Origin of the sequence: Brucella pituitosa (genome assembly GCF_003049685.1) — a bacterium.
Taxonomy (GTDB): domain Bacteria; phylum Pseudomonadota; class Alphaproteobacteria; order Rhizobiales; family Rhizobiaceae; genus Brucella; species Brucella pituitosa.
In genome coordinates this window covers 461,373-677,111 of the sequence record NZ_PYSY02000003.1, presented here as the reverse complement: position 1 = coordinate 677,111, position 215,739 = coordinate 461,373, and the positions used below count along the sequence as shown (strand labels likewise).

Genomic DNA, 215,739 nt, shown 5'->3' with positions numbered 1-215,739 from the left:
ATGAAAACTGGCAGAAGGGTGAACCCCATCCTCTAATGTATGAAGGGATATACCCCTCATAGACAAAATGCGTTGTCGAGCAATTTCGTTACACTGGCAAGCGGTATATCAAACGCCCCCGATATACTGGAGGGCTTCGAGGATTTTCCCTCGAAGTCTTGGTCTCTGGGCAGCAGGGTTGTGATCATGAAATGTGCTTACTTTGTCCGTCCACATATCGGTGGGACCTACTCTGTATTTACGCGCCTGAGCTCGTCACTTCGACAATCCGGCATTGAATTGCGGTGGCTGGCTGCGGGAGCAGCAGGAGAAACGATCAGTTTTCCACCTGCAGGTCAGGGACTAAGTGATGCGTTGCGAAAGGGCGATGCAATTGATCAGATGGGCGTGCTGGACGAGGAAACACGTGCCAGACGGATGATCGCGTTTCTACGCGATAATAAATTTGAAGCGGTGTTCGTGAACGTCCTGTCCAGCCGCTTTGAAACAAATCTGGTGCGATATCTCCCAGATGACATCTTGCGTATTATGATCGTGCACAACATCACGCCGGGAACTTATGCGGCCGCTCGTGCAATTCGCGATCATGTTCATGCGACGGTTGGCGTATCAAAACGTTGCCGGGATGATCTGGTCAACCAATATGGCTTTGATGCCGCGCGAACGCTGGTTATCCCACATGGTCTGAAGCGACATTCTCGCCCCGCAGGTGGCCTCCCCACGGGATGAAAACGCACCTTTACGGTTGCTTTATCTCGCGAATTGAGGACAATTCTAAAGGCGTGTTCTGGCTACCCAACATTCTGCGTGAGCTAAAATGCGACTATCATCTGACTGTCGCGGGTGACGGTCCGGATTTGGTTGAACTGCGCCATCGGCTTGAAAGTTTTCGTGAGAAAGTAAGTTTTACGAGTTGGGTCGCACCATCAGATGTCCCCTGGCTTGTCAGTCAGCACGACGTTATGGTTATGCCATCCCGTTTTGAAGGTTTTGGGCTTACTTTAATTGAAGCAATGAGCCAGGGTTGCCCTGCCGTCGTTTCGAAGATCGCGGGCGTGACCGATACAATCGTCACAAACGGTGAAGATGGCTTTTTGTTTCCTGTTGGAGATTTCAGACAGGCCGCGCGTCATATAGATCTTCTTGCAGACAATAAGCAGTTGAGAATGGAAATGGCTCAGGCTGCCGTCCTTAAAGTCGCGGTAGCTTTCAATAGTGATCTGGCGGGGCAGGCCTATGCAGGGCTTCTCGAAAACCTGATGCAGAACCGGCCCGCCATTGCCCAATCTTTAGCGCTCACAATGGACAATGCCGAACGCTTTACATCAAGCCTGCGAAGCCGGCTGCCCAAACCAGTCAAGAACTGGCTCCGACAGATGCGAGAGCGCCTCAACACAGCCTGGTCCACAGTGTGATCGTCAAAACTGGTAATTAACAAAGGGACAAGGTCATGAACCTTTTCACATCCCGGTTTCGCAATTCGCAATTGCTCAGAAGTAAAGCCCATGCCCTCATACCGGGCGGCTGCCATACCTATGCCAAAGGTGATGATCAATATCCGGTCTTGGCGCCGGGTTTCATACAACGTGGTTCCGGATCGCATGTGTTCGATGTCGATGGAAACCAGTATATTGAGTACGGAATGGGCAATCGCGCCGTGGGACTTGGACATGCCTATCCTCCGGTGCTGCATGCGGCGCGTGATGCGTTGCAGGATGGTTGCAACTTTACACGTCCAAGCGCGATTGAAATTGAATGTGCGGAGAGTTTCCTTGAGCTGATCGAGGGAGCAGAAATGGTGAAATTCTGCAAGGATGGATCGGATGCCACCTCCGGAGCTGTGCGTCTGGCGCGCGCCTATACCGGTCGCGATATGATAGCATGTTGTGCCGATCATCCGTTTTTCTCGACTGATGACTGGTTCATCGGAACGACGAAAATGAATGCAGGTATTCCTGCATCGGTGTCAGCTTTGACGACCACTTTTCGCTACAATGACATTGCGAGCGTGAGAACGTTGTTTGAAAATTATCCGGGCATGATTGCAGCGCTAATTCTTGAACCCGCGCGGATGGATGAACCTCAAGATAACTTTCTGCATGAGGCAAAACGTATTGCCCATGAAAATGGTGCTCTATTTATCCTCGATGAGATGATAACGGGCTTTCGCTGGCATATGCGCGGCGCTCAGAAGCTTTATGGCATCGAGCCTGATCTATCTTGCTTTGGTAAAGCTTTGGGAAATGGCTTCGCGATCTCGGCACTTGCAGGGAAAGCTGAATATATGCAGCTCGGTGGGCTTACCCAAACCGATTATGCCCGCGTCTTTTTGCTTTCGACCACGCACGGGGCCGAAACGCACGCTATGGCGGCTGCAATCGCCACCATGAAAGTCTATCGCGATGAGCCTGTCATTGAACGGCTTTACGAACAGGGTCGGAAGCTTGTCGAAGGGGTCAATACGGCGATTTCAGCCCATGGGTTGGAAAACAATGTTCGCTTGGTCGGACGCCCTTGCTGCCTGGCTTACGCTACTCTCGACGAGAATGGACAATCCTCTCAGGCGTTGCGGACACTTTTCCTTCAGGAGACCATCCGGCGCGGTGTTTTGATGCCGTCTCTGGTTGTAAGCTACACGCACAGTGATACGGACATTGCACGTACAATCGACGCAATTGATGGAGCGCTTGGCGTTTATGTTCGAGCTCTCAATGATGGTGTCGACAATTATCTTACTGGCCGCCCGTCGCAAGTGGTGTATCGCCGATTTAACGATGCGCCATCCTATCCACCAGCAACGCGATGATGCTGTCGCGATTAGGTTTAATCTTGGGTTTTCTGCTGCTTCTGACAGGAGTGGTTCGAGCCGAAAATGCGTTTCCGATCAGAGTAAGCCAGGATCATCGTATTTTTGAAGATGCTCAAGGTCGGCCGTTTTTGTTGCAGGGCGACACGGCATGGTCGTTGATCGCAGAGCTGAAGCGAGGCGATGTCGAAACTTATCTGGCTGATCGCAGCAAGCGCGGCTTTAATGCCATTCTGGTCAATCTGATTGAGCATCAGTTTTCGCAATCCGCCAAGGAATGCCTATGGTGAGCAACCTTTCGTACGAGAGGCCTTTGGCGCGCTTAACCCTAGATACTTTGATCATGCTGCCTGGACAATTGAACAGGCCCAAAAGCTTGGGCTGGTGGTCTTTCTTGCTCCTGCATATCTTGGGGTGAACGGTGGCGATCAGGGCTGGTTCGCTAAAGCACAAGCTGCGGGCCCTGACAAAATGGAAGTCTATGGCAAAGCCATCGCGCAACGGTTCTCGAAATTCTCCAACATTGTTTGGGTGTTGGGCGGTGATTTTGATGCGCCGGATCGAGCACTGGTGTCAAAGCTTGCAGAAGGAATTGCAGCAATTTCTCCCCAGGCGCTGCAGACTGTTCATTCGGGACGCGATACAAACACGAATGAGATCTGGAAAGATCAGCCTTGGTTTGCGATCGACACGGTCTATACATATAACGACGTTCACAAAACGATCCTGGATCGCAGTAAATCAGGCGGAATGCCTATAATCTTTCTTGAAGGGGCCTATGAGTATGAGCGTGAGACGACTGCACGTATGATACGGCGGAATGCATATGGCGCGCTTTTAGGTGGTGCAGCCGGGCAGTTTTTTGGAAACAACCCCATCTGGCATTTTTCAGGCCCTGGTGTCTTCACCTCGGATCAAAGCTGGCAAGAAGCACTGGCCAGTCCGGGAGCGCAGTCTATGTCAGTCATGAAGGCTTTTTTCGATAAGATACCATGGTCGCAACTGAAGCCAGATCGAGATAGTGAGATTTCCGGCGTTGCTCAAAGCTATGCGGCAGCTTTGCCAGATCACAGTCTGATCGTCATCTATGGTGATGCTGACGGCTTTAAGGTGAAACGAAGTGTTATTGGCAATGGTCAGATCGGCTTTATGGGTTGATCTGCGTCTGGTAAATTTCTACCGTCAAAGGCACCAGAATTCGGCCCAGAATTTGACAATGAGTTTGGCATTTTTCCGGCACCGGAAGACCGAAAAAATGTAAATAACAGCGACTGGATTTTATTGATCGGCGGTCCTGAACAGTTGCAGATCATTCAAAGAGGTAGTCTCCACTACCTTTCGCGTCTTAATTCACCGCTTGTCCGAAGCAAACATGCCTTCGTTTAACTCGTCGCTTCCGATGAGGCCCGTTACCTTGAATCCATCGTTCAGCTGAGGAACCGGACATGAAGGTACTTGTTACAGGGCATCAGGGCTATATCGGATCAGTGATGGTGCCGACACTGATCAATTCGGGACATGATGTTTCAGGCTATGATGTCGGCCTATATCAGCATTGTCTTTTCGAAGAAGGTGGCACGGTTATGAATGTGCCGACGATCCGTAAGATGATGCGCGATGTGTCTCCACGCGATCTGGAGGGTTTCGACGCTGTTATTCATCTGGCGGCACTGTCCAATGATCCGCTTGGCAATCTGAATGAAGAGCTTACCTATGAGATCAACCATCATGCCAGTGTGGCTATGGCGAAAGCGGCAAAATCAGCCGGTGTTGCCAGATTCTTATTTGCATCATCGTGCAGCAATTACGGCATCAGTGACGCGGATTTAATTGATGAAACCGGAGAGCTTAAACCCGTCACTGCTTACGGACGCTCCAAAGTCAGGGCCGAGCAAGAGATACGAGCATTGGCAGATTCCAGCTTTTGCCCGGTATATCTGCGACCGGCGACTGCCTACGGCGTTTCGCCATTCCTGCGTTTCGACATTGTGCTGAACAATCTGGTTGCCTGGGCAGTTACCAAGGGGCTTATCTACCTTAAATCCGACGGTACACCTTGGCGACCGATTGTTCATATTCGCGATATCTCGCGCGTTTAATGCAGCAATGGAAGCACCGCGTGACAAGGTCTTCAATGAATCTTTCAACGTGGGTTCGACCGAGCATAATTACCGCATCCGCGATATTGCCAGCATTGTTGCAGACAATGTTCCTGATTGCCGGATCGAGTATGCAGATGATGCAGGCCCCGACACGCGTTCTTATCGGGTTAGTTTTGAAAAACTGGCGCGCGTTTTGCCGGAGGCCAAGCCGCAATGGGATGCGGTCGCAGGGGCACAGGAGCTTCTGGCTGCGTATAGTCGGTCTTCATTGACACTGGAGGAATTCGAGGGGCCGCGGTTTCAGCGTATTGCCCATATTCGCAAGCTAATTGCCCAAGGTGTGCTGGATGCCAATCTGCGTCGGCTAGATGAGCAGCCACAACCGCTTCTGGCAACTGCATAATGGACAACAGGTTGGGCAGCCCGCAGATTGAAGATTCTGCAATGCATTCTTCCTCTGGAATGAGCATTTACGAGCTCGCTTCGCGGCTCTTCCCAATTTGCCGTAGTCTCACTGGTGATGGCGTGCGCGAAACGCTCGCCATCGTCGGTGAGCATTTGCCGTTGAAAATTCATAGAATCCAGACGGGTACGCAACTTTTCGATTGGCAGGCACCGCAGGAGTGGCTGATCCGGGGCGCCTACATTATGGATTCTGCCGGTCGGCGCGTTGTAGACTTTGCAGAGCACAATCTGCACGTCGTCAATTTCAGTACGCCGGTGCGCAAGAAACTTACGCTCAACGAACTAAAAGAACACACACACCGCCTGATCAGCCCGATTTAATTCCCTACCGCACCTGTTATCATACGGAAGCCTGGGGTTTCTGCATGACGCATAATGCGCTTATGCAGATGAAGGAGCTGACCTATGAGGTGGTGATTGATGCAGAACGGCGCGACGGTTCTCTCAATTTTGGTGAATTCATCCATCAGGGTGAAACAGAAGAAACCTTCTTGCTTTCAACTCATCTTTGTCACCCTTCCCTTGCCAACGATAACTGCTCAGGAATAGCGCTGCTTACCCGCTTGGGTGAAGCATTGAAGTCGCGAAAGACACGTTTCACATACCGGCTTTGTTCGGTCCTGCGACTTTCGGGGCTCTCGCCTGGCTTAAACAGAACGAAGAGAATCTGGGCCTTGTGAAGCATGGCATCGTATTGTCGTGTGTTGGCGACGGTGGTGGCCCCAATTATAAGCGTAGCCGCCGTGGCAATTCGGAAATCGATCGCATTATGACGCAAGTTCTGGAAGGGTCCGGACTTCCTGAGGCGAAACTGCATGATTTTTGGCCCTACGGATATGACGAGCGTCAGTTTTGTTCTCCGGGCTTCAATCTGCCGGTTGGTTTGTTTCAGCGCAGTCTTTATGGGGAGTTTCCTGAATATCATACTTCTGCTGACAATCTTGATTTCATCAAACCCGAATATCTGGAGCAGTCTTATAATCTTATCATTCAAGCGATTGAGATTGCAGAGCGTAACTGGACGCCGATTAATTTGTCGCCAAAGGGGGAGCCGCAACTTGGCCGTCGAGGCCTTTACGGTAATACTGGAGGGGATCGAAATGCGGCTAAGAATGCGATGACTATGTTATGGGTGCTCAATCTGGCCGACGGCGATCATTCGCTCCTCGATATGGCTGAGCGTGCCGGGTTGCCATTCGCACAATTAGCAGATGCCGCAGAACGGCTTCGTGATGCCGGTCTATTGACGGCACTTTAAGTTCAGAGTGTCTGAACCAAAATTCAGCGGTTAGAGGAGGCCAGTTTCTGTCTTTTTCCGACATGACACTTGGCGTGTCGGGCCATGGAACTCGAGGGCAGGGTCATCATGTCGTAATCCTGTTGCGAAATCAGGTGCGTAGGGACGAGATATCATATAGCGAAGCAACACATCGTCCGTGAGCGTTTGAAAGCCATGTGCACAGCCTTTAGGAATGTAGAGCTGTACGCCATTTTCCGACGATAACTCCAATCCAGTCCAGCGTCGAGGTAGGCGAATTCGGTCGCAGATCGACAAGAACATCCCAGATTACGCCTTTAAACATGTCACAAGCTTGGTCTCGGAGTGTGGTTCATTTTGATAATGCAGCCCGCGTAAAGTTCCTTTTTCCCGAGAAAAAGAGAGGCTGTGTTGTGGGAAATCCGTTTCCATTTCCCGTTCGGCAAATGCGTTCTCACAATAGACGCGCGCGAACCAACCCCGCTCATCTTCGAGCTTCTCTGGTTCAACGGACCATGCACCGTCTATATTAAGCGGGTAAATCGCATTGTTCGCCTCAGATCACTGCATATGGTCATTCTGACAGTTCCGTGCTTTGGGAATAGTATTGTTTTTGGGGCAGCGGACCGGCCCTAAGATCAAGGTCCAGCTACCTAAAAGGCGTAGCCATGTACCCCTTCATCGACATTGGGCGAGGTTAGGGGGATTGTCGGGGATCAATCGACGGATGGTGGGGGCGGCCAATCGTATGTATGGCTCGCTCCTCATTACAGTCTCGGAAAAACCGGGCAAACTTAGTAATTTTGATCGTCCGGCATTGAACGGAATTCAAACCCACATACCCGTAAGGGACCGAGCAGGGCGAGGTATATCTATGACCATCCAAACGCCGGGCATATCACGGAGTGCAGGCATGGCTCGAGCAGGCAGGTTGCCGCTTGTGCGGGACACTTCAAACACACATTTGTAGATCTGGGCATGTCTCCGCCGTGTGAGAGTTTCTCACTGTGGAACAACTTGATCACATGGAACCGTATTATCCGCTATATGCTTTTGTGTGCGACCATTGTTATTTGGTTCAGCTAAAAGAATATTTCAGCCCTGCCGATATTTTCACCGAATATGCTTATTTTTCTTCCTATGCTACAAGCTGGGTCAATCACGCTCGGATCTATTGTGATGAAATTACTGAAAAGTTGTCTCAACGGAAATAGCTTCGTTGTTGAGATTGCAAGTAACGACGGCTATTTGCTTCAGCATTTCCTACCCAAGGGTATTCCAATTCTGAATTGAACCCGCTGCCAATGTAGCCAAAACAGCGATTTCCAAAGGCGTGCCCACCCGTATCGACTTCTTTGGCTCGACCCTTGCCGCGCAAATGGTTGGGGAAGGCGGAAAGGCTGATCTGATCATCGGAAATAATGTTTTGGCACAGGTGCCGGACCTCAATGATTTTGTTCGGGGTATGCAGCTTCTGCTAAAACCTGAAGGTGTTATTACTCTTGAGTTTCCACATCTCGCCAATCTGATCGAGCAAAACCAGTTCGATACAATTTATCACGAACACTTCTCATATTTTTCACTTCTGACGATCCGCTATATGGCTCACCGTCATCATCTCAAGGTGATTGACGTTGAAGAGGTGTCGACGCATGGCGGTTCGCTCCGTGTTTATCTCGCGCACAATGCCAGCAAACGAAAGGCCGGGCCACGCGTTGCAGCGCTTTTGAAACGCGAACAGACATTCGGTCTCAATGAAATTTCCACATATGAACAATTCTCGGAAAAAACACGTCGTACAAAACGGGATCTGCTGTCGTTTCTGATCGCTGCAAAAAATGCGGGTAAACGTATCTGTGGTTACGGCGCGCCTGGAAGGGCAATACGCTCCTTAACTACTGTGGAATAGGAACTGATTTTCTGGATTTCACAGTTGATCGCAACCTGTACAAACACGGTCGTTTCACTCCGGTATGCATATTCCGATTTATGATACCTCGATGATTGATAGCTATAAGCCTGATTATATTCTGATCCTGCCCTGGAACTTCAAGGATGAGATTATTCGTCAGATGCAGCATGTGGTCGAATGGGGTGGAAAGTTCATCATACCTATCCCGCATGTCACACTGATCGATCCAGCATTACTCACAGAGGAGCGCTAGATTATGAAGGTCGTTCTTTTCTGCGGTGGCCTTGGCACTCGAATAAGGGAATATTCAGAGAATGTTCCAAGCCGATGATCCCGCTTGGTCACCAGCCGATCCTCCATCATGTCATGGAGTATTATTCTGATTACGGCCATAACGACTTCGTTTTGTGCCTCGGATACAAGGCAAATGTGGTCAAAGACTTTTTCCTTAACATACGGCCGCAAACATTTGCGGATTGTGTAGTTTCCGATGGTGGACGCAATGTTCGCTTGCTTGAAGAGGTCGATCGCGACTGGAGCGTGACTTTGCTCGACACGGGTATCTGGCGCAACATCGGTGAAAGATTGTGGAGTGCACGTTCACATGTCGAAGGTGAGGATATGTTCCTCGCAAACTACAGCGACGGTCTCAGTGATGTCGACCTCGACGATATGACCGATCGTTTTCACAAGAGCGGTAAACTGGCATGTTTTCTGGCTGTCCGTCCGCCGTTGACATACCATCTTGCCGACATTGCAGAAGGTGGCGATGTCCGCGCTTTCAGAACCTCCAACACCTCTGATATCTGGATAAATGGCGGTTATTTCCTTTTCCGCAAAGAGATATTCGATTACATGCGCGAGGGTGAGGAGCTTGTGTTGGAACCGTTCAGCCGCCTGATCGCCGATAATCAGCTTATGGCCTATAAATATGAGGGTTTCTGGCGTTCGATGGACACGCTACGAGATTGGCAGACTCGAGGATATGGTCGAGAAGGGGATATGCCCTGGAAAAGCACAAGACAGAAATTAGTGCAGCCAACATCGCGATTGCACTATGATTGATCTGAGTTCCCTGACGCAACTTGGCAGGCCGCTCAGACTGCTCTGTCTGGGCGCGCATTCAGACGATATCGAAATTGGATGCGGAGGAACGCTTCTAAGTCTGATCGGGATGGGAGTCCCTCTGGAGGTAGATTGGTGCGTTTTGTCGGGAGGAGGGATCGGCGCGCAGAAGCGGAAGCTTCGGCGCGTGATTTTCTTGTTGGAGTGCAAAGAAGCAGAATTCACTTAAAGGATTTTGAGGACAGTTATTTTCCTGCTCAGAGCAGGGCCATCAAAGAGTGGTTGATAGGGCTGCGCAACACAAACCAGCCGGATCTTGTTTTTACGCATAGCCAGGGGGATGCCCATCAGGATCACCGTATGGTTCGGGAACTCACATGGAATGTTTTTCGTGACCAATTAATTCTGGAGTATGAAATTCCCAAATGGGACGGTGATCTGGGGCGACCAAATGCTTATGTTGCATTGTCAGCAGTGGTACTGAAAAGAAGATTGAACTGCTGATAAAAAACTTCGGCACTCAACGATCCAAAGACTGGTTTGATCAGGAAACTTTTCGTGGAATTGCGCGTTTGCGTGGGATGGAATGCCGCGCCGCTGAAGCATATGCGGAAGCATTTTACGCGCCAAAGATCAAAATCTTTTAAGATCACTGAGATTGAGCAAGAGCTTTGCCATGTGGTCGGGCTTTGATGAAACACGAATGATCGTGACGGGCTAGGCAGTCTTTAGTCGCTTAAAATCAGTTCTCCAATGGGGATGGCTGATGGCGGCTGGCGAAGGCGCATTGCACACATGCAAGCTCCGTTTTGTCTGCAAAAATTTGAAGTCGTGAATGAGGTGGCCTGAATTGGAAACCGCTTGCGCTCTTATGCCAGCTCTGTAAGGAAGCAAGTCGTTTGCTTGAAGTGTGGGGCAATATTTTCGACATTTATCGAGATAGCTTGATTTAAAGACGCTATCCTTTACTTCCTCAATGCCGGACCGCAGATTTTGCGAGATGACTTTCCAAAATCCGGGGAAGCGCGTGTAAGTCATGATGTCATTTAAACTGGCAGAAAATTTTGCATAGCCTTCCCGCGAAAGTCCGAGGACGGCGTTTGGTCCTACGGTCAGGCTCCCATCCATCATTGGAGTGAGATGGATTCAAGAAACGGCATTGACGGATCAGGCACCGGATAAATCATTCGTTCGACTAAATTATTCAGCTCCGGTTTGAGTGCATAATATTCGCCCCGAAACGGTACGATTTGAAAGTCGATTTCCAAACCAGAGCGTTGCGCGAGGCGATCGGACTGAAGTCCGGCACAGGCAACGATGTATCGGCTTTCCCAGACACCTTTGTTGGTATGAACACGTATGCAATCGCTGCGTTCTTCTACAAAACTGACATCGGTGCCCAAATGATTGTTGCGCCGCGCGCTTTAATCAGTTCGCCCATTGCACTGGAAACAGCCCGATAGTCAACAATGCCACTTTGTTCAACCAAAAGAGCTTTCAGACCGGTGACGGCGGGCTCCATTTCGATGAGTTCCGACTGATTGATCATCCGACAGTTTATTTTGTTGGCTGCGGCATTTGCCTCAAGCCCATTGAGGCGTTGCAACTCGATATCATTTGTTGCCACGACCAGCTTACCCGGTGTTCGATACGGGATATCGTGTGTGTCGCAAAATTGCTTTGTTGCTCGTTCCCCGGCCCGACATAGTTCAGCCTTCAGGCTACCGGGCTGATAATAGATGCCCGCGTGGATGACGCCGCTATTGTGCCCGGTTTGGTGAGAAGCAAGCGAGAGCTCTTTTTCGAGGAGGAGAATGCGTGCGTCTGGTTCGCTCCTGGTGATTGCCAGTGCGGTTGCCAGGCCAACAATTTCCTCCAACAATACAGTATTCGAACATGTTCAAGCTCGATATTATTGCCGCATGAAACCCACGTGATTAGTCACACAACCATTCCAAAGCGTCAACTGAACTTCCGCTTTACTCCGATATGCCAATTACCTCGTTGGTATAAAGGCGTGATCGGTTCCACTGTCTTAAAATACTTATTTGACGGCAAGCCAACGCGCGTGCCCGACGCTGCATTGAAGAATTTTGGGCCTAGCATGCGACTTTTTCAGAAAACCAGTCTAATGCTTCAACCGAAGAGAGAAAGGTGCGGTGCTTCCAGATGGTCACAAATAGGAACGATCTTTCCGATCTCTCTGTGTTTTTGCTGATTGTGAGATACCGGAGTTTCCGAAAAGCTGCTGATCAACTGGATTTATCCGTGTCTGCACTTAGCCATCGAATGAAGGCGCTTGAAGCACGTCTTGGAGTTAGATTGCTTAATCGAACCAGCCGGAGTGTTGCTCCAACTGCGGCAGGCGCGGTATTGGCAGATAAAGTTGCTGCCGGTCTTGATATCATCAACGGCGGTATTGAAGAATTGCAGGGACAATTCAGCGGTATCGCAGGAAGCGTGCGCATTAACGTGCTCAAGGACGCTGTTCCGCTGTTGCTTCAATCTGTCTTGCCCGTTTTCCGCGAACGTTATCCAAATATTGAGCTGGAAATTGCTGCTGATGACAACTTTCTTGATGTTACGGCAGAGGGTTTTGATGCCGGGCTCAGATATGCTGGCTCTATCCCCGAGGATATGATCGCGGTTGCGATCAGTGAACCGTTGAATTGGGTTGCGGTGGCCTCCCCAGCCTATCTGACGCGCGCTGGACATCCCAAACATCCGGCTGACCTGATGAACCACAACTGCATCAGGATAAGAACGGGGGCGAGGTCAGATTTTCCATTGGGAGTTCGATCGCGGGGACGAGAGTTTACAGATTGATGTTCCTGGCTCGCTGATTTCCGGTTCAACAGATGTCTCTATGGCTGCTGCTCTGTCCGGGACCGGCATTGCGTATTGTCTGGAAAAACTGGCTGAACCATATGTGAAAACGGGACAGCTACAAATAATTCTGCCCGAATGGGCCTCTTGGTCCTCCACTGGCCTTCTATTATTCCAGCCGCCGCCAGTTGCCTTATGGTCTTCAGATGCTGATCAAAACAATCCGGGAATTACGTCCGATTGATCGTTGAGATAAACTAAATGATCCATTGAACTGACCATGATTGATTCAACCATCAGCGCCCCGTACTTATGTTGATGGAAGATGGGGTAAGCGCATATGAATTCGTATGGAGACGACATGTATATTCCCAATGCAGACCGATATGAAGGTGTCGACTATCGCCGCACTGGCCGTTCGGGTCTGAGGTTGCCGCCGATCTCACTTGGTCTGTGGCAGAATTTTGGAGGTGCTGATGTATTTGAAACAGGTCGCGCCATCATTCGCCGGGCTTTTGATCGCGGTGTTACGCATTTTGACCTCGCCAACAATTATGGCCCTCCATATGGATCGGCAGAAGAGAACTTCGGCAACGTTCTGAAGAAAGATTTCCGCGATCACCGCGACGAACTGGTAATTTCTACGAAAGCCGGTTGGGATATGTGGTCCGGGCCTTATGGTCGGGGTGGTTCTCGCAAGCATGTGCTGGCTTCCCTTGATCAGAGCCTTCAGCGCATGGGGCTCGATTACGTTGATATTTTCTATTCGCATCGCCCAACCAACGACGTGCCACTTGAAGAAACCGTTGGCGCTCTTGTCCAGATGGTTCGTCAGGGCAAAGCGCTTTATATTGGTGTTTCTTCTTACAATCCGGAACGCACTCGGGAAACTGAAGCTCTCTTGCGGGCTGAAGGCATCCCGCTATTGATCCATCAGCCATCCTATTCGATGCTCAATCGCTGGATTGAGGAAGAACTTCTTGGAACGCTGGATGCGTTAGGCACGGGTTGTATTGCGTTCTCACCACTGGCGCAGGGGCTTCTGACCTCGAAATATCTTGGCGGTGTACCAAAAGACGCACGTGTTGCCCGAGGCGGATCTTTCAACGAGCGATTGCTCAGTGACGATAACCTTGCGCGCGTTCGCGCGCTTGATGCGATTGCAAAGAAGCGTGGTCAGTCATTGGCTCAGATGGCGATTGCCTGGGTCTTGCGTGATCCTCGTGTGACGTCTGCGCTCGTCGGTGCCCGCACAGTCGAGCAGCTTGATGATTCCCTTGATGCGCTCAAGAACCTGAGTTTCAGCAAGGAAGAGCTCAAGGAAATCGATACCCATGCAGGCGAAGGTAGCGTCGACCTCTGGCGCAATGTGATGCAGCAGAACTAAACGGTTTTAGAACCAGGATGCGCTCAGGCAAATGAGTAGCGCGCCGATCTTTTTTCAATTGGATCGGCGCGCTAATTTCTTGCCCCTAGATAGGATCGTTCAAAGAGGCATTTTTTTGTTTTCAGTGCTTGCCGAAGTCGGTGTAAATATCGGCGCGCGTTTGCGGCACTGCTGAAATCCCGCGTCTGCGTTTAGAGGCCAGAGTCTGATTGATTTGAACTGTCCCTCGTTCAAACGCCAATGCACAGCCCGCCAGATAAAGCACCCAAAGGCGTGCCTTTGGATAGCCAATTTCCTCGATTGCCTTGTCGAAATTTGCATAGAGCCGCTCACACCATAAACGGCACGTCCGGCCATAATGTTCGCGCAGGTTCTCCACATCATGAACCTCAAAGCCGTGTCCTTCGAGATTTTCAACGGTCATGCCGAGATGATCCAATTCCCCGCCTGGGAAAATATACTTCACCAGCGCGAGATGTTCAGCACTTTTACGATTAAAGGCTTTCTTGCTTTTCTTCATGCGACGGGTGATCGCGTGATGCATATAAAGACCGCCGGGACGCAAAAGCCGGTTCACTGCAGTGAAATAACCATCGTAATTTTCGATGCCTACGTGCTCGAACATTCCCACCGACGATATCTTGTCAAACTGGCCGTCTAGCTCAGCATAAGATTTAATGTGGATTGTGATTTTATCTTCAAGGCCCGCCGCCCTGATCCGCTCGCGCGCAAGCGCTGTCTGCGCTTCGGACAGGGAAACACCCGTGCCGGTGACGCCAAAGTTCTGCGCAGCATAGATCAGCAATGCTCCCCAGCCACAGCCAATATCAAGGAGACGATCTCCCGGTTGAAGCCGGAGCTTTCGGCAAATCAGTTCAAGCTTGTCTTTCTGCGCCTGATCAATGTCATTTGCCCAGTTCAGAAATAGCCGCATGTATAGACCATGCGCTCATCGAGAAACAGCTTATAGAATTCGTTCGACACATCGTAATGATGCGTGATTGCTTCTTTGTTCGATCCGCTAACGAAAGGGGCTTTGCCGTCGACCGCAGCCCGCGCTGCAGACTTGCCCGCGAATACAAGTGCCGGAAGATCCTTCAATAACTGCCATTTCGGCAGTTCTTTAAGTCTTTCCTTGAGTTTGCCGTCGATTTTTGCGTTTGCCAGATCGAAAATTGTACCATTTTTAATATCGACGCGGCCAGATACCCAGATATCGATCAATGAATCATAATTCGGTTTGAGTATAAGTTGTCGAACGATCGTCGGATCATTGATTACGAGCGAGGCGCCTTCGAAGTTTCCAATTCGCGTACCATCCCAAAGCTCGACGTTGAATTGCGGGCGAAGTGTTTCAATAACTGTCCGTATGATACGCACTGACTTGGTTTCTGCAGTCATTCAACGCCTCTCGATGTTTCACAGACAAACGCTCTTCAAACAAACTTAGCCTAAAGCGTTTATCGATTGAATGGCCATAATATTCTATGCTTTACCCTCAAAATCTTGTGTTCTCGTGGCATGTAAGCTCATCTGCGGTTGACCTTCGCCACCCAACATTGACATCGGGGTTTTCACTATCTGTTGAATGAAATTTCGCGCCGATGGTGCGCTTTCGTCCGCCCGAAACAGAACGGCGATTTCAGATGTAATCGGCTTTCCGGCAATAGAACGGAACTCAATATTGGGAAGTCTGACAACGTTTCTTACAGAACTCGGAATGACTGACACACCTGCACCGAGTGAAACCTGTGTGAGAACAGAAAGAAGGCTGCCGGGCTTTGCCACTACATCTAATGGAAAGCGGCCCCGGCGAGCGACTTCATAGGTGCCAAACTCTTGTTCGGGCATTACAAATTTTAATCCCGCGAGTTCACGGGGTGACAACGGTGCACCTTGGGTTACTTTGGGATGGCCTGAACAAAAGGCAATACAGAATACGTCTCTGAGAAGTATATGTGATCGAAGTGAAGAGGGGTAAACCATTGGCAGTCGTACAAAGCCCAGATCGAGCTGCCCCTCTTCGATTAATTTTGGCAAGTCCTCCATGGGATATTCGCGCGCGCGAATGTTGACGCCCGGCCAATGATTAGTGAACTGAGAGATTTGTTCTTGCAGGACGCCAGCATAGGCAGCAGACCCGACGTAACCTATCTCGATCCGTCCTATTTCGCCCCGTCCGGCCCGCCGTCCGGCACTTTCTGCCTTTGCATACTGGTCCAGAACGAGACGGGCTTCATCGAGAAAAACCTTGCCCGCCGATGTCAGCATGACTGAGCGCTTGGTCCGTGTGAATAAACGCACAGAAAGAACGCGTTCGATTTCCTGGATCTGGACGGTCAGGGTCGGCGCAGCGATGTTCAAACGCTCAGCTGCACGAGAAAAATGCAATTCTTCAGCCACGGTAATGAAATAACGAAGGTGCCGAAGCTCCATTTGAAGTCTCTTCAATAATTAGTTTGTACCTAATAAATAGCAAAAATAGTAAGAATGAAACAAATTATGAAATCAGCTTAGGTGACGCCATAATTTTAGAAGGAGTCGCCCAATGTCATCACGTATCGCTTTAGCCGTCCTTATGAGTATCAGCGTCACACCAGCCTTAGCACTGGACCTTCCCACCAAGCCTTATCTGACGCTGGAGGCAGCACGAACTGTTCTAACCGCCGCACAAGCAAAGGCGTCTGAGAATGGCTGGCCATGCGTGATTGCTGTGGTCGATGCTGAAGGACTTCCGATCGTTATGGAACGGATGGATAATGCCTCTGTTCTCGCAGGTGTTGATCTGGCTCCCGGCAAAGCTCGAACAGCTGCTCTTTTTCGACGTGAAAGCGGGGCGCTGGAAGATGCAATCAATGGCCCGCGGCCAGCAGCGGTGACAGCGCAGGGCTTTGTCATGATGCGAGGCGGCGTACCTATTACAGTTGATGGCACAGTTGTGGGCGCAATCGGTGTCTCGGCAGATACACCGGACCACGATGAGCAGATAGCGAAGGCCGGCATTGCCGCGTTGATAAAATGACCTTGGACATCGCAGTTGCTCGTCGGAAAGCCAATACGTCCCTCACGCTTTGACCGCCTCTATCGGTTGCGCCATGACGGTGCTGGATACGAACGTCGTTGCTGTGGTTTTACCAACAATAGCGCGTGATTTCGGTGCGTCTTTCGCCGAAGTTGAATGGGTTATCAGTACCTATGTGTTGTGTTTTGCGTCCTTGCTTCTGCCTGTAGAGCAATTGCCGATCGCTTCGGCCGCCGCGCGGTCTTTCTGATCGGCATCGGAGCATTTGCGTTGTCCTCCTGGTTATGTGGCGCTGCCCCCTCAGCAGCAGCGCTTTATCTGGCGCGTGCAGCTCAGGGCGTGAGCGCGGCCTTTATGCTTGCGCCCGCACTTGCCATTATCGGGCATACTTTTCACCAGGAAGAAGAGCGTAATCGCGCGTGGGCCATGTGGGGCGCAATCATGGGCCTCACGATGGTCCTGTCACCAATTCTGGGCGGAGTAATCGCTTATGCTTTGGGATGGCGATGGGCCTTCTACATCAATGTTCCAATATGTATCGCACTCGCCGCATTGCGACTGATTGAAGAATCGCGAGACGTGAATGCACGACGGCTGGATCCCTTTGGCTTCGCTTCATTTTCTGCCGCGATGTTTGGAATTACGTGGGGTTGATCAATGGGCAGGCTCATGGGTGGCTATCTTCGTTGCACTGAGCGGATTTGCAGCGGGTAGCGTGGCACTCGTTATTTTGTGATTGCAGAGACTGTCCAAAGCCGCCCGATGCTCGACCTCAGCCTGTTTCGCAATCCCCGCTTTGTCGGCGGAGTGGGCAATGTTTGCCTATGCGGCCTGCGCTCAGGTCATGGCTTCCATGCTGCCATTGTTTCTTCAGAACGGTCTTGGGCGAACAGCTTTGCAAGCAGGCTTTGCTATGTTTCCATTCGCCATTGCGATGCTGATTTTCCCCAATGTCGGTCGTCTTCTCAGCAAGCGATTTGGTTCCAGAGAAATTCTTGCACTTGGTCTTCTGATTGTGGGTATGGGAAGCTTATTGACTGCCTGGGGTGCCAGAGATGGCGCGTGGTCCACTGTGATGTGCGGCATGCTGGTTCTTGGCAGCGGAGGCGGTCTTCTCAATGGTGAAACGCAAAAAGCAATTATGTCGGTGGTTCCCAGAGAAAGAGCTGGTATGGCATCGGGCATCAGCACCACATCCCGTTTCTCTGGAATTCTCTTAGGGTTTGCAGTGTTAAGCGGCATACTAGCAAGTGTCGTACGGGGTGCGCTTATTCAGATTAATTGTGCGGACCCGACTTGCACCCCGCTTTGCAGAGGCGATTGTAGCAGGCGATTTACCAGCTGCGCTTTCTGAATTGCGCCTTCCGCACGCGATGCAGCGATGATGATCGCCATGAAGGGATACTCGACGGGCTTTTCCGCAGCACTCACTGTTTCCGCAATCATGGCGATTGTGTCTGCTCTGCTGGTATATGCCCTTATGCGCGCCGGGAACTCGTTGCCAAAGTCATAGAGCATCGCAATTGCCTGGTTCTATGAGGCACAGCATTCCCTGTCGGTTATTATGGTCTCGAATGCGAGACCATAATGATTTTATTGTGGCAGTGGAACTTGGAGCGTATGTGCCGCATTCGAATATACGCCGTAATAAAAGTTAGAAGTTGGAACTATTTTTTATAATGTAATTAAATTCAGTCGATCTGTTCGTTCTTTTTACCGCCTCCTTATGAAACGTTTTGAATAACATTATTCATATAGAGGGCGTCATGTTGAAATCTGGTTTTCTACGTCTTGCTGCAGCTACATTCTTAATTGCTTCGCTTACTCAAATTAGTTCTGCTGAAACACTGCGCTGGACGCGTGCTGCCGATGCCTTGACGCTGGATCCTCATGCGCAGAACGATGGCGTGACGCATGCTATTCTCAATCAAATCTACGAAAGCCTTGTCTGGCGCGATGCTGAGGGCAAACTTATCCCACGGCTTGCAACGGAGTGGCACTTGAAGGAAGGCGATCCGACCACGTGGGTGTTCAAGCTGCGTGAAGGCTAAGTTTCACAATGGCGATGATCTGACCGCAGAAGATGTTGTCTTCACGCTGGACCGCGCTCGTTCCGATAAGTCAAATCTTCGCCAGTTGCATGCCGATGTGGAGAAGGTGACTGCTGTGGGTCATCACACGGTTGAGGTAAAACTACGCGCACCCAATGCGATCTATCCGAACAATCTGACCGGTACTTACATTCTCGACAAGACATGGGCAGAGCAAAATGATGCTGCGGACGTGCAGGATATTGCCGCTGGCAAAGACAATTATGCTGTGCGTAACACCAATGGCACTGGCCCTTATATTCTGAAATCACGTGAAGTTGGTGTTCGCACGGTGCTTGAAGCCAACGAGCATCATTGGGCGGAAAAGAAGCCGGAAATTACGGAAATCATCTATACGCCGATTGCAGACAATGCGACGCGTGTTGCAGCCTTGCTTTCCGGCGAGGTGGACTTCCTGCATGAAGTGCCGGTGCAGGATATTGAACGTCTGAGGAATACGCCGGGCATCAAGGTTTCGGTTGGTCCTGAGAACCGTTCAATCTTCCTTGGCTACCGCGTTGATAGCGCGCCGCTTGCGTCGTCGGATGTGAAGGATAAGAATCCTCTCAGTGATGTGCGTGTTCGTGAGGCTTTCGAGCTGGCGATTGACCGCGATGCGATCAAGACCGTAGTTTTGCGCGGTAACTCAGTGCCGACCGGCATTATCGTTCCGCCTTTCGTGCATGGCTGGACTGAGGCGTTGGATGCTTACTCAAAGCCCGATGTAGAGAAGGCGAAAGCGCTGCTTGTGGAAGCCGGTTATCCGCAGGGCTTCACGATCACGCTCGATACGCCAAACAATCGCTACGTCAATGACGAAGCCATTGCGCAAGCGGTTGTCGGTTTTCTGGGACGTATTGGCGTGAAGGTTGCTCTGGCATCGCGTCCATATGCGCAACACGCTCCGCTGCTTATTGACCAGAAATCAGATTTCTACCTGTTTGGATGGGGCGTTCCGACCTTCGACAGCGCCTATAATTTCAATGATCTCGTTCACACCCGTGCAGGGCGCTACGGTGCCTATAACGCGACCGGTTACTCAAACCCGGAAGTGGATAAGAAGATCGAGTCTCTTGGTGCCGAGATCGATCCTGCAAAGCGTGATGCGACTATCGATGAACTCTGGAAACAGGTGAAAGCAGAGCATCTGTATCTGCCATTGCATAATCAGGTTGGTGCCTGGGCGGTGCGAGACAAGTTCAATCTTGAACATCAGCCCGATAACTCGCCGAAGGTTGGACAGGCGACCATCAATAATTGATGATGAGCGACCCTTTCCGCGTGCCTCCGGGCCACACGGAAAGGGTCGTTCGTTCATATTTCAGGCAGATATTATGATCGGATTTATTATCAGGCGTATCTTTCAATCCATGGGCGTTATGCTGGCCGTGGCTTTGATTGCATTCGCCGTTATTCGCTTTGTCGGCGACCCGCTGGAATCCATCGCCAGTCAGGAAACACGACTGGAGGAGCGACTGGAAATCAAGCAACGCCTTGGGCCTCGATCAGCCGGTTTATCTCCAGTTTCTTTCTTTCTCAAGCGCGGTTTGTCTGGCGATTTTGGTTTGTCTTATAAGCAACAGGAACCGGTGAGCCGTATGATCATTGAGCGGCTGCCAGCAACGCTGGAGCTTGCAATAACCTCATCGCTTATTGCGCTGATCGGCGGTGGAATTCTGGTGTTTATGCAGCGCTGCGTCCCGCATCGCGCCTGAGCAGCTTTCATGACCGCTTCACTCATCGGCGTGTCACTACCCACATTTCTGATCGGTATCGGCCTTATCTATCTCTTCTCTGTTGAACTTGGCCTGCTTCCATCCTTTGGGCGCGGGCAGGTGGTGGCGGTTGGCAGTTGGTGGACGACTGGCTTTTTAACTGCATCGGGCTGGCGGTCGCTGATCCTGCCAGCAATCACCTTGTCGCTGTTTCAGATGACATTGCTCATGCGGCTGATCCGGGCGGAAATGCTGGAAGTGCTGCGGCAGGATTATATTCGATTTGCAAAAGCACGCGGGCTATCGCGCCGCAGCATCTATTTTGGACATGCGCTGAAGAATACGCTGGTGCCTGTCATCACGGTTGTTGGTTTGCAATTGGGCTCTGTCATTGCCTTCGCAATCGTGACGGAAACGGTCTTCCAGTGGCCGGGCGTTGGGTCACTGTTCATCAGTTCGGTGCAAGCGGTCGATGTGCCAGTAATGGCGGCATATCTCGTGTTCATTTCGCTTGTCTTTGTGATCATCAATCTCATTGTCGATATTCTTTATCATGCTGTTGATCCGCGTCTGCGGTTTGACCGCATTGCTGCGGGAGCGTGACGTGACCGATACATCTCTTCTCCGTCTTGCCACCAAAAGTCGGTTGTCGCGAAGTCAGTCTGGCAAGAAACGTTGGCGGATTGCGCCACTGACAACGCTTGCCGCTACGCTCGCAGGCGTGCTGATACTGGGTGCCGTTTTTGCGCCACTCGTCGCACCACATACCCCCTTCGATCCTTCAACCCTTGATCTGATGGATGGCCTGACGCCGCCATTGCAGGCGAGCGCTTTCACGGGCAACAGCTTTTTGATGGGCACAGATCACCAGGGACGTGATATATTTTCGTCCATTCTTTATGGAAGCCGCATTTCGCTGCTCGTCGCATTTTCAGCGACCTTTGTATCCTTATTGATTGGTGTGAGTGCCGGACTTATCAGTGGATATAGAGGTGGTATCACCGATGCAGTCATTATGCGTATTGCCGATGCTCAACTCACATTTCCAACCATCCTAATTGCGCTTTTGATTTTTGGTTTTGCGCAACGGCTGATCCCGCCAGCGCAGCAGGAGACGGCAGCGGTGTGGCTTCTGATCTTTGCAATAGGTCTTTCAAACTGGCTGCAATTTGCACGCACCGTCCCGCGCAGTGCTGGTAGAGCGGCGTAAGGATTACGTTTCGGCAGCGCAACTGATCGGTGTTCGGCCCGTTCGATTGTTGATTACGCATATTCTGCCCAATCTGCTCGGGCCTGTCATGGTAATCGCAACAATCGGCCTTGCACTTGCGGTGTTGGAAGAAGCGACACTTTCCTATCTTGGGGTTGGTGTCCCGCCCACACGACCGTCACTTGGCACTTTGATCCGCAATGGCCAGCAATTTTTGTTTTCCGGCGAGTGGTGGATTCTGGTCTTTCCCGCATTAACCCTCGTACTGCTTGCGCTTGCAATCAATTTGCTTGGCGACAGGTTGCGTGATCGCCTTAACCCGAAATTGCGCGAGAAATCCCGGTGACAGACAGTTATTCGAGCAATCAGCCTCCGGTTCTTTCTGTGCGAAATTTGGACGTAGATTTTCCCACAGACGGCGGCGTCTTTCATGCGGTCGACCAAGTGTCTTTTGATATTGCCGCAGGCGAAGTTCTTGGCATGATAGGGGAATCCGGTGCGGGAAAATCCATGACCGGTTCTGCGATTACGCGGCTTATCGAGCCGCCGGGCCGGATCGTGAGCGGTGAAATTCGCCTCAAAGGCGAACGCATCGATACATTATCAGACAAGGCACTGGCGTCATTGCGTGGACGCAGGATTGGTACTGTTTTTCAGGACCCTTTGGTTAGCCTCAATCCGCTTTATACGATTGGCCAGCAATTGGTGGAAACCATACGCAGGCACCTGCCCCTGACGCAGTGGTTGCGCGTAAACGCGCTGCTGAGCTGTTGACCGAAGTTGGTATCCACGATGCCGAGCAACGCCTTGGTGCTTATCCGCATCAGTTTTCTGGTGGTATGCGCCAGCGCGTTGTGATTGCGCTGGCAATCGCGGCAGACCCTGAATTGTTGATTGCCGATGAACCCACTTCAGCACTTGATGTTTCAGTTCAGGCGCAGATTATCGCGCTTCTCAAAAGGCTTTGTATAGAGCGTGGCCTGGCAGTTTTGCTTATCACGCATGATATGGGCGTCATTGCGGAAATCGCTGATCAGGTGGTGGTACTCAACCATGGGCAGGTCGTTGAGACGGGGCCGGTGCGCGACGTTATTCAGGCGCCACGTGAAAATTATACACGAAAGCTCATTGCTGCCACACCTTCCATTCACCAGAAAAGCAGCAGGAGCAATCTGGCTGACAAGCGACCGGATATTTTGAGCGTGAATAATCTCAAGCATGATTTCAGCACGTCGGGTGGTCGCTTTTCTTTCCTCAGAAAAGCGAAAAAATCTGGCACGATCCGCGCGGTCGATGACGTCTCCTTGAATATCCGCGAAGGCGAAACCTATGCGCTTGTCGGTGAATCTGGCTCTGGAAAATCGACGATAGCACGCATTATTGCGGGCCTTTTATCCGCTCAGGACGGCCAAATCCGGATTGATGGCACGACGAAAAGGTCAACTCATGGCGCCGTGCAGATGGTGTTTCAGGACCCCTATGCCAGCCTTAATCCACGCTGGCGTATCGGTGATATCATAGCGGAGCCGATCCGCCGTCTAAACCTTGAGAAAGACAATCAGGCAATTCAAAACCGGGTTCATGACCTCTTGAAAAGGTGCGATTGAGCCGGGTTCCACGCGCCGTTATCCGCACGAGTTTTCGGGCGGACAGCGGCAGCGCATTGCTATTGCCCGCGCGCTTGCCAGCCGTCCGCGTTTTATCATCTGCGACGAACCAACGTCGGCACTTGATGTTTCCGTTCAAGCACAAGTCCTTGACCTGATGGCACAATTACAAGCCGAATTTGGGCTGACCTATCTGCTGATCAGCCATAATCTGGCGGTTGTTCGGCAAATGGCTGACCGTGTTGGCGTATTGCGTCAGGGCATTTTGGTCGAGCAAGGTGCAGTAGAGGAAGTTTTCCAGAATCCCAGCCACTCCTACACAAAGATGCTGATCAACGCAGTCCCAGATATCGATCTCGCATTGGCGAGAAGAGGGTTTTAAAGCACCTTCGGCAAAAGTGCGTAGCGGTTTTGCGCAGGATTATGCGTAATGACAAAGATAGATGGCTTGTTACTGACTCGTTCGGAGATGTCGCAAACGTATATTGCATGTCAGCTTTGCCGCATGAGATAAGCAAATTCTTCAAAAGTTCTCAGGATTATCATTATGGCAACTGTAAAGCTCTGGACTGATAACGACGCTGAAAAGTCACCACGAGTAAAAGCTGTGTTCGATGACATAAAAGCCGTGCGAAGGTCAGATTTCATCAATAATTTCTGGCGAGGGCTTGCGAATGATCCTCTTACTCTGGAACGCACATGGCAAAGTCTGAAGGAGGTCATGGTCGCTCCGTCTGCATTGGACCCGCTCACCAAAGAGCTGATTTACATCGCTGTTTCGGTGGCGAGCGGCTGCAACTATTGCATTCACTCGCATACAGCAGCTGCGAGAGCAAAAGGGATGACCGATGCTCAATATGGTGATCTTCTGGCCGTTATCGGTATGGCATCAGAAACGAACCGTATCGTTACTGCGTTGTCCATACCTGTTGATCCGGAGTTTGAAGTAATAAGCTAAATGTTGTGATTATGGTGCCGGTCTGGCGCCATAGTTCTCTCCGAGATCAAGACTTATTTTCCGGATTGAAATGTCCGGCGAAAAATTGTTCTTCTTTAGATAGCAACATAGAAAAAGCTGCCTGCAATGTAACGCGTGGACTGTCTATTGATGATCCAGAAAGCGTTTCACATTCCGCGATTATTCCGGCCTCCTTGGTCGCCTGTTTCCGGCCTGAAACGATCGTTTCGGCGTGTGAAAGGTTACCTGGTTTGTCGCGGTCCCTTGGCTCAATCAAATCGGTCAGTCAGAAAGAATTGTCCTGATCCTGGCTGCAGTTTTATTTGCTGGCTTTGCCCTGACACTTGACGGGTTCAGGGCGACCGGCAATCTTATTGCAATTGTTCGCAGCGTGTCCGTACTGGGCATTCTGGCAATTGGGATGGGACTGGTGGTTATTGGGCGCGGTATCGATTTGTCGGTGGTTGCAGTTATGGTGATCGCAACCGCTTTGCAGCTCGAACTGCTACATCATGGCTGGAACCTTCTGTCGGCAAGCTCCATTGTTTTCCTGATTGTGGTAGCAATCGGTTCGGTTAACGGGTTTCTGGTTGCATATGCCAGCGTGCCGGCATTGTTTGCGACGCTTGCCACAAGCGCCTTTGTCTTCGGCTTCGTACGTTCGCAGATACTGACACAGGATGTTGTATCCGTTCCACAAGATGCTGTGGCTCTGCTGTCTTTGGGGCAGGCGCGGTTGGTTGGATTGCCGCTTGACGTGCTGCTGTTTGTGGGATGCTTGTTATAGGCTGGCTTTTTGCGCTACACCAAGCCAGGTCGCTTTACCTTATGGGTGACAATTATCAGGCAGCGCGGACAATGGGTATCGCCGTTCGGCCGCTTACACTCCTCCAGTATATCGTCAGTGCATTGCTGGCATGGATTGCTGGTGTAGCAACGGCTGTCAGCCTGCAAAGCATGAACACCCGCATCGTCAATTCAACGCTACTTTATGATGTGGTGCTGGTTGTGGTCATCGGCGGCATTGGTCTTTCCGGCGGCAAGGGTGGAATGCGCAATGTGCTGGTCGGGGCGCTTCTGATAGGCATTCTGCTCAATGGAATGACAATCCTCGATCTCCCCAACATCTACCAGAACCTGATCAAAGCAACGATCTTGCTCGCCGCAATTATTCTCGATGGACGCCTCAATCCACGCGACGAGCAGACGAGCCAGCAAGGTGACATTTAACATTTAAAGTATCTGGGCGACATGCTGCCCATATCGGAGAAGGATAGAAAATGAAGTTCTGGAAACGCGGATTACTGACCGCATTGTCTGCAAGTGTCGTGCTTGCATTTGGTGCGCTGACCGCCCCCGCGCAGGACGCAGGCAATGCGGGGCCTGCAACTTACGAAAATGCGTTGAAGGGCAAGCGAGTGGTGCTTGTACCAATGACGATGGGCTTTGACCTGGCACAGGGCTGGAACCATTTCATCGGCGAAGAAGTCAAGGCTTTGGCGGCATCTGGGAAACGCGTGATCCGAACTGGAGCGTGGATGCAGGTGCACAGGCGATCACCGATCTGATTTCTTCGGCCAACAAACCAGACGTACTGATTGTGCAGTCGCCTGACATCAATTCCTATAGCCGTCTTTACAAGCGCGCGCAGGATGCCGGAATTTTTGTCATTCAGCTCGACAATCCATCGAATTTTGCGTCTGATGTTTTTGCCGGTTCTGATTGGAAGCGATTGGGCGAACTGGAAACGGAAGCCGTCATCAAAGGTTGCGGACCTAATTCCAGCAAGAAAATCGGCGTGATACAGGGCGATCAAGTCAATGCATCGAGCCTCGATCAATGGGCTGGTGTCCAGGCTGTTCTGGAAAAGAATCCTGAATTCAAGATTGTTGGCCAGCCTGACTCCAACTGGGATCCGACCACTGCTCGCAATGCAGCTACCACCCTTCTTCAGCAGAATCCTGATGTGTGCGGTATCATCGATTTCTGGGATGCAACGGCTCAGGGAACAGCTGCGGCTATCCGCGATGCGGGACTTAAAGATAAAGTCTTTCTGGTGACGACCGGCGGCGGCGAAGAAATCGACTGCAAGCTGATCGAGGACGGTACATTTGGCGCAATCGTAACGAGTGAACTGGTTCGCCAGTCGCACGATGTTGTCACCGCTATAAAACTATTGCTGCAGGGCAATGAAAAGCCGGGCGACAAAGCACGTTATCTCTACACGCTTGAACGCGCGCGCACCAAAGCGGATCTGACCCCAGGCGTTTGCTGGAGCCAGAAGGCGATCGAAGCCGCGAAGATTTAAAGCCAAAACTATGGAAAGCGCGGCTCTATGAGGCGTCGCGTTTTCCAGTTTTACCAATATGCCTCTGCCCATTGGCGGGGACTAAAAGACAGCTGTTGCCTTGCGGAAAGCCGGATAAATCGAATGAAACTGAGAGAAGCGCTTGCGCGATTTCGATATAATAAAATTCCGGATCATCTTGCGGGAGAGATTCTGGTTAAAAACTGGGCCGACAATCTGGTTCCATTTGTCTTTCTCATTGCTGTCATTGCCATTTTCGGCTCACTCATTCCCGGCTTTTTCACCGCGGGCAGTTTGCTCGATACATCGCGTCAGCTTGGTGAATTTCTCATCGTCGTCATCGGTCTTACGGTGGTTATTATCGGTGGCGGAATTGATCTGTCTGTTGGTTCAATCTTTGCGCTCTCTGCCTTTGCGGCACTTTCCGTCATTTACATCGGCGAAGGTCCTGTCTGGATTTCTTTTATAGCAGCGGTCGGCATGGGCGCTCTTTTTGGCGCGTTCAACGGCTTCCTCATAGGCTATTTGCGCCTGCGCGCATTTTTGACGACGCTCGTCACACTCATCATTGGGCGCTCAATCTACGATATTTTGATCATCCACTACGGTAAGCAGATCCAGAGTTCGCAGGCCTATTCTGATAGCTTTGACTGGATCGGCATTGGAACGCTTTGGGGCATTCCTGTGAGCGCTTTGATCGCGCTTCTGTTCACTCTGATTGCGCATAGTTATTACGCGCTCGCGTATTGGTTGGCATATAAGCGCTGTCGGCGGAGCCCGTCGCTCAGCTTTCAATATCGGTATTCCCGTGCGACGCACAGTGTTTCTGACCTATGTTGTTTGTGGAGTAGCCTGTGGCGTTGCCGGTTATTTCTTTGCGGCGCGTCTTTCGGGTGTAGGGCCGGGCTCAGGGCTTGGTCTGGAATTACTGGCATTGACAGCAGCAGTAGTTGGCGGCAACAGCCTTGGCGGCGGGCGCGGTTCAATTGCAAAGGCCTTATGGGGCCGTCGCAGTTCTGATCATCAACAATGGCCTGATCCGCATGGGAGCGGGCACCGGCACCAATCAGATGATCCTCGGACTTCTGTTGGCGTTTGCTATCGTATTCGATGTGCGTTGGCTGAAAAATCGGCACAAGGTTGTTTCCGAAGTTTATGTCGCGCCAGTGCATCACAAGATGCAAACGGCTTTGTCAGCAGTTCCCGGTGCGGACTCGCCTTACGCGCTTAACAATTCATTGGCGGATGCTGAAGCCATCGGTATTGGTGAAGTTGAGGGCCCTGAAGACGTTATCCTTGATCGCGACGATAATCTCTATGCCGGTACGAGACATGGCGAAATCGTGCGCTATTTTGCACCGGACTACAAACGCTCGGAAATATTTGCACATATCGGTGGTTTCCCGCTCGGCCTTGCAATTGACCGCGATGGTTCGATTAAATCCTGTGTTGGCGCAATGGGCCTATACTCAGTAGCGAACGATGGTGAAGTTAGTGTATTGTCGACGGAAACACGCCGGTCGCTTTTTTCTGTCATTGACGACGCGCGACTGCGCGATCCTAACGATTGCGACATCGATCATCAGGGCAGGGTGTGGTTTACAGACTCAACAACACGTTATGACGCGCATGACTGGGCACTGGATTCGATTGAAAGCCGCCCTACCGGGCGTTTGTTGGTTTACGATCCAAAGACAGGCAAAACGCGCACTGTTCTCAAAAACCTGCGCTATGCTAACGGTGTTTGCATCGCACATGACGGTCAGTCATTGCTGCTGGCGGAATCTTGGGCTTGCACAGTTCATCGCTATTGGATTGAAGGACCAAAGGCAGGCACGCTTGAAACGGTTATTCGAGATATGCCGGGCTATCCCGATAATATCAATCGTGCATCGGACGGTACTTACTGGATGGCCTGGCTTGGTATGCGCACGCCGAGTTTTGATCTCGCATTGCGCAATCCCGGCATGCGGAAGCGTATGACGCGACGCTTGCCGCAAGATGAATGGCTGTTTCCCAACATCAATACCGGCGGCGTGGTCAAGTTTGACGACAATGGCGAGATAGTTGCGACCTTGGGTGATCTCGGTGGTGCCAGCCATCCTATGGTGACATCCATGCGTGAGCACAAAGGCTATCTTTATATCGGCGGTATTCTCAATAATCGCATCGGCCGCATCAAAATCGACGGCGCAGATCCGAACTGGACGGGTTGGAGTTCCTATTGGGGAGATGTGAAATGAGTTTCATTGACCGTCTTCTTGACCCGTTTCGTGGCAAAGCAATCACCATTCCGCCCTATGATGGTGCATTCAAACCGAATAATGCTCTGGATGATGCGTCAGTCCAGTTTCAACATAATGCGCCGGATAATCTCGTGCTTTGGGCAGGAAAAGTGCTTTTTTCGTCCAACGCATCGATTTTCGCGATTGCGGGGGAGACTGCTAAAAAGGTTGCCGACTATGATGCGGATATTTCTGCTCTCGCGGTTCTTTCCGATGATGCACTACTTGTCGCCCTCGAAAATGGCACTCTTGTTGTTCGTGGAGGGACGCATGATGGCCGGACATTCGATCATTTAGGGTCTAATCGGCTGGTCTGCCCAACGGCTGTGTCGGTTCTCGACGCGACAACCGTTGTTGTTGCACAAGGTTCTAACCATCATGCGCCGTCCGACTGGGTGGAGGATCTGATGGGGAAACGCGCCACTGGCTCTGTCTGGAAGCTTGATATCACCACAGGAGAAGCAACACTTCTGGCGGACAAGCTTGCGTGGCCATCAGGTGTTCATGCCGCCACTGATGGAACCGTCCATGTCAGTGAAGCTTTTGCCCATCGTATTGTTCGTGTTGATCCAAAGAACCAACGAGCCAATGTGAAGCCGGTTTTGACCAGAATTCCCGGCTATCCGGGCAAATTGTCGACGTCTGCCAATGGTGGCTTCTGGTTATCGGTTTTTTGCGCCCCGTAACCGTTTGATCGAATTTGTGTTGCAGGAAGACGCATTCCGCCACGATATGCTCAAAATGGTCGAGCGAGAGCACTGGATTGCCCCTGTTCTATCGTCTGGCACGAGTTTTTCTCGAGCCGCTTCAATGTGGTTCTGTGCGGACAATGGGTGTGCATAAGCCCTGGGCACCATCACGCTCCTATGGGTTGGCTGTTCGCCTCGACAACCGGTTCCAGCCGCTTGAAAGCTTCCATAGCCGTTCCGATGGCAAGCGCCACGGACTGACTTCGATACTGGAGACAGGTCAGTCAGTTCTCGCGAGCGTAAAGGGTGCGGATCTTATTCTGGATCTTGGTAAAGGCGATAAACTATGACGATCCTGCTGGAGACCAAGGCAATCACAAAATCCTATCATGGCAATATCGCTGTTGATGCGGTTGATTTTGACCTGTGTGCAGGCGAGGTTCATGCGCTTCTGGGTGAAAACGGAGCGGGCAAGTCGACCTTAAGTAAATTGCTTGCTGGGGTTGTGGAGCCCACATCCGGCGCGTTGATTTTGATGGTAAGGAAATACGGTTCACACGTCCTGCAGATGCCTTGCAGCATGGCATCGCTATGGTATTTCAGGAAACAAGTCTCGTCCCTCGATGACAGTTGCGCAAAACCTTTATCTTGGTGATGAGAAAGCGTTCAATCGCTTGCGCGGCATCACGATCGCTGCCCAGCAGTTCCTGCAATCGCTGAATTTTACAGTCGATCCTACGGCGAATGTTTCGACGCTTGGCGCTGCCAAACGCCAGATGGTGGAGATAGCGCGTGCCGTTCGGCTTAATGCCAAAATCATTATATTTGACGAACCAACCGCCACTTTGACACCTGAAGAACGAAAGCACTTCTTCTCGCTCGTTATGCGTCTCAAGGCGCGCGGGTGACGGTGGTATTTATCAGTCATGCGCTCGAAGAGGCGCTACAGATTTCTGACCGCATCACCATCATGCGAGATGGACAGAAAGTTATTACGGACATAACGGCCAATTTCGATCAGGGAAAAATCGTTCAGGCCATGATCGGGCGTGTGGCTGCGCAGAATATATCGACCCGCGAGAGAGTGCGACCGGCGGGCTTGAAAATCCTGTCTGTTGAGGATGTTTCGATGGGCGCGATGGTTCGAAACACTTCGTTTTCCATTTTTGAAGGGCAGACGACAGGTATCTTTGGACTGGTTGGCTCGGGTCGCACCGAGACTGCCAAGATCATTGCCGGCATTTACAAGCGTAATTTTCTGCGCGGTGGTTCAATTGCATATCAGGGCAAACCAGTACGTTATACGACGCCGCACGAGGCTGTGCGCGATGGCATTGTCTATGTCACAGAAGACCGCAAGCTGGAAGGCTTCTTTGAGACGATGTCTGTCGCCGAAAACCTCTATTCGGGGTTGCTTGCAGCCGGGCTTGAGCGATTGCCCTTCGTCAGTTTTTCCGAAATGAAAGCACTGTCAGAGACATGGAGCAACAAGCTCGCGATCCGCAGCATTGATGCTCAGGCGCGGGTTATAGAGCTTTCAGGCGGTAATCAGCAGAAGGTCGTGATCGGTAAAGCGCTCGTGCAGAAGCCGAGATTGATCATCTTCGACGAGCCCACACGTGGTGTCGATGTTGGAGCTGTTACCGAAATTCATAACTTGATTGAGGAACTCGCAGGTCAGGGACTCGCAGTCGTGGTTATATCGTCTTATCTACCTGAGATCCTCGCGCTTTCTGACCGTATACTCGTTTGCCGCCAGGGTCGTGTGGTGGAAGAGTTTTCCCCACTCAATGTGTCTCAGGAAGAGATTATGTATGCGGCAGTGCACTGACAATCTTTCGGGCAGTACGTTGTCTTTTATCCGCTTTTAAATGAGTTTCGCCGCGAGATTAAGATCTCGCGGCGAAATTTCAGTGTCCAGCGATTTTGGTGCCGGATGTTCTGTGGCCTGCGGGAAATCCCCGCGACCGGGCACGCCAGGCCAAAATCAAGCCCATTACCAGCAATAGAACGACAGCCCAAGAGAATGAGGAAACACCATAAGTATTCAGGAGTATGCCGCCGACAATCCCGCCTCCTGCGACAGCACTATTCCAGGCTACGACATTCATTGACAGTGCGACATCTGCACCGTCTCCCGCTGTATCTGCCAACGCCGTCTGTAACAGGGTTGCGGCTCCGCCAAATGTCAGCCCCCAGATCGCGACGCCTGTGAACACAAGAGTTGGTGATGCAGGTAATAATGCGAATGCCAGTGCTATCATCGTGAATACCAGAAGACTGGCTAGTACCGTCTTGCGCAAGGCTCGGTCTACGAGTTTCCCAGTAACCCCTATGCCAGCAAGAGCTGTGATACCAAAAACGAGCAATACAAGATCGACGCGGTTGCTCAGTCCGGCTGGGGCAACAAACGGTGCGATATAAGTATAGAGGATATTGTGGGCAAGCATCCACATGATCACGACGGCCAGAACGGACAGTACCCCCGGTGTCCTTAAGACCTTTGTCAGTGGGATGCGTCCGCTTCTTTTGATCCCAGGATAGTCCGGAACCTTAGCAATAACCCAAAAGACAAGTACGATGGTCAATGCTGACATGATCCAGAATGCAGCACGCCATCCAACGGCTGTCCCAAGCCAGGTTCCAATCGGCACACCTAGGGATAAAGCTATGGGAGTGCCGACCATGGCGATAGCCATTGCTTTTCCTTGCTGATCCGGAGAAACCATGCGTCGTGCATATCCGGCCAGAAGGCTCCAGGCCAGCCCTGCGGCTACGCCTGCGAAGAACCGTGAAGTCAGTGTAAGCCAATAATTGTTCGAAACAGCCGTAACCATGTTGAAGACCAGAAAGCCTGCAAGCGTGAGAAGCAAGACATTGCGGCGTCTCCAGCTGCTTGTTGCGATGGTAAGTGGAATAGCTGCGAGCAGCGATCCGACTGCATAAGCAGTTACAGTTTGTCCGGCCAGAGCTTGAGAAACGCCCAATCCATTTCCGATCTGCGGCAACAGGCCGGCTGGGAGTGTTTCTGTGACGATGCAGATAAAGCCCGACATTGCGAGAGCGAGCAGGGCAGCTATTGGTAATCGCGCCTCTCTTTCGGTCGGAAAGTTTGCGGTCGTTACGGTCATCAGGAGTCCTTCAATATATGGAACGATCATTCCATATATTGCAAGATTTGACCCTTGGCAATGAATTATGGATCGACTACTATATATTTATATGAGGAGATTACGATGGCACGTACCGGACGCCCGCGAGAATTCGACAGAGAGAAGGCCCTTGACGCCGCGCTGACACTGTTTTGGGAGCAAGGATTTGAGCCGACATCGCTCAATCAGCTGAAAGCGTCGATGGGGAATATATCTCCGGCGAGCTTTTATGCGGCCTTTGGATCGAAGAGAGCTTATTTCGGGAAGTGGTCGAACGCTACCAATCCACTTACGGGCAAGTTACATTAAGTCTCTTCGATCTCTCATTGGCTCCGCGGGACGCAATAGAGATGGCGTTAAGAAAATCCGCGCAGATGCAAAGCGACGAGACTCATCCTCTCGGCTGTCTGATTATTTTAGGAGCGAGCAATTGCGCGCCTGATAATCGCCACGTGGATGAGATTCTTGCAACAGATCGTCAACGCAATCGCCACGGGATAGAGCAATGTATCAGGCGTGGTATTGCACAAGGAGAGCTTTCGAGCGGACTGATGTGTCAGCTTTGGCCGGAGTGCTTCACACATTTCTAATGGGTATAGCACTGGAAGCGAAAGACGGCACGAAGCGCGATCAACTGGATCGCGCTGTCACTATGCTGTTGACGATATGGGATACGAATCGTTTATCTTAGCTATTTTGTCGTGCTGTTCAGACCAGATAGGCCGTCCACAGTTTCGGGAAAATCGCTATTCCAGTTTCAGGCATGCCTCATTGAGCCGCGCCTGAAACCAAGTGTCGTCCTTTTGCTCATCGCCCATCAGTTCGTTTGGCGAAACGCAGGATAATGAAACCAGCACTACCTGCGATAAGCGAACCGATCAGAATTCCTATTTTTGCTTCGTCCTGCAGCAGCGCGTCGTTGAAAGCGAGAAGTGAGATAAACAGGCTCATTGTGAAGCCAATGCCGCATAAGAGAGTGGTGCCCAGCATTTGGGACCAGCTTGCGCCAGCTGGCAGACCCACAATACCCGTTTTGACCAGTAGCAAAACTGCGCCGAAAATCCCCAGGAGTTTACCAAGCGCCAATCCGGCAGCCACACCTAAGGTGACTGGGGCAAATATTGCGTCCAGACCCAATCCAGAGAAACTCACACCGGCATTCGCAAAGCCGAATATCGGTACAATGAAGAATGCAACAGGCTTGATCAGGCTATGTTCAAGCAGATGCAAGGGACTTTCGGAAATGCTGGCTTCTGGCTTTGCTGGCGTGCGTGTGATCGGAATGGTCAATGCAAGCAAAACACCTGCAATTGTTGCATGAACGCCGGAGCGATAGGTGAAGAACCAGAGTAAAATACCGACTAAGAGATAGGGTGTCAGGCGCTTTACGCCTGCAAGATTGAAAGCCAGAAGAACCGCGAAAACACCTCCAGCCAAAGCCAGATCGATTACTGAAACGCCAGACGTATAGAAAATCCCAATGATGATCACAGCGCCAAGATCGTCAATGATCGCGAGAGCGGCAAGAAAAACCTTCAGAGATGTTGGAACCCGGGAGCCGAGCAACGAAATGACACCAAGGGCAAATGCAATATCAGTTGCAGCTGGAATTGCCCAGCCGTGGGAAGCGCCGTTGTTAAGATTGAACGCAAGGTAGACCATTGCGGGAACGGCCATGCCCGCAGCAGCTGCTGCCCCGGGCAGGATGCGCCGCGGCCAGGAAGAAAGATGGCCATCAACCATCTCGCGCTTTATCTCAAGACCAACCATCAAAAAGAAAATGGCCATAAGAGCATCGTTTACCCAATGCTGAATGGAAAGAGGTCCCAGATAGACATGCAGTGTACGGAAATAGGTCTCCGCAAGCGGAGAATTTGCGACGAGCAATGCAGCAATCGCTGATGCTATCAGCAACAAACCACCTGAAGATTCACTGTCGAGAAAATTGCGAATAGTACTTTGAATGCGACCAGCCATGGCAGCTCCTGACAGAAACGGTTAAACACAGTCTCCGTATTCAGGGCAGTCCCTGGGCGCACGCAGCACACGCCTTGCGTTAAGGTAGCAATTAACGCTGAGATTTCAAGCGCTGCTTGTCGATAATGCTCATAGTCGATTTGGTGCTGGCCTCGTTCTCCTATTGAACCACACCAATCTTTAGCTTGACGGAAGAGTTGGTGTCGTAAGAAAAGAAGACAAATGTGTATCCGAGCGCTGCAACAGCGATGCAGAGTCTGAAACAGTATGCGACATGAGAGAGATGAAGCAGTTATGAGCCACGAGCTCCATGATCCCGGCGGTAAGGTTCGCCTCAAGGTTAAATCGGAAATCAGGGGCGATGCTCTATTTTCGGAATGTGGCCGCTATCGGCGGCTACTCACACGCGACTGGGACGGGGCAGAGAAGGCTGGTTATGTTCTATGGATCGGTATGAATCCGAGCACCGCTGCATTCAATGTTGATGATCCCACTGTTTTTAAAGAGCAGAAATTCACACGCCGTTGGGGTTATGGTCGGTACGTGAAATGCAATGTTATGGATTACCGTGCAACCAATCCGAAGATGTTGCTGGAACAAGGTGTTATTCCTAATACGCAGGAAAATCTGCAAACAATTGTCGAACAGGCTTTGGGCGCTGAAATTGTTGTGATGGCATATGGTTCACTTCACAAGAAACTGGCACACCACGGACAGGCTGTGACCGATGCTTTGCGGGCAGCAAAAGTTAAGCTGCACGCCCTAAAAATTACAAACAACGGTTCGCCCGGACATCCCTTATATCTCAAGGACACGAGCGAACTGATCCCCTATTAGTTTTCGCGGACCAATCTAACTGCCAATCACTGGCAGTGAGTTTAAAGCGCATCCCGAAAAGTGTGAAACGGTTTTCGGGTAAGATGCGCGTTCAATCAAAGGTTTAGAGCGCCGATCTGATTCAATCAGATCGAAACGCGCTCTAATAGCTGTTCTGAAATAAGCATCAGACGATGGAAAGACAAAACACGTGACGAACAAGCTTCTTCGTAACCAGGCAGGATTTGCTACTCGGGCCATTCACGTTGGACAGGAGCCTGATCCACTGACTGGTGCTGTTATCCCTCCGATTTACCATGCCACAACCTATGTGCAGGACGGCATCGGTGCCAGCAAAGGCTATGATTATAGCCGAAGTGGCAACCCGACGCGCAATGCATTGGAGCGTTGCCTTGCCGATCTTGAAGGTGCGGAAGTAGCTTTCGCGTTCCCGAGTGGCCTTGCAGCGGCCGCGACTTTGCTAGAGGCGCTTCCGGCGGGCTCGTCAATATTAGCCCATAATGATCTTTACGGTGGTGTCTACCGACTACTTGCCGATGTTCGACCGCTGACTGCGGGCCATAAGGTCCGTTTTGTTGATTTTTCTGACGAAAATGCGCTAAGCTTAGCTGTTCTGGACCATAAGCCAAGTTTGCTCTGGTTTGAGACGCCTTCCAATCCCACTCTTCGAATTGTTGACCTGTCTCTGGTTGCAAAGCTTGGTGCTGAAGCCGGTGCGATCACCGTGTGTGACAGCACCTTCTCATCGCCTGCAGGGCAGCGTCCGATAGAACATGGTATCCATGTTGTCGTCCACTCGGCCACCAAAATGTTAAACGGACATTCAGACCTTCTTGGTGGTGTTGTCGCAGTTTCCGCCCATGCTCCAGCTAAGCTCGGCGAAAGGATCAAGTATCTGCAAAATGCGCTGGGGTCAGTGATGTCGCCGACAGATTGCGCGCTGTTGCACCGCTCTCTGAAGACGCTTGAGATCCGGAGCATCCGGCAGTCAGAAACGGCACTCAAGCTGGCCAATAGTCTTGAAAGCAAAGCCCACGAGCTTGGGTTGAGCAGAGTTGTTTATCCGGGGCTGACAAGCCACCCCCAACACGCAATGGCTGCGCGACAAATGCTTAATTTCGGCTGCGTCGTTTCTGTTGAGGTTAAGGGTGATCTTGCGCGGGTCGAGCGTATCCTGACATCGACGCGTTACTTCCATTTTGCTGTCAGTTTGGGCAGCGTAGAGAGCCTCATTCAACACCCGTTCTCCCTCACGCATGCCGTTGTACCCGAAGATCAGAAGAATGATCTTGGAATTGGTCCTCAACTGATCCGCATTTCCGTTGGTCTTGAAGATCCGGAGGATTTGGAGGCTGATCTGGTGCAGGCACTGATCAATAGCTGATAGTTCGCGCTATTATACTTGGGGCTGTTTTTCCGTTTACCAGCGTTTTGTGTTGTATCCGGTGCTGTAGCGGAAGGCGGGTCATCAAAGCCGCAATTGGAAGCGCCGGGTTCGATCCTCTTGGAAAAACCTAGTGTCGTCAAACAACAAAGAGAGCAGCGCCGCCGGTTAAGCCAGCGCCTGCGGCGGTCATCAATAATTGCTCGTGTGGCTCAAATGGCTTTTGTTGATGCTGGACAGAAAGCGACAACGGGATGGTTGCTGCTGATGAGTTGCCATAGGTGGCGATTGTGCGGACCATTTTATTCTCCTCAAGTCCCAGATTGTGACGCACCGCATCGCAAAGACGGATATTGGCCTGATGGGGGATGAAATGGTCAATAGCAGAAGCTGTTATACCTGCTTCGTCCAGCACTTGGCGTGAGGTGTCTGTCATCAGATCGACGGCACGTGTGAAAACCTCGCGCCCGTCACGCATTGTCATCAGAGAATGATCTGTAGGGTCTCCGGCGAAAGGGTTTGTTGCTGCCGCCTGCTGCAATGGTGATGAGGCCATAACCACTGCCGTCTGATGCCATTGCTGCTGCTTTAAGGCCACTTTGTCCGTCTTTGCATGGGGCCAACACAACTGCGCCTGCAGCGTCTGCGAATAAAACTGCAGTCGCTCGTTCCAACGGATTAATCCTGCGACTGAGAATATTCGCGGCCACGATAAGCACCGCTTTGCCTTGCGTTCGTACAAAGCCATCAGCAAGTGTCAACGCATAGAGAAAGCCGGAGCAGGCACCGGCAAGATCGATGGCACCGGAATGATTCAGCCCAAGCTTATTCGCAAGCAGCGGTGCTGACGGGGGCAAAAGATGATCCGGCGTTGAGGTTGCAAGCAAGGTCATAGCGATTTCATCCGGTGCAATTCCCGCTTTGTCGAGGGCCATTTTTCCGGCTGCGGCTGCAAGGTCGCTTAATGTGTCACCTTCCGTTGCCCAATGGCGCTTTTGAATCCCGGTACGCCTTTTTATCCAACCTTTTTCAAGGCCAAGCTGGTTTTCAATTTCCGCATTGTGAACGATACGCGAAGGTACGGCATGACCAAAGCCGGCAAGACGGGAAGAAATCTTGGGCATCAAACAACCTCAGTTGAAACCATTGATGTGACTTCATCAATCGCATCATAGGTGGCAGCAAGTTCTTCAGCACTGGTGCAATAGGGTGGCATCAGATAGATGACGTTACCCAGCGGGCGCAAAAGTATGGCTCGTTCGCGGAATAGCCAACGCAAGCGTGGTCCTATTTCGGCCATATAACCGCTGGAAGGCGACGCAAGATCGAGTGCCGCGATAGTACCGCATTGCCGGATACTGGTAAATCGTGCGTCATTCTCGAAACGCTGCAACTGACGCGCATGTTGTGCAGCAAGCTGAGCAATGCGCGCCCCAACCGGCTCACTGCGCCAGACTTCCAGATTGGCGACAGCGGCGGCGCAGGCAATTGCATTGGCAGTATAGGAACTGGAATGGAAAAAGGTTTTGCTGCGGTCTTGCGATAGATGCGCATCGAAAACCTCCGCAGTGCACAGCGTTGCCGCCAGTGGCAAGGAGCCTCCGGTCAGGCCTTTTTGAAGTGCAGAGAATATCGGGTGTAATGCCCACCTGATCACAAGCGAAGTGCGTACCGGTACGCCCCCATCCGGTCATCACCTCGTCAGCGATAAACAGACAACCGTAGCGACTGGCTATTTCCTTAAGTGCACAAAGTACCGCTTTGTCATAAAGTTTCATGCCGCCTGCGCCAAGCACCAGTGGCTCAATGAGAATGGCAGCGACTTTTCCCGAACGGCAAAAACTTTCAAACGCATCAAGGGTCTCCTGTTCTTTCTCCGCATCGGGGAAGGGAAGGCGATCCACGCCAAACAGAAGTGGTTCAAACGGAACGTTGAACACGCCGCGCTCTCCCGCAGACATGGTGCCGATGGTGTCACCATGATAGCCGTGCTCCATCACCACAATGCGATTACGCACGATGCCGCGATTGTAGAAGCTCCCCAACGCCATCTTGATCGCAACCTCGACAGCGGTTGATCCGCTGTCAGAAAGAAGACATGGCTCAGGCCGTGGGGCAAATTCGAGCAGGCCTCTGGCAAGGATTTCTGCAGGTTCGTGGGTGAACTCGGCAAAAATAATCTGATCTAAACTCTCAGTCGCCGCGCGGATTGCATCCATGATGATGGGATGACGATGGCCGTGCGTTGTCACCCACCATGACGAGATGGCGTCGAAGATACGAGTGCCGTCTTCATCGAACAGGTAAGCGCCATCGGTTGCGACGATGCGCTTCATCGGCGGTATAAGGGTATGTTGCGTAAACGGATGCCAGACAGGAGAGCGGGTCATGCGGTTGTCTCCATCAGGGGTGCCATATCGAAATTCTCATGGAAGGCTCGGCTGAGGCTTTCTTTGTCAGCTCGTCCAAAATGGGCAGGCGCCCGAGTATTCTCACCTGTCCAATCTTGGCAATAATTGTCTGCGTGTCGATATTTTCAGCGCCGATGAAGGCCACGCTATGAATAGGAATATTGCGGCTGCGCAGCGCTTCGATGGACATCAACGTATGATTGATCGTGCCAAGCGATGTACGGGCGCAGAGAATGACAGGAATGCGCCAGCGGGCGAAGACATCTGCAAAGACTGTTGTATCGGTTAGCGGTACCAGCAGGCCGCCCGCGCCTTCTATAATCAGTGGGCGGTTGCAGGCGGGTGGTTCAAGCCGGGTCGGATCGATTTCCACACCCTCAAGCCGAGCGGACAGGTGAGGCGAGGTGGGTGCTTTCAGGCGATAGGCTTCCGGCAATATGTGCGCGGTTGGCACGCCGCTTAGACGAGCAACGGTTTCGCTGTCCGTTTCTTCATCCAGTCCTGATTGTACAGGTTTCCAGTAATGGGCGTTGAATATGCCTGTGATGGCCGCAGAAAACACCGTTTTGCCGATGCCGGTATCAGTGCCGGATATAACATAACGGAGGGTCATGCCTTGTACTCTTTCATGGTTGCGGCTAGGCAATCCAGCATGTGAGAAATCTGCTGTTGATTGACATTGAGCGTAATGGAGAGACGCAGACGCGCTGTGCCTTCAGGCACAGTTGGCGGGCGGATGGCGCGGACATCAAAGCCGTGCTCCTGAAGAGCCTCGGCAATTTGCAAGGCTTGCGCATTGTTGCCGATGATGACCGGCTGGATATGCGATCCGCTTGGCGTAATACCGAACCGTTGTTTCAATGCCTGACCCGTAAAGGCGACCCGAGCATTGAGCGCTTCCCGCCGTTCAGGTTCATCATTGATGATACGTAGTGCTTCGCGAACACCTGCTGCCATAAGCGGCGACGGTGCAGTGGAATAGATGAAAGCCCGTGCACGATTAACGAGATAATCTGCCAATACTTTTGACATAACAAGCAATGCACCCGACACGCCAAGCGCCTTGCCGCAGGTATGCAAGACCAGCACGTTTTCTCGGTCTTCCAAGCCTGCTGCCAGTCCGCGACCACCAGTGCCGAAGACGCCGGTGGCATGCGCTTCATCGATCACCAGAAATCCGTCATGATGATCGGCAACTGCAGCGAGTTCGGTAAGCGGTGCCTGGTCTCCATCCATTGAGTAGAGGCTTTCCACGGCAATCCATGGGCGCCCTTTGCCGCCTTTGTTGCGCCAGTTGCGGATTGCTTCACCAAAGGCACTAGCATCATTGTGGGGGATGCTAATCGATGCGGCTTTGCTGGCCGCAATGCCGTCATGGGTGCTGGCATGAATAAGTGCGTCATACAGAATGAGATCGTCACGTCTTGGCAAAGTCGCGAAAAGCGCGAAGTTGGCCATATAACCGCTGCCGAAATAAAGAGCGCTTTCAGCACCAAAAAAAGCGGCTGCTTCCAGTTCGAGAGCTTCGTGTTCCAGATGGTTGCCGCGCAGCAGACGCGAACCTCCGGCTCCAGTCGGAACGCCTCTATCCATCGCTGCACGGATTGCTGCTTTCATGCGTGGCGCATTGGCAAGTGCGAGAAAATCATTTGACGTGAAATCTATGCCGCACGGCGGCGCCAGTCTGCGTAGTCGTGCTTTGCGTTTTAGGCCTTCAAGCGCTGTTGAATAGTTGGCGAGCATAGTCATCAACCGGCTGCCGGTTCCAATGGCATGGGAGAAATACCAAGACGATTAAATAGAGCAGTATCGTGGTCTTCGCCGGGATTATCGGCCGTTAGCAACGTGTCGCCGATGAAGATAGAATTCGCGCCAGCAAAAAAACACAGCGCCTGCATTTCGTCGCTCATTTCGGTGCGCCCGGCAGACAGGCGCACATGCGAGGTCGGCATCAAGATACGCGCCAATGCAATTGTGCGGATGAAGTCAATCGGATCGATAGCTTTGGCATTTGCCAATTTTGAGCCGGGAATGGGGATCAGCTGATTGATTGGTACACTTTCCGGCGGTACGGGCAGATTAGCGAGCGTCAGCAACATCGAGATGCGGTCGTCGATTGTTTCACCCATGCCCAAAATTCCACCGGCGCAAACCTTGATGCCTGCACGCACAGTTTCAAGCGTGTTCAGCCGGTCTTCAAACGTTCGGGTGGTGATGATCTCAGAATAGAAACGTTCGGACGTGTCGATGTTGTGATTGTAGTAATCGAGCCCGGCTTTGGCAAAGTCATGTGCTTGCTGATCTGTCAGCATGCCCAGTGTCATGCAGGTTTCCATGCCGAGCGCTTTCACGCCTTCAACCATGGCAACAAGTGTGTCCATGTCGCGGTCCTTCGGGCTACGCCATGCTGCGCCCATACAATAGCGCGTTGCGCCTGCATCCTTGGCCTTGCGGGCTTCTCCGAGTACCTTCTCAACTTCCATCAGTTTTGAGGCTTTTAGGCCGGTCGGGTAGCGAGGATTGGCTACAATAGCCGCAATCTTCCGCACACCCGCCGGTTTTTATCGATAAAAGGCGGCTCATCTGCACGGCATTGGGGTCGAAATACATGCGGTGAACGCTCTGAGCGCGGAACAACAGATCATTGAACGGTAAATTATAGATAATAATAGCTTGATTGATGGTGTAGGGAGGTAATTCTGATACGTTACGTTCGAGTTGTGGCGATTTTGATGTCTGAACTTGCACGAATAAGGTCCTCAAGAATCAAATTATAGATATAATTGATAATTATTGATAATACACAGAAATGCAACTGCCGCTTCTGCTTTTTGCGCGTGCTGCCGCGTGGAGGATGGCTGATCGACGCTATATTTGTTGGCCTTGCCAGCGTTTCGGTATTTAGAAATTGTTGAAACTCGATCTGCTGGACGCGGCAGTCTCTTGACAGAAAGCTTCACGTCGCAGAGTGTAACTGGACTAGTGGATGAACCAGTAGATCAGTGGAGTGTCGCTTGAACGTTGTTCACGATCTTTTACTCGATAAGAGTGCAGGGCTCGGGCGCAACCTTGAGCGGCGCACCATTCGCGATGTGATCGCAGACAAGATCAGCGCCCTTATTGCTTCTGGATTGCTGAGTATCGGTGATGAGCTCCCGGGGGAAAGAGAGCTGGCGACGGCACTTTCCGTCAGTCGTCAAACTGTTCGTGGTGCGATCCAGATTTTGGCAGCGCGTGGTATTCTTGAGGTCGCTCAAGGCGCAAGAACGCGTGTGGCAAGCATCGATCTGACCGGGCTTTCTATCGGTATAACATCTCGCCTCAATGTCGATCTTTACGATGTGCATGCGGTTCATGCAGCGCGCTTGCTTGTCGAGCAGCAGATTGTCGGCGATGCAGCTGAGCGCATCTCGGATGATGCGTTGGAATTGTTGCATCGGTCTCTTGATGCTCAGGCGAGTTGCATGGATGACCCAGTCCGCTTTCTGATCTGTGATCGGGAGTTTCATGTGGCGATCTATCGCGAATGCGGGAATCCGCTTCTCGCAGATATCGTGACAGATCTTTACACTTACATGATGGAGCATCGTCGTCGCGCCATGGCGCAGCCGGGTGCCGTCGATGGGAGCTTTGCTGATCATCAGGTTATCTTGAGCGCGTTGGAAAAGCGTGATCGGGTTGCAGCGATGGCAGCTTTTGCCGCGCATGAAGAACGAATTTATGTCTCCACGAAAAAGTCCTTGGCCGCCGAAACTCGGTAGCCATGAGCACGTATGTGCTGTCGCAAAGGCTGCAAATGAACTGCATGTAACCAAATGAAGAAGGGCAAAACTGTATGCATGTCTTGATTATCGGCGCGGCAGGAATGGTCGGACGCAAACTTGCGGAAGCCATCAGCCGTAATGGAGGTATTGCCGGAGCGGAAGTCAATGCTTTGACATTGGTGGACGTAATCTCGCCTTCTGCCCCAGACGGATATTCCGGCAAAGTTGAGACCTATGCCGCAGACATTTCTGATCCCGCAGTAGCAACCACTCTTGTTGCAGGTCGACCAGACGTTATATTTCATCTGGCAGCGATCGTATCCGGTGAAGCCGAGCTCGATTTCGACAAAGGCTATGCAATCAATCTTGATGGCACGAGATATCTGTTTGAAGCTATTCGCAAACAAAGGGACATCTCTCCGTATAAACCACGTGTGGTTTTCACATCGTCGATTGCTGTCTTTGGGGCACCCTTTCCAGAGAAAATTGATGATGAATTCTTTTTGACGCCGCGTACAAGCTATGGAACGCAGAAAGCAATAGGCGAGCTGCTGCTCGCGGATTATTCGCGCAAAGGCTTTTTTGGACGGCATCGGAATCCGGCTGCCGACGGTGTGTATTCGCCCAGGAAAGCCAAATAAAGCTGCGTCCGGCTTTTTCTCCAATATCCTGCGTGAACCCCTCATAGGCAAGGAAGCAATTCTGCCGGTGGATGAAACCGTCAGACATTGGCATGTCAGTCCTCGCCGTGCAGTGGGTTTTCTCCTGCATGCTGCAACGATTGATCTTGCGCGCCTCGGCCATCGCTGTGTTTTGAACATGCCAGGCCTCTCAGCCACAGTTGGTGAACAGATTGAAGCATTGCGAAGAGTTGCCGGCGACAAAGCCGTGGCGTTGATCCGTAAAGAACGCGATCCGCTTATTGCTGGGATCGTTGATGGCTGGGCGCAAGATTTTGATGCAAGTCGCGCGATCGAGTTGGGCTTTGTCGCGGATACATCGTTCGATGAAATCATCAAAATTCATATCGAAGATGAATTGAACCAAGGATGACATGACGTGACGCCGGATAAGACAGTAACTGTAATCGGACTTGGCTCCATGGGCTGGGGGGCAGCCACGTCACTATTGCGCGCAGGCTTTCATGTTAAAGGCGTGGATGTTCGTCACGAGGTTTTGCAACGTTTCGCGGCAGAAGGCGGCGAGGCATACTCAACCGCAGCCGAGGCGGGGCCTAGCGATGTAGTATTCGTTTTCGTTGTGAATTCTGATCAGGCAAAGGATGTCCTGTTCGGCGCCAAAGGTGCATTGGCAAGCGCTGTTCGAGGCACAGTCTTTCTTTGTGCGTAACTATGGCGCCGAGCGCCACCGTCGAAATAGCCGAAAGCCTCGAAGCGGCGGGCATGCTGGTTATAGACGCGCCGGTTTCGGTGGGCATCAAAAGGCTCTCACAGGCGAAATGACGGTGATGGGATCTGGCTCGAACGCAGCCTTTGACATTGCTGCGTCCAGTTTGAATGCTGTTGCTGGCAAGGTATTTCGTCTCGGTGAAGTGCCCGGACTGGGCTCGAAGGTCAAGATGATCAATCAGCTGCTTGCCGGTGTACATATCGCGGCAACAGCAGAAGCTCTCACTCTTGCAGCAAAAGTTGGATTAGACCTTCAGACAGTATTCGACGTCATTCGTGTTTCGGCGGGTTCTTCATGGATGTTCGAAAATCGCGGACCGCACATTGTGGAAGGCGATTACACACCACGTTCTGCAGTGAATATCTTTGTCAAGGATCTGGGCATAGTAACCTCCGAAGCTTCCGAGGCTGGAGGGTCGACACCTTTAAGTCAAACAGCACTGGAACTCTTTAATCAGGCTGCCGGTGCCGGATTCGGACCTCAGGATGACGCAGCTGTAGCAAAGATTCTCGCCTTAAAAAGCGATGTAATATTGCCCGGAATGACGGATTAGACGATGGGTATTGTTTTAGGCGCCATTGCTGACGACTTTACCGGAGCAACCGATCTCGCAGGTCTTTTGGCTCGAAGTGGCTATCCAGTTTCTTTGCGACTTGGATTGCCGTCAGAAGCCGAACCTGAAGGCAACGCCGCAGCGTTCGAAATTATCGCTCTTAAATGCCGTACAATTCCTCAAAACATGGCTGTTGATCAGGCGCGATCTGCTTATGAATGGCTCAGCGCTCGCGGTGCAAAACGCTTCTACTGGAAATATTGCTCGACCTTCGACAGCACTGAAAAAGGCAATATAGGGCCAGTTGCTGAAGCGTTGATGGCCGATATAGGCACGTCTCAGACGATCTATTGCCCTGCATTTCCGGAAAATGGTCGTAATGTTTTCATGGGGCATCTTTTTGTGGGAGAAGCGCTTCTCAACGAAAGCGCGATGAAAGACCATCCTTTAACGCCCATGCGCGACTCCAGTCTGGTCAGATTGTTGACGCCACAGGTGCGTGGAAAAGTGGGCCTCGTCAACCGGCTTACTGTCGCGCGTGGAGTGGAAGCTCTCAAATCCAGATTAAGGGAACTGGAGGCTGACGGCATCGCACACGTTATTATTGATGCGGTTGCGAATGATGATCTTTCAATTATCGCGGAAGCCTCACTGGATTTCCCATTAATCAGTGGAGGTAGCGCTCTCGCTATGCCACTGCCAGCACTTCTCGCTGGCTCCGGTATGATTGGCCAAACCACTGAAACTGTACCTGAACCTCAGGTGCAGAAGGGACAGATTGTACTTTCAGGCAGTTGTTCGGCCATGACTCTCAAGCAGGTCGAACTCTATCGTGATAGGGCTGCGAGTTATCGGCTGAACCCAACAGTTCTGGCCGAACGTGGTATCGCGGATGCGCTCGACTGGCTTCAAAAACAACCGGCCGAAAAGCCGAAGCTGATTTATGCAAGTGCTGATCCAACGTCTGTGCAAGAGGCGCAATCGAAGCTTGGTGTGGAACGGGCCGGACAAATTGTTGAACAGGCGCTCGCTGAATTGGCGCTCGCTTCGTTCAAACTTGGAATACGTCGATTTGTGGTCGCTGGTGGTGAAACATCGGGCGCAGTTGCTCAGGCACTTGGAGTCTCGAAGCTCAGGGTCGGTAAAGAAATCGCGCCCGGTGTTCCATGGACCTATGCCAAAATTGGCGATGAAACCGTCGCACTCGCACTTAAGTCCGGCAATTTTGGAACCGCGTCCTTCTTCTCCGATGCACTTCAGATGCTGGAGGTCGCATGAGCGAAGAAGCAAGATTGCGAGAGGATATCTGCCGGTTAGCAAAATCGATGTTTGATCGGGGGCTTACAGGTGGATCTTCGGGAAATATTTCAGCTCGCCTTTCCGACGGGCGCTTGTTGGTAACGCCAACAGGCAGCTCGTTTGGTGGGCTTGATCCTCAAAGACTATCGCTATTCAACGAGGCAGGGATATTGGTTGGCGGTGATCGTCCCACAAAAGAAATGCCGCTACATTCCGCATTTTATGAAACGCGCGGTGCCAAGGCCGGGGCAGTTGTGCATTTGCATTCGTGCCATTCGGTTGCCCTTTCAATGCTACCAAATATCGATCCCGATAACATGCTGCCGCCTCTAACGGCTTATTCGATCATGAAGCTCGGCAAGGTCAAGCTCTTGCCATACTTTTTGCCGGGTGATCCGGCAACCGGCGATGCAATCCGCGGGCTGGCTGGTAAGCGAAGTGCGGTTATGTTGGCCAATCACGGCCCTGTCGTTGCATCGAAAGATCTGGAAGCAGCGGTTTACGCGATCGAGGAACTCGAAGAAACGGCCAAACTTGCTTTGTTGACCCACGGGCTGAAACCCAAGCTCTTAACCGATGCGCAGATCAGTCAGATCGTGGAAAAATTTGATGTGGAGTGGGAGTAATATGGCGAAATTCTCGGCCAATTTGGGTTTCCTGTGGCAAGAGCTGCCTCTTCCTGATGCTATACGCGCAGCCAAAAAGGCTGGCTTTGATGCTGTGGAATGTCATTGGCCCTATTCCTATGATATCAAGGATATAGCTGCCGCTCTTCGCGAGACCAGGTTGCCAATGCTGGGTCTCAATACTAGTCGCGGCAATGTGGAAGCTGGAGATAATGGTCTTACAGCCGTTCCGGGCCGTGAAAGCGAAGCACGCGCGGCTATTGATCAGGCGATCGCCTATGCCAGCGAACTTAACGTGCCCAATATACACGTCATGGCAGGACGTAGTGAAGGAACGGAAGCCCATCGCACTTTTCTGAGTAATCTCACCTATGCCTGCGAGCGCGCATCTATCTATGGCATGACTATTCTGATCGAACCCCTGAATGAACGCGATGCGCCGGGATACTTTCTGAGAACTTCTGCGCAAGGTCTATCGATTATCGAAGAGCTCGGTCAGGACAATCTGAAGCTGATGTTTGATTGTTATCATATCCAGATCATGGAGGGTGATATCAGTAAACGGCTTGAAGCATTGATGCCGCATATCGGTCATGTTCAGATAGCGTCCGTTCCCGATCGTGCAGAACCCGATCACGGGGAGTTAAACTACAGACATATTTTGAGTTGGCTCGATAAGCTTGGCTATCAAAAACCTATTGGGGCTGAATATCGTCCGGCAACGTCTACCGTTGATGGACTAAAATGGATGCGCCTTTTTGAATGAAGCTATTAAGCGGTACAGAGACGAGAACGAGGAGGAATAATAGTAATGAGCGCTGGATCAGCTGCAGGAAATAAGCCCATTGCACTTGTGACAGGTGGGGGGAACCGGGGTCGGCCGTGCAATTGCAAAAGCGCTTGGCACTGCAGGCTATCAGGTCATCATCTCGGGCAGACGTGGTGAGGTTCTCGATAAGGCGGTTAAGGAACTTACAGCTGATACGGGTGGACATTTCCACGCTTTCAAAGCGGATGTAAGCGACCCCGTGTCAGTGCGTACCCTTTTTGACAACATCGAAAGCAAATTTGGACGACTGGATCTTCTGATCAACAATGCGGGTACTTTGGTGCCAGGTGTTCCTTTAGAGGAAATAAGTTTCGATGACTGGAGTGCAATTGTAGGCGCCAATCTGACAGGTGCGTTTTTTGTGCACACAACAGGCATTTCGCATCATGAAAGCGCAACAGCCGCGTGGTGGTCGCATCATCAATAACGGATCAATTTCAGCGACGACACCGCGTCCAAACTCTGCGCCTTATACTGCGACCAAGCATGCCATCACTGGCCTGACGAAGTCGACGGCACTTGACGGGCGTAACTTTGATATTGCTTGCGGGCAGATCGATATCGGGAACGCTGCAAGTGACATGACGCAGAAAATATCGACTGGTGTCATTCAGGCAAATGGGACGATTGCCGCAGAACCAACAATTGACCCAACACATGTTGCCAATGCAGTTGTTTATATGGCGAGTTTGCCTTTGGACGCTAATGTGTTGACCATGACGGTGATGGCAACCAAAATGCCATTAGTCGGGCGCGGTTGATACTGTCGTCTGCTGCAATGGTATGAAGTCTAACAAAGGAGAGAAATAGCGAAGGTGTAAATGTCGGAAGTGAGGAGCTGGCGTTTTCATTTTTCCAAAAAACATAAACTATCGATCACACTCTGGGAGGATACGCATGGCAGCTGTACAGTTCGCTGAGGTAGTGAAATCTTTCGGTACCTTTCCTGTTATCAAAGGCGTGAATATTGATATTGAAGATGGCGAATTCGTCATTCTTGTTGGGCCTTCTGGCTGCGGAAAATCAACCCTTTTGAGAATGTTGGCCGGGCTGGAGAATATCTCCGGCGGGGAGGTTCGCATTGGCGGAAGAACAGTAAATAACCTGCCGCCCAAGGAACGCGATATTGCTATGGTGTTCCAGAACTATGCCCTTTATCCCCATATGACAGTTGCCAAGAATATGGCTTTCTCATTGATGCTCAACTCTGCGCCACAGGCCGAAATTGAGAAGCGGGTGAACTATGCGGCTGGTATTCTCGGTCTGACAAATCTGCTCGACAGATATCCGCGTCAGCTTTCAGGAGGGCAGCGCCAGCGAGTTGCCATGGGGCGCGCGATCGTTCGTGATCCGCAGGTTTTCCTGTTCGATGAGCCACTGTCTAATCTCGACGCCAAGCTCCGAGTGGCTATGCGTGCAGAAATTAAGGAATTGCATCATCGACTTAAGACGACAACCGTTTATGTAACCCACGATCAGATTGAAGCGATGACAATGGCTGACAAGATCGTGGTCATGCATGACGGGCGCGTTGAGCAGATTGGCTCACCGCTGGAGCTTTATGATAATCCGAGCAACCTGTTTGTCGCAGGATTTATCGGCTCACCCGCAATGAATATGATCAAGGGCAGGCTCGCCCCGGAAGATCCAAAAAACATTTGTTGCTGAAGATGGTATGCGATTACCACTTTCTCGCGCCTATCCGGCCGCTGTCGGCCGCGATCTCGTTTTATGGGTTGCGTCCTGAATATATCCGGCTTGATAGCGCGGGCATGCAGGTGCCGGTCGTCGTCATTGAACCAACGGGCTATGAAACACATATCGTCGTGAATTTTGGCGGAACAGAAAATATCTGCATTTTCCGCGAACGTGTCGACGTTCGCCCTGGCGAGATGATTTCAATCTCAATTGATCCAGCAAATGTTCACTTGTTCGATGAACAGGATGGAATGCGGCTGTCGGCCTGAGTTTATTCCGCGCACCAAAAAGGAGAGGAGCCTTCGGTGTGCCGTTTCTGGGAAAGACGCATGTCACCAGATTTCTGCATCCGTGGTTTGGGACAGCGGATGTGATCAACGAGAAGTCCCATCTTTGGAGGAGGAGCATAATGACTATCAGAAGAAGAACATTTCTTGCAGGAACAGCAAGCCTTGTTGGCGCTGCAGGTCTTTCTGGCCTTGGCTACTCTCCGGCTTTTTGCTGCCGAACCTCAATATAAACCCGAAGAAGGCGCAAGTCTTCGGCTCTTGCGCTGGACACCTTTCGTGAAGGGCGACGAAGAGAGCTGGTTTGCTAACACAAAGAAATTCAGCGATGCCACTGGTGTTGCAGTCCGCATTGATAAGGAAAGCTGGGAAGATATTCGCCCCAAAGCAGCGGTCGCAGCCAATGTTGGATCTGGCCCGGACATTGTCATGTGCTGGTTCGATGATGCCCATCAATATCCCGACAAGCTCGTAGACCTCACGGAACTGGGTACATATCTCGACGGTAAGTATGGCGGCTTCTATGATGGGTTGAAGGGATATGCAGTTCGGGATGATAAATTCATTGCCATGCCGTTGACTGCAATCGGCAATGCCATTGTTTATCGTGACAGCCATATGAAAGCAGCAGGCTTTAGCGAGTTCCCCCAAGGATGCCGCAGGCTTCCTGGAGCTTTGCAAAGCGATGAAAGCCAAAGGCACGCCAGCGGGCTTTCCACATGGTAAAGCAGTTGGTGATGGCAACAACTACGCCCATTGGTTGTTGTGGAGCCACGGCGCACAAATGGTCAATGAAAAAGGGCGAAGTCACTATCAATTCGCCTGAAACACTGGCCGCATTGAATTACGCAAAAGAGCTCTACGCCACATTTATTCCAGGTACGGAAAGCTGGCTGGACATCAATAACAATCGCGCGTTTCTTGCGGGGCAGGTTTCATTAACTGCGAACGGTGTTTCGATCTATTACGCTGCGAAGAATGACCCGAAGCTTGCTGAAATTGCTGAGGATATGCGCAGTACAAACTTCCCAATTGGACCTGTTGGGAAGAGCGTTGAATTGCATCAGACCAGTTCTTTGCTCGTGTTCAAACATACAAAATATCCAGAAGCCGCAAAAGCTTACCTTAAGTTCATGATGGAAGCTGACCAGATGAATGCATGGATCAAGGGGTCGAGCGCCTATTGCTGCCAGCCACTTAAGGCGTTCGCAAACAATCCGGTCTGGACGGAGAATCCCATCCATGCGCCTTATGCCCGAGCATCGGAAACCCTGCGGCCGAATGGGTATGCAGGCCCTCTGGGATATGCGTCAGCGGCCGTGATGGCTGACTACGTTCTGGTCGATATGTTTGCCTCTGCAGTCACAGGAGCGGAAACTCCGGAGGAAGCGATGGCAAGCGCTGAAAAGCGGGCGAACAGATATTATCGCGTGTGACCGACATAATCATGAGGCGTAGGTGAAAGCCTGCGCCTCCGCTTCGCATAGAGCATTTCCGGCAAAAGAGCGAAGCGGTTTTCGGAACAAGATGTATGCAAAAACAGTGAGATAGAACATTTCTCGTGATCGAACTTCAACCAGAAATGCTCTGGTGTTCTGGAGGTGCAATCCATGACGATGACGAATACAAAAAGACTCCGGGAGCGATGCGGCGCAGCAAAGTCCCGCCCGACCGCGCCTGAGCAACAATCGCGATATGCTTGGATTTTTGTTCATGCTGCCTGCAGCAGTTTTTCTGCTTTGCTTCCTTACCTATCCGCTTGGCCTGGGGGTTTGGCTGGGCTTCACCGACACCAAGATAGGACGCGACGGCATTTTTATTGGCCTTGAGAATTATGAGTTTCTCTGGGACGACAGTGTTTTCTGGCTATCTGTGTTCAACACGGTCCTCTATACGTTCGTCGCATCTGTTCTCAAATTTGGTTTGGGCCTTTGGCTTGCGCTGTTGCTGAACGAAAATTTGCCGATCAAATCTTTCTTCCGCGCAATTGTACTGTTGCCGTGGGTGGTGCCAACCGTACTTTCAGCACTCGCATTCTGGTGGATCTACGACGCACAGTTTTCCATTATATCCTGGTCGCTCATGCAGATCGGCCTGATTGACCAGCCCATCAATTTTCTGGGCGATCCAACCAATGCACGATTGTCTGTCATTGCTGCCAATGTCTGGCGCGGCATTCCTTTCGTGGCGATATCTCTCCTTGCGGGCCTGCAGACCATTCCAGCATCCTTGCAGGAAGCAGCTTCCCTTGACGGTGCATCCAGCTGGCAGCGTTTTAGGCATGTGACATTACCGATGCTGACGCCGATCATCGCTGTGGTGATGACGTTTTCCGTTCTGTTCACATTCACAGATTTTCAGCTGATCTATGTTTTGACCAAAGGTGGGCCTGTGAACGCGACGCATCTCATGGCCACCCTATCGTTTCAACGTGCAATTCCGGGCGGCCAGTTAGGCGAGGGTGCTGCGATAGCGGTCGCAATGATCCCGTTCCTGCTCGCCGCAATTATGTTCTCCTTCTTCGGTTTGCAACGCCGCAAATGGCAGCAGGGCGGAGGTGATTGAGAATGGAGAAAATCATGAAAGCCAAGGATCAGGCGATCAATACGGTTACTGATGACACCCAGGGCATGTCTTATCTCAACAGGCTGCCTAGAAGAGTGGTGACAATCTATATACCCATTGCGCTGTTTATTTTCGTGCTGCTCTTTCCATTCTACTGGATGGCAATCACTGCAGTTAAGCCAAATTCACAGCTCACAGATTATGACAATTACAGCCCATTCTGGGTGGTCGATGCCACATTCGATCACATCAAGTATCTGTTGTTTGAGACGTCATATCCGGGCTGGTTATGGAATACGATGCTCGTTGCGACATGTGCAACGTTCATATCACTGGTAACATCAGTTCTAAGCGCCTATGCGATTGAACGTATCCGCTTTACCGGCTCGCGCTCGGTAGGCTTGCTGATTTTTCTGGCTTATCTTGTTCCACCATCAATCCTGTTCATTCCGCTGGCATTTATCGTCTTCAAACTTGGGATCTATGACTCTCGTTTGGCTCTCATTTTTACTTATCCGACCTTTCTTATCCCATTCTGTACCTGGTTGCTGATGGGATACTTCCGCTCGATTCCATTTGAGCTGGAAGAAAGTGCACTCGTTGATGGTGCAAGTCGCTGGCAAATTTTGTGGAGGATTATTCTGCCTCTTGCGGTTCCAGGGCTGATTTCGGCAGGTATATTCGCCTTCACTCTTTCGTGGAACGAGTTCATCTATGCACTGACATTTATTCAGTCTTCAGAAAACAAGACCGTTCCTGTGGGAGTGCTGACTGAACTTGTGCGCGGCGATATCTTTGAGTGGGGAGCGCTTATGGCCGGTGCGTTATTTGGGTCGCTGCCGGTTGTCATTCTCTATTCATTCTTTGTCGACTATTACGTCTCGTCGATGACTGGAGCGGTGAAGGAATAACCATCCTTTATATTATCCATGTCGATACTAAAAGAGGCTCTCTCGAGCCTCTTTTTAGAGTGCGTTTCGATCTGATTGGATCAGATCGTCGCTCTAAATATTTGTTTTAACGCGCATCCCGAAAACCGTTTCACACTTTTCGGGATGCGCTCTAATTGCGATCAATAGCTATTGTCATAACTGACCGCTCAAAGCTTCCTGAACGGCGATATCAGCCATCGCAATTGCAGCTTCTCTGGTGCGTGCTGCAGCAATAAAACGGCCATTGTGGCAGAAGCTTGCACCTTCAATACCGCATGCTGCTTCCAGATCGCCATTGGTTAACCCAGCCCAAGCTGCAGGAAGGTCAGCCCGTAATTCAAACCCATCATCCGATTTACGGATGCCCGTCGAACACCAATCGTTATTTCTAGGATGAACGACAAACAGCAGATGATCGGCACCAGCTTTGACGATTGCAGACCGGAAAGGCATTCCGAGCGGAAGTTCCAGCACCCGATTTTCGCCTGCAGCTTCAATTGCATTTTGCACAATGGCCTCAGCCCGCAATTTCGCTGCACTTCCTGCGATTTTTGCTTCGACAAAACTGCGGGCAATGATCAAAGCGCGTTGAAACGCCTGATCATCAGCCTCGGGGTTTGTTTCATCAAAGACGGGTTTAAGCGTCTCCAAAAGTGTGGGCAGGGTCAGCCCCGCAAGTGGTCCGGCAATAGAAGGGCTCAGTTCGCCGTTGTCCACCAGATCAATTGGAAGTACGAAATTCTGGTCAAAGGACGCGTGAATAGCTTCTACATCCGTCTCGGGAATGCCGGAGAGCATAAGGTAGTCGTGTCCATAATGCTTCCAGATCAGACCAAATGAACTGTAGGGTTGTCCGTCTTCGCGGTGCGGTGCGCCGCGCTGATGGTGATCAAAAATACGCGCTTCCGGATCATAGAGGCCGCCTACATCGTAAATAATGCGGTCAACGTTTGGCGTAATCAATTGCGGTCCCTGCTGCGAATAAGCTGGGCATCAGGGAAAAGCCTGGTGAGTATGACACTCGACATCAACTCGTCGGCATGAAAGCCCCCAGAGTGCGTGACGATAAATTCTGGGTTCATGCCGTATGCGCCTTATCAGTATTAAAATGAAACGAGAGAACGAGTGCTGATACTCTTTAGAGCGTTTGAGCTCAAGCTCCCTCATACATATTCCTTTAAGGTATCGGTGGTCTGGCTACTGTACGAGGCAGAAGTTGAACCACAATTCTTGCAGGCAGGTTCCCTGAGTTCGACACCCCGTCAAATATGTCAGGGTGTTAAATTTCTGTCATCAAACCATGCTAGCTAGCTGTTCAAATGGGTATAAAAATCAAAATATACTTACTTAAATTGATTCGAATCAATATTAACTATTTGAGATTGAATTAAAACATATTTGTGAGGTATTAATTTTATAAACAAAAAATAATTTCATGAAAAATACACATTATATTTATTGATTTAGTGATTTTATATTTTATAAGCCCTCGCGTCACACCTCGCTTATGGAGTTATTTTATGAGGGTTAAGAATTTTCTCTGCGCTTCGGCTGCAGTATTCTCGTTTGTGTCGGCTGCACAGGCTGCTGATGCGATCGTTGCACCAGAGCCAGAAGCCGTAGAGTATGTCCGCGTTTGCGATGCTTATGGCGCGGGCTATTTCTACATCCCAGGCACCGAAACCTGCCTACGTATTCACGGCTATCTTCGTTATGACGTTAAAGGGGGCGATAACGTCTACGCCAAGCGTTTGTCGCAGCTGGAACGCGACACCTATGACATGAAGTCCCGCTTTGAACTTCGTTTTTCTACTGCGTCCGAGACGGATCTGGGCACACTTAAGACCTATGCCGACGTGCGCTATGATTGGAACAACGGTGAAAACGGCGCAAGCGGCCAGCTCCGCTTCGCATATATCGAACTCGGCGGTCTTCGCCTTGGTCTCGATGAATCCAAGTTCGTGACCTTTACTGGTTACCTCGGCGATGTCATGAACGACGACGTCATTCTGGCCGGCGGCACGCGCACCAACGCCATCAGCTATAGCTTCAAGGGCGGCAACGGTTTCTCGGCTGTAATCGCTCTCGAACAGGGTGGCAATGGCGACTCGGACGTCAACGTCACAATCGATGACTACACGCCGCATGTTGTTGGTGGCTTGAAGTTTGCTCAGTCATGGGGTTCGATTGCTGGTGTTGCAGCTTATGACGCACTCAACGAAGAGTGGGCCGGTAAAGTTCGCCTCGATGTGAACGTGACCGAACAGTTCTCGGTCTGGGTGCAGGGCGCATACAAGTCGAACGATGACAACTACACGGTTACACAGCGCTTTGCTGATGGTAGCTGGCGCGGTGTTCGTCGCATCGACAGCTTCTACGGTACATGGGGTGGCGATTGGGCCGTTTGGGGTGGTGCCAAGTTCAAGGCAACCAAGCAGGCAACGATCAACGTTCAGGCAGCTTATGAAGATGTCGGCCGTTTTGCAGCCACTGCAAACGTAGCTTACACTCTGGTGCCGGGCTTCACTGTAACGCCTGAAATTTCTTACACCAAGTGGTCGGATGACCGCTCGGAACTTAAGGGCGAAAAGGCCTGGCAGGGCATGGTTCGCTTCCAGCGTTCGTTCTGATCTGATCGTTCGTTCGGATTTGATAACCTCCAGTCAGATTTGAAGCGACAGGGTAGCGGCTTGAAAAAGCCGCTACTTTTTTATGGCTATTGAAGTGGATGATGATCTCAACTCTTTGAGTTATTGCAGAAAATTCCGCAAGCTCTCCAATTCAACGGGACGGATTTCATGCCCGCCGGGTGCAATCAGGGATTTGACGTCTGCACCCTGTGCTTTGAACCATTCAATCAGGCTCTTTGAGAGCTTGAGTGGCGAGATCGGATCGACTTCGCCAGCCGTGATCAAAACCCGTTTGCCGGAGAGTGCGGGCTGCGGTTCCGGTGTCCATGGGATCAGCGGATGCATGAGTGCTGCACGGTTAAACAGGTTTGGGTCGCGAAACAGCATGGATGCCAGAATATTTGCTCCGTTCGAATAACCGAGCGCATAGATTTCACGACCCAGATTCTGCTCGCGAACCTCGCTTATAAAGCCCAGCATCTTCTCCGTGCGCAGGTGAAGGTCATCCATGTCATAGACGCCTTCGCCTGTACGGCGGAAGAAGCGATTGGCACCGAATTCCGATACATCGCCGCGCGGCGCGACAATGCCTGCATCGGGCAGTATCTGGTCGATCAGGCCGGTGAACTGGTGCTCATTGCCACCTGTGCCGTGAAACGCGATGACGACCGGAGAACCGGCAACACCTTCGCGCCGGAAGCTGAAATATTCCTTTTTTGTCATGATAATCCTCCAAAGGAGGGTGCCTCCGGCAAAGCCGGAGGCATCCAGTTATTTATCAGTCAAAGGCTCGAGATTGGCTTCGATGCGATCACGATAGGCCTCATAGCGGCTTGGCAGCTTGAGTGCTTCGCCCAGATGCGCCGTGTCTTCATCGCGGTCAAAGCCGGGTTCATTGGTTGCGATTTCAAACAACACGCCGCCCGGGGTGCGGAAGTAGATCGCCCAGAAATAATCGCGGTCGATCACCGGCGTGACATGATAGCCCGTGTCCATCAGCGCCTTGCGCACTTCAAGCTGTGCAGCCCGGTCCGGCACCGCAAAGGCGATGTGGTGGACAGAACCTGCGCCCTGACGTGCAGCCTGTGCCGAAGGAAGGGCTTCGAGATCAACCGTATCGGCACCATTGCCATTTGGAATGATGAAGCGGCTGATATTGCCTTCGGTTTCAGCGCGTTCATAACCCATGAACTTGAGCAGTTCGGCACTGGCGTCAATGTCGTGAAGCCGCATGCGTGCGCCGCTGAAGCCGCGGATAGCTACATCTTCGGAAACGCCCGCACTGATCCATGGCGCACGCTTGTCATCGTCAATCTCAACGAGTGCAAAGCCATCGCCATCCGGCCCCTGGAAACGCAGACGTTCAGCGCCAAACACGCGGTCAGCTTCAAGGCCGGTTACGCCTTTTGCGACCAGACGGTCTTTCCAGAAGCCAAGCGAATCCTTTGGCACAGCGAATTCGGTTTCACCGACTTCGCCAACGCCCGGACGACCGCGCACGATGTTCGGGAACGGGAAGTAAGTCATGACCGAGCCGGGGGTGCCGACTTCATCACCATAATAGAGGTGATAAACACTTGGTTCGTCAAAGTTCACCGTCTTCTTCACGCGACGCAGGCCGAGTGTATCGGTAAAGAAGCTGTTGTTCTGGCGTGCATCGGCCGCCATCGACGTGACGTGATGAAGGCCTCTGATCTGGTTCAGCATGATGTTTGCCTTTCTGCGGCATGACCGCTCCATAATCTTGTTGAAGCCAATCTAATGGGATCGATTGTTGATGACAATTGATGCAAATATTGCGATTATATTACAATGAGTGCAATAATCGGATCGAAATAGAAGCTTAGGTTTATTGTTGTGGAGCCTGCTTTTCACAAAGCTGTGAAGCATGGAAAAGAAACGTTCAGAGACAAAAATAAACAACACTTTGTTTGATTAAAGCGGTATAGCGGCTCGCAATCAATTCTTTGGAGTGCCCTTCAGGCCGCACATAAAGCAACAGCTATTCCACGACCCGGTTCACTTGAAAAGTGCCACGTCTTGATCCTGACGATTCCACAATACGAAAACTGAATTCAGAGAGTTCTGCAGATCTAGCCCTTACCTCAAAGCGGGTGGAGATATGCAGCCACATGCGATTACATGAAATGACAAATCTTACCACACTCGACAATGTATCAAATGAGACTCAACTTTCGACACTGGTTGGCATGATTGCCATTCCGCTCTGGAGTGTATCGATTGGGTTCATTCGCAGTGTGTCGGAAATTTTTGGACCTATCGCAGGTGCTGCCCTGATCTATACGACAAGTGGCATACTTGGTGCCCTCGTTCTCGGTCTTCCAAAGCTGCGCGATCTGAAAAACCCAGGAATCTGGTATAGCGGCCTTCTGTTCGTTGCTTATGAGATTTCGCTGGCGCTGGCGATAGGACTTGCGCACAACCGCGATCAGGCATTGGAACTGGGCATGATAAATTATCTATGGCCCAGCGTTACAATCCTGTTTGCTGTTCTGACGGGACAACAGCGCGGCTCATGGCTCCTTGCTGTTGCATTGGGCTTTTGCTTAATGGGTATCGGTTGGGTTATGAAAGGTGACAATGAGTTATCTCTGGATCTTATTTTTCATAATATTCAGGACAACCCGTTAGCTTATATTTATGCATTCTCGGCCGCATTGCTATGGGGGCTGTACTCCGTTGTTACGCGCCATTTTGATAATGGAAAAAGCGCGGTTCCACTTTATTTTCTGCTGACCGCAGCTGTACTGTGGACCAAGTATACGATCAGTGATGGGCCTGCACTGGTCCTTCATTGGAATGGTCTGGGGCAAATCCTAGTTTTTTGCTGCGATGTCTGCTGTTGCTTATGCGTGTTGGAACCGGGGTGTATGTCATGGGAATATCTCACTTCTCGCAACCGCATCCTATTTCACGCCAGTACTTGCAGCAGTTCTCACGTGCTTGTGGCTTGGAATTCGACCGGGCATCGAATTTTTCTTCGGTGTGTCAATGATCACGGCTGGGTCTTTGCTATGCTGGTGGGCTACACGGCGGACCGCATTATAAAGACTGCATTTCCCCAGTATGGGAGTTGGTGGCATTACACCCGCACATAAACTGAAATTGGCCGCGTGAATCCTGGTGTTAAACTCATCAAAAATAGGGGGTACGAGAACATACATTCGTTATCACTTCTCCAGCCGCCACGATAGGTTCTCTCCGAGAACTGCCAATGATGGTCTGCCCTTGAAGGTTGACAGCAAGCCATAGCGAATGGTCAAACCAAACTTGTGTGGCTCTGATGTCGCCAGAGAAACTGAGAACGGGAGAAAGTTGATGCGTTTGAAGGCTATTGCGCTGTGCCTTATGGCAGGATTTTGTACTTCGGCATTCGCACAGGACAGCACACATGTTTTGGAGCAGGCCTTAAAACAAATACCGCAAAAGACACTTACAAAACCCGAAGCGATGCAGATATTTTTCCTGGACACGCAAGCGTGGCGGGGTTTGGAAAAAGCAGGGCCGTCAGCTAACGGAATGCGAAGGCTTGTTCTATCACAACCAATCCGGTCGCTTGAATCGATCGGATATGGACTGGATGCCTGGTCGAAAAACGCAAAGATCTCTTTCGACGATCTCACCTATTTTGCCGCTTTTGGTCAGGCCCCGGGTAACGTTACCTATTGGGGTCTACAGAATGAACAAGCCAGTCAATCTTTGGTCAAGGCGCTTAAAGACACTGATTTTTCTGATGTAGACAGTGACGTTTCAGGTCTCATTGCAAATGGCGAAGCCAACAAGCTTGATTTTACGAAAGCGAATGCTGGAAATCCCTGGCGCGGAGCAACCGGCGCAACGAGCTTCGTTTTGCCTCTTGATGCTGCCGTGGTTCAAGCCTCATCCGCAAGTGACATGAAGATATTGGCTCAACCCACGCCCTCGGTGGCTGATAGCGAAATCATTGCTACAGCTGTTAACGGGCTGAAGAGTGCAATTCCGTCAGAGAACGGTCAGATTGTGCAGGCCGCGATTATATCTCCCATTTTTGGTCTGGACGGTGTTGATCCCGCAAAAATATTGCCCTCTTCGCCAGGTGATATAGAAGCCGCAAAGCAGTCTTTCAAAGACAGTGTGGCAGAGAATAGCCGGGGGATTCCTCCCTATTTTGCGGGATTTATCGCCGATGCCCAAATCGATAATGCACCCGCTGTCGTCATTTCACTTTCCTATCTCGACTGTTCAACGGCCGAGCAGGCAGTCAACGGCGTCGTTGCCTCCTGGAAAGAAACGGTAGCTGGAACGGTAGAAGGCGATATTTCCGGGCATGCCGTTCAGGCAGGCAAACTTTGTGCAGGCGTGGTTAGCATTGTTGCGCCGAAAGCAGAGACCGCTGCAAACCCAATCTTGTCAGATGTGATGAACCGCTATCTGCAGCGCGATTTCACAGTCTTGCAAATTGGTTCATCGCTCTAATCTCACTTTATAATTTTCAAACTCAGGCGCAACCGCTTCCTTCTTGGGAAAGACGGGTTGTGCATTGTGCACGAGACGGTACAATCAAACAAAATTATAAGAGAGGGACCAAATCATTGGCGCAAAAAGCCAGCCCCCAAGAAACAGCTTCTGATAAGCCGGTTCTTCTCAGCGGCGGGAATCCGCAAATTCCAAAGGCAGACGGCAATGAACCTGTTCGGGCTTACATCGCTGCCATGCCCGGTTGGAAACGAGATGTGGGGCAAAAGCTGGACGCCATTATTGAGAATCTGGTGCCAAATGTTTCAAAAAAGGTTCGCTGGAACACTCCATTTTATGGAGTAGGGGACGGCACATCCTTCACTGCGTTCCACTGCATGACGAAATATATCAAAATAACCTTTTTCAAAGGGACAGACCTGACACCAATGCCACCCGAACCGTCAAAGCAAGCCAACGTGCGGTATTTTCATATTTTTGAACCTGGAGACTTTGACGAAGCGCTGTTCGCGGACTGGATAAAGCAAGCCTGCGGCTTGCCCGGCGAGAAGATTTAACACTGCTCATACGCTTTATATCCAGAACACCCTTCATGCTGATTCAATCACATATGACGAATTGTTAGTTTTGTACTTATCAATTTGGTTTTCTATTATAGAATGCTGTCCATATTTATCGCCAATGATATAATGAATATCTATAAATGCCTGCTATTAATTGGGTGTATCTGCATGTTTTTAATATATATAGTTACTGCATGTAAAAACTAATATTAAAAACAATTGACATTTAATGTAAATTAACTCAAACAGTTATTAATTTGAATAAATTCATATTTCAATATGCTTGTTTTATCAATAATGAGAATTATAAATGTACTTTAATTTTGCTCCCAAAAAATTAAACTTTGTCACAGTCTTTTCGATCCTTAGTGTATCTTTGATCCTCTCAGGCTGTGGTGGACGAGAAGCAAAACCGATCGCAGCAACGCATCCAGCCGACAGCGCATTTGACTGCGTGGGAATTTCGCGTGAGTTTGCTGCTAACGAACGCCAGATAGTGGCGACTTTGAAAGAGCGTTCACAGGCTCAGGGCAAAAATATCATTCTGGGGGCTACGGGAGCTATTCTATTCTTTCCGGCGCTCTTTTTCATGGATCCGAAATCGCCTGAAAAAGTTGAAATCGATGCCTTACGGAACCGCAACAGGGTTCTTGAAGATATAGCAAGGACGAAGAAGTGCTCCGTACCCGTTTCCCAATTGACAGATGTCTATAGCAAACTGGATCAACGCGATGGTAGACGAACTACGAAGATAAGAGACTGAACTACGAATTCAAAGACATCGGTGGCGGGCTGTTAGTTCGTCACATCCGTACGGCTATGCATTGAGCATCGCAGAAAGCTCGGATAGCATTGCACGCAGTCTGGCAATGCGTCCTCGTATCATGTTATTTGATGAGCCGACATCAGCCTTTGATCCAGAAATGGTGAAAGAAGTTCTGGATGTGATGGAAGAACTTGCCGCCGATGGCATGACCATGATTTGTGTAACGCACGAGATGGGATTTGCGCGTTCTGTGGCTGATCGGGTCATTTTTATGGATCAGGGCAGGATCGTCGAAGATAATGCCCCGAACCTCTTCTTCGATGCTCCATCTACACCGCGTTTGCGTGAGTTCCTATCGCAGGTAATGCACTAGTATAATATTGAATCTATTGGTGTTTTCTGATTTGAAGTTCCTCAACGTGGATGCAACACAAATGATAGGAACTTCAAATCCACCACACTAATTGAGATGTTTATTGAACTCGATGGGCGTCAAAATGCTCCATTCCGCTGTCGCCACAACTTCTGGTGTTGAAGCGGTTTATATGATCCGTGAGAACCAATTCGCAAACGGCAATGTCTCGCCATTCGAAGTTTCCCTGCAACTTGCAGCATAAATGTGCCCGGCAAAATTTGCGGCTGTACCGTTGGCGAATACACCCGAACAGATGTAACCAAATTACCGGCTCTTCTTTTGCATCAATTAACGGCACAATAGCCATGAAGTTGAAAGTCCTCAAACCATCAGGGGTCGGACGTTTGCAAGGAGAAATGGCGATGAATGAACTGCGTCCCATATCCAACGAGACCCTCACTGTAGGCGGCGTCCAAGGTACGTCTTTAACCACTGCGGCTGGACATCTGGCGCTCGTGCCGACATGGCTCCCTTTCGGTGTCGCTTCAGGCACAACGGCTAATTCCGCTGGAAGCGGTGGAATGGGACTGAGCGTCGGTGTGATCAGCAGCGACGCATCCGCCGTATTCGTTCCGTCCAACACTGCAATTGCCGGTCCGGGAGCCGGGTCGAACGCGGACCAGTTCAACAATGCACTGATCAATCAGCATGTCGTTGAAATGGCTGGAATGGGAGGAGACGGAGGAAACGGCAATGTCGTGATCGGCGGAACCGAAGGGGCGACCTCCAATCATGCAGGAAGCGGTGGCGACGGGGTTTTCTTCGGTGGACTTGTTAGCTCCGACGTTGCGGTTTTTGCTCCCGTCAATGCTGCGGTTGCAGGAGGATCCGATTCCGTGGCATCTGCCAACCAGACCAACAACGCTGCCTTCCTGCAAGGCGCGGACCAGATGGCGGGCATTGGAGGCTCGGGTGGATCCCATAACGCCGCCGGGTCTGTTTCGGCCTCTCCGATACATACAGACACGGGAAATTCCTATTCTTTCACCGGTGACAACTATGCGGGGCATGGCGGAGCGGGTATTTTTGCTGGCACCATGATCGATGTGAACGTGGCGATCTTCTCCCCAATCAATATCGCTGTTGCTGCCGCTGGCGGCAATGCAGAGGCGCACCAGACAAACAACGTGATTTTCGATCAGGGTGGCACGCAGATTGCCGGGATCGGCGGTAATGGCGGCGGCTTCAACATGGCTTCAGACACAATTTTCACCGGCAGCACAGGTGCTGGAAGCGGTGGCGACGGTGTTTCCTTGGGCAGTCTGGTGGACGTGAATATCGGGTATTTCCACCCGATCAACATTGCGGTTCCAGCTGGTGGAGTGGCCGACGCCCAGCAGATAGACCAATTGCTTGTCGATCAGCATGCTCTACAGATTGCCGGTATCGGTGGTTCTGGCGGCTTCGACAATATGACCGACACAAGCCATGATGCGCTTCTTGCAAGCGATATTCTTGGCCTTCTTCATGCTTGATAGGTTCCGGTCAGTCCCCACCCTAAAGTAGGTACCCGAATTTCTAGCTAGTCCCGCAACATCAACACGCGCACTCTTTGGAACGCGGTCGGTAGCGCGATTTTACCAATCTCTCATCCGGGAATGCGGGCTGCCTAGACTGATATTCGATGACTGATGTTCAATCCGAAACAGGGCAGGGGCTCAACAGGGAGGAATTAAAAAATGCCTATTCCGAGAGTTTCCGACACAATCCATCTCAGTGACGTTTATGCAGGCGACGCTCATGCCGGTAACGGGGCTGATGGCTATAATTTTGGGAATATCAATTACAATCCAAGTGCAGTCGTGGCCAATACGCAAAACGTAACAGGCGCAGCCGTTGATGTGCATAGTGGCGATTCCCCGTGGTTAAACGCCAGCTGGGACGCAGGCCATGCCGGACATGGTGGTGGAGCTGATGCAGCGAACGGCTTTCTCGCCAACATCACCAACAATGGTGATGGCGGAGCTGGCGGCGACGCGAATTCCAACGGCAGTCTGGGTTCTTCGAGCGGTGGCAATGTAGCAGCCGGTCAAGCGGACACCAGTGCCGTTCAATATACCGAACTTCTGGCCGACCAGCACGCAACGATCCTTGCAGGGGTCGGTGGCAATGGCGGCGATGGGAACATGGCTCGCGGCGGTGATATTTCCTCTGCGCTCGTGCACTCAAATCCAGAAACGACGACCACAACAACCACAATGACAACCAATGATATTGCGAACTTTGTCGACAGCTTTAACGACAATTTTCACGATATCGATCTGAGCCATCTGCCATTCTGATCGGCAGTTGGCTTTTGCTGGGTAGTCGAGAAATCCGACTTGGGAGCGACGGTTGAAATCGTTGCTCCCCATTTTACCCAGAATTGCCGATACGCTGACATTGCCTCACAGGCCAATGGGCATTGTGAACCTACGTTAACTTTGGAGATATCGACGGAGACGACGGATGACAGCGGCATTTACGCAAGCGCGCTATACAGTGACCCCGTTGGTCGCTGCCCTGCGTCGCTGTGCCGGTGCCTTCGGTTTGGTCTTCGCCTATAGTTGCGGCTATAATATTTTTCTGCTTGCTCCCTCCCTCTATCTTCTTCAGATTTACGATCGTGTTTTGTCGAGCCGCAGCGTCGATACTTTGTTGATGCTGACGATCATCATCGCGATAGCCGTTGTTGTCGGGTCTTTGCTCGATATCGTGCGCCGCGCCGCACTTTCCCGGATCGGCAGCTGGCTCGACCGCCAACTACGTCCTGTTGTCATGAATGCATCCTTCGAATATGCGGCGCGCACCGATGCCGGATTGGCCGCTGAAAATTATCGTGACCTTTCGGTTTTGCGCCAGTTTCTGGATTCTCCATCATGTGCGCTGTTGTTCGATATTCCCTGGGCTCCAGTTTTTCTTGTGTTGCTTTTTCTGGTTCATCCGCTCCTCGGATTCATTGGTTTGAGCAGTGCATTGTGCCTGCTGCTTTTGGCCTTGTTGAATGAATTCACGACACGCGAATTGAATGAACAGGCAAATATTGCGCAGGCACGAAGCTATTCCCGCTTCACAATGGCTCTCAAATATATTGGTGTGATCCGCGCGATGGGAATGCAACATGGCGCAGCTCACCTCATTTACCGGGACGCCGAGGCTGTCAGAACTGCCCAGGACGGTGTGGCACATCGAACAGAGGTGCTTCAGGCATTCTCGAAATCGGTGCGTGCATTGACGCAAATTTTGATGATGGGTGCCGCGACATGGCTCGTCCTCCAAAACAACAGCAACCCCGGTATTATTTTTGTCGCCAGTCTGTTGCTGGGACGTGGACTTGCACCCGTAGAAGGCGCCATAGGCGCGTGGCGGGCACTGGCCTTCGTACGCGGTGCATTCAATCGTCTGAACAAGATGCTCACTCTGGTTGCTCCCGGAGACAACAGGAGAACCATTCTGTTACCGGAGCCCAAAGGTCAGCTTGTCCTCGACAATGTCGGTTATCGGTTCCCTTCATCGGATCGGTTCATTCTGCGAGGCGTGTCGTTTCAGGTCGCTCCGGGTGATTGTGTTGCTTTGATCGGCCCTTCTGGATCGGGCAAATCGACTCTCGGACGAATTCTGGCTGGGGTTTCACGGCCCACCTGCGGATGTGCTCTTCTGGGCGGCATCGATATTTCGCTGCTTCGCCATTGCGACAATGCCCGCCATATTGGCTATCTTCCGCAAGATATCGAACTTTTCGGCGGCGCGATCAAAGATGTCATCGGTCGGCTCGACGGTTCGGATCCGCGTAAGGTTATCGAGGCTGCCAAACTCGTGGGACTGCATGAGACGATCATGCGACTGCCGCAGGGATACGAAACCGATATCGGCGAAGGTGGCGCCTTGCTTCTGCGGGCGCAACGCCAGCAATTGGGACTGGCGCGTGCAGCCTATGGCAATCCTCCTCTCGTGGTCCTTGATGATCCAAATTCCAGTCTCGACTATGAAGGCGAGCGGCTGTTGTTCGACGCCATAGAGCGTATGAAGTGCAGGCAAATTACAATTGTGATCATCACGCATCGAATGGGTATCCTGCCTGTGACCGACAAAATCGCTGTGATGCGCGACGGTATGGTGAGCGCTTTTGGAGATAGCGAGAAAATCTTCGATGCTTTCCTTCGCGTCCCCGCGAAAACTGGACCGTAAGGGATGTCTCATCATGACCCTCATCCCTTTTGAATTTCCGGTGAAGGTAGCAAATGCATTGAAGTATTCGCTGCTATTGGCTCATTTGCGAGCAATACAGCTAAAGCTTCCGTCTTTCCCGCTATTGCCGCTTGGGAAAAATACTCTGCCAACGCCGCTGACATCACGACCAAGGCTGCGCGGCGTAGCCTGGACAGGAAACCTGCTCGTATTGATCTTCGTTGCAGGCTTTGGAATATGGGCAATTTTCGCACCGCTTAAAAGTGCAGCGATCGCTGTGGGGATTGTCGAAGCGGAATCCAGCCGCAAGACCATTCAGCATCTGGAAGGCGGTATCGTTCAACAGATTTATGTCCACAATGGAGATTTGGTTTCCAACGGTCAGATTCTGATCAAGCTGGACGATACAAAGCCCAGGACGGAACTGGTCGGTATTCAGGGGCAGCTGTGGGACGCGCAGGCGAGCCAGACTCGGTTGGTAGCTGAACAGGCCAACGAGATGCAACTTTTGTTTCCGCCGGAGTTGGAACAACTTGCTCCGCACAATCCGGCCGTTAACGCCATTGTCGTCGGACAACGAAGAATATTCGAAGCCCGTCGCGACGTCTATCGATCTGAAATTGCCATAACGCACGAGAAAATGGGGCAGGTGAAGGAAGAGATAACCGGTTTGGCAGCGCAAAAAATGGCCCTGACGTCCCGCATTGAGATCACACGCCAGCAACTGGACATGATAAATCCGCTTGTAAAAAAGGGGCTCGAGCGCAAAACGAGTGTACTCAATCTCGCACGCGAGAAAGCTGATCTTGATGGACAGTTGGGAGAGACCATAGCTCAGATGTCCCGCGCTTATCAGGTGATCAATGAAGCGCAGGCCAATCTCGTGAAGCTGGAGAGTGACCGCCAAAACGAGATCGCGAAAGAACTGCGCGAGACCGAAAATCAGCTTTTCCTGTTAAGCGAGCGGTACCGCGCAATCAACGATCAGCTGATCCGTACGGATATCAAGGCGCCCGAAACCGGGATTGTCATGGATTTGCGCATTCACACGACGGGCGGTGTTATCGGGGCAGGCGAGCCTTTGCTGGATCTGGTGCCGCAGGATGGCAACATGATCGTGTCAGCGCATGTGCGGCCTGAAGATATCAACCTTGTGCGCCCCGGCTTGAACGCTCAGGTGCATCTTTTGCCTTATGATCAGCGGCGCGTGCCTCTTCTGGAGGGGCAGGTGACATATGTGTCTGCCGACCGGCTTATCGATAAACAGACAGGCCAGCCCTATTATGCCGCGACGATCCGCGTGACCGACGACGAACTGATGCAGGCCGGAGACGTGGAAATGATCCCCGGAATGCCGGTGCAGGCCCTGATAGAAACCGGTGAAAGCAGCGTCGCACTTTATGCTGTCAGGCCATTGCTGGACAGTTTTCACCGGGCTTTCCGCGAAAACTGAATGACCTGTGCCTATTGAATAGCGCTCCCATTGGAGGTCACTTTGGCACCAAGTAATAGAACGACTTCGGTCCTGTTCTGAACACGCAGTTTGCGCATAATATGCTGCAAGTGCATCTTCACGGTATTGCCGGAAAGATTGAGCTTCTCAGCAATGACCTTGTTTGAATGACCGCGCTGCAGCTCGGCCAGAACGTCAGCTTCGCGCGGCGTGAAACCAGTAATGGCTGGCTGGTGCCAGTTGTAGTTCATATTATCGGTTCCATCGTCGGCCAATTCTGCAGTTGATCTGCCCTTGACAGAGATCGTTGCCTGGATCGTGCTCTGAGCACCCTGCGGATGCGGGCAGAATATGCCTCCCGCGAGTACCAGCCGAATGCCGGCCAGAGCGATCTCTACCGGAAGGGATGATGTAAAGAAGCCTCGCACCCCCATTTTGATCGCTTGCGATTCAATTAGAATGTCATCTCTGTTGGAGAAAAGAGCAACTGCGGCCCCGTGAAAGTGGCACTCGACCGCAACCAGATCTTCCAGCAGGGTAGGGTGGTCCATTGACCGCCCAGCTAAATCCAACATAATGAGAGCCACGTTTCTGCCGCGCGCTTTGACCAGTTCGATCGTTGAATCAATACCAAGAAACTCCCATCCGGCAAGTTCGTATTCAAGGAATTTTACAATGCATGTGCGCGCGAGAGTGTGCTTGGCCACGATGATCATCGTCGGACATTTTCGCACAGCGCGCGGTACAATTTCATGCCTGGTTGACACTGCAGGCTCCGTTTCTCCAATCACCGGAGATCTTCTCCACAGTTCTGAATGTCCATCGCAAGCCAGCATTCGATGGCGTTCCGGGATATTCGTATTGTGCACGAGGATGAAATATCTTTTAAAGATATTATCATAGATGTTGGTGGGATGACAAAATTATCTTTGGTTTATATTTATCTTCCAGATTTATAGGCGGATGTTATAATAATTAACATAGATTAATCTTGCCTTCTTTCCAAGGCGGATAATGTCATCTACCTTCTTACTATTCGTGTCTTCAAGAATTGGACATGTGCTTCTGAAAAAACAGCGCAGGTCACCTACAGTTCTCAGGGAACAATCGGCCTCACGTCGTACCAAAACTGTGAAGATCGACAACAATTTCAATTGTGCAATATGCGGTGCAGACAATCAAGCTGATGGGCTTTGTCGCAAATTTTCGCTGCTGCCGGGGTACATCGGCGCCAGCCTATGTAATTGAGTGAGGTGAAAGCGGATGACGATGGATTTCAAAGAGGTGCATATGATCCGAAAAAACCATATTGCAAACGGCAACCGTTCAGCATTCAAAGTCTTTGTAGAACGCGCAGCTTAAGTGCAACCAGAGATAAGGCCGCATTTCGTATGCTGATACTTTGCGATAAAATGCTTACCGATCCTGTGTCTTCCGGAAAGAATGTTGTTTCAGTCTCGGGCTTTACAATCTTAGACAATAGGGATATTCCATATCCTTAATTGTCGAAGGACTCCTCGAATGATGCTTAAGAGCCAGGTAGAGTGGGCTCTCCACTGTTGTGCTATACTCTCGGGCCTGCCCGAAGGTCGTTATCTTTCGACCAAGGCACTTGCTGAGCTCCACGGGCTTCCCAAGGAATATTTGTCAAAGGCGCTGCAGGCGCTCTCGCAGGCCGGTCTCGTCCACACAACGCTCGGCCCGTCAGGCGGCTATCGGCTCGCCAGACCAGCCAGCGAACTGACATTCCTCGACATTATTGAAGCGGTGGAAGGAAACGGGCGCACATTCGTGTGCCAGAATATTCGCGCAAACAATCCTTGCCGTCCCAAAGGATACTGCGAAAGTCGGCCCTGTGCGATCGCACGTATCATGTGGGAAGCTGACGAGCGTTGGCGGGAATGTCTACGCGCTGTAACTTTTTCGGATCTCGGCAATATTCTGCAAGGCGAGATCACACCGGAAATCTGGTCAGGTACGTTTGATTGGGTCATGAAACGAGCGGGATGATCTTAGGCAACTGATGGTGTCTTGTGAGGCTTGACCACTGGCAGCACATAGCTCAAGACGGGCATCGCCAGAGATAATCCATTTGCGGTGCAGTGCTGGTGCACCACATCGATAATTTCGTTGCGCGCTGGGGTTCTCGCAGCCGGACCTGCCACTCGAAACTGAAGTTCAACATCAATGGCAAGCGCATCGATCCCCTTCAAGGCTACAATCGGCGCTGGCGACTGGACGATACGGTGGCAGCGCATGAGCGCGGCTTTCAGGATTGTCTCCACGTCGGCTGGTCTGCTGTGGAATGCAATGCGGATCGGTAGAATAATGAGATGGGTCTCGTCTGGTCTGGAGAGATTGATTAAACCGAGTTTGGCCAAGGTTGAGTTGGGAAGAACAACCAGATTGTTAAACGGTGTTAGCACTTGGGTCGAACGCCAATTATTTTCTACCACGTGGCCCTCCGTCCCATCAGCTAGTTGAATCCAGTCACCGATCGAAAAAGGCCGTCCAAGTGTCAGTGCAATTCCCGAGAATAGATCGCCGAGGGTATTCTGGAGAGCTAGCCCGATGATGATTGCGACAACGCCAGAGGTTGCAACCAATGTGCCAACCGGTGCCTGAAAGACGAAGCCAACGATCGAAAGCGAAACGCCAAGATAAACTCCGGCGACGATCAGATCCTGTATAAGTCGTGCCTCCTGCGGGCGATGGTCGAGAAAAATGTAAAGGCGGACGAAACCAATGCTCGCCCAGGCAAGATGCACCCACCACAGAAGACGTGCAGACATGTCGAGAATAACCGCACTATTCAGCCCAGTACCGGTTTCCAGGCGATGTGGTAAGACACCGCCATTCACGAAAAGCAGGGTCATGGCTGAAAAAAAGCCGATCTGAACAATCAACCTGGCTGTCGGGCGGCTTGCCCCTTGCAGGTGCCAGACGATGATGCCAGCGACGCCGAGCATATTAACGATTAGAAAGCTGATGCTGTTGGGCGTCGCAAACATGTTTATCTTCCTTGAACCCGGTCAATGTCAGACATGGCGTATGATCGGTAAGCTGGCCTATTTTCCCAGCGGAAAGGTCAGTTCTTTCTGATCTGTGTCGACCACAAAAACAGCGAGCAGTCTCGCCACGTTCTTATCACTGCCGTTCCTGCTGACCGCATGCCGGTCGCCTGGATATTCTGAAAAGCTTTCGCCAGCTTTATATGTTTTCACTGGACCATCGTTCACTTGGCTGACAATCGAGCCCTCGAGAACGGTTGCATAGATGAAGGCTGAATCGGGATGAGTATGAGCGTCTGAAAAGCCACCGGGGCCATATTCGACCAACACGCCCTTTAGGCTTTTTCCCGGTATGTTTGGCAGTTCGTGTTCGTAGACGAGCGTAACCTTTGCAGCCTTCTCAGCTGGCGCGTGATGCGCGTTTGTGGCGTTGATTGTCAACAGGGCAACAGCCATAGCTGCAAGAGTTCTCATGATCATAGTCATTATCCTTTCGGGTTCGGGGACGGCTGTTGGTTCCGCGAGACGTTTGCCAGCCAGTGGTTGAAGTCTGTTTTGCCGAGTTGCGGATGGGCATTCGAAACGAGAGTGTCATCCTCGAGATAGGCGCCAAAGTACCTGGCATCGCGATCGGCAATCACCGTTCGCGGATCAGATGTCTCTTTGAGATAGCGAGCGACGAGTTCGTTGAGTCGAAAGCGCTCAGGTCCCGCGATTTCGATCACGCCATTGACGGGTTGCCCCAGTGCAATATTGACCATAGCGTCAGCAACGTCGTCTGATGCTATTGGCTGCACGAAAGCAGGTGACAAATGCACCTGTTCAGCCTGCACCGCGGACTTAACAATGCCATCCAAAAATTCCATGAACTGGGTGGAGTGGACGATAGTATAGGGTATGCCGGCTTCGATTATCAGCTGCTCCTGCTTAAGCTTTGCGCGAAAATAGCCGCTTTCCTGCAATCTATCCGTACCCACCACCGAAAGAGCAATATGATGACTGACGCCGGCTGCCTTCGCGGCTGCAAGCAGATTACGACCCGATGTCGCAAAAAACGTCATCACCGCTTCATCTTCAAATGAAGGAGAGTTGGCCAAATCAAGGACAATGTCCGCTCCAACGAGAACGTCGGCAAGACCTTCACCCGTCAATGTATTGACGCCCGTGTTAGGGGAGGCGGCGATCACACTATGCCCCTTTGCCCGCAGGCGTTCCGTGGTCTTTGAACCGATCAGACCGGTCCCTCCGATAATCACAATTTTCATAGGTTTACCTCCGCCAGTCGTGCTGGCACCATCAATGATTGCAGGCAGGCTATCGTGAACCTGGACAGTCTAGCTGAGCCCTGCTTTTTCGAGCCCGTAGAGCTTGTCGGCAGAACCGGGAACCGCCTTGAAGGCGACGCCGGCGCGATTCCACGCATTGATGGTCATGATGGAAAACGTGAGGTCGGAGAGTTCTTTTTCGGACAACTGACCGCGCACACGTTCATAGAGTTCGTCAGGAATGCCAGTGTCACTGATGACGGTAAGCGCCTCCGTCCACGCAAGGGCCGCTCGTTCGCGTGGATGAAAGAGATTGGATTCACGCCAGATCGCAATGTGATGAAGACGCAGTTCGCTTTCACCATGGATTTTCGTTTCCTTGATATGCATGTCCAGGCAAAAGCCGCAACCGTTGAGCTGAGAGGCGCGGATATTAACGAGATCGCGGATCGATTGTTCGATCACGCTGTTTTTCAGCGATATGCTGAGCTCTGAGAGTTTCTTAAAAAAATCTGGTGACTGGGTCGCGTAGTTTAGGCGCTGTGTCATGGATATCTCCTCTATTAAGGATATCTTTTATCCTTATGGATATTAGATATCCTTAATATCTGGACATGCAATCAAAACCAGACTAAGCATCGGTCATAATGCTCATGCGCAAACGTTATAGGAGGGTAAGGACATGGATGTTGTTTCAGCGCTGCGAAGCTTTGTGCGTGTCACAGAAGCTGGCTCCTTCTCCGCAGCGGCCCTAGACCTTGGTTTGTCGCAACCTGCTGTGTCGCGGCAAATCTCTGCTCTGGAAGACCATTACGGCGTCCGCTTGTTTCACCGTTCAACGAGCGCTTTGGCGCTTGCAATTGAAGGCGAGAAGATGATCCCCATGGCGAAGCGTGTTATCGAAGCTATGGACGCACTTGGCGAAAGCGCGACAAGTGAGGGCAAGGCCGTCGTCGGAAAGGTCAGACTGAGTTTGCCGTTTCCTCTCGGTCTGTATGTAAGTGCACGTCTGCCGCTGCTTTTGAAGGCACATCCAGGATTAAGTGTTGAACTCCTTACACGCGATGAACCATCGGTTCTTGTCGGTGAGGGGATCGATCTTGAAATCCGCATAGGCGAGATCCCAGATGGAGCTCTGATTTCCAGACGGATCGGGTGGACAACGGCTTATCTGGTGGCTTCACCTGACTATCTGCAAGGCCGAGTGATGCCCACGCGTCCCGCAGATATTGCACTGCATGAGTGTATCTATTACAGGCGTGGTGCAGGCCAAAGAGCTTGGAGATTTCAGGATGGCGCAAAAGAAGTAAGCGTTTCGCTGGCACCCCGCTTGATCTGCAGCAACGCTGCCACCGCGCACCGGGCAGCTCTTTGTGGCGGAGGTCTCGCGATCCTGTCGCATATTCTAATCCAACAAGATTTGGCAGACGGTCAATTGATAAATCTCATGCCTGAATTCCCGCCAGTGAGGCTGCCAATCAACATCGTCTACGCGTCGCGTCGTCATATTTCGCTGCGCGTACAAACCGTGCTGGAATTTATCATATCTATCGTGCGCGCCGATCAACAGATGTGGACTGCTCAAAGAGTTTAGCGGTCGGACAAAAAAGATGACTATTGTCCGCTCTGAAAATTGCCCGATTATAGACTCCGTAAGCCGATCTAGCCGACATTTCTCCTATTTATAATTCGGCGCAAAATAGTTTGAAATAACTGAGATTTGGTATTCAAGCCCAATTTAATAAAAGCTCTTTTACGATGGGTCTTTACTGTCTCTTCCGAGATTTTGAGCTTGTTGGCGATCTGGCGCGCATCGCTGCCATTCAAATCTAGTAAGAGAACTTCCTGTTCGCGATTAGAGAGCTCCCCCCGTGACAGGCCGTGAAGTGCACTTTGCAGTATATTGTCGTCGCTTACATGAGCCAGCTGATGGTGTTGCCAAAACCGACTGTAAAGTGCACTGAACGTCTGGTTGAGCCCTTTAAGCGTTGAGAGTTCATGTGCCTGAAAAGCATTGTAGCCGGAGCGGTAAAGAGCGATTTGAACCGTTTGTAGCGGCGATAGTCTTACAGCAATAGCCAGTTCGGAACACCGTTTGGGGAAGCCATGCGTACGATACCCGATTTCCTCCGCATCATCTATCTCAATGCCGGTAAATTCAGCGAGGGGCTTTCTGACGGACTGGCTGCGAGCCAATTGCCCCATCGTGTAAGTACCGCTCTCGATTCCGATCCGGTGATGCTGGTAAAACGGGTTGAGACGATATGTTGTCTTGCGGTAGCTATCGACAAATCTGCTATCCACGAGATGACTGATATCGTCGTCCAGAATATAGACTAACTCATCACCCGAATAGATGTACATTGCTGTTGCATCCGCCTGAACCAGGCGGTTGAGCGCTCTCATCGCGACGCGTGGATATTCAGGATTGTCGATCGCTGAGATCATTTCAGCGACTACAGAATCTTGTGTTTTGTTCGTTCCACTGTGCTGCATTTTCATCATTGTATTTATGCTCACTGCCCGCTGATGTTCTGTCCCCCCTAGGGGTGATACCAGCGCGAATTTTCCCAGTGTAACCGTTTGCCAGCAGTACTCAAGACTGTTCTAGGAAACGGGAGGTTCCAAACATGATTAAGCGTGCAGTCCTATTCGCCAGTGTAATCTCGATGTTCGCTGGAGCAGCACATGCGAGCGACCTGAACGTGGCTTCGGTTACGGCCAACGTGCCATTTGAGTTTGAAGATGGCTCCGGCAATCTCGTTGGTTTCGAGGTTGATCTGGTGAACCTCATTGGTGAGCGCACCGGAAAGAAGATCAATTACACTCAGATGCCATTCAACAGCATATTCGCGACGGTACAATCCGGTCGTGCCGATATTGCGATTGGCACGGTCACGATTACGGATAAGCGTCTGGAGTCTGTTGCTTTCACGCAGCCTTATTATGATGCGGACGCCTGCCTCACAACGAGTTCAAAGGGCGATGTGAAAAGCCTGAAAGACTTGAATGGCAAAGTGCTGGCCGTTGTAACCGGAACAACCGGCGAGATGTGGGCGACAGAAAACAAAGACAAATACGGCATTACCGAAATCAATCGTTACGATGGCGTCAGCGAGCCGATGCTCGATATCGCCACCGGACGCGTGGCTGCTTTTGTCCACGATTGCCCGATTGACGCATATTACATCAAGGACAAGCCGCAATATGCGATTGTTGACACGATCCCAACGAACGAACAGTTCGCAATTATGCTGGCGAAAGACAGCCCGTTACTGCCAGAGCTTGATGCTGTGATCAGTAAGCTCAAAGAAGACGGCGAAATCGCTCGCATCCATGAAAAATGGTTCGGCAGCGCACCCGCCAAAGATTCCAGCACCGTTGCTGTACGCCCAATCCCCGGCAAATGATCGCCAGTTGATCAGTAAGCTGCCGGAGATTCTCCCGGCAGCTTTTCCTGACGGATAATTCGTCTTCCACTATTCGGATGTTTGGTCCCGCCTATGGATTTTTACTCAACGTTTCTGAACTTTGAGGTTCTGAAGAACGCTGCCCCGTTGATGTTGCAGGGCTTCGGATTGACAGCACTGCTGGGTATAACGAGCCTGATTGTCTCGGTCATTCTCGGGCTCGTGCTTGTTCTGATCAGGATGTATGCACCGACACCCATCAGAATTTTTGCGATCGCTTACATAGATGTTTTCCGTGCAATTCCGCTGCTGGTTTTGCTGGTCCTTGTCTATTATGCGCTGCCCTTTGTAGGACTTCGGTTATCTGCGTTCTGGGCTGCAACAACAGCAATTTCACTGGTTGCGTCAGCATATATGGCCGAAACGTTCCGAGCCGGTATCGAAGCCGTTCCTCGCGGGCAGTTTGAAGCGGCGCACGCTCTCGGGTTCTCCTGGCCACGACTGATGGTGGATATCATTCTGCCGCAAGCGATGCGCCTCGTTGTTCCTCCGGCAACCGGGGTTGCTGTTGGCCTGATAAAAGACACGGCACTTGCCTCGGTTGTGGCGCTGCCTGATTTGCTGAAACAGGCAACACAGGCGCAAGCTTACTACGCTAATCCCTCACCCCTCGTTGGCGCTGCCATACTCTACCTGTTGATGCTGATCCCTCTGGTCCGCGTCGTCAGCATGCTGGAAAAGCGGCAGAAAAAGCGTCGATAGTGGTTGCGCGGGAGGAAGAACATCATGAGTAACGAAAATCCGAACAAGCAGAGCTCTGAGACACTGATCGAGATCTCCGCTTTGGAAAAATACTACGGCAAATTCCATGCATTGAAGAATGTTAACCTCTCTGTACGGCGAGGTGAGGTTGTTGGCATTATCGGTTCATCCGGTTCCGGCAAATCAACGCTTATCCGATGCATCAACCTTCTTGAGACGTTTACATCCGGCAAGATTATCGTTGATGGTGTTCCGGTTCGGGAAGGCAAAGAACTCGTAAAAGTTCGCGCCGAAGTCGGAATGGTCTTTCAGCAGTTCAATCTGTTTCCGCATATGACAGCTTTGCGCAATGTCGCAATTGCGCCTGTTCGGGTGCGTGGTCGCAGTTGGGCGGAAGCTGAAGAAAAGGCGCACCAGCTCCTGCAACGCGTAGGTTTGAGTGAGCACGTCAATAAGTATCCAGATCAGTTGTCCGGTGGACAACAGCAGCGTGTCGCAATCGCACGCGCATTGGCTATGGAGCCGGAAGTGCTGCTGTTTGATGAACCGACATCGGCACTGGACCCCGAGATGGTCGGAGAAGTGCTGGATGTGATCCAGAGTCTCGCACGCACTGGCGTGACAATGCTGGTTGTGACCCATGAAATGTCATTTGCGCGCCGTATCTCGGACCGCATCATCTTTATGGAAAAAGGCGAGATCATTGAACAGAACGCACCTGATGCCTTCTTTGATAATCCGCAGACCGAGCGTGCCCGGTTCTTTTTGAATTCTATCGTCCATGCCTGAGTATTTTCTGTCCTGATACAAGAAAGGACAACTAATGTTGCAGAAACAAATGTTCCCGACGCAAGCGCGCGGCGCAGTCCGCTCTCTTTCCAGCTCACAAATCAGAGAAGTGGCCAACAGTGCCATGGGTCGGGAAGATGTTCTTCCATTCTGGTTCGGCGAGACAGACCAGCCGACGGCTGCTTTCATACGCGATGCAGCGTCAGAGTCGCTTTCGGCAGGCGAAACATTCTACGCCCAGAATCTCGGTCGCCCTTACTTGCGCAATGCTATTGCCGAATACATGTCCGACCTTCATGGACGCACAATTGAGACGGATCGTATCAGCGTGGTTGGTTCAGGCGTTACAGGCCTTGGAGTTGTATCGCAACTGATGCTTTCTCCCGGTGATCGGGTGGTTGCTATCACGCCACTTTGGCCTAATATCACGGAAATTCCGCGCATTTCAGGCGCTCATGTCGAACGCGTTTCGTTGAATGTGAGCGGGGGAAAATGGTCGCTTGATCTTGATCGTCTGTTGTCTGCACTGACGCCAGAGACAAAAATGCTGATTGTGAACTCGCCCAACAATCCAACAGGATGGACGATTTCCGATGAGCAAATTGAGGCAATCACTACCCATTGCAGAAGGCTTGGGATTTGGGTCGTTGCCGATGAAGTCTATGAGCGCCTGATCTACGATCCATCGGTTCGCTCTGCTCCAAGCTTTCTGCGGCATATGAATGCCGACGAACGGCTTATCTCTGTCAATAGTTTCTCCAAAGCCTGGTCTATGACAGGTTGGCGCGCTGGCTGGATAACGGCTCCTGTCACGATGGCTGACGATCTGGCGAAGTTGATCGAATATAACTTCTCTTGTGTTTTTGAACCGATACAGCGCGCAGCCACCGTGGCACTCCAGCAGGGCGAAGCTGAGATTGCAAACCTTCGTGCACGGCTGGCACGAACCCGCAATCGGCTGGTATCCGGTCTTCTTGATATACCCGGAGTGGACGTCCCGGAAGCTGGCGGAGCTATGTATGTGTTCTTCCGCATTGCGGGACAGTCAGACTCCGTTGAAACCGCCAAACGGCTCGTTTCTGAGGCCGGACTTGGCCTGGCGCCGGGATCTGCATTTGGGCCAGAGGGCAATGGGTGGCTACGCTGGTGTCATGCAGTTTCGGATGAGGCTCGCCTCATGGAGGGCGTCAGCCGACTTGCAAAATTTGTCCAGCGCAAATCGTGAAACCGAACTAGCTCTGGGAGAAATCTATGTCTGCTCAGGATTTTTTGAAAATCGGAACGTTTGTAGGGCGTGTTTGGCGTGAAGATGTCCAAGGGCCGTCTGTTGTCGTGATACGCAACGGACAAGTGATCGACATCACCAGCACTGTCGTACCAACAATGCGCGACCTTCTCGAAATGGGCGATCCCGCGGCCTATGTCGCTCAATCGGTGGGCGAACCAATTGCCGATATATCAAACCTGCTCAATAGCGGGTCTGATGGCCGCGTACATTTGTTGGCCCCGATTGATCTTCAATCCGTGAAGGCTTGTGGGGTCACATTTGCCCGTTCTATGATTGAGCGCGTGATTGAGGAGAGGGCTGCTGGAAACCCGGAACTGGCGGCGCGTATTCGTGGCCGTATTGCCGCTGTTATTGGGGAAAGCATACGTGACCTTAAAGCCGGATCGGCAGCCGCAGAGCAGGTTAAGACGGCTCTGATTGATGAAGGCGTGTGGTCGCAATATCTCGAAGTCGGTATCGGGCCAGATGCCGAGGTGTTTTCCAAAGCTCAGGTCTTATCCTCTGTTGGGCATGGCGCGGAAGTAGGTCTTCATCCTGCTTCCAAGTGGAACAACCCCGAACCGGAAGTGGTGCTGGCCGTCAACAGTCAGGGGCGCATCGTAGGGGCAACGCTGGGTAATGACGTGAACCTTCGCGACATAGAAGGGCGGTCCGCACTTTTATTAGGCAAGGCGAAGGACAATAACGCCTCGTGTTCAATAGGTCCGTTGCTGCGCTTATTTGATGAAACCTATGATCTCGATGATGTGCGCACGGCTGAGTTGACGCTTACTGTTGAAGGCGATGACGGCTTTTTGCTTTGTGGGCATAGCTCAATGAAAGAGATTAGCCGCGACCCGCTTGATCTGGTGGCGCAAACTATCGGGCCGCATCATCAATATCCCGATGGTTTAGTTTTGTTCATGGGAACTCTTTTTGCTCCCACTGAGGATAGGGGACAGCTCGGACAGGGCTTCACCCATCATGTTGGTGATGTTGTATCTATATCCAACAGTGAACTGGGCACGTTGCGCAACACGGTGAGGCTCTCAACGGAATGTCCTCCCTGGGTTTTTGGCGCATCCCATCTCATGCGAAATCTGGCAGAACGAGGACTGCTCTGACAAGCGTATGAAACCGTGTTTTTGTCTGGCGGATGGGTGAGGGCAGGCAGGTCCTCGCTGAAACTATGCCAATCGGGGTGCCAAACCTTTGGCGCAATCAATCTAAGGGAGAGAGAAAATGAAACTGGTCAGATTTGGAGAAGCTGGTTCTGAAAAGCCGGGGATTGTGGATGACAATGGTTCCATTCGCGATCTGTCATCTGTTCTGAGCGATATTTCCGGCAAGGAGCTTCCTACAATTGGAACGAAGCTCGCGGGCATCGACGTTCAGAATTTGCCTCTGGTCCCAGAGGGCACGCGACTGGGTTCCTGCATCACTGGCGTTGGCAATTTCATCGCCGTTGGTCTCAATTACGCAGACCATGCGGCGGAGAGTGGAATGACTGTTCCGACAGAGCCGGTTTTGTTTAACAAGGCACCGTCCTGCATTGTTGGTCCTAACGATACTGTGCTTATTCCACGTGGATCGCAGAAGACGGACTGGGAAGTCGAGCTTGCTATCGTGATTGGCAAAGCCGCATCCTATGTAACTGAGGATGAAGCTGCCGATTACATTGCCGGTTATTGTGTTTGCAACGATGTCTCTGAGCGATCGTATCAGCTCGAGCGCGGGGGCAACTGGATGAAAGGCAAGGGCTGCCCGACATTCGGTCCCCTGGGGCCGTGGCTGGTGACACCTGATGAGATTGCTGACGTTGATGCCCTTGCGATGACGCTCGATGTCAATGGCGAGCGTGTTCAAAACGGTTCAACCAGCACGATGATTTTCAAAGTGCCTTTCATTGTTTCCTACATTTCTCAATTCATGAAGTTGGAGCCTGGTGATGTCATTACGACAGGAACACCTCCCGGCGTCGGAATGGGTATGAAACCTCCACGTTACCTGAAGGCCGGCGACACGATGAGAGTGGAGATTGAGGGCTTAGGTGTCCAAAAGCAGATCACAACTGCCGCCTGAGTGTGTGACTGAAGGTGAGGGGATATCGATGAATCGGATTGATATGATCGGGAGACGCGTCATCATAACGGGTGGCGCGCAAGGTATCGGCTATGCGATCGCTGACCGACTGGTGCAGTCAGGGGCTGCCGTCGCAATTTGGGATCTGAATGCTGGTGAGGCTGAAAAAGCAGCCAGAAAACTTTCCAATGATTGCATCGCGCTTGGTGTCGACGTCGCAGACGAGGACAGTGTTGCGAATGCTGCAGCTCGAACCCGCGAAGTATTTTCAACCGTCGATGGCCTGGTTAACAGCGCAGGTATTACAGGCCAAGTTAAGCCGCTTGTAGAATATGATCAGCACGAATGGAACAAAGTAATCGCAGTTAATCTGACTGGTACGTTCAATTGTTGCCGTGCGATCATTCCATTGATGGCTGCGAATAATTATGGGCGCATTGTCAATATTGCGTCTGTGGCAGGCAAAGAGGGAAATCCCAATCTGGCCGCCTATAGCGCCGCAAAGGCTGGCGTGATTGGCCTGACGAAATCACTCGGAAAAGAGCTGGCAAAAACGGGTATTGCGGTGAATTGCATCACGCCGACGACTGCCAAGACCCCCATACTCGACGGGCTTACACCAGAGTTTATCGATTATATGCGTGTGCGCATCCCACGTGACCGTTTCGTTGAACTGAACGAAGTTGCTTCTATGGTTGCCTGGATGTTGTCCGAAGAAAACTCATACACCACTGCCGCCACATTTGATCTCAGCGGTGGCAGGACAACTTATTGAGATATTTCGTTCTCACATAGAACACTGATGGAGACATCGACGTGTCAAGCAATCTCAACGGAAAGACTGTTCTTATTACTGCAGCTGCGCAGGGAATAGGGCATGCAAGTGCTGTTGCATTTGCAGCAGCGGGTGCAACAGTATACGCGACTGACATCAATACGGACGCGCTCAAGCATCTCGACAGCTATGAGCACATAAATACCCGAAAACTCAACGTACTGAATGAAGCCGATATTGCTTCACTCGTAAACGAGATCGGAAATGTCGATGTTCTGTTTAATTGTGCAGGCTGTGTTCATAGTGGCTCTATTCTTGAAATGCGGGATGAAGACCTTGATGCAGCGATTAATCTCAATATTCGATCAATGATCCGCACGATACGCGCGGTCCTGCCGGGAATGCTCGCCCGTAAGGATGGGACGATCATCAACATGTCGTCTGTTGCTTCAAGCGTAAAAGGTGTGCCGAACCGCTTTGCTTATGGTTTGACAAAGGCAGCAGTCATAGGTCTGACAAAATCTGTTGCGGCAGATTATGTTTCAGCTGGCATCCGTTGTAATGCGATATGCCCCGGAACGGTTGAAAGTCCATCTTTGCAACAGCGGCTTCGTGAGCAAGGCGACTACGAATCTGCACGCGCTGCCTTTATCGCCAGACAGCCCATTGGGCGAATTGGTCAACCGCAAGAAATCGCTGATCTGGCTGTTTATCTCGCCAGCGCAACCTATACCACCGGACAGGCATACAACATTGATGGTGGCTGGACGATCTGATGGTGTGATTTTGCAGTTCATCGCACGCTTTTGCTTTTCGTGCATGAACTCGTGTTGAGACGCAAAACTATCTTTATTGATTAGTCTTCGTGCAGGCTGGTTGGCAATTAAGTAAAATTGCCAACCAAGCAGTGCTTTAAGCTTACTGATTTGTCAGCGCTGCGAATTGAGCGCAATGGTCGGCAACCGATGTGCCGGTTCCATCGGCAATGTCTTGCATTGACGTGCGGTTCTCACCGTCGAAGCTATAGCCTTGTTCGCCCGCGCTTTCGTATTGATCCCCCTGTGCCGTATCGGCGGGTGTAGGGAGCATTGTTATCATTTTTGCATAAGCATCAACAACTTCGTTTGAAATATGGCCTTTTGTGGCGCAAAATTTTATCAGGCCAAGTTGGTTGCGCGATGAGTTGAACAGGAGCTGCGTATCATCGGCCAGTGCCAAAGATGAAGTGATGATAAGCGGTAAAGCAAGCAAGATGGCGAGTGATTTACTATGCATTGGGGTAGTGCCTCAAAGGGTTAGAAGTTAATTTTCCTGAACAGGAAAAATTACTGATTGGCCTTATTTTTCGCCATCATCCGGCCAAGCGTTACCTGTGATTTATACCGCTCACAAACCGCTTTCACATCAACATCGTTTGCCGCAGCAAGGTCTTCGAGGGACTGTTCGTCGCCTTGCAAGTAAGAAATGCCGTCGCGACCTTTCTGTTCGTGCAAGTCAGCCTCAGGCGAGGGTTCGATTTCGCCAAAAATTTCTACCGTACCAACACGGAAAAACTCTTCGGAATCGGGTTCAAGAAGCCCTTGCTCGCTGCAATACGCGACAATACCGTGATCATTTAACCGTTCCAGATAGGCTGGGTCGGCACTGGTCTGAGCCAAGGCTGTCACGGATGAGAGCAACAGAATTGTTAATGCAGGGCGTGCCAGAGATATGGTTGTGTGCGCCAATTCAGATCACCTTACGTGGTTTATATTTAAATTGCCGCTTCAATTACACTTAATAGTGCCAGCGCGCGAGGTTCAACATCATCGACATTGGTATAAGGTTTCCAGTTTATAGTCAGAACACCATCCTCCATGTTGACGCCATCTTTGTAATTGCTTGAGGGTGCACTTGTTTCATCATAATGGATGACGATCGATTTAAGCCCGTCTTTGAGAGCCGTTCTTCCGATTTCTGTTACTGTGATTGTTCCAATCGCCTGAAGTATCGGATCAATGATCGGCTTACGCAGATAGTCGTCGCTGGTGTATGTACCTGCAAGGCCGGGTAATGCCAGACTTTTGGTATCCAGATTGATGGGGATGGGAAAACCGGCAAGATCCTGAATTTCCAGCTCGTATTTCGGCCAGATATCAGTCGCATAAGCCGCAATGGCACGACGTTCAGCAAGCCCCAAGTCCTGAGCAAGCGCTGCGACGGGTGCAGACGAACAAAAAACGCCAACCAGTGCCACACAAAATAGTTTCTTCAAGACATGCTCTTTTCGAGGTTTATCCATAGGTATCGGATGCTTTTGGCCAAGTAATGCACGAATTGTTATCATTCTGCAGGTGGTTTGAAACCATCCAATTGCAGTCGCCAGCTCAGACCAATTCGCCTTCTCCGCTTGGTTTGACGCAACCAGAATTATGCGGTCTCATGAGACATTGCCATTAATATAATTGGTCTGGTGTTAATGGCTTTATTGGAGGGAAACTATCCATCCAATATTGGCTAAACGCTCCGTCAATGCGTGGAGATATTTCCGCGCAATAAAAGGAGACTTGCCAATGACTGAAAGAACGAAGCCGGTAAGCAACAATATCGATACCCGATTTTCAGAGGCGATTAAAATTCGGGCAGTGGAGCCAACGGACGAAACAAGCTGGAAAAAGCTCTATCGAGGGTATGCGGCTTTTTACAAAGTGCCCATGGATGAGGACATACTTAAGCGTACATGGGCTTGGTTGCAGGACTCAACGCATCCATTGGAAGGGCTGGTGGCTGAATCGGGTGAGAACGTAATAGGTTTTGCACATTACTGGCCTCAACCAAGGCCGTTGCAGGGTCAAGATGCCGGGTTTCTCGATGATCTCTTCGTCGATCCATCATATCGCGGCCGAGGCGTTGGACGCCTGCTTATCGAGGCGCTTAGTGACATTGCTCATATCCGTAATTGGACGATGCTGAGTTGGGTGACTGCACAGGACAATGTAACTGCGCGTCGTCTTTATGACGACGTTGCAACGGCAGCCAACTGGGTTACTTACGAGCGCGTATTTTGATGCATGGAAAGCCTGCGGCGTGTGCTCGCCGCAGGCTTTCCTGCAGCAGATTGAGATAGCTGATGCCTTACAGGTTTTGGTTCATTTCTGAAGCTGAATTGCCTGATTACTTTTTAGTGTTTGGAATATCTTTTCAAGCTTCCTGATCGCGATCTCAAGTTCTGCGGGCGTATAGGCCGCGAAGCCGAGCAGAAATCCAGCTTCGCCCTCATCTTTCGCATAAAGTGCTGACAATCCTAGCAACTCAATATCGGAGCGGCGAGCAGCTTCTAAAACTGCTTGTTCGGAAATGTTGCAGGTTAATATACAAGGCATTTGCAAGCCCCCCACAGGAACGCGCGGCTCGACAAAGCCTGCAAGATATTTACGAACCAGCTGGGCCAGCATTTCAAGGCGCTGGGCATAGATGCTGCGCATCATACGAATATAAGCGCCAAAATGTCCGCCTTCTATAAAGCGCGCAAGCGTATACTGCGAAATGGAAGCGGTATGACCATCGAGAAGCGTGCGTGCCGTGGTCATTGGCTTGATCAACTGTGGAGGCAACACGGCATAGCCTATACGTAATCCCGGAAAGAGCGATTTCGTAAAAGTGCCTATGTAAATGGTTCGGCCGCGTTGATCGAGGCCCTGCATGCAGGCCGTGGGCTTGCCCGCATAATGAAACTCACTGTCGTAGTCATCTTCTATTATCCAGCAGCGATTACGGTTGGCCCATTCGATCAATGCAAGTCGACGGTCCAAGGCCAAGGTAGCACCCGTTGGGAATTGATGTGAGGGCGTGAGGAAGACGGCACGTGCGGGGCTAGGATCATTGAGGATCGTCTCGGTCTTCAGGCCTTGCTGGTCTAGCGGAACGGGCACACAATTAAGGCCTGCGACGTCAAATGCCTTGCGGGCTCCATAATAGGCGGGATCTTCTATGTAGATGCATTCGCCCGGATCAAGCAACACATTGGCGCATAAAGTCAGAGCTTGTTGTGAAGACGTGAGTATCAGTACGCGGTCGGCAGTAGCGCGTGCGCCGCGTTCGAGATTGATATAATCTGCGATTGCCCGACGCAGCGGCTCAACCCCTTGCGGATCTCCGTGTAGGAGCGTTTGCGTCCCAATCTCTTTGAGAATTTGTCTTTGCAACCGTTCCCAAAGCGCAAGTGGAAAATTACGTGTGTCGGGAATACCGGGCGCGAAGGGACGCGGGGTCAATATCTCGCGCACACCACCGCTTTGGAACATTGCATTGCCACGCCTGCTCAATTCGGGAGGCTGATTTTTGGATTTGATATCGCGCCCTGAGCGTCGATGACCGGGAGAGAATTCTGTAATCTGCGCAACAAAGCTGCCGCTACCAACACGGCGATCGATAAAGCCTTCTGCATGAAGCTGCGCATAAGCGGCTTCTACTGTATCTCGCGATACCCCAAGGGACTTCGAAAGGCTCCGCGAAGCGGGGAGTGGTTTGCCGCGACTAAGAACTCCATCGACAATCAACTGCCTGATCGCTCGTTGTATGCGTGCGTGTAATGGCATGGCTGAATGAGCTGGATGATTGAGCCAGGCTTTTACGGTTTCGAGTTGCGAATGCTTGAACAAATGGATGGTATCTCTTTCTGTAACTGGCTGAAGTATCAGACCATTGGGCGACTGAATGTCAAGCCTATCTGCAGTCTTTGGAGAAGCTACCCCAAGTACATCATGCCATTTGTGAAGGTATCTGATTATGCTGTTTCCAGCCGGCGCCTTAAATCCGGCCCACTTGCGGGGGCGTTGAATCGAGATGATGGATGAGGGCGGTCAGTTGCGCCCAATCAACCCGCGCCGTGAGGTCATGCTGAAGCGCAACTTTTGTGGCCTGAGTTTACTCACAACGATGGCGGTTAGTTACGAGTTTGCGGCGTTCATCCAGATCAACATGCGAATAGGTGCGGTGCATGACAGGTTCCTTGCATTGGATAACTCATTGTTATCATTTACAAGTCGCACTTCAAACTAGAACCCACCCCCGTGCATCGATAATAATCGCATAATCTATCTTATGGAACGTAAAACTACCCGGCAACAGCGGCCCGCAGGCTGACACCACAGCGTTTCAATGATACGGCGCAGAGCCAATCTCACAAAATAAATAATTTCTTCTTGTTTTAAAGCTTGCCTCGAGAATTTGCAGACGGTCTTCCGTCAACAGCAAATAAAATCAAAGATCGCGTCATATCACTATCAAGGTTGATCATTTTATATTTAAATATATTCTATTGTAAACCAACAGAAGCTATGATCAAATTGGAAGATGTCGGCATTGGTTTTCGAGCCTATGCTTTCAAAAGTCTGGAAAGGGAACCGCATGGAATTGCTTAATCCCCTTGTCGACCCTGATGCAACATTCATCTCCACGGGCAGATTACCGCCTCCTGATCGTGTTACAAAGCTCGTAACCGAAGCACATGAGCGGTTCGGCAGCGTTACACTTGGCAAGAATTCACAAGTATATCCCGCCTTGGCAAAGGTGTCCGAGAACCTGTTCGGTATATGTGTGATCAGCGTAGACGGGCATGTATTCGCCGTCGGCGATGCCGATCACGAGTTTACGATTATGAGTGTTTCTAAGCCATTTATTTTTGCGCTTATCTGCGATCTGATCGGTGCAACTGGCGCTCGCGAACGGTTAGGCGTGAATGCGACAGGTTATGCTTTCAATTCACTCGCTGGCATTGAACGCGACAAGGACGGGCGAACCAATCCGATGGTCAATGCCGGAGCCATTGCCACCACAAGTCTGGTGCCTGGCAATACTGAGAGTGAGAAATGGCGCTTCATTCAAGAAGGCCTGTCTCGTTTCGCCGGACGCGATCTTTCCGTCAATGAAGAGGTCTACGTTTCAGCTTCGGAAACGAACTACCGAAACCGCAGTATCGTCTGGATGTTGGAGAGCGTGGGACGCATCTATAGCAATCCAGTTGAAGCTGTAGAGCTTTACACGCGGCAATGTTCACTGAACGTCAGCGCCAGAGACCTTGCAGTTATGGGCGCCACACTGGCGCATGGCGGCGTCAATCCGCTGACAAAGGAGCAGGTCGTCAAGCCCGATGTCTGTCACTACGCTCTTGCCGTGATGCTTACTGCCGGACTTTACGAGACTTCTGGAGACTGGCTTTACGAGATCGGGCTGCCCGGGAAAAGCGGCATCGGCGGCGGCATTGTCACTGTTTCACCTGGCAAAGGCGGGCTTGGCACATTCGCCCCTCCGCTCGACGAAGCCGGAAACAGCGTCAGGGGACAGTTGGCCGCACAATTTCTGTCGCAGCGACTTGGGCTCGATCTGCTCATGTCGTCATCTGCAAACTAGGACCTGACCAAACACATTGATCTGACTCATTGCGAGAGGGGATACCGGCAATGGCAGTTTCTACACCCGCTTCACATTCTGAAGAACACAGTTCATGGATACCGATGGTCGCTATTGCTTTTGGGCAGGCCATCATGTCTTTTAACGTCGCCTCCCTGCCGGTAGCGCTGGGTGGCATGGTCGAAAGTTTCGGCGTTGCACCAACGGTCGTGGCTACCGGCATCGTGGCCTACTCCATGATCGTGGCAGGCTTTGTTATGCTAGGCGCCAAGCTCGTGCAACGTTTCGGCGCGTTGCAGGTCTTCCGGCTGGCAGTCATCGTGTTTGGCCTCGCACAGATACTGATGACATTCAGCCCCAATGCGACGGCCATGATTACTGCGCAAGCGCTGTGCGGGGCAGCAGGTGCCGTCATCGTGCCTGCACTTGTTGCCCTAATAGCGGAAAATTATCATGGCAATCAACAGGCAACTGCACTTGGCGCATTGGGCTCCGCGCGCGCTGGTGCTGGCGTTCTGGCCTTCTTGATTGGTGGCGTGCTTGGGACTTATATTGGCTGGCGTCCCGTTTTTGGCATTCTCATTGCGGTATCCGCAGTCGTCCTTGTTCTAAGCTTTCGCCTGAAACCAGATCGTGGGCGCCCTGACGTGAAGATTGATTTGGTCGGGGTTGCGCTCGCTGCGTCCGCCATAATCTCCATCAGTTTCGGGTTCAACAATCTGAACGGATGGGGGCTCATGCTTGCGCGCTCGACAGCTCCCTTTAGTGTTCTGGGGCTCTCCCCTGCGCCGATCCTCATTGTTCTCGGCATTATATTGGGACAGGCCTTCTTTTTATGGACGCGTCGCCGCGAGGCCAACAACAGGACGCCTCTGCTGCCGCTTCAGGTTCTGGATTCCCCGCAAGAGCGCGCTGCGGTATTCGCCATGTTTGCGGTCGTGGCGCTGGAAGCCGCGCTCAATTTCTCGGTTCCACTTTACATCCAGATTGTCCAGGGACGTTCGCCGCTCGCGACTGCCGTCGCCATGCTTCCGTTCAACCTGACGGTCTTCTTTGCTGCTATGCTGATTGTACGGGCCTATGGGAAGCTCACACCAAGGCAAATCGGCCGTTTCGGGTTTGGTCTTTGCGCGGTGGCTCTTATCTGGCTTGCTTTCGTCGTCCGCAATGACTGGAGTTCAGTCCCGGTTCTTTTCGGTCTGATCCTGTTCGGTATAGGACAAGGTTCGCTGGTCACGCTTCTGTTCAATGTGCTGGTAACGGCATCCCCTAAGGAGCTTGCCGGAGACGTTGGTTCGTTGCGCGGAACCACAAACAATCTGGCCGCCGCCATAGGCACTGCTGTCGCGGGAGCCCTGCTCGTCGGCCTGCTCAGCAGCGCCGTTATGCGACAGCTGGCTCAGAATCCAACCTTACCGATAGAGATACAGTCGGAAGTCAATCTAGACAGCATCACATTCGTCAGCAACGACCAACTGGAGACCGTCATAAACGCCACGTCTGCAACGCCCGAGCAGAAAGCTGAAGCATTGCGGATCAATACGGAATCTCGTCTGCTCGCTCTTAAAATCGGCTTCCTAATTATGGCCGGACTAGCTCTCATCTCAATCCTTCCGGCCGGCCGATTGCCGAATTATCGTCCCGGTGAAATCCCCGAGCCATAAACGCGAAGCGATGCGGGCAGTTCTGACAATTCCGCTTAAGTCAGAACTGCTCTATCAGCCATGCTTTTCCTGCGCCATTCAGTCGGCATTTCGGCAAAGGTTCTGATGGGGTGTACGTTCCCATCAGAACCGATGTGCCAAAAAGGTTTTTTACGCGTGTTCGGATCACATGCACCGGCCACGGTGCTTCGCCGCTTCACTAATTGGGAGACATGACCCAATGGCGCGGCCTTGATCGTTGTTTTCATCATCAGCTATCAGAATGTCAGAAGCTACCTGAAGATCGAGATCGGGCGCAATGCGGCCATGGGCATCAATCGGCTTTGACAATAACAAGCGCGCCATTCAGATCCACTCCGGATGCGACCTTATTTATTGAAGCTCTTCTCCGGGAGACAATAGCGTTGGTCCGACGGTGTGAGCGATCAATTTCAAGATCGCTGAACATGACTGCCAGTTACAACGATGGAATATTCACACCTGCGATAAGCCAGGCCATGGGAATTGATCTGTGCTCATCATACTGACTATGAGCTCATTCTGCAGTTTCTTTAGAACGACCTCCGCCGTGAAACTCACTTTTCAACGTTCAAGTGCACTCCACTGGAGTGTTTGCGCGTGGCCCATTTCTCGATGCCTGATAGTGAACGCGCTCGTTGTCAAAGCGCATAGTATGAACGTTTTGATATGACAACGAGCGCTTACATAATGGATGAAGATGGTTCCGCCTACACAAGTCCAAGCCGCTTACGCAGCTCTGCATTTTCTGTGCGGAGTTTCTCAGCCAGTTCTTTGCGAAGTCGCTTGTTTTCTGCCTCGAGTTCAACAAGATTCTTCAACTCATCACTCTGGTGAGAGACAACCGGTGTGTTTTCCTTGGCCTGATTTTTCCAGTTATAGTAAGTCTGTTCACTGACGCCCGCTTCTTTAAGAGCGGCCTTCACTGTAGTCTTTCCACTCTGGATTTGCTTTGTTACCGCTGCAAGCAAACGAGCACGTTCAGCTGGTGAGCGTCGAACAACTTTCGAGGACTCCGCCTTAATGATCGGTGTTTTTTCTACTTTTGCCTTCACCCGCTTGCTGGGTGTTTTGGCTTTGGATTTGGTAGCTTTAGGCGAATCTTGCACTTTTTCAGTTACCTGATTTTCTGTCGCTGTAAGGTTCTCGTTAGCCATGCCGATATCTCCTGAAATGAAATTAAACTCTATCATATGTACGAGTATAATATATTCCATTACTTTAAGGTTGGTTTACAATTGGAAAGCTGTATGTGTGCTCTATTCGACTGTCATTACGCTGCTGCTCACAGGGTCACCAGCATTTCGGAGATAGGTTGCGTACTTCACCGGGCACCGTTAAATTACTCATAGACATAGTTGGTCGACCAACCTGATCAGGACGATAGTTTTAGCATGAAATTTCCAGGCAAACGTTTGATAGTCGAATATAAAAACCGTCGCTCGCATAAAAGCGGGAATTCGTTATGGGGGGATATCAACCTCAAGGAAATCGCGCGTGAAGTTGAAACCGATCTGTCTTTGCCTGAGAACGTTGAACAGGTTGACCTTGAAAAAGCAGTGACAGATCCCATCACGCACTCTGCCCATTCGACCCAGATTTCGCCAACGCAGACCGATGAAAAATCCTCCATTTCGCAAGATAGCGCTATTGCTGAAGACGATACGGCCGTTGAACCTTTATCTGAGAATGACATCAAACCTATATCTGTAAAACAAAATGCAGCATCTCAGCGCAAGCAGAAGACAGCAAACGGCACTAAAGCAGATGCTTTGAAAATAGAACATGCTGGCGTCAAACTTCATGATGCAGAAAGTGTTCCAGCTGCGAATACTCAGCCCTTATCATCATCCAGTTCAGTTTCATCGCCGCCGCAAGCCAAAGCGAGAACTGTCGTAACCCGGCGCTCTAAAAAGCGAGCGACGGTCGACGATATGATGTCCTTGCCAACTCCGAAGACGACGACAGGAAAAGTGCGTCGCGCCAAGCAGCTTACCCGACTTCCAATTGCTGACTCTCATGCTCCGCTCCTGATACAAGATCCCGAGCTGAATTCATTGGAAGTGGAGAACAGACGATTGAAATTGCTGCTCGTTGAGCATTTACGGGCGGAAAATGCGCGTCTTGAACAGATGATACTTCGTGCCGTCCAAGTCTTTGATGTGGTGGATGAGAGCGCATAATCAGCCACTTAACAGAGAGAATATCGATGGCGATTAAAGGTACACATATAATTAGCGAAATTTCTTCACAAGATAGCGCTGTCACTGTTGAGCAGGTCAAGTCAAAGGCGCGCGCACGCAAGACCTCGGCAGCGAATGAAGCTCCTTCCTCAACTGCTACTACTGAGAACGTATTGCGTAAGAAATACTCCCTCACGGAGAGAGCCAAATTACTGGTCTCACTCTCCAAAGATTTGAAAAACAGTGATACCACTGTTAAGGCGGCATTGGCGAAAGTAGGCATCAGCGAACAGACTTACTATAACTGGAAGAAGGCCTCGAGACCAAAGTTCAGAGCGTGTCAGCACACCCGAGTAATGAACTTAAAGCTTTGGTTGAACTCGAAGCCGAAAACCAACGGCTGCGTAAGGTTTTAGCAGAAAAACTTCACGCCGAGAATGCGGAGCTCCGTAAACGCCTTGGGTTGTAATGAGAGCTTTTCAAGTTCTCAATTCAGGTGAAATGAGCTGTATTGACGATCGGTTGTTCGCGTATCGGCCGAAATACGAATAACCACCCTCTTTATCGCCTTTCCATACATTGTCTGCTAACGTGTTTCGATAAAAGCGATAATGACATTCTTGAGGAACAAGTTTGTATTTTGAAATAATCACTGTCGTGCTGCTAACAATTCTTAACGGCGTACTTGCTATGTCGGAACTGGCAGTAGTTTCATCGCGCCCCGCAAGGTTGCGTGTTCTGGCAGATAAGGGCAGTCGAGGTGCCCGCATGGCCATAGCGCTGGGAGAGAACCCAGGCCGTTTTCTGTCGACCGTTCAAATTGGAATTACTCTGGTCGGAATTTTGTCAGGGGCATTTTCTGGTGCCACACTTGGCGCGCGCCTGACCGGCTGGCTCATTACTCAGGGTGTGTCCCCCTCACTCGCTGACGCCTTTGGTGTTGGTTCTGTCGTGGTCGTCATTACTTATCTGTCTTTGATTGTAGGCGAGCTGGTTCCTAAACAGATAGCACTGCGTGAACCAGAAGTTATCGCGAGCCGCGTGGCACCCAGCATGGCGGTTCTTTCAAAACTGGCCGCGCCACTAGTGTGGCTTTTGGATACGTCTGGTCGACTTGTTTTGAAATTACTTGGCCAATCGGGCAAATCAAGTGACGGTGTCACGGATGAAGAAATCAAAACCGTGCTTGCAGAGGCACACCATGCCGGAGTGATCGAGACCGAAGAATCTCGAATGATTGCTGGTGTTATGCGCCTCGCCGATCGCACTGCGCGTGGACTGATGACACCACGTCTCGATGTTGAAATGATAGACATTGAAGACAATATTGAAGCTATTCGTGATCAACTACAAAAGTCCAGCCGATCCCGCCTCCCCGTTCGGGGAGAAAATTCCGACGAAATAATTGGCGTCTTGCAAGCCCGAGATTTCTTTAATCAGCTTTCGTTAAAAGGTAGCGTCAATCTGCGTCAAATTCTAAGAGATGTACCAGTTGTCTCTGATTTTTCCGATGCTCTGGATGTCGTAGAGGCTATTCGCGGCACACCCACCCATATGGTGCTCGTTTATGATGAATACGGCCATTTTGAAGGGGTAGTCACGGCTGGCGACATCATGGAAGCAATCATTGGCGCCATGCAGGAAGATCATATTGAAGAACAAGCCATCGTGCGCCGGGCTGATGGCTCTTATTTGGTTTCAGGCTGGATGCCCATTGATGAATTTTCAGAGTTCATGCGCTTTCCCATCGAAGACGATGTTGAGTACAATACAGTTGCAGGCTTCGTGCTCGAAGAATTGAAACACCTTCCCGACGTTGGTGAAACTTTCAGCAAAAATGGCTGGATATTCGAGATTGTTGATCTGGACGGTCGGCGCATAGATAAACTGCTTATTAAATCTGAAGAGCCACAAACCGAATAGTTCTTCGCGCGTGCTCTAACATCTTGTTTTAAAGTGCATCTTGCCCGAAAACCGTTTCACAATTTTCGGGATGCACTCGAATAAACACGCGCGAAGTCACTTCTCTATCTCTTATGATGGACAGTCTGCAATTGATAGACCGGTGTCTCTATCCCCTCCATACGAGCCTTAAGCTGGAGCGACAGGTATTGCGAATAATGACGGGATTGATGCAGATTGCCTCCGTGAAACCACAGCGCTTCCTGCTGAGTGGGTTTCCACATGTTACGCTGCTCTCCTTCCCACGGCCCCGGATCCTTGGGGGTTTCTGATCCAAGACCCCAGACCTTGCCAACCTTGTCCGCTGTCTCCTGATCGATGATATCTTCGACCCAGCCATTCATTGAACCATAGCCCGTTGCATAGACGATGAGATCGGCAGGCAATTCAGTGCCATTGGCCAGCCTGACGGACGTCTCTGTGATTTCCTCGATCTGTCCCGAGGCGAGCTTGATTTTACCGTCGATGATCAATTGAGAGGCACCAATATCAATGTAATAACCGGACCCGCGCCGCAGATATTTGAGGAAAAGCCCCGATCCATCAGAACCGAAATCCAGTTGAAAACCAGCCTTTTCGAGCGCCGCATAGAAATCAGCATCAAGCTCACGGATCTTATCATAGATGGGTTTCTGGAACTCATTCATGATACGATATGGAAGTGAAGCGAATATCAGATCAGCCTTGGCCGTAGTGACACCGTTTTGCAGAGCTTCTTCAGAATAAAGCGCGCCGAGTCCATGTTTCATCAGCGGTTCTGACCGAACGATATGGGTTGATGATCTTTGAACCATAGTTACATCAACGCCCGCCTCACAAAGTGCGGCGCAGATATCATGAGCTGAATTGTTGGAGCCAATGACAACAACATTTTTACCCTTGTAACCATCCGGGCCCGGATGACGTGATGAATGCTGTTGCTCACCCTTAAAGCGGTCCTGGCCTTTCACGCTTGGAATATTGGGCTTGCCTGACATGCCAGTTGCGAAGACGAGTTGCTTTGGGCGCAGAATGACCATCTCGCCGTCGCGATCAATGACAACAGACCATTCCTTTTCCGTTTCGTTCCATTTTGCAGATTTGACTGTGGAGCGTGTCCAGTAGTTCAGTTCCATGACTTTGGTGTAGAATTCCAACCAATCGCCGATCTTGTCCTTTGGCGCGAAAACCGGCCAATTTTTCGGGAAATCAATATAAGGCAAATGATCGTACCAGACCGGGTCATGCAGACAGAGCGACTTGTAGCGCTTGCGCCATGAATCGCCCGGACGTTCGTTGCGCTCAACGATAATTGTCGGCACTCCGAGCTGACGCAGGCGTGCGCCGAGCGCGATACCACCCTGGCCGCCGCCTATAACTAATACATAGGGCTGCGTCTCATAGCCAAGCGTTCGAGCTTCCTCTTCGCGCTCTTCCTTCCATGTCTTGGCACCAAGGTCTTGACCGTGCTTCGCCCCAAGCGGTCGGGTAAAGCCGGATTTTTCCTCATGTCCTTTCAACTCCGACATAACCGTTAGAAGGGTCCATATCTTGCCACCCTTCAAGCGAATAAGACCATATCCGCGTGCAACATCAGTCTCGAAAGTTATCCAGCTTTCCGCAACGCCATCGGCATCCGTTGCGGCTTCGCCGGGGGCCACGAGCCACTTGGTTGGTTTGACGAACTGCAGCTGTGATTGCAGCATATCACGCACTTCATCATGCCCCTCGACGGTCTTAATATTCCATGTAAAAGCAATCAGATCGCGCCAGTAACAATCATCAGCAAACATCGAAACGGCCTCATCGATCCGCCCAGCTTCAAGTGATGCGCCGAACTTATCGAGAAAGGTCTGAACCCGCACTGTTGGTGTTTTCTCAAGCATTATAATTCCTCCCATGGAAGTTGATGTCAGGCTCTCCCAAGCCCGACAGTGAAGTGATGTTATCTTTTCAGATCGATCAGGATTTTGAGCTGGGTGCCAGCTGGATCAAGCAACCGGTCAAAGCCTTCAACAACTGCATCCTCCAACGCAATTGTTTTGGTCACGATCTTGCTTGCGGGTATCTGACCGCTTGCAATCAGACGAGCTACACGCGGCCAATAATGGGTGGGATAAGCCCACGAACCTCGAATATCAATGTCCTTGAATGTGACATCAAACCAGTTGAGGGGGTTCTCATGGGGATGTAAGCCCGTCTGCACGACCACACCCTGTTTACGGACAGCATCGGTACAATTCTTCAATGCGTGCTCATTACCAACGCATTCAATAGCAACGTCACAACCGACATTGCCTTCCGTTTCTGCTCGAACCACCTCACCGACATTTTCCGATTTCGGATTGATGGTGCGAACATCACCGAGTTTTTCACGTGCCAGCTGCAAACGTATATCATTGAGGTCCGAAAGGAATACTTGCGACGCCCCTGCGGCCCGCGCCGCCATTGCGGTCAAAATACCAATCGGCCCAGCACCAGTGACAAGAACGCTGTTACCAGCCGTAACGCCACCACGATCACAGGCATATACTGCCACCGCGGTTGGCTCAATAAGCGCTGCTTCTTCGTCGCTCAGATCGTCCGGGATCAGCTGTACATTGTAGCCGTTCAACAATGCGAGTTCTGCCATGCCACCCGAGTGCCAGGAAAGACCGGCCAATGCCAGACTGGTACTCAGATGATAAAGACCACGATCGGCAAAATAGTCCCCAGCGCGAGGCATGATGAGCGGCTGCACCGATACACGATCGCCAACTTTTACATGCGTTACATTAGTCCCCACAGATTTGACCACGCCGCCAAATTCATGTCCCAGGATCTGGGGAGCTGTTGCCTTGGTAAAGGGATGCGGTTCGGTCGGAATAAAAATTGGTCCATAAGCGTATTCGTGCAGATCAGTCCCGCATATCCCACAGTAGCGATTTTCAATCAGCACTTGGTCTGGTTCAAGATTGGAATCGGGATCGGCTGGTGGTGGCACGTTTTCAACACGCAGATCTTTGGCAGCATAAAAGCGCAATGCACGCATACATAACTCCTCCATTTGCATCGTCAAATGAGAGGAGCAAGCTGCATGCCAAATGCGGATCAATATCTAAGCGATTGATTATTATTTATTTTATGTGATTCCCGATACCCATCGAGTGAATGGTGCAACAGTTGTTGTGCAACACATGTTGCAACTGTTGCATTCTCAGTGGGTGTGTTTCAAACGGCGGTGTATCGTTGAACGATTGACACCGAGTTTTCGCGCTAACGCGGAAATATTATTGCCGCATTCATCAAGCTGGCTGCGCAAGGTGTCCGCATGACTTCGAAAATTTGAGGCCGGACTATCAGCCTGAAAATGATCAGGCAGACAGTCGACCGTGATTGATGCCTCTGTTGCAACCGCTGCCGAGACACGTAACGTATTATCCAATTCCCGGAGATTTCCGGGCCAGTTATAGGCCGCCAGGGCCTTTCGTGCGATGCGATCAATCGTGATTGTCTCATCTTCCTCGTCGCCAATACGGCGCAGAAGATGATCAACTATACCGTCAAAATCCTGCCTTTGGCGCAACGGCGGCAGAACCAGTGTCGCGGCATTAAGCCGATAGAGCAGATCTTCACGAAACCCGCCTTCAGCAACCAATACGGCAAGATCACGATGAGACGCCGACAAAAGCCGGAATTTGACTGGCTTCGCTTTGAGCGCCCCAACAGGCTGTATTTCGTTTTCAGAAAGAACACGCAGCAGACGACTTTGAAGGGTTAACGGCATATCCCCGATCTCGTCCAGAAACAGTGTGCCGCCGTTGGCAGCTTCAATAAGGCCGATTTTTCCCTTTTGCATCGCACCAGTAAAGGCACCGGGTACATAACCAAACAGCTCGGATTCAATCAGTTGCTCTGGAATTGCAGCGCAATTTACCGCAATGAAGGGACCGGGCTTCGCACTACTATCATGAATGGCGCGGGCCAGATATTCCTTGCCACTGCCCGTTTCACCTTTGATGAGGATAGGCAGATTACGATCTGCCAATTTTGCGGCCCGGGCCTGAAGAGCTTCCATGACAGGGTCACCGAAACTCAAATGGCGCAGCGCCGACGGTAACCTCACCGATGCGGTGACCGGCGACGCTCTGAAACTACTGACGGGAGCAATGGCGCTTGCAAATAATGCCAGACCATTGCGCGCACGAACCAGACGTTCGCCGTTCGGACGCCCCCGCATAAGAGTTGGCAGCTGATCTATGTCGATATCAAAGACATCAGAAATCGACTGACCAATAAAGTCTTTGGTGGCAACATTGTTGAGGTTCATCCCGCGCGCGACGACACCAAAGCCTCCATGCGTCATACCCGTGATCAAACCATTTCCATTGATCGTAATTGCAGCATCAGGATCGACATCGAGAAAATCTGGCAATTTCGCCAATCGCAATACCCAGTCCTCGTGCGCTCTGGTCATCAGATTGGCGAGCTCGATACGCCGCGCGGTAGAAGCGACCAGATGAAGTGCGAGTTGCTGGCTTGCCTTTGCAGTCGGCGAGCGCAGTTGCGAGATATCAAGAACTGCCGACAAATCACCAAAAGTGTCAAAAATCGGAGCTGCGGTGCAGGTCAGGCCGATATGGCATGCATCGAAGTGGTCATCTTGGTGAATGATGACGGGCTTTCCCGACACCATGCAGGCGCCTACTGCACAAGTCCCCGCCCGGACCTCAGACCATTCCGATCCAAGATAAAGCCCAGCTTTTCGAAGTTGATTATCGAAGGTCGGGTCGCCCATAAATTCGACCGTGACTCCTCTCGCATCCGAGAGCAATAACACGTAGCTTTGATCCGCCACTTGCCTGAAAAGGGCTTCGAGGCCGGTTCGTCCAATGCGTATGAGTTCTTCTGACTGCTCGCGATGCTCCCTTAGCAGAGTATCCGGCACGATATAGGCTTCCTGCGTCTGGGCAGGGTTGAGCTGGTATTCGTTGAGGCATCGCAGCCAGGATTGGATAACAGGACGATCACGATCGGAAGCGCCGCCCATAGCGACACGCTCAATCTCTTTGATGTGCGACAGTGTCGACACCATGACCGTCCTCCTCTGCCCAAATGCTTGCACAAGAACTACGAAGACACAAGAAGTGATATGCAACTTGAAACATGAAGAAACTCACTTTGTTCCAATCATGCATTCACGACTTGCCACTCGGCATTAAGGTGATAAAATTACTCATCTTTAATGTGTTCGTTCGGTAAAGCCGAAAGACGATTTTTATTGGGACGGTCAAAACGTTGAGCTTCTGGCACTCTATGATTTGGAACGCCGACGGCATTCGTGTCACCGCGCCGGTAAAATGGCGTGTTTTGGATGGAATGGTGAGCGTCTATTGGGAAGCGGAAAGCCCCTCGGGTGCCTCAGGCTACTTTTTATCTCACGACCCCCGGATCATGATTTTTTTTCAGGATGTTTCATCCAAAATCAGGATATCAAACAAAGACGGATGGCAGTCTCTGCACCAGCGTCCCATGACGCGAGCAATCTACATTCCCGCAGGCGTTCCCCTTTGGACGAATACAATTGCGACGCATCGTTTCTCTCATTTAAATTTGCACTTCCATCAGGATCGCTTGCTCAAGTACCTGCGTCCGTCACTGGGCATGTCGCTCGCTATGACAACGGTGCGCAGCCCTGTTGAGTTACAAGATATAGGATCGCTTGACACCCTCGCGCGACTTCTTGAAGAGGAGGTATCCAATCCCACTCAGCATTCGCTTTATGTTGAGAATCTGATTGGTACCATTCTGGCCCGCTTGCTGGTTACAGCTCGGATTGAAGACAAGCAGGGCAATGGTCGGCTCACTCAGGCACAGATGAACAAGCTCAACGCCCGCATTGGTGTTTCCAATGATGGCCGTCTTAGTGTTTCCGAGATGGCTGCGACCGTTGGGTTATCGGAGAGTTGGTTTGCGAATGTCTTCAAACAAACAACAGGTCAAACCCCACTCCAATGGCAGCTTACGAAACGCATTGATCGCGCTCAGAAATTGCTATGCCTGGGCGATGCGACAGTTGCAGGTGTCGCCGCTCAGCTTGGCTTTACCGATCAGGCTCACTTGACCAAGACGTTCAGACAGATCGTTGGTGAAACACCGGCGGCATGGCGTCGATTGCAGCAAAACAGGCAATAACCATCGCAAATAGTAACGCCACAGCCCGGATTACCGGCCTGTGGCGATTTATTTTACCAGGTACGACGCAGAGTTGCTGTGATTTCGCGGCCCGGATTATAGAAATCGGCACCGAAGCCACCATACGCGACATACTTTTTGTCAAACAGATTGCTGACGTTCACTTCCAGCGTGGAATTGTCCAGGAATTCGTAACTGAAAGCAGCGTCGAAGACGACATTACCACCCGCACCTGATGTGTTCGCGGCCGTGAAATAATAGGCTCCCGTATACCGACCACCCAGACCAAACGTCATATCGCCAATTTTACCGCTGCCGGGCAAGGTATAATTTGCCCAAAGTGAGGCGAGATGCTGAGATACAAATTGTGGTCGATTGCCTTCGGTTCCATCCCCGCCGTTCTCGACAATTTCCGGATCCAGATAGGAATATGCTGCAGTAAGACTAAGATTATTTGTGAGTTCGGCTTTAGCTTCAAGATCAATACCGCGAACCCGCACCTCGCCAATCGTACTTGGTTGAGCCGTAATTGGATCAGTTACTGAGATGTTATTCTTGGTGAGGTTATAAACTGCGAGGCTGAACAAGGCCGGGAAAGCGTCTGGTCTGTATTTGACTCCAACCTCGTACTGATCACCACGTTCCGGATCAACTCCGATAGCTGGTGGCGCGACTGACTCGGCATAACTCGCATAAACTGCCCATTCGTCAGTGACTTTGTAAGTCAGACCAAAGCGACTTGTGAACTCGTTGAAGTCCGCTTCAGTGGTACTGTTGTTCAAATTGTTTGTTTGCTTCAGATCAAGCCAGTCATTGCGCAGACCAACGGTTGCAATCCACTGCTCAGCAATGGTGAAATCCTGCTGCAAGTAGATTGCCTTTGTCTTCTGCTTGCTTCCGATATTACTTAGAAGGGGCACGTTAACGGGCGCTCCGGTATAGACCGGGTTTGCCCAGTCAATGCTTGGCGCACTACCCCACCAGGTCGCGTTGTTGCCAGTATAATTATTATACTGAAACCCGAGCATCGTGCGACTTTTGACGTTTGCAAAATCGGTTTCGTATTGCACATTGGCATCACCGATGAAGTTTTCACCTGATGCTTCATTGCCGAAGAACGAACGCCCGGCAAGCGTTGATCCATCATTCGGGGTAGAGGAAATATAGGCATAACCGAAATCGGTATTCTGCTTGCTGTAACGCCCATTGACGCTCACGCTAAAGCCATTTCCGAAATCATGGTCGAACATCGCACTGACCGTGTTTCGATCAGTGCCCCGATAATTATAATCGGGCTCACCGAAGAAGCGGCTTCTTTTAAAATCAGTGCCAACCGGGTGTCCACCGCTCCCGGGAACACCGTTCTTATGCAGATGATCAAAGACGATCGTCAAATTGGTGGCGTCATCCGGACGCCAGGTCAGACCTCCCATGATGAACTTCTCATCATCACGTGAATAATCATATTCGGCATCGGCATCTCTGAATTTGCCCGTCAGTCGATAAGACAACGTATCATCCGATGTCAGATTATCGCCGAAATCAAACCCGATTTCCTTATGGCTGAATGAGCCGCCCGTCACATAGGCCTCTCCGAAACGCTCACTCCTTGGACGCTTGGTGACGTAGTTGACTGATCCGCCCGGATCCGACACGCCAAATACCGTGGAATTGCCGCCCTTCAATACCTCGACACGTTCAAACGCGTAAGGTTCCTCGCGAATACCGCCAAACGGACGCCCCAGAGGAAGGCCATCACGATAGGTGGTGGCATCAAAACCACGAATTTTGAAGAAATCAAATCTGTCGTCCGAGCCATAGAAATCGGTTGAAACACCTGCTGTATATTGCAGGATCTGTTCCACATTCTGAGCGCCGCGTTGCTGAATTTCCTTAGCGGTGATTACTGATACGGACGCCGGAGTATCAAGGATATCGGTAGGCATCTTGCTACCGCTCGTGATTTTTGTTGCGACAATAGAGTTCCTATCGTCATCCTCTCCAGCCTTACCATCGACGGTGATTGTTTGAAGCACCACTGGCGCTGCAGAAACATCCGTCTGCTGTGCGAAGGAAAGCGTTGGCATGAACATCACCAATGCAGAGCAGCTTAAAAGAACTGTTTTCCGCGCGCACATCTCAGCTTGTCGATTGCTAACAGGAGTGGTGTTGATGTCCATTGTCTAGTCCCGGAATCTCTTTTTCAGTTACAATCGGCCAACATTCCCAGTCTTTTTGGAATGTTGAGAGGTCATTTTTGGATACGTCCCGGTCCAGATCTTATGAATGGCTGCATTCTAGAGTGCATGCCCGTTTGTATCGCAATTTTCTGAACTCGCCACTAACTTGAGATTGATTGTCCAGTATTGTAGAAATCGGCATTATTGTAAAAAACCACGGTTATTTCGCCGCAAAATTGACATGGTTTAACCACCGCCCTTGACGGCTTTCTGTTAACCTGAAAGTGAGTGGCAACTTTTAAATGATGGGAGTACACCCATGTCACGCTTTATCCGTTCTTTGTTCATATTGGCCGTAATTTGTCTGTTCGCAGGGCGAATGGGGGCAGCTGTTGCGAATGAACATCAAACCTATCCAATTGTTATAAAACATGCTTTTGGCACAACCATCATTGAAAAGCAGCCACGGCGTATTGCAACGGTAGCGTGGGCGAACCACGAAGTGCCCCTCGCGCTTGGCGTCGTACCCGTCGGAATGGCCGCGGCCAATTTCGGCGACGATGATGGGGATGGTCTGCTGCCGTGGGTTGCTGAGCGACTGGAGCAACTCGGTGCAGATAAACCCGTGCTCTTTGACGAAGGCGATGGGATCGACTTCGAAGCTGTGGCTGCAACCAATCCGGATGTCATTCTGGCAGCATATTCTGGTTTAAGCCAATCGGATTATGAAACCCTGAGCCAAATCGCTCCGGTTGTCGCCTATCCTCAGGCAGCCTGGTCAACCGACTGGCGCGAGATGATTCATCTCAACAGTGCTGGAATGGGCATGTCTGAGGAAGGCGATGCGCTTATCAGGAAAATCGACGCTGACATCACACAAACAGTCAACAGATACCCGCATCTCAAGGGTAAAACGGCTATGTTTGTGACACATCTTGATGCGACTGATCTTAGCACAATCAATTTTTACACGACGAATGACACCAGAGTGAAATTCTTTCAGGACTTAGGCCTTGTATCACCGGAAAGCGTTGTTGAGGCATCCAAGCCGGGTCAGTTTTCCGGCTCGATTAGCGCTGAGCGTATTGATTTGTTCGATGATGTGGATATCGTTGTAACATATGGGGGTGCCCAGCTCTTCTCAGCGATGCGTGCCAACCCCCTTCTCTCCAAATTGCCCGTCGTTACCAACGATGCAGTTGTGATGTTGGGCAGAGATCCACTGGGTACCGCAGCAAATCCGACACCGCTCTCAATTTCCTGGGTACTGAAGGACTATGTTTCTCTTCTGGCGAATGCTGCGGAAAAGACCAAATGATTTCCGGCAGACTTAATCGATCGGATACGCCTGTTTATCCACGTTCCTCTAATAGTATCCGATCGCTGTGGCTTCTGATTCTCGTGATCGTTCTTATCGTTGCTTGTTTTCTTTCTGTCGCGCTCGGCACAAGGGATGTGTCGTGGACAGAAATTCTATCTGCTCTCGGCGGCCATGACGACACCATCGGGCAGGCTGCTGTAGCGACGCGAATACCTCGAACTTTGCTTGCGCTGTTAGCAGGTGCGGCGCTCGGACTTGCGGGGGGCGTCATGCAAGGCATCACGCGTAATCCGCTTGCAGACCCCGGCATTCTTGGCGTCAATATGGGAGCATCGCTTGCAATAGTCATCGCTATCGCCTGGTTCAACATTGCTTCCGCACACGTCTATATCTGGGTCGCAATCGGTGGTGCGGCTTCAGCTGCCGTCTTTGTCTACACCATTGGCTCTCTAGGCCGCGGTGGCGCGACACCACTTAAACTCGCTCTCGCGGGCGCTGCAACTTCCGTTGCTGCTTCCTCACTTGTAATCGCTATAATATTGCCTCGAGCCGATCTGGCAGGCGGAATACGCTCTTGGCAGATCGGCGGCGTTGGCGGCGCCACCTTCGACCGCATTTCCTATGTATTACCCTTCCTGCTTGCGGGGTTTGCCATCAGTTTGCTGTCGGCAAGAAAGCTCAATTCATTGGCACTGGGAGACGAACTCGCGGCTGGTCTTGGCGAGAATGTCACGATTACGCGACTATTTACGGCCGTTGGTGCGATCTTTCTTTGCGGCGCTACGACTGCGATATGCGGGCCAATCGGCTTCGTTGGATTAATTGTTCCTCATCTCTGTCGCCTTCTGGTTGGTGTGGATCATCGCTGGCTCCTTCCCTTCTCTGCGATTAGCGGAGCATGTCTCCTGTTATCTTCGGACATAGTCGGGCGTCTTATTGCCAGACCTGCAGAAATCGACGTTGGTATCATCACAGCTTTCATTGGAGCTCCGTTCTTCATCTGGATCGTCAGACGTCAACGCGTGCGGGAGTTGTGATCTTGTACTCCCCGCTGATTGAAGAACTAACGCGTGGTCGCAAGCGCAGTCATCGCAATCGCTTGCTACTGATTGCCGCTCTGACCACCGTTTTGGTGGCTTTTTTTGCCTTAACGCTCACGTTAGGACAATCTTTCACGCCGCCAGGCGATGTGATGCGTGTTCTGTTGGGGGAAACCGTTCCTGGTGCCAACTTTACGGTCGGGCAACTACGACTACCACGAGCAATATTGTCGGTCTTGGCCGGTTTGAGTTTCGGTTTGGGCGGCGTAGCGTTTCAGACCATGTTGCGTAATCCTTTGGCCAGCCCCGATATTATCGGAATTAGCTCGGGCGCAAGTGCGGCAGCTGTCTTTGCGATTGTTGTTCTGTCTATGAGTGGCCCAGCCGTCTCAATTTTTGCGGTCGTTAGCGGGTTGGGAGTTGCTTTGCTGGTCTATGCTTTATCTTCTCGAAACGGCGTTGCCGGAACGCGTCTGATTTTGGTCGGGATCGGCGTTTCGGCGATGCTGGAGAGCTTTATTGCCTACATCCTTTCCAGTGCTCCGGCATGGAACCTTCAGGAAGCAATGCGGTGGCTGACTGGCAGTGTTAACGGGGCCAGATTGGATCAGGTTACACCGCTGTTTTTCGCTCTCATCATTTTTGGCGGTCTGCTGTTGAGCCGGACACGTGATCTGGAGTCCCTGCGTCTGGGTGACGATACCGCATCTGCACTGGGAACAAAAGTTGCTCAAACGCGCATAATTGTCGTCATAGCTGCTGTCGGAATGATCTCATTTGCGACGGCAGTTGCGGGGCCTATATCCTTTGTCGCGTTTCTGTCAGGCCCTATCGCTTCACGAGTGTTGCGCAATAACGGATCATTGCTTGTGCCTGCAGCATTGATCGGAGCAATTCTCGTTCTGGCTGGTGACTACATCGGTCAGTTCATGTTGCCGGGGCGTTACCCTGTTGGGGTCGTCACCGGGGCGCTAGGTGCGCCTTATCTCATCTATCTCATTGTTCGCGTCAATCGAACCGGAGGCTCGCTGTGACAAATCACACGCTCAAAGTCAGCCAACTATCGTCCGGCTATGGCGATACACTAATACTTGAAGGACTTGATCTGGACGTCCCTGCCGGAAAAATAACTGTCATCGTCGGTTCCAACGCATGTGGAAAGTCGACCCTTTTGCGCAGCATGTCACGGCTTCTTACCCCTCATCGGGGAAACGTGCTGTTGGACGGCAAGTCAATTCATAAAATTCCTTCCCGCGCCCTCGCTCGGTCTTTGGGGTTGCTTCCTCAATCACCTGTCGCGCCCGAAGGCATCACGGTTGCTGATCTGGTGAGTCGGGGAAGGCATCCCTATCAGGGCATTTTCTCTCGATGGACACATGAAGATAACGAAGCAGTAGCGGCGGCTCTATCGGCAACAAAAACTGCTGAGCTTGCCGAAAAGCCGGTCGATGAGCTGTCGGGCGGTCAAAAGCAACGCGTCTGGATTGCGATGGCACTAGCGCAACAGACAGACATTTTGTTGCTCGACGAGCCGACGACGTTCCTCGATATCAGTCACCAGATTGAAGTTCTGGATCTGCTTACAGACCTTAATCGGGCGCGTGGGACAACTATTGTAATGGTGCTGCATGATCTCAATCTGGCCGCAAGATATGCCGACCATCTTGTTGCTATGGCTGACGGGTGTCTTCATATCGAGGGTACTCCTGAAACGGTGTTGACCGAACAGAATGTTCAGGAGGTTTTCAATCTTGAAAGCCGCATTATCATCGACCCCACATCAGGTCGGCCAATGATGCTGCCAATCGGCCGAAACCGGATGCGCTCGACAATACCATAAAGGTTGCTATCGCCCTTGCCTGCTGCAGTTGTTTTGATTATTCCCAAGACGGGCGTTTGTGATACCCCAAAGCGCATATAACAGGCATCGGGAAGATTAGAAGCACAATGGAAGATGCAATCATTCGTGTCGCTGACCTCTCCGTCATTTATGAAGGTACGCCGGCATTAGCTACAGTCAGCGTATCGGTCGCGCCGGGGAAAATTACCGTTATATGCGGGGCCAATGGTTCGGGAAAAAGCACCCTGCTGCGTAGCATGGCGCGCCTACAAACACCCTCACAAGGCACTGTTTTCTTTGAAGGAACGGATATCAGCCATTTACGGCGGGTTGATCTTGCCCGAAAGATTGCAGTGCTGGGTCAGATGCCTGAAGTTCCAGCTGGATTGACTGTCGAGGAGCTGGTTGAAAATGGTCGGCATCCGCACCGTCGTTTGTTTTCACGGCTGGGGCCGGAAGATCGGGAACTTATTGCGGGCGCGATAGCTCAGGTCGGTTTACAGGACTTGCGTCACCGACATGTTTCATCGCTTTCAGGTGGGGAACGACAACGGGCCTGGGTCGCTCTCGCGCTCGCGCAAAATCCGTCTGTTCTCTTTCTGGATGAACCAACAAACTTTCTGGACATTCGTCATCAATCCGAACTCCTGACGCTGTTGAAGACGCTTAATCGCGAACGACAACTGACCATCGTTGCGGTGCTCCATGATCTCAATCAGGTGATTGAACTTGCAGATCATGTAATCCTGATGCGCAAAGGTCGTGTCATGGCATCAGGTGAGCCGGGAACGGTTTTCACAAAACTACACCTCAAAGAGGCATTTGATTTCGATATCGATATAACGCAACATCCGGTTTTGCCGATCCCCTTCTGCCTGCCGCGCTGGGTCGATCCTGACGACGAGCAGTCAAAAAATTGAGCGTGAATTCAGCCCCAACTTTGAGATCTGGTTCTTTCGCACTTCCTGCGAGCCTGATCTTTCTTGGACTTATTTCGCTGCTCTTTCTCACATTCGCAGAGCTTATTGTCGGCAGCGCCAACGTCACAATGCAAGACGTATTACAGGCTCCCTTCAGACCGCAATCTGTTGCGCAGATTGTCATCGAAACCATTCGCCTTCCACGAGCACTGGCGGCCATATTTGTCGGTGCAGCACTCGCCGCAGCCGGCACCGTCATGCAGACAATTCTGCGAAATCCACTCGCCGCACCAGATATTCTAGCTGTTACCAGCGGCGCACAACTTGCCCTCGTCATATCGAGCCTCCTGTTGCCTTTTGCTTTTCCAAGTTTTGCAGCAACCATCCTGGGCGGTGCAATTGGCGGATTGGTTTGCTTGTCGGTCGGTGGTGGATTGCGCGCACAAACCGTCAGGCTCGCGTTGGCAGGAGTGGCCGTCTCGCTTGCATTTTCAGCTATATCCTCAGCAATTATTCTGACTGCCGATGATCGGGCATCCGGGATTATTCTCTGGTCTTCCGGGATTTTGGATCAGACAGGATGGAATAAGATCGCGCCGCTCGCTCCAATAGTTTTTGCGGGCATTTTGCTTCTGATCATGCTTGGCAGACAATTTGATATCATGGCTCTTGGCAGTGATATTGCATCGAGCCTTGGTCTTGGAAAAACCACAGCCATTGTTGGGCTGCTGATTACGGTTATATTGTCTGGGGCGGCTGTTTCCATCGCTGGGCCTATCGGCTTTATCGGCCTCGCCGTCCCCAATTTTTTACGCGCTAGCGGTTTGATCAAACATCGTGTTCTGTTGCCCACAGCATGTCTTTGGGGCGCGGTGGCATTGTTAGTTGCCGACGTTATCGCTCAATTTTTGAGCCGTGACGGCAGGGTAATACCAACTGGAATTCTCGCTGCGTGTCTTGCTGCGCCTGTTTTGATTTTTATCCTTCGAAAGGTAAAAAGCGAAACGAGCACACGCGCCAATATTTTGCTGGGGAAAGTGTTATTCGCGCGAAAGCTGCCACTCTATGTCACCCTCTTGTTGCTCTTATGCCTATCTGCTTTTGTGGGGGTCACCTTTGGTGATGGCATCGCAGGCAGGCAACTAGACTGGAATACGGTCTACGCACTGCGAATGCCTCGCGTTTTCATAGCGATGGGTGCCGGCGCATTGTTGGCAGTCGCAGGTCTGTTGCTTCAGGCAGTTACGCGCAACCCATTATCGGGACCTGAAACCCTCGGACTTGCTCAAGGGGCGGCGCTCGCAAGTCTCCTTGCGCTCCTTATAGGTTTTGTTCCAGGGAGCCCGCTCTTTGCTTTGTTCGCAGCCGCGGGTGCAGGTAGCGTCGTTATCTTGATATCCGTGCTCGGGCTTCGTTTGTCGCCGGTAAGCATTGCATTGACCGGCCTTGCAATTGCAGCCAGTCTTTCTGCGTTTAGCACGATTGTCGTTATTGAAGCCAAGCTACAGGTTGCGGAAGCCCTGTCCTGGCTGGCTGGCTCAACGCACGGCCGTAGCTGGCACGACGTTGAAGCACTCGCGCCGTGGCTCATCCTTCTTGTAGCAGCAATGGCGTTTGCACAGCGGCTCGACATACTTGCACTTGGTCATGACGGCGCACAATCTCTCGGGGTTGAACCGTTCTCGACGCGGATGTGGGTGATGCTGATAGCGGCCCTATCTGTCGCAGGCGCTGTGGCTGCTGTCGGCGCTATAGGATTTGTTGGGTTGATAGCGCCACATGCCGCGCGCCTTTGCTGCGGTGCGCGTTATCGCCATCTCCTGCCAGTTACAGCGCTGATAGGCGCAATCCTCACCGTATTGGCAGATATGATAGGACGATCTGTGATCGCGCCATACGAAATTCCAGCGGGAATAGTGACGGCCTTTATTGGCACGCCGTTGTTCATCATGTTGATGCGCAAACAATCAGTTTAGAGCGATGATATCGCTCAGTAAGTCGGAACAAGATCAAATCAGATTGCTAAGGCGCTCGTTGTTTTTTCCACAAGTCGCAACATTGATCGCGTGGACCCGAAAGGCCAGATATTACGGCCGATAGTGTAGACTTGTCGGGAAGCGACCATCGGCAAAACAGGCCAGATGGCACTTTGGCTTAGCTCAATCGGCACTGTCTCATCGAGCATCAAGAGCTTCGTATCGGCGCTCAGTGTTGCCAACTCTTCCAACCCAAACGTCGTAAAGCCAAAGGATTGAGTGCCACGATCAATTCCTCTTGAGAACCCAGCATTTGCAAGCGTCCTCATGATCAGAGAATTGGATGTGAAAATACGGAGCCGGGCAACTCCAGGCAATGGCTGTGCAACAATCACATTCACGGAGTTGCGGTTTTCCTTTTGAACAGCAACAAGCTGCTCCTCAAATGACTGCCATTCGGCCAGTCCGGTAGCTTCATGGCCGATGGCTTCTGCAACATTTAAAAGACTGAGCCTGGTCGCTTCATAAAAATCTGCTGTGTCAGAGCCTTCATCCAGTAAAATGGTTGGGGCGATTTCTTTCAGTCGAGAAGCAATCGCACCGTGGCGCAGCGCAGACGTAACGATAAGATCAGGCTTTAAGCGCATGAGCGCCTCAAGGCTTGGTTGCTGACGGCCACCCACGTCAACGGCGTCAGCAAGCTTTTCATTCTCAATGCCTACCCACTGGCGATAGCCAGCAAGATCGGCCACTCCCGATGGAATAAGCCCCAGCGACAGAACCATCTCTGTCTCGGCCCATTCGAGGGTAACAATTCTAGGTGGTGTTTGTGCACCAACAACGCGCGTGAGAGCGGCCAAAGCCGCTCCCACCAAAATCTCGCGCCGTGAAAACGCTGCTACCATCGAACACTCGTCGTTGCGACAACGGATCTGCCCTGGCCAAAATAGCATTGGCTTGTTGAATTACATCCTGCCACATATTTCTTGTCGCCAAGATTATATGCATTGACCTGTAAGCGATAGTTACCAAGGTCGTAACGCAGGAACGCGTCAACAAGAGTATAAGACGGGACGTAGAAGGTGTTGAGTGTATCGCCCGCCGTCTTACCGATGCGGCGTACACCGCCACCGACAACCAGATTGCCATTCATGCTGTCTGGCAAAGGCACATCATAGCTCAGGAACAACGACTGCTGGTTCTTTGGAACCGTATAAGGCAGCTTGCCGATTTGAGCCGGATTCTGGCTTTCGCTGACTTCCGGGTCCTGGAAGCTCAATCCCCCAGTCACATTCAAGCGGCTCCACAAGCGTGCCGTTCCTTCGAGTTCTACACCGCGAACACGGACTTCATCGGTCTGATAATAAACGCCGGAGATACGATTGACGACATTCTGCTGTTCGGCTTCAAATGCAGAGAGCGTTACCGAATAATCTTCGCCTTCGGGTGCATATTTCAGACCCACTTCCTTCAACGTGCCAGTTGTCGGCTTTAAAGGTGTGTCTGCAAGCGTTAGCGTTGGCAAGAAAGATGTCGAGTAGAGCGCATAAGGCACAAACCCTGAATCGAAGACATAAGCCACACCGACGCGCCCGGTGAACTTATTCGGATTTTGATCGTAATCCACGGTGCGGCCGGTGGAAAGTGTCGTCTGCTCGGAATCGATGCGGGCAAAATCCTTACGCCCACCAAGCGTTACGCGCAGATTACCTGCTTCGATCTGATCCTGCACATAGATGCCGGTCTGATACTGCTTTTGCAGGAGGCGCGTCGTGGGCGAAAGCCTGGCAATAGATTTGTCGTAAGTCGGGTTGAAAAGATCTTGAGAAGGGCCACTCGCAGAAGCCGTGTAGTTGTCCAACCGCTGCCACTGCTGATCTACGCCAAAAAGCAAGGTATGAGACAACGGACCGGTATCGAAACGGGATTCCAACTGCGTGTCGAATGCAATTGCATCAAGTTCTGGCTGCGCGAGATAATTGGTGCGCGGAATGGTGTGGCCATTCCATCCATTCGTCGGCAAAACGCCTGTAAACAGATTGCGATAATCGGTTTTCATGTGCGAATAGCGGAAATTCTGACGCAGCGTGAAGGTGTCGTTGAAGCGATGTTCAAACGCATATCCTACGTAGCCAATTTCCTTTTTATAGACGGCGTTGCGTGGATCACCATCCGAGAAATCACGTGATATGCTCTGCCCTGACGGGCTCGGCAGGACACTTCCGTAAGCTGGAATGATAACGCCAGCCTGACCCATATCGTCTTTGAGATAGCCGCCTGATACGATCAGGCTCGTGTCAGCATCAGGGCGCCACGCGAAGCTAGGATTGATGGCAAAACGGTTGTTTTTGCCAAAATCATAAGAGGTATCGCTGTCGCGGAATATACCGTTAAGGCGATAGGTAAATCGCGGATCATTGTTGATCGACCCAGTGGTGTCGAAGCCCAGTTCCTTGCGGCCAAAGCTTCCGCCACGCAAATAGATCTCATGGGCCGCTTCAGCCTGCGGTTGTTTACTGACCATATTGACGATGCCGCCAACGTTGCTCTGGCCGAACAGAGCGGAACTTGGGCCACGGAGAATCTCCACGCTTTCCAGCGAATAGGGTTCCACAACAAAACCGGAATAACCGCCCGACTGGCTCGCAATCTGAGGAATGCGCAAGCCATCGAGATATAGATCTGCAGGAAAGCCGCGAACTGTAAAATAATCAGAACGGACATCAGCACCATAACGCTGAGCGTTAACATTGGCACTGTACAGCATTGCTTCACTGACAGACTGAACCGCCCTGTCATTCATATTATCGCGGGTTACGACAGAGATTGATTGCGGAGCTTCGCGAATGGCAATGTCGCTCTTGGTAGCAGCACGGCTATAATCGGCAATGTATCCCTTAACAGGCGTGCGTGGACCCTTACCTCCAGTTGCCTGAACCTCAATAGTTTGCAGCTGGATGACGCCCGCTTCCTGAGCAAGAGTTGGCTTGGATACGGTAATGGCAGCAACGCCCGCCATTAGCGCCGCTTTGAAAAGGGTGTGTGCACCGAAACACACTGTCTTGATGTTAAAGTTTGTTTCGCGGGCAGCGATGCTACTCGTATTCAATTCGGCTCTCCTGGTCGTTTAGCAAGTAAACGAGATGTGTCCCGCTGACGATAACGACCGCAGGCTTTAACTATCAAATTTGATGTTGCGTAATCGTAGAATTCAGAATAATTCTAAATTACGCCAGCATATCAATGCGTTGCGAAGCAGAATATATTCATCATCACTTGTTGAGTCAGGCCAAACTCGGTTGCAATCGGGTCAAAATTCTGCAATCTCCATCAAATATGACTTTTTTAGTCAAATTGGGCCAAATGGAACACTGAATGCGACCGAAACATGCAATTGATTATCAGGACATCAAACGGCCTCTGGCTGTGATGCGTCGTGAATATACGGTTAGTATGAATTTCGGCTGGCACAGTCACCGACGTGGACAGCTTCTTTATGGCAATAGCGGCTATATGACCGCAATGACTGAAGAAGGCGCATTTATGCTCCCCAGCGGTTACGCTATTCTCATCGCACCTGACCTGCCGCATGCGGTTCAAACCTTCGGCGAAACAAAAATGCATTCTGTCTATCTGGAAGAAAGCGTTTTACGCGATGTTTGGGAACCCACACGGATTCTGAAAGTTTCAGCGCTACTTGATGCAAGTATACAGGCGCTGGCAAATGAACCAGTGCTCTACGATGAAACCGGCAGAGGACAACATCTTTCGGCGCTGATCCTTGATGAAATTCGCAATGCCGATCAACAGCCTTATACGGTCCCGTTGCCTTCCGAAAAGCAACTACGCAGGCTCTGCCGGGATTTGCTCGATAATCCCGGTAACGACCTCACCATTGACGACTGGGCTGATAAAGTCGGCATGAGCCGTCGCACAATGACGCGCAAATTCCGCCACGAAACAGGTATGAGTTTCGTCGAATGGCGGCAGCGATTAAGGGTCTCGCACGTCATGCGGCGTCGGGCAGAAGGCGTGCCGTTGGCCCTTGCAGGGCTGGAAGCAGGCTATCAGAGCCTGTCCACTTTGCGAAAAGTGTTAAAGACCTGGGCGCCTTAGTTTTCTATGCAAATAATCTAAGCGTATATGATGACGCGTTTTTATCCATTTGCCTATTTTATGAGCAATGAATTGCTAGGTATTGAACCTCTGGATTGCGCTTAGCGCAATCCCCAGCACCTCCCAACCGCAATCATCTGAACCTAAGCCCGCCTTTGGTTCATTTATCGCCATTGAAGCACGCCTTATCTCGCGTTTTCTCCATCTGGCATGACACTTGCTTCTATTAAATCAAACGCATTGCCGGGCCTACGACAAATAGGCCGCAATGTTGGGAATTGGTTTAATACGCAGAACAAAAGAGACTAGGCGATGACAAAATATAAGCTCGAATATATCTGGTTGGACGGCTACACCCCTACCCCGAACCTGCGTGGTAAAACCCAGATCAAGGAATTCGAAACATTTCCAACCCTTGATCAGCTTCCTAACTGGGGCTTTGATGGTTCTTCCACGATGCAGGCGGAAGGCCGCAGCTCGGATTGCGTATTGAAGCCTGTTGCAATTTATCCTGATCCGGCGCGCACTAACGGCGCGCTTGTTATGTGCGAAGTCATGATGCCTGATGGCGTGACGCCTCATCCGTCGAACAGCCGTGCGACTGTTCTTGAAGATGAAGACGCATGGTTCGGTTTTGAGCAGGAATATTTCTTCTACGAAAACGGTCGCCCACTTGGTTTCCCGGAACAAGGCTTCCCAGCACCACAGGGCCCTTATTATACCGGCGTCGGCTACAAAAACGTCGGCTCGATCGCGCGCAAGATTGTAGAAGAGCATCTTGACCTCTGCCTTGCTGCAGGGATCAATCACGAAGGCATTAATGCTGAAGTGGCCAAGGGCCAGTGGGAATTCCAGGTTTTCGGTAAAGGCTCAAGGAGCGCTGCAGACCAGATCTGGATCGCCCGTTACCTCCTTCTGCGTCTTTGCGAACAGTATTCTATCGATATCGAGTTCCACTGCAAACCGCTCGGCGACACCGACTGGAATGGCTCGGGAATGCATTGCAACTTCTCGACCAAATTCATGCGCGAAGTGGGCGGAAAAGCCTATTTCGAAGCTCTGATGGCTCAGTTTGACAAAAACTTGCAGGATCATATCGACGTCTATGGTCCTGACAACCATATGCGCCTGACCGGCAAGCACGAAACGGCACCTTGGAACAAGTTCTCCTATGGTATTGCTGATCGCGGAGCGTCGATCCGTGTACCACATTCATTTGTGCAGAATGGTTATAAAGGCTATCTGGAAGATCGCCGCCCTAACTCACAGGGCTGCCCTTACCAGATCGCCTCTCAGGTTCTTAAGACCATTTCTGAAGTGCCAACGACAGCTGACGAGGCACTTGCAGCTTAAATAGACAAATAGAACGAGTATGAAGGCCGGCCGGGTTGCACCTCGGTCGGCCTTCAGTTTTCTGGTTTCATGCAGTTTTCACCCTTGCAGCGAGCTGATCAAAATAACCGCGACCCTCTGTCATACTGCAGCACGCAGAATAAAATCAGAGCAAGCTCGCAATGCAACCGTGTTGCATCGCAACAAATGAGACCGTCATAAAGCAATAAGCCCCGAAGCGCCGGTTTTTGATCCGCACTTCGGAGCCTGATTATCTCACGGTGTCTGGTGGAGTTAAAGATTTAGCCTGCCAGATAGTTTTTCAGGAATGTACGCGTTCGCTCCTGCTGAGGATTACGCAGGAGTTCATCGGGGGCACCCTCTTCAACGACCACCCCACCATCCATAAACAGGATCTTGTCTGCAACTTCACCAGCAAAACGCATTTCGTGCGTGACGATCAGCATTGTCATGTGCTCTGCAGCAAGCTGTTTCATGACGAGATTGACCTCATCAACCAGTTCCGGGTCAAGTGCCGATGTTGCTTCATCAAACAGCATCACCTTGGGCTGCATGGCCAACGCGCGCGCAATAGCAACACGCTGTTTTTGCCCACCCGACAGACGCGACGGATAGACATCCGCCTTATTAGCCAATCCAACTTTGGCAAGCAGCTCCAGTGCCAGCTCACGCGCTTGCGGCTTACTCATGTTCTTCAATTTAATCGGACCGAGCGTAATGTTCTCAAGAACAGTCAAATGTGGAAACAGATTAAAATGCTGGAACACCATACCCATTTGCTGACGCACGGAGTTTATATGCTTTTCAAAGGCCTGCCCTTTGAGCGGCTGATTGACTTGCATACCGTCAAGCCAGACTTCGCCGCCATTCAGGGTCTCAAGATGGTTGATCGAGCGCAGAAGCGTACTCTTTCCTGAGCCGCTGGGACCTATGATTGCAATGATCTGTCCGCGGGATACAGAAAGATCGATGCCTTTTAGAACCTCCAGTGCGCCATAGGCTTTGCGGGCACCTTTAACTTCAACCATTGGCTTCAGCGTGCTCATCGCGTGACCTCCACTTTTCTTTCAATATGTCGCAGCCCTGCCTCCATAACGAGGTTCACCAGATAGTAGAGTGCAGCTGCAGTAAGATAAAATTCAAAAGGACTATAGGTTTCGCTGATAGCGATCTGCGCGCTATTGACCAGCTCGGCAATCCCGATAATCGAGACAAGCGACGTGTCCTTGAGCAAGACAATCATGTTGTTTCCGATGGGAGGAATAGTGCTCCGGATTGCCTGTGGTACGATCACATAACGTAGCGCCTGTCCCCGGCTTAAACCGATGGATCGTGCACCTTCTGTCTGTCCGGGATCGACAGAAACAATACCCGCACGAATGACATCCGCATTGTAGACCGCGAAATGCAGGCTCAGACCTATAATGCCCGCAAAAAGTGCCGGTATATCGATACCGATTTGCACAAGCCCGTAATAGATGAGGTAGAGCTGCAACAACAAGGGCGTTCCCATGAAAAGCCACATGAAGAAGCGCACCGGATATGCAAGTATGGATGGCGCGTAAAGCACAATCAGAGCGAACAGAATACCGAAGGCAAAGCTGAGAACACTGGATGCAACGGCTAAAACAAAGGTCCACCAAAGTCCAACCAACAGGAGGTCGTAATAAGGAACAACGATACTGAAATCGAGTGTTGGCATAATCTGTCCTCCCTCAACGCGGCGCAAAGCGCTTGTCGAGCAGATCGACAATCATGACGACGACATAAACAATGATCATGTAAAGCACAGCAGCGACTGCAAAAATCTCGAAGGGCTTGTATGTAGAGCTGATAAAGCGCTGCGCTGTATAAGTCAGTTCCACGACCGAAATTGTTGAAACCAGTGCCGACCCTTTGACGAGTGCAACGGCATTGACACCCAGTGGCCGGATCATGAGACGCGCAGCTTGCGGCAGAATGATCAAACGTAACGTTCTTTCACGATCGAAACCTATTGAGCGAGCGGCCTCCGTTTGTCCGCGGTCCACACTGGCAATCGCACCACGAATGGACTCAGCCATGTAAGCGCCGATGTTCAACCCCAGACCGATGACGCCTGCTGAATACGGTTCCAGTTCCAAGCCTATCTGGGGGCCACCGAAGTACAGGACGAACAATTGCACCAGACAGGGTGTACCACGAAATACGCTGACATATGCCCCAGACAAAAAACGCAAGATCGCAATGTTTGAGAGGCGACCGATCACCAACAGGCCTGCAACGACGAATCCCAGCAGAAGAGCAAGCACAGAAATCTGCACAGTGACCCATGCAGCCTCCAGGAAGAATGGGAGGACGCGCTGCATTAACGCAAGATCCATAAAGATACTCCGGAAAGTCATATGAACCGGCCCGGAAAAACCGGGCCGGATTTAAACTCGATTAGCGAATGTCGCTACCGATCCACTGCATCGAGATCTTTTCGTAACCACCATCAGCGAGCATATCGTCGAGGGTCTTCTGCATTGCAGCTTTCAGTTCCGGATTGTTTTTACGGATTGCAATACCGAGGGCAACGCGACCACCTTCGATATTTGGTGTATCCAGAATACGAACCTTCTGGCCTGTTTCCTTCACAGCAATCATGACCGGGATGCTATCCATGACAAGCGCATCAATACGACCTGCTTCCAGATCGATCAGCATTTCTGGCAAGCCCTTGTAGGTGCGAACCGTCAAATCGCCCTGCGCTTTTGCCCATTTTTCATGCGCGTCACCCATCGTGACACCAACGGTCTTGCCGTTCAGTTCTTCTAGTTTCTGAATGGATGAGCTGTCTTTTACAACGATTGTACGGCCTGCGTGGTAGTAAGGGCCGACAAAGTCTACGGCCTTTTCACGCTCTGGTGTGATCGTCATGGATGCAACAACTGCATCATATTTCTTTGCGAGAAGACCCGCAATAATACCATCGAACGGCGTGGTAACGATCTTTGGCTTCATGCCCATGCGGTCCGCAATTTCGGCGCCAATCGATGCGTCAAAACCAACCACTTCGTTTTTCTCGTTTGTGAAGCTGAACGGTGGATACTGACCGCTCATCGCAATGCGCATCTCACCCGTTTCTTTGAGCTTTTCCAGCTCGTCAGCTTGCGCTGGCACGTTCGAAAAACTTGCAGCAATCGCAACAGCTGCGATTGCAATGAGGCTCTTCAATTTGGAACTCATGACTTTCCGTTTCCTCTGGATTTGTCTTTTTGTTTTAGGGTTATGGTTTGCCACTAACCTTCATTTAGAAGCTTGGCACAGGCTCAGTTCGCAAGCATCCTGCAATATGTCTGCGCGCCCGACACATTGCCGGAATCTACCGGCATATTGTCGGCGTCTCGTATGAACGCTTTGACGACGATTATCGGAGCTCAAGTCACTTCCTGAGTGAACGATGAAAGTGAGTAAGCGAAAAAAAAAGGCCGTATCCTCGTCCGGATTGCCCAGCGAGAATACGGCCTTTAGATCAAGCCTTTCGGTTGTTCTTACCGCAAAGCAGCCACAAAGCTATCGTTCAGGACGCTGAGCAGATGATCGGCATTCTCGCGACTGAAAACCATCGATGGACGCATCTTCAGTACATTATCATGTGGCCCTTCTGTACCCATCAGAATACCGCGTTGTCTTGCGCCATCATTGATACGTTTTGCCAGAGCAGTTGCGGGTGCTTTCGTCTTACGATCTGTAACCAGTTCGATCCCCAGGAATAAACCTTCACCCCGAACATCACCGATAATGTCAAAACGCGTCTGCATTTCGCGAAAGCCAGCAATAAGGTAGTTACCGACATCAAGCGCATTCTTACGCAGGCCATCTCTTTCGATCACATTGAGCACTGCGAGGCCTGCGGCACAGGAAACCGGATTGCCGCCGAAGGTATTGAAATATTCCATGCCATTGTTAAAGCTGTCTGCCACTTCCCGCGTTGTGACAACCGCAGACATTGGATGACCGTTACCAATGGGTTTGCCCATGGTGACGATGTCAGGGACAACATCCTGCAATTCGAATGCCCACCAGTGGCTGCCTACGCGACCAAAGCCGACCTGCACTTCATCGGCGATACATATGCCGCCCGCCGCACGAACCATAGCGTAGACTTCTTTGAGATAGCCTTCCGGCAGAAATACCTGGCCAGCAACACTCGGAATGGATTCAGCCAGGAAATATGCAGGTGCGCGACCCTGACTGCGCATCGTGTCGATATGCTCGGCAATATTGCTGGCAAAGCGCTTGGCGTGCTCTTCAACAGGCCAATCTTCCGGAGCATGATAGCTGTCAGGGATGATGCCTTCAAAGACATGCGCAGGGCGACCCTTGCCACCTTTGCGCTTATACTTATAAGGGCTGAGATCGATGAGTTCCTGCGTTGTCCCATGATAAGCCCAGTCAAGCACGATCGCTTCATCGCGACCGGTGTGATTGCGAGCCATTCGCAACGCCAGGCTATTTGCCTCGCTGCCTGAGCAAGCAAATGATGCAACGGTTAGGCCTTCTGGTAATGTCGCGGTAAGCCGGTCGGCATATTCAACGATATTATCGTGCAGATAGCGTGTGTTGGTGTTCAACAATGCTGCTTGCCGTGCGATGGCTTCAACCACCTCGGGATGAGCGTGGCCGATGTGACAAACATTGTTAAAACAATCGAGATACGCCCGTCCGTAATTGTCGATAAGCCAGGTGCCTTCTCCGCGTACAAATTTTATCGGTTCGGAATAGGAAATAGACAGGTTGGGCAGCAGGATTTCTTTGCGTTTTTCGATAATTTCCGCCCGTGTGCGACCATCCTGATGGAAGGTTTCTGGTGGAATACCTGCCAGTTCAGCCACATCCGGGAATAAATCCGCCCACACGTCCAGATATGCGGCTTCGCCCACACCCAGAATCTCGGTTGCTGTGAGATTGACGTCTGCCGTCATTTCGAAATGCAGATGCGGCGTCCATCCGCCATTCTCATGAATACCGCCCATATGACCGACGAGATCACCAGCCTGCAGCTCCTGACCAGGCTTCAGACGTTCCAGTGCCTCATGCGCCATATGCCCCCAAAGCGTCACGAATGGCGGACAGCCTTCAGGGCGGTGTTCCAGCTTGACCAGACCGCCATATCCAAGCGGTTCGTGTTCGATTTCAACGCTTATGACGGTTGCCGCCAGTGGTGTGTAAAGCGGGGTACCGGCTGGCATGAACAAATCCACACCGAGGTGATGGATGCGGCGCTGTCCATCAATGAAGCGCGATTCAAAAGCCTTATCGGTATAGACAGTTCGCTTCTCGCCCCAGGAACCAATGCCAAGATCAACGTTATTCCGGGCACAGAAGTCGTCCCACCATTGCGTGGCGTCTGTTGCGCGCTGTTCAGCGGATGCGACTGTCATAAAATGGGATGCGTCGCCATAAGGGACAATCGCTTTGGTCATGGTCGCCGGCGCGGGACGCACAATTGGAGCAAATGTCCTGGCATTGTCAGATATCCATTTGCGGATAGCGCCTGCGCCATCTATGGCATCAAACCCGCAAGCTTTGCGCAAAATGGCTGTCGCAAAGCGTGGGTTCATTGCATCCATCTTCTCCAAGAGACGCCACGCTGGCGCTTCGCTAATGGCAAGATAGGGATTATCGTCCGTCTTTTCGCGACGCGAGGCAGAAATCGTAACGCTTGTCACAAGCCGCATGGCAACCAGGTCGAACAGAAGATCTATTTCTTCTGCCTTGAGCGGGTATTTTTCATGAAAACCCGATGCGAGTGCCGCGGCGGCACCAATTGGATCGTCCGTGTCCAGCGCCGAATACGCACAGGCTATAGCCACTTCCGCGATCAGCACAGTGTGAACGGCATCACCAAAGTCGATAAGGCCTGCAATCTTTTCATGGTCTGTGTTGTCGACCAGAACATTCCAGTCATTCGCATCATTATGAATGACCTGCGCGCGCAAACCCGCAAGTTTGGGCTCAACAAGGGTTTCAAAGCGAGTGATGAAACGATCAAGCAATGCTCTTTTGCCAGCATCGCCTATGAAATGCAGGCGTGTACGCGCTCGGCCTGCATAACGGAGATCCCAATCCAGATCGCGGAGCGCGCCCGGATGAATGAAGCCTTGTAAAGCATGATCAAGCTCGCCCAATGAACGGCCGAGATTACGCATCAAGTCAAATGTTCTGGTAACCTGTGCAAGCGGTGTTCCCGGTAGCCAGCCAACCAGGCGCAGTGCATGTTTTTCTCCACCGCCAGCAACGGTTGAAGCAAGTACATCACCCGCAAGACTTGGTTTGAGATGCGGTACCGCCAATTCGGATTTCGCATTGGACAGGTGATGCAGCAGAGCCGTCTGGAATTCGCTCTCGACTTTCGGCTCGCTGGCGTTGACGATCTTTAGAATCCAGTCGGATTCCGTTCCAGTTTTCAGGCGGAAATTACAATCGCGCTCACTATCAAGCTCAGATGCGCTTGCGCTTACGCCAAAAACTTCCTTGGCAAGCCTTTCGGCATCAATGGCTGAAAACTGGGGAGCGGGATGGGAGAGATCGGTCATAGTCAGTATTTTTCCAGGTTACATTTCTTACCCGCAGCTTGGCATGCAAAGGATTTTCGGGCATCAAGTATCCTGTCGGGATAACCGGCACTTTGTCGGAATAGACCGACATATGTCCGGCCATGTGAATAGGGTAAAGATGCGCGAACTTGATGCGAAAGATCGTGAAATACTGGCAATCCTGTCGAAAGAGGCGCGTATTGCGCTGAAAACGCTGGCGGGGCGTATTGGGTTGTCGCGTAGTGCCACGAGTGAACGCGTCACAAATCTTGAGCGCAGCGGAGTCATAAGAGGATACCGTGCGGATATCGGCGAAATCGACGCAAATGTTATTCGTGCGGCGTTTTTGATCAATCTGCGGCGGACCCCAGCACATGATCTGCTGGATATATTGGCACGTCACCCGGAGGTGCGTCGCGTATCATCGGTCAGCGGGCAGCTTGATCTGATCGTCGAACTGGAGACCGGTTCAATCGACGGTCTTAACAGGGTACGTGACTTGATAGCAGGACATGACATTGTGGAAGATCTCACAACCGCAATCGTTTTGAGACGCGATATTGATCGCGAGCTAAATTAGGATCTGCGCCCCTTGAATGCCACTTAGAATGACGATATATTACGTCATAATTAATGGCTTCACGGATATGAAGGCAATATCATGGGTCTCACACAATATTCAGATAACGGTCTGTTCGCACCGCGGAAAATCGCTGATGCGCTGCGTACAACGAGCGATGAAGTCGCCCGTTCCGCAGGATTGGGACGTGACGCAGTACAGCGCAAGGATCGCGTGCAATCTGACAAAACGCAAAAGCGGCTACGCGAGATGGTCGAGATTTTGAACAAGGTCGAACCGCGTTTTGGCTCAGCTCTTATGGCTTATGCCTGGTATCGTTCAGAACCGCTGGCTGGCTTTTCGGGTCAGACTGCAATGCAACTGGTGCTCAATGGCCGAGCCAGCGCAGTGCTCGATTATATTGATGCGATCGACGCCGGGGTTTATGCCTAACCGTGTCAATCAGCTATCGAGATAAACTTTATCGTGCTTTGAATCCCGTCTTTGCCCGGGAACCTCTTTCCGGGCGGGGGGCCGAGATTTATGGCGGACGCTTCAATCCCAAAGGCGTTCCCGCGATTTACGCGTCTCTGAGCATCATGACGGCACTTCGCGAAGCAAACCAGGCCGGTAACCTGCAACCAACGACAATCGTATCTTATGATGCGGAGATCGAAACCATATTCGATTGCAGGGATGATATTGCATTAAAGGCAATGGGACTGGACGCTGCAATGCTTGGGCATGATGGCTGGCGGGAGCAAATGCGATTGAAAGGCGAAGCCGCAACGCAGATTTTTGCAAGACGTTTGATCGCAGATGGTTACAGCGGCTTGCTGGTTCGTAGTTTTGCAAAGGGCGCCAGCCAGGATGATCTCAATCTCGTTCTATGGCGGTGGGGTTCATCGTCCCCTTCCCGCCTCACCTTGATTGATGATGAAAACAGGCTCTCACGCTAAAGGCGCGCCTTCGAAACCATTCACACCTCTCGCGGCATCCGCATTATTCTGCGAAGACACTGCCCGGATTCATTCGGCCGCTCGGATCCAACACACGACGAAATGATCGCATCAGCTCCATACGAACCGGGTCCGAACGCGTAGCAAGTTCTGTGACCAATTTGCGTCCAATACCGTGCTCCGCAGAAAACGTACCGCCAAGTTCGTCAACAACGTCATGAACGTGTTTCATAACATCGGATGTTACTTCTGCGGGGTCAGCAAATCCGGCCCATTCATCATGGGTGAAATGCGCGATGAAGTGGATATTTCCATCTCCGATATGAGACACAATCAGGATCGTTGCTTCGGGATAAATTGCATGAACTGCGTCCGTAGCACGTTCGATCATCTTTGGTACGAGGGCTGGACGCACGGCAATATCATGCGACAAACTATGCCCGTGAAGTTTGTTGGCTTCTGATACTGAATGCCTCAAATGCCAGATATCAGCAGCATGCGCTTCGCTTTGAGCAATGAAGGCGTCTTCAACCAATCCTGCCTCAAATTGCTCTGCCAGCCATTCTTCAAGAGCCACATGAAGTTCTGCCGAAGCATCTGTACTACCAAGTTCGACCAGCAATGACCATTCTGGACGGCTTTCAAGCGGATGCCGAGAGCGCGGAATATGTTGCATAACCAGATCAACCTGATTACCGGACAACAACTCAGCAGCTTGTACTGCAGTGTCAAAGCGATCCTGCAAACCCATCAGGATGGTCACCGCAGTATCCAGATTTGGTAAAGCAATCCAGGCATGCCCAGATGACCGTAGCATGGGCTGCAAACGCAAAGCCGCCGCTGTGATAATTCCCAACGTGCCTTCGGCACCAATAAAAAGGTTCTTTAAGTCATAACCCGTGTTGTTTTTACGTAATGCTTTCAAATCGCTCAATATGCGACCGTCCGGCAGGACAACTTCGATGCCACAAAGCAGCTCACGAATGGGACCATAGCGAAGAGCGCTGGTTCCCCCGGCATTGGTCGATGCAAGGCCACCGATCTGTGCGCTGCCTTCGCTGCCAAGATGCAACGGAATGCGACGATCGACCGTGGCTGCGGCGTCATGAGCCGCAGTCAGCGTTAATCCGGCTTCAACCACAATTACATTCGACGCTTTGTCGATTTCGCGCACCGCATCCAGTCGGCGCAGACCCAAAACAATGGTACGCTCCCGCCCGAGGGGCACTGCGCCCTGACACAATCCTGTGTTGCCACCTTGTGGAACGACCATGCTGCTGTGCTCGTTCGCTATCCGCATGACCGTCGCAACCTGTTCAGTCGTTGCGGGTAGAACAACCGCAATTGCCTGTCCGGTTTTATAGCCACGCCAGTCTGTCAGGAAAGGCTCTTTTTCGTGACCATCCGTCAGTACGTATTGGCTACCAACTGCCTGACGAAGGTCGTTCAGGAAAGCTTCATTGGAGCTGGACTTGGACAACATTTTATTACCTATGAATTCAAACAGCGTATTTTCGAAAAAGTGACGATCAGCCGATCCATTCGGATTGACGGAGCGCAGCGACATTCTGGGCACCTGCAAAGCCGAGAAACAAGCGGAGTTCGTCCCTTAACTGCTCAATCATATCCACGACGCCATCGGCTCCCCCTGCTCCCAGGCCATAGAGTGGTGCGCGCCCGAGAAACACGCCATCAGCCCCCGCGGCCAGCAGCTTTGCTGCATCTGAACCGCGCCTTACGCCACTATCTGCCAGAAGCGTTTTGTGGGTCCCAACAGCATCCCGTATCCTTGGCAGCACATCTATTGGCAAAACAGCACTATCGAGATTGCGGCCCCCATGCGCCGACACCACAACGCCATCACAACCCAGATCGAATATCTCGATTGCGTCAGTTGCAGACAAAACCCCTTTAACCAGAAGTTTGTGCGGCCATCGTTGGCGAAGCTCCTTGACGAAGTCTCGATCAAGCACTGTGTCGAGAGCGAAACGCGGATCGCGGATGGAATCTGTTACAGCTTTGGCAACATCACCCGGATAGTGCGCATAGGAAGGAAAACCCTGCCGCAACAGATATCGCCCCATGACGCCAAGTGTCCAATGCGGATGAAGCATCAGATCCACTGCCAGCGTCGCTGAAAACTGTAGTGGCACTCCAAAACCGTTGCGCCGGTTGTGGACTTTCTTGGGTGATGCTGGTGTATCGACGGTCAACACCAGAGTATCAACTCCACATGCTTTTGCACGTTCAAGCAGTTTCCAGGTTTCGGACCGATCACGCCAAACATAGAGCTGGAACCATAAATCACTGTTGGGCGCACCCGCGGCAATCTGCTCGATACTGGTCGATGACTGCGTTGCGACGACAAAAGGCAGCCCGGCTGCTTTTGCCGCACGCGCCATGAGAACTTCACCGTCGTAGCGGATCATGCCGGCCAGAGCTGTAGGAGCAATCACAAACGGACAGCTATGCGTGCTCCCAAGATATTGAGCCGACAGATCCGGGGCGGAGACCGGACGCAGAACGTTTGGAACAACGCGGCGCGTAGCGAAGCCGTCATGAAGTGCCACGAGGGCTGTTTCAGCTTCCGTTCCTCGATCAATATATTCAAACAAAGCGCGGGGGAGAAAGGCTTTTGCTTGTTCCCGCGCTTCTGCAAAGTCCAGAAATCCCGCCCCGCCTGCCATAGTCTATACGATCCCTTCGGCGCGCAGACCGTCAATAGCTTTGAGTATGAGCGCCTGGGTTGTGTCATTCGGTGCCTTCAAAGGCAAAGAAACAGGCCCCACTGGCAGCCCCAACTGAGCCATCATGGCTTTTAGCGGGCCGGGGTTAACTTCATTAAACAGAGCTGCGAATGTTGGGAGGAGCTTGCGGTGCAGAGCGATCCCATCCGCATAATTTCCGTCTGCAAGCGTATCGTGGATCTGTGTCCAGTAGGCAGGCAGCATAGGCGCGCTGGCAAGAATCCCGCCCTTGGCACCATGCATGATGTGAATGGCGTACATCATGTCATCGCCGGACAACAGCGCAATGCGATCACCAATGGCGGCAGACAACCGATTGAAGTAATAGGCATCGGTGTTGCAAATCTTTGCACCGATGATCGTACCGTCTTCTCCGAGAGCTTTCAGCGTATCGACCGCAGTTACAAAACTGGTCCGCGCTGGCACATCATAATAGACCAGTGGCAAATCGACGGTCTTCCGATACGCGCGGAAATAGTCGATGACGCCCTGCTGGCTCGGAATGACGTAAAACGGAGTTACGAGTAGCAGAGCATCCGCACCTGCTTCTTTAAACGCCTTGCCATGATCTACAGCTTCCGCCCAGCCGGGTGAAACAACACCGGCAACAACCGGAACGCGACCATTCACAATGCGGACAGTTTCCCGGACAACTTCGATCCGCACATTGGCGGAAAGAGCTGTGAATTCACCTGTGCCTCCGACGGGCGCAAGACCCTTTGCGCCACCAGCCAGATTAGCCTCAATAACGGCTTCCAGCTTTGCAACATCGAGCTGTCCATCTTCGGTCAATGGCGTCGGAATTGCGGGATACATTCCCTGCAGATCATAATGCTTCATTGTCGACTATCCGCTTCTGTCTGGTATTTTGATCAAAGCGCACCCCGAAAAGTGTGAACCGGTTTTCGGGCAAGATGCGCGTTAGAAATATAAGGTTAGAGCGCCGATCTGATTCAATCAGATCGAAACGCGCTCTAATGCTCGACCTTGGAAAGGAAGCTCTTCAGGCGTTCGGTTTTAGGTTGACGCAACACCTCTTGCGGTGCTCCAGTCTCGACAACATGCCCGCCTTCCATGAAGATGACTTTTGAAGCAACGTTGCGCGCAAAGCTCATTTCATGTGTGACGACGATCATTGTTGTTCCGTCCGCAGCCAATCCCTGCATCACGTCAAGCACCTCACCAACAAGCTCTGGATCGAGCGCCGATGTTGGTTCGTCAAACAACATGACTTCAGGTTCCAGGGCTAATGCACGTGCAATAGCCACTCGCTGCGCCTGTCCGCCGGAAATCTGATGTGGGTAAAGGCTGATTTTATCTGCCAACCCAACTCGCTGAAGGAGTTTCATGGCCAGCTCTTGCGCCTGAGGCTTCGTCTTCAGCTTGTTAAGCAGTGGTCCCGACATGACATTCTGCAGAACAGTCATGTGGGGGAAAAGATGAAACCCTTGAAAAACCATACCCGTTTTAGCGCGAAAATCTGCTTTTACCCGCTCTGAGAACTTGCTCTTTGGGTGAAAGTCCAGACTCTTGCCCGCAATCTCAATGAGACCTTCTGTTGGCTGCTCGAGCAAATCGAGACAACGAAGCAATGTAGATTTCCCGCAGCCCGAAGGTCCGATAAGAACGGCCACGTCCCCACGATCAACCGACAAATCAATCCCTTTGAGGACTTCATGCGTACCAAATGTTTTGCGCAGGCTTTTGACTTTGATCATCGCACGATCCTCAATGTTTGATTTCGAAACGGTTCGCAATCAGCGTCACGGGAGTGAGGATCGCCAGATAAAGCAATGCTGCAAAGGTGTAGACCTCAAGCGGCCTGTAAGTCTCCATAGTCAGACTGCCGGCCGCATACATAAGATCAGGCACTGCGACTACCGAAAGAAGCGATGTGTTCTTCAGCTGGAGAATTGTCTGACTGACAATTGGCGGGATCATGCGTCGCGTTGCCTGGGGCAGAATGATGTGGCGCATCTTTGTATAATAGGAGAAGCCCAATACGGTTGATGCTTCCCATTGGCCGCGATCGATAGAGATCACACCGGCCCGGAAAATTTCTGCTGCGAAAGCGCCCATATAGAGCGTCAGGCCCAACCCGGCGGCAAACCAATCTGGCAATGTATATCCAGTGAGCATTGGCAGTGCATAGAAGAACCATACAATCTGCACGAGCAGTGGCGTGCAGCGGAAAAGATGTATGTAGGCATTGATGATCCAGGTCAGAACAGGGATGCGCGATACCAGGGCGAGACCTAATACGACACCGATGAGAAGACCAGCCACTGACGTAACAAAGGCATAAGCCACCGTCACACCAATAGCATTAAGCCACAATTGTCCGTCCTGAATTACGGACCAGTCAAATTGGTACATCCGAATGTACTCCCATTTTTGCGGCCGTGCTGAATCCGGATCAGGTGGCCTTTTTTCCGCAGCTAGCTTGATTCGAAGTCGAAGAAAAGCTTTTTCACTCAAATTATTTCATTTTAATCGTATTGCGATTATTTTTAATTGATATGAGATCTTATTTGTTAATAATATGGAAAATTACAATTTTAATTCCTGACTTAGTACCCCATAACGATTTTTCGCTTGTCGTAGATAATTAGAAAAAGACAAGGTGTAGCCGGGCAATTTAAAGCTCTCCAGAGAAGGGCACTTGAAGGGAATAAGATATGATGAAGATGGTTGCAGCTGCGCTTTTGGCTTGTGCGAGTATCACAATGAGTGCGCCAGCAATGGCTGAATCGGTATGGGACAAGATCGAACGTACCGGTGAAGTTGTGTGCGGCGGCGTGAGAAATTATCCACCGACATCGTTTCACGTGGGAGGTGAACTTGAATATGCTGGCTACGGCCCGCGGGTCTGCCGGAAGATGGCAGCGGATCTCGGCAAAGCCATGGGTAAAGAACTCAAGCTGAAATGGCGTGAAGTGACATGGCAGAGCATTGTTCTCGACCTGCAGTCCGGTCGTCTTGATATTTTCCCAGGCATGACCGCAACTGAAGAGCGCAAAAAGGCTTTGGCCATGGCGGGACCCGTCTGGCAGATGTCGGATTGCGTTATTGGCGCCAAGGGCAAAGAACCTAAGGCGACATGGGCAGAGTATAACTCCCCCAATGTTACCTTCGCTATGGTGACGGGTGCTGCACAGACTGCGTTCATCAAGCAGGATATGCCAGATGCTAAAATCATGAGCCTCAAAGAAATGAGCGAAGCCATCATGGCCGTACAATCTGGCCGCGCTGATTACATGCTTCAGGAGCTGCCGATCTGTATAAAGACCTTTGAAAGCGCCCGTGGTGTCTTCTCAAGCTACACTGTCCCAGAACCAGTACACGGCATCCCTGTTTCAGCTGCTACACGTAAGGATGAAGATGGCCGCGTTCAGGAGTTCCTCCAGAAATGGGCCGACGAAAACCGCGCAAACCAGACTATTGTTCCACTGCTCCTTGAAGGTTTCAAAGATGCAGGCATGGATACGTCAGCTCTGCCTGAAGGCATTCGCTTCTAAAAAATCTGGAAAGGTGCCGGGACTCGGCACTTTTTCCTTTCCATTGCAGAATTGTCGGCTTTCGATCTTTGGGCAAATGGAAAATTCTTTAGCTATCTGAGAACAAATAATAATTATTGACTAGATGAATGGTATCGGGAATGCCATGTCAAAGGCAGAGGATAGGCTTGAAATGGCAAAAAGCGATGAAGAACATGATGACCCTATGATGGTCAGAGCGGTTGAAAAAGCTTTTCGTGTTCTTGAAACTTTCGACCCTCTTCATTCTCGCCAGACTTTGACGCAATTGGCCCAACGAGCTGGCATCGACCGTTCAGCAGCCCAGCGTTTTGCACATACATTGCTCAATCTCGGCTACTTACAGAAAGTGCCAGGCAGCAAAACATATGAGCTGGCGGCCAAGTCTTTGAATATGGCCTACCGATACACACGCTCGAGCCTACTCGTGCAGAGAGCTCACCCCTATCTGCTTCATCTCAATCGCAGCACCGGAGAAACGATTTCTCTCACCTTGCTCGACGATACGGATATCATTTATCTTGCACGTTATCTGTCATCAAACACGCTTGATAATGACGTCATTGTTGGTAGCAGGCTACCGGCATATTGCTCAGCGGCGGGATTGGTCTTTCTGGCTGGTCTTGATGACGCCCAAATCCACGATATTCTGGCGCGCAGCGACTTACGAGCCTATACGCCCAAAACGGTTTTTGATCCGGAAAAAATCTGGCGACGCATTTACGAAACACGCCAACGCGGATTTGCTATCGCAGAAGAGCAGGTTTACACCAATGATATTGCATTGGCTGCGCCCATTTATTTACCCGATGGACACACAACTGCAGCTGCAGTCCTTGCAGCTTCGAACCTGCGCTACAATGAAGACACGCTGATAAGGCAATTTGTCCCCATGATGATTTCGGCAACGCGTTCAGTTACACAAATTCTGGCGTGAACATCTTCACGAAAACTAGGAAGAAGCTGTTTCAACGCAGTTTTTGCCCTGCGATTTCGCTTCATAAAGCGCCATATCAGCTTTGCGCAAAATACTATCGAATGTCGATGATGTATTCTTCTGCTTAGCCACACCAATCGATACAGTCACTTTTATTTTTACATCTCCAATGGCGAAGACATCGCGTTCAATTTTTTTTCGGATCGCCTCCGTGGCAGTTGTGGCCAATTCGCTGTTGGCCTCACCGAAGATAATCACAAACTCTTCCCCGCCAGAGCGTGCAACAAAATCCCCCTGTTCCATCGAATCCTGCAGTTGAAAAGCGACATGTTTAAGTACCTTGTCACCAACATCGTGACCATGACTGTCGTTGATCAGCTTGAAATTATCGATATCAAGAACTGCCACCGCGTGGTGAGTTTCTCGATCGCTGGTAGTTTTAAATCTTTCGCTACCAACTTCATTCAATGTTCTGCGATTGGGGAGCCCTGTCAGATAATCGTTAGAGGCAGCACGCTCCCAACGACGCCGTACTTGATCCGTGCACATGAGTATAAAAGTGGTAGTTCCAATAATAGGGAGAATTGCAAGAAACAGTGGTGTGACCGAGTTCATCCAGTTGGAATTATTTGTAATATCTAACGCTACACTGGGGCTCACGCCCAGGTAAAAAAGTGCCCGTGCTGCGGTAGCACTTAAAGCAGCTATGTACAGTGAAAGCAGCATCACACGACTGCGCGATCCATCTCTGTAACGACGGCTGGCAAGGATGCGAATGCTCGCGGCCATCAACCATATCCAGACAATGGAAACAATCACGATACGCGCCAGTGTGTTTGGCGAGAAAATCACAAAATACGTAAAAGGCATCATCGCCAGAATGAAAAGAACCCAAGGAAACAGGGTGTCTTTCAGATTATGAAACTGCCTGATTGCCGTATAGTACAGGCATACGCCTGCAAAAAGACAGGCGTTCGCCACTGTCACCGTAACGCTGGGCGGCACGATTTTGCCAACCGCAAAGGTGGCACATCCCAGTGCAACGAACAGCGTTGCCCACATCCAACTCATGGCAGCAGGTCGCAACGCGACCGGAAAGTCACGATTGATTGCGCTCAGCATGCCGCCATTGACGAGAATAATCAAAGTGACGGTTAAAAAAACCGATTTGGCGTCCACTTTTCCTTCCCCCCAATCAAACCTCCCGCCTCATGTTGATTGCCATTAAAACCGTCCAACCGAGTGCTTTGTTCCAAACTAATCGGTATTTCATAATTTTATGATTAATGTATTTCAAAACATATGAGCACACTCATGTTCAGCAAAGGTTCATAAACTTTTAGCTAACGAATTCGTGATGTCGCCTGACTTTGCTCTAAATCAGCAAATAATGATGGCGGCATCAAACGTCGTGTTTGATCAGGATTTGATGAAATAGGGCGTGCAGTTTCCGCCTTCCTAAGGAGAGGGATAATGAGTATTCGTTCCAAGCTTTTAGCAACCGTTGTTTTGCCGGCATTTTCAGCAACCATCATGATGCAGCCGGTTAAAGCAGAAACGTCTGGAGCGCCAATCATCCTCGCGCAGGATAGCGGTGAACAGCCTTCCGACGATCAATCGCTCCGCCAACAACAGGCGGAAGAAATGGAACGGGAAGCAGAGGAATCCCGCCGCCAAGCTGCAGAACAACAGCGCGCAGCCAAAGAGGAAAACCGTCGGATAGCCGAAGAACAGCAGCGTGCGGCACAGGAAGAAGCCGACCGTCAGGCCGCCGAGCAGCAACGTGCGGCTGAACAGGCGGAGCGCGAGGCCGCAGAACAACAACGCAAAGTCGATCAGCAGAATGCAATCGAAGAAGAAGCACGTCAAAAAGAAGCCGAAGACGCTGCGCGACAGGCTGCTGAGCAACAGAAAGCAGCTGAAGAGGAAGCCAGACGCGTAGCAGAACAGCAGCAGAAAGCGGCTCAGGAAGAAGCTGATCGGCAGGCGGAAGAACAAAAGCGTGCGTCCGAGCAGGCACAGCGTGATGCAGCCGAACAGCAGAAAAGTGCCGAGCAGCAAAAGGCAATCGAGGACGAAGCCAAAAGGCAAGCCAATGAGGCTGCGGAGCAGTCCAAGCCAAAGGAAAATCCGGATCAGCAATCAGAGCCCGCTCAGCCTGAAGAGGCCCCTGCGGCCCCGGTTGATCAGGAACCGATAAAGCAGCCGGAAGAGCCAGCTGCCCCTCAGGCCCAGCCCGAGCAACTTGAACCACAATCACCCGCTCCCGATGAAAAGCCTCAGGATGTTGAACCCGTTCCAGCAGAACAGCCGGATCAGCAGCAGCCACAGCCACAACCTGAGCAAGAAGCGCAGCAGCCTGCAAATAGTCCGGCGCCAGAGCCCAAGGCTGAAATTGTCGACGAACGAACAACCGAGCAGAAGCAGGAAATCGCGAAAGATCCCGCCAGCACAGATGAAACTGTCGTTCTACCGGTCGAAAACGGAGCTGCCATTCTTGATAGTGACAAGGATGCCGACAATTCCGGGGGCAATCAGTCCCGAGAAGAGCGCCGTAAACAACGTGAACAACAACGCGCTGCCGACGAACAAAAAGCACCACCGCCCACGGATGATGCCGCGGCTCAGGTTGAAATTCCTGCCGAGGTGAAAGCCGCCCTGCCACAAAAAATCGAGGCCAATCTCAAAGAAGAAGGCACGCGTATCAAGGATGCACCAGCTTTCGTGGTTCCGGACACCACCAACATCGTCAACAACACGGTTATAAATAATACCGTCATTAACAACAACACGGTCAACAATGTGACGAACGTGAAGGTTGTCGAACAGGTTGATAACCGGGTCATTCTGGAAACAGGTGACCGTATTTTTGTTCGTGGCGATGATCGCCCTCGCCTGCGTCGTGACGCAGAAAGCACTTACTATGATGAGTTGCCGCGTGGCCGCCTGCGCGAAACCATCGTTCGCCCCGGTGGCTATGAGATCGTGACTGTTTATGACCGTTATGGCGATATTTTACAGCGCTCACGTATCGACCGCGATGGAAATGAATATCTGATGATCTATGCGCCAGAATATGATGACAATCCGCGCGCTGCGATCTTCGACGTTGGATATGATCTGCCTCCGATGCGACTGACCATTCCTGTCAATGACTATATCATTGATGTGGCAGCGGACCCTGAACGCGACTTCTATGATTTCCTCGCCTTGCCGCCTGTCGAGCGTGTCGAGCGCGTCTACACAATTGATGAGGTTCGCCACTCCGCTCGCTTGCGTGACAAGGTCCGCCGTATCGATCTCGACACGATCCATTTTGCGACCGGCAGTGCAGAGGTCTCCCTGTCTCAGGCCAAAACCTTGCGCAAAGTGGCGAATGCAATGCAAAAAGTGCTCGCCAAGGATCCGGGTGAAACCTTCTTCATTGAAGGGCATACAGATGCCGTCGGCTCGGATCGGTCAAATCTTGTACTTTCGGACCGGCGCGCAGAATCCGTGGCAAGCCTGCTTACGGAAGTCTACGATATCCCGGCAGAAAACCTCGTAACGCAAGGCTACGGCGAACGGTTTTTGAAAATTCGCACGCAATCGGCGGAACAGGAGAACCGCCGCGTAACGATCAGGCGTGTAACGCCGTTAGTGCGCCCTGTTGCTCAAAGATAAACCTTAATATGTTCGGCCGGCCAGGCGTAAACAGCCTGACCGGCCGAGCATATGCACTTGGCTTAGGCCTGGACGAACTGCACCTTCATTGTGGCGGGATCGCCACCTTTTTTTGTAAAGAACGGCAGCATTTCTTCAATAGACAGGCGATGTGACACCAGACGGGCCATGTGGCCTTTATCCTTTTGCAGAATTTCCAACGCTTGCGGAATATTGCGATTAAGCGAATGCGAGCCCGCAATGCGTATCTGGCGACGGAATATCTCAAACGGCGCTACGGAAATACGTGCGTCAGGTGCACAAACGCCAAATACCAGCACAGTGCCACCATCTGCCGTGAAGCCGACCATACCTTCCGCAACCTTGGCAATGCCGGTTGCATCGGCGACGAAATCAAAACTCCTTTTCCGCGCTTCAAGTGCATCTGAGCCCGAAACCAACGGTTCAAGTCCAAGGCTCTCGGTGAATGCCAGACGGTGCTCATTGATATCTGCAACGGAAACTTTCGCCACACCTTGCGCTTTGAGCGAAAGCGCAAGCAGCAAGCCTATCGGCCCGGCGCCAAATATCAGTGCTGTCTCAGCTCCTTGCGGGCCGGTTTTCAGTTCGGCTGCCCCAAGGCCGTTAAGCACACAAGCCAGCGGCTCCGCCAGAGCGGCAACATCGAAAGGCAGGTCGCCAATAAGATGCAAGTGCTGTGCGTTGATCAGACTTTTGTCCGCAAAGCCACCATTATGGGTAACGCCGTAGGCCTTAAGGTCGGCGCAGAGATTGGTTAGCCCTTTCTGGCAGGCGCGGCAGTGTCCACACGGTATGTTCGGATCAATCGCCACGCGATCACCTGGCTTTACGTTGGTCACATCTTCAGCAACCGCAAGCACAACACCCACATATTCATGCCCCGGCACAAGTGGAAATGCGCTTGAACCATAGCGTCCATGCAGCACGTCTATATCAGTGTGGCAGAGACCCGACGCCTTTACATCAATCAAGGCATGGCCGGGCTTTAGTTCCGGGTCGGGCAGTTGGGCAAGTTCCGCAATGCCATGTCCGGTAAAATATATGGCTTTCATTTCTGCACCTTAGAGCGCATCCCGAAAGCTATGAACGAGCGTTCGGAAAAGATGCGCGTTGGAAAATCATCAGAACGCCGATCTGTTTCGATCAGATCGGTGTTCTGATGGATGGCTCAAGCCATCCAGTTGCCACCGTCGACACCAAAAGTCTGGGCGAGGATATAATCGCTGTCAGACGACGCAAGGAATACGGCCATGCCTGTAATATCTTCAGGCGTCGCAAAGCGACCAATCGGAACCGACTTCGCCACCGCAGCTTTTTTCTCTCCGGGCTTGAGTCCCTCCCATTTGGCAAAATTGGCATCGACCACTTCCCAATGCTCGCCATCAACAACGCCCGGCGCAATCGCATTGACCTGAATATTGTGCTTTACCAGAGCGAGCGCTGCCGATTGGGTTGCTGAAATAATCGCGGCTTTGGAGAGGCAATAGAGCGTCACCAATGCTTCGCCACGACGGCCAGCCTGGCTCGCCATATTGATGATTTTACCGCCGCGCCCGCGCGCGATCATCACATTGGATACCGCTTTCATCATGAAAAGCGGACCTTTGAGATTGATACCGAGGACACGTTCATAACTGTCTTCGGTGATCGCATTGATAGGTGCCATATCGAAGATTGCGGCATTGTTGACCAGAATGTCGATGCTACCATATTCCTTATCGATATCCGCCACGACTTTATCGATATCTGCAAGATTGGTCACATCGAGTTTAACCGCTTTCACGGCGCCGCCCAGGCTACGCGCCGCCTCTTCCGCACGCTCAATATTGATGTCGGCGATGATAACTTTCGCACCCTCGCGCGCATAGGCTTCAGCGAAGCCTAGACCAATACCGCGTGCGGCACCGGTGATAAGGGCAACTTTGTCTTTCAGTCTCGTGGGCATGCTCATGGGAAGTCTCCGGGAGAGTTATTCTCTGCACTCAACGGTGCGTTTTCTTTTCGGAAAGCAGAAGCGGATGACGTTCACGCCGCTCGAGCGCCAATCCATCAGATTTAAAAAGATGGGCGTCAGCCGGGTTAAAGCCAAGATTGGCGATTTCATGCGCGCGCGCGGTGCTGCCGCCACCTGCTTCAGAAACAATCAGATCTTTCGCAGCAGAATTCTGGACGTAAAGGTACGTTTCACCACCCAGACGTTCCACGACCATGATCTCACCATCCAAAGTGCCATCGGGGGCTGGATGAAGATGTTCAGGACGTATACCGAGAACCAGAGGTGCTCCGATATCGACACCAACGTTCTTGACTGGCACCGTCACACTATTGCCGTTCGTAAGCACGACCGTAACGCCGTCTGCATCGAGTGCTTTCACCTGAACATCAATGAAGTTCATTGTTGGAGAGCCTATGAACCCCGCAACGAACTGATTGACAGGATGATGATAGAGTTCAAGCGGTGAGCCAAGTTGCTCAACCATACCATCACGCAGGACAACAATCTTATCAGCAAGCGTCATCGCTTCTACCTGATCATGCGTCACGTAAATCATGGTTGCATTCAGACGATCGTGCAGACGAGCAAGCTCGATACGCATCTGCACACGCAACGCAGCATCAAGGTTCGACAGAGGTTCATCAAAGAGAAAAATCTTCGGCTCGCGTACCATTGCACGACCAATGGCAACACGCTGGCGCTGACCACCAGAGAGCTGGCGTGGCTTACGATCCAAAAATTTATCGAGCTGGAGCGTCTTCGCCACCTCTTCGACCTTGCGATCACGCTCCGACTTGGAAACGCCTGCCAGTTTAAGCGCAAAACCCATATTGTCGCGCACATTCATATGCGGATAAAGCGCATAGGTCTGGAATACCATCGCCAAACCGCGTTCATCAGGCGGCACATCATTGCATTGCTGACCATCGATCATAAGATCACCACCGGTTATTTCCTCAAGCCCGGCGATCATGCGCAGAAGCGTGGACTTACCCGATCCTGACGGGCCGACAAACACAACAAACTCACGATCCTCAATATTGAGATCAACGCCTTTGATGACATCGACATTGCCGTAGGATTTGGTGGCATTATGGAAAGAAAGCGTAGCCATAGGGTTCCCTTTATTTCACGGCGCCGAAAGTAAGACCGCGCACCAGCTGACGCTGGGTGATCCAACCAAAGACAAGAATTGGCGCGATGGCGAGCGTGGAAGCCGCCGAGAGTTTTGCCCAGAAAAGTCCTTCCGGCGATGAGAAGGACGCGATGAATGCTGTCAGCGGACCTGCCTTGGATGCCGTCAGATTGAGACTCCAGAATGCTTCGTTCCAGCAAAGAATGATCGAGAGAAGGGCCGTTGACGCAATTCCGGGCAAACTAAGTGGCAGCAACAGATAACGGATCTGTTGTCCCACTTTCGCGCCATCCATGCGGCTGGCCTCTAGAATTTCATGGGGGACTTCCTTGAAGAAGGAATAGAGCATCCAGACGACAATCGGCAGATTGGACAATGTGAAGATGATGATGAGGCCCGTGCGCGTATCGAGCATTCCGCTGTCGCGAGCAAGCAGGTAGATCGGCACCAAAACACCCACAGCTGGAAGCATTTTAGTTGAAAGCATCCAAAGCAGCAGGTCCTTGGTGCGCTTGCCCGGAAAAAACGCTGCTGCATAAGCTGCAGGCACCGCGATGACAAGCGAGAGGATCGTTGCGCCCAAGCTTTCAACGACACTATTCATCGCGTAGCGAAAATAATCCGCCCGCTGATTGACCGCTGTGAAGTTCTCAAGCGTTGGCGAGAAGAACAGCTTCGGCGGAGCCACAGCGTCAATTTCCGTTTTGAACGCTGCGAGTAACATCCAGAGGATGGGAAAGAACATCAGGAGCGCCACTACCCAGCCGATGATACCGGCAGAGAATGTGGCTTTGTTGAATTTACGTTTTGCAGCCATCTCAGCCTCCTAGTTATCCAGATTACGCGCGACGGTACGGATGAGGAAAATGGCGACGATATTGGCAAGAACGATGGCAATTACACCAGCCGCCGATGCCCCGCCGATATCCCACTGCAAGAGCGCTTTGAGATAGATGAAATAGGTGAGTGTGGTGGTAGCAATACCTGGACCGCCTGAAGTCGTGACAAGAATTTCTGCAAAAATCGACAGAAGGAAGATCGTCTCGATCATGATGACAACCGAGATCGGTCGTAAAAGATGCGGCAGGATGATGTAGTAAAACATTGCCGGGCCTTTGGCCCCATCAAGGCGGGCAGCTTCCATTTGCTCGCGATCCAGCGACTGCATTGCGGTCATCAGAATAAGCGTTGCAAAAGGCACCCATTGCCATGAAACAATCATGATGATTGAAGCCATTGGGAACTGCGAAAACCAGTCGATCACCGGCAGGCCAAAGCTACGCGAAATAAACGCGAAGAAGCCATTCACCGGATGCATCAGTAAGTTCTTCCAGATCAGTGCTGACACTGTCGGCATGACGAAAAATGGCGCAATGACCAAAAGCCGCGCTATGTTCTTGCCGAAGAAATCCTGATCGAAAATAACTGCAAACAAGACACCCATCACAATGGATATGGCTAAGACAGACCCAAGCAGGATCAATGTGTTAGCAATTGCAGACCAAAGTCCTGGATCAGAAAGAAGAAACGAATAGTTTGAAACACCGGCAAAGCCCGTCACGAAGGGATTTATCAGATTGTAATACTGAAATGAAAACCACAGCGTCATCGCCAGTGGCACGATCATCCATAACAGTAGCACAATCACTGCTGGCGCAAGCAGAGGGCCGGTACGGATACTGCGGCGCGACCTGGATGCAAAACGAGGTTTGGTGCCGGTGACGGCAACATTGCTAGATGGCATTGAATGCCCCTCCCTTTCCGCTGATACCCTCACTCCACTAAGAGCCTGCGAAAATTGGAGCAGTTCCGATTAAAGTCAAAACGTCGGAACTGCTCTAACTGATTGGTTCGTCGCATTATTCCCCACAAAAAATGGTCTACACTTTTGCTGGAAATGCTCCAAACCTGCTGCCCATTTTTAGATCGGCAGCAGATATCGGCAAGTGCTGACTACTTGATATAGCCGGCCTGCGTCATCATTTGTTCAGCCTGTCGCTGTGCGCCGTCAAGCGCCGCATCAACACTTTGCTGACCAGCCACAGCCGAAGAAATCGCCTGACCTACAATCGTCCCGATTGCCTGAAATTCCGGGATCGCTACGAACTGGATGCCTGTGTAGGGAACCGGGTCCTTGGTAGGCTTTGTCGGATCAGCGGACTCGATAGCTGTGAGAACAGTTTCAGCGAAGGGCGCAGCCTTTTTGTAGTTCTCATTGGAGTACGTTGATTGGCGTGTGCCTGGGGGAACTGCGACCCAGCCTTCCTTCTCACCGACCAGCTCCACATATTTCTTGGAGGTCGCCCATTTGAGGAATGACTTTGCGGCTTCCGCCTTGCTGGTCGATGCCGGAATCGCAAGGTTCCACGACCAGGCCCATGCCGAGCCATTCGGCGTCACTTCAACAGGCGCTTTGGTGAAAGCCACCTTGTCGGCTACCTGGCTCTGTGTCTTGTCGTAGATGCGTCCGGCTGCAGATGTCGCATCAATCCACATCGCGCAATGACCGGTCGAGAACAGTGCCTGATTTTCATTGAAACCATTCGACGTAATTCCAGGAGGGCCTGCTTCTTTCATCAGATCGACGTAGAAGTTAATTGCCTTCTTCCATTCGTCTGAGTTGATCTGCGGCTTCCATTGCTCATCGAACCAACGACCACCAAATGTGTTTACGAGCGTGCCCAGATAGGCCATGTTTTCGCCCCAGCCCGGCTTGCCGCGCAGGCAGAGACCGTACTGCTCTTTGGACTTATCAGTGAGCTTGGTGGCGAATTCCTTGATCTGCTCATAGGTCGGCTCATCCGGCATTTTCAGGCCAGCAGCATCAAACAGATCCTTGCGGTAAAGTGTGAATGAGCTTTCTGCATAGAATGGGACGGCATAGAGCTTATCCTCAACCGTCAGGCCTGCACGGACGGGCTTGATGAGATCGTCATAGTCGTAATCGTCACCAAGGTCATCGACTTCGAGCAGCCATCCGGCCTTGCCCCAGATCGGCGCTTCGTAACCACCGATGGTCATGATATCGAACTGACCGCTCTTAGTCGCGATGTCAGTCGTAACACGCTGACGCAGGACGTTTTCTTCGAGAACGACCCAGTTAAGCTTGTTGCCGGTTTCCTTTTCCCATTCCGACGACAGTTTCTGCATGATGATCATGTCAGCGTTATTTACGGTGGCAATAGTCAGCTCCTCAGCTGAAGCAGCCCCAGAAATAATGGCTAGCCCCGCAACTGACGCAATTAGCCCAGCTACATAAGATTTGGTTCGCATATCGTCTCCTCCTTTACGAATGCATAGCAAAATTCTTACATGTGTAAAATTTATGAACAGTAGTTTGCTGCTTGTCAAGCAAGGCTTTTATGCGAATTCTGAGGAGTGATATGCTATCAGCAAAAGCTCATATACGATAAGAAATATTCTGTTTTACTACCCAAAAATAGGTAGACCTCTCTTCGTGTCTTTTCGCAAAAGCGAAATTATTAATTTGAATTCAAATATCTACGCCGAATACGCAGTGCCAAAAAATCTGAATATTGGTAGAGATTACGCGATGTATAACTTTGGCCGCAATCTCTGTGCGAACCAATGATCAGAATTTGGTATTAGAGCCCATCCCGAAAAGTGTGAAACCGATTTCGGACAAAGATGAGCGTTAAAACAAATATTTAGAGCGCCGATCTGATCCAATCAGATCGAAACCCGCTCTAAGCTGAACCGCGCATAATAAGATGGCTATCAAGGCGGCGTACTTCCGTTTCAATGGCAGCACCACTTTCTTGCGCATTGATGCGTGAGAACAGCATATCAAGCCCGAGCTGAGCGATATTGCGATAATCCTGAGCAACTGTTGTCAATGGCGGACAGGTGAAGCGACTAAGGGGGTGATCATCATGACCAGCCACACGAAAATCGCAGCCTTCCTCACGTCCGACATGGCGTCTGCGCTCAAATGCAGCAGAGATCACTCCAAAAGCAAGGCGGTCATTCGCACAGAGTACGGTCCGGGTTGGAAAGCCACCACGATCAAGAATCCGACCTGCTTCCTGATATCCCAATTCCTCAAAATTCCAGTTCTTCGCCGTCATCGGCAAAACAATTGGTTCAGTGCCAAGTCGTTCCATTGTCGCTATATAAGCGGCGCGACGGTCAAGCGCATTCTGATTGACGGCAGGCATTTCCAGAAAGCATGGATGCTCTCCAGTCCGGCACAAATATTCAGTTATGTTGCCGATACTCTGACGATTATCCGTACCGACAAATGGCTGATCTTCACTGATACGGTTATCGAGAAAAACCACTGGCATTGAATTTGAAAGACTGGCCAGAAGCTTGGCGTCAGTGTCAAAACCCAGCGGCGCCATGAGAACGCCCGCGATCTTAAGCGACATCAGCGTGCGCATCGCACGCGCCTCCAGTTTTCTATCGCCGTGTGAGGACAACACAATTGTCCAATACCCTTCTGCAAGACAACGCATTTCGATCTGACGGATTATTTCCGCATAAAAGGGATCCGAAATATGCGGAACAATGACGCCGATGTTCTTTGGCTTCTTGCGGTTAAGGCTTACAGCAAAGATATTGGGCTGATAGTTGTAGTCTTTAAGAGCCTTTTCAATGCGAGCACGGGTCGAAGGTTTAACGCTCTCAGGATTGTCAAAATACTTGGACACAGTGGGGCGAGACAGGCCGCTTGCCACGGCAAACTCCTCCATCGTCCTGATCTTGTTATCACCCATTATGCGCTCTTCCCGATCCAACCAGAATGTCAACTGGCAGGCCCATTTTCTTTCTATGCGTAAAATTTTTTTTACACAGAAGCAACCCGAATTTATATTTCATACCGTTTCGACACTGATTTTTCATACAAATTTCGAGGGACTTTCGTGATTATGCAGTATTTAAATCGTTATAAATTTTACACGTGATAATTTTTATATTGACTCGCTGAACAAGCTCTATCATGTCTAGGGGAAGCCCGGTTTCGGGTTAAAGGAGGAACCTGCCCTTCGGGGAGGTTTCATGATCGGCAACGGTCTTGAGCCAGCAGGAAACCATTTTTGTGTCCCAAATCAGAAGGACGATCCGGCGGGTGCCGGTTCTATTCGGAGGAAATCATGTTTCGCAAATCGATCGGCCGCATTCTCTTTTCCGGTGTAGCCCTTGCCTTGATGGCGGGTGCAGCTTCTGCTGAAGGTATCGGCGCATCGCTTCTCACCCAGCAGCATCCATTCTATATCTCGCTCGCAGACGCGATGAAAAAGGAAGCGCAGGCCGAGAATGTGCCGCTTGAAGTGTCTATTGCCAATCAGGATCTGAGCAAGCAGCTCGCCGATGTAGAAGATTTCATCACCAAAGGCGTTGACGTCATCATTATCTCGCCCGTTGACAGCAAGGGCGTACGATCGGCAATCAACAAGGCGGAAAAGGCAGGCATCAAGGTCATCACAGTTGACGTTCCTGCCAACAATATCGAGGTCACATCTTTCGTCGGCACAGACAATTTCGCTGGCGGCGAGAAGGCAGGCGATCTGATGGCAAAATCGGTCGGTGAAAAGGGCAATGTTGCCGTGATCGAATACCCGACCGTACAGTCTGTGGTAGATCGTGTTGAAGGTTTCAAGAAAGCCATCGCCAACTATCCGGACATCAAGATCGTATCGATCCAGCCGGGCATCACTCGTTCTGAAGCCCTGGCTGCGGCGCAAAACATCATTCAGGCCAATCCCGATATCGTTGGCATCTTCGGCTTTGGTGATGACGCAGCTCTCGCAGCAGCTTCTGCTGTGAAAGCGGCCAAGCTCGAAAACCAAGTCAAGGTCATTGGCTTTGACGGTATGGAAGAAGCCCGCAATGCTGTTAAGAACGATCCGGTTATGGTTGGCGTTATCGCCCAGTATCCAGACCAGATGGGCAAGGTTGCCGTTGAAACTGCTGTGAAGGTAATCAAGGGCGAGAGCGTTCCTGCCAAGCAGCCGATCGTACCAGGCGTCGTCACCAAAGACGGCGAAACCAAGTAACACCGCGTGAAACGGCGGCACTCCTCCCAGTCGCCGTTTCCATTCCGCGCGCGGCAGCTTTTGCGACACCACACGCCTGAGCTGCCGCAGCGTCTTCATCGACAGCAGATCCTGAGCGCTCATCGTTTCGCCGCGCGGGCATTTGCAATATAACGGAGAGCGGAGGCCCAAAATGACAGCCACCAATTCCGCCCAAGCCATAAGCCCGGATTTGATGAACGATACAGTGCTTGAAATCCGCGATATCGCGAAATCGTTCGGTCCGGTGATTGCGCTCAAGCGTATGAACCTGACTGTCCGTCGCGGGCGTGTTCACACGCTTCTCGGCGAAAACGGTGCCGGCAAATCAACATTGATGAAAATCCTTGCGGGGGTTTTCAAGCCAACGGCTGGTTCAATCACGCTCAAGGGAACAGCCTATGCACCCAGGAACCCGCGCGATGCACGCTCCCATGGCATTTCGATTGTGTTTCAGGAACTGAGCCTCTGCCGCAATCTCTCTGTTGCAGAAAACATTTTTGCAAATAATGAACCAAGCAGGTTTGGCTTTATTCGCAACGCTGAGCTGAATGCAGAAGCCGACAGACTGATCGACGAACTCGGCCTGCCGATCGATGTACGCGCCAAGGTCGGCGATCTTTCAATTGCGCAGCGACAGCTCGTTGAAATCGCTAAGGGGCTGAGCCAACCCGCCGACGTCGTCATCCTTGATGAGCCAACGTCTTCACTTTCCGACAGTGAAGCAGAAATCCTTTTCTCGATTATTGAGCGGCTAAAGGCACGTGGCACAGCCGTAATCTACATTTCTCATCGCATGGAAGAAATCATGCGGCTTTCCGACGACATTACTGTCGTTCGCGATGGCGAATATGTCACTACCATGAAAAAAGGTCAGACCAGCATAGACAAGCTGATTGCACTGATGGTCGGACGCGAGATGAGTGACATCTATCCGCCGCGAGAGGCTCCTCGTCCATCGGCAATCGTTCCGCCAATTCTCGCAACCAAAAATCTCAGCGTGCCCGGCAAATTTCACGATGTTTCCATCGATGTGAAACCGGGTGAAGTGCTGGGATTATTCGGGCTCGTTGGTTCAGGCCGTTCAGATGTCATGAAGGCTTTGTTCGGCATGCTCCAGCCAACGGGCGAGATCCTGCTGGACGAGAAGCCGATAACATTGGCTTCACCAGCCGATGCCATCCGCAATGGCATCGCTTTTGTGACCGAAAACCGCAAGGAAGAAGGCCTGGTTCTGCCACACAGCGTAGAACGCAATATCAATATGGTGGCGCTTGGTCAGCTTGCAGGTCCATTTGGCATGATGCGCTCATCTGCGGAACGCTCGAGCGCGAAAGCGGAAGTGCTGCGCCTTGTCATCAAGACTGCTTCGCTTGACACCATTGCAGGCTCACTCAGCGGCGGCAACCAGCAAAAAATCGTATTGGCTAAATGGCTCCAGATGAAGCCACGCATACTGATCCTTGACGAACCCACGCGCGGCGTCGATGTCGGTGCGAAATTCGAAATCTATCGCATCATCCGTGAACTCGCCGCCAATGGTGCGGCAATCCTGATGGTTTCCTCCGAACTGCCGGAAGTGCTGGGTCTCAGCGACCGTGTGGCTGTCATGCATGACAAACATGTCGCCGCCGTTCTTGATGCAGATGGCCTCACACCCGAAACCGTCATGAGCTACGCAGCAGGAATGCACAAATGAGCAACGCACCGAAGCAAAATCACGAAAAGCAGAATGCCTTTTCGGATAAGATTATGCGACCAAATACAGAAATGGCTATCCAGAAAAAAGCCGCGGATGCCGAAGTCCGTCGCTCGCTGTTCTCCTCACCGATGATCCGCCAATATGGCGGTATTGTCATTTCGCTAGCCGTGCTCTGCATAGTCTTTGCTGTGTTGAATCCGCGCTTCCTCGCCTTCAACAATTTCATGAATATCATGCAGCAGGTAGCGGTGATCGCGGTTGCAGCTTACGGCATGACCTATGTGATCCTGCTGGGTGAAATTGATCTTTCCATCGGTTCTATTATCGCTGTTTCCGGCATGGTGGCAGCGCAAGCCTTTGCCATGGGCTTCGGTTTTGCACCCACAGTCATATTCACGCTCGCAGCCGGTGCAATCATGGGCGGCCTGAATGGTGTCCTGTCAGCCAAGCTGATGTTGCCGTCTTTCATCGTAACCGTTGCGACTATGGGCATCTATCGTGGCATGGTCAGCCTGCCAACCAATGGCGCGCCGGAGATCATCGAGAATGATACATGGCTTGCCATCGGATCTGAAAGCTGGCTTGGCCTGCCGATTATCATCTGGATCGTCGGCGTGCTCTTCATCGTCAATTATGTCCTGCTATCCAAGACGGTATTCGGCCGTCGCATTTATCTGGCTGGCGGCAATAAGGAAGCCGCCATCTATTCCGGTATCCGCGTTGATCGCATCAAGATTATTGTTTTCATGCTCTCGGGCGTCATGGCGGCCATTAGCGGCATTCTTCTGTCTTCACGCCTTTCTTCTGCACAGACCAATGCCGGTATGGGCTACGAACTCGATGCGATTGCAGCTGTTGTTCTTGGTGGCACGTCGCTTGCAGGCGGAGTTGGCACTATGGTGGGCACCATTCTCGGCGCGCTCATTATCGGCGTCATCAACAACGGCATGAACATGCTGTCCGTGCCCTATTTCTATCAGCTCATCGTCAAAGGTGTCGTCATTCTTGTCGCCGTCTGGCTCGATGTCCGCTCCAAGTCCGTCAGAACATAAGTAACGGTACACATAATGAAAAAGATCATCACCATCGGCGAAATCGTCGTTGAGATCATGGCCATGGATACGGGTAACGGCTTCAAGACTGCCATTCCGCTGATCGGGCCTTTCGCATCCGGCGCACCTGCAATCTTTATCGATCAGGCCGCAAAAATGGGCCAGCCTTGCGGTATGGTCAGCGCTGTTGGCAATGATGATTTCGGTACTCTCAATATTGAGCGACTGCAAAAAGACGGTGTTGATGTGTCCGCCATCGGCATACATCCGACCGCAGCCACCGGCAGCGCCTTCGTGCGTTACCGCCCGGATGGCAATCGTGATTTCATCTTCAATATCAAGCACAGCGCTTGCGGTGCTATTGAACTAACGCCGGAAGCAGAGGCGTTGATCGAAACTGCTGATCATCTTCACATCATGGGTTCCGCGCTGTTTTCGGACGGCATCGTTACGGCGATCCATGAAGCGACAGTCCGCATCAAGGCCAAAGGCGGCACCGTTTCTTTTGATCCGAATATCCGAAAAGAAATGCTGGACCTGCCCGGCATGCGCGAAGCACTTGCCCATGCGCTCGAAAATACCGATCTGTTCATGCCAAGCGGTCCGGAAATTTTCCTCTTCACCAAAGCGACAGAGGAAAAGGCCGCAATAGAAGAATTGCTGGAGCGCGGTATCAAAGCAATCGTCGTCAAGCGCGGAGCTGAGGGTGCAAGCTATTTCGACCACTCCGGCGAAGTGTCTTCCCCCGCATTCAAAGTCGAAGAAATTGATCCGACTGGTGCAGGCGACAGCTTCGGAGCGGCCTTCGTCACATGCTGGTTGCGTGATATGAAACCTGCGCAGGCGCTACACATTGCAAATGCAACGGGTGCGCGGGCGGTCGGCGTAAAAGGTCCGATGGAAGGCACATCCACTATGGCTGAAATTGAATCTTTCATTGCAAATAACGGAGTTTCGTCATGAGCAGCACCCAGACCCTGAGCACCCTTCCCGCCCGTTTTTCGAGCGGTGCACGCGGAGGCATCACCTCGATCTGCTCGGCGCATCCTCTGGTCATCGAAGCAGCACTCCTTGAAGGCATTGCTACCAATACCGACGTTCTGATTGAAGCCACCTGCAATCAGGTCAATCAGGATGGCGGCTATACCGGCATGACACCGGCTGATTTCCGACGCTTTGTTGAGGACATTGCTGCCCGTCTTCGTTTTGATACCAAGCGCCTCATTCTGGGTGGCGATCACCTTGGTCCAAATCCATGGAAGCATCTGACCGCTGAAGAAGCCTTGATAAAGTCCGAAATCATGATGGACGGCTTTGTGCGTGCAGGCTTCACCAAAATCCATCTTGACACCTCGATGGGCTGCGCCGGTGAACCAGTTGCCCTGCCCGATGCAATTACCGCAGAACGTGCCGCACGTCTTGCCAGGGTCGCAGAAAAAGCGGCCGCTGAATCCGGTTTTGATCTGCCTGTCTATATTGTGGGCACTGAAGTTCCGATCCCCGGCGGCGCGATGGAAGAAATCGAAGAACTGGAACTGACCACACCGCAAGCAGCCCTTGAAACCGTTGCCATTCACCGCAAGGCTTTTGCAGCGCTTGGACTGGAAGATGCATTTGCGCGCGCCATTGGCGTTGTCGTGCAGCCGGGCGTGGAATTTGGCAATGAGAATGTCGTCTATTATGATAGCGACAAGGCAACAGCGCTGAGCAGTACGCTCAATGAAATGCCGCAATTTGTCTTTGAAGCCCATTCAACCGACTATCAGCCGGTGGAAGCGCTGTCGGCTCTGGTTCACGACGGCTTTGCCATTCTGAAAGTCGGACCGGGGCTGACTTTCGCACTGCGTGAAGCGCTTTATGGTCTCGATCAGATTGCGGCTTTTCTCGATAAGCTTCCGGAAGAAGAGACAGTTCGCGGCAAGCTTGAAAAGCTGCTTCTCAGCGAGCCTAAGAACTGGGAGAAATATTATCATGGCGATGCAGAAGAGCTACGTCTTGAGCGCCATTTCTCCTATAGCGACCGCATCCGCTATTATTGGCCGCACCCAGAAGCAACCGCTGCTGTAAATTCGCTGTTGGAGCGTCTTGAAGGCCGCAAGATCCCCGAAACGCTAATCAGCCAGTATCTCGGCACGCTTTATCCAGCGGTCGCATCGGGCAAGGTTGAAGCAACTCCACATGCGCTGATGGTCGAAGCCGTCCGCAATGTCATTCGCACCTATGGAAAAGCTGTCGGTACGCATTGACAGTTCACACTGGTCAAGGAAAGGGCGGCCAAAAGGCCGCCCTTTTTTATTTATGCATTCAGAGATGCTATATCGATAACGAACCGATAGCGCACATCGCTTTTGAGAACGCGCTCATAAGCTTCGTTGATGTCCTGGATATTGATCATCTCGATTTCCGAGACAATGTTGTGTTCGCCACAGAAATCCAGCATTTCCTGTGTTTCCTTAATCGAGCCGATCATCGAGCCTGCAAGGCTTTTGCGGCCAGGAATAAGTGAGAATGCATGCACCGGCACCATATCTTCCGGCGCACCAACGACGACCATTGTGCCATTTACTTTGAGCAAACCAAGATAGGCGTTCCAGTCAATCGCTACACCCACCGTGCAAATGATCAGATCAAATGTTCCGGCAAGCGTCTCGAATGTTTTGCTGTCACTGGTAGCATAATACTCTTTTGCTCCAAGCTTCAGTCCGTCGTCCTTCTTTGAGAGCGATTGGCTAAGCACGGTGACATGCGCACCCATGGCATTTGCCAGCTTCACGCCCATATGACCAAGACCACCCATACCGATGATCGCGACCTTTTTGCCGGGGCCGGCCTGCCAATGACGCAATGGTGAGTAGAGCGTAATGCCAGCGCAAAGAAGAGGTGCTGAGGCATCAAGCGGCAGATTGTCAGGTATGGATAAAACATATCCTTCCCTGACGACGATCTGATCCGAATAGCCACCTTGTGTTGGTGTCTTTCCGTCCGCATCGACACTGTTATAGGTCTGCACCAGACCAGGCAAATAATGTTCATTGTCGAGATCGCGCGTGGCACAACCGACACAGGAATCGACAAAACAGCCAACGCCAACCTTATCGCCGACCTTGAATTTGGTTACATTGGAACCAACAGCCGTTACGACGCCGACGATCTCATGTCCTGGCACAATCGGATAGACTGCATTTTTCCATTCGTTGCGAACAGTGTGAATATCAGAGTGGCAAACGCCACAATATTGGATTGAAATCACCACATCGTCCGCATTTGGTTCGCGACGTTCAAACGTGAACGGAACCAACGGTTGATCCGCATCAGTAGCGGCGTAACCTCTTGCAATAGCCATAATGAACTCCAATCATTGCAGTAAAATTGGGGAGAGAAGGGACGCTGCAATATGAACCAGTTTCTTAAAAGGAGGTAGACCGATCCTACAAGCTTCTTGCACGATCCTGCAAAAATTGGTGTATCCTCCTGGCAAGCTGATTTGTCAGGCATACATAAGTTGCGGTTCAATCAGTTCCGAAATGAGGTTATATGAGATCACCGGCAGACGCATATAGCGAGCTTGCATCCCTCGCCGCGCGCTTTGTAAAAGAAGACGGTGAAGTACGAACGGCTATCGACGGGCTGTCATTAAGCAGACGTTCGGCGCCAAGTATTCCGTGTCACAGTAGTTATAGACCTTGCCTCGCAATGGTTCTCCAGGGCGCAAAGTCGTTGCAGCTCGGGTCTGCAACAATCAACTATACCACGGGTGAGTATCTGGTGACATCGCTGGACTTGCCCGTCACATGGCGCGTTTCTGAAGCGAGCCCTGAGGCACCACACCTTTGCCTGTCGCTGGCAATTGACAACGAAAAGCTCGTTAATCTCCTTGGGCAGATGGATATTCGGCGCAATTCGAACACGTCCGAGGTAAAAAGGGGCATAGCTGTTAATGCTGCCCCCACTGAGCTGCTCGATGCTACGATCCGGTTATTACGCCTTCTCGATACACCCAGTGAAATTCCTATAATGGCACCTCTTGTGGAACAAGAGATCCTATACCGGTTGCTGACTGGGTCGGATGGAGAGCGGCTTATCAATATAGCCACTGTCGATAGTCAGGCAAACAGGATAGCGCGCGCGATTAACTGGCTACGGCAGAACTTTGCTCTTCCGCTCAGGATAGAACAACTTGCTGAATACGTGAACATGAGTGTTTCATCATTTCACCATCACTTCAAAGCAATCACTGCAATGACGCCAATACAATACCAAAAGCAGCTACGGCTTAATGAAGCGCGGAGATTGATGTTGGTTGAGCGGCTCGATGCGGGTACGGCAGGGCATCGTGTAGGCTATCAGAGCCCTTCCCAATTTAGCCGCGAGTACAGTCGATTTTACGGCAACCCACCGCTTCGTGATATTGAAGCTGCTTAAGCCTGACATCGTGTGGTGGATTTGAAGTTCCCATCACTTGTCTTTCCGTCACGTTGGGGAACTTCAACTCTGTAAACTACGTTATATCCAGAGCCACACTTGATTATCTGCTCATGAGGCATATCCCGAAACCGAATTCTCTGCAAACCCTGAAGCGTCGATCTGATTGAATCAGATCGACGCTCTAACTATTTGCGTTGAGGCATATCTTGAATTAAGCGGCGCGCGCAAAAAGCCAGACGCTCTCGCGTGGGATATCGACCCAGACCGGACCTTGCGGCAAAGCCTTTGGACCAAAGGCTTTGGCTGCAAAATCTCCGGCGCGCAACCGATATTCCCAACGGTCACCGAGATACAAGCAAGCGTCGAGATGCATCTCCTTACGGTGCTGACCAGGGGCATCGTGCACGGCAATCTGCTCAACCCGGATCACGGCCTTATCATCCTTTTCGTCGCTTTTCCCAACGATCACACCATCCAACTGCCAGTTGGGTCCATGGATGCTGGCGGCTTCACCTGTCCGGCGTATCTCACCATTGGCGATATTATTGGCCCCGAGAAAATCGGCCGCGTAAAAGCTTTTCGGCTTGGTGTAGATATCTTGTGGTGTTCCTTCCTGCACGATGGCACCGTTGCGCAACAGCAGGATGTTGTCGGATGCAGCAAGAGCTTCCGATTGATCGTGGGTTACAAGAACACCGCAGATTTCCAGATCAAGGATCAGTTTACGTATCCAGTAACGCGCTTCCTCACGCAGCTTTGCATCGAGATTGGAAAGCGGTTCATCCATGAGAAGCACACGCGGTTCATAGACCAATGCACGACAGATGGCGACGCGCTGCTGCTGTCCACCAGAAAGCTGATCTGGATAACGCTCGGCCAGATGGCCGAGCCCGATCTTTTCCAGCGTTGCCTGCACGCGCTTACCTGCCTCCACCTTGTTGACCCCACGCAGTTTAAGGCCATAGGCGACATTTTCCATAACGGTACGATGAGGCCAGAGCGCGTAAGATTGAAACACGAGGCCAATATTGCGGTTTTCCGGAGCAACAGTCAGGCCTTTGCTGCCATCGAGCATCGGCTTGCCGCCGATACTGATCAGGCCTTGCTCAGGCTGTTCAAGGCCAGCAATGCAGCGCAGCAAAGTCGTTTTGCCGCTGCCCGATGCACCAAGCAACGAGACAATGGAACCACGTTCGGCCGTAAAAGAGGCCCCTTGCAGAATATGCAAGCCACCGAGATATTTGTGAACGTCACGTACAACGAGTTCAGTCATGGATTTTTGCTCCCAGACGAAGGGCGAGACCAAGGCCTGCGCCGGTAAGAACGATACTGACAAAGGCGAGTGCTGCAATCGTGTCCATTGCACCCGACTGGATCATCGAAACCATCAGCGAACCGATAACTTCGGTTCCAGCGCTCATCAGATAAATGCCGGTTGCGTAGTCGCGTAAGAAGACGATCATGATGAGCGCCCATGCGCCGACAAGTCCCGGACGCACGATAGGAATGACGACATCACGCCAGGTCTGACCAATGGTTGCGCCGGTCGTGCGCGCTGCTTCTTCCAGTTCCGGGCTTACCTGAATGAGCGTGCCTTGCAGAAGACGAAGACCATAGGAAAGACCCACAATCAGATAAGCGATGAACAGGCTTATCAATGTGGTTCGCAGTGGCACGAGGAACGGGATGAACAGGAAGAGCCAGAAGAATGCCAGACCGATAATCAAACTTGGCATGGAGCGTGGTAGCAGGACCATATAGTCAAGAACGGTATTGGAAACGTCACGATTGCGATGACCGGCAAGCCCGACGACCAGATAGAATGCGACCGCTACAGCTCCGCCTACAACCGCCAGAATGATCGTATTAAGGACGCCGCGATAAAGGCTCGGCACTTCAAAAAGAGCGTTGAAATGCTTTGTTGTGAGATGAGCAAACGGATTGACGCCCTGCCCCCATGCATCAACGAAAGCGCGCAGTATAATGCCGCCAATTGGCAAGATGACCGACAGGAAGAGCCAGAAACCGATAATGGAAAGCGCGATAATCTGCCCTGCCCGACCAAGGCGCATGACGGTTGTGCGCGAGCCTTTTCCGCCCAGTGCCGCATATCGGCGGCTATGGCGCAACAGGCGACGCTGATACCACACCAAAGGCAAGGTCAGGAGCACCAGCAATACAACCACAACGGCCATCAGCTGATAGGTTGGAACACCGAACAACGTGGTAAGCTTATAGATATAGGTCGTCAGAACATTGATACCGCTTGGATCACCGAGCACCAGAGGTACACCAAACATCTCAAAGCCGATCAGCAAGTTAAGTGCTGTCGCAAAGATCAGCGCAGGCAGGACCATCGGAACCGTAACATCCCAGCAGACACGCCAGATGGGCGCGCCGGTAATACGCGCTGCCTCTTCCAGATCGGAAGGCAGGTTGCGCATGGCGGCCGATACATAAAGATAGACATGCGGAACATGTGCAAGACCGGTAACCAGTACAATGCCGCTCAGAGAGTAGATATTCCATGGTACGAAACCGAAGATGTCGCGTACAAAGATCGACACAAATCCGGACGGCCCGATAGCAACCGTATATCCAAACGCAAGCACCAGTGCTGAAATAAACATCGGAACCAGCACGATAACTTCCAGCGCCTTGCGAAACCGGACATCTGTACGGGTGAGCAGGAAGGAGAGCGCTGCGCCGAGAGGAACCGCGATCAGCACCATGCCCACAGCCATGATGACTGTGTTCCACAATGCATCGTAAAACATCGGATCAACGAGGATGTATTCATAGGCGCTTAGCCCCAATTGCGCATTCGCACTGAAAAACGGGCCATCAAGAAAGCTTTGATAAATGATCAGGCTGATAGGTGTGAGTACACAAAGTGTCAGCAACCCGATCACAAGACGCCTGAACAGGAGCGCTTCGCCCGGTGCGCGAGGGGTCCTCAGACGCGCTTGGGGTGGCACTTCGTGGGTCAGTTTTTGGGTATAGGTATCCGCCGGCATGGATTGTAACCTCCGGGAAACAAGCGATTTACAAGAATGGAACGGCCTGAGGGCAATGTTGCTCCGAGAGCGGGCCAGGCATCACTGTCTTTACGGGGGAAAAGACTTGATGCACTGGCCCCGTCCCGGGAGGAGCCGTTTTAAGCCAACAGGGCTCAGATAGTGATCAACCCTTCAGCGCTGCGCGCCATTCATTGAGGAATTTCAGTCGCTTCATGGGATCCATGAACTGAAGAAGCGTTTCATCAAGCGCGATTGGTTTGAGGTTACCACCAACCAGCTCATTGAGCGTGTCGATGTTATAACCTTCTGTTGCATCCTTACGCAGTGCAGGCATTCCTTTGGAAGCAAGGGCTGTCTGGCCTTCCTGAGAAAGCAGAAAATCGATGAACAGCTTTCCAGCGTTCGGATGCGGCGCATCTTTCAGCACACCCGCAACCCGTGAGAAAGCGGGTGTATAATCCTTGCCGAAGGCAACACCGAGATTTGGCGCACTCTTCACCCAATCCAGAGCGTATGAACCGATCAGATTGTAAGCAAGAACATTCTCACCCGAAACCACGGTTTCACGCATCGAGCCGGTCGAGGAATAAGATTTTCCCTTAGCAGCGCCGAGTGCTTTGGTCAGATCCCAAAGGTTTTTGGTATTATCCAGATCATTGGTCTGAATAAGGAAGCCGACGCCCGACTTCTCCGGATCAAACGTCGCGATACGACCGCTATAATCGCCGCTGGAAATGAAATTGATCAGATCTTCACGCGTTTGCGGAACTTTGTCCTCTGGCAGCGCTGTTTTATTATAGATCATGCCGATGGGCTCGATTGATGTCGCATAAACGATATCTTTATAGACTGCCCAGCTCGGCAATGACGAACTCTCAGCTGATTTATATGTGTCCAGATACCCATCGACTGCGAGCTTCACGCCCTGATCCATTGCCGAGGTCCAGAACACGTCGCCACCCACTTGTTTCGCAGCGGCTTCCGAGATCACACGATTATAAACGCCGTTTGTACCAATATCGTTATAGTCGACGCGGATACCAGGATACTTTTTTGCAAAAGCATCAAGCGCTGCCTGTGCCTGTGCCTGATCAGTCGCCGAATAAATGGTGACTGAACCCTCTTTGCGAGCCGCTTCCACGAGGTCTTCGCCTGCCGCCAGCGCTGGCATGGCTATAGCCAAAGTTGCCGCGCTTGAAATCAGGGCATAAGAAAAAGAATGCTTCACTTCCGTAGTCCTCCCAAAATGATTTCTAAGCTCAAGGAAGGACTCAATGCGCGATCTGGTAAGTTTTATACTTACATCCGAGCACTTTGCATTTCGATTTTACTGGACAAAGCAATAGTATTTCCGCTTCATATGAAGCAGACTAAAGTTTTCAGCAAATCGATATCCTCCCAAGGATATAGGAAAACTCTTCGCTCCCACGAAAAGCTCGCCATAATACATAGATTGATTGCCTAAACTGTCAGCAACCTGTCAAAATCGGACAGGATTTTGTTGCGAGTGATAATTTTTCGTGCAATTTATGAACTATGCGCATCCTATTGGTCGAAGACACACGGGATGTCGGGGAGGCAATCAATCAACGGTTGGAGCGAGTGGGACACTCGGTTGATTGGGAGACAGACGGGTTAGCCGCGGCTGAAATTCTCGACTTTACCGATTATGATCTAATCATTCTTGACGTCATGCTGCCCGGGCTTGGCGGCTTTGAGATATTGCGGCGTATACGGGCCGCGAAAAAAGTCGTTCCAGTTCTGGTTCTAACAGCGCGCTCTGAGATCGAGGATCGGGTAAGCGCTCTCGACCTTGGCGCAGACGACTATCTGGTCAAGCCCTTTGATTTTCGTGAACTGGAAGCGCGCGTGCGTGTTTTGCTGCGGCGCAACAGTGGTGAAACGACCAATATCATTGCTTGCGGCAATTTGCAGCTCGATAGACAAAGCCGCAACGTGCGCATAGGCAATCGCGAGGTTCAGCTGAAACGACGCGAAATTGCTATTCTGGAGGTTTTCGCTACCCGTCCGGGCCGACTGTTCAGCAAAGATGAGCTGATGGATACTCTGTTCGGTTTTGATGAGGGCGTCAATCACAATGCGGTCGAGCTTTACATCTCCAGAATACGCAAGAAAATCGAAGGTTCGGGCGTATCGATTATCACTCAGCGCGGTATTGGCTATCAACTGGTGATCGATGAGAATGCGTGAACCATCGCTCTTTTCGCGCCTTGTCGTTCGCGTCGGAATGGTTCTGCTCATCGGAGCGAGCATCCTGATCACGGCAGCATGGTATTATGGTCAGACCGCCGCCAATAAAACCTATGATCAGCTGTTGCGCGGCGCGGCCCTTCAGATCGCCGACGGCATTACCCAGATTGATGGCAAGCTGATCGTGAACCTGCCGCCTTCTGCTTTTGAACTTCTTGGCTTTGCCGAAAGAGACCGCATTTTCTATCGCATCGTTGGTCCTGATGGGATGGTCGTCAGCGGTTATCCCGATCTCAATATCGACGACGACTTGGTTGCTGCGCGTCGCGATCCGAAACTGGAGACAGAAAAATATCGTGGTGCGGAAGTTCGCATTATTACCGTCGCTCGCGCACTTGCCGATCAGGCGCAAAGTGGATGGATTTATGTTGTTCTGGCCCAGACCACTGAGGCGCGGCGGACGCTTGCCAGCGAGGTGACGCAAGGTGCCGTGCTCATTGTTAGCATCATGATTTTACTTGGGCTTGGCGGGACATTTCTGGCCGTGCGCTATGCACTTAAACCTGTAACAAGCCTCGCCCATGCGCTGCGACTGCGTAATCCGGAAGACTTGACCCCGATGCAGACACCTGCGCCGCAGGAATTGCTGCCATTTGTGGGTGCAATCAATCATTTCATGACACGGCTGGACCAACGTGTTGTGCGGCTTCAGCAATTCATTGCCGATGCCGCACACCAGATACGCACGCCCCTGACTGCTCTTTCCGCTCAAGTTGATATGCTGGACGAAGACCGGATGAGCCAGGCGGACCGGGAACGTACTCAACGTATTAAAACGCGCACGGGCGAACTGGCACAATTGACCAATCAACTACTCAGCCACGCCATGGTCATCCACCGTTCAGGCATCATCAAGCTTGAGAAAGTCAACCTTGTTGAAGTGGCCCGCATGGCGTTCAATCACACAATTCCCCTGACGATAGATCCGGATATGGTCATTTCTTTTGAGGCCGGGCAGCCCAGTTTGATTGTTAACGGTGACGCGGTGAGCTTGCGGGAAGCTATTGCCAACATCATCAGCAATGCGCTGCGCCATGGAGCAATCTCGCGTCTTGATGTGCGCGTCATGCAATTCGAACAGCGTATCTGCGTTGAAGTCGAAGACGACGGTCCCGGCATTCCGCCGGAGAATTGGGATCAGATGTCACGTCGTTTTAATGCCGCTTCCTCTAAAGCTGCTGCCGCGTCAGGCCTTGGTTTCGCCATAGCGGCAGAAGTTGCGCTGGCACATGATGGTTTGATCCGCTTCAGGGAAAAAGGTTCAACAGGCTTTACTGTGATACTCGATTTGCCATGTGCATCGGAGAATGCATCTTGAAAATCTATCTTCTAGCCGCTTTTTTCACAATCATAACAATGGACATGGCACACGCTCAATCCGATGAAGGCACAACGACGCACTTCCCGGCATTGCGCGAAGAGACCGGCCGGCTTGTGATCAATGGGGCTGCGGACACCTCGGCCTTAAAACCATTGGTTCGGGATTTTCAGGAAGTTGAGCCACATATCGCTGTTGAGTACACTGATTTTGTCACCAATGACCTCTACCGTGAGGCTGATATAGCTTGCCGTGAAGGCAAGAATTTCGGCGATCTTCTGATGTCATCTTCTGTGGATCAGATGGTGAAACTGGCCAATGACGGATGTGCTGTACCGCATGTCTCTGCTCAAACGCGGGCAATAGAGAACCACGCCAACAATTGGCGCGACGAGGTCTATGGCTTCACCTTTGAACCATCTGTCATTGTATATCACAGTGATTATGTCTTGCCGCAGGATGTTCCTCATACCCGCGGTGAACTCGCTGATCTGCTGCGGCGTAAACAGGAATACTTCAGAAGACATGTTGCTACCTATGACTTGCGCCAATCCGGGGTTGGCTATCTTCTCGCCTTCCTCGACGCAGAACAAAACTCTACCGCTTATGGACGATTGCTGGAGAGTATGAGCCGTGTCGACACTCAGCTTCGCTGTTGCAACAACTCGATCCTGGCCGATATTGAAGATCAAAAAATATATATAGGATACAATATCATAGGTTCTTACGCCTATGCAGCGAGCCTGCGCAATCCAAAGCTGAAAATCGTACTACCACGCGATTACACTCTTGTTTTGAGCCGTGCTACGCTCATTCCGCAGAAGGCCAGCCAGCCTGAACTCGCAGCGCGTTTTATCGATTATCTTCTGTCTGAGCGCGGACGGCGCGTTGCAAGAGAAAAGGCATTCTTCTTCTCACGAGATGGTGCGCTGCCTGCAGGGGTTGATGGCCCACCATCGCTCGTTGAAAGCGGTGTCGGACGTCCTGTCCGGATTGGACCTGCCCTGCTTGCAACCCAGGATGAAGCCCAACGCAAACGATTTATTGATGATTGGACTGATGTAATGGCTTCAAAAGACAACCGTACAACCAAGTGATCGCCATACAAATTTGAAATGCGTTTGCGCTTTTGTAGGCGAACTGCCCGATTGTGCCGAAGCAACCTGCTTGCTTCATTTCAGATGTGTTCCGGCAGACAAACTCTTCAAAAAATGGCCTTGACCGTATCACTATATGCCCCCCGTTGCAGGTGCTCTGGCAAGCGAAGTAACAATTTGGGCGCAGACCTGATAATTGTTAATCGCGTTGACAGTATTGCCAATACCATTAGGTACGGATGTCCTATCCCATGGAATATTGCAGTTCGGTGAGGGTCGTTGCGACCGTCAGCCTGGGGCCTACTGGGCTCCATTGAATTACGTGACTTTCCGATCTCACAGATTTTCTTTGTTCGGACTGGCAACGAAGGTAATCCCTCCATTAAAAACAGGGGACTACCTAACCTTTTGACAAATTTACTGCTGGAATGAAAGAGAACCCCTAAAATTGGCATCAATTGCACCGGCTTTACTGCGCATTGTCGAGGGTGTCATCCCGAAGCGCTGACGGAAAGCCCGGTTAAAATATGAAAGGTCACCAAATCCCATCTCATAGGCAATCGAACTGATTGCTGTTCGGCCCGAGCTCACAATAAGCATCCGCGATGTATCCAAACGGCGTTCGAGCACGTAGCGGGTAAAAGTCGTCTCTTCCGCTTGAAATAATTTCTGAACTTGTCGGGGCGTGACACCAAAGGTCGAAGCGGCCAAAGCGAGATCAAACGAACTGTTTGTCAAATTACATTCTATAAAAGCTTTGATACGCGAAAGACTTATTCCTGATCGAGCATCATTGCCTTCATTCCTAAAAAAATCGAGCACCATAGGCAGCACTTGCCGGAAATGGGCAACAACAAGTTCGGCTTCTCCCGGAGCATGCCCCCCACGCATCAACAAATACGCGCCATGGGTGATAAGGAGCTTTAGTGGAGGATAGGCCTTCGGGATCGGACGCATGAAAAACTCATCCAGCGATCTGCGTGCAAATGGAAAATATCCTGCTGGCAACCTGCCACAATCAATGCGTCCTCCTTGTGGAAGTTGCCATTCAAACGGCAAACTTGCTGACAGGAAGACAACTTCACCAGCCTCAACATTCAGTGTCCTTCCCGATTGAAGAATACTGAGCCGACCTTCCATGCTTCTAACCATAATAATCTGATCTGACAGATGTTCTCCCTTCGCGCTGAGCACAATTTTGCAGCGGGGGAAAAAATAGGTCATAAGCCGCAGCTCGCCTACCAAACAATAAATGCCTCGAACAGCACCATGTCCTGTTTCTTCGACGGAGAGGCAGACATCACCAATAATCGTGGTGAGCGCCGAAGCACAGAGTTTCAGACTCTTCTCATTCCCCAATTCGGCAATATTGAACTGCTGCGGAACTATCGTTTCGATCTGCTTAGACGGGTTCATGATGCATCCTTGCAACACGGGTAAATGACCTCCGGTCAGTTCGTCCTGGTCCTATCAATTTTCGCATAAAACCAAGCCGAATACGCAGGCCTCCCTATAAGTTGACAATAATGATCTAGTTTAAACAACTTTTATCGTGACAGCCAGTGCTGTCTGCGCCCGATAACGGCGGAACGAAAGCGGAGATATTTATGGACGGTCCTTCTGCTCGATCACCATGTCCTTCGCGTCCGGGGACAACTGCAACTGGCGGATGGAAGATTAGCGTAGCTGACACGCTACCCTTCGGATTTCATTGACTATTCTTACTTGGGGAAGAAGATGAACAGGCAATTTATAGTTCTGCTGCTCTCAGGCTGCGGATTAACGACAACAGCATTTGCACAGGAAGCTGCGGGCAACGAAGCAGGGGTTACGCGGCTGGACCAGATCATCATCACCGCCGGACGCAACGAGAGTTCAATTGCCGCCGTCGCCCAATCCGTTCAGGTGATCGACCGGGAACAAGTCGAAGAGGCGATGCGAATCTCGCCGAATGCCAGCGACTTGATTTCGCGTCTGGTTCCCGGTTTCGCACCAAGCAACCAGACCATATCCGGCGCGTCGGAAACATTTCGCGGTCGCAGCGTTCTAATCATGGTCGACGGTGTACCCCGCAATACGCCGCTGCGCGACCTGTCACGCATCCTGTCGATGGTCGACCTTAATTCTGTTGAACGCATTGAGGTCGTGAACGGAGCTTCGAGCCTCTACGGTGCTGGCGGGACCGGTGGAACGATCAATTTCATCACCAAGCGAGGGACCAGTGACAAGCCGACCATCACGGTGCGCACCGGCCTTTCCGGCTATACGGAAAACCTCGGCGAATCGACAGCGCCGGAAACGAGCATCTCCATTGAGGGACGAAAAGACAAGCTCGACTATTACTTCTCCGGAACCGGCGATTGGACCCGCCGCACCTATGACGGACATGGCAATGAAATGCCATCCGACGCCATGCTTGGGCAAGGTGGCGGCGACAGGATGGTCAACGGCAATTTCTTCGGTGTCGTAGGCTACGAAAGCGGTCCGCGCCGGTTTGAAGTCAGCTTTGACTGGACCTACGCCAAGCAGAAGCCGGAATGGTTCACCAACTACACGACGAACCCGGTTTCACCGAGATTCGGTTCAGCCTATACCGGCGAACCACTTCGCGAGGATTCCAAGTATCTGACTGCAAAATATACCGATCAGGATTTTGCACTCGGCAATCTCGAAGTGAAGGCTTTCTATAACAAGATCTTCAAACAGTCCCCGTTCACCGAACTTTCGGCTGTGAACACTCAGGTCTATTATTCGGGAAATCCCCGACAGCCGACCGCATGGTTCAACCAGTCGAAATATGACTTCGACCGAACAGGCGTGAACATGACCATCACGACACCGATGGATTTCATCACCAATGGCAGCAAGCTGACCTGGGGTGTGGATTACGCTTACGACAAGGTGGCGCAGACACTGCTGAACGACGAAGATGCTATCGCCCCGATGACGCAGAATTCCATCGCAGCTTTTGCGCAGGCCGAAATTCCCGTCACGGAACGGTTCCGTTTGCAGGGCGGCGCGCGTTTCGATCAGTTCTACCTCGATGTGAATGATTTCACGCGGCCTACAGCAGTTGCCTGGCCTGCGCGGTCACTGGCGAATATCTATCCGGCGATCAGCGTTCTTGGTGGTTCGTTTGACTACAACGCATGGACCTTTAACGCTGGAGCCGTGTACGACGTCACGGAAGAGGTGCAGGCCTTCGGTAATTTCTCGCAAGGCTACAGCCTTACGGATATTGGCGCATTTACACGCCGCGCGGGCGTCAATTCACTTGCAGAAATCTGTGATGCCTACGGCTCGATAGCTGCCATCTATGGCTGCCGCGGCACGCCTGACTACACGATCAGCTATGCAGACATCGCGCCAAAGCCTCAACTGGTCAATACTTATGAAGTGGGCCTGCGCGGCGATTGGGGCGATCTTCGCAGCACAGTAAGCAGTTACATTTCCACCTCCAAGGATGGCGTGAACTACGACATCGCGGCAAACCGTGTAAGCCAGCAGAAGGAACGTATCTGGGGCGTGGAGGCACGAGCCGACTACAACATCAATTCGATGTTCACCATCGGCGGTCTGGTTGCCTATCAGGAAGGCAAATACGACGCCAACGGCGATGGCAGCATCGGTTCTGACGAGTACCTTCCTAACAACCGTATTCCGACCACATGGAAGGGGCTCGCCTATACGACGGTGTCATTCGAAGGTGGCTACAAGGTCCGTGGCGAAGTTGAATATTTCTCCGGCCGCGACCGCATCAAGGAACAGGAGATAGAGGACGCCACGCTGGTGAACATGGCCTTCTCAAAAACCTTCGAGAACGGCAGCGAAGCAAGCCTCGCCGTCCGCAACGTCTTCGACACCTATTATATCAACCCCACGGCAACGGCCACGCGTAACGCACCCGTCGCAGGATTGGGACGCAGCGTTTTCCTCTCCTACAAAGTAACGTTCTGAGACGGGGTCGTGCGATGAAGAAGCTTATCAGTACCACGGCCTGCTCGGCAGGCCGGGAATCCGACAAGGGCTATCGGCGATGACGATTGCCCCCTCTTCCATCGCCCGCCCCTCATCACGGACACGGTTGTTCTGTGTCCTTGCAGGGCTCTATCTGGCTCAGGGCATTCCGACCTATCTGTTTGCTGCCGCCCTGCCTCCCATCTTACGAGAGCAGAATGTGTCACGCACCGCCATCGGTATGTTTTCCATTCTACTTCTGCCCATGGTCCTGAAATTTGCATGGGCACCTCTGGTCGACCGCTTCAGGCCATGGGCACGCTCTCACCGTGCCGGTTGGGTCGTCCTTACGCAAAGCGGGATCATTGCAGCCATTGTGTGTCTCATCCCGCTGGGACCGGATAATGTAACCGGGATTTTCGTTGTCGGCTTTATCGCATCGCTTTTGCTCGCCACACAGGACATCGCAACCGACGGCTATGCTGCAAAATATCTTGATGAGACAGACAGGCCTCTTGGCAACGCCATCCAGGGTGGTGCGGTCGCATTCGGCGTGCTGATCGGCGGAACGCTGGGACTGGTTCTTTATCACCACGCAGGCTGGGCGATCATGCTTGGCACGATCGCGTTTCTTTCGCTCATTCCTCTGATCGCCGCCTTGTCGATGCGGGAAACCGATCCAGCACCTTTGCTCGACGGGCAAGCTCTTTCACGTCCTTCGATCATGCATTTCCTACGCCGCGCCGAAGCACGGCAGATCCTGTGGATCGCACTGATCTATCGGGCCAGCGAAGGGCTGATGAAAGCCATGGAGGGACCTTATCTGGTGGATGCCGGCGTTCCGCTCGACGTGATCGGCTACCTGTCGGGTGCCGCCGCAGCAACCGCAGGCATTGCCGGCTCTGCTATCGCCGCCGTTCTTCTTAGGCGCAATGGTGTCGCCGCTGTGCTTGGGCTTCTGGGGGGCTTGAGAACAATCTGCTTCCTGCTGTTCACCCTGCATGCCTTCGGCGCACTGGGTGGAATCTGGCCGCTTTACGGGGCATCGGCATTTCAGACGATCATCCGGTACATGGAGATCGTTGCGCTCTACAGCCTTTTCATGAGCGTCACATCGCCCGATCAGCCCGGAACTGATTTTACGATCCTCGCCTGCGCGCAGATTGTTGTCTATCTGGCTGGCTCGATGGTTTCAGGCATCCTTGCAGATCGACTGGGCTACGGCCTTCTCTTCGCTCTGGCCGCAGCGCTTTCGGGGCTGGCCGTTCTCGCAACGATTAGCATGCTCAAGACACTACCGACCACAGGTGCTGTTGCCATTCGCAGGGAGCAGTCATGATCCGGCATCCCTCTTCTTCATGCATCTCGTGCCCTCATCGTGAAGGCGAGAAGCGCCGCCGTGGCAGCAAGGGTCGCGCTGGCAAAAAGCGGTGCCTGCGCAGAGACTGTGAAAAAATAGCCGCCGGAGATCGCGCCCGCTCCCTGGCCAAGTACATGCGCACTTGCAAGCCAGCCGGCAGCAGCACCCTGTTCTCCCTGCTCCATCTGGCCGGTGAGCCATCCAAGATAGTTGGGCGTGGCAATCGCCATTCCTACGCCCCCCATCACCAGTCCGCTCAAACTTGCATATGCGAGAGGTGTCGCCGCCACGAGCAGGACACCAGCAGCCAGAAGAACTGTGCCAAGGATAACACAGCTCCTATTGCCGAGCCGCAACCGGGGAATGACCAGTATCTGCGTCGCGATCATCGCGAGCGCGACGACGATCAGCGTGATCCCCGAAGCAGCCGTCGCCTCGACCGGACCGATAGCAAGACGCAGTTGCAGCAACGGCCCGAGGATCATCTGAACGTGTCCGAAAGACATCGTGACCAGAAATCCAAGTCCGAGAAACGGCAGCATGCGTCCGTCGAATGGAGAAAGATATGCTCTGCTATCGGAACGCGGATCAGCTTTGCCAACAGTGTCGTTCGCAGCAGGCACCAGCAGGAGACTGAGCGGACTTGCAACAAGCAGCATAAGTGGCAGAAGCGGCGTGACACTGGCGGTCACTGCCGCAGCCGAACCCAGAATGCGGCCAATGCTGAGACCAGCACTGAGCCGTGCCAAAGCAACGGTGCGCTCCTTTTGCGGCAACAATCCGGAAATCCAGGCTTGAGCAATCGGCATAATTCCAGCGGATGCCGCCCCATAGACGAAGCGCGACATTACGAGCAAGCCGAGAGCCATCACATAGGGCAGCGGACCTGTCATCATCAGCACCAGAAAGATGAGCTGCGCCAGCAGAAGTACGAGCCCCAGCCAATACAAAGCGCGCCGCGCACCAATTCGAGTGCCGAGCATTCCGCACAAAGGAGCACTGACAACGAAGGCCACTGCACCAAGACCCGCCGTAAGACCGATTTCACCCGTTTGCAGACCCGTCGCAGTCGCGATGAGCGGGACAAGGGCAATGAATGCTGTCTGATTAAAGCCAATAGTCGAAACGGCAATCGAGAGACGAGAAGATATTTTACGCGCAGTCGCATCGATAATCATGGAAATCACCGCATGTTTAATTTTCGATACCGTTAGCAACGTCAACATAACATGTAAATAAAAATCTGAAATTATTTCGGAGAAGCGAAATGAACAGAGTAATTAATACGAATTACTTCTCTGTATCGGAAAATATATTACTTAATTCTCTAATAAGAGAATGGGAAAATTGGGAAATAATAAAAAAAAACCTGTCAAATCCGTACAAAATCACAAAAAAATTCCTGCTTCTGAATCTTGCAGCTTCAGATACAGAGGTCAGGGTGCCTGTAATTTTCTGGTCGCTTGCCGGATATCATTGTTTCGGCACGCCCATGTGGAAATCTAATGGCGACCGGTTGGAACCCATAAGTTTGCCGGAACTGGCGCTTCTGCTTCTCAAGGAGAATGAGATCGGCGGCGGCGTTTCCCCCGATGCGAAACTACTCTTTCAGCAAAGAGTACTGGACAGCATGCGGTCAATCACCCGCCTCCTCCGGGAAACCGCCGATGAACGACCTTTTGCTGAATCCGATCCTGATTTCATTGAGGCAGAGAAAGCGTTGCGGTTCGGCCATGCAGTACACCCGTTTCCACGTAGCCGGGATGAATTCACTGACGAAGACAACCGCCGCTTCGGTCCGGAATATGGCAATGCCTTTGCTTTGCGGTGGTGGGCGGTCGAACCAGAACTGCTGGCACAGGGAGCGGCTGATGGCTTCGACGTAGCCGATGCTATCGCATCCATTACATCGGAGACCCGGTTGATTGATAAAGCAGCCGGACGACGGCTTATTCCATTGCATCCATGGCAGGCGGCGCGCCTTTCGCTACGCCCGGATATCCAGCGATTAAAGCGTCAGGGCAAGATAACCGATCTTGGCAGCGGCGGCCCCGACTGGCGCGCGACCAGCTCGTTACGCGCTATATATTCCCGCGAGAGCGACTGGATGCTCAAGTTCTCGCTCAGTCTCCGACTGACCAATTCGCGTCGCATCGTAGAACCAAGCGAATGCCTGCGGGGCATCAACGTCCATCGGCTCATAACGGGAACTATTGGCGAGGCTCTGAAAAAACGCTTTCCAGATTTTCACATCATGGGCGAGCCGGGCTGGATATCCCTGCTTTTGCCAGACGGTTCCATCGACAATGAAACGATTGCAGTTTTCCGCGAGAACCCGTTTCGCGGTGAGCAGCAACCGCACGCGGCCGTTCTTGCAGCGCTTTGCGAACGCCATCCAGATGGGAATGGCAGCCATGTCGCAGACCTCATAAGCCGGATCGCTGCATCGGAGGGCGCTTCAGAGAGCGACGTGGCGAAGCGTTGGTTCGAACGCTTTCTGGATGTTGCCATTGCACCTTTCATGATTGCCCAGGGTGATTACGGCCTGCTTTTTGGCGCTCATCAGCAAAATCTCGTTCTTGGTCTCCAGGACGGCTGGCCGAATGCACTCTATTTCCGTGATTGTCAGGGTACGGGTTACGTCCGCTCGTTCTTGCCGTTTCTGCAAGAACACCTGCCGGAAGCAGGTGCTGCGACCGACCATGTCTTCGACAGTGACGAAGCTGCTCAACTGGTTGGGTATTATCTATTCATCAACGGCGTTTTTGCACTTATCGCCGCGCTCGGCTCAGCGCGTTTCATTGATGAAAACGAACTTTTTGCGGCCCTGCGGCGCTTTCTGGAACAGCTTAGGAAGCAGCCTGTGCGGGACAAGACCGCGCTGGATTATCTCCTTCACAGCCCCACTCTGGTCGCCAAGGGAAATTTCATGATTTCTGCCGGAAACGTCAATGAAAACACAGACGTGACCGATCCCCTCGCCTCTTACATCCAGTTTCCCAACCCCCTTTTGACACGGTGAATCCATGAATGTTCAAACAAAGAGCAGTGACTATGAACGCCTTTCGCCACACGCAGAAATAGGTGGTGAATTATCCTGGCATTATTGCGCGACGCATTCCGAGCGACTTGCTGCAAGGCTGGACAAGAGCGGACGTATATCCCTGTTCGGCGACGCCGGAGCGTTTCGCGCCGAAGCAAACCTCAATTTCGACCGGCAAACAATCACGCTACGAGATGTCAGACTCGATCCTTTGCATAGCGATGCGACCGTGCTGCTTGCTGCCCTGTTGGATGCGGTGTTTCTGCGTTTTCCCGACATTCCATCTTTGGCGCTGCCGTCGGCCAGCGAACTTCCTCAGGTCAATGCTTTGGCTCTGCGGGAAGCCGAAGGGCTGTCCATAGTGGATCGCAATGTTTTACGCCAGTTGCCCTTGCTGTGGCGCAAGCAGGCCGCGCATATGCCTTATCCCAGTATCCGATCGGCGCTTGGCCCGGCTGACCGGCTGCCATTACTTCGTCCTCCTCGTCCATCCGGTGTGTTTTACGAACGTTGGATACCGGAGTTGAACAAGACCGTTTCCTTCCGTCCCATCGATCGCCGTACGGATATGGACCTGTTCTATGGCTGGATGAACCAAGGACGCGTCTCCTTTTTCTGGGAGCTTGCACAAAGCCCGGAGGCGCTCGAGACCTATCTTCTGGACCAGGAGCGTGACCCGCATATCTTTGGTGTTATCGCGAATTTTGATAACGAGCCGACTGGCTATTTCGAATTCTACTGGGCGCGTGAGGATCGTCTCGGTCCGCATTATGAGAGCGAGGATTTCGATCGCGGCTGGCATGGCCTGATCGGCAATCCCCGACACCTTGGCCGCCCCAAGACGCTCGCACTTTTTCGCTCGGTTACCCACTATCTGTTCCTTGATGAGCCTCGAACGCAACGCATCGTTGGTGAGCCACGGGCATCCCACCAGAAGATGCTCAGCTATTGCGCAGATGTGGCCTATGACAAGGTGAAGGAATTTGATTTTCCTCACAAGCGCGCCGCTCTGGTGTGTTGTGAACGGGACCGCTTTTTCAAGGAGGTGCCGTTATGAACCGTCAACCAGTCTCCGGGGCTCTTCTTGGCCCGCTTCCGGGCCGCAAAGCGGTTGATGACGAGATATGGGGAATAGTGAACCGAACAGCCATTGCCAAAACCATCTCGGAATTATCGTATGAGGAAGGCTTTGCGCCCGTGGCTTTGAACAAGGCAGAAACGACATGGAAACTGACGCTTGGCGATGCTGTTTCCTACCGTTTTGAAGCGCGCCGTCGCATCTGGGGGCAATTGCATATAGATCCGAAAAGCCTTGTCCGAGTGACACCGGCAGAAGAAGCCCCGGCAAATGACGCAGTCGGCTTTCTGGCAGATGCGCGTGATGTTCTGGAGATTTCGCCTGCCACGTTCTGCACTTATGCAAAGGAGCTTTACAACACGCTGATGGCAGATGTCCGCATTGTGGCGCGCCGTTCCGTCTTTAATTCAGAAGAGCTGGCAAGCCTGTCCGATATGGAGTTGCAGACGCTTCTTGACGGCCATCCCAAGGCACCGGCAAACAAGGGGCGGCTGGGCTGGGGATTGCAGGATATTGAAGCCTATGCGCCGGAATTCGACGCGCCGATCCAGCTTTTCTGGCTCGCCGCCGCACGCAGTCATTGCCAGTTCGCACTTGCACACGATCTTGCAGAGCCTGAGTTGCTAGCCGAATGCCTCGGCACAGGAGAACGAGACAATCTGCTTGCTGCGATGTGTGATGCGGGTGTCAGCCTCGACACGCATATGCTGCTGCCCGTCCATCCTTGGCAATGGCAATCGATGATCGTCAGCCAATATGCCAGTGAGATCGCTGCCGGACGACTGGTGCCGCTTGGTTATTTCGGCGATGCCTATATTGCGCAACAGTCCCTACGGACACTCGCCAATCAGGTTCGCCGACGAGCCCTTCATGTCAAACTGCCGCTTACCATCCTGAATACGTCTGCCTGGCGCGGCGTCCCCGGAAAATATATGCGGATCGGACCACAGCTGTCTAACTGGCTGGCTGAAACAGCCGAAAACGATCCGGCGCTGAAAAATGTCCGGATTCTGCAGGAAGTCGCCGGTGCATTTTACCCTCATCCGCACTTTGCAGCACTGAAAGGCGCACCCTATCAGTTTTGCGAGATGCTGGGGGCCATCTGGCGGGAGAGCCCGGAAAAGCATTTGCCGCAAGGGTGGCGTCCCATGATGATGGGAGCATTGGCGCAGTCTGATAATGCGGGGCGTCCCATTATAAGCGCCCTGATCGAACGATCCGGCCTGTCCCATGATCAATGGCTCGAACGTCTCTTCGATGCAGTCGCAGTCCCGCTCTACCATTTCTTGTGTTGTTATGGGGTTGGGTTCATTGCGCATGGCCAGAATATCACGCTTCTTCTGGACGGCGACATTCCTGCCGGTGTGGCGATCAAGGATTTCCAAGGTGACACCGATCTGATTGACCAAGAGTTTCTAGAGCTGGCAACACTCCCCGCAGATGTAAAGGCGACGTTGAAACGCCGACCGGCGGCCCATCTGCAGCAGCATCTCCAGACCGGGCATTTTGCGAGCGTGCTGCGGTTTCTTTCCGAAGCACTGGTCGCTCACGATAGCTATCCCGAATTATCTTTCTACACACGCCTCTCAGCCCGGTTGAGGCTTTATCAGCAAAGCCATCCGAAACTGGCCGAGCGATATAAACTTTTTGATCTGTTTCTTCCGAAAATACCGCGCATAGCGATTAATCGCGTTCGTCTTGCGATCGGCTATGGCGACACCAATGAGCGGCCAGTTCCCGCTCTTGGTACCGAGTTGAACAATCCTCTTTACCTCGCGGAAATGGCGTCTTTCTCCTCCCGGAGGGCGCAAACTTATATCAATGAAGGAGTTTCAGTATGACACATTCCATTCTTGATCTGTGCGGAATTGGCGTTGGTCCATTCAATCTCAGCCTGGCGGCGCAGCTGGATTCAATCGACGGCGTAAATGTCCAATTTTTTGATCGCAAACCCAAATTCGACTGGCACCCAGGCATGATGCTGCCCGGCGCAGAACTCCAGACCTCTTTCATGAAGGATCTGGTTACGGCCACGAACCCGACGAGCCCGTGGACATTTGCAGCCTATCTGGTTGCTCATAAACGGTTCTATGAGTTTCTCAACGCTGACTACGACGCCATTCCCCGCAAGGAGTTTGCGCGATATCTGTCTTGGGCTGCAGGGAACATTCCGAGCCTGAACTTTGGTCAGAATATCCGTGAGGTTACGTTTAGCGGCAACCATTTCCAGCTGACCTTCGATAATGAGGTCCGAACGGCCCGCAATCTCTCCCTCGGTGTGGGATTGAAGCCCTATGTACCTGAATGGGCCGGATCGGTGATCGGTGATCGCGCATTCCATTCAAGCGAAGCCGTACAGAAACTGGATACGCTGAAAGGCAAGAGGATTGTGGTTATCGGCGGCGGGCAGAGCGGTGCGGAGATATTCCAGCACCTGCTGGAACGAAGAGATTCCGATAACGAGATCAGCTGGATCAGCAGACGACCGAACTTCCAGCCGCTTGATGACTCACCGTTCACCGACGAGCATTTCACCCCGCAATACGTGGCCGAGTTCCATCAGCTTGCCGAACCGCGACGGCACGCGATCGTTGAGCATCAAAAGCTCGCAAGCGATGGCATTTCCGCTTCGACGATCAGGGCTATATATCGGCGTCTCTATGAACAGCGTCATCTGGATGGCGATGCCCTACAGGCCACCCTGCTTCCATACCGGGAAGTTCTTGACCTCAAGCAGGATAGCGCAAGCCTGTCGATCGTGATGCGCAACGGTTTCGACGGCACGATCGAGATGCTGAGCGCCGATCATCTGATCTTTGCCACAGGCTACAAATTTTCGCTGCCTGAGTGCCTCTCTGCAATTCAGGACCGGCTGTCAATTGTCGAAGGCAGGTCTTTGCGTGTCGGCGCGGATTTCGCTCTCGACTGGAACGGGCCAGCCGACCGCCGGATCTTTGTGCTCAACGCTGGCAGGCATTGCCACGGTATCGCCGAGCCGCAATTAAGCCTGATGGCCTGGAGAAGCGCTGTCATCACAAATGCGCTTCTAAAGCGCGCGCATTTCGATCTGGAATTTCCCGGAACCGCTTTTAGATGGGGGACGAGTGGCGTTGATGCGAACTGCTCTGCGTCAGCCATTTCGTAACAACTGCGGCTCGTAATATTTCAAAATCCATCGGAGGTACAGATCGTAGCTCTGATGGCATCAAGCCTCTTATGTTAGGGGCCACTCGACAATGCGGGTAACGGTGATAACTCAAGATATCGGGATCATTAGCGCTGAAATTATTGCTTCGCCAGTGAGCATGCAACCAGGAGCTAAACACAAGGGCACCCTGGTGTCCATGGTTTCAAGGCCGATATTAGTGCCAGCGCGGATGCGGCAATTGCCGAGCAGACCGCCATCATACCCATCAACACCAACGACGATTAGGCTTGCATTGGATGCGAGGGCGAGGAGGTAGGTAGCCAGAATATGCGTTCAAATTCGCCTGACCACCATCGCCTACAATATGAAACGAAGCTCGATGATCATCGCGACAGCCATATAAGTTGAATAACGCGGCCGCGAGGGGGCTATGATTGCCATACACGCACATAGAAGTGAAACCATCTGCTGCAAAATAAGGGAGAAGATGGACCGGAACAGGTTAAACTGTTGGATGTTTCCAAGATCAATAATCGCATCTAAACGAAAGATTCCTTGCAGTTTAGTATCTCCAGGACCTTTAATTTCTGCAAGGGGATCGGGTCATGCCATTTACTAGCGAGCTTTATAAGACCATCTTTACGCCAGATGAGCTCAAATGCGTACAAAGATCATACACTCTTTGCTGCGAATTGTTGGGCAGTATTCCTCACTCCTCCGAAAGCGAAAATCTTTTAGCACAATTCGTTTTGCGTGCTTTCGAAGATTCGAAACATGATCCAGAGCTGGCGGCTCAACGCGCCTTCGAAATGGTTCGGATGCTGCAATAAACCTCGCGCACTTCCAAAACACCGCGGCCAGCCAGCAATGTGTGGTCGTCCGCTTTGACACCCGCCGAACCGACTTATCCAGCGATCGCGTCGATAGAAGCTATCACAAGTGATGTCGCGAACCATGCGGAAGGCAGACGGGAGTGGGGCATTTCATTTTACCGACCGGTCATTTTCAGAACGGCCTCAGGCAAACGCTCGCCCTTGAGTTTGATCTTTGAAGCCTTGGCATCAATTTCTACAAGATCGTCCGCTGTCAGATCAAATTCAACCGCCCCAAGATTTTCGTCCAAGCGATGAAGCTTCGTCGTCCCTGGGATCGGTACAATCCAAGGTTTCTGCGCCAGCAACCAGGCGAGCGCGATCTGGGCAGGGGTAACACCTTTGCGATCAGCAACACATTTCACCACGCCGACCAATTCCATATTGGATTTCCGGAACTCCGGCGCGAAACGCGGCACGATATTTCGAAAGTCCCCCTGCTCGAAAGTCGTATTCGCATCGATCTTACCCGTGAGGAAACCTGCCCCAAGCGGGCTGAAGGGAACAAAGCCTATGCCGAGCTCCTCAAGGGTCGGAATTAGTTCCGCCTCTGGGCCGCGCCAGAACAGTGAATATTCGCTTTGCACTGCGGTGACGGGCTGGACGGCATGAGCGCGACGGATGGTCTGGACACCGGCTTCCGACAGTCCGAAATGCTTGATCTTACCGGCCGCAATCAACTCCTTAACTGCTCCCGCAACATCTTCGATTGGCACTTCGGGATCAACACGGTGCTGGTAAAAGAGATCGATGCGATCTGTCTTCAAACGCTTCAGTGCCGCGTCTGCCACCGCTTTGATATGATCAGGCCGACTGTTAGTACCGCCACTGCGCGCGCCCGTTTCGAGGTCTATATCGAAGCCGAACTTGGTGGCGATTACTACCTTGTCGCGAATTGGCTGCAGCGCTTCACCGAGCAGCGCCTCATTGGCGAACGGCCCATAGGCTTCGGCAGTGTCGAACATCGTGACGCCACGGTCATGCGCAGCATGGATGAGCTTAATCATATCGCTCTTTTCGGCGTTCGCTCCATAAACTCCCGTCATACCCATGCAGCCGAGGCCAAGGGCTGAGACTTCGAGGGCATTTCCAAGTTTGCGTTGCTTCATAGACTTTCTCCAATCATGTATTTTGGCCTGGCTTTAACGTCGCGACGCGGCCAGCCATCTGGTCACTTGTGTGAGTGTTCGACGCTCTTGGTCAGCTTCGATAGAAAAACTCTCTTTGAGGAGCGCATCAGGGGCCTGTTCGGCGAGTACTGACTGGCTGTTGCCAAGCCCGTAACCACCATGTGTGACGAAGGGCACCAGCCGTTTGCCCGACAGGTCGTGGGCTGAAAGAAAGGAGCGAATTACCGGCGGGGCAGTCTGGCTCCAGATTGGAAAGCCGAGATATACCGTACGGTAGGTGGACATATCTGCGACCGTCTCTAACAGCTCCGGCTCAAAGCCCGCGTCACGTTCGCGCTGTGACTGCGCAACCGTTTCCTCGTAGTCTTCCGGATAGGGTTCTGTCGGCCTGATTTCAAAGAGGTTTGCGCCGACGGCACGACAAATTTGACGCGCAATCACGGCGGTGTTTCCGGTTCGCGTAAAATAAGCGACACACGTTTCCGACCCGACGTCGACAAGCTCTTCGCTAACCGTCGCGACGGAGTTGTCGGCAAAGGATAGCAGCGCCGGCGTCGCCAGCATTGTTCGGCGAGTGATCTTGACCAATGGCTTCACCTGGTACGCCCTAACTCACTTGATCTCTTTATCCATCGTTAACTGAAGTTTAGTGCCTGCTGATATCCGCGATAAGATGCTATAATTCGAATAGGCCTTTTAGCGGAGCTAACAAATCAAGATGGAAAATCTGAAAGATCTTGCCGTATTCGGAACCGTTGCCCGGGAGCGCAGCTTTACCCGCGCTGCCGCAAAGCTGCGTGTTTCACCTTCCGCGCTCAGTCAGACAATCCGCAATCTCGAGGAGCGACTGGGAGTGCGGCTCCTGACTCGCACGACACGCAGCGTTGCTCCAACCGAAGCTGGCGAACGCCTGCTGCGAACCATCACCCCCCGCTTCGAGGAAATAGAAGCTGAACTGGCCGCACTGAGTGCGTTTCGCGACAAACCAGCCGGTACTATACGCATCACGGCTGGCGAGCATCCGGCAATCTCGGTCCTGCAACCGGCGCTGAAAAGTATCCTGCCGGATTATCCGGATATCAAGGTCGAGATTATCATCGACTATGGCCTCACCGATATCGTCAAGGAAGGCTTTGACGCAGGTGTGCGCATGGGCGAGCAGGTAGCAAAAGACATGATCGCGGTACCTATCGGCCCCCAGATGCGAATGGCGGTTGTCGCTTCGCCCGAATATTTCAAGCGATACCCGATCCCAAAGACACCCCAAGACATGGCTGCGCATAACTGCATCAACATTCGCCTGCCAACTTATGGCGGAGTGTTCAGCTGGGGTCTGGAAAAGAAGGGCCGTGAAGTGAAGGTTCGCGGCGAAGGACAGCTCATATTCAACAGCCTCGCCATGCGGTTGTCATCAGCCCTGGATGGTCTTGGCATAGCCTATATGCCCGAAGATCAAGCGCTCCCCTACATCACCGACGGGCGGCTCATCCGGGTTCTGGAGGATTGGTGCCCCTGGTTTCCCGGCTATCATCTCTATTACCCAAGCCGACGGCAGCAATCGCCGGCGCTGGCACTCCTAGCGAACATTCTTCGTTATCGCGGCCGCTGAAGCCATTTCATCATATAGCAGGTAAGCCCGATGGGGAGGCCAGCGATTGCACGCCACGCCCATGAGCATCGGCCAGCGCAGAACGGAGAACACGGCAACGATCGATGGTTTCGTCGCTCATTTCGGAACCCTTTCCACGCTGTGGATGGCGGGTTCACGACCTCGCAAAAGAGGTCGCTATGTCGTTCCGTCAAGCTTCTTTTCGGTGAGAAATTTCGATATCTGGTCGGCGATCTCGGCATTGTTCAGGTCGGACATGAGGAAGTGCGTGTTACCGCGGATGCCGATATCTGGCAGGTGCACCAGCCTGGCATCGCCGCCGCGCTTGTTGATCGCCTCAACCCAGACCTTCGCCATGGCGAGCCGCACACGCCAGTTGTCCTGGCCACGTTCCGTGGTCGGCTCGACCGGAAAATTGTCCCCGTAGTAGATGATGATCGGGATGCGGGTGAGCTTCTCGAAATCAGCCAGAGGCACGGCATCAGGCTTCAACGTGCCAGCGGCGCTGGGCATTTCCGGGGGCAACTCGCCCTCAGGGAAGATGAAGCCGCTACCGGGTTCCAGCGCGACGATCCCCTTGACATTCTGGCTCTTGATGGCCGCCAGCCAGCCGGGACCACCCGCCTGCGAGTGCGAGAACAAGATGCCGGGTCCGGTCCTTTCGAACAGAGCCGCCAACGCATCTGAGATGACCGCAGCGTCGTAGGGTCCGGTGTTGGGCGTCACCGAGCGAAAGAATTGGTCCAGCGTCTCCGGCTTGCGGTCGAACTGGACGCTCTCGAAATAATCAGGCCATTTGCCGATACGGAACTGGTCGAAGAACAACTGGTCGAACGGAACAGGCTCGACGCTCGCAGCGACGGTACTGTTGCCCGCCCTGCCACGACGTGGCTGATCCACGACATAGACAGGAAAATGCAGTCGCAGAAACATTGTCTGGAAACCTTCGCGCCCGTCCGACGTCGTTTCCCAGCTGCGACCCGACTGGTAGGCACCATGCAACATGACGATCGGCAATGGCTTCGGATCCTGGGGAATCTGATAAAAGGCGTGGAGGTGATCGCCATGGAAGCTCTGCCCTTCGGCGGTCGGATTGTTATTGTTGTACGTGCCTGGCGTCCTCACCACCGTCCCGCCAACGGCCAGGCTTCCCTGTTCCTGAATTGTCAGGGGCTCGAACTTTGCTATCTGTTCAGCCATAGAAGCGGCCGGAGACAGCAGGGAAGCCACCACCATCAGGGACGCGATGAATTGATTGCATGAGTGCAAAGCATTTCTCCTTCTCGGTGTTGTTGCGCCAGGAAAGATAGAGGCAAAGCCATCCCGCGATTAGATGACCATATCCGGATGCGTCTTTAAGGATAGCTTCATAATAAAAGTGGACGGACGCATCGTCTGCAAGCTCGTAATGGCAATGAAATTGTAAGCACAGTGTATATCGCCAACGGAGGCCCTGTAACCTTAATGTCGTTGTAATTTGGACGAGGGATTAAGCGCGATGCATCCGTCTCTTTCCTCGCTTTATCACCGCCTCGCTTTCAAGCCGCGATTATTGCGAAAGCCGTATAGCTATATTTCGGGTTTCCGCTGATCTTACGTATAGTGGAAGATATGCTGGCTTACCGGGTGGGTCTCGCGATTCATATGACAGCACTCGAATGGGCTTGGAAGTTCGACCGTCTATGCCAACAATATCCCTCGTCGCACACCACTCCTTGGTAATAAATGGAACCGGGATGAGTTTGTCATTACGATCAACAGTGAACACCATTTTCTGTGACGTGCAGTCGATCAGTAGAGTTTTGCGTTGAATAGCATTGAGAAATGTCCTGTTGCTACATCAACTGTGTGCTCATATTGCAGCGCTCATTCATCTGCTTTCAATGATTTTCTTCAGCGGCACTGACCCTGATTGATAGAATTCACAGGGCTACCGCTGTGTTCCGAATGGAATGACGCGGCGCTCGGAACATGGCGCGCACGTCGAATTGCTGAGCGCAAGTCAGCCAGTATGTGCAGGCTTGGGTAGTGGCTAGTTTCACTTTTCCCCGGACGTCAGGCCGTGGCTCCGACACAGTCGCCTCGTTATTTCAGCTCCTGTTCCGACATCCAAAACGAGGTCGGATAGGACAAAATTTTGAACGATCAAAAGTGGAGTTAATAAGTATAGTATTGCGTGACGCATTTCTTTTGACTAAAAGCATGCCCGATTGTGATATCCCAACTCAAGGCATTCATCGCACATGACGTTACAGTCGACCGAAAACACGCATGAGCTTATTTCAGTTTATCTCCGACAACTGAAATGGCTGCGTGACACGCTTAAAAGGCGTGTCAATTCTCATGAATTGACGGAAGATGCGCTGCAGGAGACTTGGTTCAGACTTTGCTCAATAAAAAGCAACCCTCAGGAAATTCGTGACCAACGCGCTTTTATCCTCAGAATTGCAGGCAACATCGCAATTGATCTGGTGCGTAAAGATAGACGTCATAATGCACTTTGCATCAGTGACGAACAGGTGCTTGAGGTGATAGCCGATAGTTATCCTTCACCCGAAACTTTTGCGCTGGATCGCGACAATCTCCGCCAACTTGCAATTGCGCTTATGCAGCTTCCCCAAAAGGCACGTTCCGCGCTACTTCTTGCTCGATGTGATTGTCTTTCTCACAGAGAAATTGCCAATCAACTTGGGGTTTCTGAAAGCATGGTGGCGCGCTATCTGGCGCAATCGCTTCGCCATTGTCGAGATCATTTTAGGAATCTTCAATAATTTTGCACTGTGCGGTGCAAGTTTCGATCTATTGTTTCGTCATATAAAGGGTAAGTGCGTTTCAGTTCGTCTGGCGAAATTGCATTTTTTCGAGCACTAGTCATCACATGGTTCATGACAGAAAAAAGTTTGACGTCGATATCGGTCTTAGCAACGCAGCGATTGACTGGGTTGTTAAACTGAGCTCAGAACGCGCTACTTTAGACGATCACGCCCAATTCAACCTATGGCGTCAACAAAGCAATGAACATGAACTGGCTGCGCTGGAAGCTGAGAGCCTTTGGCACGGTATTGGTGCGACGGAGCGACGGACACACAAAGCTCAACGCAATGGACGATTCACACGCAGAGCCATTCTGGGTGTGTCACTAATTGGCGCAACCGGGTTGGCCTTCCAACGTGTAGGCTTTTTCGGACCACGCCTTTATGCCGATTATGTAACCAGTACGGCCCAACAAAAGACGGTGCGGTTAGACGATGGCTCGACCGTGGTTATGAACGGAAATTCAGCTTTTTCGACGGAGTTAAACAGGCGGGAACGCCGTATTTTCTTATTTGAAGGACAAGCATTGTTTCAGGTTGCGAAAGACGCATCACGTCCTTTCATCGTTGAAGCAAATGGCGGCGAAACCCGTGCTGTCGGAACCGAGTTTGACATCGATATACGTCCCCGACAGGTCGTTATTACGGTGTCCGAAGGCATAGTCGATGTTTCGAGTGGAGTAAGGACTACTGAGGCCGATGGACACTCTGTCAGAGCACACGCTAATCAGCGTGTGACCTACCGGCCAGATAGCGCGCCATCAGCGCCGGAAGAAATTGATGCAGATGTCGAGACGGCCTGGCGTCGTGGGAAACTGATCTTCAATGCCAAGCCGCTTGGTGATGTCGTTACAGCTTTATCAAGATATCGCTCTGGCAAAATTCTTATTGCCGACAACCAGCTGAGCTCTCTGGAAGTAACGGGCGTATTTGATCTGGCGCAGCCCGAAACCGTGCTCGAAACGATTGAGAAAACTTTACCTGTATCCGTCACGCGGATGCCGTTTGTAACCATCTTGCGATGAGACATCATGTAGGCTCAGAGCTTAGATGACTAGTATAATCAAGTTTTTTATTATTTCTGGTGTAAGATTCAAAAATTCGTTTCGTCCTTGAGACTGTGAGGGCTGTTGAGGCTGCATAACGCAGCCGATCAGCTGAAAAAAATGATCAGGACGGGCGAAATTCCATGCGCAAAGCAATAACAAGTAAAAGCAAGCGGTCGATTTCAAGGAACGCAATTAAGGGTGGCCTGTTCGCATCCGTCACGATCATCAGCACAATTCCGATGGCTCAGTTTAGCGCAGCATATGCTCAACAGGCCTCCGCACAAACTATCGCGTTTAACATTCGTTCGCAAAACATGGGCACTGCTCTGACTGCTTTCGCAGATCGCTCAGGATTGAAATTGTTGCTGCAGTCGAGTTTGGTGGCAGGAAAAACAAGTCCGGACGTTCATGGTTATTTTACACCTGAACAAGCACTCTCAAGACTGCTGTCGGGGTCAGGTCTAAAGTATAACATTGACGGTACAACCGTCACGATTGCTGATCCAACACGCGATATTCAGTTATCTCCGGATGCCTTAAATACCACTTTGCTGGACACAATAACGGTCACTGGTGGCAATGGCGTTTTGGCTACAGAAGCACCTTACTACACAGCGGCACCAACAGCGTACATTTCCGAACAGTCCATTGAGCGTTTTAGAGGTTCCAGCCCTGCTGATATCTTCAGAGGTACAGCTGGCGTAATGTCTGCTGAAGCGCGCAATGGCGCTGGTTCTATCGATGTAAACATCCGCGGTATGCAGGGGATGGGTCGCGTTAAAACGACGATTGATGGCGCTGAAAACGCGATCAATATCTATCAGGGCTATCAGGGCATTTCGAACCGCACCTTTGTCGATCCAGATTTGCTTGCAGGCATTGAAATCCAGAAAGGTTCGGACGCAGCATCAAGCGGCATCGCCGGTACTGTCGCGATGCGTACAGTGGAAGCTGGTGATATCGTCAAGGAAGGCAATCGTTTCGGCATTCGTGTGAAGGGCGGTTTTGGTACTAATTCAAACAAGCCTGTTGCTGACACGGTCGCTGGATATCAGGTGATTAATAAAGGTTATGCTGGTCCCCAGATTAATGACCCAGAGTTACCGGATTACGATAGCCTGTTCGTTCCATCGGTTACATCCAGTGACGATACAATGAATAGGCCACCATTTCTGGAGCCAACGAACGGCTCGGGAAGCATTGTCGCTGCTATGAAAGAAGAGCAGTTCGAACTGTTGGCAGGCTATGCATATCGGAAACGCGGAAATTACTATGCTGGCAAACATGGCTCGGCAGCCGAGGTTATTGAACGCGGCCCGTCATCCGTCTGTTCAACATTGTCTTGTCAGCTAAATCCCAGTGATCCTTATAACTGGATGTGGTATCCGCAATATATGGAGCATACGGGGCTCACGAACTATCGTGCGGGGGAACAGGTCCTCAACACGCAACTTGAAACCAAGTCCTGGTTGATCAAAGGCAAGTTCAAGTTTGGCGATGGGCATAGCGTGCAACTCGGCTATACCGGTTTCCAAAGCATCGCGGGCGACCGTATGGCATCTAATCTCAACGGGCTTAGCGCCAGAGCTCGCCAGCAGAGCAAGACCACTGATGCCGACATTCATACCGGTACATTTAAATATCGCTGGAACCCTGAAGATAACGACTTGATCAATGTCAAATCGAATATCTGGGTCACGCGCCTTGAACAGCGCAGCCCACCTGCTTATGGCGGCAGTGCCAGTGCCCCGGCAGGTTTCAAGTCTGGTCCGGATTTGTGGACCTGGGGTGCAGATATCAGCAACGAATCCCACCATGCTACGGCCTATGGCGACCTCGACCTGACTTACGGTGCTTCCTACAAACTGGAAGACACATCTCCGTCCGATGGCACGCGTAAATGGGATACTTGGCTTGATCTGCGTGATGGCAAGCGCGAAGAAGCTGCAACGTATATCAAGGCAGCATACAAGCCAACTGATTGGCTCACGCTGAACGGCGGCCTGCGCTATTCCTATATGTGGTCGAAGGACAGAAGTAATCCTACGGTTATTTTGCCCGAGATGGATTACTCTATGGCAGCCGTTAAAGAAGGGGGCTTCAGTCCGTCCGTCGGTGTAACGATCGAACCGGTCAAAGGCACACAGTTTTATGCAAATTACTCCAGCACTCTTCGCGCTCCAAGCATTATGGAATCCGTTACGGCTTTTAGTATGAATGTAAATGCCGATACGAAAGCGGAGCGTTCAAACAACTGGGAAGTTGGTGTAAACTTTGTTGAAGATAGTCTCATCGCTGATACCGATCAGGCAATGGTGAAGCTTGGTTATTTCAACTGGGATGTGCACGATTACATCGCCCGCGAGTGGTACAGGGATCCGAACAAAATTTATCCGGGAATGCGTATTTTCAATATTGATCGCGCTAAATTCTCCGGACTTGAGCTTTCTGCACGTTATGATCTGGGTGGATTTACTGCAGAGCTTGCAGCAAATTATTACCTGAATGTGGAATTTTGCAGAACTTCAGAGACCTGCGAAGACAAATCGCTTTATGCGGATTATTCAACCAACGCTGTTCCGCCCAAATACGGTATCGATTTGACTTTGACCCAGAAGTTCCTCGAAGAGGCTCTTACCGTAGGTGGTCGGGTATCCCATGTTTCCAATCGTGCAATCGGTCACGGCGACGCAACTGCGCAGGGCATGTCTCAATTCATAAGGCAGATCGAATGGGAGCCATATACGCTCGTTGATCTGTTTGTTGAATACAAGCTCAATGAGAATTATACAGCCGCAGTCAGGGTCGAAAATCTTACCGACAAATATTATGTTGATCCACTCAGTCTCGTTCAGCAGCCGGGACCCGGCCGTACCTTTTATGCATCTTTGACTGCTAGCTTCTGAAACTTCTTGCACTGAGTCAGTTCTCAGAGAACTCGTCCGGGTTGTTTGTCCGGACGAGAAAAGATGGACAAGTGTGTCCAGTTTAGCCTTCTGGGATTTTATGGTCCCTTTAATGCCGGGAATAGTGAGAGCACCTCGGCAGAAAGGACTTAGTAAATCGAGCGGAATTCGGAATAATCAGTCAAGCATTCTACATGTCATTGATCATGCCGCTTGAAGCCGCTTATCAATTTTCGTAGCTTCGCATCGGGTTCAAGAATCGGCGGTTTACCCGTTGTGGGCAGAAATAGGTAGCGGAGACCCTAGCGCGTGTCAGGTCCGTCATTCTCTTTATTCGGGGCATATTTCCCGTCATGGATGCTTTGTCTTTTAATCGCAATAATCATCACACTGTTGCTTAGGGTTGTGTTTATTCGTTTTGGCGTGGATGACCTGCTTCCATTCCGCCTGACGGCATATACCGCACTCGCAATAGCGGTCGCCTGCGGCCTTGCTTTATTTGTGTATGGGCGATGATATGACGAGCAACGCTTATAGCAAAAGAGAATTCAGTATCGTCGGTGTGATCATAACCGGCACTCTCATCATCGCCGCCTTTGCGATGGCATGGCTTTATCTTCGTGATGCGCACAATAATCCCCTTTCGGACGACGCTGTGATTGGCGCCAATCTCGTCAATATTGCAGCAACTGTTCCGGGCAGAATTGTTTCGATAGCGGTTCAGGAGAACCAGTCCGTAAAGAAAGGCGATATGCTTTTCTCCATCGACCCCGAACCTCTTCGGCTTCTGGTGGAGCAAACAACTGCTGATCTTGCGATCGCTGAAGCAGCGCTTGATTCCCAAAGACGTGCTGTGAAGGCAGAATCGCAGAATGCTTTGATTGCGGACCAGCAAGTTGCGCGCGCCCGAACAAATCTGGATCTCGCGGAAGCGACGCTTAAGCGACTTGAGGCACTGGGTCCGAAAGGTTACGTCACCCGCCAGCAGATTGATGACGCCAGGACAGTGCGTAACGATGCTCAGATCAGTCTGATACAAGCACGGAAGCAGGCTGAGGCGGCCAATATTTTGGTTGGTACGCTCGATAGTGCCCAGGCGCTTGTGCGCGCAAGGCAGGCGGCGCTGGCATTGGCCCAGCATAATCTCGACAACAGCGTCGTACGCTCGCCCCACGATGGTCGTATTGTCGGTGTGCTCAACGGCACCGGGCAGATTATTGCTCCGGGCCAATCTGTTTTCACCCTCATCGACACATCCAGCTGGTTTGCGTCAGCCACCTTTCCAGAGACCGAACTTGCCGGCATCAAAGTGGGCGATTGTGCTCATGTGCGAATTCTTGCCAACAGCTCCATCATTGTCAAAGGCACGGTTGAAGGTATTGGCTGGGGTGTCTCGTCAGAGGGGCTTATCAACATTCCACGCAATCTGCCCTATGTTCCCAAGAACCTCAACTGGGTGCGAATTGCCCAGCGCTTTCCGGTGCGCATTAAACTGATCAATCCGCCAGAAGAGCTGGCGCGGTCGGGAGCATCAGCTGTTGTGACAGTGTTACATGGCAACAAGTGCTAGAACGACCACCCGGGGTGTAGTCCGCGAAAGTTTAGCGGATCTGGCACCATTTCCCGGGCGCCTTGCAACGTCCTGGCGAGTTGCAGCAGTATGCGCGCTGGTTGCTGGCATCGCCATGATGTTTCAGATCCCGGAATCCGCGATCAGCTGCTATCTTGTTATATTCCTGATGAAGGCCGATGGGGCCGAAAACACCATCGTTGCGACCGCTGCCATCATCGCGATTACTTTGCTTGTTGCCCTGATGATCCCCGTGCTGCAGTGGACCGTTGAATCGGCGCTGCTGCGTATCCTTGTAATGATCATCGTATCATTCATTTTCATTTTCATCGGTGCAGCGAGTAAGCTTGGTGAAGGGGGCAGCATCGTTGCTTTGATCATTGCGTTCATTCTCAGCCTGGTGAATGAAGTTCCGATCAACGGCGTGATTTCATTTGCTCTGCGCTATGCTTGGGAGATGGCAATTCTCCCGATGTTTGTAATTGCTGGCTTCAGCCTGTTTTTCGGGCGCTGGAGCCTGTCCTTGCTGCGTGCGGAACTTCGCTGCCGCTTGCTGGTTGCGCGTAATGCCCTGTTTTTGAAAAGTCCTGGCTCCTCGCTCCCATTGCAGGAAAAGCTGGGCTCTGCCAATGACGATGCGAACAAGCAGGCAATGCTTGTTAAAATTTTGCATCAGACTTCTCGTGCGAAAGCAGCCAGAATTCAGTCCGACATTCCCGCTTCCTATCAGTTGCTTTTTGCGGTATCGGCTCTTCCGTCTGACACGACGGACGAGAACAAAAAAGAGTATATTCAACACATCGATGAAATGATTGAAGCTCTTGATCAGGGTGCGGAAATTCCGTCGCCTGAGCAGGAGCTTGGACCGTTACATAGCAGACAGGAAGCAGGTATTCTTCAGGCTTTTCGCAGTATCGCGGGCAGCGAGAATACCACCTATAGCAAAGGAACCGGCGGCAGCTTTTTTGCTCAGGATGCCTTTACAAATCCGGTCTACCAGCGTTTTGCGCTCAAGACCACATTGGCAGCAATTCTCTGCTACATGTTCTACGCTGCGATAAACTGGCAAGGCATCCACACTGCGATGGTGACATGCTATGTTGCAGCTATGGGAACTGCGGGAGACACAATTCATAAACTTGCTTTGCGCATTACGGGTTGTCTGATTGGTGCAGCAATCGGCATTGCTTCGCTCATCTATCTCATGCCGCAACTGGAATCGGTCGGCGGTCTGATGGTGCTTGTTTTTTGTGTCGCTCTCTTTGCCGCCTGGGTAACAGCGGGGAGCGAGAAGGTCTCTTATGGTGGCGTTCAGATTGGTCTCGCTTTCACACTCACTGTTCTGCAGGGTTTCGGCCCAACAACCGATATGGACACGGCCCGCGACCGTATCATTGGTATTCTGGTTGGTAACTTTGCAGTCTATATCATATCGACCCTGGTATGGCCGACACCGGTTACAACAGTCATTCGTCGAAAGCTTGCTGATGCAGCACGAAAAGTAGCCGAAATTGCTGCAGCACCCGAAAACCAGCGTATGAACATGATATCGACTGTTGCAGAAACCGAACGCCTCCTCAACGAGGTGCGCTATTGCTTTTATCTGCTGCCTTTCGAACCGTCCGGCTTAAGACCGTCTGCTAAGCTTGAAAAAACATTCAATGTTGCGGTCGACCAGCTTGCCTCGTTGAACAAGGACGTCTACTTCTCTTCTGAAGCGATACCCGATGCTGTGGCCAGATTGAATATCTTATCATCGCAAATCGGATCTATCGGCAGGCAAGAAGAAGGTTTATCGGACGATACGACTTCTTTGGTTGCTGAAGTGAAAACTGCAGGGGCAAAGCAAATCGACATGCATCTTACACATCTGGAACAAGCTTTAGCGGATGGTAAGGTATGATCAAACCAGCAAAGCCCTATGCCGCATTTTTGATTGTCATTTCGGCCGTCGTGCTTAGTGGCTGCGCGACAGATGCGCTGAAGCTTGCTCCCGAAGCCGCCGATAAGCCCTGGAAAGAAGCCGGAAAACCCGGAAAACCCTCCCCAGGCCCCAGTGAAGCAAAAGATTTCGGTGTCACAGCCAATCCAGAACTTGCTTTGATTTCCAGCCCTGTGTCCGTCGATACAGATACGGAATATGATCTGGCGCAATTGATCGACATTGCGCAGCGCAGTAATCCCACCACACGAAATGCATGGGAAAAAGCGCGTCAGGCAGCCCTTGCGGTGGGGATGGTCGAGGCAACGATGTTACCGATCATCACCGCTAATGTGATTGGAGGAGCTCAGAAAACGACCACCCCTGTCGATGTCCCGCTGATTGGACGTCGAGATGTCGATACCACCTTGAAAGGGGTTACGCCGTCGGTGGCGCTGCAATGGCTGGTTTTCGATTTTGGCCAGCGGGCCGCCTTGGCAGATGCTGCAAAACAAGCTTCATTTGCGGCCAATGTAACCTTTAACGCCATGCATCAGAAGGTCATTTTTGACGTGGCGCGCACATATTATGAGCATTGCGCATCGGTTGCCGCCTCTCGGATCGCGGAACAAGCCCTGCGCAACAGCAAAGCGGTGCTGGCTGCAGTTCAGGCAAAATTGAATGAAGGCCGTGCGACAACCGTTGAACTGGCACTCGCCCGCCAACAAGTCGCACAGTCGGAATTGAGAATCGTCAGGGCACAGGGCCAGCAGCAAAATACCTATCAGGCGCTACTCGCCGCCATGGGTGTGAATGCTATGGTTAAGATCAGGGTCGAGGGCTCGATGAAGCAGAAACTGCCGGCAAGTTTTGACGGTGTGACGCAGTCGGTTCTGGAAACAGCATTGTCGCGGCGCCCGGATGTAATTGCAAGCTATGCAGCGTTGCAGGCGAGCAAATCTGGCGTCAAGGTTGCACAAGCCGAGTTCATGCCAAAGGTTTTCGTCGCAGGCACTCTCGCATCCACTTCCAACAGCTTTAATGCTGGCAGCCTGCCGTCTATCGGCAATCAGTCGTCAGGCGCGGGCATTCTCGTCGGCGCGACAGTTCCACTTTTTGATGGTGGCCTTCGCGCTGCACAGTTGAAAAATGCGCAATCTACACAAAGCGCCGCGACGGAAACATTTCGAAAGATTCAATTGGACGCAGTTGCGGAAATTGTCGTTGCATCGAATGCCTTGAAAGCGGCCCTCGCCGCCAATAAAGCCGCTGGTGTTCTTGTCCAGACGTCGGCAACTGCATATGACGCTGCGCTCGAGTCCTATAAAAATGGTCTAGGCACGATCACGGTTGTAAACGAGACCAACAACGCTCTGCTTGATGCGAAACTCGCACAGACCGATGCTCAGGCAGGAGCGCGTATTGCTGCAGCCAATCTGGCATTCTTTACCGGCGCGCTGACATCAAGCAAAGCCCTTACTGGCGTGAATAATGAGTATTGAACTGCTCGTTGCACATGCGCAAATACGAAGCATAATGGCATGAGCTTAGGCTGATGCAGAACCACCCAGAGCATATGGAGCAAATAGGCTCGCTACAGGAATGAGATGCCGAAATACTGGATAGCCGCCGGGATAGCCATTCTCTTTGTCATCGCAGCCTTTGCGACATGGTTCCTGATGCGCCGCCGGCACGGTTTGAACCAGAGTATTTCCGTGCATCTGGTGTTCATTGCAATGATATTTGGCGCGATACTGACAATCAGACAAGTCGCCTATATGCTGCTGGAAGATTATCGGATTACTGAGATTACGCCTGAGATGGTCAAAACAATCTCAGGTTTTGCTATGGCAGTTTTGGCCATGCAACAACTCTTTGAGTTGATCAACCGCCTCACGCATGTCCAGATTGATCGCGGCAACGATGTAACGTCCGCACGCATGATTGCGCGTATTCTGAAGCTGACAATCTTTCTGATCATCATGCTGCTTTTCGGCGAGCACTTTGGGATTGGTCTTTCCGGACTGCTGGCTTTCGGTGGTATCGGCGGCATCGCCATCGGGGTGGCCGGAAAGGATATACTCAGCAATCTTTTCTCCGGCGTCATACTCTATTTCGATCGGCCATTCAGCATCGGCGACTGGATCAGTTCACCCGATCGCGAGATTGAAGGAACCGTTGTCGAAATCGGTTGGCGTATAACCAAGATCAACACATTTGAAAACCGCCCGCTTTATGTCCCAAATGCCGCTTTTTCCACCATCAGCGTGGTCAATTCCGGCCGCATGACGAACAGGCGCATCACAACGACAATCGGTCTGCGTTACCAAGATGCAGATAAACTCTCGACAGTCGTTGAGAGCATTCGCGCCATGTTGATGAACAACAAAAACGTTGATCAAAAGCAGACCATTCGGGTCTATTTCGATGCATTTGGTGACTCTGCACTCAACATAATGGTTTACTGCTTTACCAAGACAACCGTTTGGGCAGAGTGGCTGGCTGCTCAACAGGAAATCTACCTGAAAATAATTGATATCGTGCACTCCTGTGGTGCCGACTTCGCTTTTACCAGCGAAACGCTTTACTTGCAGCCTCCCTCAGATGACGCTCGACCACCACAGACCGGCGGCGCAACGACAGCGACGTGAACACGCCACACCGACGCCCCAGGGGTCGTTTGATTGCCGATAATGGGGAGATAAAATGAGAATCTGGCCATTTGTTACCCGAAGCGTCTATACCCTTCATGGAAAGAAAGTAGTCTGGCTTTCGCGGATGCATTGCAAGGGACTAACGTTCGAAAACCAGCTTCTGCGAGCAGATCAAGTCCCTTCGTGGAGGACGGAAGCTTACAACAGAAATATCGGCGTATCTTTCGCAGTGGGCGCTGCGCTCTTTGCCCTCGCAAGTATTCTGATGTTCATTTCACTTGCACGGCCTGCGCTTTCCAATCTCACAAATCTCACATTCTTTCTTGGATCGGTCCCGTTCACCATTGAGAACCGAACAGGGCTTGCCTAGTTCGTATGTTCGGTTCGTGAAGGTAACCCATTCCCGTAGTAAGGTGGGATCGGGGAGGCCTTTGCAAGGGGCGATCACCTATGCCCACGCTTAAGCAAAAGCGCTCCGTAGACAATCATAGCGTCGTCTTCACCGGACCTGATACATCAAAACCTAAGATCTTTTTCGTCAAGCGGATCACCAAACTCATACTGGATTTTTGCTGTTTCATTCAACTCCGGCAACCATCGCGGGTAATGAAGTACACATAAATCGTGTCTTATTTCATTTAATTTGTAAATGCTTGAATATGCCATAAACAACTGATACCTCTAGAGAATAAGCGTTCCACTATGACCAGGCTTGCTATTTTCCGGGGGCACATACAATGTCTTTTCTATCAGGTATCCTGCCGTTTTTTGCTGATTTGCCGACGTCTCAGATGTCATCCGAGTTTTGGTTTGCGTGCACGGCTCTTTTATTTCGGGATGCAAATGCCGGTGCGTATGCCGGACGCACCATGGAACTGTCTATGGAATTACCATATGTTGTTGCGTCGATCCCGAAAGGACATCAGTTTACATCAGTTGTAGACGGCCATAATCCACTCCAATTTGAGACAAAATATTCAATTTTTGCAATTGCTGTGCCCAATGGCAGCCTTGCTGATCTCAAAATTGTTGAAGGGGTCAATGAAAAGGGTTTGACTTTTAGTGTGCTCGCTTACGCGGGAGCATCAGGACCAGCCGACAATGCAGCCAAAACAAAAGCAATGCTTGCTGCAATTGATTTAGGCGCATGGGTGCTTGGTCAGTTCGAAACTGCTAGTGAGATTAAAGAAAAGCTCTCTGATGAGACCGTTATTTTGACATCACTTGCACCGTTGCATGGTGCAAAAACGCCTTTTCATTTCGTTGTTCATGACAGGTCTGGAAGCTCAATAGTGATAGAGTTTTCGAGTGAAAAACAGAATGTGTATGATAACCCTGTTGGTGTGATGACGAATGGCCCTGAGTTCACTTGGCATCTTACCAACCTGAATAATTATACTTTTCTGACCAATCTGGACCAGTCGACTGGCAAATTTGGTGAACTGGAGGTTGCTCAACCGGATTCCGGAATTGCAACGGCTGGGCTGCCGGCATCAAACACTTCGGTCGGGCGGTTTGTACGCGCAGCCTATTACTCGACATTCGTTGAAAAAGCAGAGCCCGACAAAGCAATCCGCGCACTTGCGCATATCATGAACAATTTTGACCGCCCGCGTGGTCTGACTATTGATCCTGCTCAGTCTAGTGGGTTGAATATTGAAGGCATTTCGACCCCCAACCCGCAGGAATACAAGACAGAATATACGTCATGGACGGTGCTTGCCGATCTCAATAAAAATGAATTCTATGTGCGTACCTATAGCGGTCTGAATTTCGTCAAATTCGATCTTGAACGATTATTTAGTGTTGCAGCCGTCAAAGTGGCTTCGCTCGAGACAATATCGAGCATGAATATTCCCGATGCAACGGACATACTTCTGAAGTAAAGAGTGAAATGCAGACAGATAGCAATTTAGAGCGCATCCGAAAAATGTGAAACGGTTTTCGGACACCCAAAAGGTGTTTTTTCTCAATGAGGGCTCTTAGTCGCCCCCCATTTTTCTTTGAGTATAGTTGGGAGGTGCAATTGAATTGTATAGACCATTAATGCTACAGCCCAACCAAACATCAAAATACCACTCGCCGCAGTCATAGGCCCAAAGAGGCGCGTTTTTGTAATTTCCTTTGTACCGCCAGGCCCTAGAGTCGTGTAATTAAGCATAGCGGTGTAGAAGGCATCACTAAAATTACCAGCAAACCCCATTTGATAATAGGTTATCGCCCATATACTAACGCTCATACAAACACATATAAACAAAACGAAATATAATACGACAAGAGATAGTGCAAGAAATATTATTCTATTCTCGCTTATCTTTTTCCCAATCATGTGAACAAGATAGTATATTATTAGCGTAGATGCGAGATGAGCTATCATTACAGCTAATCCCACCGCTGACCCAATAATAAAATCTGAAAGCATATTCACCCTCTAACATGAAGCGGCCAGCGATGTTGGTAGGCCCTTCAATAATAGAGATAGATTAACCTTCTCTTGATGCCTCTAATGACCAGTTCAAAGACACACTCCCCTTGTGCGTCCGTGTAATACACCCCGCTTGATCGAACACTCGGTTCAGGTCGGTTTAGTTCAACCGAACTGGCCCAATAATGGATGGGTTTATGCGCCGTCTCCAGAGTGAACCAGCCCCAAGCTGAAGACCTTGAACCATGGCAATCAAAAGACAATGAAACGTGAGATTTGAGCATGTTCGTAGGACAAGCAAGCTCTGTCCATTTCAATAGGATTTCAGACAGGGTGGAGTATGAGAGCGCATCCCGAAAAGTGTGAAACGTTTTTCGGGATGCGCGTTAAAACAAACAGTTAGAGCGGTCTATTCTATCGCGTGAAAGGCGCGTTGATTGACGATGATGTGATGCGGCGAACGGGCACGCGGGTGCATGAAGAAATGTCCGTATGGTGCGTTGTGCAGTTTAATCGGAACTAGGGTGACATTGGTTTTCTTGCCGCGTTTATCGTGTAGCGCGTAGACGACAAACGGAATCACCAGAACGACAAGGAAGCTGACAATGAGCAGCGCCACATAGGTCTTGTCGGCAGTTTCACCCCCAATGGATGTGGGCGGATAAAATGAAACGAAGAACGCTATAACCGAGACGAGGAAGCCGATAACTGCAACGCTAATCTTAACGCCGTTGCTGCCAGGAACACGGAATGTACGCTTGAGTTCAGGCTGCCTGAGAATAAGCTGGATGTAACCAAGGAACATTAGGAAGTAAGTGCACAGATAGATGACGACGGTGAGTGCGAGAGCAATCAGGAACGACATATTGCTACTGCCACCTGAGTTGGTGAGAACGATAATAGCGATCGACGTCAGTAGCAACTGAGCAACAACGAGCGCAACTGGTACACCATTTTTATTTACCTTCGCAAAGGCGGTCGGAAGAATTCCTTTTTGTGCAGTTACATACATACCGCGGGAGGGGCCAACGATCCATGCTGCAATTTCTGCGAGCACGCCGAGCAGTTGCAAAACAGGGATAGGGTCCAGAAAACGTTTACCCTCAGTTTATATGCTGAAAGTCGATAAATCTGGTGGTTGCAGCAAATGGCCGGAGAAGATGCTTTCGATCACAAATATCTGAATTTCTCCCGATTTAATATCAGAACCAGATCTGTCATTAACTATCCGTCTCCAGAAAAAACATTCCAGAAAATTAAAAATTACAGTCGTGACAAAGTACTGAGGTGGCTCTCAGTTATGTTGCTACTGAAGCATTTGTCGCGTAGTGAATGTTTTAAGAGGTGGTGGCGCACCCTTGCCGCAGCCAAAACTCGATTGCTCAACGCGACATCCATGAGCTATCCGATCATGGGACAATAAAAGGTTGTCTATGTTTCTACTCCTGCTCCACCTTGCCATTGTGGTGCCCTGCAGCCTTCATATTCTTCTCCGGAAGCATCGTCAGCCGGAATCGCGGGTAGCATGGTTACTCCTGGTATTTTCGTTTCCTTACGTTGGGGCGCTCATATATTTGTTGGTGGGGCGCACCAGCATAGGCCATGGTCGCATTGCAGAGCTAAAACAAGTTTTAACTCTGTTGCCTCGTCCCGAATGTGCATTGCGCACCGCAATGATACGGGGAAGCGATAAAAATTGCCGTTACACTGGTTTATTCAGTACTGGTACATCTATCAGCGGCTACCTGCCGGTAAACGGAAACCATGCCAAGCTCATGGCGGATTCCAACAGTACGATCGATCACATGATCGCCGATATCGATTGTGCCACAGACACTGTTCATCTGCTATTCTACATCTGGTTAAACGATAACAACGGTACGAAAATGGCGGAGGCGCTAAAGCGTGCCGCTGCTCGCGGTGTTGTTTGCAGGGCTATGGTTGACAACATCGGTTCGCGCGCCTTTATTCGTAGTCATTTATGGAAAGAGTTGGCGGATGCTGGCGTCCATACCTTGACCGCACTGGGACATGGCGCGCCATGGCGCGGTGTTTTTAACGGCCGCATTGATCTGCGCAATCATCGCAAGATCTTAGTCATTGATAACAGGATTACCTATTGCGGGAGCCAAAACTGCGCCGACCCGGCGTTCTACCCAAAAGCTAAATACGGGCCATGGGTTGACGCGGTATTTCGCTTTGAAGGGCCTGTGGTACGACAAAACCAGCATCTTTTCGCAAGCGACTGGATGGCAGGTGGGGGTGATGATTTGTCGGATATTCTTCGATCTCCCTTACCAGTCACCAGACCCGGATTTACGGCTCAGGCAATCGGGACTGGCCCGACATTTCGCAGCTCAGCTATGTCGGAGATGTTTGAAGCCCTGATCAATGCGGCACAAAGCGAATTATGTATTACAACCCCTTACTACGTACCTAACCCCTCCTTACAGGCGGCTCTCTGCGCAAGCGCAAATCGCGGGGTGGCGACCTCTATTATTTTACCTGCTCGAAATGATGATTTTGCGGTTCAAGCGACGAGCCGAAGTTATTATGAGGAGTTAATTCTGGCTGGTGTAAGAATTCACGAATTTATTCCTGGCCTCCTGCACACAAAATCTATCACGCTTGACAATGAAATTTCTTTGATTGGTTCAGCGAATATGGATCGTCGAAGCTTTGACTTAAACTATGAAAACAATATTCTACTGCATGATAAAGCAATCACTCTCCAAATGCGGGAAAGACAACAATATTACATTGATAACAGCCGGGTGATAACGCTCGATGACGTGAGGTCATGGAGTGTATCGCGACGCCTGTTGAATAACACCGTCGCTATCGTTAGCCCGCTAATTTAGCCTGTTGCAAACAACCGCCGGGAGTGATGGAAAGAAAGATTGCAAGCCGTTTCATGTTCTTTATAGTGGCAGAATCCATCAACTTTAGTGAGCTCGAGCCAGAAAGCAGTAAATATTTTGAAGAGAAAACACATTTCGTTGAGTGTAATCGTTGCCTTTATATGTATCGGACTTTTGGTGGCCTACAACGTGGACCTTGGCGAATGGAAGGCCGATCAGGTAAATACTGAATAGGCTAGCTTGGTCTCAAAACGCCGCAGCTCTACTTTGTCCGACATCAACGCCCATGAGACCAAATTGTATTAATTGAGAAGAGAGGGTTTTCGGCTCATCATAGCTTTATCAAAGGACGCAAAGATGAGACAGAAACCCGTTCCCCAAACGTCTTCTGCGGAGAAGACGATCAAAGATATCCGTCGTGCCACGCGTAAACATTATTCGGCCGAGGATAAAATCCGTATTGTTCTGGAAGGTCTGCGCGGGGAAGACAGCATTGCTGCGATCTGCCGCCGCGAAGGGATTGCAGAGAGCCTGTATTATAGCTGGTCGAAGGAATTCCTTGAAGCTGGCAAGAAGCGCCTTGCAGGCGACACCGCCCGTTCTGCCACCAGCGACGAAGTAAAAGCGCTGCGTCGTGAAAGCCGTGACCTGAAGGAGGCATTAGCCGACGTCACCCTGGAAAACCGCCTGCTCAAAAAAAGCATGATCGGGGATGGGGGCGACGACGAATGAGATATCCCGCCACCGAAAAGCTTGAGATCATCCGGCTTGTGGAGCAGTCGCATTTGTCAGCCAGGCAAACTCTCGACAAGCTGGGCATTCCAAGGCCGACCTTCTATCGATGGTATAGTCGGTTCCTTGCCCACGGTGTCGAAGGACTGGAAGAGCGGACGTCCGCAGCTTCGCGGGTGTGGAATCGTATCCCTGACGATATCCGGGATCGCATCATCGCACTGGCGCTCGATCATGCCGACCTGTCACCGCGTGAACTGGCGGTGAAGTTCACTGATACGGAAAGTTATTTTGTATCAGAGGCTTCGGTCTATCGCTTACTCAAGGCTCACGACCTGATCACGTCGCCAGCCTATATTGTCATCAAGGCCAATGACGAGTTCAAGGACAAGACCACGAGGCCGAACGAGATGTGGCAAACCGACTTCACCTACCTGAAGGTCATCGGCTGGGGATGGTTTTACCTATCGACCATCCTCGACGATTATTCCCGTTACATCATCGCCTGGAAGCTGTGCACCAGCATGAAGGTGGATGACGTCACCGATACACTCGATCTTGCATTGGCCGCCTCAGGCTGTGACAAGGTCAAGGTTGAGCACCGGCCGCGTCTGCTGTCGGACAACGGTTCGTGTTACGTCGCCTCCGATCTCGGCGAATGGCTGGAGAAATACAAGATCGACCAGGTTCACGGCGCTCCCGGCCACCCGCAGACGCAAGGGAAAATCGAACGCTGGCACCAGACGCTGAAGAACCGCATCCTGCTTGAAAACTACTTCTTCAAGGAGGACCTCGAAGCCCAGATTGCAGCCTTCGTCGAGCATTACAATCATCGCCGTTACCATGAGAGCCTCGACAATCTCACTCCCGCCGACGTCTACTTCGGACGCGCACAGACCATCCTGCTCGAACGCGAAAGGATCAAACGAGACACCATCAGAAAACGCCGCTTGAACCACCAGGCCAAAGCCGCTTAAATCAAACCCCAAACCGAGCCGGAAACTCCAATCTTCAAAAACACAAATAGTCTCAAATCATTCGACGACGGACAATCTTTGTGTTTCCGCGCATCTTGTTCCGAAAACCGTTTCACACTTTTCGGGATGCGCTCCAGGGTCAGCGGTCAAACTCTCTTCATTAGTGAGGCTCAGCCTGAAAACGTCCCGATCTTCTTCTGTTGCATGAAAATCCTTACTCGTCGTTTCACTTTCGTCGCCTGCCCCCCGCTCTGGCCGATCACGAATGATCGGGTTTGTTACGGCGACACACCGGATACACAGACGTCTGGAATAATTTCAACACCTTAGTCGCAGTTCCGGCCGGTGTTACCAAAAGCCATCAACATGTCAAAATAAAAGGCGGTCATGGAATTCACCAACGTCCCGGATTTCATGCGCTAGACTCTCGACCTGCAGATTTTTCAGATTTCAGGCCCCGGACGATTTTGAGCTCTCCTATTCAGGTTGTTTAGTAAATTGTTTCTCATTCGTCGTTCGCTGCAAAACGTCAGGTGCTTAATAGCTGACGAATATTAGTCTATAAATTTTATAGGATTTAATTGTCGAAAGCTCATCATGACTATCACACCGCGCAAACAGGAGTTTTGGCTGCAAGCCAGTGATAGCTCTCACTGCGGGCAGGTTCAGAAAAACATTCTGCGCAAATTGCCTCGTCGTCGGCTCGATATTCGTCCATCTTTTATCCTGCAAAGGCTTGGTGCGACGGCGATTTCCGTCCTCGGTTCAGTTTCTCTGGTTTTCTTCCTGATTTTTGCAACCGGCAGCCCTGCAACTCTGCTCGCTGGCGGGCAAGCAACGAAAGAAGAAATCACAGCACTAAATGCGAGCTATGGTTTTGATCGCCCCGTTATCGAGCAATATGGGCAATTTCTGCTCAACAGCCTGCGTGGCGAGTTCCCAAAATCACTGCGTTTTGACATCCCTGCGATCGATGTTCTGGCGCCTGCCATACCACTGACGATTGTTCTGGTTTTGACGGCACTTTTGATCGGTTCGGCAATAGGGCTGATAGCTGGCTATCTTTCGGCTACGTCCGCAAACCGCTTTCTCCGTGAAGGACCACTGGCACTTTTGACTGTTGTGCAGTCAACGCCTGTTTTTGTGACCGGCATCCTTGCGGTTCTGTTTTTCTCGCTGACACTCGGCTGGCTGCCAACGGGAGGCAGCGGTAGCTTACTCCATCTCGTTTTACCCTCGTTGACTTTGTCTTTGTTGATTGCTCCGCCCGTAGCGCGGCTGTTTCGCACCAGTCTCAAACAACAGCAGGACGCTGACCATGTACGCACGGCTTTATCGAAACAAATTTCGCTTGGTCGCGTGCGGTTCCGACACATTGCAATCAATGCGCTTGTGCCAGTGATTGCACTTTTAGGAACACAAACAGGAACGCTATTGGGCGGAGCTGTTCTGACGGAAACAGTCTTTGGCTGGCCGGGTGTTGGCACAGTTCTGGTTAGCGCCGTTGGCATGAAAGATTACCCGGTCATTCTGGCGGCGATAGTGCTGATCGCACTGACCGTCAGTCTCTGCAACCTGATGGCCGACCTCCTTATTGCTGTTGTTGACCCACGAAGCGGGGTGACCAAATGAGTGAGATTTCCAATCCAGAATTCATTGATTTCTCGCGCAACACCTCAAAACCAAAGCTGGCTTTGAGAGGTAAGATCGGTTTTCTGATCATCCTTCTCTGGGTCGTTGCGGCCATTTTTGCACCGCTCCTTGCACCTTATGAGCCGAACACAAGCGACTTAATGGCGTTTCTGCAAGAACCGTCATTCAATAGCGGGCATTGGCTCGGCACCGATGATCTCGGTCGAGACATTTTAAGCCGGGTTTTTTACGGCGCGCGGCCTGTGCTGCTGGTTGCAACCATTGCAACGCTTCTTTCCGCTTTGATCGGGAGCCTGCTGGGTATTGTTGCAGGATTGAGCAATCGTTTGGTCGATCAGATCATTGCCCGGATCGCTGAAATTCAGCTGACAATTCCCGGTCTGGTTTTGGCGCTTCTTGCATTGGCATTGTTTGGTTCAAGGCTTGAAAACCTGATCCTAATTCTGGCGCTTGAAAGCTGGCCTCTGCATTTCCGTGTCGCGCGTTCCTATACTCTCAACGCGCGTAATCAGGGCTATATGGAAGCCGCATGGCTTGCAGGCGTTCCGCTGTGGAAGTCCGTTCTGCGCCATATCGTGCCGGGACTGTTGCCGCTGCTGATTGCAACGTCAACGATAAGTGCTGCCTTCATCATCATGACAGAAGCGGGCCTCAGCTTCATTGGTTTGGGTATTCAGCCGCCAACTGCCGATTGGGGTCTGATGATCGCCCAGGGAAAATCGCAGCTAGGCGCCGCGTGGTGGCTGTCGCTGATGCCCGCTTTTGCTTTGCTCAGCCTTCTCTTTGGTGTGCAGCTTTTAGGCGACGCTCTTTCAAGCAGGCTTTCCGCGCGTGAAACAGGAGAGCAGGCATGACCGTCAGCAATACGCTACTGTCCGTTGAAGGGCTGGTTGTGAGGTCAAATGAAACGGCACTTGCAGGTCCGGTGTCATTCACGCTGAAACAAGGCGAAACGCTTGGGATTGTTGGAGAATCCGGCTCCGGTAAAACACTCACAGCAATGGCTGTTGCAGGGCTTCTGCCCCAGAGCCTTCATGCCGATGGTCAGGCTGATCTCGATGGAGCGCCACTCGCGCTTGGCATATCTGACCGTGGCCGTGACTTCAGAACGTCACAGATTGGTGTGGTTTTTCAAAACCCGACAACGGCTCTTAATCCGCGGTTGAGCGTTGGTGCTCAGCTGTTTGAAGCCCTATCGCCTGCCATGCGCCGCGATAAGGCCAAGGCTGCCAATATATGCCTGCACCTTTTGGAAGAGGTGGGTATCAGCGAGCCGGTGAAAAAGCTGACCGCATGGCCACATGAGCTTTCGGGCGGGCTGGCGCAGCGCGTTGTTATTGCAATGGCTTTGGCGCGGCAGCCGAAACTGCTTATCGCGGATGAGCCGACGACTGCACTTGATGTAACAGTTCAGGTGCAAATTCTTGATCTCATAGCCCGGCTGCAAAAACGTTATGGTTTCGGCGTTCTCCTGATTACCCACGACATGGGCGTGATCCGGGATCGAGCCGATAGCGTTGCTGTCATGGATGGCGGGGCGATCGTTGAAAGCGGGGCTACGCTTGATCTTTTTGCAAGTCCCAAAAGCCGCGCTGCGCGATCACTTCTGAAGGCAAGCGAACTGACTTTTGCGACCGCGAGTGGCGCACTTCATGATGCTGCCTCCGAACCTCCACTTGTCGAAGTGAAAGCTCTTCAAAAGACATTCCGCAACGGTCCACGCGCGCTTGGTGGTGTCGATATTTCGGTCAAGGCTGGAACGACACTGGGAATTGTTGGCGAGAGTGGGTCAGGTAAGACCACGCTGGCGCGGATTATTGCCGGGCTGGAGCGCGCAGATGACGGCCATATCCTGATTGACGGTAACGTTCGACCTCCGCGGACACGTTCAGATCAAGTCCAATATGTGTTTCAAGACCCATATTCGTCTCTCGATCCACGCATAAGCATTGTGGATACAGTGGCGGAACCCTTGGTTGCCAAAGGGCTTCGCAAAGCTGATGCCGTGAGAATTGCGCAGGGGCTTCTTGAAGAAGTCGGTATCCATCCGGCTTTGTGGCATCGCTTGCCCGGGCGCCTATCGGGAGGGCAGCGTCAGCGTGTTGGTTTCGCGCGGGCGATTGCGCCCAGCCCCAAACTTCTCATCGCCGATGAGCCAGTTGCTGCACTCGACTCCACATCGCGGGAGCGCGTGCTTGCCTTGATGGAAGATATGCAGCGTCGGCATGGCACCGCACAACTGCTCATTTCTCACGATCTATCCGTCATTGCACGGCTTTGTCGCGAGGTCGTGGTGATGCGTGGCGGTGAAATCGTCGAACGCGGCGAGACCCGCCGGATCTTTGAGGCTCCGGCTCATCCTTACACTCGACAGTTGCTTGCGGCCATTCCCGGCAGAAAGCCACTTGTCGCTCCCAATTCCTGAATCTGAACACAAAAACTGGAAAAGACACATGATTGTAAAGCGATCATTGAACGCATTGAGACTGATGGGAGTAAGCCTGCTTCTCATGTCTGCAACGCTATCAGCAACCCACGCGCAGACACCTGCGGAATATGGCAAGACACATGAATTGATGGTGGCACTGCCCTATGCTTTGCAGACGCTTGATCCCGCCGTTGGGGGCAATCTGCGCGGCGACCTGAGCATCATTGCCTCGATCTATTCGCCACTGACACGCCTCGATGGTGAAGGCAAACTGGTGGGTGTTCTGGCCAAGGACTGGAAACAGGAATCGGATACGCGTTGGGTGTTCGATCTGCGCGACGATGTGGTTTTCTCCAACAATGTGCCATTTGATGCTCACGTCGTTAAGTGGAACATCGAGCGCATCCTATCGTCCGAAAAACCAAGCTGGATCGTCTCGTCGATGAAGGCGGTCGATAAGGTTGAAGTCCTGTCACCGCATCAGGTTGCCTTTACACTGAAAGCGCCCGACATTGAGTTTCCCAAGCGGCTGGCAGGCATTTTCTATCTGGAACCCGAATGGGCAAAGTCACATAATCCAGCGATTGAGGCGCTTGGCACCGGCCCTTATAAGCTGGTCAGCTATAATCCCGAGGGCGAAGTTCGCCTTGAAGCCAATGAACATTATTTCGGCAAGGCAGCACCATTCACCAAGGCGCAGTTCCGCGTTGTGGTCGATGCTGCGGCCAAGGTCAATGGCCTGAAATCCGGCGAGATTGATGCAGCTGCTGTGATCGCACCGCAGGATCTCGCGCAGCTCGAAAGCAATGGTAATTTGGTGGCAGGTGCGCGTCCAAGCACGCGCGTACAGATCATCCGCTTCAACACCAATATCAAGCCGCTTGATGATGCGCGTGTGCGGCAGGCGTTGAACTACGCCATTGATAAGGAAGCCATTACCAAGGCGCTGTTCAAAGGATTGGTAAGCCCCGCCAACAGCCAGATCATCACCAGCTTCCATGAGGGTTACAACACAGACCTGAAGCCATGGCCTTATGATCCCGAGAAGGCCAAAGCGCTGCTTGCGGAAGCAGGCTATCCGGATGGCTTTGATGTCGAGATGGTGTTTGGCAAAGGCACCTATGTCGGTGGAGAGCAGGCAGCGCAGATTATCGCGGCACAACTGGCAGCGGTTGGTGTGCGTGCGCAGCTCAATATTCTGCCTGCTTCATCCCATGCCGAGCGTGCTGCATCTGACAAAGCCGCTGGCCTGACGTGGTTTGGTTACGCCGATACGGCAAGCATTGCAGCCGAAACACTGACCTATCTCGGCAGCACGCATTTTCAGACGATTGGACCTGTTCCAGCCGCCTTTGACGAAGCCGTGAAGCAGGCAAAAGGCGCACTCACCAAGGACGCCGAGCTTGCATCGGTCAAACGCGCGACCGAAGTGGCATCTGATGAAGCGCTCGCTGTCTTCCTTTGGGATCTGCCGCAAACCTATGCCTACAGCAACAAAGTCGTATGGGACATCCGCCGGGATGACTGGACGCTGCCATATGAAATCAAACCTGCTGAATAAACCTTTCTTCCAACATACCGAATACAGGAAATACCCATGACCAGTGGTCTGACGAAATATATCCGACACAAGAGAAAGCTGCACGACGCACGAAAGGGACAGCCTGCAGGCACCGGCCAGCTTTCCGCCCGCGTTGTTGCCGAAGGACGCAGCGGTATCCGTCGTCTTTTCATTCGTGATTTTCAGATTATTACCGATGGATCGCCCGCTGGCGGTGGCTTTGATCTTGGTCCGGCCCCAGGTGAATTGCTGATCGGTGCTGTTGCTGGTTGCCTCAATCATGGCTTTCTTATTCAGGCGTCACTGCTTGATATCGAGATTGATGCGCTGGAAGTTGTCGCCGAAGCCGTCAGCAAACCGGGACAAATCGGAACAGGCTCAACCGAGCCCGTTGACCTGGAACTTCGCTACACCGCGAAAATCCAGTCTCCCGCATCTGATGCTGAGCTGGAAGACCTGCGCCAGCGCGTTGAACTCAACAGCTTTGTTTATAATGTCGTTACCCGCGGCGCTTCGATTGCAGGACGTCTGGAAAGGATCACCGCATGACCATTCGAGTTATCGAGACAGATAAGGCAACTTCCGGCGGTCTGCGTTTCGCGACACGGGCGACCCCTGAGCCGGGTTATGGGGAAGTGCTTATCGATGTTACACACACCTCGCTGAACTTCGGTGAAACCCGGCGTGGCGCGCGCGGTCTTGAGGCTGATGGTACGGTTCTAGGATGGGATGCGTCTGGTGTGATTGTAGCCGTTGGCCCACAAACCAAAGCGCCTCCCATCGGAACATTGGTTGTCACACGCGCCCCACTCGGTGCCTGGGCTGAAAAGCGCATTGCACATGTTGAGGATATCGCGGTCATTCCGGAGGGTGTCGGTCCGGCGGAAGCTGCGACGCTTCCGACGGCAGCCGTCACAGCGCTGGCCACCTTGCAGCTTGGTGGGCCTGTTCTCGGCAAAACAGTTCTGATCACCGGTGCTTCTGGCGGCGTAGGCCGCTTTGCAATTCAGCTTGCACGGCTGGGTGGTGCGCGCGTTATCGCCTCTGTTGGGTCAGAAGGCAGTGCAGCGGGTCTGACAGAACTTGGTGCGGACCTTGTTGCGACCAGCCTTGATGATGTGAAGGAAGGCATCGATCTGGTGATCGATAATGTCGGCGGGCCGCAGCTCGTGCAGTCCTTCAAGCTTCTGAACCGTCATGGCAATGTGCAGAGCCTCGGCTGGGCTTCAGGCGAAGACGCAGTGTTTGGTCAGCTCGGCACGGTTGGTCCGGTTGGGCGTCACATTCATGGCTTCCTGATTTCCGAGTATCGGGTGGGCTCTTATCTCACGGCACTGCTGCGATGGCTGGCTGAGGGCAAGCTCAGGACAGAAGTGAAATGGCGCGGTGACTGGAACCAGTTTGATCAGGCTGTCGCGGCTCTTCTTGACAGGCGTCTGCATGGTAAGGCCGTTCTGGATGTGAAACCATGAATGCACATGCGCAATCCTTCCGGCATACGCAATGGTTTGATCCGCCAATCGAGGCGGACATCCGGGCGCGTGTCGAGCAGGTGAAAACTGAGCTTGCACCGCACGTGGTAGAGCGGGACCGTAAAGGTTCCGCCCCCGTTGAGGAAGCAGCACTTCTGCGCCACTCTGGCTTAGCAGCACTCACGATTGATGATGGTCTGGCACTGTTTCATAACACTAGAAGCCGCCGGGAAGCGATAGGTGCGCGCTGGCAACATGCGCTTTTTGCAATCCGTGAGATATCACGTATCGACTTATCGAGTGCAGCACTTCTCGGCTATAACTACATGCATCTGTTGCGGATAGAGATCGCCGGACGTGGGCCGGTGTTCTCAAACGCTGTGACCAATTCGTTGCAGACGCCTACACTTTGGGGCGGTGCCAACAATCCGGGCGGTCCTGCCGCAGACCTAACGCGAGTTGATGGCGGATATATTGCGAATGGCAGGAAAAGCTTCGCAACCGCCGCACAAACAGCTGACCGTCTGGTCGTCGGCGAAAGCTATCGCGCGCCCGATGGCCATGAGAAGCGTTTGACGTTCGTTCTCGATGCGTCGACGCCGGGCATTGTCCATGCTGATGACTGGGATGGCATTGGTGCGCGTCGCTCGGCATCAGGCAGTCTGGTATTTGAAAATGTATTTATTCCAGATAACGCGATTTTCAGCACATCGGCAGCCGATCCAACAAAGCGCCCCCTCAATGAATCGATAGGCTCGCTGGCCTTTCAGATCATGTTCGTCAATTTTCTCAATGGGACGGCGTTGGGGGCAATTGATACGGCATTGTCGCAATTGCACTTGCGCAAAAACGGCCAGAACGCATCTGTGCCGGACTATATTGCAGACAGTATTGGCAATGCTATCACCACGGCCAACGCATCTTTTGCGCTTTCAACTGTCGCCAATAGAGCGTTTGGCGAACTGATTGCAGACATTGATGAGAACCGTCTGACACCGGAACGCCGCGGAGAGATTGCGGATCTCATCTCTCAGGCTAAGGTTGCTTCGGACGCAGCAGCGCTCTCAGTAACATCGCGCATTTTTGAAGCTGTTGGCGCGCGTTCCGCGACTTTGAAGCAGGGACTGGATCGCTATTGGCGTGATGCCCGCATCTACACGCTGCACGATCCGGTGGCTGTAAAAATACAGGAAATTGGCAGATATGCCGTTGATCTTGAGTTGGCGACGCCTTCGGCGAACAGTTGATTTTGTCACCACTTATCTCATAAGTATCGTCCAGCTTTCAAAGCTGGACGGGCCTGTCAAGCAAAGAGCGAACTGATGGACATAACTGACGCAAAATCCAAGCATCCGAAAGAACGCCGGAAAAAGGGAAGCTGGCGCTTTCTGTTCCGCTCGGACAGTGTTGCGCTCAATCTTGTTGCGACCGTCGCTGCTTCAAAAGACAGGGCCAATGGTATTGACCGTTTTTCAGAGCCTTCACTGCTGGACAGATGGCTTTGTGAAGCGGAGTTACCACCGCTTGCAGGTTCTGTGACGCAGGAAGAACTGGCAAAAACAAAGGCATTGCGCGAGGCAATATTCCGGCTGGCTGATAACCGTATCAATCAAAGCGAGATATTGGTGTCAGATATTGCTCTGATCAACGCTCATGCCCGTTCAGGTATGCCGGTTTTGCGTATTGCCTGTGATGGCTGTAGTACCGAGCTGCCCGATGCGGCCGAAATGAATGAAATTCTTGGCCTGATCGCGCGTGATGCAATCGACATTTTTACCGGACCATATCGAACGCGCATCAAGCAATGCGCTTCACCACGCTGTCATGTGATGTTCGTGGATAAATCACGGGCAGGGAACCGGATTTGGTGTGCCATGTCTCCCTGCGGCGACCAAGCAAGCGCTCGCGCGTATCGACGACGCCGACAGCAGTCGCTCTCTCGATCCCATTCCTAAAAGCTCTTCAATGACACTTAGCCTTATTGCTGCCACTCAACATTCAGGCAAATTATTGACTCTTAACAACGTACTGCCCTTTAGGTGTTCACGGTAGTCCTTGCAAGACGAGAACTTTCACGAGTGTCAAGCACCGGTAAGACAGATGGGGATGGCTGCTTTGCGCCCTCGATTTAGGCGGTTTAAGTTAGTCAACCGGCCTCCTGGAAACCAATGGTCTGTTGCACTTACTACCATAGGGAATTTAGTTGACTTCCTCTCCATCCGCATAACCGGAGTTCGTCTCGGTTGCGAATAGATTGCAAGCCATGAACTCCACAAATACACGAATTTTAGGCGATAAATAGCGGTTCGTCGGCCAAAGAACACGAAAGACACCCGCCTCTGCGATAAATTTATCGAGTATCGAAACCAGCTTACCTTCTGATATCTGTTGGTTCACCGCGAAATGTGGCAAGCAAGTTAGGCCAAAGCCGTTCTCAGCAAGATGGATGAGCGGTTCAAGGGTACTGGCCACCGTTGTCGTAGGCAGGGCAACACGAATATCCCTGCCATCTCTGACCAGCGGCCATGGTTCAAGTTTGCCCGAGTTCGCATATCGGTGATGCATACAGCGATGACGCAGCAGATCTTCAGGAATCTGCGGCGCACCTGTTCGTTTTAGGTAATCGGGCGATGCGACTATTCGATGTTTGAAGGATCCAAGCTTTCGGCTCATCAGTCGTGTATCACGCACTTCACCCGTGCGGACAACAGCATCAAATCCCTCTTCAATCACGTCAACCAGGCGATCGGTAAAATCCAATTCCAGATTGATAGCGGGATAGGCTTGCATAAATGCTGCTATGGTTGGCATCAACAGCATTCCCGTCAACGGAAAGCTTACGCGCAATAGGCCGCCCGGCGTGGTGTGAGATCTTGAAAGCTCTGCCTCTGCTGCTTCGAGTTCGGACAGTATGCGGCGGCAAGTATCTAGAAAGAAGCTTCCTTCTTCCGTCAGCGTCATGCTGCGTGTTGAGCGATGAAAGAGACTCACTCCGACCTCTTGCTCAAGACGCGCTACTGCTTTGCCCACAGCTGAGCTGGAGAGCCCCATTCGTTGAGAGGCCGCAACAAAGCTTCCACCTTCAGCTGCTTGAACGAATACCTTGAGCGTACCCAGCTTATCCATACCAATCTCCATTAGGGAATTAAATTCCGCTCTTATTGGAATACAGGACCATTTATCACTTATATCAAAATCAATATCCAGTGTGGCTCGGCGCTCAATGCCGATTTCACATAAGGAATACATAATGGATACGAAATCTCCCGCCGGATTTGTCATCTCGCCGGTGCCAACCACCTTTATCGTAAACGTCATTCATGCCTTTCCAGGCAAGCAGGATGAAGCATTTCAAATTATTCAGGACGTGGTTCATTACGTTGCAGAAAGAAAACAGGGATTCCTCTGGAGCACTCTGGCCAAGAGCACGGACGGATTGACTGTGGTCAACATTGAAGCGATCCAAGGTGCGGACAACGTGGAGGAGTTTTTCTCTGATCCGGATTTCGTTGAAAAATTTCGTAAACTGGAAACTGTTTCAACGAGTGAGTTCCACACCTACAGTGTCGGGGATCTGGTTCTGCCCAAACTCGGGCAGATAGGCTGAGCAGAATGTCCAGTTCGATTTCAGAAAACCGCAAAGTAAGTGAAGAGCCTGACAACACCAGATTGCCTATGGCTCCTTTACTTGCCCTCGCTATGGCAAGTTTCATTACAATTTTGACAGAGGCCCTGCCAGCGGGACTTCTCCCACAAATGAGCATGGGGCTAGGTGTTAGCCCCTCCGCTATCGGTCAACTCATCACGGCATATGCTGTAGGTTCGCTGATGGCAGCAATTCCACTTACTGCTGTCACCCAACATTTTCCCCGCAAGCCGCTTCTTCTTTGTGCTATTGCAGGTTTTGCGGTTGTAAATACCATAACAGCGACGACGGGAAGCTTCTATATCATGCTTTTGGCGCGCTTCGTTGCTGGTGTTTGCGCCGGCTTGCTTTGGGCAATGATCGCCGGATATGCGGCACGTATGGTCACGGATCAACTCAAGGGGCGTGCGATCGCGGTTGCGATGGTCGGTACACCGCTGGCATTATCGCTTGGTATTCCTGCAGGAACCCTGATGGGATCGGCCATTGGCTGGCGAAGTACATTTTCAGCAATGACCGCTCTCACCATAGCTTTGATCGGCTGGATGTGGGCCAAGGTGCCCGATTATTCGGGCACTACGATCAGTGGTCGGGCTTCCATTCGAGGTACGTTAGCTATCAGTGGAATCAAATCCATTTTGACAGTGACCCTGCTTTTCGTCTTGGCGCACAATATACTCTATACTTATATCGCTCCGCTTGTTGTTCCTGCAGGGTTAGCCGGGAAACTCGATTTCGTTCTGCTGGTGTTCGGAGTAACTGCAATCGCGGGGATTTGTATTGTCGGATATCTGGTCGGACGATGGTTGCGAGAACTTGTGTTGGCAAGCATTGTGCTTTTCGGAGCCGCCGCGTTAATGCTCGGCATATGGGGCGATCTACCGGAACTGTTCTGGTTAGCAACCGGCATGTGGGGATTGGCTTTCGGTGGTGCCGCCACACTGTTTCAGACGACAGCTGCGACCACCTCCGGACAGGCCTCGGATGTAGCACAGTCTATGATCGTCACAGCTTGGAACTTGGCGATTGCGGGCGGCGGCACAATCGGTGGCTTATTGCTCGAACACTCGGATATCAGCTGGCTCGCTTGGTCGGTTTTGGTATTATTGTTGCTCGCCTATGTCATCGCCTTCCTGGCAAAAGACCGGGGATTTCCGTCAAGCCAATCAACTTTGTGATGTTCGGTTGTGGCCGCCTGCAGTCGTAGGCAGAACGAGTGGCAATGCTGGATCGGCTTTGGCGGCCCTTCTCATCAACCGACCCAAACCGGCAAACACAAATCCTGATGTCGAGGGATCAAAAAGAAACTCGTGAACCGCATTAGCATAATGGCACCCTCTGTTAATCTCTCATGTCTAAACCTAATATAAGACAAAATATTGCTTCGTATTTTCAAGGTCATAAACAACTGGCTGATTGAGGAACCATCTTGCGTTTGCCATCTAAAAGGGTCTTGAAACGGACGGCGGTCGTGTCAGTTATAGCTGCCATCATTTCGGTCTCGTTCTCTACTGGCATTCGTGTTGTCATGGGTGTTCATTCCGACACCATCACCATAGTTGTCAGATTGACATTACCTTTGCTAATTGCCGTTCCAATCTGCTTAATATGGTTCAGTAAGCTTGATCAGCTTGAGGTCGCCTATCGCGCGCTTGTAAAACAAGCCAATGAGCTTGCACGAACGGCGAGCAGTGACCCTTTAACGGGCACACTCAATAGACGCAGCTTTATTGAGCAATTCGACCACGCCATGGAACTAGGCGTGCGGGGATGGTTTCTGATTGCAGACATTGATTATCTGAAAACGATCAATGACAATTATGGTCATCTTGTCGGTGATGATGCTGTTATCTCCACGGCCGACGCATTGGTGCTGGTTTTACCAAAAGACAGTTTGATTGCGCGCATCGGCGGTGATGAATTTTGCGCATTCGTACCCTCAGTTACACGGGAAGAAATGCAGACACTCGCCAAACAAGTTAGCGATAAGGCAGGAAGTAAATTTAGAGATTCTGTTAAAAATGACGTTACCGTTCTGTCGGTTTCTGTTGGCAAAATAGCTTGTAGATCAAAACAGACGTTCAAGGATGTTATGAGTCAGGCTGACGAAAAACTTTATCGGAAAAAACGAATGCGTACCTTGAGCTAGCGAGCCGATGAGATTTACCGACCAACGCCAAATACTCCCGAACTGATCGACCCGGAAGCCCTCAGCCTGCCTATGGAAAGGACCGATCAGCACGTATGGGAGTCCAAAATGTGATATCACGATCTTTCGTGAGAAGCGTCGGCAGTGCATCATGCCACACCTCCCGATAGGCGCGCTGTAACTGCACATTCACAGCATCGTCAAAATCTTCCCACGTCTCATGGAGCAAAAAGCGGTTTTCAGACTCTGGATCACGATGCAAGAACGCCTCGTGAAACGTGGGCTCATCGCGCTTCGTTCGGATGTATCAGCCCGTCACCTCGGTTTTGTCGAAACAAGTCGGGCGTCTCCAGGCCGTGCACTTGTACTCTGCCTAGCACATGAACTCGACGTTCCACTTCGCGAAGGTAACGTATTGCTTGTCGCGGCTGGTCTGGTACCAATGTTTGGCGAAACGTCTATCGAATTGACGCTCGAGGCACACAAACCGTTCCCGGCGTTCGCCATTAACCGGCATTAGAACATGGTTCTTTCAAACGCCCGCAGTGCCCGAACTCTGTGAAGGTGTCGGTGCCAAGCTTCTGGAAATGCCTATCAACGTCATATGTCTAACGTTTCACCCGGTAGGTCTTGGGCAACGCATCTCTAATCTCATGCTCGTCAGAAAAAGTCAGTTAATTGTCGCTTGGCTGTCCGGTAATCAGCGGTGTTGGCGGACAGCGCCCGACGAAGATGAACACTACGAGTTCATAATTATGATACCAATGAACATCAATGAACTTGCCCGGGAATTGGCGGTAAAAACGAGCTTTTGACAGAGTTGCGATGGCCAAACGCAATCTCGATTGTGACAGGTTTCATGTCGGTTCGGCTTTTACCAGCCACGCTCTTATTCGCAGTCAAATGTTCATCTGCATGGTATTGACATACGATACGTATGTGAATTAGACATACGTATCGTATATTAAGTCATGCGCACCCTGTGAAGGAGCGCCATGCATAGGAGGTAGTTCCAGATGACCAAACCAGCTCCCGTCTTCCCCGCTGATCGGCACGCCCTTTACGAGGCACATGGATATTCTGCAGCCATCCGCTCGGGCGATCTGCTTTTCGTCTCCGGTCAGGTCGGCAGTCGCAGTGACGGCAGCCCCGAGCCCGACTATTCAGCCCAGGTCCGGCGCGCCTTCGCGAATCTGGAAGCAGTCCTTGCAGCGGGCGGGTGCGGCGTTGCAGATATCATTGACGTGACCAGTTTCCATACAGATCCAGAAGCTCAGTTTGCGGACTTTATGGCCGTAAAGAACGAGGTTTTCCCAGCGGCACCCTATCCCAACTGGACAGCAATCGGTGTAAACTGGCTTGCTGGTTTCGACGTGGAGATCAAGGTCATCGCCCGTATCCCGCAGCAGGGTTGAACCTACCCCACCCTTGTTGCGCATATTCGACCGCCAGTACGCAGCCATCCATAACCGTCGAGGTTATCATTGGGTGACGGTGGAGTTTACGACGTGTTTGGGTGATACCATTGAGGTGGCATCTGATCTGGCTGCACTGTCATAGCCTCTCACAGCACGGCTGGGTTAGTCACAACAATAAAAAGGGCCGTGTTCGAGAGCTCCAATGTGGAGTTCTTCGTCGCTCATGTGGATATAACGCTCATCAATCAACCCGATACGTTTGAAGAACCAGCCCACGACACATCGGAGAATCTGAACCCATTCGACGCTTTAGGAGAACCCTTATGAGCCTTGCGTGGAGGTGGCGTGGAATTTATCACGTTAGCAGGCATGGTTTTGTGATGGATACCAATCGTCTTGTGACGATCGCACAATGTCAAACTTCAACACACTACGGCAGTCACGACCGCCGTAAATACAGTCGCCATACAGATATATAAGCAAAGGTAAGACACCGGCTGACAGCACTCACATTTGCCGTATGAACAGCTGCCAGCCTCCTTCTCCACTTCTATCACGGGCCTTTGCTGCGATGAACGCAGGCAGAATGATCGTTACACCAATGACCCAAGTAAGTCGCATTTCAGTCCGGTAACTTTCAACCTTTGATGGCGGACATTCGGGGCTACGCTTTCCAGTCGGACGACGGAATGGTATTGACCATCCATGGAATGCCGAACCTGTCCACCAGAGACCCAAAGCCGGGCGACCAGAAGGTTTCACCGAACGGCATGACCGTTTTACCACCTTCGGACAGCTGATTGAACCAGCGCTGACCCTCGGCCTTGTCGTCGGTGTGCAAGGTGACGTCGAAGCCGTTTTTGGGCTTGTCGATATTTCGTGCCCACTGAACGTCCATATCTGCGCCCATCAGGGCCTGGTCACCAACCTCTAGCCAACAGTGCATCAGCCAGGTTTTGTACTTCTCATCTGTGATCGGCATGTCAGGAGGCCCGTCGCCGTAGGGCATCGCAGCGGTAATCTTTCCGCCCAAGACCCTGGCATAGAATTCGAATGCTTGACGGCATTGGCCCTGAAAGCTCAAGCTTGTCACGATCTTCATGGTGGTCTCTCTCCCATTGGAATTTGATGTGTCAGGCGAGATGAATGCCGGTCTTCCCGCCCACTAGAGATTGCACATTTGCCCGGTATGCTTGCCCGGGGAGTGTCGGAAATGGCTGTATCGTCAAAACGATTGCCACATTTTCCAACAATCCTCAGTTCAGCGGCCAACGACTGAAATTGAGGCCTTTATATTGATTGATATCAATGTAATTTCGCCCAAATGTCAACCTTGCTGGTCCACTCTCCTGCCAATTCTGGCTTCGAAACGTCTATTCTGAAGCGTGATGCCTGCCGGGATTACCTCCGTCCAGTCCTCTGCGCTCATTTCGCTTCGCTGGCCACCGCCCCCTGAACTTCGGCCATGTGTCGTCACTGCTGCCAATAGTACCATACCGGGTAAAATCATGCCTGCCAGACCAATTATCTTGGCCACTGCCCCGTTCGTGATGATCTCCGGTACAGCGAATTTTAGTGTGCACGGGAGTCGCGAGTGCCTTGAATCCTAATTCCTAAGTGCTTGCTGCCCTCTCATTTAGGCTGACCGTTTATAGGGATGATATTATCAACCGCTATGTGTCATGCGTTGATAGCCTTCTCAATAAAGTTGATAAAGTTTCATTAGGACTCACATCAGACTGGATGCAGTCGATACCATCAGTCCGTAAAGTGGACTTGCGGGCACTGCTTGGGCTGTAGCCGAAATGCTGGGTGAAGGCCCGGGTGAAGTTCGCAGCTGTCTCAAAGCCAAGCCACTGGGCAATATCGGAAACTTTTCGGTTCTCAGAGAGATCAGCAAGCATTTCATGCGCGGCAAGCAATCGCTTCTGGCGAATATAGTTGAGTACTCCTCCGGAACTTTCAAATAATTGATAGAGGTGGGTACGAGAAATTGCGAGTTCTTTGCTCAGAACATCGGGATTCAAATCACGAGACATGAGGTTCTTCTGGATAAAGCGTCTCGCCTTGGTCATCAGGCCCATCGAAGCGACGTGCTCACTCGCATTACCGTCTCTCACCAATGGAGCAATAGCATCGAATACGATCTGCCTTATTGCATCCCGCAATTCGGGTAAGTCCTCACTTGTTATCTGACTTAGCCCCATCTGAAGACTGGAGATGAAATCGATCAGAAGATTGGCCCGATAGCCTCTAAGTGAGGCATTGTTGCTGGCCTCGGGCATTCCCCCGAGTCCTGCAAACTGGTCGACGGGAATAATCAGCATCACCGCTTCTGTCGCGAGCGCCCGGCCACGAAATGGATAGCCAAGTGAACGGATGTTGATCATGCCTGGCTCGTTTTCGGCAACGCGTCCATCCACTGCCGTCCAAGTGCGCCCGCTACGCAAAAAAGCTGATATGCCAGTGATCGATCGGGCTGAAACGAACCTGCTCTGGCGTACGCTCATAGCTGAACGGTGGCGCGTTTTGCTCTATAAGCAACATACCATGAAGATCCCAGACTTTCTGCAATACAAGAAAGCCATCACGCGCATCAACGCCATCGGGCATACGCACATCATAAAGAGCCGCGATATGTTTTTTTCCATGCAGAAAACTGCTCTGTGGCTCCCATGGTATTAGTGGAAAATATCAGTGGGGCCAGAATATTAGTGCTGCGACTACTTTCGCCGAGCGGCGTAAGTTGTTCTCGCGCAGATTGGCGACGCTCAACAAATTCAGACTTAAGATCGCGCGCAGCCTTGTCGCTTGGGGTCGTCATGGCAACTCCTCAAACCAACTCACAGGTCCAAGGTACGCGGAACGCCACCCAAGCCCCTGGCGAGATATTAGCACTTGAGCAAGTAAAATCCAAGCAACTGGAACACTACAGCCTATTCGTTGGTTAATCCGTGCAGTTGATCATGGCATCCATCGACGCCGCTATCTCATAAGTGTCGAAAATACTGCACTTACGGTGATAGCGGCGAGTATGGCCAGCGTTCAACGAGGTTTCCGCCACCTAAAGAAACTTCGGAAGAGGTGCTGGAATACATTTGATGAAATGACTTGACTGTGTCGGATTTGATGAAAATTGTCATGAATATCCGGCCGGAGTTTTAACTCGTATCCGATAGAAAGCACGGTAATAACAATCGGAGGCAATCGTATGAACAATGTATTTGCATATACTGTGCGCCGCGAAAGCTTGAAATGGGCTGCCGCTATTGTCGTTGGACTGTCCGCTTCATTATGCCTGACGGCAGGCGCCGAAGCCAAGGATGCCCGCAAGCAGAAAAGCGAAACGGTTTCCGTTTACCTCGTCAAGTACAACGTGAATAGCCAGGCACGATACAACAAGCCTGCATCGGCCAAGGTCATCAGGGTTTCCGCCACGCAATATACGGCCGGTACGCCCTATGTGTGCACGCCGAGCGGCTTCGGGCAGAAATCCCGCTGCTTCATCCGTGACTAGAGTGCACATCCCGAAAACTCTTGCACATTTTTCGGGATGCGCTCCATGGCACACCGGCTCGCAAGAACTCCATACAGATCAGCGAGCCGGCATGCTTGCCTGGCGATTATCTTGTCTGGCGATTATCTCGCCTTGGCTTTCATGATCGCCAGTCCCTTGCTAACACGGTCACCTCGCAATAGCTTGGCGGCCTCATCGGTCGGGCGTGGCGGATTGTTGCGGAAAACATACCAGCTTCCACCCAGTGAGCGCTTCTGATAGATGACGCCATCTTTTTCGCGATGGAGGAAGCAGGTCGTATCGCTGCCGCCGCTCATCTTGTTGACCCAATAGGCCTGCAGGCAAAGCTTGCCGCGATTGGTCACGTACCAGCGCCCCTGCCCGTAAGACCACGCCCTGCCTTTCTGCGACCAGGCGATGAAACGATGTCTGTCGGCAGAGAAATAGCCGCCGCCATCCTTCCATTTCCATGATTTACCGGAATAGAGCGCCTCAAGCGCGTCGGCTGATAGCGGTGCAGCCGCCGCAGCCTTGATGGCGATCGGGTCCTCGGTTTTCTGTTTCGGCGCCGCATCGGCAGCGCCTGCCAAAAGAAGTACGGACAGCGCCGCACCTACGGTTCTCAAACGGATCGAAAACATTGTCGTATTCCTGTTCAGACGTTGGAGCATTTCCAGCAAAAGTGCGAAGCGGTTATGCGTGAGGTAAATGCGACATCAATCAAGCGGATGGTTCGCAACCCGCCAGTCAGGCCGCCCGACACCCCGTGGCCACGGATAGACTTCGCGGTCGTTGAAGTAGACGGTCGCAGTCAGTTCCGGAAATTCGGGCTGCGGCTTGTTGGTTTCCTGTGCCCAGGCCCGGACATAGGCGTCGCTCCCTTCATAACCGAGCTCAGCGATAACAATCGGCTTCTTGAAGCCTACCACCCGGTCGTATCCCGGTTTTGTCCGTTCAACGAATGTGGACGCATGTCCCAGTTCCAGCATATCGTAAGGCTCATAGCCGAACACCGACAGGCCGATCACATCGACATAGCCATCGCCCGGATAGTAGGCCTCAAGCCCCGCATCTCCCTTCGGCGACCACATATATTTGGCGTTCGGCAATGACTTGCGGCAGACATTGACCGCATGCTGATAGGCGCGGACATAACCCTGTGCCGACCAGTAGGACCAGGTGAACTGGCCCGTCTTGTCGTCCATTTCCTGCGCCCACCGAATAGTCACAGGGCTCTTCAGCTTCGAAGCAGCGGAGCAGACGGCGGCCATGTTTGTATCGTAATGCCCCCGCACTATCCCGCTCAGGAGATCATCCGGTGCAACGCGCCAGTCGCGAGCCCACGACCAGGGTTCGACGGTGATCAGCAATTCGCGGCCCCGTTCCTGCGCATAGGCATCAGCGGTTGACAGGCTCGTTAGGTCCACATCTTCCCACGGAAGGAACAGATGTTCGATGCGGGAATTGGGATCGTTGGTGAAATCCCCGTGCGGATCATAGGCCCCGAACGTGATGGATTGCGGTGTTATCACCGGGCGTTTGTCGTGAAACATGTTGCGGGTGTCGACATTGGCACCCGAAACACCACTCGCCGCGTAAACAGCGGTTGAAAGCAGCCCACCGCAAAGAATGGCCGTTGCTATTTTATATGAGGTTTTCATCGCCGCCTCCTTTATTGTACGGGCGATTGGGCAACGGGCAGCACCAGATTCAGCGCTTCCGTTTTTGGCGTTATTGTTTCGATGGAGAGGAGCTTGCGCGCCTCATCATCCTTGTTTCCGCCAGCATGGCGGAAGACGTACCAGACACCGTCCGGCTCGCGTTTCTGATAAATCGTCCCATCGGCGATACGGTGGGAGAAGCAGGTCTTGTTCGGGAAGACGCCCTGAGCCAGATGCCATTTCGCATCGAAGCACATCTGGCCCGACCAGGTGATCCGCCAGCGGCCTTCGGCCCATGCCTTGCCCTTCTCGCCAGCGACACGGGCGGTGAAACGGCGGTTCTGGCTTTCCATCCGGCCAGCACCGTCGGCCCACTGCCAGTTCTTGTCACGATAGAGTAGGTATATCTCGGCAGGCGTCATCACACGGGCGCCGTCGGGCAAACCATCTGTCGGAACCGTTGCCGCTCCAGCCGGTCCGCTTAGCCCCGCAAACAGGACAACCAGCGGCAGAACACATCTGCTCCGATCAGTGTTCCGACCAGATCGGCACCGTTGGTCTTCAAACATCACATGTTTCATTTGAACCTCCCACGACCTTCAGGTTGCGCGCACCCGCCAAGGGTTCTTGCGATTGACGGATGCGCGCGTGCGGCAGAACGTTTGTTGGTCTTGTTTCCTGCCGCTGTTGAACGGGACGGCCGATTGTCGAAATCCGGAAGTCCAGATTCCCGGCAATCGCCGGTGAAAAGACATTGCGCAGATCGACGAGTACAGCGTCCCGCATGAGCTGTTTCATCCGAACAAGATCAAGCTTGCGGACACTGTCCCATTCGGTCACGACCACCGCCGCATCGGCAGTGCTCAGGCACTCGTAAGGATCGTCGTAAAACTCGACGTCGCTGAGAAGACGGCGCGCATTCTCCATTCCGGCCGGATCGTAGGCCCGGATGCTGGCACCGAAGCGCTGCAAGGTTTCGATGAGCGGGATGGATGGTGCGTCGCGCATATCATCCGTATCGGGTTTGAACGTCAGGCCGAGGACAGCAATCGTCCGGCCTTCGACACTGCCGCCGAGCGCATCCAGAACCTTCAGCGCCATGCGACGCTTGCGCGCTTCATTGACGGTGACCGTTTCCTCGACCAGTCGCAGGGCAACCCCGTAATCCTGGGCAGTGCGCAACAGCGCAATCGTATCCTTTGGAAAACACGAGCCACCATAACCCGGTCCCGCATTGAGAAAACTGGTGCCGATACGCTTGTCCAACCCCATGCCGAGCGCCAGCTCGGTGACATCGCTGCCGACTTCCTCACACAGATCCGCCAGTTCGTTGATGAAGGTGATCTTGGTGGCGAGAAAGGCGTTGGCCGCATATTTGATCAGTTCCGACGTCCGGCGCTGCGTGATCACGATTGGCGTCTTTGCGGCCTCAAGCGGTGGAGCGTAAAGGGCGACGAGCACGGAACGTGCACGTTCATCTTCCACACCGATGACCACGCGATCAGGCTCGAGGAAATCGCGGATCGCGACACCCTCGCGCAGAAACTCCGGATTGGACGCAACGGAGAATGTGCCGGGTCGGCGAACCGAGCCGATGATCTTCTGCACCACATCGCCTGTGCCGACCGGAACGGTGGACTTGACCACGACGACGCTATGATCGTCGATCAGCGGCGCAAGCTCGCGAGCAGCCATATAGACGAAGGACAGATCGGCATCGCCGTGCCCTGCCCGTGCCGGTGTGCCGACGGCGATGAAGACAAGCTCCGCACCCTTGACGGCTTCCGCCAGATTGGTGGTGAATCTCAGCCGGCCAAAGGCAAAATTGCGTTCCACCAGTTCGTCCAGCCCCGGCTCGTAGATCGGCACGATGCCGCGCTCCAGCCGGACAATCTTCTGGGCATCCTTGTCGACGCAGACGACCTCGTGTCCCCATGCCGCGAAACACGTGCCACTGACCAATCCGACATATCCCGTTCCGATGACAGCGATCTTCATAATCGTCGCGCCTTTCCCGCTAGTTCGTTCCACTGGCGGTATTCGTGCGCCAGCGTGGATTGAAAATTGTTCTGTGGACGTCACGTCCGCCTACACCGGCACCGGCAACCGAGAAGCGGTCGTCAAATACCGTGAAGCTTTTCGTGCCCCAGCTCAGTGCCTCGATGCCGTCGCGTCCGCGCTCGACAGTGGTAAAGCCGGTCAGCGCGACCAGCGCCGTAAAACTGCATGCCATTGCCGGTCGATAGAGGCGGCTGGTCATCCGCACGTTATTTTCGCGTGTGTGCTGGATCACGATCATCGCCATCAGGAACAGGTAGAAGCACGCATTGATGATGGCGAAGATGAAGAAGCCTCGCGTCTGATCCGCACCGCCGACGAGAAGGACAGGCAGAATGGACAGACCGGAGATCAGCGCATAGGGAGCGATCACCCGCAGTGGCACCGGATCGACCTCGGATGAGCCTTTCGGCGTGACACGAAAATCGACAAAGGAACCGGTCAGCCAGTCACGGAAGGCTGCGAAGGTTCCAGCCAGAACCCAGGGCCACCGCGCCAGCAGGAACAGCATCGCTTCCCAGCTGAAAATCCTGCCGTCGACCGGGCGGAACGTCTTGCTCGACCGCCACCAGAATGCCAGCGCCAAAATCACGAGCGATTGCGGCATGAAGTGCATCAGGAAAGCGGGATAGGTAACGCTGACGAAATTATCGCCA

179 protein-coding genes and 24 pseudogenes (1 of these 203 cut by a window edge) are annotated in these 215,739 nt (G+C 51.7%); 131 read left to right on the top strand and 72 right to left on the bottom strand.

What is annotated here, in order from left to right:
- Positions 1-186 precede the first annotated feature (186 nt).
- From C9380_RS28900 to C9380_RS27830, 6 genes and pseudogenes are all read left to right on the top strand, one after another.
- Positions 187-1,415: pseudogene (locus tag C9380_RS28900) on the top strand (glycosyltransferase family 4 protein).
- Positions 1,416-1,450: 35 nt separating this feature from the next.
- Positions 1,451-2,806: a glutamate-1-semialdehyde 2,1-aminomutase gene (locus tag C9380_RS23435; protein WP_024896698.1), complete on the top strand. Its 1,356-nt coding sequence runs from the start codon at positions 1,451-1,453 to the stop codon at positions 2,804-2,806.
- Between the two features lie 23 nt (positions 2,807-2,829).
- The gene (locus C9380_RS27835; protein ID WP_252869843.1) at positions 2,830-3,096 is read left to right on the top strand and encodes an apiosidase-like domain-containing protein; all 267 of its coding nucleotides are present in this window, start codon (positions 2,830-2,832) and stop codon (positions 3,094-3,096) included.
- The gene (locus C9380_RS23430) at positions 3,053-3,964 is read left to right on the top strand and encodes a glycoside hydrolase family 140 protein (RefSeq protein WP_252869842.1); all 912 of its coding nucleotides are present in this window, start codon (positions 3,053-3,055) and stop codon (positions 3,962-3,964) included. The genes C9380_RS27835 and C9380_RS23430 overlap by 44 nt, the downstream gene beginning before the upstream one ends.
- A 287-nt stretch (positions 3,965-4,251) precedes the next feature.
- Positions 4,252-5,311, top strand: a pseudogene (locus C9380_RS23425) (NAD-dependent epimerase/dehydratase family protein).
- Positions 5,312-5,352: 41 nt separating this feature from the next.
- Positions 5,353-6,631, top strand: a pseudogene (locus C9380_RS27830) (DUF4910 domain-containing protein).
- A gap of 30 nt (positions 6,632-6,661) precedes the next feature.
- Here C9380_RS27830 and C9380_RS23415 read toward each other — a convergent pair.
- Positions 6,662-7,159, bottom strand: a pseudogene (locus C9380_RS23415) (dTDP-4-dehydrorhamnose 3,5-epimerase family protein).
- Between the two features lie 346 nt (positions 7,160-7,505).
- On the opposite strand from C9380_RS23415, the pseudogene C9380_RS23410 reads away from it, so the two are divergent.
- From C9380_RS23410 to C9380_RS23400, 3 pseudogenes are all read left to right on the top strand, one after another.
- Positions 7,506-8,796 (top strand): annotated as a pseudogene (locus tag C9380_RS23410) (methyltransferase domain-containing protein).
- A 3-nt stretch (positions 8,797-8,799) separates the two neighbouring features.
- A pseudogene (locus C9380_RS23405) lies at positions 8,800-9,604 on the top strand (sugar phosphate nucleotidyltransferase).
- Positions 9,601-10,255 (top strand): annotated as a pseudogene (locus C9380_RS23400) (PIG-L deacetylase family protein). Before C9380_RS23405 ends, C9380_RS23400 begins: the two co-directional pseudogenes overlap by 4 nt.
- Positions 10,256-10,735: 480 nt before the next feature.
- Here the strand turns inward: C9380_RS23400 and C9380_RS28635 are convergent.
- On the bottom strand, positions 10,736-11,011 hold the full coding sequence (locus C9380_RS28635) for an FAD-dependent oxidoreductase (RefSeq protein ID WP_353954654.1): 276 nt from the start codon (positions 11,009-11,011) through the stop codon (positions 10,736-10,738).
- Positions 10,987-11,490 (bottom strand): FAD-dependent oxidoreductase, encoded by a 504-nt coding sequence (locus tag C9380_RS28630; protein WP_353954653.1) that lies wholly within the window; start codon positions 11,488-11,490, stop codon positions 10,987-10,989. Before C9380_RS28630 ends, C9380_RS28635 begins: the two co-directional genes overlap by 25 nt.
- 287 nt (positions 11,491-11,777) lie before the next feature.
- On the opposite strand from C9380_RS28630, the gene C9380_RS23390 reads away from it, so the two are divergent.
- From C9380_RS23390 to mgrA, 3 genes are all read left to right on the top strand, one after another.
- Positions 11,778-12,434 carry a LysR family transcriptional regulator gene (locus C9380_RS23390; protein WP_252869841.1) on the top strand — a complete coding sequence of 219 codons (657 nt, stop codon included), beginning with the start codon at positions 11,778-11,780 and terminating at the stop codon, positions 12,432-12,434.
- A complete protein-coding gene (locus C9380_RS28625) occupies positions 12,388-12,678 on the top strand; it encodes a type 2 periplasmic-binding domain-containing protein (RefSeq protein WP_353954657.1) in 291 nt (96 codons plus the stop codon). Before C9380_RS23390 ends, C9380_RS28625 begins: the two co-directional genes overlap by 47 nt.
- A gap of 117 nt (positions 12,679-12,795) precedes the next feature.
- Positions 12,796-13,821 carry an L-glyceraldehyde 3-phosphate reductase gene (mgrA, locus tag C9380_RS23385; protein ID WP_024896708.1) on the top strand — a complete coding sequence of 342 codons (1,026 nt, stop codon included), beginning with the start codon at positions 12,796-12,798 and terminating at the stop codon, positions 13,819-13,821.
- 121 nt (positions 13,822-13,942) lie between these two features.
- Here mgrA and C9380_RS23380 read toward each other — a convergent pair.
- Together C9380_RS23380 and C9380_RS23375 are read right to left on the bottom strand one after the other, a co-directional pair.
- A pseudogene (locus C9380_RS23380) lies at positions 13,943-15,222 on the bottom strand (class I SAM-dependent methyltransferase).
- Between the two features lie 84 nt (positions 15,223-15,306).
- The gene (locus C9380_RS23375) at positions 15,307-16,257 is read right to left on the bottom strand and encodes a LysR family transcriptional regulator (protein WP_105707079.1); all 951 of its coding nucleotides are present in this window, start codon (positions 16,255-16,257) and stop codon (positions 15,307-15,309) included.
- Positions 16,258-16,369: 112 nt separating this feature from the next.
- Between C9380_RS23375 and C9380_RS23370 the strand changes: the two genes are divergently transcribed.
- The 22 genes and pseudogenes from C9380_RS23370 to C9380_RS28605 all read left to right on the top strand — a co-directional run bounded on the left by C9380_RS23370 (position 16,370) and on the right by C9380_RS28605 (position 31,536).
- Positions 16,370-16,843, top strand: a complete 474-nt coding sequence (locus tag C9380_RS23370) for a GlcG/HbpS family heme-binding protein (protein WP_105707077.1) — start codon at positions 16,370-16,372, stop codon at positions 16,841-16,843.
- A gap of 73 nt (positions 16,844-16,916) precedes the next feature.
- A complete protein-coding gene (locus C9380_RS27825) occupies positions 16,917-17,093 on the top strand; it encodes a hypothetical protein (protein ID WP_252869850.1) in 177 nt (58 codons plus the stop codon).
- Entirely contained in the window at positions 17,024-17,497 is a 474-nt protein-coding gene (locus C9380_RS27820; protein WP_252869849.1) for an MFS transporter, read from the top strand. The genes C9380_RS27825 and C9380_RS27820 overlap by 70 nt, the downstream gene beginning before the upstream one ends.
- Before the next feature lie 160 nt (positions 17,498-17,657).
- Entirely contained in the window at positions 17,658-18,197 is a 540-nt protein-coding gene (locus C9380_RS27815; RefSeq protein WP_252869840.1) for an MFS transporter, read from the top strand.
- Positions 18,198-18,609: 412 nt separating this feature from the next.
- On the top strand, positions 18,610-18,894 hold the full coding sequence (locus C9380_RS27810; protein ID WP_252869839.1) for a hypothetical protein: 285 nt from the start codon (positions 18,610-18,612) through the stop codon (positions 18,892-18,894).
- On the top strand, positions 18,884-20,194 hold the full coding sequence (locus C9380_RS23360) for an ABC transporter substrate-binding protein (RefSeq protein WP_252869838.1): 1,311 nt from the start codon (positions 18,884-18,886) through the stop codon (positions 20,192-20,194). Before C9380_RS27810 ends, C9380_RS23360 begins: the two co-directional genes overlap by 11 nt.
- 73 nt (positions 20,195-20,267) lie before the next feature.
- A pseudogene (locus C9380_RS23355) lies at positions 20,268-21,251 on the top strand (ABC transporter permease).
- 1 nt (position 21,252) lies between these two features.
- Positions 21,253-21,858 (top strand): ABC transporter permease, encoded by a 606-nt coding sequence (locus tag C9380_RS27805; RefSeq protein WP_252869837.1) that lies wholly within the window; start codon positions 21,253-21,255, stop codon positions 21,856-21,858.
- On the top strand, positions 21,818-22,204 hold the full coding sequence (locus C9380_RS27800) for an ABC transporter permease (protein ID WP_252869836.1): 387 nt from the start codon (positions 21,818-21,820) through the stop codon (positions 22,202-22,204). Before C9380_RS27805 ends, C9380_RS27800 begins: the two co-directional genes overlap by 41 nt.
- Positions 22,201-23,006 (top strand): annotated as a pseudogene (locus tag C9380_RS27795) (ABC transporter ATP-binding protein); the annotation flags it as partial. The gene C9380_RS27800 and the pseudogene C9380_RS27795, both read left to right, overlap by 4 nt.
- Before the next feature lie 54 nt (positions 23,007-23,060).
- On the top strand, positions 23,061-23,465 hold the full coding sequence (locus tag C9380_RS27790; protein WP_252869848.1) for an ATP-binding cassette domain-containing protein: 405 nt from the start codon (positions 23,061-23,063) through the stop codon (positions 23,463-23,465).
- Positions 23,461-23,571 (top strand): annotated as a pseudogene (locus C9380_RS28620) (ATP-binding cassette domain-containing protein); the annotation flags it as partial. The gene C9380_RS27790 and the pseudogene C9380_RS28620, both read left to right, overlap by 5 nt.
- A gap of 51 nt (positions 23,572-23,622) precedes the next feature.
- A complete protein-coding gene (locus tag C9380_RS23330; RefSeq protein WP_128094821.1) occupies positions 23,623-23,847 on the top strand; it encodes an ABC transporter ATP-binding protein in 225 nt (74 codons plus the stop codon).
- A gap of 165 nt (positions 23,848-24,012) precedes the next feature.
- Positions 24,013-24,423 (top strand): carboxymuconolactone decarboxylase family protein, encoded by a 411-nt coding sequence (locus C9380_RS23325; protein ID WP_128094500.1) that lies wholly within the window; start codon positions 24,013-24,015, stop codon positions 24,421-24,423.
- 391 nt (positions 24,424-24,814) lie between these two features.
- The gene (locus C9380_RS28615; protein WP_353954652.1) at positions 24,815-25,210 is read left to right on the top strand and encodes a hypothetical protein; all 396 of its coding nucleotides are present in this window, start codon (positions 24,815-24,817) and stop codon (positions 25,208-25,210) included.
- A 41-nt stretch (positions 25,211-25,251) separates the two neighbouring features.
- Positions 25,252-25,653: an ABC transporter permease subunit gene (locus C9380_RS28610; protein ID WP_353954651.1), complete on the top strand. Its 402-nt coding sequence runs from the start codon at positions 25,252-25,254 to the stop codon at positions 25,651-25,653.
- A gap of 50 nt (positions 25,654-25,703) precedes the next feature.
- Positions 25,704-25,991 carry a hypothetical protein gene (locus C9380_RS27785; RefSeq protein WP_252869835.1) on the top strand — a complete coding sequence of 96 codons (288 nt, stop codon included), beginning with the start codon at positions 25,704-25,706 and terminating at the stop codon, positions 25,989-25,991.
- On the top strand, positions 25,958-26,731 hold the full coding sequence (locus tag C9380_RS23315) for a sugar ABC transporter substrate-binding protein (RefSeq protein WP_252869834.1): 774 nt from the start codon (positions 25,958-25,960) through the stop codon (positions 26,729-26,731). The genes C9380_RS27785 and C9380_RS23315 overlap by 34 nt, the downstream gene beginning before the upstream one ends.
- Before the next feature lie 123 nt (positions 26,732-26,854).
- Positions 26,855-28,974 (top strand): annotated as a pseudogene (locus tag C9380_RS23310) (ABC transporter permease).
- Positions 28,971-29,702, top strand: coding sequence for a hypothetical protein (locus tag C9380_RS23305; RefSeq protein WP_128094820.1), 732 nt, complete (start codon positions 28,971-28,973; stop codon positions 29,700-29,702). The pseudogene C9380_RS23310 and the gene C9380_RS23305 overlap by 4 nt, the downstream one beginning before the upstream one ends.
- Before the next feature lie 149 nt (positions 29,703-29,851).
- Entirely contained in the window at positions 29,852-30,055 is a 204-nt protein-coding gene (locus tag C9380_RS23300) for a hypothetical protein (RefSeq protein ID WP_128094819.1), read from the top strand.
- Positions 30,052-31,536: pseudogene (locus C9380_RS28605) on the top strand (sugar ABC transporter ATP-binding protein). Before C9380_RS23300 ends, C9380_RS28605 begins: the two are co-directional and overlap by 4 nt.
- Positions 31,537-31,615: 79 nt before the next feature.
- Here the strand turns inward: C9380_RS28605 and C9380_RS23290 are convergent.
- Positions 31,616-32,836, bottom strand: a complete 1,221-nt coding sequence (locus C9380_RS23290; protein ID WP_210249779.1) for an MFS transporter — start codon at positions 32,834-32,836, stop codon at positions 31,616-31,618.
- Between the two features lie 105 nt (positions 32,837-32,941).
- On the opposite strand from C9380_RS23290, the gene C9380_RS27145 reads away from it, so the two are divergent.
- Positions 32,942-33,166, top strand: coding sequence for a TetR/AcrR family transcriptional regulator (locus C9380_RS27145; protein WP_217284105.1), 225 nt, complete (start codon positions 32,942-32,944; stop codon positions 33,164-33,166).
- A gap of 498 nt (positions 33,167-33,664) precedes the next feature.
- On the opposite strand, the gene nhaA is transcribed toward C9380_RS27145, so the two are convergent.
- Positions 33,665-34,834 (bottom strand): Na+/H+ antiporter NhaA, encoded by a 1,170-nt coding sequence (gene nhaA, locus C9380_RS23280; protein ID WP_024896722.1) that lies wholly within the window; start codon positions 34,832-34,834, stop codon positions 33,665-33,667.
- A 294-nt stretch (positions 34,835-35,128) separates the two neighbouring features.
- Here nhaA and C9380_RS23275 point away from each other — a divergent pair, with 294 nt between their 5' ends.
- On the top strand, positions 35,129-35,671 hold the full coding sequence (locus tag C9380_RS23275) for a DUF1643 domain-containing protein (RefSeq protein ID WP_128094818.1): 543 nt from the start codon (positions 35,129-35,131) through the stop codon (positions 35,669-35,671).
- A 190-nt stretch (positions 35,672-35,861) separates the two neighbouring features.
- The gene (locus C9380_RS23270) at positions 35,862-37,055 is read left to right on the top strand and encodes a trans-sulfuration enzyme family protein (protein ID WP_128094493.1); all 1,194 of its coding nucleotides are present in this window, start codon (positions 35,862-35,864) and stop codon (positions 37,053-37,055) included.
- 139 nt (positions 37,056-37,194) lie between these two features.
- Here C9380_RS23270 and C9380_RS23265 read toward each other — a convergent pair.
- The 5 genes and pseudogenes from C9380_RS23265 to bioB all read right to left on the bottom strand — a co-directional run bounded on the left by C9380_RS23265 (position 37,195) and on the right by bioB (position 42,148).
- Positions 37,195-38,179, bottom strand: a pseudogene (locus C9380_RS23265) (beta-ketoacyl-ACP synthase III).
- A pseudogene (locus tag C9380_RS23260) lies at positions 38,179-39,445 on the bottom strand (adenosylmethionine--8-amino-7-oxononanoate transaminase). Before C9380_RS23260 ends, C9380_RS23265 begins: the two co-directional pseudogenes overlap by 1 nt.
- Positions 39,442-40,079: pseudogene (gene bioD / locus C9380_RS23255) on the bottom strand (dethiobiotin synthase). The pseudogenes C9380_RS23260 and bioD overlap by 4 nt, the downstream one beginning before the upstream one ends.
- A complete protein-coding gene (locus C9380_RS23250) occupies positions 40,076-41,215 on the bottom strand; it encodes an 8-amino-7-oxononanoate synthase (protein WP_128094490.1) in 1,140 nt (379 codons plus the stop codon). Before C9380_RS23250 ends, bioD begins: the two are co-directional and overlap by 4 nt.
- Positions 41,215-42,148, bottom strand: a pseudogene (gene bioB / locus C9380_RS23245) (biotin synthase BioB). Before bioB ends, C9380_RS23250 begins: the two are co-directional and overlap by 1 nt.
- A 332-nt stretch (positions 42,149-42,480) precedes the next feature.
- On the opposite strand from bioB, the gene C9380_RS23240 reads away from it, so the two are divergent.
- From C9380_RS23240 to C9380_RS23190, 11 genes and pseudogenes are all read left to right on the top strand, one after another.
- Positions 42,481-43,227, top strand: coding sequence for a FadR/GntR family transcriptional regulator (locus C9380_RS23240; RefSeq protein WP_105535143.1), 747 nt, complete (start codon positions 42,481-42,483; stop codon positions 43,225-43,227).
- A 74-nt stretch (positions 43,228-43,301) separates the two neighbouring features.
- Positions 43,302-44,283, top strand: a pseudogene (gene denD, locus C9380_RS23235) (D-erythronate dehydrogenase).
- A 48-nt stretch (positions 44,284-44,331) separates the two neighbouring features.
- Positions 44,332-45,193, top strand: a pseudogene (gene ltnD, locus C9380_RS23230) (L-threonate dehydrogenase).
- Positions 45,194-45,196: 3 nt separating this feature from the next.
- A complete protein-coding gene (otnK, locus tag C9380_RS23225; protein WP_128094488.1) occupies positions 45,197-46,471 on the top strand; it encodes a 3-oxo-tetronate kinase in 1,275 nt (424 codons plus the stop codon).
- Positions 46,468-47,118, top strand: coding sequence for a 3-oxo-tetronate 4-phosphate decarboxylase (gene otnC, locus C9380_RS23220; protein WP_105535139.1), 651 nt, complete (start codon positions 46,468-46,470; stop codon positions 47,116-47,118). Before otnK ends, otnC begins: the two co-directional genes overlap by 4 nt.
- Position 47,119: 1 nt before the next feature.
- A complete protein-coding gene (locus C9380_RS23215; protein WP_128094487.1) occupies positions 47,120-47,884 on the top strand; it encodes a hydroxypyruvate isomerase family protein in 765 nt (254 codons plus the stop codon).
- Positions 47,885-47,929: 45 nt separating this feature from the next.
- Positions 47,930-48,708: pseudogene (locus tag C9380_RS23210) on the top strand (SDR family oxidoreductase).
- A gap of 136 nt (positions 48,709-48,844) precedes the next feature.
- Positions 48,845-49,914: pseudogene (locus tag C9380_RS23205) on the top strand (ABC transporter ATP-binding protein).
- Positions 49,915-50,054: 140 nt separating this feature from the next.
- Positions 50,055-51,368 (top strand): annotated as a pseudogene (locus tag C9380_RS23200) (ABC transporter substrate-binding protein).
- A 259-nt stretch (positions 51,369-51,627) separates the two neighbouring features.
- Positions 51,628-52,497: a carbohydrate ABC transporter permease gene (locus tag C9380_RS23195; protein ID WP_244430443.1), complete on the top strand. Its 870-nt coding sequence runs from the start codon at positions 51,628-51,630 to the stop codon at positions 52,495-52,497.
- Positions 52,498-52,511: 14 nt separating this feature from the next.
- Positions 52,512-53,408, top strand: coding sequence for a carbohydrate ABC transporter permease (locus C9380_RS23190; protein ID WP_105535271.1), 897 nt, complete (start codon positions 52,512-52,514; stop codon positions 53,406-53,408).
- Between the two features lie 174 nt (positions 53,409-53,582).
- Here the strand turns inward: C9380_RS23190 and C9380_RS23185 are convergent.
- Positions 53,583-54,511: pseudogene (locus tag C9380_RS23185) on the bottom strand (MYG1 family protein).
- A gap of 438 nt (positions 54,512-54,949) precedes the next feature.
- On the opposite strand from C9380_RS23185, the gene C9380_RS23180 reads away from it, so the two are divergent.
- The gene (locus C9380_RS23180; protein ID WP_128094815.1) at positions 54,950-56,059 is read left to right on the top strand and encodes a porin; all 1,110 of its coding nucleotides are present in this window, start codon (positions 54,950-54,952) and stop codon (positions 56,057-56,059) included.
- Positions 56,060-56,179: 120 nt separating this feature from the next.
- On the opposite strand, the gene C9380_RS23175 is transcribed toward C9380_RS23180, so the two are convergent.
- Together C9380_RS23175 and C9380_RS23170 are read right to left on the bottom strand one after the other, a co-directional pair.
- Positions 56,180-56,782, bottom strand: coding sequence for an alpha/beta hydrolase (locus C9380_RS23175; RefSeq protein WP_105535132.1), 603 nt, complete (start codon positions 56,780-56,782; stop codon positions 56,180-56,182).
- 48 nt (positions 56,783-56,830) lie between these two features.
- Positions 56,831-57,766, bottom strand: coding sequence for a VOC family protein (locus tag C9380_RS23170; RefSeq protein WP_105535131.1), 936 nt, complete (start codon positions 57,764-57,766; stop codon positions 56,831-56,833).
- A 425-nt stretch (positions 57,767-58,191) separates the two neighbouring features.
- Here C9380_RS23170 and yddG point away from each other — a divergent pair, with 425 nt between their 5' ends.
- The 9 genes and pseudogenes from yddG (at position 58,192) to C9380_RS23125 (ending at position 67,899) form a co-directional block, all read left to right on the top strand.
- The gene (gene yddG, locus C9380_RS23165) at positions 58,192-59,178 is read left to right on the top strand and encodes an aromatic amino acid DMT transporter YddG (RefSeq protein ID WP_217284104.1); all 987 of its coding nucleotides are present in this window, start codon (positions 58,192-58,194) and stop codon (positions 59,176-59,178) included.
- A 220-nt stretch (positions 59,179-59,398) separates the two neighbouring features.
- A complete protein-coding gene (locus C9380_RS23160) occupies positions 59,399-60,535 on the top strand; it encodes a hypothetical protein (protein ID WP_128094814.1) in 1,137 nt (378 codons plus the stop codon).
- Between the two features lie 116 nt (positions 60,536-60,651).
- Positions 60,652-61,092, top strand: coding sequence for a DUF1801 domain-containing protein (locus tag C9380_RS23155; protein ID WP_247877631.1), 441 nt, complete (start codon positions 60,652-60,654; stop codon positions 61,090-61,092).
- Positions 61,093-61,408: 316 nt separating this feature from the next.
- On the top strand, positions 61,409-61,861 hold the full coding sequence (locus C9380_RS23150; protein ID WP_105535128.1) for a hypothetical protein: 453 nt from the start codon (positions 61,409-61,411) through the stop codon (positions 61,859-61,861).
- An 85-nt stretch (positions 61,862-61,946) separates the two neighbouring features.
- Positions 61,947-62,237: pseudogene (locus tag C9380_RS23145) on the top strand (ATP-binding cassette domain-containing protein); the annotation flags it as partial.
- A 404-nt stretch (positions 62,238-62,641) separates the two neighbouring features.
- On the top strand, positions 62,642-63,754 hold the full coding sequence (locus C9380_RS23140) for a hypothetical protein (RefSeq protein ID WP_128094813.1): 1,113 nt from the start codon (positions 62,642-62,644) through the stop codon (positions 63,752-63,754).
- A 204-nt stretch (positions 63,755-63,958) separates the two neighbouring features.
- Positions 63,959-64,561 carry a PE-PGRS family protein gene (locus C9380_RS23135; RefSeq protein WP_100557827.1) on the top strand — a complete coding sequence of 201 codons (603 nt, stop codon included), beginning with the start codon at positions 63,959-63,961 and terminating at the stop codon, positions 64,559-64,561.
- Positions 64,562-64,727: 166 nt separating this feature from the next.
- On the top strand, positions 64,728-66,446 hold the full coding sequence (locus C9380_RS23130) for a type I secretion system permease/ATPase (RefSeq protein WP_105535126.1): 1,719 nt from the start codon (positions 64,728-64,730) through the stop codon (positions 66,444-66,446).
- A 13-nt stretch (positions 66,447-66,459) separates the two neighbouring features.
- Positions 66,460-67,899 (top strand): HlyD family type I secretion periplasmic adaptor subunit, encoded by a 1,440-nt coding sequence (locus C9380_RS23125; RefSeq protein ID WP_128094812.1) that lies wholly within the window; start codon positions 66,460-66,462, stop codon positions 67,897-67,899.
- 11 nt (positions 67,900-67,910) lie between these two features.
- On the opposite strand, the gene C9380_RS23120 is transcribed toward C9380_RS23125, so the two are convergent.
- Positions 67,911-68,615, bottom strand: a complete 705-nt coding sequence (locus C9380_RS23120; RefSeq protein ID WP_128094859.1) for a helix-turn-helix transcriptional regulator — start codon at positions 68,613-68,615, stop codon at positions 67,911-67,913.
- Positions 68,616-69,420: 805 nt separating this feature from the next.
- On the opposite strand from C9380_RS23120, the gene C9380_RS23115 reads away from it, so the two are divergent.
- Entirely contained in the window at positions 69,421-69,909 is a 489-nt protein-coding gene (locus C9380_RS23115; RefSeq protein WP_100557831.1) for an RrF2 family transcriptional regulator, read from the top strand.
- Positions 69,910-69,911: 2 nt separating this feature from the next.
- Here the strand turns inward: C9380_RS23115 and C9380_RS23110 are convergent, their stop codons facing one another.
- The 4 genes from C9380_RS23110 to C9380_RS23095 all read right to left on the bottom strand — a co-directional run bounded on the left by C9380_RS23110 (position 69,912) and on the right by C9380_RS23095 (position 72,724).
- Positions 69,912-70,910: a mechanosensitive ion channel family protein gene (locus C9380_RS23110; protein ID WP_128094811.1), complete on the bottom strand. Its 999-nt coding sequence runs from the start codon at positions 70,908-70,910 to the stop codon at positions 69,912-69,914.
- A 57-nt stretch (positions 70,911-70,967) separates the two neighbouring features.
- Positions 70,968-71,390 carry a cupin domain-containing protein gene (locus C9380_RS23105; RefSeq protein ID WP_128094810.1) on the bottom strand — a complete coding sequence of 141 codons (423 nt, stop codon included), beginning with the start codon at positions 71,388-71,390 and terminating at the stop codon, positions 70,968-70,970.
- A 5-nt stretch (positions 71,391-71,395) separates the two neighbouring features.
- Positions 71,396-72,175, bottom strand: a complete 780-nt coding sequence (locus tag C9380_RS23100; protein WP_128094809.1) for an SDR family oxidoreductase — start codon at positions 72,173-72,175, stop codon at positions 71,396-71,398.
- A 69-nt stretch (positions 72,176-72,244) separates the two neighbouring features.
- On the bottom strand, positions 72,245-72,724 hold the full coding sequence (locus C9380_RS23095; protein WP_105535120.1) for a carboxymuconolactone decarboxylase family protein: 480 nt from the start codon (positions 72,722-72,724) through the stop codon (positions 72,245-72,247).
- Positions 72,725-72,857: 133 nt separating this feature from the next.
- On the opposite strand from C9380_RS23095, the gene C9380_RS23090 reads away from it, so the two are divergent.
- The gene (locus C9380_RS23090) at positions 72,858-73,769 is read left to right on the top strand and encodes a LysR family transcriptional regulator (RefSeq protein ID WP_128094808.1); all 912 of its coding nucleotides are present in this window, start codon (positions 72,858-72,860) and stop codon (positions 73,767-73,769) included.
- A 68-nt stretch (positions 73,770-73,837) separates the two neighbouring features.
- Here C9380_RS23090 and C9380_RS23085 read toward each other — a convergent pair whose 3' ends face one another.
- Positions 73,838-74,680 (bottom strand): helix-turn-helix transcriptional regulator, encoded by an 843-nt coding sequence (locus tag C9380_RS23085; RefSeq protein WP_111785974.1) that lies wholly within the window; start codon positions 74,678-74,680, stop codon positions 73,838-73,840.
- Positions 74,681-74,805: 125 nt separating this feature from the next.
- Here C9380_RS23085 and C9380_RS23080 point away from each other — a divergent pair, with 125 nt between their 5' ends.
- The 8 genes from C9380_RS23080 to C9380_RS23045 all read left to right on the top strand — a co-directional run bounded on the left by C9380_RS23080 (position 74,806) and on the right by C9380_RS23045 (position 82,036).
- A complete protein-coding gene (locus C9380_RS23080; RefSeq protein ID WP_128094807.1) occupies positions 74,806-75,585 on the top strand; it encodes an ABC transporter substrate-binding protein in 780 nt (259 codons plus the stop codon).
- Positions 75,586-75,678: 93 nt separating this feature from the next.
- Complete coding sequence (locus C9380_RS23075) at positions 75,679-76,347, top strand: amino acid ABC transporter permease (RefSeq protein WP_100557838.1); 669 nt, start codon at positions 75,679-75,681, stop codon at positions 76,345-76,347.
- 24 nt (positions 76,348-76,371) lie between these two features.
- On the top strand, positions 76,372-77,136 hold the full coding sequence (locus C9380_RS23070) for an amino acid ABC transporter ATP-binding protein (protein ID WP_100557839.1): 765 nt from the start codon (positions 76,372-76,374) through the stop codon (positions 77,134-77,136).
- A gap of 34 nt (positions 77,137-77,170) precedes the next feature.
- The gene (locus C9380_RS23065; RefSeq protein WP_128094806.1) at positions 77,171-78,361 is read left to right on the top strand and encodes a pyridoxal phosphate-dependent aminotransferase; all 1,191 of its coding nucleotides are present in this window, start codon (positions 77,171-77,173) and stop codon (positions 78,359-78,361) included.
- A gap of 26 nt (positions 78,362-78,387) precedes the next feature.
- Entirely contained in the window at positions 78,388-79,527 is a 1,140-nt protein-coding gene (locus C9380_RS23060; protein ID WP_128094805.1) for a fumarylacetoacetate hydrolase family protein, read from the top strand.
- A gap of 118 nt (positions 79,528-79,645) precedes the next feature.
- Positions 79,646-80,485: a fumarylacetoacetate hydrolase family protein gene (locus C9380_RS23055; protein ID WP_128094804.1), complete on the top strand. Its 840-nt coding sequence runs from the start codon at positions 79,646-79,648 to the stop codon at positions 80,483-80,485.
- Positions 80,486-80,513: 28 nt separating this feature from the next.
- Positions 80,514-81,260: an SDR family NAD(P)-dependent oxidoreductase gene (locus C9380_RS23050; RefSeq protein ID WP_128094803.1), complete on the top strand. Its 747-nt coding sequence runs from the start codon at positions 80,514-80,516 to the stop codon at positions 81,258-81,260.
- Between the two features lie 41 nt (positions 81,261-81,301).
- On the top strand, positions 81,302-82,036 hold the full coding sequence (locus C9380_RS23045; protein ID WP_128094802.1) for an SDR family oxidoreductase: 735 nt from the start codon (positions 81,302-81,304) through the stop codon (positions 82,034-82,036).
- 142 nt (positions 82,037-82,178) lie between these two features.
- On the opposite strand, the gene C9380_RS23040 is transcribed toward C9380_RS23045, so the two are convergent.
- The 3 genes from C9380_RS23040 to C9380_RS23030 are packed head-to-tail and all read right to left on the bottom strand — an operon-like array spanning position 82,179 to position 83,514.
- The gene (locus C9380_RS23040) at positions 82,179-82,535 is read right to left on the bottom strand and encodes a hypothetical protein (RefSeq protein ID WP_128094801.1); all 357 of its coding nucleotides are present in this window, start codon (positions 82,533-82,535) and stop codon (positions 82,179-82,181) included.
- A gap of 50 nt (positions 82,536-82,585) precedes the next feature.
- Positions 82,586-82,987, bottom strand: a complete 402-nt coding sequence (locus C9380_RS23035) for a hypothetical protein (protein WP_235822428.1) — start codon at positions 82,985-82,987, stop codon at positions 82,586-82,588.
- A gap of 26 nt (positions 82,988-83,013) precedes the next feature.
- Positions 83,014-83,514 carry a hypothetical protein gene (locus tag C9380_RS23030; RefSeq protein WP_247877630.1) on the bottom strand — a complete coding sequence of 167 codons (501 nt, stop codon included), beginning with the start codon at positions 83,512-83,514 and terminating at the stop codon, positions 83,014-83,016.
- A 298-nt stretch (positions 83,515-83,812) separates the two neighbouring features.
- On the opposite strand from C9380_RS23030, the gene C9380_RS23025 reads away from it, so the two are divergent.
- Complete coding sequence (locus tag C9380_RS23025; protein WP_024898640.1) at positions 83,813-84,307, top strand: GNAT family N-acetyltransferase; 495 nt, start codon at positions 83,813-83,815, stop codon at positions 84,305-84,307.
- A gap of 81 nt (positions 84,308-84,388) precedes the next feature.
- Here C9380_RS23025 and pdxR read toward each other — a convergent pair whose 3' ends face one another.
- Complete coding sequence (pdxR, locus tag C9380_RS23020) at positions 84,389-85,900, bottom strand: MocR-like pyridoxine biosynthesis transcription factor PdxR (RefSeq protein WP_128094800.1); 1,512 nt, start codon at positions 85,898-85,900, stop codon at positions 84,389-84,391.
- A gap of 748 nt (positions 85,901-86,648) precedes the next feature.
- Here pdxR and glsA point away from each other — a divergent pair.
- Positions 86,649-87,650 (top strand): glutaminase A, encoded by a 1,002-nt coding sequence (gene glsA / locus C9380_RS23015; RefSeq protein WP_128094799.1) that lies wholly within the window; start codon positions 86,649-86,651, stop codon positions 87,648-87,650.
- Between the two features lie 50 nt (positions 87,651-87,700).
- Positions 87,701-89,314: an MFS transporter gene (locus C9380_RS23010; RefSeq protein WP_024898636.1), complete on the top strand. Its 1,614-nt coding sequence runs from the start codon at positions 87,701-87,703 to the stop codon at positions 89,312-89,314.
- A 728-nt stretch (positions 89,315-90,042) separates the two neighbouring features.
- Here the strand turns inward: C9380_RS23010 and C9380_RS23005 are convergent.
- A complete protein-coding gene (locus tag C9380_RS23005) occupies positions 90,043-90,489 on the bottom strand; it encodes a transposase (protein WP_128094798.1) in 447 nt (148 codons plus the stop codon).
- 237 nt (positions 90,490-90,726) lie between these two features.
- On the opposite strand from C9380_RS23005, the gene C9380_RS23000 reads away from it, so the two are divergent.
- The 3 genes from C9380_RS23000 (at position 90,727) to C9380_RS22990 (ending at position 93,438) form a co-directional block, all read left to right on the top strand.
- Positions 90,727-91,515 (top strand): hypothetical protein, encoded by a 789-nt coding sequence (locus tag C9380_RS23000; RefSeq protein WP_128094797.1) that lies wholly within the window; start codon positions 90,727-90,729, stop codon positions 91,513-91,515.
- A 26-nt stretch (positions 91,516-91,541) separates the two neighbouring features.
- The gene (locus C9380_RS28595; RefSeq protein ID WP_217284103.1) at positions 91,542-91,931 is read left to right on the top strand and encodes a hypothetical protein; all 390 of its coding nucleotides are present in this window, start codon (positions 91,542-91,544) and stop codon (positions 91,929-91,931) included.
- A gap of 217 nt (positions 91,932-92,148) precedes the next feature.
- Entirely contained in the window at positions 92,149-93,438 is a 1,290-nt protein-coding gene (locus tag C9380_RS22990; protein ID WP_105535105.1) for a hemolysin family protein, read from the top strand.
- Positions 93,439-93,542: 104 nt separating this feature from the next.
- Here the strand turns inward: C9380_RS22990 and C9380_RS22985 are convergent, their stop codons facing one another.
- The 3 genes from C9380_RS22985 to C9380_RS22975 all read right to left on the bottom strand — a co-directional run bounded on the left by C9380_RS22985 (position 93,543) and on the right by C9380_RS22975 (position 98,530).
- Positions 93,543-95,342: an NAD(P)/FAD-dependent oxidoreductase gene (locus C9380_RS22985; RefSeq protein WP_164844721.1), complete on the bottom strand. Its 1,800-nt coding sequence runs from the start codon at positions 95,340-95,342 to the stop codon at positions 93,543-93,545.
- A 59-nt stretch (positions 95,343-95,401) separates the two neighbouring features.
- Complete coding sequence (locus C9380_RS22980; RefSeq protein ID WP_128094796.1) at positions 95,402-96,487, bottom strand: 2,3-butanediol dehydrogenase; 1,086 nt, start codon at positions 96,485-96,487, stop codon at positions 95,402-95,404.
- A 165-nt stretch (positions 96,488-96,652) separates the two neighbouring features.
- Positions 96,653-98,530 carry a sigma-54-dependent Fis family transcriptional regulator gene (locus C9380_RS22975; RefSeq protein ID WP_128094795.1) on the bottom strand — a complete coding sequence of 626 codons (1,878 nt, stop codon included), beginning with the start codon at positions 98,528-98,530 and terminating at the stop codon, positions 96,653-96,655.
- Between the two features lie 203 nt (positions 98,531-98,733).
- Here C9380_RS22975 and C9380_RS22970 point away from each other — a divergent pair, with 203 nt between their 5' ends.
- Positions 98,734-99,630: a helix-turn-helix domain-containing protein gene (locus tag C9380_RS22970; protein ID WP_210249778.1), complete on the top strand. Its 897-nt coding sequence runs from the start codon at positions 98,734-98,736 to the stop codon at positions 99,628-99,630.
- A gap of 53 nt (positions 99,631-99,683) precedes the next feature.
- Here C9380_RS22970 and C9380_RS22965 read toward each other — a convergent pair whose 3' ends face one another.
- Positions 99,684-101,810: a TonB-dependent siderophore receptor gene (locus tag C9380_RS22965; protein WP_128094794.1), complete on the bottom strand. Its 2,127-nt coding sequence runs from the start codon at positions 101,808-101,810 to the stop codon at positions 99,684-99,686.
- Positions 101,811-102,129: 319 nt separating this feature from the next.
- Here C9380_RS22965 and C9380_RS22960 point away from each other — a divergent pair, with 319 nt between their 5' ends.
- The 6 genes from C9380_RS22960 to C9380_RS22935 all read left to right on the top strand — a co-directional run bounded on the left by C9380_RS22960 (position 102,130) and on the right by C9380_RS22935 (position 108,907).
- Positions 102,130-103,128 carry an iron-siderophore ABC transporter substrate-binding protein gene (locus C9380_RS22960; RefSeq protein ID WP_128094793.1) on the top strand — a complete coding sequence of 333 codons (999 nt, stop codon included), beginning with the start codon at positions 102,130-102,132 and terminating at the stop codon, positions 103,126-103,128.
- Positions 103,125-104,168 carry a FecCD family ABC transporter permease gene (locus tag C9380_RS22955; protein ID WP_105535099.1) on the top strand — a complete coding sequence of 348 codons (1,044 nt, stop codon included), beginning with the start codon at positions 103,125-103,127 and terminating at the stop codon, positions 104,166-104,168. Before C9380_RS22960 ends, C9380_RS22955 begins: the two co-directional genes overlap by 4 nt.
- A 2-nt stretch (positions 104,169-104,170) precedes the next feature.
- Positions 104,171-105,205 (top strand): FecCD family ABC transporter permease, encoded by a 1,035-nt coding sequence (locus C9380_RS22950; protein ID WP_374844460.1) that lies wholly within the window; start codon positions 104,171-104,173, stop codon positions 105,203-105,205.
- Entirely contained in the window at positions 105,202-106,011 is an 810-nt protein-coding gene (locus C9380_RS22945) for an ABC transporter ATP-binding protein (protein WP_105535098.1), read from the top strand. Before C9380_RS22950 ends, C9380_RS22945 begins: the two co-directional genes overlap by 4 nt.
- 107 nt (positions 106,012-106,118) lie before the next feature.
- Complete coding sequence (locus C9380_RS22940; RefSeq protein ID WP_128094792.1) at positions 106,119-106,931, top strand: ABC transporter ATP-binding protein; 813 nt, start codon at positions 106,119-106,121, stop codon at positions 106,929-106,931.
- 2 nt (positions 106,932-106,933) lie between these two features.
- A complete protein-coding gene (locus C9380_RS22935) occupies positions 106,934-108,907 on the top strand; it encodes an iron ABC transporter permease (RefSeq protein ID WP_128094854.1) in 1,974 nt (657 codons plus the stop codon).
- Positions 108,908-108,945: 38 nt separating this feature from the next.
- Here C9380_RS22935 and C9380_RS22930 read toward each other — a convergent pair whose 3' ends face one another.
- Together C9380_RS22930 and C9380_RS22925 are read right to left on the bottom strand one after the other, a co-directional pair.
- Positions 108,946-109,812 carry an iron-siderophore ABC transporter substrate-binding protein gene (locus C9380_RS22930; RefSeq protein ID WP_128094791.1) on the bottom strand — a complete coding sequence of 289 codons (867 nt, stop codon included), beginning with the start codon at positions 109,810-109,812 and terminating at the stop codon, positions 108,946-108,948.
- Positions 109,806-111,926: a TonB-dependent siderophore receptor gene (locus tag C9380_RS22925; protein ID WP_374844462.1), complete on the bottom strand. Its 2,121-nt coding sequence runs from the start codon at positions 111,924-111,926 to the stop codon at positions 109,806-109,808. Before C9380_RS22925 ends, C9380_RS22930 begins: the two co-directional genes overlap by 7 nt.
- Before the next feature lie 356 nt (positions 111,927-112,282).
- Here C9380_RS22925 and C9380_RS22920 point away from each other — a divergent pair, with 356 nt between their 5' ends.
- A complete protein-coding gene (locus tag C9380_RS22920; RefSeq protein WP_128094789.1) occupies positions 112,283-113,023 on the top strand; it encodes an AraC family transcriptional regulator in 741 nt (246 codons plus the stop codon).
- Positions 113,024-113,335: 312 nt separating this feature from the next.
- On the top strand, positions 113,336-114,376 hold the full coding sequence (locus C9380_RS22915; RefSeq protein WP_105535092.1) for a glutamine synthetase beta-grasp domain-containing protein: 1,041 nt from the start codon (positions 113,336-113,338) through the stop codon (positions 114,374-114,376).
- Between the two features lie 281 nt (positions 114,377-114,657).
- Here the strand turns inward: C9380_RS22915 and C9380_RS22910 are convergent, their stop codons facing one another.
- From C9380_RS22910 to C9380_RS22890, 5 genes are all read right to left on the bottom strand, one after another.
- Positions 114,658-115,422 carry an amino acid ABC transporter ATP-binding protein gene (locus tag C9380_RS22910; RefSeq protein WP_105535091.1) on the bottom strand — a complete coding sequence of 255 codons (765 nt, stop codon included), beginning with the start codon at positions 115,420-115,422 and terminating at the stop codon, positions 114,658-114,660.
- The gene (locus tag C9380_RS22905; protein WP_105535090.1) at positions 115,419-116,078 is read right to left on the bottom strand and encodes an amino acid ABC transporter permease; all 660 of its coding nucleotides are present in this window, start codon (positions 116,076-116,078) and stop codon (positions 115,419-115,421) included. The genes C9380_RS22910 and C9380_RS22905 overlap by 4 nt, the downstream gene beginning before the upstream one ends.
- Positions 116,079-116,091: 13 nt before the next feature.
- Positions 116,092-116,739 carry an amino acid ABC transporter permease gene (locus C9380_RS22900; RefSeq protein WP_024899129.1) on the bottom strand — a complete coding sequence of 216 codons (648 nt, stop codon included), beginning with the start codon at positions 116,737-116,739 and terminating at the stop codon, positions 116,092-116,094.
- Between the two features lie 61 nt (positions 116,740-116,800).
- Positions 116,801-117,586 (bottom strand): ABC transporter substrate-binding protein, encoded by a 786-nt coding sequence (locus C9380_RS22895; protein WP_024899128.1) that lies wholly within the window; start codon positions 117,584-117,586, stop codon positions 116,801-116,803.
- Between the two features lie 305 nt (positions 117,587-117,891).
- A complete protein-coding gene (locus tag C9380_RS22890) occupies positions 117,892-120,939 on the bottom strand; it encodes an aminotransferase class III-fold pyridoxal phosphate-dependent enzyme (protein ID WP_128094788.1) in 3,048 nt (1,015 codons plus the stop codon).
- 139 nt (positions 120,940-121,078) lie between these two features.
- On the opposite strand from C9380_RS22890, the gene C9380_RS22885 reads away from it, so the two are divergent.
- From C9380_RS22885 to C9380_RS22875, 3 genes are all read left to right on the top strand, one after another.
- Positions 121,079-121,519 (top strand): Lrp/AsnC family transcriptional regulator, encoded by a 441-nt coding sequence (locus C9380_RS22885; RefSeq protein ID WP_128094787.1) that lies wholly within the window; start codon positions 121,079-121,081, stop codon positions 121,517-121,519.
- An 81-nt stretch (positions 121,520-121,600) separates the two neighbouring features.
- The gene (locus C9380_RS22880; RefSeq protein ID WP_024899124.1) at positions 121,601-121,951 is read left to right on the top strand and encodes an MbcA/ParS/Xre antitoxin family protein; all 351 of its coding nucleotides are present in this window, start codon (positions 121,601-121,603) and stop codon (positions 121,949-121,951) included.
- Between the two features lie 8 nt (positions 121,952-121,959).
- Positions 121,960-122,457, top strand: coding sequence for an RES family NAD+ phosphorylase (locus C9380_RS22875; protein WP_128094853.1), 498 nt, complete (start codon positions 121,960-121,962; stop codon positions 122,455-122,457).
- Positions 122,458-122,500: 43 nt separating this feature from the next.
- On the opposite strand, the gene C9380_RS22870 is transcribed toward C9380_RS22875, so the two are convergent.
- The 5 genes from C9380_RS22870 to C9380_RS22850 all read right to left on the bottom strand — a co-directional run bounded on the left by C9380_RS22870 (position 122,501) and on the right by C9380_RS22850 (position 127,580).
- Complete coding sequence (locus C9380_RS22870; RefSeq protein WP_247877628.1) at positions 122,501-124,024, bottom strand: FAD-binding oxidoreductase; 1,524 nt, start codon at positions 124,022-124,024, stop codon at positions 122,501-122,503.
- A complete protein-coding gene (locus C9380_RS22865; protein ID WP_128094786.1) occupies positions 123,987-125,144 on the bottom strand; it encodes an alpha-hydroxy acid oxidase in 1,158 nt (385 codons plus the stop codon). Before C9380_RS22865 ends, C9380_RS22870 begins: the two co-directional genes overlap by 38 nt.
- Before the next feature lie 3 nt (positions 125,145-125,147).
- Complete coding sequence (locus C9380_RS22860; RefSeq protein WP_024899120.1) at positions 125,148-126,044, bottom strand: dihydrodipicolinate synthase family protein; 897 nt, start codon at positions 126,042-126,044, stop codon at positions 125,148-125,150.
- A gap of 134 nt (positions 126,045-126,178) precedes the next feature.
- Positions 126,179-126,922, bottom strand: a complete 744-nt coding sequence (locus tag C9380_RS22855; RefSeq protein ID WP_128094785.1) for an amino acid ABC transporter ATP-binding protein — start codon at positions 126,920-126,922, stop codon at positions 126,179-126,181.
- A gap of 10 nt (positions 126,923-126,932) precedes the next feature.
- A complete protein-coding gene (locus C9380_RS22850; RefSeq protein WP_105535084.1) occupies positions 126,933-127,580 on the bottom strand; it encodes an amino acid ABC transporter permease in 648 nt (215 codons plus the stop codon).
- Positions 127,581-127,882: 302 nt separating this feature from the next.
- Between C9380_RS22850 and C9380_RS22845 the strand changes: the two genes are divergently transcribed.
- Positions 127,883-128,722, top strand: coding sequence for a transporter substrate-binding domain-containing protein (locus C9380_RS22845; protein ID WP_024899117.1), 840 nt, complete (start codon positions 127,883-127,885; stop codon positions 128,720-128,722).
- Between the two features lie 172 nt (positions 128,723-128,894).
- On the top strand, positions 128,895-129,677 hold the full coding sequence (locus tag C9380_RS22840) for an IclR family transcriptional regulator (RefSeq protein ID WP_036567869.1): 783 nt from the start codon (positions 128,895-128,897) through the stop codon (positions 129,675-129,677).
- A 15-nt stretch (positions 129,678-129,692) separates the two neighbouring features.
- On the opposite strand, the gene C9380_RS22835 is transcribed toward C9380_RS22840, so the two are convergent.
- Positions 129,693-130,856, bottom strand: a complete 1,164-nt coding sequence (locus C9380_RS22835; RefSeq protein ID WP_128094784.1) for a GGDEF domain-containing protein — start codon at positions 130,854-130,856, stop codon at positions 129,693-129,695.
- 294 nt (positions 130,857-131,150) lie between these two features.
- Here C9380_RS22835 and C9380_RS22830 point away from each other — a divergent pair, with 294 nt between their 5' ends.
- The gene (locus C9380_RS22830; protein WP_128094783.1) at positions 131,151-133,340 is read left to right on the top strand and encodes an OmpA family protein; all 2,190 of its coding nucleotides are present in this window, start codon (positions 131,151-131,153) and stop codon (positions 133,338-133,340) included.
- 62 nt (positions 133,341-133,402) lie between these two features.
- Here the strand turns inward: C9380_RS22830 and C9380_RS22825 are convergent, their stop codons facing one another.
- The 7 genes from C9380_RS22825 to C9380_RS22795 form a co-directional block, all read right to left on the bottom strand.
- Complete coding sequence (locus C9380_RS22825; RefSeq protein ID WP_128094782.1) at positions 133,403-134,413, bottom strand: zinc-dependent alcohol dehydrogenase family protein; 1,011 nt, start codon at positions 134,411-134,413, stop codon at positions 133,403-133,405.
- Positions 134,414-134,529: 116 nt separating this feature from the next.
- Positions 134,530-135,306, bottom strand: a complete 777-nt coding sequence (locus tag C9380_RS22820) for an L-iditol 2-dehydrogenase (protein ID WP_128094851.1) — start codon at positions 135,304-135,306, stop codon at positions 134,530-134,532.
- Positions 135,307-135,343: 37 nt separating this feature from the next.
- The gene (locus C9380_RS22815) at positions 135,344-136,471 is read right to left on the bottom strand and encodes an ABC transporter ATP-binding protein (RefSeq protein ID WP_128094781.1); all 1,128 of its coding nucleotides are present in this window, start codon (positions 136,469-136,471) and stop codon (positions 135,344-135,346) included.
- Positions 136,472-136,481: 10 nt separating this feature from the next.
- On the bottom strand, positions 136,482-137,309 hold the full coding sequence (locus C9380_RS22810; RefSeq protein ID WP_024899082.1) for a carbohydrate ABC transporter permease: 828 nt from the start codon (positions 137,307-137,309) through the stop codon (positions 136,482-136,484).
- A 9-nt stretch (positions 137,310-137,318) separates the two neighbouring features.
- On the bottom strand, positions 137,319-138,236 hold the full coding sequence (locus C9380_RS22805) for a carbohydrate ABC transporter permease (protein WP_100557869.1): 918 nt from the start codon (positions 138,234-138,236) through the stop codon (positions 137,319-137,321).
- 209 nt (positions 138,237-138,445) lie between these two features.
- Entirely contained in the window at positions 138,446-139,765 is a 1,320-nt protein-coding gene (locus C9380_RS22800; protein ID WP_024896999.1) for an ABC transporter substrate-binding protein, read from the bottom strand.
- 434 nt (positions 139,766-140,199) lie between these two features.
- On the bottom strand, positions 140,200-141,231 hold the full coding sequence (locus tag C9380_RS22795) for a LacI family DNA-binding transcriptional regulator (protein ID WP_024896998.1): 1,032 nt from the start codon (positions 141,229-141,231) through the stop codon (positions 140,200-140,202).
- Positions 141,232-141,609: 378 nt separating this feature from the next.
- On the opposite strand from C9380_RS22795, the gene C9380_RS22790 reads away from it, so the two are divergent.
- The 5 genes from C9380_RS22790 (at position 141,610) to C9380_RS22770 (ending at position 147,530) form a co-directional block, all read left to right on the top strand.
- A complete protein-coding gene (locus C9380_RS22790) occupies positions 141,610-142,512 on the top strand; it encodes a substrate-binding domain-containing protein (RefSeq protein WP_128094780.1) in 903 nt (300 codons plus the stop codon).
- A 172-nt stretch (positions 142,513-142,684) separates the two neighbouring features.
- Positions 142,685-144,229, top strand: a complete 1,545-nt coding sequence (locus C9380_RS22785; protein WP_128094779.1) for a sugar ABC transporter ATP-binding protein — start codon at positions 142,685-142,687, stop codon at positions 144,227-144,229.
- Between the two features lie 131 nt (positions 144,230-144,360).
- The gene (locus tag C9380_RS22780) at positions 144,361-145,284 is read left to right on the top strand and encodes an ABC transporter permease (RefSeq protein WP_100558089.1); all 924 of its coding nucleotides are present in this window, start codon (positions 144,361-144,363) and stop codon (positions 145,282-145,284) included.
- A 15-nt stretch (positions 145,285-145,299) separates the two neighbouring features.
- Complete coding sequence (locus C9380_RS22775; RefSeq protein ID WP_128094778.1) at positions 145,300-146,247, top strand: tagatose kinase; 948 nt, start codon at positions 145,300-145,302, stop codon at positions 146,245-146,247.
- A complete protein-coding gene (locus C9380_RS22770) occupies positions 146,244-147,530 on the top strand; it encodes a D-tagatose-bisphosphate aldolase, class II, non-catalytic subunit (RefSeq protein WP_128094777.1) in 1,287 nt (428 codons plus the stop codon). The genes C9380_RS22775 and C9380_RS22770 overlap by 4 nt, the downstream gene beginning before the upstream one ends.
- 50 nt (positions 147,531-147,580) lie before the next feature.
- Here the strand turns inward: C9380_RS22770 and C9380_RS22765 are convergent, their stop codons facing one another.
- The gene (locus tag C9380_RS22765; protein WP_128094776.1) at positions 147,581-148,627 is read right to left on the bottom strand and encodes an NAD(P)-dependent alcohol dehydrogenase; all 1,047 of its coding nucleotides are present in this window, start codon (positions 148,625-148,627) and stop codon (positions 147,581-147,583) included.
- A 191-nt stretch (positions 148,628-148,818) separates the two neighbouring features.
- Here C9380_RS22765 and C9380_RS22760 point away from each other — a divergent pair, with 191 nt between their 5' ends.
- A complete protein-coding gene (locus C9380_RS22760; RefSeq protein WP_105535074.1) occupies positions 148,819-149,706 on the top strand; it encodes an AraC family transcriptional regulator in 888 nt (295 codons plus the stop codon).
- Between the two features lie 214 nt (positions 149,707-149,920).
- Here C9380_RS22760 and C9380_RS22755 read toward each other — a convergent pair whose 3' ends face one another.
- The 3 genes from C9380_RS22755 to C9380_RS22745 all read right to left on the bottom strand — a co-directional run bounded on the left by C9380_RS22755 (position 149,921) and on the right by C9380_RS22745 (position 153,957).
- Positions 149,921-150,982 (bottom strand): ABC transporter ATP-binding protein, encoded by a 1,062-nt coding sequence (locus C9380_RS22755; RefSeq protein ID WP_100557877.1) that lies wholly within the window; start codon positions 150,980-150,982, stop codon positions 149,921-149,923.
- Positions 150,975-152,726, bottom strand: a complete 1,752-nt coding sequence (locus C9380_RS22750; protein ID WP_247877627.1) for an ABC transporter permease — start codon at positions 152,724-152,726, stop codon at positions 150,975-150,977. Before C9380_RS22750 ends, C9380_RS22755 begins: the two co-directional genes overlap by 8 nt.
- A 166-nt stretch (positions 152,727-152,892) precedes the next feature.
- Positions 152,893-153,957 (bottom strand): ABC transporter substrate-binding protein, encoded by a 1,065-nt coding sequence (locus tag C9380_RS22745; RefSeq protein ID WP_128094775.1) that lies wholly within the window; start codon positions 153,955-153,957, stop codon positions 152,893-152,895.
- Positions 153,958-154,265: 308 nt separating this feature from the next.
- On the opposite strand from C9380_RS22745, the gene C9380_RS22740 reads away from it, so the two are divergent.
- Genes C9380_RS22740 through C9380_RS22730 form a run of 3 tightly spaced genes read left to right on the top strand, consistent with a single transcriptional unit; the run spans position 154,266 to position 157,415 of the window.
- Positions 154,266-154,940 (top strand): response regulator transcription factor, encoded by a 675-nt coding sequence (locus C9380_RS22740; RefSeq protein WP_100557880.1) that lies wholly within the window; start codon positions 154,266-154,268, stop codon positions 154,938-154,940.
- On the top strand, positions 154,933-156,318 hold the full coding sequence (locus C9380_RS22735; protein WP_235822433.1) for a sensor histidine kinase: 1,386 nt from the start codon (positions 154,933-154,935) through the stop codon (positions 156,316-156,318). Before C9380_RS22740 ends, C9380_RS22735 begins: the two co-directional genes overlap by 8 nt.
- A complete protein-coding gene (locus C9380_RS22730) occupies positions 156,315-157,415 on the top strand; it encodes an ABC transporter substrate-binding protein (RefSeq protein WP_247877625.1) in 1,101 nt (366 codons plus the stop codon). Before C9380_RS22735 ends, C9380_RS22730 begins: the two co-directional genes overlap by 4 nt.
- A gap of 417 nt (positions 157,416-157,832) precedes the next feature.
- Here C9380_RS22730 and C9380_RS22725 read toward each other — a convergent pair whose 3' ends face one another.
- Positions 157,833-158,831, bottom strand: coding sequence for a helix-turn-helix transcriptional regulator (locus C9380_RS22725; RefSeq protein WP_128094774.1), 999 nt, complete (start codon positions 158,829-158,831; stop codon positions 157,833-157,835).
- 321 nt (positions 158,832-159,152) lie between these two features.
- Here C9380_RS22725 and C9380_RS22720 point away from each other — a divergent pair, with 321 nt between their 5' ends.
- Together C9380_RS22720 and C9380_RS22715 are read left to right on the top strand one after the other, a co-directional pair.
- Positions 159,153-161,372, top strand: coding sequence for a TonB-dependent receptor (locus C9380_RS22720; protein WP_128094773.1), 2,220 nt, complete (start codon positions 159,153-159,155; stop codon positions 161,370-161,372).
- Between the two features lie 79 nt (positions 161,373-161,451).
- Positions 161,452-162,711, top strand: coding sequence for an MFS transporter (locus C9380_RS22715; protein WP_128094772.1), 1,260 nt, complete (start codon positions 161,452-161,454; stop codon positions 162,709-162,711).
- 17 nt (positions 162,712-162,728) lie between these two features.
- On the opposite strand, the gene C9380_RS22710 is transcribed toward C9380_RS22715, so the two are convergent.
- Positions 162,729-163,910: an MFS transporter gene (locus C9380_RS22710; protein ID WP_128094771.1), complete on the bottom strand. Its 1,182-nt coding sequence runs from the start codon at positions 163,908-163,910 to the stop codon at positions 162,729-162,731.
- 314 nt (positions 163,911-164,224) lie between these two features.
- Here C9380_RS22710 and C9380_RS22705 point away from each other — a divergent pair, with 314 nt between their 5' ends.
- The 5 genes from C9380_RS22705 to C9380_RS26970 all read left to right on the top strand — a co-directional run bounded on the left by C9380_RS22705 (position 164,225) and on the right by C9380_RS26970 (position 170,831).
- Positions 164,225-165,754, top strand: coding sequence for an IucA/IucC family protein (locus tag C9380_RS22705; RefSeq protein ID WP_128094770.1), 1,530 nt, complete (start codon positions 164,225-164,227; stop codon positions 165,752-165,754).
- Positions 165,755-165,758: 4 nt separating this feature from the next.
- On the top strand, positions 165,759-166,832 hold the full coding sequence (locus C9380_RS22700) for a GNAT family N-acetyltransferase (RefSeq protein WP_128094769.1): 1,074 nt from the start codon (positions 165,759-165,761) through the stop codon (positions 166,830-166,832).
- A complete protein-coding gene (locus C9380_RS22695) occupies positions 166,829-168,694 on the top strand; it encodes an IucA/IucC family protein (RefSeq protein WP_128094768.1) in 1,866 nt (621 codons plus the stop codon). The genes C9380_RS22700 and C9380_RS22695 overlap by 4 nt, the downstream gene beginning before the upstream one ends.
- Positions 168,691-169,998: a lysine N(6)-hydroxylase/L-ornithine N(5)-oxygenase family protein gene (locus C9380_RS22690; RefSeq protein ID WP_128094767.1), complete on the top strand. Its 1,308-nt coding sequence runs from the start codon at positions 168,691-168,693 to the stop codon at positions 169,996-169,998. The genes C9380_RS22695 and C9380_RS22690 overlap by 4 nt, the downstream gene beginning before the upstream one ends.
- A 608-nt stretch (positions 169,999-170,606) precedes the next feature.
- On the top strand, positions 170,607-170,831 hold the full coding sequence (locus C9380_RS26970; protein ID WP_151081293.1) for a hypothetical protein: 225 nt from the start codon (positions 170,607-170,609) through the stop codon (positions 170,829-170,831).
- A 158-nt stretch (positions 170,832-170,989) separates the two neighbouring features.
- Here C9380_RS26970 and C9380_RS22685 read toward each other — a convergent pair whose 3' ends face one another.
- Both C9380_RS22685 and C9380_RS22680 read right to left on the bottom strand, forming a co-directional pair.
- Positions 170,990-171,982 (bottom strand): aldo/keto reductase, encoded by a 993-nt coding sequence (locus C9380_RS22685; protein WP_128094766.1) that lies wholly within the window; start codon positions 171,980-171,982, stop codon positions 170,990-170,992.
- Between the two features lie 33 nt (positions 171,983-172,015).
- Positions 172,016-172,591: a flavodoxin gene (locus C9380_RS22680; RefSeq protein WP_247877624.1), complete on the bottom strand. Its 576-nt coding sequence runs from the start codon at positions 172,589-172,591 to the stop codon at positions 172,016-172,018.
- Positions 172,592-172,721: 130 nt separating this feature from the next.
- Here C9380_RS22680 and C9380_RS22675 point away from each other — a divergent pair, with 130 nt between their 5' ends.
- Positions 172,722-173,612, top strand: coding sequence for a LysR family transcriptional regulator (locus C9380_RS22675; RefSeq protein ID WP_128094765.1), 891 nt, complete (start codon positions 172,722-172,724; stop codon positions 173,610-173,612).
- A 177-nt stretch (positions 173,613-173,789) separates the two neighbouring features.
- Here the strand turns inward: C9380_RS22675 and C9380_RS22670 are convergent, their stop codons facing one another.
- Positions 173,790-174,812, bottom strand: a complete 1,023-nt coding sequence (locus C9380_RS22670) for an alpha/beta hydrolase (RefSeq protein ID WP_247877623.1) — start codon at positions 174,810-174,812, stop codon at positions 173,790-173,792.
- A gap of 1,043 nt (positions 174,813-175,855) precedes the next feature.
- On the opposite strand from C9380_RS22670, the gene C9380_RS22665 reads away from it, so the two are divergent.
- From C9380_RS22665 to C9380_RS22625, 9 genes are all read left to right on the top strand, one after another.
- Positions 175,856-176,383 carry an RNA polymerase sigma factor gene (locus C9380_RS22665; protein ID WP_100557894.1) on the top strand — a complete coding sequence of 176 codons (528 nt, stop codon included), beginning with the start codon at positions 175,856-175,858 and terminating at the stop codon, positions 176,381-176,383.
- A gap of 107 nt (positions 176,384-176,490) precedes the next feature.
- Entirely contained in the window at positions 176,491-177,450 is a 960-nt protein-coding gene (locus C9380_RS22660) for a FecR family protein (RefSeq protein WP_128094764.1), read from the top strand.
- A gap of 263 nt (positions 177,451-177,713) precedes the next feature.
- Positions 177,714-180,380 (top strand): TonB-dependent receptor, encoded by a 2,667-nt coding sequence (locus C9380_RS22655; RefSeq protein ID WP_128094847.1) that lies wholly within the window; start codon positions 177,714-177,716, stop codon positions 180,378-180,380.
- 309 nt (positions 180,381-180,689) lie between these two features.
- A complete protein-coding gene (locus C9380_RS28590) occupies positions 180,690-180,896 on the top strand; it encodes a YtcA family lipoprotein (protein ID WP_100557897.1) in 207 nt (68 codons plus the stop codon).
- A 1-nt stretch (position 180,897) separates the two neighbouring features.
- Positions 180,898-181,950 (top strand): multidrug transporter subunit MdtN, encoded by a 1,053-nt coding sequence (gene mdtN / locus C9380_RS22645; RefSeq protein ID WP_105535261.1) that lies wholly within the window; start codon positions 180,898-180,900, stop codon positions 181,948-181,950.
- A gap of 115 nt (positions 181,951-182,065) precedes the next feature.
- Entirely contained in the window at positions 182,066-183,853 is a 1,788-nt protein-coding gene (locus tag C9380_RS22640; RefSeq protein WP_164844720.1) for an FUSC family protein, read from the top strand.
- A complete protein-coding gene (locus tag C9380_RS22635; RefSeq protein ID WP_128094762.1) occupies positions 183,850-185,373 on the top strand; it encodes a TolC family protein in 1,524 nt (507 codons plus the stop codon). Before C9380_RS22640 ends, C9380_RS22635 begins: the two co-directional genes overlap by 4 nt.
- A 105-nt stretch (positions 185,374-185,478) precedes the next feature.
- Positions 185,479-186,522: a mechanosensitive ion channel family protein gene (locus C9380_RS22630; protein ID WP_128094761.1), complete on the top strand. Its 1,044-nt coding sequence runs from the start codon at positions 185,479-185,481 to the stop codon at positions 186,520-186,522.
- 740 nt (positions 186,523-187,262) lie between these two features.
- A complete protein-coding gene (locus C9380_RS22625; protein ID WP_128094760.1) occupies positions 187,263-188,411 on the top strand; it encodes a linear amide C-N hydrolase in 1,149 nt (382 codons plus the stop codon).
- A gap of 83 nt (positions 188,412-188,494) precedes the next feature.
- Here the strand turns inward: C9380_RS22625 and C9380_RS22620 are convergent, their stop codons facing one another.
- Together C9380_RS22620 and C9380_RS22615 are read right to left on the bottom strand one after the other, a co-directional pair.
- Entirely contained in the window at positions 188,495-188,947 is a 453-nt protein-coding gene (locus C9380_RS22620) for an ion channel (RefSeq protein ID WP_128094759.1), read from the bottom strand.
- A 412-nt stretch (positions 188,948-189,359) separates the two neighbouring features.
- Complete coding sequence (locus C9380_RS22615) at positions 189,360-190,022, bottom strand: amino acid permease (protein WP_282183933.1); 663 nt, start codon at positions 190,020-190,022, stop codon at positions 189,360-189,362.
- A 361-nt stretch (positions 190,023-190,383) separates the two neighbouring features.
- Here C9380_RS22615 and cls point away from each other — a divergent pair, with 361 nt between their 5' ends.
- The 10 genes from cls to C9380_RS22565 all read left to right on the top strand — a co-directional run bounded on the left by cls (position 190,384) and on the right by C9380_RS22565 (position 202,589).
- Entirely contained in the window at positions 190,384-191,811 is a 1,428-nt protein-coding gene (gene cls, locus C9380_RS22610) for a cardiolipin synthase (protein WP_128094757.1), read from the top strand.
- 357 nt (positions 191,812-192,168) lie between these two features.
- A protein-coding gene (locus C9380_RS22605) for an IS3 family transposase (RefSeq protein ID WP_094538818.1) occupies positions 192,169-193,520 on the top strand; the annotation gives its coding sequence in 2 pieces (ribosomal slippage) (positions 192,169-192,505 and positions 192,505-193,520; 1,353 coding nt in all).
- Positions 193,521-194,117: 597 nt separating this feature from the next.
- Positions 194,118-195,152: an ABC transporter permease gene (locus tag C9380_RS22600; RefSeq protein ID WP_128094756.1), complete on the top strand. Its 1,035-nt coding sequence runs from the start codon at positions 194,118-194,120 to the stop codon at positions 195,150-195,152.
- A complete protein-coding gene (locus C9380_RS22595; RefSeq protein ID WP_128094755.1) occupies positions 195,149-196,027 on the top strand; it encodes an ABC transporter permease in 879 nt (292 codons plus the stop codon). Before C9380_RS22600 ends, C9380_RS22595 begins: the two co-directional genes overlap by 4 nt.
- Entirely contained in the window at positions 196,024-197,598 is a 1,575-nt protein-coding gene (locus C9380_RS22590; protein WP_128094754.1) for an ATP-binding cassette domain-containing protein, read from the top strand. Before C9380_RS22595 ends, C9380_RS22590 begins: the two co-directional genes overlap by 4 nt.
- Before the next feature lie 28 nt (positions 197,599-197,626).
- The gene (locus C9380_RS22585; RefSeq protein ID WP_128094753.1) at positions 197,627-199,162 is read left to right on the top strand and encodes an ABC transporter substrate-binding protein; all 1,536 of its coding nucleotides are present in this window, start codon (positions 197,627-197,629) and stop codon (positions 199,160-199,162) included.
- Positions 199,163-199,198: 36 nt separating this feature from the next.
- Positions 199,199-199,711 carry an OsmC family protein gene (locus C9380_RS22580; protein WP_128094752.1) on the top strand — a complete coding sequence of 171 codons (513 nt, stop codon included), beginning with the start codon at positions 199,199-199,201 and terminating at the stop codon, positions 199,709-199,711.
- On the top strand, positions 199,708-200,634 hold the full coding sequence (locus C9380_RS22575) for a zinc-binding dehydrogenase (RefSeq protein WP_128094751.1): 927 nt from the start codon (positions 199,708-199,710) through the stop codon (positions 200,632-200,634). Before C9380_RS22580 ends, C9380_RS22575 begins: the two co-directional genes overlap by 4 nt.
- The gene (locus C9380_RS22570) at positions 200,631-201,881 is read left to right on the top strand and encodes an acyl-CoA dehydrogenase family protein (RefSeq protein WP_128094750.1); all 1,251 of its coding nucleotides are present in this window, start codon (positions 200,631-200,633) and stop codon (positions 201,879-201,881) included. The genes C9380_RS22575 and C9380_RS22570 overlap by 4 nt, the downstream gene beginning before the upstream one ends.
- A gap of 75 nt (positions 201,882-201,956) precedes the next feature.
- Positions 201,957-202,589: a CGNR zinc finger domain-containing protein gene (locus tag C9380_RS22565; protein WP_105535045.1), complete on the top strand. Its 633-nt coding sequence runs from the start codon at positions 201,957-201,959 to the stop codon at positions 202,587-202,589.
- Between the two features lie 244 nt (positions 202,590-202,833).
- Here the strand turns inward: C9380_RS22565 and C9380_RS22560 are convergent, their stop codons facing one another.
- A complete protein-coding gene (locus C9380_RS22560; protein WP_100557914.1) occupies positions 202,834-203,760 on the bottom strand; it encodes a LysR family transcriptional regulator in 927 nt (308 codons plus the stop codon).
- A 124-nt stretch (positions 203,761-203,884) separates the two neighbouring features.
- Between C9380_RS22560 and C9380_RS22555 the strand changes: the two genes are divergently transcribed.
- From C9380_RS22555 to C9380_RS22545, 3 genes are all read left to right on the top strand, one after another.
- A complete protein-coding gene (locus C9380_RS22555) occupies positions 203,885-204,241 on the top strand; it encodes an antibiotic biosynthesis monooxygenase (RefSeq protein ID WP_100557915.1) in 357 nt (118 codons plus the stop codon).
- Positions 204,242-204,246: 5 nt separating this feature from the next.
- Positions 204,247-205,458 carry an MFS transporter gene (locus tag C9380_RS22550; protein ID WP_247877693.1) on the top strand — a complete coding sequence of 404 codons (1,212 nt, stop codon included), beginning with the start codon at positions 204,247-204,249 and terminating at the stop codon, positions 205,456-205,458.
- A gap of 251 nt (positions 205,459-205,709) precedes the next feature.
- Entirely contained in the window at positions 205,710-206,429 is a 720-nt protein-coding gene (locus tag C9380_RS22545; protein ID WP_105535042.1) for a GGDEF domain-containing protein, read from the top strand.
- 70 nt (positions 206,430-206,499) lie between these two features.
- Here the strand turns inward: C9380_RS22545 and C9380_RS22540 are convergent, their stop codons facing one another.
- Positions 206,500-206,691, bottom strand: coding sequence for a putative quinol monooxygenase (locus C9380_RS22540; protein WP_345772267.1), 192 nt, complete (start codon positions 206,689-206,691; stop codon positions 206,500-206,502).
- A gap of 9 nt (positions 206,692-206,700) precedes the next feature.
- Here C9380_RS22540 and C9380_RS22535 point away from each other — a divergent pair, with 9 nt between their 5' ends.
- Positions 206,701-206,949 carry a hypothetical protein gene (locus tag C9380_RS22535; RefSeq protein WP_151081358.1) on the top strand — a complete coding sequence of 83 codons (249 nt, stop codon included), beginning with the start codon at positions 206,701-206,703 and terminating at the stop codon, positions 206,947-206,949.
- 496 nt (positions 206,950-207,445) lie between these two features.
- Entirely contained in the window at positions 207,446-207,844 is a 399-nt protein-coding gene (locus C9380_RS22530) for a RidA family protein (RefSeq protein WP_128094749.1), read from the top strand.
- Between the two features lie 667 nt (positions 207,845-208,511).
- On the opposite strand, the gene C9380_RS22525 is transcribed toward C9380_RS22530, so the two are convergent.
- From C9380_RS22525 to C9380_RS27755, 4 genes are all read right to left on the bottom strand, one after another.
- On the bottom strand, positions 208,512-208,949 hold the full coding sequence (locus C9380_RS22525; RefSeq protein ID WP_128094748.1) for a VOC family protein: 438 nt from the start codon (positions 208,947-208,949) through the stop codon (positions 208,512-208,514).
- 571 nt (positions 208,950-209,520) lie between these two features.
- Positions 209,521-210,237, bottom strand: coding sequence for a helix-turn-helix transcriptional regulator (locus C9380_RS27765; protein ID WP_252869831.1), 717 nt, complete (start codon positions 210,235-210,237; stop codon positions 209,521-209,523).
- A gap of 52 nt (positions 210,238-210,289) precedes the next feature.
- Complete coding sequence (locus C9380_RS27760) at positions 210,290-210,460, bottom strand: hypothetical protein (RefSeq protein ID WP_252869830.1); 171 nt, start codon at positions 210,458-210,460, stop codon at positions 210,290-210,292.
- A gap of 7 nt (positions 210,461-210,467) precedes the next feature.
- Positions 210,468-210,671 (bottom strand): hypothetical protein, encoded by a 204-nt coding sequence (locus C9380_RS27755; RefSeq protein WP_252869829.1) that lies wholly within the window; start codon positions 210,669-210,671, stop codon positions 210,468-210,470.
- Positions 210,672-211,058: 387 nt separating this feature from the next.
- Between C9380_RS27755 and C9380_RS22515 the strand changes: the two genes are divergently transcribed.
- A complete protein-coding gene (locus tag C9380_RS22515) occupies positions 211,059-211,364 on the top strand; it encodes a hypothetical protein (protein WP_128094747.1) in 306 nt (101 codons plus the stop codon).
- Positions 211,365-211,486: 122 nt separating this feature from the next.
- Here the strand turns inward: C9380_RS22515 and C9380_RS22510 are convergent, their stop codons facing one another.
- From C9380_RS22510 to C9380_RS22490, 5 genes are all read right to left on the bottom strand, one after another.
- Complete coding sequence (locus C9380_RS22510; RefSeq protein ID WP_128094746.1) at positions 211,487-212,005, bottom strand: DUF995 domain-containing protein; 519 nt, start codon at positions 212,003-212,005, stop codon at positions 211,487-211,489.
- Between the two features lie 75 nt (positions 212,006-212,080).
- Complete coding sequence (locus C9380_RS22505; RefSeq protein WP_105535035.1) at positions 212,081-213,025, bottom strand: glycoside hydrolase family 26 protein; 945 nt, start codon at positions 213,023-213,025, stop codon at positions 212,081-212,083.
- A gap of 11 nt (positions 213,026-213,036) precedes the next feature.
- Positions 213,037-213,606: a DUF995 domain-containing protein gene (locus C9380_RS22500; RefSeq protein ID WP_128094745.1), complete on the bottom strand. Its 570-nt coding sequence runs from the start codon at positions 213,604-213,606 to the stop codon at positions 213,037-213,039.
- Positions 213,587-215,023, bottom strand: coding sequence for a UDP-glucose dehydrogenase family protein (locus C9380_RS22495; protein ID WP_128094744.1), 1,437 nt, complete (start codon positions 215,021-215,023; stop codon positions 213,587-213,589). Before C9380_RS22495 ends, C9380_RS22500 begins: the two co-directional genes overlap by 20 nt.
- A 19-nt stretch (positions 215,024-215,042) precedes the next feature.
- Positions 215,043-215,739, bottom strand: partial view of a glycosyltransferase family 2 protein gene (locus tag C9380_RS22490; protein ID WP_128094743.1) — the 3' portion only. Its footprint extends 1,154 nt past the window's final position; only the last 697 of its 1,851 coding nucleotides appear in the window; the start codon falls outside the window, past its right edge; its stop codon occupies positions 215,043-215,045.

Coding starts and splice junctions, on each gene's coding strand:
- C9380_RS23435 (WP_024896698.1), top strand. CDS start 1,451: ATGAACCTTTTCACATCCCGGTTTCGCAATTCGCAATTGCTCAGAAGT.
- C9380_RS23390 (WP_252869841.1), top strand. CDS start 11,778: ATGGTCACAAATAGGAACGATCTTTCCGATCTCTCTGTGTTTTTGCTG.
- mgrA (WP_024896708.1), top strand. CDS start 12,796: ATGTATATTCCCAATGCAGACCGATATGAAGGTGTCGACTATCGCCGC.
- C9380_RS23375 (WP_105707079.1), bottom strand. CDS start 16,257: ATGGAGCTTCGGCACCTTCGTTATTTCATTACCGTGGCTGAAGAATTG.
- C9380_RS23370 (WP_105707077.1), top strand. CDS start 16,370: ATGTCATCACGTATCGCTTTAGCCGTCCTTATGAGTATCAGCGTCACA.
- C9380_RS27825 (WP_252869850.1), top strand. CDS start 16,917: ATGACGGTGCTGGATACGAACGTCGTTGCTGTGGTTTTACCAACAATA.
- C9380_RS27815 (WP_252869840.1), top strand. CDS start 17,658: ATGTTTGCCTATGCGGCCTGCGCTCAGGTCATGGCTTCCATGCTGCCA.
- C9380_RS27810 (WP_252869839.1), top strand. CDS start 18,610: ATGTTGAAATCTGGTTTTCTACGTCTTGCTGCAGCTACATTCTTAATT.
- C9380_RS23330 (WP_128094821.1), top strand. CDS start 23,623: ATGGCACAATTACAAGCCGAATTTGGGCTGACCTATCTGCTGATCAGC.
- C9380_RS23325 (WP_128094500.1), top strand. CDS start 24,013: ATGGCAACTGTAAAGCTCTGGACTGATAACGACGCTGAAAAGTCACCA.
- C9380_RS28610 (WP_353954651.1), top strand. CDS start 25,252: ATGGGTGACAATTATCAGGCAGCGCGGACAATGGGTATCGCCGTTCGG.
- C9380_RS27785 (WP_252869835.1), top strand. CDS start 25,704: ATGAAGTTCTGGAAACGCGGATTACTGACCGCATTGTCTGCAAGTGTC.
- C9380_RS23305 (WP_128094820.1), top strand. CDS start 28,971: ATGAGTTTCATTGACCGTCTTCTTGACCCGTTTCGTGGCAAAGCAATC.
- C9380_RS23290 (WP_210249779.1), bottom strand. CDS start 32,836: ATGACCGTAACGACCGCAAACTTTCCGACCGAAAGAGAGGCGCGATTA.
- C9380_RS27145 (WP_217284105.1), top strand. CDS start 32,942: ATGGCACGTACCGGACGCCCGCGAGAATTCGACAGAGAGAAGGCCCTT.
- nhaA (WP_024896722.1), bottom strand. CDS start 34,834: ATGGCTGGTCGCATTCAAAGTACTATTCGCAATTTTCTCGACAGTGAA.
- C9380_RS23275 (WP_128094818.1), top strand. CDS start 35,129: ATGAGCCACGAGCTCCATGATCCCGGCGGTAAGGTTCGCCTCAAGGTT.
- C9380_RS23250 (WP_128094490.1), bottom strand. CDS start 41,215: ATGACTATGCTCGCCAACTATTCAACAGCGCTTGAAGGCCTAAAACGC.
- otnK (WP_128094488.1), top strand. CDS start 45,197: ATGGGTATTGTTTTAGGCGCCATTGCTGACGACTTTACCGGAGCAACC.
- otnC (WP_105535139.1), top strand. CDS start 46,468: ATGAGCGAAGAAGCAAGATTGCGAGAGGATATCTGCCGGTTAGCAAAA.
- C9380_RS23215 (WP_128094487.1), top strand. CDS start 47,120: ATGGCGAAATTCTCGGCCAATTTGGGTTTCCTGTGGCAAGAGCTGCCT.
- C9380_RS23195 (WP_244430443.1), top strand. CDS start 51,628: ATGCTTGGATTTTTGTTCATGCTGCCTGCAGCAGTTTTTCTGCTTTGC.
- C9380_RS23190 (WP_105535271.1), top strand. CDS start 52,512: ATGAAAGCCAAGGATCAGGCGATCAATACGGTTACTGATGACACCCAG.
- C9380_RS23180 (WP_128094815.1), top strand. CDS start 54,950: ATGAGGGTTAAGAATTTTCTCTGCGCTTCGGCTGCAGTATTCTCGTTT.
- C9380_RS23175 (WP_105535132.1), bottom strand. CDS start 56,782: ATGACAAAAAAGGAATATTTCAGCTTCCGGCGCGAAGGTGTTGCCGGT.
- C9380_RS23170 (WP_105535131.1), bottom strand. CDS start 57,766: ATGCTGAACCAGATCAGAGGCCTTCATCACGTCACGTCGATGGCGGCC.
- yddG (WP_217284104.1), top strand. CDS start 58,192: ATGCGATTACATGAAATGACAAATCTTACCACACTCGACAATGTATCA.
- C9380_RS23160 (WP_128094814.1), top strand. CDS start 59,399: ATGCGTTTGAAGGCTATTGCGCTGTGCCTTATGGCAGGATTTTGTACT.
- C9380_RS23150 (WP_105535128.1), top strand. CDS start 61,409: ATGTACTTTAATTTTGCTCCCAAAAAATTAAACTTTGTCACAGTCTTT.
- C9380_RS23140 (WP_128094813.1), top strand. CDS start 62,642: ATGAATGAACTGCGTCCCATATCCAACGAGACCCTCACTGTAGGCGGC.
- C9380_RS23135 (WP_100557827.1), top strand. CDS start 63,959: ATGCCTATTCCGAGAGTTTCCGACACAATCCATCTCAGTGACGTTTAT.
- C9380_RS23130 (WP_105535126.1), top strand. CDS start 64,728: ATGACAGCGGCATTTACGCAAGCGCGCTATACAGTGACCCCGTTGGTC.
- C9380_RS23125 (WP_128094812.1), top strand. CDS start 66,460: ATGACCCTCATCCCTTTTGAATTTCCGGTGAAGGTAGCAAATGCATTG.
- C9380_RS23120 (WP_128094859.1), bottom strand. CDS start 68,615: ATGATCATCGTGGCCAAGCACACTCTCGCGCGCACATGCATTGTAAAA.
- C9380_RS23115 (WP_100557831.1), top strand. CDS start 69,421: ATGATGCTTAAGAGCCAGGTAGAGTGGGCTCTCCACTGTTGTGCTATA.
- C9380_RS23110 (WP_128094811.1), bottom strand. CDS start 70,910: ATGTTTGCGACGCCCAACAGCATCAGCTTTCTAATCGTTAATATGCTC.
- C9380_RS23105 (WP_128094810.1), bottom strand. CDS start 71,390: ATGATCATGAGAACTCTTGCAGCTATGGCTGTTGCCCTGTTGACAATC.
- C9380_RS23100 (WP_128094809.1), bottom strand. CDS start 72,175: ATGAAAATTGTGATTATCGGAGGGACCGGTCTGATCGGTTCAAAGACC.
- C9380_RS23095 (WP_105535120.1), bottom strand. CDS start 72,724: ATGACACAGCGCCTAAACTACGCGACCCAGTCACCAGATTTTTTTAAG.
- C9380_RS23090 (WP_128094808.1), top strand. CDS start 72,858: ATGGATGTTGTTTCAGCGCTGCGAAGCTTTGTGCGTGTCACAGAAGCT.
- C9380_RS23085 (WP_111785974.1), bottom strand. CDS start 74,680: ATGATGAAAATGCAGCACAGTGGAACGAACAAAACACAAGATTCTGTA.
- C9380_RS23080 (WP_128094807.1), top strand. CDS start 74,806: ATGATTAAGCGTGCAGTCCTATTCGCCAGTGTAATCTCGATGTTCGCT.
- C9380_RS23075 (WP_100557838.1), top strand. CDS start 75,679: ATGGATTTTTACTCAACGTTTCTGAACTTTGAGGTTCTGAAGAACGCT.
- C9380_RS23070 (WP_100557839.1), top strand. CDS start 76,372: ATGAGTAACGAAAATCCGAACAAGCAGAGCTCTGAGACACTGATCGAG.
- C9380_RS23065 (WP_128094806.1), top strand. CDS start 77,171: ATGTTGCAGAAACAAATGTTCCCGACGCAAGCGCGCGGCGCAGTCCGC.
- C9380_RS23060 (WP_128094805.1), top strand. CDS start 78,388: ATGTCTGCTCAGGATTTTTTGAAAATCGGAACGTTTGTAGGGCGTGTT.
- C9380_RS23055 (WP_128094804.1), top strand. CDS start 79,646: ATGAAACTGGTCAGATTTGGAGAAGCTGGTTCTGAAAAGCCGGGGATT.
- C9380_RS23050 (WP_128094803.1), top strand. CDS start 80,514: ATGAATCGGATTGATATGATCGGGAGACGCGTCATCATAACGGGTGGC.
- C9380_RS23040 (WP_128094801.1), bottom strand. CDS start 82,535: ATGCATAGTAAATCACTCGCCATCTTGCTTGCTTTACCGCTTATCATC.
- C9380_RS23025 (WP_024898640.1), top strand. CDS start 83,813: ATGACTGAAAGAACGAAGCCGGTAAGCAACAATATCGATACCCGATTT.
- glsA (WP_128094799.1), top strand. CDS start 86,649: ATGGAATTGCTTAATCCCCTTGTCGACCCTGATGCAACATTCATCTCC.
- C9380_RS23010 (WP_024898636.1), top strand. CDS start 87,701: ATGGCAGTTTCTACACCCGCTTCACATTCTGAAGAACACAGTTCATGG.
- C9380_RS23005 (WP_128094798.1), bottom strand. CDS start 90,489: ATGGCTAACGAGAACCTTACAGCGACAGAAAATCAGGTAACTGAAAAA.
- C9380_RS23000 (WP_128094797.1), top strand. CDS start 90,727: ATGAAATTTCCAGGCAAACGTTTGATAGTCGAATATAAAAACCGTCGC.
- C9380_RS28595 (WP_217284103.1), top strand. CDS start 91,542: ATGGCGATTAAAGGTACACATATAATTAGCGAAATTTCTTCACAAGAT.
- C9380_RS22985 (WP_164844721.1), bottom strand. CDS start 95,342: ATGCTTGAGAAAACACCAACAGTGCGGGTTCAGACCTTTCTCGATAAG.
- C9380_RS22980 (WP_128094796.1), bottom strand. CDS start 96,487: ATGCGTGCATTGCGCTTTTATGCTGCCAAAGATCTGCGTGTTGAAAAC.
- C9380_RS22975 (WP_128094795.1), bottom strand. CDS start 98,530: ATGGTGTCGACACTGTCGCACATCAAAGAGATTGAGCGTGTCGCTATG.
- C9380_RS22965 (WP_128094794.1), bottom strand. CDS start 101,810: ATGGACATCAACACCACTCCTGTTAGCAATCGACAAGCTGAGATGTGC.
- C9380_RS22960 (WP_128094793.1), top strand. CDS start 102,130: ATGTCACGCTTTATCCGTTCTTTGTTCATATTGGCCGTAATTTGTCTG.
- C9380_RS22955 (WP_105535099.1), top strand. CDS start 103,125: ATGATTTCCGGCAGACTTAATCGATCGGATACGCCTGTTTATCCACGT.
- C9380_RS22940 (WP_128094792.1), top strand. CDS start 106,119: ATGGAAGATGCAATCATTCGTGTCGCTGACCTCTCCGTCATTTATGAA.
- C9380_RS22930 (WP_128094791.1), bottom strand. CDS start 109,812: ATGGTAGCAGCGTTTTCACGGCGCGAGATTTTGGTGGGAGCGGCTTTG.
- C9380_RS22925 (WP_374844462.1), bottom strand. CDS start 111,926: ATGGCGGGCGTTGCTGCCATTACCGTATCCAAGCCAACTCTTGCTCAG.
- C9380_RS22920 (WP_128094789.1), top strand. CDS start 112,283: ATGCGACCGAAACATGCAATTGATTATCAGGACATCAAACGGCCTCTG.
- C9380_RS22915 (WP_105535092.1), top strand. CDS start 113,336: ATGACAAAATATAAGCTCGAATATATCTGGTTGGACGGCTACACCCCT.
- C9380_RS22910 (WP_105535091.1), bottom strand. CDS start 115,422: ATGAGCACGCTGAAGCCAATGGTTGAAGTTAAAGGTGCCCGCAAAGCC.
- C9380_RS22905 (WP_105535090.1), bottom strand. CDS start 116,078: ATGCCAACACTCGATTTCAGTATCGTTGTTCCTTATTACGACCTCCTG.
- C9380_RS22900 (WP_024899129.1), bottom strand. CDS start 116,739: ATGGATCTTGCGTTAATGCAGCGCGTCCTCCCATTCTTCCTGGAGGCT.
- C9380_RS22895 (WP_024899128.1), bottom strand. CDS start 117,586: ATGAGTTCCAAATTGAAGAGCCTCATTGCAATCGCAGCTGTTGCGATT.
- C9380_RS22890 (WP_128094788.1), bottom strand. CDS start 120,939: ATGACCGATCTCTCCCATCCCGCTCCCCAGTTTTCAGCCATTGATGCC.
- C9380_RS22885 (WP_128094787.1), top strand. CDS start 121,079: ATGCGCGAACTTGATGCGAAAGATCGTGAAATACTGGCAATCCTGTCG.
- C9380_RS22880 (WP_024899124.1), top strand. CDS start 121,601: ATGGGTCTCACACAATATTCAGATAACGGTCTGTTCGCACCGCGGAAA.
- C9380_RS22870 (WP_247877628.1), bottom strand. CDS start 124,024: ATGTCGCTGCGCTCCGTCAATCCGAATGGATCGGCTGATCGTCACTTT.
- C9380_RS22865 (WP_128094786.1), bottom strand. CDS start 125,144: ATGGCAGGCGGGGCGGGATTTCTGGACTTTGCAGAAGCGCGGGAACAA.
- C9380_RS22860 (WP_024899120.1), bottom strand. CDS start 126,044: ATGAAGCATTATGATCTGCAGGGAATGTATCCCGCAATTCCGACGCCA.
- C9380_RS22855 (WP_128094785.1), bottom strand. CDS start 126,922: ATGATCAAAGTCAAAAGCCTGCGCAAAACATTTGGTACGCATGAAGTC.
- C9380_RS22850 (WP_105535084.1), bottom strand. CDS start 127,580: ATGTACCAATTTGACTGGTCCGTAATTCAGGACGGACAATTGTGGCTT.
- C9380_RS22845 (WP_024899117.1), top strand. CDS start 127,883: ATGATGAAGATGGTTGCAGCTGCGCTTTTGGCTTGTGCGAGTATCACA.
- C9380_RS22840 (WP_036567869.1), top strand. CDS start 128,895: ATGGCAAAAAGCGATGAAGAACATGATGACCCTATGATGGTCAGAGCG.
- C9380_RS22830 (WP_128094783.1), top strand. CDS start 131,151: ATGAGTATTCGTTCCAAGCTTTTAGCAACCGTTGTTTTGCCGGCATTT.
- C9380_RS22825 (WP_128094782.1), bottom strand. CDS start 134,413: ATGAAAGCCATATATTTTACCGGACATGGCATTGCGGAACTTGCCCAA.
- C9380_RS22820 (WP_128094851.1), bottom strand. CDS start 135,306: ATGCCCACGAGACTGAAAGACAAAGTTGCCCTTATCACCGGTGCCGCA.
- C9380_RS22815 (WP_128094781.1), bottom strand. CDS start 136,471: ATGGCTACGCTTTCTTTCCATAATGCCACCAAATCCTACGGCAATGTC.
- C9380_RS22810 (WP_024899082.1), bottom strand. CDS start 137,309: ATGGCTGCAAAACGTAAATTCAACAAAGCCACATTCTCTGCCGGTATC.
- C9380_RS22805 (WP_100557869.1), bottom strand. CDS start 138,236: ATGCCATCTAGCAATGTTGCCGTCACCGGCACCAAACCTCGTTTTGCA.
- C9380_RS22800 (WP_024896999.1), bottom strand. CDS start 139,765: ATGCGAACCAAATCTTATGTAGCTGGGCTAATTGCGTCAGTTGCGGGG.
- C9380_RS22795 (WP_024896998.1), bottom strand. CDS start 141,231: ATGGGTGATAACAAGATCAGGACGATGGAGGAGTTTGCCGTGGCAAGC.
- C9380_RS22790 (WP_128094780.1), top strand. CDS start 141,610: ATGTTTCGCAAATCGATCGGCCGCATTCTCTTTTCCGGTGTAGCCCTT.
- C9380_RS22785 (WP_128094779.1), top strand. CDS start 142,685: ATGACAGCCACCAATTCCGCCCAAGCCATAAGCCCGGATTTGATGAAC.
- C9380_RS22780 (WP_100558089.1), top strand. CDS start 144,361: ATGATCCGCCAATATGGCGGTATTGTCATTTCGCTAGCCGTGCTCTGC.
- C9380_RS22775 (WP_128094778.1), top strand. CDS start 145,300: ATGAAAAAGATCATCACCATCGGCGAAATCGTCGTTGAGATCATGGCC.
- C9380_RS22770 (WP_128094777.1), top strand. CDS start 146,244: ATGAGCAGCACCCAGACCCTGAGCACCCTTCCCGCCCGTTTTTCGAGC.
- C9380_RS22765 (WP_128094776.1), bottom strand. CDS start 148,627: ATGGCTATTGCAAGAGGTTACGCCGCTACTGATGCGGATCAACCGTTG.
- C9380_RS22760 (WP_105535074.1), top strand. CDS start 148,819: ATGAGATCACCGGCAGACGCATATAGCGAGCTTGCATCCCTCGCCGCG.
- C9380_RS22755 (WP_100557877.1), bottom strand. CDS start 150,982: ATGACTGAACTCGTTGTACGTGACGTTCACAAATATCTCGGTGGCTTG.
- C9380_RS22750 (WP_247877627.1), bottom strand. CDS start 152,726: ATGCCGGCGGATACCTATACCCAAAAACTGACCCACGAAGTGCCACCC.
- C9380_RS22740 (WP_100557880.1), top strand. CDS start 154,266: ATGCGCATCCTATTGGTCGAAGACACACGGGATGTCGGGGAGGCAATC.
- C9380_RS22735 (WP_235822433.1), top strand. CDS start 154,933: ATGCGTGAACCATCGCTCTTTTCGCGCCTTGTCGTTCGCGTCGGAATG.
- C9380_RS22725 (WP_128094774.1), bottom strand. CDS start 158,831: ATGAACCCGTCTAAGCAGATCGAAACGATAGTTCCGCAGCAGTTCAAT.
- C9380_RS22720 (WP_128094773.1), top strand. CDS start 159,153: ATGAACAGGCAATTTATAGTTCTGCTGCTCTCAGGCTGCGGATTAACG.
- C9380_RS22715 (WP_128094772.1), top strand. CDS start 161,452: ATGACGATTGCCCCCTCTTCCATCGCCCGCCCCTCATCACGGACACGG.
- C9380_RS22710 (WP_128094771.1), bottom strand. CDS start 163,910: ATGATTATCGATGCGACTGCGCGTAAAATATCTTCTCGTCTCTCGATT.
- C9380_RS22705 (WP_128094770.1), top strand. CDS start 164,225: ATGTGGAAATCTAATGGCGACCGGTTGGAACCCATAAGTTTGCCGGAA.
- C9380_RS22700 (WP_128094769.1), top strand. CDS start 165,759: ATGAATGTTCAAACAAAGAGCAGTGACTATGAACGCCTTTCGCCACAC.
- C9380_RS22695 (WP_128094768.1), top strand. CDS start 166,829: ATGAACCGTCAACCAGTCTCCGGGGCTCTTCTTGGCCCGCTTCCGGGC.
- C9380_RS22690 (WP_128094767.1), top strand. CDS start 168,691: ATGACACATTCCATTCTTGATCTGTGCGGAATTGGCGTTGGTCCATTC.
- C9380_RS26970 (WP_151081293.1), top strand. CDS start 170,607: ATGCCATTTACTAGCGAGCTTTATAAGACCATCTTTACGCCAGATGAG.
- C9380_RS22685 (WP_128094766.1), bottom strand. CDS start 171,982: ATGAAGCAACGCAAACTTGGAAATGCCCTCGAAGTCTCAGCCCTTGGC.
- C9380_RS22675 (WP_128094765.1), top strand. CDS start 172,722: ATGGAAAATCTGAAAGATCTTGCCGTATTCGGAACCGTTGCCCGGGAG.
- C9380_RS22670 (WP_247877623.1), bottom strand. CDS start 174,812: ATGGCTGAACAGATAGCAAAGTTCGAGCCCCTGACAATTCAGGAACAG.
- C9380_RS22665 (WP_100557894.1), top strand. CDS start 175,856: ATGACGTTACAGTCGACCGAAAACACGCATGAGCTTATTTCAGTTTAT.
- C9380_RS22660 (WP_128094764.1), top strand. CDS start 176,491: ATGGTTCATGACAGAAAAAAGTTTGACGTCGATATCGGTCTTAGCAAC.
- C9380_RS22655 (WP_128094847.1), top strand. CDS start 177,714: ATGGCTCAGTTTAGCGCAGCATATGCTCAACAGGCCTCCGCACAAACT.
- mdtN (WP_105535261.1), top strand. CDS start 180,898: ATGACGAGCAACGCTTATAGCAAAAGAGAATTCAGTATCGTCGGTGTG.
- C9380_RS22640 (WP_164844720.1), top strand. CDS start 182,066: ATGATGTTTCAGATCCCGGAATCCGCGATCAGCTGCTATCTTGTTATA.
- C9380_RS22635 (WP_128094762.1), top strand. CDS start 183,850: ATGATCAAACCAGCAAAGCCCTATGCCGCATTTTTGATTGTCATTTCG.
- C9380_RS22630 (WP_128094761.1), top strand. CDS start 185,479: ATGCCGAAATACTGGATAGCCGCCGGGATAGCCATTCTCTTTGTCATC.
- C9380_RS22625 (WP_128094760.1), top strand. CDS start 187,263: ATGTCTTTTCTATCAGGTATCCTGCCGTTTTTTGCTGATTTGCCGACG.
- C9380_RS22620 (WP_128094759.1), bottom strand. CDS start 188,947: ATGCTTTCAGATTTTATTATTGGGTCAGCGGTGGGATTAGCTGTAATG.
- cls (WP_128094757.1), top strand. CDS start 190,384: ATGTTTCTACTCCTGCTCCACCTTGCCATTGTGGTGCCCTGCAGCCTT.
- C9380_RS22600 (WP_128094756.1), top strand. CDS start 194,118: ATGACTATCACACCGCGCAAACAGGAGTTTTGGCTGCAAGCCAGTGAT.
- C9380_RS22595 (WP_128094755.1), top strand. CDS start 195,149: ATGAGTGAGATTTCCAATCCAGAATTCATTGATTTCTCGCGCAACACC.
- C9380_RS22590 (WP_128094754.1), top strand. CDS start 196,024: ATGACCGTCAGCAATACGCTACTGTCCGTTGAAGGGCTGGTTGTGAGG.
- C9380_RS22585 (WP_128094753.1), top strand. CDS start 197,627: ATGATTGTAAAGCGATCATTGAACGCATTGAGACTGATGGGAGTAAGC.
- C9380_RS22580 (WP_128094752.1), top strand. CDS start 199,199: ATGACCAGTGGTCTGACGAAATATATCCGACACAAGAGAAAGCTGCAC.
- C9380_RS22575 (WP_128094751.1), top strand. CDS start 199,708: ATGACCATTCGAGTTATCGAGACAGATAAGGCAACTTCCGGCGGTCTG.
- C9380_RS22570 (WP_128094750.1), top strand. CDS start 200,631: ATGAATGCACATGCGCAATCCTTCCGGCATACGCAATGGTTTGATCCG.
- C9380_RS22565 (WP_105535045.1), top strand. CDS start 201,957: ATGGACATAACTGACGCAAAATCCAAGCATCCGAAAGAACGCCGGAAA.
- C9380_RS22560 (WP_100557914.1), bottom strand. CDS start 203,760: ATGGATAAGCTGGGTACGCTCAAGGTATTCGTTCAAGCAGCTGAAGGT.
- C9380_RS22555 (WP_100557915.1), top strand. CDS start 203,885: ATGGATACGAAATCTCCCGCCGGATTTGTCATCTCGCCGGTGCCAACC.
- C9380_RS22550 (WP_247877693.1), top strand. CDS start 204,247: ATGTCCAGTTCGATTTCAGAAAACCGCAAAGTAAGTGAAGAGCCTGAC.
- C9380_RS22530 (WP_128094749.1), top strand. CDS start 207,446: ATGACCAAACCAGCTCCCGTCTTCCCCGCTGATCGGCACGCCCTTTAC.
- C9380_RS22525 (WP_128094748.1), bottom strand. CDS start 208,949: ATGAAGATCGTGACAAGCTTGAGCTTTCAGGGCCAATGCCGTCAAGCA.
- C9380_RS27765 (WP_252869831.1), bottom strand. CDS start 210,237: ATGATCAACATCCGTTCACTTGGCTATCCATTTCGTGGCCGGGCGCTC.
- C9380_RS27760 (WP_252869830.1), bottom strand. CDS start 210,460: ATGCCCGATGGCGTTGATGCGCGTGATGGCTTTCTTGTATTGCAGAAA.
- C9380_RS27755 (WP_252869829.1), bottom strand. CDS start 210,671: ATGACGACCCCAAGCGACAAGGCTGCGCGCGATCTTAAGTCTGAATTT.
- C9380_RS22515 (WP_128094747.1), top strand. CDS start 211,059: ATGAACAATGTATTTGCATATACTGTGCGCCGCGAAAGCTTGAAATGG.
- C9380_RS22510 (WP_128094746.1), bottom strand. CDS start 212,005: ATGTTTTCGATCCGTTTGAGAACCGTAGGTGCGGCGCTGTCCGTACTT.
- C9380_RS22505 (WP_105535035.1), bottom strand. CDS start 213,025: ATGAAAACCTCATATAAAATAGCAACGGCCATTCTTTGCGGTGGGCTG.
- C9380_RS22500 (WP_128094745.1), bottom strand. CDS start 213,606: ATGAAACATGTGATGTTTGAAGACCAACGGTGCCGATCTGGTCGGAAC.
- C9380_RS22495 (WP_128094744.1), bottom strand. CDS start 215,023: ATGAAGATCGCTGTCATCGGAACGGGATATGTCGGATTGGTCAGTGGC.